Annotated in this window: 208 protein-coding genes, 3 tRNA genes and 1 riboswitch (2 of these 212 only partly in view); of the genes, 88 read left to right on the forward strand and 123 right to left on the reverse strand. The window is 46.7% G+C overall.

Annotated elements, in window-relative coordinates:
• Window positions 1–692, forward strand: partial view of a type II secretion system protein N gene (locus tag OW491_RS04710; protein WP_290034887.1) — the 3' portion only. 16 nt of this gene lie to the left of the window's left edge; only the last 692 of its 708 coding nucleotides appear in the window; its start codon lies beyond the left edge, outside the window; its stop codon occupies window positions 690–692.
• Between the two features lie 42 nt (window positions 693–734).
• Here the strand turns inward: OW491_RS04710 and OW491_RS04715 are convergent, their stop codons facing one another.
• The 10 genes from OW491_RS04715 to OW491_RS04760 all read right to left on the reverse strand — a co-directional run bounded on the left by OW491_RS04715 (window position 735) and on the right by OW491_RS04760 (window position 11,708).
• On the reverse strand, window positions 735–2,612 hold the full coding sequence (locus OW491_RS04715) for a methyl-accepting chemotaxis protein (protein WP_215151270.1): 1,878 nt from the start codon (window positions 2,610–2,612) through the stop codon (window positions 735–737).
• Between the two features lie 115 nt (window positions 2,613–2,727).
• A complete protein-coding gene (locus OW491_RS04720; protein WP_075173093.1) occupies window positions 2,728–3,837 on the reverse strand; it encodes an alpha-hydroxy acid oxidase in 1,110 nt (369 codons plus the stop codon).
• A 43-nt stretch (window positions 3,838–3,880) separates the two neighbouring features.
• The gene (locus tag OW491_RS04725; protein ID WP_215151268.1) at window positions 3,881–4,564 is read right to left on the reverse strand and encodes a Fe2+-dependent dioxygenase; all 684 of its coding nucleotides are present in this window, start codon (window positions 4,562–4,564) and stop codon (window positions 3,881–3,883) included.
• A gap of 91 nt (window positions 4,565–4,655) precedes the next feature.
• A complete protein-coding gene (locus tag OW491_RS04730) occupies window positions 4,656–6,923 on the reverse strand; it encodes a TonB-dependent receptor (RefSeq protein WP_215151267.1) in 2,268 nt (755 codons plus the stop codon).
• Window positions 6,924–7,101: 178 nt separating this feature from the next.
• A complete protein-coding gene (locus OW491_RS04735) occupies window positions 7,102–7,884 on the reverse strand; it encodes an energy transducer TonB (RefSeq protein ID WP_075173095.1) in 783 nt (260 codons plus the stop codon).
• The gene (locus OW491_RS04740) at window positions 7,881–8,309 is read right to left on the reverse strand and encodes a biopolymer transporter ExbD (RefSeq protein ID WP_075179340.1); all 429 of its coding nucleotides are present in this window, start codon (window positions 8,307–8,309) and stop codon (window positions 7,881–7,883) included. Before OW491_RS04740 ends, OW491_RS04735 begins: the two co-directional genes overlap by 4 nt.
• Complete coding sequence (locus OW491_RS04745; protein WP_075173097.1) at window positions 8,306–8,710, reverse strand: biopolymer transporter ExbD; 405 nt, start codon at window positions 8,708–8,710, stop codon at window positions 8,306–8,308. Before OW491_RS04745 ends, OW491_RS04740 begins: the two co-directional genes overlap by 4 nt.
• The gene (locus OW491_RS04750; protein WP_290034891.1) at window positions 8,700–9,653 is read right to left on the reverse strand and encodes a MotA/TolQ/ExbB proton channel family protein; all 954 of its coding nucleotides are present in this window, start codon (window positions 9,651–9,653) and stop codon (window positions 8,700–8,702) included. The genes OW491_RS04745 and OW491_RS04750 overlap by 11 nt, the downstream gene beginning before the upstream one ends.
• 277 nt (window positions 9,654–9,930) lie before the next feature.
• Entirely contained in the window at window positions 9,931–10,626 is a 696-nt protein-coding gene (locus tag OW491_RS04755) for an RNA pseudouridine synthase (RefSeq protein WP_290034892.1), read from the reverse strand.
• The gene (locus OW491_RS04760) at window positions 10,626–11,708 is read right to left on the reverse strand and encodes a site-2 protease family protein (RefSeq protein ID WP_290034894.1); all 1,083 of its coding nucleotides are present in this window, start codon (window positions 11,706–11,708) and stop codon (window positions 10,626–10,628) included. The genes OW491_RS04755 and OW491_RS04760 overlap by 1 nt, the downstream gene beginning before the upstream one ends.
• Before the next feature lie 226 nt (window positions 11,709–11,934).
• Between OW491_RS04760 and OW491_RS04765 the strand changes: the two genes are divergently transcribed.
• A complete protein-coding gene (locus tag OW491_RS04765) occupies window positions 11,935–12,300 on the forward strand; it encodes a hypothetical protein (RefSeq protein ID WP_075173100.1) in 366 nt (121 codons plus the stop codon).
• Between the two features lie 35 nt (window positions 12,301–12,335).
• Here the strand turns inward: OW491_RS04765 and OW491_RS04770 are convergent, their stop codons facing one another.
• Window positions 12,336–12,812 (reverse strand): YbhB/YbcL family Raf kinase inhibitor-like protein, encoded by a 477-nt coding sequence (locus OW491_RS04770; RefSeq protein WP_075173101.1) that lies wholly within the window; start codon window positions 12,810–12,812, stop codon window positions 12,336–12,338.
• Between the two features lie 283 nt (window positions 12,813–13,095).
• Between OW491_RS04770 and OW491_RS04775 the strand changes: the two genes are divergently transcribed.
• Complete coding sequence (locus OW491_RS04775; protein ID WP_290034899.1) at window positions 13,096–15,042, forward strand: bifunctional diguanylate cyclase/phosphodiesterase; 1,947 nt, start codon at window positions 13,096–13,098, stop codon at window positions 15,040–15,042.
• A gap of 46 nt (window positions 15,043–15,088) precedes the next feature.
• Here the strand turns inward: OW491_RS04775 and trmB are convergent, their stop codons facing one another.
• From trmB to ftsE, 7 genes are all read right to left on the reverse strand, one after another.
• The gene (trmB, locus tag OW491_RS04780) at window positions 15,089–15,781 is read right to left on the reverse strand and encodes a tRNA (guanosine(46)-N7)-methyltransferase TrmB (protein WP_075173103.1); all 693 of its coding nucleotides are present in this window, start codon (window positions 15,779–15,781) and stop codon (window positions 15,089–15,091) included.
• Between the two features lie 32 nt (window positions 15,782–15,813).
• Window positions 15,814–16,602, reverse strand: a complete 789-nt coding sequence (locus OW491_RS04785; RefSeq protein ID WP_170870348.1) for a thiazole synthase — start codon at window positions 16,600–16,602, stop codon at window positions 15,814–15,816.
• Between the two features lie 51 nt (window positions 16,603–16,653).
• The gene (thiS, locus tag OW491_RS04790; RefSeq protein WP_277252139.1) at window positions 16,654–16,854 is read right to left on the reverse strand and encodes a sulfur carrier protein ThiS; all 201 of its coding nucleotides are present in this window, start codon (window positions 16,852–16,854) and stop codon (window positions 16,654–16,656) included.
• Window positions 16,855–17,238: a DUF423 domain-containing protein gene (locus tag OW491_RS04795; RefSeq protein WP_075173105.1), complete on the reverse strand. Its 384-nt coding sequence runs from the start codon at window positions 17,236–17,238 to the stop codon at window positions 16,855–16,857.
• A 152-nt stretch (window positions 17,239–17,390) separates the two neighbouring features.
• Window positions 17,391–18,266 carry an RNA polymerase sigma factor RpoH gene (gene rpoH / locus OW491_RS04800; protein ID WP_075173106.1) on the reverse strand — a complete coding sequence of 292 codons (876 nt, stop codon included), beginning with the start codon at window positions 18,264–18,266 and terminating at the stop codon, window positions 17,391–17,393.
• A 209-nt stretch (window positions 18,267–18,475) separates the two neighbouring features.
• On the reverse strand, window positions 18,476–19,525 hold the full coding sequence (ftsX, locus tag OW491_RS04805; RefSeq protein ID WP_083610020.1) for a permease-like cell division protein FtsX: 1,050 nt from the start codon (window positions 19,523–19,525) through the stop codon (window positions 18,476–18,478).
• On the reverse strand, window positions 19,518–20,177 hold the full coding sequence (gene ftsE, locus OW491_RS04810) for a cell division ATP-binding protein FtsE (protein WP_075173107.1): 660 nt from the start codon (window positions 20,175–20,177) through the stop codon (window positions 19,518–19,520). The genes ftsX and ftsE overlap by 8 nt, the downstream gene beginning before the upstream one ends.
• Window positions 20,178–20,404: 227 nt before the next feature.
• On the opposite strand from ftsE, the gene OW491_RS04815 reads away from it, so the two are divergent.
• Entirely contained in the window at window positions 20,405–21,586 is a 1,182-nt protein-coding gene (locus OW491_RS04815) for a hypothetical protein (RefSeq protein ID WP_290034901.1), read from the forward strand.
• A 2-nt stretch (window positions 21,587–21,588) separates the two neighbouring features.
• Window positions 21,589–22,218: a 16S rRNA (guanine(966)-N(2))-methyltransferase RsmD gene (rsmD, locus tag OW491_RS04820; protein WP_290034903.1), complete on the forward strand. Its 630-nt coding sequence runs from the start codon at window positions 21,589–21,591 to the stop codon at window positions 22,216–22,218.
• Here the strand turns inward: rsmD and OW491_RS04825 are convergent.
• Window positions 22,215–22,835, reverse strand: coding sequence for a TetR family transcriptional regulator (locus OW491_RS04825; RefSeq protein WP_290034904.1), 621 nt, complete (start codon window positions 22,833–22,835; stop codon window positions 22,215–22,217). The genes rsmD and OW491_RS04825 overlap by 4 nt on opposite strands.
• Window positions 22,836–22,919: 84 nt before the next feature.
• A complete protein-coding gene (locus tag OW491_RS04830; protein WP_290034906.1) occupies window positions 22,920–24,191 on the reverse strand; it encodes a M48 family metallopeptidase in 1,272 nt (423 codons plus the stop codon).
• Between the two features lie 211 nt (window positions 24,192–24,402).
• Here OW491_RS04830 and coaD point away from each other — a divergent pair, with 211 nt between their 5' ends.
• Together coaD and OW491_RS04840 are read left to right on the forward strand one after the other, a co-directional pair.
• Complete coding sequence (gene coaD, locus OW491_RS04835; protein ID WP_178969431.1) at window positions 24,403–24,888, forward strand: pantetheine-phosphate adenylyltransferase; 486 nt, start codon at window positions 24,403–24,405, stop codon at window positions 24,886–24,888.
• Between the two features lie 68 nt (window positions 24,889–24,956).
• Window positions 24,957–25,202, forward strand: coding sequence for a YfhL family 4Fe-4S dicluster ferredoxin (locus OW491_RS04840; protein WP_075173112.1), 246 nt, complete (start codon window positions 24,957–24,959; stop codon window positions 25,200–25,202).
• A gap of 111 nt (window positions 25,203–25,313) precedes the next feature.
• Here the strand turns inward: OW491_RS04840 and OW491_RS04845 are convergent, their stop codons facing one another.
• From OW491_RS04845 to OW491_RS04860, 4 genes are all read right to left on the reverse strand, one after another.
• Entirely contained in the window at window positions 25,314–27,146 is a 1,833-nt protein-coding gene (locus OW491_RS04845) for an endonuclease/exonuclease/phosphatase family protein (RefSeq protein ID WP_290034907.1), read from the reverse strand.
• A 175-nt stretch (window positions 27,147–27,321) separates the two neighbouring features.
• On the reverse strand, window positions 27,322–27,855 hold the full coding sequence (locus OW491_RS04850; RefSeq protein WP_075173114.1) for a DUF501 domain-containing protein: 534 nt from the start codon (window positions 27,853–27,855) through the stop codon (window positions 27,322–27,324).
• Window positions 27,856–27,931: 76 nt separating this feature from the next.
• Complete coding sequence (gene recG, locus OW491_RS04855) at window positions 27,932–30,010, reverse strand: ATP-dependent DNA helicase RecG (protein ID WP_290034908.1); 2,079 nt, start codon at window positions 30,008–30,010, stop codon at window positions 27,932–27,934.
• A gap of 6 nt (window positions 30,011–30,016) precedes the next feature.
• The gene (locus tag OW491_RS04860; protein WP_075173116.1) at window positions 30,017–30,931 is read right to left on the reverse strand and encodes a hydrogen peroxide-inducible genes activator; all 915 of its coding nucleotides are present in this window, start codon (window positions 30,929–30,931) and stop codon (window positions 30,017–30,019) included.
• A gap of 64 nt (window positions 30,932–30,995) precedes the next feature.
• Here OW491_RS04860 and OW491_RS04865 point away from each other — a divergent pair, with 64 nt between their 5' ends.
• Window positions 30,996–31,838: an SDR family oxidoreductase gene (locus OW491_RS04865; RefSeq protein ID WP_290034909.1), complete on the forward strand. Its 843-nt coding sequence runs from the start codon at window positions 30,996–30,998 to the stop codon at window positions 31,836–31,838.
• A 33-nt stretch (window positions 31,839–31,871) separates the two neighbouring features.
• On the opposite strand, the gene OW491_RS04870 is transcribed toward OW491_RS04865, so the two are convergent.
• The 11 genes from OW491_RS04870 to hisB form a co-directional block, all read right to left on the reverse strand.
• Window positions 31,872–32,597 (reverse strand): ABC transporter permease, encoded by a 726-nt coding sequence (locus OW491_RS04870; RefSeq protein WP_075173118.1) that lies wholly within the window; start codon window positions 32,595–32,597, stop codon window positions 31,872–31,874.
• Complete coding sequence (locus tag OW491_RS04875) at window positions 32,594–33,286, reverse strand: ABC transporter permease (RefSeq protein WP_075173119.1); 693 nt, start codon at window positions 33,284–33,286, stop codon at window positions 32,594–32,596. The genes OW491_RS04870 and OW491_RS04875 overlap by 4 nt, the downstream gene beginning before the upstream one ends.
• 81 nt (window positions 33,287–33,367) lie before the next feature.
• Window positions 33,368–34,132, reverse strand: a complete 765-nt coding sequence (locus OW491_RS04880; RefSeq protein WP_075179350.1) for an ABC transporter substrate-binding protein — start codon at window positions 34,130–34,132, stop codon at window positions 33,368–33,370.
• 41 nt (window positions 34,133–34,173) lie between these two features.
• Entirely contained in the window at window positions 34,174–34,950 is a 777-nt protein-coding gene (locus tag OW491_RS04885; RefSeq protein ID WP_075173569.1) for an ATP-binding cassette domain-containing protein, read from the reverse strand.
• A 254-nt stretch (window positions 34,951–35,204) separates the two neighbouring features.
• Window positions 35,205–37,406, reverse strand: coding sequence for a polyphosphate kinase 1 (gene ppk1, locus OW491_RS04890; RefSeq protein ID WP_139309068.1), 2,202 nt, complete (start codon window positions 37,404–37,406; stop codon window positions 35,205–35,207).
• Window positions 37,407–37,552: 146 nt separating this feature from the next.
• The gene (gene hemB / locus OW491_RS04895; protein WP_075173121.1) at window positions 37,553–38,563 is read right to left on the reverse strand and encodes a porphobilinogen synthase; all 1,011 of its coding nucleotides are present in this window, start codon (window positions 38,561–38,563) and stop codon (window positions 37,553–37,555) included.
• 206 nt (window positions 38,564–38,769) lie between these two features.
• Window positions 38,770–41,859, reverse strand: a complete 3,090-nt coding sequence (locus OW491_RS04900; protein ID WP_290034914.1) for an efflux RND transporter permease subunit — start codon at window positions 41,857–41,859, stop codon at window positions 38,770–38,772.
• The gene (locus OW491_RS04905) at window positions 41,831–42,883 is read right to left on the reverse strand and encodes an efflux RND transporter periplasmic adaptor subunit (protein ID WP_290034916.1); all 1,053 of its coding nucleotides are present in this window, start codon (window positions 42,881–42,883) and stop codon (window positions 41,831–41,833) included. The genes OW491_RS04900 and OW491_RS04905 overlap by 29 nt, the downstream gene beginning before the upstream one ends.
• Window positions 42,884–43,009: 126 nt before the next feature.
• The gene (hisF, locus tag OW491_RS04910; protein ID WP_290034918.1) at window positions 43,010–43,783 is read right to left on the reverse strand and encodes an imidazole glycerol phosphate synthase subunit HisF; all 774 of its coding nucleotides are present in this window, start codon (window positions 43,781–43,783) and stop codon (window positions 43,010–43,012) included.
• A gap of 39 nt (window positions 43,784–43,822) precedes the next feature.
• The gene (gene hisH / locus OW491_RS04915; RefSeq protein ID WP_215151251.1) at window positions 43,823–44,470 is read right to left on the reverse strand and encodes an imidazole glycerol phosphate synthase subunit HisH; all 648 of its coding nucleotides are present in this window, start codon (window positions 44,468–44,470) and stop codon (window positions 43,823–43,825) included.
• Complete coding sequence (hisB, locus tag OW491_RS04920) at window positions 44,470–45,063, reverse strand: imidazoleglycerol-phosphate dehydratase HisB (protein WP_075173125.1); 594 nt, start codon at window positions 45,061–45,063, stop codon at window positions 44,470–44,472. The genes hisH and hisB overlap by 1 nt, the downstream gene beginning before the upstream one ends.
• 268 nt (window positions 45,064–45,331) lie before the next feature.
• Between hisB and OW491_RS04925 the strand changes: the two genes are divergently transcribed.
• The 4 genes from OW491_RS04925 to OW491_RS04940 all read left to right on the forward strand — a co-directional run bounded on the left by OW491_RS04925 (window position 45,332) and on the right by OW491_RS04940 (window position 49,000).
• Window positions 45,332–47,494, forward strand: a complete 2,163-nt coding sequence (locus OW491_RS04925) for an AsmA family protein (protein ID WP_290034921.1) — start codon at window positions 45,332–45,334, stop codon at window positions 47,492–47,494.
• 6 nt (window positions 47,495–47,500) lie between these two features.
• Window positions 47,501–48,568, forward strand: a complete 1,068-nt coding sequence (gene mutY / locus OW491_RS04930) for an A/G-specific adenine glycosylase (RefSeq protein WP_290034923.1) — start codon at window positions 47,501–47,503, stop codon at window positions 48,566–48,568.
• 13 nt (window positions 48,569–48,581) lie between these two features.
• Complete coding sequence (locus tag OW491_RS04935) at window positions 48,582–48,857, forward strand: oxidative damage protection protein (RefSeq protein WP_075173128.1); 276 nt, start codon at window positions 48,582–48,584, stop codon at window positions 48,855–48,857.
• Between the two features lie 67 nt (window positions 48,858–48,924).
• A tRNA-Phe gene (locus OW491_RS04940) sits at window positions 48,925–49,000 on the forward strand.
• A gap of 62 nt (window positions 49,001–49,062) precedes the next feature.
• Here OW491_RS04940 and OW491_RS04945 read toward each other — a convergent pair.
• The 3 genes from OW491_RS04945 to OW491_RS04955 all read right to left on the reverse strand — a co-directional run bounded on the left by OW491_RS04945 (window position 49,063) and on the right by OW491_RS04955 (window position 51,815).
• The gene (locus OW491_RS04945) at window positions 49,063–50,367 is read right to left on the reverse strand and encodes a PAS domain-containing methyl-accepting chemotaxis protein (protein WP_290034924.1); all 1,305 of its coding nucleotides are present in this window, start codon (window positions 50,365–50,367) and stop codon (window positions 49,063–49,065) included.
• 237 nt (window positions 50,368–50,604) lie between these two features.
• On the reverse strand, window positions 50,605–51,264 hold the full coding sequence (locus tag OW491_RS04950; RefSeq protein ID WP_075173130.1) for a ChrR family anti-sigma-E factor: 660 nt from the start codon (window positions 51,262–51,264) through the stop codon (window positions 50,605–50,607).
• A complete protein-coding gene (locus tag OW491_RS04955; RefSeq protein ID WP_178969447.1) occupies window positions 51,261–51,815 on the reverse strand; it encodes a sigma-70 family RNA polymerase sigma factor in 555 nt (184 codons plus the stop codon). Before OW491_RS04955 ends, OW491_RS04950 begins: the two co-directional genes overlap by 4 nt.
• Window positions 51,816–51,954: 139 nt before the next feature.
• Between OW491_RS04955 and OW491_RS04960 the strand changes: the two genes are divergently transcribed.
• From OW491_RS04960 to OW491_RS04990, 7 genes are all read left to right on the forward strand, one after another.
• Window positions 51,955–53,328: an FAD-dependent oxidoreductase gene (locus tag OW491_RS04960; protein ID WP_290034927.1), complete on the forward strand. Its 1,374-nt coding sequence runs from the start codon at window positions 51,955–51,957 to the stop codon at window positions 53,326–53,328.
• Window positions 53,325–54,122: a DUF1365 domain-containing protein gene (locus OW491_RS04965; protein WP_290034928.1), complete on the forward strand. Its 798-nt coding sequence runs from the start codon at window positions 53,325–53,327 to the stop codon at window positions 54,120–54,122. The genes OW491_RS04960 and OW491_RS04965 overlap by 4 nt, the downstream gene beginning before the upstream one ends.
• 7 nt (window positions 54,123–54,129) lie before the next feature.
• Window positions 54,130–55,467: a cyclopropane-fatty-acyl-phospholipid synthase family protein gene (locus OW491_RS04970; protein ID WP_290034929.1), complete on the forward strand. Its 1,338-nt coding sequence runs from the start codon at window positions 54,130–54,132 to the stop codon at window positions 55,465–55,467.
• Entirely contained in the window at window positions 55,418–55,966 is a 549-nt protein-coding gene (locus tag OW491_RS04975) for a DUF3833 domain-containing protein (RefSeq protein ID WP_215151243.1), read from the forward strand. Before OW491_RS04970 ends, OW491_RS04975 begins: the two co-directional genes overlap by 50 nt.
• 74 nt (window positions 55,967–56,040) lie before the next feature.
• A complete protein-coding gene (locus tag OW491_RS04980; protein WP_246283365.1) occupies window positions 56,041–56,478 on the forward strand; it encodes a nuclear transport factor 2 family protein in 438 nt (145 codons plus the stop codon).
• A gap of 168 nt (window positions 56,479–56,646) precedes the next feature.
• Window positions 56,647–58,080, forward strand: a complete 1,434-nt coding sequence (locus OW491_RS04985) for a YcjX family protein (protein WP_290034930.1) — start codon at window positions 56,647–56,649, stop codon at window positions 58,078–58,080.
• Window positions 58,080–59,120 carry a TIGR01620 family protein gene (locus OW491_RS04990; protein ID WP_290034931.1) on the forward strand — a complete coding sequence of 347 codons (1,041 nt, stop codon included), beginning with the start codon at window positions 58,080–58,082 and terminating at the stop codon, window positions 59,118–59,120. Before OW491_RS04985 ends, OW491_RS04990 begins: the two co-directional genes overlap by 1 nt.
• Window positions 59,121–59,182: 62 nt before the next feature.
• Here the strand turns inward: OW491_RS04990 and OW491_RS04995 are convergent, their stop codons facing one another.
• On the reverse strand, window positions 59,183–62,335 hold the full coding sequence (locus tag OW491_RS04995) for a transporter substrate-binding domain-containing protein (protein WP_290034932.1): 3,153 nt from the start codon (window positions 62,333–62,335) through the stop codon (window positions 59,183–59,185).
• 186 nt (window positions 62,336–62,521) lie between these two features.
• Here OW491_RS04995 and OW491_RS05000 point away from each other — a divergent pair, with 186 nt between their 5' ends.
• A complete protein-coding gene (locus tag OW491_RS05000; RefSeq protein WP_290034933.1) occupies window positions 62,522–63,082 on the forward strand; it encodes a DUF3750 domain-containing protein in 561 nt (186 codons plus the stop codon).
• A 92-nt stretch (window positions 63,083–63,174) separates the two neighbouring features.
• Here OW491_RS05000 and OW491_RS05005 read toward each other — a convergent pair whose 3' ends face one another.
• From OW491_RS05005 to pedF, 6 genes are all read right to left on the reverse strand, one after another.
• Window positions 63,175–64,692: an aldehyde dehydrogenase family protein gene (locus OW491_RS05005; RefSeq protein WP_215151237.1), complete on the reverse strand. Its 1,518-nt coding sequence runs from the start codon at window positions 64,690–64,692 to the stop codon at window positions 63,175–63,177.
• A 259-nt stretch (window positions 64,693–64,951) separates the two neighbouring features.
• Complete coding sequence (locus OW491_RS05010) at window positions 64,952–66,718, reverse strand: PQQ-dependent methanol/ethanol family dehydrogenase (RefSeq protein ID WP_075173141.1); 1,767 nt, start codon at window positions 66,716–66,718, stop codon at window positions 64,952–64,954.
• A 222-nt stretch (window positions 66,719–66,940) separates the two neighbouring features.
• The gene (locus OW491_RS05015; RefSeq protein WP_290034935.1) at window positions 66,941–67,882 is read right to left on the reverse strand and encodes a quinoprotein relay system zinc metallohydrolase 1; all 942 of its coding nucleotides are present in this window, start codon (window positions 67,880–67,882) and stop codon (window positions 66,941–66,943) included.
• A complete protein-coding gene (locus tag OW491_RS05020) occupies window positions 67,882–68,718 on the reverse strand; it encodes a quinoprotein dehydrogenase-associated SoxYZ-like carrier (RefSeq protein WP_290034937.1) in 837 nt (278 codons plus the stop codon). The genes OW491_RS05015 and OW491_RS05020 overlap by 1 nt, the downstream gene beginning before the upstream one ends.
• 151 nt (window positions 68,719–68,869) lie before the next feature.
• Window positions 68,870–69,778: an ABC transporter substrate-binding protein gene (locus OW491_RS05025; protein WP_290034939.1), complete on the reverse strand. Its 909-nt coding sequence runs from the start codon at window positions 69,776–69,778 to the stop codon at window positions 68,870–68,872.
• Complete coding sequence (gene pedF, locus OW491_RS05030) at window positions 69,771–70,214, reverse strand: cytochrome c-550 PedF (RefSeq protein ID WP_075173143.1); 444 nt, start codon at window positions 70,212–70,214, stop codon at window positions 69,771–69,773. The genes OW491_RS05025 and pedF overlap by 8 nt, the downstream gene beginning before the upstream one ends.
• 428 nt (window positions 70,215–70,642) lie before the next feature.
• Here pedF and OW491_RS05035 point away from each other — a divergent pair, with 428 nt between their 5' ends.
• On the forward strand, window positions 70,643–72,484 hold the full coding sequence (locus OW491_RS05035; protein WP_075173144.1) for a methanol/ethanol family PQQ-dependent dehydrogenase: 1,842 nt from the start codon (window positions 70,643–70,645) through the stop codon (window positions 72,482–72,484).
• A 139-nt stretch (window positions 72,485–72,623) separates the two neighbouring features.
• Window positions 72,624–73,289, forward strand: coding sequence for a pentapeptide repeat-containing protein (locus OW491_RS05040; RefSeq protein ID WP_290034942.1), 666 nt, complete (start codon window positions 72,624–72,626; stop codon window positions 73,287–73,289).
• Between the two features lie 90 nt (window positions 73,290–73,379).
• Here OW491_RS05040 and pgm read toward each other — a convergent pair whose 3' ends face one another.
• From pgm to OW491_RS05080, 8 genes are all read right to left on the reverse strand, one after another.
• Window positions 73,380–75,020: a phosphoglucomutase (alpha-D-glucose-1,6-bisphosphate-dependent) gene (gene pgm / locus OW491_RS05045; RefSeq protein WP_290034944.1), complete on the reverse strand. Its 1,641-nt coding sequence runs from the start codon at window positions 75,018–75,020 to the stop codon at window positions 73,380–73,382.
• Window positions 75,021–75,160: 140 nt separating this feature from the next.
• Entirely contained in the window at window positions 75,161–77,065 is a 1,905-nt protein-coding gene (locus OW491_RS05050; protein WP_290034946.1) for a TonB-dependent receptor, read from the reverse strand.
• A gap of 201 nt (window positions 77,066–77,266) precedes the next feature.
• Window positions 77,267–78,646, reverse strand: coding sequence for a sensor histidine kinase (locus OW491_RS05055; RefSeq protein ID WP_290034949.1), 1,380 nt, complete (start codon window positions 78,644–78,646; stop codon window positions 77,267–77,269).
• On the reverse strand, window positions 78,643–79,323 hold the full coding sequence (locus tag OW491_RS05060; RefSeq protein ID WP_290034950.1) for a response regulator transcription factor: 681 nt from the start codon (window positions 79,321–79,323) through the stop codon (window positions 78,643–78,645). The genes OW491_RS05055 and OW491_RS05060 overlap by 4 nt, the downstream gene beginning before the upstream one ends.
• A 106-nt stretch (window positions 79,324–79,429) precedes the next feature.
• Window positions 79,430–80,224: a fumarylacetoacetate hydrolase family protein gene (locus tag OW491_RS05065; RefSeq protein WP_075179373.1), complete on the reverse strand. Its 795-nt coding sequence runs from the start codon at window positions 80,222–80,224 to the stop codon at window positions 79,430–79,432.
• A gap of 43 nt (window positions 80,225–80,267) precedes the next feature.
• Entirely contained in the window at window positions 80,268–81,707 is a 1,440-nt protein-coding gene (gene hydA, locus OW491_RS05070; protein ID WP_290034952.1) for a dihydropyrimidinase, read from the reverse strand.
• Window positions 81,700–82,446, reverse strand: coding sequence for an aspartate/glutamate racemase family protein (locus tag OW491_RS05075; protein ID WP_290034954.1), 747 nt, complete (start codon window positions 82,444–82,446; stop codon window positions 81,700–81,702). The genes hydA and OW491_RS05075 overlap by 8 nt, the downstream gene beginning before the upstream one ends.
• A gap of 194 nt (window positions 82,447–82,640) precedes the next feature.
• Complete coding sequence (locus OW491_RS05080) at window positions 82,641–83,321, reverse strand: GntR family transcriptional regulator (RefSeq protein WP_215151222.1); 681 nt, start codon at window positions 83,319–83,321, stop codon at window positions 82,641–82,643.
• Window positions 83,322–83,618: 297 nt separating this feature from the next.
• Between OW491_RS05080 and OW491_RS05085 the strand changes: the two genes are divergently transcribed.
• From OW491_RS05085 to OW491_RS05110, 6 genes are all read left to right on the forward strand, one after another.
• A complete protein-coding gene (locus OW491_RS05085) occupies window positions 83,619–84,668 on the forward strand; it encodes a TRAP transporter substrate-binding protein (RefSeq protein WP_215151221.1) in 1,050 nt (349 codons plus the stop codon).
• Window positions 84,669–84,692: 24 nt separating this feature from the next.
• The gene (locus OW491_RS05090; RefSeq protein WP_075173155.1) at window positions 84,693–85,286 is read left to right on the forward strand and encodes a TRAP transporter small permease; all 594 of its coding nucleotides are present in this window, start codon (window positions 84,693–84,695) and stop codon (window positions 85,284–85,286) included.
• Window positions 85,286–86,590: a TRAP transporter large permease gene (locus OW491_RS05095; RefSeq protein ID WP_075173156.1), complete on the forward strand. Its 1,305-nt coding sequence runs from the start codon at window positions 85,286–85,288 to the stop codon at window positions 86,588–86,590. Before OW491_RS05090 ends, OW491_RS05095 begins: the two co-directional genes overlap by 1 nt.
• An 11-nt stretch (window positions 86,591–86,601) precedes the next feature.
• On the forward strand, window positions 86,602–88,047 hold the full coding sequence (locus OW491_RS05100; RefSeq protein WP_290034957.1) for an amidase: 1,446 nt from the start codon (window positions 86,602–86,604) through the stop codon (window positions 88,045–88,047).
• A complete protein-coding gene (locus OW491_RS05105; protein ID WP_290034958.1) occupies window positions 88,001–88,432 on the forward strand; it encodes an MmcQ/YjbR family DNA-binding protein in 432 nt (143 codons plus the stop codon). Before OW491_RS05100 ends, OW491_RS05105 begins: the two co-directional genes overlap by 47 nt.
• Window positions 88,433–88,515: 83 nt before the next feature.
• Window positions 88,516–88,821 (forward strand): hypothetical protein, encoded by a 306-nt coding sequence (locus tag OW491_RS05110; RefSeq protein WP_075173159.1) that lies wholly within the window; start codon window positions 88,516–88,518, stop codon window positions 88,819–88,821.
• 13 nt (window positions 88,822–88,834) lie between these two features.
• Here OW491_RS05110 and OW491_RS05115 read toward each other — a convergent pair whose 3' ends face one another.
• From OW491_RS05115 to OW491_RS05125, 3 genes are read right to left on the reverse strand one after another with little or no spacing between them, the layout of a single operon-like run.
• Window positions 88,835–89,470, reverse strand: a complete 636-nt coding sequence (locus OW491_RS05115; RefSeq protein ID WP_075173160.1) for a response regulator transcription factor — start codon at window positions 89,468–89,470, stop codon at window positions 88,835–88,837.
• Complete coding sequence (locus OW491_RS05120; RefSeq protein WP_290034959.1) at window positions 89,467–90,774, reverse strand: histidine kinase; 1,308 nt, start codon at window positions 90,772–90,774, stop codon at window positions 89,467–89,469. The genes OW491_RS05115 and OW491_RS05120 overlap by 4 nt, the downstream gene beginning before the upstream one ends.
• A 40-nt stretch (window positions 90,775–90,814) precedes the next feature.
• A complete protein-coding gene (locus OW491_RS05125; RefSeq protein ID WP_246813341.1) occupies window positions 90,815–91,252 on the reverse strand; it encodes a copper-binding protein in 438 nt (145 codons plus the stop codon).
• Window positions 91,253–91,433: 181 nt separating this feature from the next.
• Between OW491_RS05125 and OW491_RS05130 the strand changes: the two genes are divergently transcribed.
• Genes OW491_RS05130 through OW491_RS05145 form a run of 4 tightly spaced genes read left to right on the forward strand, consistent with a single transcriptional unit; the run spans window position 91,434 to window position 95,249 of the window.
• Window positions 91,434–92,657: an ABC transporter substrate-binding protein gene (locus OW491_RS05130; protein ID WP_290034960.1), complete on the forward strand. Its 1,224-nt coding sequence runs from the start codon at window positions 91,434–91,436 to the stop codon at window positions 92,655–92,657.
• A gap of 38 nt (window positions 92,658–92,695) precedes the next feature.
• Window positions 92,696–93,685, forward strand: coding sequence for a YVTN family beta-propeller repeat protein (locus OW491_RS05135; RefSeq protein WP_290034962.1), 990 nt, complete (start codon window positions 92,696–92,698; stop codon window positions 93,683–93,685).
• Window positions 93,682–94,425 carry an ABC transporter ATP-binding protein gene (locus tag OW491_RS05140; protein WP_075179381.1) on the forward strand — a complete coding sequence of 248 codons (744 nt, stop codon included), beginning with the start codon at window positions 93,682–93,684 and terminating at the stop codon, window positions 94,423–94,425. Before OW491_RS05135 ends, OW491_RS05140 begins: the two co-directional genes overlap by 4 nt.
• Window positions 94,422–95,249, forward strand: coding sequence for an ABC transporter permease (locus OW491_RS05145; RefSeq protein ID WP_277251724.1), 828 nt, complete (start codon window positions 94,422–94,424; stop codon window positions 95,247–95,249). Before OW491_RS05140 ends, OW491_RS05145 begins: the two co-directional genes overlap by 4 nt.
• On the opposite strand, the gene OW491_RS05150 is transcribed toward OW491_RS05145, so the two are convergent.
• The 3 genes from OW491_RS05150 to OW491_RS05160 are packed head-to-tail and all read right to left on the reverse strand — an operon-like array spanning window position 95,246 to window position 96,522.
• Entirely contained in the window at window positions 95,246–95,419 is a 174-nt protein-coding gene (locus OW491_RS05150; RefSeq protein ID WP_083610028.1) for an oxidoreductase-like domain-containing protein, read from the reverse strand. The genes OW491_RS05145 and OW491_RS05150 overlap by 4 nt on opposite strands.
• 43 nt (window positions 95,420–95,462) lie before the next feature.
• Window positions 95,463–96,170 carry a YafY family protein gene (locus OW491_RS05155; protein ID WP_075173166.1) on the reverse strand — a complete coding sequence of 236 codons (708 nt, stop codon included), beginning with the start codon at window positions 96,168–96,170 and terminating at the stop codon, window positions 95,463–95,465.
• A gap of 37 nt (window positions 96,171–96,207) precedes the next feature.
• A complete protein-coding gene (locus OW491_RS05160; protein ID WP_277251723.1) occupies window positions 96,208–96,522 on the reverse strand; it encodes a hypothetical protein in 315 nt (104 codons plus the stop codon).
• A 232-nt stretch (window positions 96,523–96,754) separates the two neighbouring features.
• On the opposite strand from OW491_RS05160, the gene OW491_RS05165 reads away from it, so the two are divergent.
• Both OW491_RS05165 and OW491_RS05170 read left to right on the forward strand, forming a co-directional pair.
• Complete coding sequence (locus tag OW491_RS05165) at window positions 96,755–97,336, forward strand: rhodanese-like domain-containing protein (protein ID WP_290034964.1); 582 nt, start codon at window positions 96,755–96,757, stop codon at window positions 97,334–97,336.
• A 62-nt stretch (window positions 97,337–97,398) separates the two neighbouring features.
• Window positions 97,399–98,067, forward strand: a complete 669-nt coding sequence (locus OW491_RS05170; protein ID WP_075173168.1) for a response regulator transcription factor — start codon at window positions 97,399–97,401, stop codon at window positions 98,065–98,067.
• Between the two features lie 30 nt (window positions 98,068–98,097).
• Here OW491_RS05170 and OW491_RS05175 read toward each other — a convergent pair whose 3' ends face one another.
• From OW491_RS05175 to ercA, 4 genes are all read right to left on the reverse strand, one after another.
• Window positions 98,098–100,686: a PAS domain-containing hybrid sensor histidine kinase/response regulator gene (locus tag OW491_RS05175; RefSeq protein WP_290034965.1), complete on the reverse strand. Its 2,589-nt coding sequence runs from the start codon at window positions 100,684–100,686 to the stop codon at window positions 98,098–98,100.
• Window positions 100,679–101,824: a nitric oxide-sensing protein NosP gene (nosP, locus tag OW491_RS05180; RefSeq protein ID WP_075173170.1), complete on the reverse strand. Its 1,146-nt coding sequence runs from the start codon at window positions 101,822–101,824 to the stop codon at window positions 100,679–100,681. Before nosP ends, OW491_RS05175 begins: the two co-directional genes overlap by 8 nt.
• A 108-nt stretch (window positions 101,825–101,932) precedes the next feature.
• Window positions 101,933–103,693 carry a NahK/ErcS family hybrid sensor histidine kinase/response regulator gene (locus OW491_RS05185; protein WP_290034967.1) on the reverse strand — a complete coding sequence of 587 codons (1,761 nt, stop codon included), beginning with the start codon at window positions 103,691–103,693 and terminating at the stop codon, window positions 101,933–101,935.
• Complete coding sequence (gene ercA, locus OW491_RS05190) at window positions 103,662–104,825, reverse strand: alcohol dehydrogenase-like regulatory protein ErcA (protein ID WP_075179384.1); 1,164 nt, start codon at window positions 104,823–104,825, stop codon at window positions 103,662–103,664. The genes OW491_RS05185 and ercA overlap by 32 nt, the downstream gene beginning before the upstream one ends.
• Before the next feature lie 374 nt (window positions 104,826–105,199).
• On the opposite strand from ercA, the gene OW491_RS05195 reads away from it, so the two are divergent.
• Window positions 105,200–106,327 (forward strand): porin, encoded by a 1,128-nt coding sequence (locus OW491_RS05195; RefSeq protein ID WP_083610030.1) that lies wholly within the window; start codon window positions 105,200–105,202, stop codon window positions 106,325–106,327.
• Between the two features lie 79 nt (window positions 106,328–106,406).
• Here OW491_RS05195 and OW491_RS05200 read toward each other — a convergent pair whose 3' ends face one another.
• From OW491_RS05200 to OW491_RS05210, 3 genes are all read right to left on the reverse strand, one after another.
• Window positions 106,407–107,363 (reverse strand): DUF808 domain-containing protein, encoded by a 957-nt coding sequence (locus tag OW491_RS05200; RefSeq protein ID WP_290034971.1) that lies wholly within the window; start codon window positions 107,361–107,363, stop codon window positions 106,407–106,409.
• A gap of 408 nt (window positions 107,364–107,771) precedes the next feature.
• On the reverse strand, window positions 107,772–108,257 hold the full coding sequence (locus tag OW491_RS05205; RefSeq protein ID WP_075173175.1) for a GNAT family N-acetyltransferase: 486 nt from the start codon (window positions 108,255–108,257) through the stop codon (window positions 107,772–107,774).
• Window positions 108,258–108,260: 3 nt separating this feature from the next.
• The gene (locus OW491_RS05210) at window positions 108,261–108,857 is read right to left on the reverse strand and encodes a gamma-glutamylcyclotransferase family protein (protein ID WP_290034972.1); all 597 of its coding nucleotides are present in this window, start codon (window positions 108,855–108,857) and stop codon (window positions 108,261–108,263) included.
• Window positions 108,858–109,090: 233 nt separating this feature from the next.
• On the opposite strand from OW491_RS05210, the gene OW491_RS05215 reads away from it, so the two are divergent.
• Complete coding sequence (locus OW491_RS05215) at window positions 109,091–110,407, forward strand: peptidoglycan DD-metalloendopeptidase family protein (RefSeq protein ID WP_290034974.1); 1,317 nt, start codon at window positions 109,091–109,093, stop codon at window positions 110,405–110,407.
• On the opposite strand, the gene OW491_RS05220 is transcribed toward OW491_RS05215, so the two are convergent.
• The 9 genes from OW491_RS05220 to znuA form a co-directional block, all read right to left on the reverse strand.
• On the reverse strand, window positions 110,365–112,239 hold the full coding sequence (locus OW491_RS05220; RefSeq protein ID WP_290034975.1) for a prolyl oligopeptidase family serine peptidase: 1,875 nt from the start codon (window positions 112,237–112,239) through the stop codon (window positions 110,365–110,367). The genes OW491_RS05215 and OW491_RS05220 overlap by 43 nt on opposite strands.
• Window positions 112,240–112,260: 21 nt before the next feature.
• The gene (gene pqqE, locus OW491_RS05225; protein WP_075173179.1) at window positions 112,261–113,418 is read right to left on the reverse strand and encodes a pyrroloquinoline quinone biosynthesis protein PqqE; all 1,158 of its coding nucleotides are present in this window, start codon (window positions 113,416–113,418) and stop codon (window positions 112,261–112,263) included.
• Window positions 113,415–113,702 carry a pyrroloquinoline quinone biosynthesis peptide chaperone PqqD gene (gene pqqD / locus OW491_RS05230; protein WP_075173180.1) on the reverse strand — a complete coding sequence of 96 codons (288 nt, stop codon included), beginning with the start codon at window positions 113,700–113,702 and terminating at the stop codon, window positions 113,415–113,417. Before pqqD ends, pqqE begins: the two co-directional genes overlap by 4 nt.
• Complete coding sequence (pqqC, locus tag OW491_RS05235) at window positions 113,699–114,460, reverse strand: pyrroloquinoline-quinone synthase PqqC (RefSeq protein ID WP_290034976.1); 762 nt, start codon at window positions 114,458–114,460, stop codon at window positions 113,699–113,701. Before pqqC ends, pqqD begins: the two co-directional genes overlap by 4 nt.
• A 9-nt stretch (window positions 114,461–114,469) precedes the next feature.
• A complete protein-coding gene (pqqB, locus tag OW491_RS05240) occupies window positions 114,470–115,390 on the reverse strand; it encodes a pyrroloquinoline quinone biosynthesis protein PqqB (RefSeq protein ID WP_075173182.1) in 921 nt (306 codons plus the stop codon).
• A gap of 119 nt (window positions 115,391–115,509) precedes the next feature.
• Window positions 115,510–115,581 (reverse strand): pyrroloquinoline quinone precursor peptide PqqA, encoded by a 72-nt coding sequence (gene pqqA, locus OW491_RS05245; protein WP_075173578.1) that lies wholly within the window; start codon window positions 115,579–115,581, stop codon window positions 115,510–115,512.
• Between the two features lie 317 nt (window positions 115,582–115,898).
• A tRNA-Leu gene (locus tag OW491_RS05250) sits at window positions 115,899–115,985 on the reverse strand.
• 75 nt (window positions 115,986–116,060) lie between these two features.
• Window positions 116,061–116,147 (reverse strand) — tRNA-Leu (locus tag OW491_RS05255).
• Window positions 116,148–116,266: 119 nt separating this feature from the next.
• Window positions 116,267–117,232, reverse strand: a complete 966-nt coding sequence (gene znuA / locus OW491_RS05260) for a zinc ABC transporter substrate-binding protein ZnuA (protein WP_290034978.1) — start codon at window positions 117,230–117,232, stop codon at window positions 116,267–116,269.
• 202 nt (window positions 117,233–117,434) lie between these two features.
• Here znuA and OW491_RS05265 point away from each other — a divergent pair, with 202 nt between their 5' ends.
• Genes OW491_RS05265 through OW491_RS05280 form a run of 4 tightly spaced genes read left to right on the forward strand, consistent with a single transcriptional unit; the run spans window position 117,435 to window position 120,878 of the window.
• Window positions 117,435–117,929: a Fur family transcriptional regulator gene (locus tag OW491_RS05265; RefSeq protein ID WP_075173184.1), complete on the forward strand. Its 495-nt coding sequence runs from the start codon at window positions 117,435–117,437 to the stop codon at window positions 117,927–117,929.
• Window positions 117,926–118,699 (forward strand): zinc ABC transporter ATP-binding protein ZnuC, encoded by a 774-nt coding sequence (gene znuC, locus OW491_RS05270; RefSeq protein WP_290034979.1) that lies wholly within the window; start codon window positions 117,926–117,928, stop codon window positions 118,697–118,699. Before OW491_RS05265 ends, znuC begins: the two co-directional genes overlap by 4 nt.
• Before the next feature lie 35 nt (window positions 118,700–118,734).
• Window positions 118,735–119,526 (forward strand): zinc ABC transporter permease subunit ZnuB, encoded by a 792-nt coding sequence (gene znuB / locus OW491_RS05275; protein WP_075173186.1) that lies wholly within the window; start codon window positions 118,735–118,737, stop codon window positions 119,524–119,526.
• Window positions 119,478–120,878, forward strand: a complete 1,401-nt coding sequence (locus tag OW491_RS05280; RefSeq protein ID WP_290034982.1) for an MATE family efflux transporter — start codon at window positions 119,478–119,480, stop codon at window positions 120,876–120,878. Before znuB ends, OW491_RS05280 begins: the two co-directional genes overlap by 49 nt.
• Before the next feature lie 56 nt (window positions 120,879–120,934).
• Here OW491_RS05280 and OW491_RS05285 read toward each other — a convergent pair whose 3' ends face one another.
• The 5 genes from OW491_RS05285 to prlC all read right to left on the reverse strand — a co-directional run bounded on the left by OW491_RS05285 (window position 120,935) and on the right by prlC (window position 126,615).
• Window positions 120,935–122,830, reverse strand: a complete 1,896-nt coding sequence (locus OW491_RS05285) for a methyl-accepting chemotaxis protein (protein ID WP_290034984.1) — start codon at window positions 122,828–122,830, stop codon at window positions 120,935–120,937.
• Between the two features lie 105 nt (window positions 122,831–122,935).
• A complete protein-coding gene (locus OW491_RS05290) occupies window positions 122,936–123,526 on the reverse strand; it encodes a HupE/UreJ family protein (RefSeq protein ID WP_215151204.1) in 591 nt (196 codons plus the stop codon).
• Window positions 123,527–123,589: 63 nt separating this feature from the next.
• Window positions 123,590–124,183: a DNA-3-methyladenine glycosylase I gene (locus tag OW491_RS05295; protein ID WP_075173190.1), complete on the reverse strand. Its 594-nt coding sequence runs from the start codon at window positions 124,181–124,183 to the stop codon at window positions 123,590–123,592.
• Between the two features lie 45 nt (window positions 124,184–124,228).
• Complete coding sequence (locus OW491_RS05300) at window positions 124,229–124,504, reverse strand: YheV family putative zinc ribbon protein (RefSeq protein ID WP_075173191.1); 276 nt, start codon at window positions 124,502–124,504, stop codon at window positions 124,229–124,231.
• Between the two features lie 83 nt (window positions 124,505–124,587).
• Window positions 124,588–126,615: an oligopeptidase A gene (prlC, locus tag OW491_RS05305; RefSeq protein ID WP_290034986.1), complete on the reverse strand. Its 2,028-nt coding sequence runs from the start codon at window positions 126,613–126,615 to the stop codon at window positions 124,588–124,590.
• A 150-nt stretch (window positions 126,616–126,765) separates the two neighbouring features.
• Between prlC and OW491_RS05310 the strand changes: the two genes are divergently transcribed.
• On the forward strand, window positions 126,766–127,308 hold the full coding sequence (locus tag OW491_RS05310; protein WP_075173193.1) for a gamma carbonic anhydrase family protein: 543 nt from the start codon (window positions 126,766–126,768) through the stop codon (window positions 127,306–127,308).
• A gap of 14 nt (window positions 127,309–127,322) precedes the next feature.
• On the opposite strand, the gene OW491_RS05315 is transcribed toward OW491_RS05310, so the two are convergent.
• Window positions 127,323–128,513 (reverse strand): sigma-70 family RNA polymerase sigma factor, encoded by a 1,191-nt coding sequence (locus OW491_RS05315; RefSeq protein WP_075173194.1) that lies wholly within the window; start codon window positions 128,511–128,513, stop codon window positions 127,323–127,325.
• Between the two features lie 310 nt (window positions 128,514–128,823).
• On the opposite strand from OW491_RS05315, the gene OW491_RS05320 reads away from it, so the two are divergent.
• Window positions 128,824–129,768: a choline ABC transporter substrate-binding protein gene (locus tag OW491_RS05320; RefSeq protein WP_075179393.1), complete on the forward strand. Its 945-nt coding sequence runs from the start codon at window positions 128,824–128,826 to the stop codon at window positions 129,766–129,768.
• A gap of 67 nt (window positions 129,769–129,835) precedes the next feature.
• Here the strand turns inward: OW491_RS05320 and OW491_RS05325 are convergent, their stop codons facing one another.
• Complete coding sequence (locus tag OW491_RS05325) at window positions 129,836–130,783, reverse strand: alpha/beta hydrolase-fold protein (RefSeq protein WP_290034990.1); 948 nt, start codon at window positions 130,781–130,783, stop codon at window positions 129,836–129,838.
• Between the two features lie 25 nt (window positions 130,784–130,808).
• Entirely contained in the window at window positions 130,809–131,789 is a 981-nt protein-coding gene (locus tag OW491_RS05330; protein ID WP_290034991.1) for an AraC family transcriptional regulator, read from the reverse strand.
• A gap of 181 nt (window positions 131,790–131,970) precedes the next feature.
• Here OW491_RS05330 and OW491_RS05335 point away from each other — a divergent pair, with 181 nt between their 5' ends.
• On the forward strand, window positions 131,971–134,211 hold the full coding sequence (locus OW491_RS05335) for a TonB-dependent siderophore receptor (protein WP_290034993.1): 2,241 nt from the start codon (window positions 131,971–131,973) through the stop codon (window positions 134,209–134,211).
• A 72-nt stretch (window positions 134,212–134,283) separates the two neighbouring features.
• Here OW491_RS05335 and OW491_RS05340 read toward each other — a convergent pair whose 3' ends face one another.
• The 6 genes from OW491_RS05340 to OW491_RS05365 form a co-directional block, all read right to left on the reverse strand.
• On the reverse strand, window positions 134,284–136,236 hold the full coding sequence (locus OW491_RS05340) for a methyl-accepting chemotaxis protein (RefSeq protein ID WP_290034994.1): 1,953 nt from the start codon (window positions 136,234–136,236) through the stop codon (window positions 134,284–134,286).
• The gene (locus tag OW491_RS05345; protein ID WP_290034995.1) at window positions 136,233–137,093 is read right to left on the reverse strand and encodes a hypothetical protein; all 861 of its coding nucleotides are present in this window, start codon (window positions 137,091–137,093) and stop codon (window positions 136,233–136,235) included. The genes OW491_RS05340 and OW491_RS05345 overlap by 4 nt, the downstream gene beginning before the upstream one ends.
• A gap of 214 nt (window positions 137,094–137,307) precedes the next feature.
• Window positions 137,308–138,144 (reverse strand): ABC transporter ATP-binding protein, encoded by an 837-nt coding sequence (locus OW491_RS05350; protein WP_290034996.1) that lies wholly within the window; start codon window positions 138,142–138,144, stop codon window positions 137,308–137,310.
• Window positions 138,145–138,211: 67 nt separating this feature from the next.
• Window positions 138,212–139,279, reverse strand: coding sequence for an iron ABC transporter permease (locus tag OW491_RS05355; protein ID WP_290034997.1), 1,068 nt, complete (start codon window positions 139,277–139,279; stop codon window positions 138,212–138,214).
• Window positions 139,276–140,367 carry an iron ABC transporter permease gene (locus OW491_RS05360; RefSeq protein WP_290034998.1) on the reverse strand — a complete coding sequence of 364 codons (1,092 nt, stop codon included), beginning with the start codon at window positions 140,365–140,367 and terminating at the stop codon, window positions 139,276–139,278. The genes OW491_RS05355 and OW491_RS05360 overlap by 4 nt, the downstream gene beginning before the upstream one ends.
• A 62-nt stretch (window positions 140,368–140,429) precedes the next feature.
• On the reverse strand, window positions 140,430–141,356 hold the full coding sequence (locus OW491_RS05365; RefSeq protein WP_290035000.1) for an iron-siderophore ABC transporter substrate-binding protein: 927 nt from the start codon (window positions 141,354–141,356) through the stop codon (window positions 140,430–140,432).
• Window positions 141,357–141,729: 373 nt separating this feature from the next.
• Between OW491_RS05365 and OW491_RS05370 the strand changes: the two genes are divergently transcribed.
• Genes OW491_RS05370 through purU form a run of 5 tightly spaced genes read left to right on the forward strand, consistent with a single transcriptional unit; the run spans window position 141,730 to window position 147,880 of the window.
• Window positions 141,730–142,983, forward strand: a complete 1,254-nt coding sequence (locus tag OW491_RS05370; protein ID WP_075173203.1) for a sarcosine oxidase subunit beta family protein — start codon at window positions 141,730–141,732, stop codon at window positions 142,981–142,983.
• Between the two features lie 21 nt (window positions 142,984–143,004).
• The gene (locus OW491_RS05375) at window positions 143,005–143,295 is read left to right on the forward strand and encodes a sarcosine oxidase subunit delta (RefSeq protein WP_290035003.1); all 291 of its coding nucleotides are present in this window, start codon (window positions 143,005–143,007) and stop codon (window positions 143,293–143,295) included.
• Window positions 143,296–143,307: 12 nt separating this feature from the next.
• Complete coding sequence (locus OW491_RS05380) at window positions 143,308–146,328, forward strand: sarcosine oxidase subunit alpha (RefSeq protein ID WP_290035005.1); 3,021 nt, start codon at window positions 143,308–143,310, stop codon at window positions 146,326–146,328.
• Window positions 146,321–146,989 (forward strand): sarcosine oxidase subunit gamma family protein, encoded by a 669-nt coding sequence (locus tag OW491_RS05385; protein WP_290035007.1) that lies wholly within the window; start codon window positions 146,321–146,323, stop codon window positions 146,987–146,989. Before OW491_RS05380 ends, OW491_RS05385 begins: the two co-directional genes overlap by 8 nt.
• Window positions 146,990–147,013: 24 nt before the next feature.
• Window positions 147,014–147,880 carry a formyltetrahydrofolate deformylase gene (gene purU / locus OW491_RS05390; protein ID WP_290035008.1) on the forward strand — a complete coding sequence of 289 codons (867 nt, stop codon included), beginning with the start codon at window positions 147,014–147,016 and terminating at the stop codon, window positions 147,878–147,880.
• A 17-nt stretch (window positions 147,881–147,897) separates the two neighbouring features.
• On the opposite strand, the gene OW491_RS05395 is transcribed toward purU, so the two are convergent.
• The gene (locus OW491_RS05395) at window positions 147,898–148,881 is read right to left on the reverse strand and encodes an ADP-ribosylglycohydrolase family protein (RefSeq protein WP_290035009.1); all 984 of its coding nucleotides are present in this window, start codon (window positions 148,879–148,881) and stop codon (window positions 147,898–147,900) included.
• Window positions 148,882–149,147: 266 nt separating this feature from the next.
• Here OW491_RS05395 and OW491_RS05400 point away from each other — a divergent pair, with 266 nt between their 5' ends.
• Window positions 149,148–150,524, forward strand: coding sequence for an L-serine ammonia-lyase (locus OW491_RS05400; RefSeq protein WP_290035012.1), 1,377 nt, complete (start codon window positions 149,148–149,150; stop codon window positions 150,522–150,524).
• Between the two features lie 4 nt (window positions 150,525–150,528).
• Here the strand turns inward: OW491_RS05400 and OW491_RS05405 are convergent, their stop codons facing one another.
• A complete protein-coding gene (locus OW491_RS05405) occupies window positions 150,529–151,314 on the reverse strand; it encodes an AraC family transcriptional regulator (protein ID WP_290035013.1) in 786 nt (261 codons plus the stop codon).
• Window positions 151,315–151,424: 110 nt separating this feature from the next.
• Window positions 151,425–152,387, reverse strand: coding sequence for a cupin-like domain-containing protein (locus OW491_RS05410; RefSeq protein WP_290035014.1), 963 nt, complete (start codon window positions 152,385–152,387; stop codon window positions 151,425–151,427).
• Between the two features lie 311 nt (window positions 152,388–152,698).
• Between OW491_RS05410 and OW491_RS05415 the strand changes: the two genes are divergently transcribed.
• From OW491_RS05415 to OW491_RS05430, 4 genes are all read left to right on the forward strand, one after another.
• Entirely contained in the window at window positions 152,699–153,850 is a 1,152-nt protein-coding gene (locus OW491_RS05415; RefSeq protein WP_290035150.1) for a GlxA family transcriptional regulator, read from the forward strand.
• 676 nt (window positions 153,851–154,526) lie between these two features.
• A complete protein-coding gene (locus OW491_RS05420) occupies window positions 154,527–156,782 on the forward strand; it encodes a sensor histidine kinase (RefSeq protein ID WP_290035015.1) in 2,256 nt (751 codons plus the stop codon).
• Between the two features lie 143 nt (window positions 156,783–156,925).
• Entirely contained in the window at window positions 156,926–157,984 is a 1,059-nt protein-coding gene (locus OW491_RS05425; RefSeq protein WP_290035016.1) for a beta/gamma crystallin-related protein, read from the forward strand.
• 113 nt (window positions 157,985–158,097) lie between these two features.
• Window positions 158,098–158,718, forward strand: coding sequence for a response regulator transcription factor (locus tag OW491_RS05430; RefSeq protein WP_290035017.1), 621 nt, complete (start codon window positions 158,098–158,100; stop codon window positions 158,716–158,718).
• A gap of 128 nt (window positions 158,719–158,846) precedes the next feature.
• Here the strand turns inward: OW491_RS05430 and OW491_RS05435 are convergent, their stop codons facing one another.
• Window positions 158,847–159,200 (reverse strand): hypothetical protein, encoded by a 354-nt coding sequence (locus OW491_RS05435; protein ID WP_290035018.1) that lies wholly within the window; start codon window positions 159,198–159,200, stop codon window positions 158,847–158,849.
• Window positions 159,201–159,418: 218 nt separating this feature from the next.
• Between OW491_RS05435 and OW491_RS05440 the strand changes: the two genes are divergently transcribed.
• From OW491_RS05440 to OW491_RS05450, 3 genes are all read left to right on the forward strand, one after another.
• Window positions 159,419–160,267, forward strand: a complete 849-nt coding sequence (locus OW491_RS05440) for a methylated-DNA--[protein]-cysteine S-methyltransferase (protein WP_290035020.1) — start codon at window positions 159,419–159,421, stop codon at window positions 160,265–160,267.
• Window positions 160,268–160,373: 106 nt separating this feature from the next.
• A complete protein-coding gene (locus tag OW491_RS05445) occupies window positions 160,374–161,786 on the forward strand; it encodes an MFS transporter (RefSeq protein WP_075173222.1) in 1,413 nt (470 codons plus the stop codon).
• A gap of 127 nt (window positions 161,787–161,913) precedes the next feature.
• Window positions 161,914–162,153 (forward strand): RNA-binding protein, encoded by a 240-nt coding sequence (locus tag OW491_RS05450; protein WP_075173224.1) that lies wholly within the window; start codon window positions 161,914–161,916, stop codon window positions 162,151–162,153.
• 89 nt (window positions 162,154–162,242) lie between these two features.
• Here OW491_RS05450 and OW491_RS05455 read toward each other — a convergent pair whose 3' ends face one another.
• From OW491_RS05455 to OW491_RS05500, 10 genes are all read right to left on the reverse strand, one after another.
• Window positions 162,243–162,449 (reverse strand): cold-shock protein, encoded by a 207-nt coding sequence (locus OW491_RS05455; protein WP_075173225.1) that lies wholly within the window; start codon window positions 162,447–162,449, stop codon window positions 162,243–162,245.
• Window positions 162,450–162,687: 238 nt separating this feature from the next.
• Entirely contained in the window at window positions 162,688–164,100 is a 1,413-nt protein-coding gene (locus OW491_RS05460) for an ATP-binding cassette domain-containing protein (RefSeq protein WP_290035023.1), read from the reverse strand.
• The gene (locus tag OW491_RS05465) at window positions 164,097–164,975 is read right to left on the reverse strand and encodes an ABC transporter permease (protein ID WP_277252915.1); all 879 of its coding nucleotides are present in this window, start codon (window positions 164,973–164,975) and stop codon (window positions 164,097–164,099) included. Before OW491_RS05465 ends, OW491_RS05460 begins: the two co-directional genes overlap by 4 nt.
• The gene (locus OW491_RS05470) at window positions 164,972–165,910 is read right to left on the reverse strand and encodes an ABC transporter permease (protein ID WP_290035026.1); all 939 of its coding nucleotides are present in this window, start codon (window positions 165,908–165,910) and stop codon (window positions 164,972–164,974) included. Before OW491_RS05470 ends, OW491_RS05465 begins: the two co-directional genes overlap by 4 nt.
• On the reverse strand, window positions 165,907–167,445 hold the full coding sequence (locus tag OW491_RS05475; RefSeq protein ID WP_290035028.1) for an ABC transporter substrate-binding protein: 1,539 nt from the start codon (window positions 167,443–167,445) through the stop codon (window positions 165,907–165,909). The genes OW491_RS05470 and OW491_RS05475 overlap by 4 nt, the downstream gene beginning before the upstream one ends.
• Window positions 167,446–167,609: 164 nt before the next feature.
• On the reverse strand, window positions 167,610–168,695 hold the full coding sequence (locus tag OW491_RS05480; RefSeq protein ID WP_290035030.1) for an endonuclease/exonuclease/phosphatase family protein: 1,086 nt from the start codon (window positions 168,693–168,695) through the stop codon (window positions 167,610–167,612).
• Between the two features lie 35 nt (window positions 168,696–168,730).
• Complete coding sequence (locus OW491_RS05485; protein ID WP_290035031.1) at window positions 168,731–169,600, reverse strand: carboxylate/amino acid/amine transporter; 870 nt, start codon at window positions 169,598–169,600, stop codon at window positions 168,731–168,733.
• 58 nt (window positions 169,601–169,658) lie between these two features.
• The gene (locus OW491_RS05490) at window positions 169,659–169,970 is read right to left on the reverse strand and encodes a cupin domain-containing protein (protein ID WP_290035032.1); all 312 of its coding nucleotides are present in this window, start codon (window positions 169,968–169,970) and stop codon (window positions 169,659–169,661) included.
• Between the two features lie 16 nt (window positions 169,971–169,986).
• Complete coding sequence (locus tag OW491_RS05495; protein WP_290035033.1) at window positions 169,987–170,403, reverse strand: hypothetical protein; 417 nt, start codon at window positions 170,401–170,403, stop codon at window positions 169,987–169,989.
• Window positions 170,404–170,723: 320 nt separating this feature from the next.
• Window positions 170,724–171,020, reverse strand: a complete 297-nt coding sequence (locus OW491_RS05500) for a polymorphic toxin type 44 domain-containing protein (protein WP_290035035.1) — start codon at window positions 171,018–171,020, stop codon at window positions 170,724–170,726.
• A 491-nt stretch (window positions 171,021–171,511) separates the two neighbouring features.
• Here OW491_RS05500 and OW491_RS05505 point away from each other — a divergent pair, with 491 nt between their 5' ends.
• From OW491_RS05505 to nikR, 6 genes are all read left to right on the forward strand, one after another.
• On the forward strand, window positions 171,512–172,480 hold the full coding sequence (locus OW491_RS05505) for an ABC transporter substrate-binding protein (RefSeq protein WP_290035036.1): 969 nt from the start codon (window positions 171,512–171,514) through the stop codon (window positions 172,478–172,480).
• A 126-nt stretch (window positions 172,481–172,606) separates the two neighbouring features.
• Complete coding sequence (locus OW491_RS05510) at window positions 172,607–173,554, forward strand: ABC transporter permease (protein WP_290035037.1); 948 nt, start codon at window positions 172,607–172,609, stop codon at window positions 173,552–173,554.
• A gap of 12 nt (window positions 173,555–173,566) precedes the next feature.
• On the forward strand, window positions 173,567–174,475 hold the full coding sequence (locus OW491_RS05515) for an ABC transporter ATP-binding protein (RefSeq protein ID WP_075179415.1): 909 nt from the start codon (window positions 173,567–173,569) through the stop codon (window positions 174,473–174,475).
• On the forward strand, window positions 174,475–175,248 hold the full coding sequence (locus tag OW491_RS05520; RefSeq protein ID WP_277252923.1) for a creatininase family protein: 774 nt from the start codon (window positions 174,475–174,477) through the stop codon (window positions 175,246–175,248). The genes OW491_RS05515 and OW491_RS05520 overlap by 1 nt, the downstream gene beginning before the upstream one ends.
• Before the next feature lie 179 nt (window positions 175,249–175,427).
• Window positions 175,428–176,798, forward strand: coding sequence for a type III glutamate--ammonia ligase (gene glnT, locus OW491_RS05525; protein WP_215151177.1), 1,371 nt, complete (start codon window positions 175,428–175,430; stop codon window positions 176,796–176,798).
• A gap of 154 nt (window positions 176,799–176,952) precedes the next feature.
• Window positions 176,953–177,405, forward strand: coding sequence for a nickel-responsive transcriptional regulator NikR (nikR, locus tag OW491_RS05530; protein ID WP_075173237.1), 453 nt, complete (start codon window positions 176,953–176,955; stop codon window positions 177,403–177,405).
• A 4-nt stretch (window positions 177,406–177,409) separates the two neighbouring features.
• On the opposite strand, the gene OW491_RS05535 is transcribed toward nikR, so the two are convergent.
• The gene (locus OW491_RS05535; protein ID WP_290035040.1) at window positions 177,410–178,351 is read right to left on the reverse strand and encodes a hypothetical protein; all 942 of its coding nucleotides are present in this window, start codon (window positions 178,349–178,351) and stop codon (window positions 177,410–177,412) included.
• A 3-nt stretch (window positions 178,352–178,354) separates the two neighbouring features.
• Window positions 178,355–179,434, reverse strand: a complete 1,080-nt coding sequence (locus OW491_RS05540; RefSeq protein ID WP_290035042.1) for a 2-oxoglutarate and iron-dependent oxygenase domain-containing protein — start codon at window positions 179,432–179,434, stop codon at window positions 178,355–178,357.
• A 316-nt stretch (window positions 179,435–179,750) separates the two neighbouring features.
• Here OW491_RS05540 and OW491_RS05545 point away from each other — a divergent pair, with 316 nt between their 5' ends.
• From OW491_RS05545 to OW491_RS05560, 4 genes are all read left to right on the forward strand, one after another.
• A complete protein-coding gene (locus OW491_RS05545; RefSeq protein ID WP_075179420.1) occupies window positions 179,751–180,731 on the forward strand; it encodes a dipeptidase in 981 nt (326 codons plus the stop codon).
• 71 nt (window positions 180,732–180,802) lie between these two features.
• Complete coding sequence (locus OW491_RS05550; protein ID WP_290035044.1) at window positions 180,803–181,333, forward strand: 4-vinyl reductase; 531 nt, start codon at window positions 180,803–180,805, stop codon at window positions 181,331–181,333.
• 143 nt (window positions 181,334–181,476) lie between these two features.
• Window positions 181,477–181,989: a hypothetical protein gene (locus OW491_RS05555; RefSeq protein ID WP_075173242.1), complete on the forward strand. Its 513-nt coding sequence runs from the start codon at window positions 181,477–181,479 to the stop codon at window positions 181,987–181,989.
• Window positions 181,986–182,387: a hypothetical protein gene (locus OW491_RS05560; protein ID WP_290035046.1), complete on the forward strand. Its 402-nt coding sequence runs from the start codon at window positions 181,986–181,988 to the stop codon at window positions 182,385–182,387. The genes OW491_RS05555 and OW491_RS05560 overlap by 4 nt, the downstream gene beginning before the upstream one ends.
• A gap of 60 nt (window positions 182,388–182,447) precedes the next feature.
• On the opposite strand, the gene OW491_RS05565 is transcribed toward OW491_RS05560, so the two are convergent.
• From OW491_RS05565 to OW491_RS05575, 3 genes are read right to left on the reverse strand one after another with little or no spacing between them, the layout of a single operon-like run.
• Window positions 182,448–182,861: a DUF1240 domain-containing protein gene (locus OW491_RS05565; protein ID WP_215151172.1), complete on the reverse strand. Its 414-nt coding sequence runs from the start codon at window positions 182,859–182,861 to the stop codon at window positions 182,448–182,450.
• Window positions 182,862–182,866: 5 nt separating this feature from the next.
• Entirely contained in the window at window positions 182,867–183,634 is a 768-nt protein-coding gene (locus OW491_RS05570) for a hypothetical protein (RefSeq protein ID WP_290035047.1), read from the reverse strand.
• Window positions 183,635–183,648: 14 nt separating this feature from the next.
• Window positions 183,649–184,341, reverse strand: a complete 693-nt coding sequence (locus OW491_RS05575) for a tetratricopeptide repeat protein (protein WP_290035048.1) — start codon at window positions 184,339–184,341, stop codon at window positions 183,649–183,651.
• A gap of 346 nt (window positions 184,342–184,687) precedes the next feature.
• Between OW491_RS05575 and dgcA the strand changes: the two genes are divergently transcribed.
• The 6 genes from dgcA (at window position 184,688) to OW491_RS05605 (ending at window position 192,969) form a co-directional block, all read left to right on the forward strand.
• Complete coding sequence (gene dgcA / locus OW491_RS05580; RefSeq protein ID WP_290035049.1) at window positions 184,688–186,748, forward strand: dimethylglycine demethylation protein DgcA; 2,061 nt, start codon at window positions 184,688–184,690, stop codon at window positions 186,746–186,748.
• Window positions 186,749–186,766: 18 nt separating this feature from the next.
• Window positions 186,767–188,692 (forward strand): (Fe-S)-binding protein, encoded by a 1,926-nt coding sequence (locus OW491_RS05585; protein ID WP_215151315.1) that lies wholly within the window; start codon window positions 186,767–186,769, stop codon window positions 188,690–188,692.
• The gene (locus tag OW491_RS05590) at window positions 188,689–190,029 is read left to right on the forward strand and encodes an electron transfer flavoprotein subunit alpha/FixB family protein (RefSeq protein ID WP_290035050.1); all 1,341 of its coding nucleotides are present in this window, start codon (window positions 188,689–188,691) and stop codon (window positions 190,027–190,029) included. Before OW491_RS05585 ends, OW491_RS05590 begins: the two co-directional genes overlap by 4 nt.
• Window positions 190,019–190,888: an electron transfer flavoprotein subunit beta gene (locus OW491_RS05595; protein ID WP_290035051.1), complete on the forward strand. Its 870-nt coding sequence runs from the start codon at window positions 190,019–190,021 to the stop codon at window positions 190,886–190,888. The genes OW491_RS05590 and OW491_RS05595 overlap by 11 nt, the downstream gene beginning before the upstream one ends.
• 174 nt (window positions 190,889–191,062) lie before the next feature.
• Complete coding sequence (locus OW491_RS05600; RefSeq protein WP_290035052.1) at window positions 191,063–192,661, forward strand: BCCT family transporter; 1,599 nt, start codon at window positions 191,063–191,065, stop codon at window positions 192,659–192,661.
• A 71-nt stretch (window positions 192,662–192,732) separates the two neighbouring features.
• The gene (locus tag OW491_RS05605; RefSeq protein WP_290035053.1) at window positions 192,733–192,969 is read left to right on the forward strand and encodes a hypothetical protein; all 237 of its coding nucleotides are present in this window, start codon (window positions 192,733–192,735) and stop codon (window positions 192,967–192,969) included.
• A 117-nt stretch (window positions 192,970–193,086) separates the two neighbouring features.
• Here OW491_RS05605 and OW491_RS05610 read toward each other — a convergent pair whose 3' ends face one another.
• On the reverse strand, window positions 193,087–194,364 hold the full coding sequence (locus tag OW491_RS05610) for an aromatic ring-hydroxylating dioxygenase subunit alpha (protein WP_075173249.1): 1,278 nt from the start codon (window positions 194,362–194,364) through the stop codon (window positions 193,087–193,089).
• 321 nt (window positions 194,365–194,685) lie between these two features.
• Here OW491_RS05610 and OW491_RS05615 point away from each other — a divergent pair, with 321 nt between their 5' ends.
• Window positions 194,686–195,813: a hybrid-cluster NAD(P)-dependent oxidoreductase gene (locus OW491_RS05615; protein ID WP_178969834.1), complete on the forward strand. Its 1,128-nt coding sequence runs from the start codon at window positions 194,686–194,688 to the stop codon at window positions 195,811–195,813.
• Between the two features lie 408 nt (window positions 195,814–196,221).
• Window positions 196,222–196,974, forward strand: a complete 753-nt coding sequence (locus OW491_RS05620; protein ID WP_290035054.1) for a sulfite exporter TauE/SafE family protein — start codon at window positions 196,222–196,224, stop codon at window positions 196,972–196,974.
• A 3-nt stretch (window positions 196,975–196,977) separates the two neighbouring features.
• On the opposite strand, the gene OW491_RS05625 is transcribed toward OW491_RS05620, so the two are convergent.
• From OW491_RS05625 to OW491_RS05640, 4 genes are all read right to left on the reverse strand, one after another.
• Window positions 196,978–197,280 (reverse strand): DUF2149 domain-containing protein, encoded by a 303-nt coding sequence (locus OW491_RS05625; protein WP_290035055.1) that lies wholly within the window; start codon window positions 197,278–197,280, stop codon window positions 196,978–196,980.
• Window positions 197,277–197,720: a MotA/TolQ/ExbB proton channel family protein gene (locus OW491_RS05630; protein ID WP_075173254.1), complete on the reverse strand. Its 444-nt coding sequence runs from the start codon at window positions 197,718–197,720 to the stop codon at window positions 197,277–197,279. Before OW491_RS05630 ends, OW491_RS05625 begins: the two co-directional genes overlap by 4 nt.
• A 4-nt stretch (window positions 197,721–197,724) precedes the next feature.
• On the reverse strand, window positions 197,725–202,086 hold the full coding sequence (locus OW491_RS05635) for a cobaltochelatase subunit CobN (protein ID WP_290035056.1): 4,362 nt from the start codon (window positions 202,084–202,086) through the stop codon (window positions 197,725–197,727).
• A 118-nt stretch (window positions 202,087–202,204) separates the two neighbouring features.
• Window positions 202,205–202,401: riboswitch (cobalamin riboswitch) on the reverse strand.
• A gap of 73 nt (window positions 202,402–202,474) precedes the next feature.
• Entirely contained in the window at window positions 202,475–203,422 is a 948-nt protein-coding gene (locus OW491_RS05640; RefSeq protein ID WP_290035057.1) for a 2-hydroxyacid dehydrogenase, read from the reverse strand.
• Window positions 203,423–203,624: 202 nt separating this feature from the next.
• On the opposite strand from OW491_RS05640, the gene OW491_RS05645 reads away from it, so the two are divergent.
• The 5 genes from OW491_RS05645 to OW491_RS05665 all read left to right on the forward strand — a co-directional run bounded on the left by OW491_RS05645 (window position 203,625) and on the right by OW491_RS05665 (window position 208,815).
• On the forward strand, window positions 203,625–204,968 hold the full coding sequence (locus tag OW491_RS05645; protein ID WP_075173256.1) for a DASS family sodium-coupled anion symporter: 1,344 nt from the start codon (window positions 203,625–203,627) through the stop codon (window positions 204,966–204,968).
• A 305-nt stretch (window positions 204,969–205,273) separates the two neighbouring features.
• Complete coding sequence (locus tag OW491_RS05650; protein WP_290035058.1) at window positions 205,274–206,287, forward strand: TRAP transporter substrate-binding protein; 1,014 nt, start codon at window positions 205,274–205,276, stop codon at window positions 206,285–206,287.
• Window positions 206,288–206,399: 112 nt separating this feature from the next.
• Window positions 206,400–206,984: a TRAP transporter small permease subunit gene (locus OW491_RS05655; protein ID WP_075173258.1), complete on the forward strand. Its 585-nt coding sequence runs from the start codon at window positions 206,400–206,402 to the stop codon at window positions 206,982–206,984.
• A complete protein-coding gene (locus OW491_RS05660) occupies window positions 206,977–208,299 on the forward strand; it encodes a TRAP transporter large permease subunit (protein ID WP_075173259.1) in 1,323 nt (440 codons plus the stop codon). The genes OW491_RS05655 and OW491_RS05660 overlap by 8 nt, the downstream gene beginning before the upstream one ends.
• A 3-nt stretch (window positions 208,300–208,302) precedes the next feature.
• Window positions 208,303–208,815 (forward strand): gluconokinase, encoded by a 513-nt coding sequence (locus tag OW491_RS05665; RefSeq protein ID WP_290035060.1) that lies wholly within the window; start codon window positions 208,303–208,305, stop codon window positions 208,813–208,815.
• A gap of 55 nt (window positions 208,816–208,870) precedes the next feature.
• On the opposite strand, the gene rpiA is transcribed toward OW491_RS05665, so the two are convergent.
• Entirely contained in the window at window positions 208,871–209,545 is a 675-nt protein-coding gene (gene rpiA, locus OW491_RS05670; protein ID WP_075173261.1) for a ribose-5-phosphate isomerase RpiA, read from the reverse strand.
• A gap of 174 nt (window positions 209,546–209,719) precedes the next feature.
• Between rpiA and ilvA the strand changes: the two genes are divergently transcribed.
• A complete protein-coding gene (gene ilvA / locus OW491_RS05675) occupies window positions 209,720–211,237 on the forward strand; it encodes a threonine ammonia-lyase, biosynthetic (protein ID WP_075173262.1) in 1,518 nt (505 codons plus the stop codon).
• 147 nt (window positions 211,238–211,384) lie between these two features.
• The gene (locus tag OW491_RS05680; RefSeq protein WP_290035061.1) at window positions 211,385–211,942 is read left to right on the forward strand and encodes a hypothetical protein; all 558 of its coding nucleotides are present in this window, start codon (window positions 211,385–211,387) and stop codon (window positions 211,940–211,942) included.
• Here the strand turns inward: OW491_RS05680 and OW491_RS05685 are convergent.
• The 6 genes from OW491_RS05685 to OW491_RS05710 form a co-directional block, all read right to left on the reverse strand.
• On the reverse strand, window positions 211,939–212,448 hold the full coding sequence (locus tag OW491_RS05685; protein ID WP_075173264.1) for a hypothetical protein: 510 nt from the start codon (window positions 212,446–212,448) through the stop codon (window positions 211,939–211,941). The two genes, OW491_RS05680 and OW491_RS05685, sit on opposite strands and share 4 nt — an antisense overlap.
• A 169-nt stretch (window positions 212,449–212,617) precedes the next feature.
• Window positions 212,618–214,015 carry a TRAP transporter large permease gene (locus OW491_RS05690; protein WP_075173265.1) on the reverse strand — a complete coding sequence of 466 codons (1,398 nt, stop codon included), beginning with the start codon at window positions 214,013–214,015 and terminating at the stop codon, window positions 212,618–212,620.
• Entirely contained in the window at window positions 214,015–214,590 is a 576-nt protein-coding gene (locus OW491_RS05695) for a TRAP transporter small permease (RefSeq protein ID WP_075173266.1), read from the reverse strand. Before OW491_RS05695 ends, OW491_RS05690 begins: the two co-directional genes overlap by 1 nt.
• Window positions 214,591–214,759: 169 nt before the next feature.
• On the reverse strand, window positions 214,760–215,743 hold the full coding sequence (locus tag OW491_RS05700) for a TRAP transporter substrate-binding protein (protein WP_215151160.1): 984 nt from the start codon (window positions 215,741–215,743) through the stop codon (window positions 214,760–214,762).
• 222 nt (window positions 215,744–215,965) lie between these two features.
• Window positions 215,966–217,354, reverse strand: coding sequence for a sigma-54 dependent transcriptional regulator (locus OW491_RS05705; RefSeq protein ID WP_215151159.1), 1,389 nt, complete (start codon window positions 217,352–217,354; stop codon window positions 215,966–215,968).
• A gap of 36 nt (window positions 217,355–217,390) precedes the next feature.
• Window positions 217,391–219,589, reverse strand: a complete 2,199-nt coding sequence (locus OW491_RS05710) for an ATP-binding protein (RefSeq protein WP_290035063.1) — start codon at window positions 219,587–219,589, stop codon at window positions 217,391–217,393.
• Between the two features lie 178 nt (window positions 219,590–219,767).
• Here OW491_RS05710 and pyk point away from each other — a divergent pair, with 178 nt between their 5' ends.
• The 3 genes from pyk (at window position 219,768) to gshA (ending at window position 225,421) form a co-directional block, all read left to right on the forward strand.
• Window positions 219,768–221,204 (forward strand): pyruvate kinase, encoded by a 1,437-nt coding sequence (pyk, locus tag OW491_RS05715; protein ID WP_075173587.1) that lies wholly within the window; start codon window positions 219,768–219,770, stop codon window positions 221,202–221,204.
• 218 nt (window positions 221,205–221,422) lie between these two features.
• A complete protein-coding gene (locus OW491_RS05720; protein WP_290035064.1) occupies window positions 221,423–223,738 on the forward strand; it encodes a Tex family protein in 2,316 nt (771 codons plus the stop codon).
• Between the two features lie 117 nt (window positions 223,739–223,855).
• Window positions 223,856–225,421: a glutamate--cysteine ligase gene (gene gshA, locus OW491_RS05725; RefSeq protein ID WP_075179443.1), complete on the forward strand. Its 1,566-nt coding sequence runs from the start codon at window positions 223,856–223,858 to the stop codon at window positions 225,419–225,421.
• Window positions 225,422–225,498: 77 nt separating this feature from the next.
• Here the strand turns inward: gshA and OW491_RS05730 are convergent, their stop codons facing one another.
• On the reverse strand, window positions 225,499–225,906 hold the full coding sequence (locus tag OW491_RS05730) for a flagellar basal body-associated FliL family protein (RefSeq protein WP_246283283.1): 408 nt from the start codon (window positions 225,904–225,906) through the stop codon (window positions 225,499–225,501).
• 144 nt (window positions 225,907–226,050) lie between these two features.
• Between OW491_RS05730 and OW491_RS05735 the strand changes: the two genes are divergently transcribed.
• From OW491_RS05735 to OW491_RS05745, 3 genes are all read left to right on the forward strand, one after another.
• Complete coding sequence (locus OW491_RS05735; RefSeq protein ID WP_075179444.1) at window positions 226,051–226,536, forward strand: Rsd/AlgQ family anti-sigma factor; 486 nt, start codon at window positions 226,051–226,053, stop codon at window positions 226,534–226,536.
• Window positions 226,533–227,519, forward strand: coding sequence for a hypothetical protein (locus OW491_RS05740; protein WP_083637682.1), 987 nt, complete (start codon window positions 226,533–226,535; stop codon window positions 227,517–227,519). The genes OW491_RS05735 and OW491_RS05740 overlap by 4 nt, the downstream gene beginning before the upstream one ends.
• Before the next feature lie 155 nt (window positions 227,520–227,674).
• Entirely contained in the window at window positions 227,675–228,772 is a 1,098-nt protein-coding gene (locus OW491_RS05745; RefSeq protein WP_139303168.1) for a cache domain-containing protein, read from the forward strand.
• 80 nt (window positions 228,773–228,852) lie between these two features.
• Here OW491_RS05745 and OW491_RS05750 read toward each other — a convergent pair whose 3' ends face one another.
• Together OW491_RS05750 and OW491_RS05755 are read right to left on the reverse strand one after the other, a co-directional pair.
• Entirely contained in the window at window positions 228,853–229,551 is a 699-nt protein-coding gene (locus OW491_RS05750) for an FKBP-type peptidyl-prolyl cis-trans isomerase (protein WP_215151155.1), read from the reverse strand.
• A gap of 71 nt (window positions 229,552–229,622) precedes the next feature.
• On the reverse strand, window positions 229,623–230,105 hold the full coding sequence (locus OW491_RS05755) for a TIGR02444 family protein (protein WP_075173275.1): 483 nt from the start codon (window positions 230,103–230,105) through the stop codon (window positions 229,623–229,625).
• Between the two features lie 23 nt (window positions 230,106–230,128).
• Here OW491_RS05755 and OW491_RS05760 point away from each other — a divergent pair, with 23 nt between their 5' ends.
• Window positions 230,129–230,686 carry the beginning of an ATP-binding cassette domain-containing protein gene (locus tag OW491_RS05760; RefSeq protein ID WP_290035067.1) on the forward strand. 1,365 nt of this gene lie beyond the right edge of the window, so 558 of the gene's 1,923 nt are visible here — the first part of the coding sequence; the start codon lies at window positions 230,129–230,131; its stop codon lies off the right edge, out of view.

Below are 230,686 nucleotides of genomic sequence, written 5' to 3' on the forward strand. Positions count from 1 at the left end.
TTTTACTCCTGTTTATTTTTATTATTAGTTTTGGCATCAGCACACCAGCACATTTCTTATACTCGTTAGTTGATGATCAACTACAAGGGGCTGAGCTCACTAACATTGAGGGCTCAATATGGCAGGGCGAAGCCGATTTATCGGTTGGCAATATGGACACAGGTAAGGTCACATGGCGCTTTAGCCCTATGGCCTTATTAACAGGAGGCTTAGGCTGGAATTTCACATTGATTAACGAGTCAGTGACGGGATTTGCAGCCGCCAAAGTTTGGTCATTGTCTACACTCAGCTCTCTGGCTATTAACACTAACACGCAACACTTGGCACAATGGAATCCTCTGTTAAATACCATCAGCAGTGATGTTTCAGCTCAATTAGAACAGGTGAGCGCCGACCAATGCCGACAAACCCAAGGGGCGATGACACTAGAAAACACGTCGATGATGGGGCTTCCATTTGGCATAATTGACGTGCAAGTCACCTGTGAAGGCGAGAATTACAGCGCCTCCTTTCGTAACCAAGAGTCACCTATACAGCTTACAGGCAGCGCTTTGTTGACACCCAAAGGAGGCTACCAATTTAATGCTCAATTACTCAGCCGGGATCCTGCTTTACGTCAACAATTGTCAGGTTTGCTAGGAGGCTCCCCTGAAGATCAGCGTTTTACAGTTCGTGAAAGGGGCAACCTGTAAACGATCAAAGGCCAACAGCGGCCTTTGATCGTGATAGGCTTATCAGACTTTAAAGCGGCCTAATGATTGGTCTTGTTGCTCAGTCATTGATTTCATCGATTCACTATGACGGGCTTGGACAGCAATACCTTCGGACACTTGTTGGCATATTTCTCGGATATTAAGCGTATTGCGATTAATTTCTTCCGATGTGCAACTTTGCTGTTCAGCGGCTGTTGCAATCTGCACCGTCATATTACCAATCTGTCCAATACTATCGCGGATCGCTTGTAGCGCTTCACCTGCCTCATTAGCAATTTTTCGTGTTTCTGCCGCGCGCTGATGACTGCCTTTAATTGTCGTTTGAGCATTGCGTACGCCCGACTGCAACTGCTGAATCATGTTGCTGATTTGCTCAGTTGACTCTTGAGTTCGCGACGCTAATGCTCTCACCTCATCGGCAACTACAGCAAAACCACGCCCCATATCTCCTGCCCGAGCGGCTTCTATCGCCGCATTCAGTGCTAGCAGATTGGTTTGCTCTGCAATACCGGTAATAACTGTCAGAATAGATTCAATATTGTCACTGTAACCGCTCAAGTCGCTAATCGTACCAACAATCTGATCCATATCAGCGGCCATGGCATCAATCGCTTGGGTTGTATTGCCAACAATAGAAACCCCTTTCTCGGTCGCTCTGTCAGCACATTCGGCGGCATCGGCGGCCTGCTGGGCACTGTTAGCCACCTCTTGGGCCGTAGAAGACATCTCATTCATCGCTGTAGCCAGTTGTTCCAGCTCAAACAACTGATTGGACAAGCCTTTTTCGGACTCCGAAGCCGACGCCGCTATTTGTCCCGACTTTTCCCTTACAGCGGATGATGTGCGCTTAATTTGCTCTATTAACGTTTGCAAATATGCAATGAATTGATTGAACTCACCAGAGACGGACGCAAACTCGTCTTTACTGGTTATGGCTAAGCGCTTGGTAAGATCACCCTCACCTTGGTTTATTTCCACCAAAGAGCCATTTAAGTAACCCAAAGGCTTAAGTAAACGGGTAACTACCCAATAAAGAATAAGCGAGCAAGCCAATGCACTAATAATGGTTGAAGCAACAGCTAGCCATCCTAAATGGCGCGATTCGGCCATAACAAGCGACTTATTTAATACCACCCCAATAAACCATTCCTTACTGGACAAGCCGGTGAGCGGCTCAAAAAGGGTGTATACATCAACACCATCAACCGTTGATTCTTGCATCGTCGACGTAAAGTTAGGCCGTTGCCCTTCAAACAATTGATCAACCGATTTTGCGTTTAATTCAGTATTGGGATGGGAAATAATAGTCCCGTCAGCACTCATCAAGAATGCATAACCTTTCCCATGAAAGTTAAGTGTGTTTACAGCATCCGATACAACTTTCAAACTTAAATCACCACCGAATGAACCACGCGAGCGACCATTATCGCTCAACTTAGTGACAGCCGAAATGATGATCTCTTTGGTAGATATATCGACGTATGGGTCAGTTAATACAGTTTGTGAATGTGACTGAGCTAAGGCATACCAAGGGCGCTGACGCGCATCCTTATCCGAGGACCAGCTTTTATCGTTGGAAATCCACGTGCCATCTGATGCCTTACCAGCAAAAACCATCAGAAACTCTTCCGACAGTTTTGGCACCAAAAACAATGACTGTACTCGCTCTTCGCTGTACTCGACATCAATAATGTCCCGTAGGGAGTCTATCAATGCCATTTTTCCATTAAGCCAGTTTGTCACTTGTGCTGACAACGCTTTAGAAGCTTCTTGGGTGCTTATTTCAGCTTGCTGGTAGAGCGTGTTTCGAACACTAATAAACTGTACAATAGAAAATATAGAAAAGGCCACGATGACAATAACTGTCGACAGCAGCGCGACTCGATGCGATACCTTCATAAAGCAATTACCTCAAATGAATGTGCTGCGCTAAATGCGCTCGTTAGCATCAATCATCGGCATGAAGGCTCAATGCTTTAGTATTAAAAAGTGATTGAAGCCTCTCAACGCAAACCTAGCCTAGGGTTAGGTTCTCTGCAGATATGCTGTTAATTGTTGGGGCACCGGCCAAGGCCATAGTGACCTCTAACTCTTCACGAATAATACGTAACATATGTGCTACCCCCAATGCGCCCGCCACCGATAGGGCATACAGCTGAGGGCGGCCTAACATAACAGCGTTAGCACCCAAGGCCATCGCTTTAAATACATCCGTGCCACGTTCAATAGCGCCATCCAGTAATAACGGGTACTCTGAGCCCACCACCTCTCGAATACGGGGTAACATCTCAATAGCTGAAGGTACACAATCCAGGGTACGACCACCGTGGTTAGAAACAATCACACCCGCTATTCCCATCTGTTTAGCCCGCAAAGCATCGGCAGGACTTAAGATCCCCTTAAGAATAATTGGCATTTTGGTTTGAGTTAATAACCACGCGATATCATCCCAAGTTGGGACTTCAGACATCATGCCTTGAAAAACGATACTCTGTGACGGCTCTAAAACTCGACTTGGTAACGGTGGCCGATCACGCAAATTAACAGCTTCGACCCCTTCTGGTAACTCAAAGCCAGCACGCTGTGCTCGATTCCGAATCCCGTGTAGTGGCGCATCAACCGTAACCACTAATTTGGTAAAGCCCGCTGCTTGGGCACGCTCAACTAGCTGTAAGGTAAACTCTCGGCTTTGCTGAACGTAAAGTTGAAACCACTTGGGGCCTGTCAATTCTTGTGCAATAGCCTCTAGCGGCTGCGATGCCAATGTGCTCACAGTCATCGCGGTTTCTAATACGCTGCATGCCTGCGCCGTGGCTATTTCACCGGCGGGATGCACTAGTTGGTGAAATGCAACAGGGGCTAGCATGATGGGATGACGAAATGTCTCTCCCATCAATGTAAAACTTGTGGAACCTTGAGTACAGTCTGTTAGCACTTGCGGCATAATCAAAATGTTATCCAGAGCGTCCCGGTTACGACGCAAGGTCACCTCATCCGCCCCTCCTCCGACAATGTACTCGTAAATATCAGCGGCAATAAACGACTTAGCATGCTTCGCGTAATCGCTCACGCTGACTAAATGAGAGGGGATTTCAGATAAAGCGGCCTGAGGTATATGCTTCATGAGGGACTCTTAAATTGTGGAATCAAATAGGGCCAAGCGAATATTAGGTATCTATCCACTGCTGTATAAGGTTTTGATAAATACCCGATAGGCGTATTACGTCAGCATGGTCATGACCATGTTGGCTGGTTAGTGATTGGACACTCGTATCCAAATCAAATAACACATCACGCTGCTCGTGATTACGAACCATACTTTGCAACCAGAAAAAAGAGCTCACTCGCTGCCCTTTGGTGATCGGTTCGACACGATGTAAGCTAGTTGACGGATATAGGATCATGTCACCCGCCGATAATTTAACTTGATGTGAGCCAAATTTATCTTGAATGGTCAGTTCGCCTCCCTCATATTCTTCAGGATCACTTAAAAACAGAGTAGCTGATAGATCCGTACGAACACGTACAGCGGTCCCCGGCACTACCCGTATTGCATTATCCACATGCAAACCGTAGGTTTCACCGACACTGTAACGATTGAATAACGGCGGATAAATTTTCTGAGGTAAAGCGGCAGAAATAAAGGTGCTGTGACGCGCTAACGCATCAAGTACCACGTCTCCTAATTGCTGACATAAGGCTGAGTCTTGAGACAACTGCTGATTACGCTTAACAGAGGAAGCCTGTGCACCTGCGGTTTCGGCTCCATCAACCCATTCTGCATCGTCCAAATAACCGCGTATTTGACTGACCTGCTCACGGGTAAAGACTTGATGAATAGGAATGATCATAGCGCTCTTTTAAACCCAATCGGTTAATACATTGACTGATAAAATAACAAGAAAGGAGGGCACAAGCCCCCCTTTATTCGTTCAATTACGATTAGAACTTATATTTCAAAGATACTTTAGCAGAGCGACCGTCACCGATGTAAACGATACTGCCACCACGGTAAACCGCTGTGTAGTACTCTTCATCAGTTAAGTTTTGCACGTTAGCCGTTACCGATAAGCTACGAGAGAAATCGTACGTAGCAAACATGTCGTAAACTGTATAGCTTGGTAGCTTGATCGAATCGCTGGCTGCGCCATCAGGCTGACCACCCGACATTTCGCTTGAGTATGTCACAGTACCACCGAAGGCGAACTGTGGCGTTGCTTGATAACGAAGCTGAAGGTTTGCACTCTTATCAGCGAAGTTTGGCTTATCGTAACCAATGTAATTAGGATACGTAATACCGCCACGGCCTGATAGAGCCTGTGTTCCATCATAATATGAATCTAGGATTTCAGAGCTCATGATCGCCATACCAAACTGACCGCTCAGTTTTGGCGTGATGTTACCCGACAACCCTAACTCAATACCACGCACACGGTTCTCACCTGTGTTACCCGAACCGGCTGTATCGTAATCAGCCCCTTCTAGAACGTTATCTTTTGTGGTTTGGAAAAGTGCAGCTGTTAATAGCAGACGCTCATCCATCAAGTTCCACTTGGTACCCACTTCTAAATTAACGGATTCCTCAGGTTTAACATTCTTATAGGCATCTGAGTCGGCATTACACAAACCGCCATAGCCACAGTTTGTGCCGGCATCTGCTTCACCACCGTTGATATTTGACGACGTGCTCCAAGATGCATAAACGTTACCGTTTTCCCATGGTGAGAAAACAAGACCTAAATGACCGTTAAGCAAACCATCGTCATAGTTGTAATTTTCATCTGCTGAGTAAGAATGCAGTTTGTAGTCAAAGCGGTCATAACGCACACCACCAAACACTTCTAACCAGTCATTAACGGTCACTGTGTCCATAAGGTATACAGAGACTGTTGTTAAATCTAGGTCAGAAGAGGCACTGTTTTTGGTTACTGTACCCGTCCAGAAGTCATTATCGATATTGTATGGATCATCAACAGCACCTGTTGCCGTGGTATCAACTGTGTAATTACCTGACCTTACGCTTTCTTTACCATACTCAACACCGGCAACAATCGTATTTCGCATGCCTGCGATATCTTTATCAATTACGAAGTTCGTTTGGTTGCCTACGTAATCATTATCCTGCCAACCAGTGAAGTTACGCAGACCAGTTGGACGGTTATCACTGACACCTGAATAGGTCGTTACTACATATTCGTTTTTGGTATTACCCCAACGAGTTTTGTTTTCCAAACGAATATCGTCGGAAATATCGTAATTTACCGTTACAGTAAATACATCCGCTTCGCCACGCTGGAAGTCTGATCCGTTTTGTACCGCTGGATCGTACTTATTGACGCCACCCGTTGTACGGTTAATGGCATAACCCGTATCTGTTTTATCATCTGCCTTAAAGTGATAGTAATCTGCAGATACTTTTAGATCTTCAGTTGCTTGATGCACAACAGAAGCCAAGACACCTTGGCGTTGCTCACCGGCAGGCGCACGATCTGGTGTATCGGAATCGGTATATAACATGTTCAAACGAACCGCTGTATCGCTGCTCAATACTTGGTTCGTATCTAATGTCACTCGCTTATATTTATCGGTTCCCAAACCGGCTTCAACCGTTGTGAACGTATCATCCATATTGGCTTTTTTAGTCACAGTGTTGACAGAACCACCTGTTGAACCACGACCAGCAAAGGTAGAGTTTGGACCTTTAGAAATTTCTATTTGCTCTAACGCAAATGTTTCACGCGTGATCAAACCTGGTTCGCGCAGACCGTCAGTGAAGATATCGCTACGAGCTTCATAACCACGGATAATGTAGCGGTCACCAAACGAGTTACCGCCTTCACCTGTACCTAACGTGATACCCGGCTGTGCGCTTAGCAAGTCTTTAAGTTCTGTCTTACCTGACTCTGCAATCGCCTCTTTAGTCATTACCGTCATGGTATGAGGCGTATCAGCTATGTCACGAGTCTGGCGCGAGTCAGATAGCTTTTTTGCTTTATAAGGCGCATCAGGCTCAGCGTACGGGTTTCCGTCTGCTGCGATCCCTTGTTCTTCAACCATTAATTTGTCGAGAGTTACTTCTTCTGCATAAACACCCTGAGTGGCTAATGCAGCAGAAATAGCGAAAGCAAGCGTTCCAGCCTTTGAAACAGGAGATTTTTCAGCAAACTCCGAGCGTAACGAAAACGCTGTTTCCATTTTTTGATGAGACATGTTTTACCTTTCCTTCCATAAGTCATAATGCAAAGGGTTGTTATAAACATACAATTGAGACGCAATAACGTTTAGATACGTATTTACACCCTAAAAATCCAGCACGCTTAATTCCAACCCAAAACCTGAGAGCTGTTCAGGGACGACAGTTTATTTCTTGATTTTTTACTTCGAGTTATTAACGAAGATCTTTCAGGTAAAAGCCCACAGGAATGTTGTAAGACATCTGTGACGCCGTAATCTCATCCGGAAAAGGAGGAAACGGCTGTGCTTTCTTCAGCATTTTCAATACGGCATCATCCAGTCGTTTAGACCCAGAGCTACCTTTAATGCTGTGTTCAAGCACTTTACCTGATCGATCAACAACAAAATGTAAACGCACTTCACCTTCTTCCCCGCGACGACGCGAGGCAATAGGGTAACGTTTATATTTTGCGAGTTTGGCTTGCAGCAAAGCGTTATAACTTTGCAACGCGCCGGGGTTGCCTCCTGTGGTGCGAGACTGCCCTATCCCTGTCGAAGCTTTTCGCTGAGCTACCGTACTGTTAGTTTTCTGATCTGAAGGGGGGGAATCAGTCACTACAGCATCGTTAGTCGACGGTTTAGGTTCAGGCTTCACTTCACGTGGAGGCTGTTTCTTTACTACTTTTTTAGGCTTTTCTGGCTTAGGTTTTACCTTAACCACGGGTTTCTGTTTAGGCGGTTCAGGTTCGGGTTCCGGCTCCGGTTCTGGCTCAACTTCTGGTTCCGGTTCAGGTGCTGGCGGCGGTTCAACAGCGGTTACTTCTACTGTTTCTTGCGCCTCACCCAGATCACCTAGCATACCTAAGTCTATCTCTATACCTAGCTCGCCCTTATCTTTAGCGCCTTCCGTTTTGGAGTGCGCTAAACCGATAAACACCAACAGGTGTAAGGCAATAGCCACCACGAACATGATTATCCAATGATGCGTGCGTATCACGACGTTTCACCTCCACGCCGTGTTGCTAAAGACACTTTCATCAAGCCCACACTTTTTACCAGCTTTAAGACATTTTGAAGACGGTTAACCGGCAGAGTGCTGTCTACTTTAACCAGCACCGCGAACTCATCCGGTGTCTTCGATTGAGCAAAAGCGGCTTCTAGACCCGCTTTTAAGCCTTCCTCGTCCACTGGCTGATTATCCAAATAAAGGTCACCTGATAAATCAACCAAGATGGTTGCTTTGTCCTCAGTGTGTGGTATCTCACTCACCGAGGAAGGCGGTTGTAGTTTTATGGCATCCGACTTCTGTATTTGTCCTGCTACCATGAAGAAAATAAGCATCAAAAAAACGACATTAATTAGTGGAATCAAGTTGTCGTCACTATCATTTTTTTTATGCACAGCTTCGTTACAGAGCTTCATGGTAAAACTCCAGCCAATGACACATGTGTAGCACCCAATTGCTTCAGCGTATCAAGCAACGTGATCATCGTTTGCGTCATAATTCCTTCTTCAACTTCTATGGCATATACCGCATCAGGGTCAGAAGCTATCTGTTCGCGTAATCCCGCTTCGTTATTGAGCAGCAGTTCTACACCGTCGAAGTTTAGAGCGCCTTGATCATCTAAAATGCGTACAACACGGATTTCTTTAGGGTCAAGTTGCTCAGGCTGTGCATGCGTAGCTGTCGACAAGTTCACTTGCCGCCAGTGCATAAAGTTGGACGACAGCATAAAAAACAAAAGCAGAATAAACACGACATCGATTAACGGCGTTAAACTAATCGCCCGACGACGGCGTTGAGCAGATTGATCAAGCTGCACGCTTGATCTCCTCTGCTTTAGCTCGACTCAATGATACGGATTGATGGCTAGTAAAAACTTGAGTGACCGAATCATTCATCAACGCCGATACACGCTCTACTTTACGTTCTAGCCAGGTATGAATCGCAACAACGGGGATAGCCACAACTAAACCAACAGCCGTTGTGAGCAATGCCTGCCAAATACCACCCGATAACACGGACGGGTCCACCTGACTGCCTGCCGCTTCCATTTGCTGGAAAGCTACAATCATCCCCAAAACAGTACCTAACAAACCAAGCAATGGGCTTAATGTAGCAATGACTTCCAAAGGGCGTAAAAACGCGCGCAGCTGGTTCATTCGGTTAGTTGCTACACGCTCAAGCTCTTCTTTTAGCAAACTGTGATCGGCACTAGTGCGCGACAGTCCATGCATAGCCATTGATGTGACTTCCGAGACAGGGCGACGAGTTTTCAGCGCGGCTATCGCCTCTTGATTTTCGCCTTTACGCCATGCCAATAAGGCCTTTTTTACGTCGCCTGTCGACTCCGGACGCAGTAAAGCAAACTGCCAAATTTTCACCAAAACAATACACAAAGCGATAACTGAAAAGCCCATCAAAATCCAAACAACAGGGCCACCAACCGTCAAAAAGTCTTGCAGTTGGGTCATAAAGTCGACTGGCGTATTCGCAGCCACATCAGCGATAGTGCCGTCTACATTTACATCATTTGGAAGTCCATTTTCCGACGCGGTTGTATCGGCGGCTAGGGTCGTTTGAGGAACTGAGTCCGCATTGTCAGACGAAACGGTGTTAACAGCAGCGTTATTTGTCGAGTCTAAAGCGGTATTAACAACACTAGAGTCTGTTTCTGCAGGGGCTACTGTACCTGTCGGAGCAGGTCCATTTGCTGTTATTTCATTCGCCATAGCGGTGGCGTCAACCGTATTATCAGTGCTCACTAGCAGCTCCATTTATTTACATTTGCGGATACACATATGTATCTACATCAATAACGACTTACTAATGATAATGATTCGCGTTTTTATGATCAATAGATTTGTATGATTGAGAAACTTTGTCTACGCTTAGTTGTCATGCTACTTTCAAAGAAAGAGCGAGGATTTAGAAGACTTTATCTGCATTTTTTGTAATTTTCGTTACTAAATTTTATTTTACGAAACTTAACAAATATTTACCCTGCGCTGACATTCCTGTCTATAAACCGCTGACAAGAGGCTAATTGACTAACAATTCCACCTCTTTATCACTAAGCGAGCGCCACTTCCCCTCAGGTAATTCCCCCAATTTACAACCGCTAATCTCAACCCGTTGCAGGTCAATGACATGATAACCCAGCGCCCTACTCATCTTACGTATCTGACGATTAAGGCCTTGCGTCAGGACAATCTCAAAGCGGTTAGCCCCTAACAATTGCACACGGCAGGGCAAGGTCACAGCTTGGCCAATATCAACACCCTGCTCCATTAAACGACAGAACTGCACATCTATATCAGGCTTGTTAAAATGAGGCCTAACACTTACATGGTAAGTTTTGCGGTAGTGGAATTCAGGAGACAGTAACCGATGGCATAAACCGCCATCATCGGTCAGTAGCAATAAACCATGCGAATCTTTATCCAAACGGCCTACAGGAAACAATCGCTTAGGCAAATCGAGATGGTTAATTAGGCTCGCTGGATCTTGAGAACGATAATTACAATCTATCCCCACAGGCTTATTATAAATAACGTAGCTAAAGTGATCGGGCAGCGTTATTAATTGGCCGCCCAACGTGATGCTTTCACTGCCATTGATTACGGTATGGTTATCAGCAAGCACACCATTTACGCATACCTTTCCCGCCGATATCAAACGGTTAGCGGCCCGCTTAGAGCAAGCGCCTGCGATACTTACATACTGAGAAAGGCGCATTAACTACCTAAAATCTTCAAAGGCAAAGCCAGGGCTTCGTTACCCGATTGGCCGCCCATCCAAATAATGGCGCACAAGCCTGTTACGGTAACCACATACCAAGCCGCCGATACACTTTGTGCATATCGATTTAATGGCAACAATTGGCTCGCATGACGACCACGCCACTCGACCAGTATTTCTATACTGCCAATAATCAGCAAAAAGCCCAAGAGTGCCATACCAAAGCTATAGCTTAACAAAATGCCGATGATCGCTCCTAAAACGCACGCGATAAGGCCAACTAATGAATTCATCGAGAACGTAATGCTTTTTAAAATGTGTCCCCCATCTAAAGGAAGAACAGGCAGAAGATTAAATAAATTGAGTAAAGCATTAAAGACAGCAATGCCCGCCAACATTTCAATTCCTGTAATGGCGTATAACAGCAATAAAACAATCGATAAAAGCAGGCCGAAAAATGGCCCCATAATCGAGATAACAACATCTTGCCAACGCGTATTAATTTTATCGTCGCTGAGCGCCAACCCTCCCATAAAAGGCACTAAGTAAATGCCTTTAGTACGCATCCCGAAATACTTCATCGCACGAATATGCCCGTACTCGTGAAAGACTAAACAAGCAATAAGCGCTAAAGCGAACTGCCATGAAAATAACCAGCTATAAGCAGCCAAGCTGCCAGCAGCAAATAGTACTTTAATCACTTTCGCGCTTTTAAAGAGCTTAAGCGCTAGTGATCCCAGACCTATAAGGCTGATGCGATTAGGGGTTTTGGGGCGTTCTGCAACAGACTGGCTTTCAATGTCTTTTTCAACACGCTCGCCCTGCTCCAACAATTGATCACCCATCATTAACTGATAGCTAAGAGAGAAAGGCTGCCACTGCAAAGACACCTTCAAGCAGCACTCAACGGCTTCCTCCCCTCGCATCAGCGTAAAGGGTAGTTCAGAATTTTTTTCAGGATCTTGGCTGGCGTCTCGCTGTGCGACAAGATGGTTATCCCAATAAAGTCCCTGCCACCCGGACATCGTCGCTTGTAAACGTAATGGGCGTCCTGCACACATGATGGATAATAACTGCACGATGTACTCTCTTATGCTTTAACCACAGACAATTGAATCATATCCCGAAAATGGGATCTTAAATAAAAATGCCGACTATACTGAGTCAGGCGTACAGGGCAAAGGGCTGATCGGCTCAAAGAAACGTAAATAATTGATTTAATGGAACTATGAATATTTTAGTTACTTTTTTGCTACAATTTAAAATCATTTTAGCCACGACCACCCCGTGTAAAGGTAACTACTCATGAAGTGTTCAGAAGTCTCACGAGTAACCGATAGCATAACTGGTAAGCAGCTAGTTATATTGTGCGATGAAAATACAAACCGCTTGTTTGCGATCGAAGCAAGTGAATTTGGTGATGGTAGCGGTTGCGACATCTACTCTCCCTATGATCGTCGAATGCTCAGCATTGAACCATCAAATGATGCTCTGCTTCATATCGACAGCGTATTCTTGAGAGAAACGTTTGGCGAAAACAACGATTCGACTTACCCTCGTGCGCAATGGCTCAAGGCAGTTGCTTCGCACTCCACCGACTTGGGTTATTGGGAATGGGTAAGCCAACAAAAAGAATCTATGCTCTGTTTTGATGGCTTAACGATTATATGAAGGTCGGTATTCACGATAAAGCGCTGTACTATCTGTTAACGCTGATAAGTCCCGACTAAGCGGTTCATCCCTAGTGTATGCGCTTCTACTTTTTCTAAGAACTCACAAAGATCTAAGCCGTCAGGCAATGCAGGTTCAAGATCTAACGCCAATACCCAAAAGTAATAGCGATGCAGGCCATGGCCTTCTGGCGGCATTGGTCCATTATACGCGTGCTCGCCCATATCATTGACACCATGAGCAAAGCCTTTCACTCCTTCATCAAGCTTAGTCGTTGATGGGGGAATGTTATATACCAACCAATGCACAAAGCCGTAATTCCCTTGAGTTGATATTTTAGGCGCATCTGGGTCATGACAAAAAACGGCAATAGATTTCGTCCCTTGCGGTATATTTTCCCAAAAAAGCGTTGGCGAGACATCGTCGCCTTCACCTGTATGTTTTACGGGAATAGCGCCATCAGGTGTAAAGTTGGCACTGGTGAGCTGTATATTTGACAGTGAAAAGCCCATTTTAGTCTCCGTATGTGATCAATGTATTTTTAGCCTAACATAGGTTCAACACACATTGGCAGCTAGACCACCGCGTGCGGTTATTAATAAACCCAGTTAATTTAAAAGTTACTCTCTTAAAATCAAAAGGTTGACTAAAAGGCGGGGCATTGGTTCAGCTATTTGATACAAATAAGCCGAATAACAAGCAAGGTAAAATCAACCACTCGATGAGCAGCGTTTTAATACTGAACTATAATTAAAAAAATCAGCTTTATTAATTAATAGGAATTACGCATTCCTTATGACATTTCCACAAAATTCTAACAATAGTTATGTCGAAGAGAACTTAATTGCTCTTGCCTATAAAAACCACCTTGGCATGTTAGCGGTTAATTCCTTTGCAACACTTGTTGTATTCTGGCTATTACGTTTGTCCCCTGTCACTTGGATAAATAGCTGGGGCTTAGTATTTTTGATCGTGATGCTATTACGGTTTCTAGTCGAGTTTGCATACCGAACCCATAGACGACTGCAACCAGAGATCAGCCTAGGATCATTATTACGATGGCGATTCGCGTTTAGGATAGGACTATGGTCAAGTGGTGCTCTCTGGGCTGCTATAGCGATTGCAGCCCTTCCCCATGCAACCGATACTCAGGTGCTTTCAACCATCCTGATCATTAGCGCACAAGCCAGCGGGGCTACAGCCGTACTGGCTCCGGATAAAATCGGCGGTCGTGTTTATATCACCAGTTTACTTTTACCTTGTAGTGTATCGCTACTCCTGATTTCCACTCCCCTGCCTTTCCTTACATTTTTAGGCTGCATTTTTCTAATCGTCATGCTGATTAGCCACGCCAATAACCACCGCCTCATAGTAGGTTCTCTGAAACTGACCTTTCAGAACGAAAATCTACTGCACCATTTACAATCTCAAAACGCTGAAATATTGGCGTTAAATTCAGAGCTCGAAGGCCGAGTCAAAGAACGGACGGCGGCTTTAGAACACATGGCGAGCCGTGACAACCTCACGTGCTTGCTGAACCGATCGGGCTTAATCAACCAGCTCACCAGCATGCTAAGCCATACTCAATCTTTCCATGTATACTTTCTTGATTTAGATAAGTTTAAACAAATCAACGACAGCAAAGGTCATGAAGTAGGTGACAAAGTACTTAGACACATCACTAAGAACTTAAGTGAAAATGTTCCTAGCAACGGGCTTTTAGCGCGCTGGGGTGGCGATGAGTTTGTATTCTGCTTGCCTGGGGAACAATGCAAAGATCAGGTGTTACATCTCATTTTTTCAGGCATAAGCTCCCCCATCGAAATTGATAACGAAATGATGCAAGTGGGTGTCACCATTGGGTACGCCGTTTATCCTGACGATGCCGAGACCATTAATGATGCCATTGGAGCGGCTGATTTAGCCGCCACCGAACTCAAGAAACAAGGCCGACGCGGCGAGTTACTGCGTTTTAATAAAAACATTGCTGTATCACTTGAACGCAGGACGTTAATCACCGAATTGCTCTCACATAAAGACTTAGGCGAGCACTTTTATGTTGAATATCAACCCATTGTTGATAGCCAACAAAATATCATCGCCTTAGAAGCATTATGCCGCATAAACGCCCCTACTTTAGGATCTGTAACACCTGACGAATTTATTGCGATTGCTGAAGAAAATGGGAAAATTCATGAGCTTGGGAAATGGGTGCTTAATGAAGCTTGCCGATATTTAACATCACAAATATCCGCCGGAAATAGCCCTATCATGTCAGTCAATGTATCGCCTATCCAGATGAAAAACCCACGCTTTTCAATAGAAATAAAAGAAGTTCTGGATAAACATCATTTACCGAGCCATTTAATTGCTCTTGAAATGACAGAATCTTTTTTAGAGCACGAGGAGGTAGATGGCATCATTGATCGACTCAATCAAATTGTTGAACAGGGTATTCACATCTACATAGACGATTTCGGTACAGGCTACTCATCACTATCTCGTTTACGAGATTTACCCGTACACACCCTAAAAATAGATCGTTACTTTATTGCGTCGCTAGAAGAGGAAGGGGATGAACTGGTGGATAGCATCCTCTATTTAGCCAACAAGTTTGGTTTAGATGTAATTGCAGAAGGCGTTGAAACGGATGCGCAGTTTGTCCATTTACAAAAGCTAGGCTGTCAGAACTTCCAAGGTTTTTTGTTTGGCCGCCCTACACCTGACCCTTTACAGCACTAAAAAAGCCATCGCAAATACGATGGCTTTATATTTTGAAAGCAATAGATTAACGAGTCCGTTCGAACATCAGATCCCAAACACCGTGACCTAAACGCTCACCCCGCTTTTGGAATTTAGTCACCGGACGCCACTCTGGCTGGGGCGAATATTCCCCCTCACCGGCTTGGTTAGTAAAGCCCTCGGCGGCTGTCATTACCTCCATCATATGCTCGGCATAGTTTTCCCAATCGGTCGCCATATGGAAGTAACCACCCACTTCCAACTTTTGGCGTATTTTTTGAGCAAACTCAGGCTGAACAATACGACGCTTGTGATGCTTCTTTTTATGCCATGGATCCGGAAAGAAAAGTTGTAGCGCATGTAAACTATTGTCCGGAATACACTCAGCCAAGACTTCTACTGCATCTTCCGCATACACACGAATATTCGTTAAACCGGCCTCGTTAGCGCGTGATAACAAACGTCCAACACCGGGTCTGTGCACTTCAATTCCAATGTAGTTTTTATCCGGTTGCTGAGTCGCCATCTCAATAAGCGAGTCGCCCATGCCAAAACCTATTTCTAGTACGACTGGAGCCTGACGACCAAAAACTTCAGCAAAATCAATCGCCCCATTTTTGAGTTCCAGCCCCATCTCTGGCCATACTTCTTCTAACGCTTTTTGCTGACCTTCCGTAGTCCGGCCGGCACGCATGACAAAGCTGCGCACCGTGCGCATATATTTCTTTTCTTCAGTCATCAAATATCGTCTTTTTGTTCGAGTTTAATCTATTAACCAATTACGCCATCTAGCGGTGATGATGCACTAGCATATTTTTTGCGCGGCATACGGCCAGCCAGATAAGCTTCACGGCCGGCTTCTATCGCTTTACGCATAGCCGAAGCCATCAACACAGGGTTACCTGCTGCTGCAATAGCCGTGTTCATCAACACACCTTCGCACCCCATTTCCATTGCAATAGCCGCATCCGATGCCGTGCCAACACCCGCATCAACCAAAATAGGAACATTAGCCGCTTCCATGATGATACGAATGTTATGTGGATTCAAAATACCTAGCCCAGAGCCAATTAAAGACCCCAGCGGCATAACGGCCACACAGCCCATTTCTTCTAATTGTTTTGCAACGATTGGATCATCATTAGTGTAGACCATGACCTTAAAGCCATCGTTAACCAAAGTTTCTGTGGCCTTAATCGTTTCTACAATATTGGGATATAGCGTTTTCTGATCACCCAAGACTTCTAATTTAACTAAATCATGACCATCCAATAACTCACGTGCTAACCGGCAAGTACGCACGGCATCTTCCGCGGTATAACAGCCAGCCGTGTTTGGTAGAATCGTGTACTTATCTGGCGTGATGATATCCAGCAAATTAGGCTCGTCCGGATTTTGACCGATGTTAGTACGGCGCACGGCTACTGTGACTATTTCAGCGCCACTGGCCTCGATAGCGGCACGAGTTTCATCCATATCTTTATATTTGCCAGTGCCCACCAACAAACGTGATTGATATTCTGTACCTGCAATAACCAACGAATCACTCACTTGAGACATTATCTTTTCCTTATGTTCTAAAACGCCATATCATCAATCGCTAACAGACTTTTATCCACCACCAATAGCATGGACAACTTCAACCTGATCGTTCTCTTTAATACGATAGTCAGCATGCTGGCTACGTGGAATAATTTCTTGATTAACTTCAATTGCAATGCGCTTACCGACTAAGCCCATCGACTCAATTAGATCAACCAAACAGGCGTTATCATTGAGCGTTTTCGATTCGCCATTTACATAAAACTGCATCTAGTTTCCTCGTTGATTACTTAATGCATGCAATGCCAATAAAAACCAGCCCGTCAGAAAGGCAATGCCCCCGAACGGAGTTATAGCACCCAACCAATGCTCACCGGTCAGCGCTAACACATACAAACTACCGCTAAACAAGATAATACCTGTAGCGAAAGCAACTCCGCTGCCTGAGAGCAAGCGCGATGTATGGTGACGTAACAATAACGCAACAGCGAGCAAAGCTAGCGTATGGTAAAACTGGTACTGCACCGCCGTTTGCATCACTTGCATAAGGCGCTCACTCAAAAGCCCACGCAACGCATGCGCGCCAAATGCACCCATGCCAACCGCGACAAAGCCGCTAATGGATGCGAATAGCAGGAAAATTCTGACCGTCATGATCAATCTCTTTATGTACGGGGGTGGAAAGTATATCACCGTTGATGGGCGAATTTTAATGCGAAGGAAGGAATCTCTTAGGCTTAGAAAACAATAAAGCCGCTAACAAGCGGCTTTATTTAGGAATCAACCCCATTTATGACGGAGGCTATTTAAAAGGCAAACTCTAAATTCTCAGCGCCAATGGCTTCCTTGAGCTTTTTCATCGCATTTTTTTCCAGCTGACGGATCCGTTCAGCAGAAACCTGATACTGCGCAGCCAGTTCATGGAGTGTCGATTTCTCATCACTTAACCAACGCTGAGCCAAAATATCACGGCTGCGCTCATCAAGTGATTCCATTGCACCCATTAGACGTGTTTGCGAATCCTCTTCCCAGTTAGATGCTTCTAACTGCATGGCAGGATCAGTTGAGTGATCTTCTAAATACTGTGATGGAGACACGATAGGTGCATCATCGTCATCGCTGACTGGTGCGTCGAATGCCGTATCAACTGATGCCATACGGCCTTCCATTTGACGTACAGTAACCTCATCAACACCCAAATCTTCAGCAATAGCCTTTACTTCAGCTGTATTCATCCAGCCTAAGCTTTTTTTCTGAGATCTCAGGTTAAAGAATAATTTACGCTGTGCTTTAGTCGTTGCGACTTTCACGATACGCCAATTACGCAAGATATATTCATGCATCTCAGCTTTAATCCAATGAACCGCAAACGATACCAAGCGCACGCCCATGCTAGGATCAAAGCGTTTAACCGCTTTCATCAAGCCAACGTTACCTTCTTGGACAAGATCGCCCAATGGTAAGCCATAACCTGAATAACTACGCGCAATATGTACAACAAAGCGTAGATGAGACAAGACAAGCTGGCGGGCGGCTTCAAGATCATTCTGATAGAACAGACGGTCAGCCAACTCGCGCTCTTCAGCAACACTCAACACAGGAATCGTGCTGATTGTTTGTACGTATGCATCCAAGTTTTGCCCCGGAGATACGTGCTCTAAGAGTTGTAAACTATTGCCCATTAAATCCTAACCTCGTTAATTCATTAACCGATTATATGACGCAAAATTCGGTGTAAAGTTCCCTGTATTTTCCATCAGGGACTGGAAAAGATAGCGGCAGATCCACAAAAGATCAAGCCATCAACACATCGTTCCCATTTCAATCGACTAACAAACAAAAAACCACATCATTTAAGCTATCAATATGCTCTACAACGACTATACATTGCTTAGCGAGGCTCTATATCGCGCAAATGTCGACGAACCGATAGCCAAGCTCCTAACCAGCCCAGCATAACACTCGACACCAATAAAATACCGGTGCCAATCCAGCCAAGGCCGCTCAACTCGAAACGGCTTCGGTACAACTCAGCAAGCTCTAAGGACGGTGTTTCTAACATCAGCCATGCCAACTGAATCATCAACCAAGCGAGCGCAGCGCCCATTAAACCATACCAAAAGCCCGTATATAAAAAGGGACGGCGCACCCACGCGTCGGTCGCGCCAACGAGTTTACTCACTACTATTTCATCACGCCGACTCTCAATCGACGTACGAATGGTATTACCAACCACGAGTAAAACAGCCAACCCTAAAAGCACGCCCAATACAAAAACAGAACGCTGAGCCACCGCTAAAATCGCTTCTAAGCGCTGTAGCCATTCCATATCAAGGATGGCATCCTCTACTTCTGGCATGGCTTCGTAAGCTGCTCGTTGAATCCCCAAATCAGCTGCACTGGTCGATTTAGGTAAAATCATAATAACGGCCGGTAGCGGGTTATTGTCTAGTGACTCAAGCACATCACCAAACCCTGCATACTTTTTAAACTCGAGCATGCCTTGGTCACTGCTAATCATATCAATAGCCGCTATATCCTCGCGTAAGAGCAACGAACGACCAAAGCGATCAGCCTCTTCATCGCTCAACGACGCTTGCAGATAGAGCGTGATACGGGTTTCACCCTGCCAACCTTGGGTGAGTGTTTTGAGGCTCGCCAACGCCGAAAACATAAAACCAGGAAGTGTCAGCGCAATCGCCAATACTGCCACCGTCATCAAGGTGACCATGGGGGTAGATAGCAAGCGTTTAAGTGAGCTTTTACAAACATTACTGTGATGACGCGCCCAACTTTCCCCGTGCCCTTTTAAATCAACTTTATGTTGCTTTGCTCCACGAGGCTTAGCTGGCTGTTTTTGCTCGGGCTCTCTTTTGGCTTTTTCGTCACGCGCTCCCGATATACTAGGTTCTATTCGAACAGCTCCACGCGGTTTATTCATCGCCAATCAGCCTCCCTTCTTTAAGCACCAACATACGATGGCGCATTTTAGAGATGAGGGATACATCATGGCTGGCCACCAGCACGGTTGTTCCAACACGGTTGAACTGTTCGAACAACCGCATAATTTCTTGGGATAACTGCGGATCCAAGTTGCCCGTAGGCTCATCCGCCAATAACACCTTAGGTTTATGCACAATAGCGCGGGCGATACCGACACGCTGCTGCTCACCACTGGAAAGTGCTAGCGGGTTCATTTTTTCTTTAGCCAATAGCCCCACCTTATCCAAGGCTGCACGCACTCGACGAGCGGCGTCTTCTGGCGAGTATCCGCTGATATGCAATGGTAACGCTACGTTATCAAAGACAGTTCGGTCAGAGAGCAGTTGGTGGTTTTGAAAAACCACACCAATAGAACGGCGTAAATAAGGAATACCCGAGCGACTTAAACGCCCCAAGTCTTGTTCAGCCACAGTGACCTGCCCTGACGATGGACGCTCCATTAACATGATCAGTTTCAGGAGAGTACTTTTACCTGCCCCGGAATGACCGGTTAAAAACGCCATTTCGCCTGCATTGAGTGTAAAACTGACATCTTTGAGGGCATCATGCCCTTGATCATACCGCTTTGATACGTGCTCAAATTGAATCATGTTGTGGCTAATTATCCGTTTGAACTTAATTGCTTACATTCTTAAAGCTCACACCCCTTAACTAGGCATGCTGCGCTTTTTATAATGAGAATACGACATATGGGATTCTCAATAATATGCATAAACGGCCGTTATATTAGCACACCGATTTGCATATGATCAGATTAGCACGCAGACTCCCGTCGGTTATTAAACACGCCTCCACATTAGGACAATAGTAAACTCGTATGACGACTAAAGAAGACGCCCCATTATTTAACCGCTCGTACCTCAAATTAATGCCAGTATTGGTGGGTGCCGTTATTTTATGGCTTTCTCTTAGCAATCAGAGTGACAAAGCGCCAAAAATCGAAACACTTACGCCTAACCACACTTATTTAGTAGTTCAAAAACAAACAACCGTGCCAGCGCTGCACCTTACTTATGCCGTTGCTCCAGGACTCAGTTACCAACAGGCCGAATATCGACATGCCATTCAACACGCTTTTAACCAAGCCTTAGGCAACTACCCCGCGATTAGCGCCTATTGGTTCGATGATCGCGTCACATTACATATTCCCGTATCGAGAATTCGCTCTGGTTCTTTACCCAAACTAATTGATGCATTCATAACAGATGTGTTTGATTTATATCCCAATGCACTAAAACGCGCCGCTGCCGAGCACTACTTAGATCAAAACGAGCAACAAGCCCAAGCATTGCTTAACCTGACGCAACAAATCGCGGGGTATCGATCTACCGTGTCCGTTCAACAGATATTTTCGCAACCACCATTGGCATTGCTTGAGCTTACAAGCCGGGACAAAAAACTGACCCAAGACATAACACAGCAAATAGCCGCATTATCAAGCAGGCACGCAAGCCTCGATACACAAGATGCCTCATCACTCAGCACCCCATCGTCTATTCACTTAACCCATCGTGGAACAGGCTACTTATACATGTTAGGGCAAGCCGCTCGTGCTAACACGATGGATGATACTGATCTAGTAGCATCACACCTTCTAGGCCAACAACTTGCTACTCTAACCAGCAATAGCGATACACAGTTTCGCTTAGTACAAAAACCGCTGCGGCCAATTGGGTATCGCGCACTACTACTGCAAAAGGATTCGCCTTTTAAAGCAGGCTTAGAAGACCGCCTAAAGGCGACAATCGAGCAAACTCTCACAAACGAACAACTCGACACCACCCGCACATTGCTCGTTCAACAATACAGAGATCAACTCGCCGACTCGCAAAGTCGCATTGCATTAATCAACCAAGGTCTCTTTTACAATCGCCCTACCGTTTCAGCCGATCAATTTCGTGATACGCTAGACGATATTACGTTAGCTCAAGTCATTACTCGTATTAACGAGTGGCTTGATCCTAACCGCTCGCTGACCTTACTGATTGAACCACTGTAGCCATGCCACGAAAAAACTCGCCTCGCCGCCCGAATGCGCGCACTAATCAAGCTCAGGCTTCCACCACACTGTTACGCATTATTGGCGGAGAGTGGCGTAGCAGAAAACTACCATTCCCTGCCGTAGAAGGCCTACGACCAACACCTGACCGCGTTAGAGAAACGTTATTTAACTGGTTACAACACCACGTAGGCGGGGCACGCTGCTTAGATATGTTTGCTGGTAGCGGCGCTTTGGGGTTGGAGGCGTTATCCCGGGGTGCAGAGTCAGCATTATTTATTGATCAATCCAGCATCGCAGCCCGACAACTAAAGGATAATTTAACAACCCTTAAATGCCAGCGTGCCGATATTATCAATACAGCCGCCGCGACTTGGTTAACGCAACAACAAGCGGCAGAAGAAGCACAATACGACCTGGTTTTTCTTGACCCACCCTTTCGTAAAGGAATGGTAGAGCCAATTTGCCAGCAGCTCGATTCTTTAAGCTTATTATCCGATCATGCGATGGTCTATATTGAAACAGAGGCAGAACTGGCACAGTTGACCGTACCTGCCAACTGGCATCTGCACAGAGAGAAAAAAGCCGGCCAAGTCATTTACCGGCTTTATCAACGCGAGCTTCTCAGTTAAGCCATCAGCCCGCGAATGGTATTTTCAAATGTTAGTTGAGTAATTAACCGCTTTTCTGACTCGGGGACATCTGGGTGCAACGAGTCACACACAGCTAAAACCCCCTGCATTTCTCCAAACAACATCTCGGCTAGGGGCAAACTACGCGTTTTTTTACGCAATTGCTTTTGCTTACGTGCCTGTTTTAAAAATCGGTTTATGTAACCCATCCACTCTTCACGGTTTTCACTCAACAAAACCATCAGCTCATCATTTTGCGGGAGCATTTGCTGTCGGCTATAAAGCAAGTTGTATACTTGCTGTGCATGAGGATCGAATAAAATATCGTTAGTTACATCAATTAAAAAATGTGTCAAAGCCGCCAACGCATCCTGATCAATCGCCTGAAGTTGATCAATAAGATGTTGTTCAAATGGCAGGTCCATGCTTTGTGCTAGAGCGATCAACAAATCATCACGATTTTTAAAATGCCAGTAAAAAGCCCCATGTGTTACACCAGCTTCTGCCGCTATGGCTTTTAAACTAACTTGGTTAATACCGCGCTCGGCGTAACAGCGTAACGCTGTTGTTAGCAGCTCCTGCCGAGTTTGTTCAGCTTCCTCTCTTGTACGGCGCAATCGTCCATTCCTCCTACTCATTCCATCAGCATTTACCTAACAGTAAACTCATTACCCAGAAGAGCATGCAAAACGAAATTGAGTTTACCGATAAGGCGTCGCATCATCTAAGTAATAGGCAACCTGCCGCTTTTTAAGTTCAGCGATTGAAAGGTCCGGTGTAGAAAAGATTCCTGAAAACCGAGCACCGCGAGCAACATTGCCTTTAATATGAGTAACATACCGTTTTATATTGCCTTTGGCATCTTTAATTATTACGCCCATGACCACATTAGCAAGCGACACGTTATTCCTATTTTGCCAAACAACACGCCAACGATGGTTATCGAGTTTACGCTGCTCCAATACTCGTATATTACTGTTTAACGCTCTCATCATTTGGATTTGTTGAGCTTGTCGGTTAGCTTCAATTTTAGTCTCTTGGTGTTGAACATAAGCTCCCAACGCGGTTCCTAAAACAGCCGCCAGACCGCCTCCGTCGCCAGCAATCCTTTGATCATCACGCTTACGCCATAAGGTATTATTTTCACGTAAAGCATTATAGTTAGGGTTCTGTCGGCCCCGACGATAATACGTCTTTACTTTATCTGCTACCTGACGCGTTAGCGCAGCACGTTCTTTATTAACCGGATGGTCATGGAAAAAAAGTCCACGAGCACTGCCTTGTTGCTGATATTGTCGCGCCCATATCCGGCTGGCTGCATAAGGATCAAACCCCGCTAAGGCCGCATATAAAATACCAACTTCATCCGCTTCTATCTCACTTTCATGTGTAAAAGCCGCCTGATAGCCGCTGCGTTTTGCCGCTGATGAACCGGTTATCAGCGTTGTCATTTGATGCGTTTGACGTTCGAACACATGATTAGCTACGGTATGCGCTATCTCATGCCCCAACACAGCGGCTAACTCATCATCACTTTTCAACTGCTTCATCAAGCCATCATGTACAACAATGTAGGTACCTCCGGTGGTGAAAGCGTTAAATGAATCTCGGTCAATCAGTACAGGCTCCCAGCGCTCCTTATTGAGATGACTGACTTGGTGGATACGATCAAAAACACGCACTAAGCGCTCATATTCTCGCTTATTTAGCGCACTATTAATGGAGCGCCCTGCCTTTTTCTCCGCCGCAATGAGCTGTTTTATGACCTGATTACCTTGGGCTATTTGCTGCCCTCGGCTCGCGGTACTTAATGTGCGCTTTCCAGTGATGCGGTCTCTCTCACTAACGGAATCGGCTACCTGATACAACCCCCGGTCTATCTGCTGCACGGCTTCACAGCCAACCAGTACAAAAGTGGTACTAAGAAGAAAAGACATCCAACCAAAAGTTCGTATAAACTGCGTTTTAATCATGCGATTTCGGTTCCATTCTTATTGTGGGCGACATAGCACTGTTATGGCCTCATATATACATTAAAGAAATAAAAATTCATTTCTTTATAACCTAAATAAACAACATCATTCCATTAATGTATTTGTATGGCTTTAGTAATTTCGATAATATGCCGCCATTGTAGCAATGCTGACGGTATGCACAGTAAAATAGGGTGAGAATTAATCAGCTATGAACATTGCAATTTACCCCGGAACGTTTGACCCAATAACCAACGGTCATTCGGATCTTGTGCACCGTGCGTCGCGTTTATTTGATCACGTGATTGTTGCGGTTGCCGCCAGCACAAAGAAAAATCCGCTACTACCGCTCGATGAGCGCACCGCATTAGCCGAAGAAGTTCTCGCCGATCTAAAAAATGTTCGGGTTGTGGGCTTTGACTGCCTATTTGCTGATCTCGTTAAGCAGTATAATGCCAACGTGATCTTAAGGGGCCTTCGTGCCGTATCGGATTTTGAATACGAGTTTCAACTCGCAAACATGAACCGCCAGCTTGCACCCCAAGCTGAAAGTTTGTTTTTGACACCGGCTGAGCATCTCTCATTTATATCGTCTACGCTGATACGAGAGATTGCGATGCTAGGCGGAGATGTAAGTAAATTTGTACATCCTGCTGTCAACAATGCATTGCAGGAAAAACTGCAAGCAAGCAATTAAAAAACATAATTAGATCTACCAAGACTGACAAAAGATAAGACCGTATTTAACCGTGTGAGGTAGCCACCATGGCATTAATTATTACTGATGAATGCATCAACTGCGATGTATGTGAACCGGAATGCCCTAACGAGGCAATATCTCCGGGTGAAGAGATTTACGAGATCAACCCGAGCAAATGCACAGAGTGCGTAGGCCATTACGATACGCCACAATGTGTTGAAGTATGCCCTGTTGACTGTATCCCTAAAGATCCAGATCACGAAGAAACAGAAGATCAGCTGATGGAAAAATACCATAAGCTAACGGCGTAAACAGATAAGGCGCTTGCCTTTTCTACGCCATAAAAAAACAGGCCATACGGCCTGTTTTTTTCGTTTAGGCACCACAAATCAATGGGCTATAAACTAAGCTTGCTACTAAAACTAAGTCCGATCTGTCGAAATCAGAATAGATTCCAACAACAAACGATCATTTAACAACACCAACGCCTCCTCTGGCGACGCAATGAAAGGGTTGCGAATACCCAAACGGTTAAAGATCCATTCGTTATACGCAAGCTCCCATGCTGAAGGCGGATCGACTTTAGCCCAGTGAACCAGTGTATCTACATGCCGATTGTATAGTTCATCAATCCCATAAGTCAGGGTCATGTAGAGCAGCGCGCGGGCAATATCACCGCGTGTACGGCTAGGGATGACCCACTCATTCTCCGCATCCAAGCCTGTGGTCATATAAATATCAGGGTTCAAATCTAAACGGAAAGGTCGCTTAACTTTATCCCCATCCATATCAAAGGGGAAGTTAGACCGATACGAGTTCATACCCCGCTCACACGCGGCAAAGTTAAACGGATTAACCGTCGCCCCTTGCCTCACATTCTCTGCCACCCCTGCTTTGCGTAAGTAATCTTTTAAGAAGGATTTAGGAATAATATGCTCAATACTGTGGCGGCGCTTTTGATAAAGCTCGTCTATTGGAACCGCACCATAAACCGATTTAACCCAACCGTGTCCCGTATCAAAAAAGAACTGCCAAAAATTAGACCACTTATTTTGACTGTTCCAATCTTTATAACCTTTATGGCTTTGATACACACCACCGGCCAACTCAATAAAAGCCTGACGCGTAATTGACTCTGTCACCGGAGCGACGAAAGGCAAAGGATCATCCGTCAAGACAGGTTCAGAGGAAGCGCCTGATACGTCAGGGTTTGCAACAGGCTTACGCGGCTGTATATCAACAACGACCTGCGCATGATCCGACTGTTTATGATTGCCAACACCATCACTTTGCAAATGGGCGTTGTAGACTTTGTAATCAGCGACCTCTCCCAAGCTATCGTGGTTTTTCTGATTTAACGCGTTCGATACTAAAATATAATCCAGCACATCACCTTCACCGCGGTAAATGTGTGTAAACGGTCGCGCTTGCTGGCGCATACCTTCGGCAAGATCAAAGGTATCTGCCAGCCGGTAGTCATATAAGCCAGCTTTAACTCCAGGCGGCCATGCCGTCTGTTTAATGCCACCTATTTCGTAAATATTGTCCTGCATTTTTAGCGCGGCAATAGGGATCGAGTTTGCCCTGTCGTTTAGGTCCCCCAATAAAACAACAGGCTGCGACACTGAAAACTCCAGCTCACGACTGACGTCATGATATAAAGCGGTAGCTTCTGCCCCTCGCTGCAACAGCGACGCAACATGTCCTCTTGAGAGCCGCTGTAAGGTGTCACTTCCACGCAAAGCCCAATCTACATCATCACTGTATTCTAAATCATCGAGTTTGGGGCGTTTGGATTTGAGATGCGTCACATAGACCAATACTTCACCTAACCCCTCACCGGCATCAATTCTGGCCCGGATCGGTAATCGGCTAAACATAAAGTCCATGGTGAGCGGCAGTTCGTCTAATAGGGTTTCGCTGACTTCCACTGTATCTAGGGCGTCAATACGATAGCGTGACGCCAGCGCAACAACAGGTTTAATAAACACATCAGGGTATTCTGGATCCCGTGCCGGTGTGTCAACCGTGCAAAAATAAGGATAGCCAACCGACTCTGTTAGTTGCTGGAGCTCTTTAACGCTAAACACTTCCTGAAAGCCAACAACATCTGCATCCAACAGACGCAGTTGGTCTTTTATCCACTGCTTCTTATCATTCCATGATTGATCAGAATAACGGTTAGATGACGAGAGTTCGTACCAATAGTAGGGTGGTGCTGCAAACTGATATAAATTAAAGGTGGCGAGCTTCATAACTATTCCCTTGCCTCATCGCTAACGACTGCATCCTGCTGCGACGCGTTCATTATTATTGATCCATTAATTGGGCGCCTTGTAGTCTAACTCGGTGCCACAGACACAGTCAGTGTACCGCCGAATATTGAACACTCGATGACAGCTTTAGTTCCTTAAACAAGCGTTTACTTTTTTATAGAAGGTAGTCTCGCTCGTTTAAAGCAAACTCTTGATCCATTAACTCACCAATCACATTACCGGCCACTAAATGATGTGCATATTGCATGTGCAAGCAACGTACCTTATCCCATTGCGAGATACCGCCAATACCATAGCGCGTAAACATTTCAGTAAAACCCAACGCTTCTATCTGGGCTTTATCTTCAGGCAGCATAAGCTCCCAACGCGCCTGAACATAATCCCGTTGATTGGCCAAATAGGCTTCGCGCAGTGCTTCGTCGTGTTGCAAACGCTGCTCTACATCTTTCACGAAGCCTTTGCCCTCAATCTGTCCTATCGCTTTACCTAGCTCTTTAGACGATAGCCAATACAGGGTAGGAAAAGGTACTTTCCCAACCAACGAACGCATCTGCAATACTAAGGGGGTGCCGCTGGGTGAGCGAGCCGCAATGCCGACTAAGCCCTCGGGTTCTCGTCCTATTTGTGTACGGATGAGCGCGCGCTCATCATCAGTTACAGGAGGCGCGGCGTTGGGAACTACAGACATATTACTCTCTTTTAAATTCGGCTGGTTAAATCAATATGGCTAATACGTTAAAGGGACGGTGATTCAAAAATATAGCTTAAACATGCCCATACTCTTCACCCTGCCCCAACCATCGGCGGGTAATCGCCTGCATAATGGACGGGTTGCGTGATATGGGTTCGGCCACCTGACGTACCCGCTCTAATAAATCTTTATCGCGTTGCAGGTCAGCAATTTTAAATTGCATCATGCCTGTTTGTCGCGTGCCTAGCACTTCTCCTGGTCCACGTAGCTCCAAATCTTTCTCTGCGATAATGAAACCATCGGTCGTTTCGCGCATCACCGCTAATCGAGCCTTCCCCTGCTTAGAAAGCGGCGCATGATACATAAGCACACAAAAACTTTCGACTGACCCGCGTCCAACACGGCCACGCAATTGATGCAATTGTGACAAGCCCAAACGCTCAGGATTTTCGATAATCATGACACTGGAATTAGGCACATCCACACCGACTTCAATCACCGTTGTTGCCACCAACAGATCAAGCTCTGCTGCTTTAAACTGCGCCATAACATCGGCTTTTTCTTTGGCTTTCATACGCCCATGCACAAGCCCTATACGTAACTCAGGCAACTGCTCTTTCAATAGTGCCTCGGCCACTTCTGCTGCTTGGCACTGCATCACCTCCGACTCTTCGATGAGAGTACATACCCAGTAGGCTTGACGCCCCTCACTACACGCTGCACGAACACGCTCAATCACCTGATCTCGACGGCTATCAGCAATCACTACCGTATTGACAGGGGTTCGGCCTGGTGGGAGTTCATCAATAATGGAACAGTCCAAATCCGCGTAGGCGCTCATGGTTAACGTGCGAGGGATAGGTGTGGCAGTCATGATAAGTTGATGAGGCGTTTTAACACCGTCACGGCCCTTTTCACGCAGACTCAAACGCTGATGCACTCCAAAGCGATGCTGTTCATCGATCACGGCCAAGCCTAAGTTGTAAAAGCGCACATCCTCTTGGAACAACGCATGCGTGCCGACCACTATTTGCGCGCTTCCATCAGCAATAGCGGCCAACTGGGACTCTCGCTGCTTCCCTTTAACTTTACCCGCCAGCCAAGCGACTTTTAGCCCGAGCGGCTCAGCCCATTGAGTAAAGTTTTGAAAGTGCTGCTCTGCTAATATCTCGGTCGGGGCCATCACTGCCGCCTGAAAGTTATTCTCAACAGCCTGTAACGCAGCGTAAGCGGCAACGACCGTTTTACCTGACCCTACATCCCCCTGCACTAGACGCAGCATAGGAATAGGTTTTTCGAGATCACGCGCAACCTCTCCACAGACGCGTAATTGAGCATTTGTCATCGCGAACGGCAAACCATCCAAGAACGGTTGTGTATAGAGCCCTGTCGACATAAACGCTGGCGCGCCGTCTTGCTGCACTTTTTGGCGAAGTTGCAGCAAAGTGAGATGATGTGCCAGCAGCTCTTCAAATGCTAAGCGCCGCTGCGACGGGTGCATGCCCTTTTGTAACTGATCGACATTAGCATCAACCGGCGGAGCGTGAAGATACTTAAGCGAGGTCTTTAACTCAGGCAAGCGCCATTGCTGGCGCATGTCAGCCGGAATCAGCTCCGTTAAATTGCCGGTTTCTAGCCAGCTTAATGCCTGCGCGATAAGCGCCCTCATACGATTTTGCTGCAAACCCTCGGTCATGGGGTAAACCGGGGTTAAGTGCTCATCAACAGGTTTGATACCCGTATCTGCTGCAGCACTGTATTCTGGATGCACCATTTCTAAACCAGACGGCCCCGGACGCGCTTCGCCGAAACAGCGCACAGTTTTACCCACCGCTAATCCGTTCTTTTGTGCTGCCGAAAAATGAAAGAAGCGCAACGTAATGGTTCCCGTACCATCTTGCACACGGCATAACAGGCTACGTCGCTTGCCCATCAACACATCGCTAGCGCGAATCGTCCCTTCAATCACACACTCATCGCCGGGACGTAAACTACCAATGGGCAAAATACGAGTGCGGTCTTGATAACGCAACGGCAGATGAAACAACAGATCCTGCAAATTCAGAATCCCTAACCGTTCCAACTTCATTGCCAACGCAGCGCCAACCCCTTTCAGCGTTGTCACCGTTGGTGAGTCATACACACTAGTCATGAGGCGTTAAGCCGCTCCGTCCTCAATTTTAATTTCGCACTGGCTAACCGCTTCAACTAACGCGTCAATAGCCTGAGGCCGCGGAAAGCTCGCACGCCATGCCACAGCAACCGTACGCATAGGTTGCGGCGCTTTAAAGGGCCGTGTTTCTACCAAGTCAGAATGGTAATACCCTTCGGTAGCCGAAACCGGCAGCACACTGGCTCCTAATCCGCTAGCCACCATCATCCGAATGGTCTCTAGCGATGAACCTTCCGTTACCGTTTGATGCTGCTGAATCGCTTGCGTTAACGTTGGACAGCTTTCTAACACTTGATCACGGAAGCAATGACCTTCGCCCAACATGAGCAGTTCGGTGTTAGCAAGGCCGCTCGAATCAATCTGCTTTTGCTCACACCACGGATGCTTTTTAGGTAACAACATCACAAAAGGCTCATCATATAAGGTACGTGTTACGACATCGGGTTCTTCAAAAGGCAGTGCAATGATAATGGCATCCAGCTCGCCGTTACGCAGTTTCTCGCGTAAACGCGCCGTAAAATTTTCTTCAATGTACAACGGCATATGTGGCGCCAGTTTTTGAACTTCAGGCACCAAGTGTGGAAACAAATAAGGCCCAATCGTATAAATAGCACCGACGCGCAGCGGCGACTTAAGTTGATCTTTACCGAACTGCGCTAAATCTTTGATGGTATCAGCTTGCTGCAAAACGTTTTTTGCCTGTTCGACGATTTGCTTACCCACATCGGTCAAACGCACGGCGTTTTTGCTGCGCTCAAACAACGCCACACTTAACTCATCTTCCAGCTTTTTGACAGCAATCGACAACGTTGGTTGGCTAACAAAACACTTTTCGGCTGCTCGGCCAAAATGTTGCTCTTTCGCTAAAGTCACTATGTAACGCAGCTCAGTCAGCGTCATGGGTAAAATCCTCTGTTATCATGCTTACACGCCTGTGGGCGATTATTAAAATCAAGGAGCTATCATGCGTAAACCTAAAGTACTCATCGCCGGCTGCGGTGACGTCGGCACGGCATTAGGCCTATTACTCATCGATCAAGGATACGAAGTTTACGGTTTACGCCGTACTATAAACCAGCTCCCTGATAGCATCCATGCTATCAAAGGTGATTTAATTGATAAATCCTCACTATCGGCTCTTGCTGATCTACCCATGTTAGATTACTTGGTTTATAGCGCCGCCGGAGGTGGTCGAGGTGCAGCTGCCTACCAAGGCACCTACATCGATGGATTTTCCAATGTAATGCAGTCCTTAACCCACGCCCCAAAGCACACTTTTTTTACCTCCAGCACTAGCGTATACGGCCAAAGTAATGGCGAATGGGTCGATGAAACCTCACCCACCGAGCCCAACAGCGAAACGGGTAAAATCATGGTGGCGGCCGAGCAACAAGTGCTCACTCAACGCAACAGTACCGTCGTGCGCTTTAGCGGCATCTACGGCCCCGGCCGCGACCACCTCATCCGCACCGTACAAGAAGGCATTATCGCCCCACCCGAACCCCTGCACTACAGCAATCGCATTCACCGTGATGATTGTGCCGGTGTACTGGCGCATTTAATTGGATTAGTAGAACAAGGCCAAGCCATCGAGCCCATTTATCTGGCCTCAGACGATGCGCCAACACCTATCCATGAGGTGATGAAGTGGTTAGCACAACAGCGCGGCATAGAAATTAAGGGGTATAAAGAGATAAGGCGCGGCGGGAGTAAGCGGTGTAGGAATGAAAAATTAAAGAGACTTTCTTATCAATTGAAAGCCCCATCTTTTGTAGATGGCTACGTAGAGCCTCAGAGCCATCGTTGATAAAAAAGCCCCGGTAAATACCGAGGCTTTATATCACTGCTTCTCAACCCCTAGCGGATCTATTGCAGGCTTATAATACTGATACCGGTTAAAGCGGTTTTCCATAAAGCGGAATAACAATATAACAGCCCCCGCCATCAGCAAGTAGATAACCCCAGCGGCTGTGAATAACTCAACTGGTGTATAAGTCCGTGCCTGTATAGTTCTTGCCATACCGGTGAGATCTAACAAGGTAATGGTAGAGGCCAGCGCGCTGCTTTTTAGCATTAAAATAACTTCGTTACCGTAAGCGGGCAAGGCAATACCAAAGGCGCGGGGCAATACGATACGGCGGGTTTTTAGCCACCAATTCATACCAAATGCATCGGCCGCTTCAATTTCACCACGCGGTATGGCTTGGATTGCACCGCGAAATAGCTCGGCACTGTACGCTGCTGTATTTAATGAAAAAGCGATAATGGCGCACCAATACGGCTCTTTTAGCACAGGCCATAATGCCGATTCGCGAATCACATCAAACTGCGCCGATCCGTAATAGATCAAGAAGATCTGTATAAGTAGCGGCGTGCCACGGAAAAAGTAGATAAAACAAAACGGTAAGAAACGTACAACCGGGTTTTGTGAAGCACGCATTAGCGCAATAGGAACGGCCAGTATCACACCAACAAGGCCTGAAATAACAACCAACTCTAATGTGAGTAATGCTCCATCCAACAAGCGCGGTAGGTATTTGATGATGACATCCCAATCCCAGCTCATGCTTTGTACCTCGCTTGTGGGTTAACCATACGTTCCATCCATAGCGTAGAACCCGTCGCTATTGCCGTTAAAATCAGATAGATAACCGCTGCGGCTAGGTAGAAGGTGAAGGGCTCTTTCGTGGAGCTAATAGCTGTGGTTGCTTGGCGAATAACATCTTGTAAGCCCACTACCGACACTAGCGCCGTATCTTTTAATAATACTTGAAATAGATTACCCAGCCCCGGTAAGGCGACACGCCATACTTGCGGCAAGATAATGCGGAAAAACGTTTTACCTGGCGTCATGCCCAATGCTTGAGCCGATTCCCATTGGCCTTTGGGAATAGATAAGATCGCCATTCTAAACACCTCGGTAGCGTATGCCCCAAAGGCGATCGATAGCGCAACGACACCGGCCATGAATGGATTAATCTCTATATATTCGTCATAGCCAAACCAACTCGCCACCGCCATAACAATGGCCGAGCCGCCAAAGTAAATAGCAAAGACGATAAGCAGTTCGGGTATACCACGTATTAGCGTAGTGTAAGCCGTCGCTAACCAACGCAACACCCGGTAACTGGATAACTTAGCGGCGGCACCTAGCAAACCAAATACCAGACCAACCATTAAACTAACAACCGCCAATTTAATGGTGACCCACGTGCCGGCCAGTAGAAGATGCCCAAACCCATATAGATCAATCACATTCGTATCCCGTTAAGACGTATCTGTGCTGTGAACAGGGCACTTAGTGTGCCCTGTTGATCAAGAATAACCCTTAACCTATTAGAAAATAGAGAACGGGAAATACTTAGCGTTGATGGTCTCGTAAGTACCGTTTTCAACAATCGCTTTAAGCGCTGTATTAAACTTAGCTTTTAGCTCATCGTCACCCTTACGAATAGCGATACCAATTTTATCAACGGTCTCGGTTTTGATGGTGTCGCCTTTAAATTCGAATTTAGCGCCGGCTTCCGTACGCAACCAATCGTAAGCTGGGAATTTATCAGAAACCAACCCATCTAAACGACCTGATGCAAGGTCCAAGTAAGCATTATCTTGCGTGTCATAAAGCTTAACCGTTACTACATCACCCAACACGTCTTCTAAATACTGACCAGCAATAGTGGCACGCTGAGCGCCCAACGTTTTACCTTCTAAAGAGGCTTTATCTGTAGCCAGATCAGTACCTTTGGCTGCAACAAAAGCCAATGCGTTGGTGTAGTACGGATCAGTAAAATCAACCGCGTTTAGACGCTCTTCTGTGATAGACATTGAGGCAACGATTGCATCAAACTTTTTACCACGCAAGGCTGGGATCATACCGTCCCAATCTTGTTCAACGATGGTGCAATCTGCTTTCATTTCTGCGCACAGTGCTTCAGCGATTTCAACATCAAAGCCGATAAGCTCGCCTTTTTCATTTTTCATATTGAAAGGTGCATAAGCGCCTTCTGTTGCAATACGAATAGTGTCGGCAGCGACAGCCTGGGTGCCAACGAAAGCACCGGCAACCAGCGTTACAGCAGCAATTACGTTACGAATACTCATTCAAGATCTCTCTCTGTTGTATGTGTTGTTATAGATCGGTTTTATCCCAGATGACTCGACATAAAGTCTCGCACCCGCTGCGAAGTAGGGTTGTCGAACACTTGTTCGGGCGGCCCTATCTCCTCAATCTGTCCTTGATGCAAAAATACGACCTGACTGGATACTTCACGGGCAAAACGCATTTCATGAGTCACGATCAGCATAGTTCTGCCTTCGTCAGCCAGCTCGCGCATAACGCTAAGTACTTCATTGACTAGCTCGGGGTCTAATGCCGATGTTGGCTCATCAAACAAAAGCACTTGAGGATCCATTGCTAAGGCACGAGCAATAGCAATACGCTGCTGCTGCCCACCTGACAAATTACCCGGATAAGCATGGCGCTTTTCGTACAGCCCTACTTTTTTTAGCAACTCTTCCGCGCGAGCAGTGGCCTGCTCTTTAGATTGCTTTAAAACATTAATAGGCGCTTCGGTAATGTTATTAAGAATGGTTTTATGCGGCCAAAGGTTGAAATTTTGAAACACAAATCCGATGCGTGAGCGCATGTGTTCTAGCTGCCGACGGCTTACTGCCTCCAGCTCACCTTCTTTGCCCGGTTTGAGTTTTAACTCTTCACCACCAATGACGATCTCGCCTTTGGCTGGCTGTTCTAGCAAGTTGATACAGCGCAATAATGTACTTTTACCCGATCCGCTTGACCCTAAAATGGAAATAACATCCCCATCTTTGGCTGTCAGCGATACCCCTTTCAGGACTTCGAGCTTGCCATAAGCTTTGTAAATATCGACCAGTTCAAGGGCTACCTGACTTTCAGACATAAGTGATTTCCATGTTGGCTCTACATCAGTCTGGGTCGTATGCGCAACAAATGCCACCATACGTCCGCAATTTTCTTATTGGAAACTTTGACTCAACGGTCTATTTTCCCTATTTGTAATGAAAACACAACTGGCTTTGTCTGAGGAGGGCTTATGTCTTACTTAGTCAATTGAATGTCGCGATAACAAAAAAGGGAGCTTAAAAGCTCCCTTCTTGCACCAATATAACTGGAAAACGCACTAGTTTGAGGCGATTAGCTAGCAAAATCCTGCAGCAGTTGTTGCTGCGCACTGAAGGCAGATTCGCCTTCTTCCGGTGCTAATAGATTGTAGCTACCATCCGCTTTGAGCTCCCAACTTTCCGTATTGTCGGCTAAATAGTAGTCCAACTCTTTTTTAACACGCTCGGCAAGTTTACCCGACAATGGGAATCCCGTTTCAACTCGATGCAGCATATTACGCTCCATCCAATCAGCACTGGCGCAAAACACTTCAGGGTTTCCGTTATTGCCGAAATAACAAACACGCGTGTGTTCCAAGAAGCGGCCAATCACCGAGCGCACTGTGATATTTTCAGAGATACCGGGCAACCCTGGACGCAAACGGCACATCCCACGGATAATCAGCTCTATTTTCACACCGGCTTGTGATGCTTCATACAATGCACGGATCATCTTAGGCTCAGTAAGGCCATTCACTTTCACGATAACATGGCCTGGCTTACCACTGGCTGCTAACTTGGCTTCTCGCTGCACCAGTTCAATCATTTTGGTATGCAGCGTGAATGGCGCATTAAAGATCTTCTTCAAGCGCTGAATTTTGCCCATTCCGGTTAACTGCTGGAACACTTTATGGACATCTTCACCAATTTCGTCATTTGACGTTAAGTAACTGTAATCGGTGTACAAACGTGCCGTTCCAGAGTGATAGTTACCCGTACCTAAATGGCAGTAACGCACAAGGTTGCTACCTTCTCGGCGAACAATCAGCATGAGCTTGGCATGCGTTTTGTAACCGACGACACCGTAGACCACCAAACAGCCAGCTTCTTGCAATCGGCTTGCTAAGTGCAGGTTACTTTCTTCATCAAAACGGGCGCGCAATTCGATAACGACTGTAACTTCTTTACCCGCACGCGCGGCTTCAACCAACGCGTTAACAATATCGGATTTATCGCCTGTGCGGTAAAGCGTTTGCTTTATCGCAATCACATCCGGGTCTTTAGCCGCTTTCATGATCAAATCGACAACCGGCGTAAATGATTGGAAAGGATGTAACAACAGCTGGTCTCCGCCTTTAAGCGAGTTAAAAACGTTAGCCTCTTTCTCTTTTTTAAGCTTGTTTGGCACACCAGGTGAAAAAGGCGGCCAACGCAATTCAGGGCGCTTAACTAAATCACGCACAGCCATCAGGCGCGTCAAGTTAACAGGACCATCTACTTTATAGACTTGATCATCGGATAGATGAAACTCTTGCATCAAAAAGTCGATCAACGCCTCAGGTGTGCGATTATCAACCTCTAAACGCACCGCATCACCGTACTTACGCGAGTGTAATTCACCACGTAGGGTACGCGCTAAGTCATCCATTTCTTCAAAATCAAAGGTTAAATCGGCATTACGTGTAATACGGAATTGGAAACAACCTTTCACTTTCATGCCGGGAAACAACTCATCGGCAAATTGGTGAATAATCGATGACAAGAAGATCAGATTATCTCCCCCATCACTTAGCTCATCCGGCATACGAATCAAACGCGGCAATGAACGCGGCGCTGGTATGATAGCCATACCCGTCTCACGGCCAAATGCATCTTTGCCATCTAACTCAACTATAAAGTTAAGTGACTTATTCACTAAGCGCGGAAATGGATGAGCGGGGTCTAAACCGATAGGGCTAATGACGGGGACAACCTTCTCTTCAAAGTACTCGCGGACCCAAGCCAGTTGCTCGGCTGTCCAGTCGCGGCGACGCAAAAAGTGAATACCCTGTCGCTCCATTTCTGGAAACATAATTTCGTTCAGAATGCGGTACTGGCGCTCGACATTGATATGACAAATTTCACGGATTTTTTCGAGTACCTTTTTTGGGTACATCGCATCTGGGCCCACCACTTCACGACCATATTTCAATTGACGGAGCTGGTCGGCCACGCGAATTTCAAAGAACTCATCAAGATTGCTCGAAAAGATCAATAAGAACATCAGCCGTTCAAGTAAAGGATGGCGTTCAACTAATGATTGCTCTAGTACGCGCACATTGAATTGAAGATGGCTTAACTCGCGATTGATGTAGAGCTCAGGCGCTTTTAAATCAACGGGTTCAACTTCTACGGGGTGATCAACCGTTGGAAGGATCTCACGGCTTTCTACTAACGCTTGTGCGGCCTGATTGGGCACCTGCTCGTCTGTCATCTCTGCTACCTCTAACTCAATAGCGGTTTCTTGCTTTGTCATACCAGTCTCCGTTCTATAGCTTGCAGAGACCAACTCAATTGCGACCGCCCCAGATTAATAAGCTGCTGTTTCACCTTGAACTCACATGTAAGCCTTTCACTTAGCAGGAGACAACACGCAACGGTTAAACAGCAGCAAAAAGCCTGCTAATCGTTGAGCAATTGCGCCGTTCGCTTGGCGAAATACGTCAAAATGCCATCAGCTCCTGCTCGTTTAAACGCGAGCAGAGACTCGAGCATGACACTTTTCTCGTCCAGCCACCCATTTTGGAATGCCGCCATATGCATGGCGTACTCTCCACTGACTTGATACGCAAAGGTTGGTACTTTAAATTCGTCTTTAACACGTCGCACAATATCCAGATATGGCATGCCGGGTTTAACCATAACCATGTCCGCACCCTCAGCTAGATCCAAACCGACCTCGTGCAGTGCTTCATCACTGTTAGCCGGATCCATCTGATAACTAAACTTATTGCTCTTACCCAAGTTGCCAGATGAGCCTACAGCATCTCTGAACGGGCCATAGTAAGCACTCGCATACTTGGCGGAATACGCCATAATGAGTGTGTTTACAAAGTTCTGCTCTTCTAATACCTCGCGAATAGCTCCGATTCGGCCATCCATCATGTCACTAGGGGCAACGACGTCTGCCCCTGCAGCAGCATGCGAGTGTGCTTGCTGAATTAATGTTTCAACCGTTCGGTCATTGAGCACATAACCGTTTTCGTCAATGATTCCGTCTTGCCCGTGGGTAGTAAACGGATCAAGGGCAACGTCCGTGATAACTCCCATTTCAGGGCAGGCATCCTTAATCGCCATCACCGCCCGCTGCGCTAAGCCATCGGGGTTATAAGCCTCTTCGGCAAACTCCGATTTGGCTGATGGAGGCGTAACCGGAAATAAAGCCATCGCCGGCACACCCAAAGCAGCCAACGCTTTTGCTTCCTTCACCAATAAATCGATACTCATGCGCTCTACACCCGGCATGGAAGCGACCGTCTCTGTCTCCCCTTTGCCTTCAATGACAAACACGGGGTAGATCAAATCACTCGGTGTGAGTACATTTTCTTGCATCAACCGACGCGAAAACGACTCAGCCCGCATACGGCGCATACGTGTATCAGGAAAAAAACGCTGACTATCATTAAAGGCCACAAGAGCTTCCTTCTTAACAGAGTTGAATTGGACTCAAAAAGTATGACAAACAGATGAAAAACAACCGAATGGCGAAAAAAGAGTCCATAAATATGAGTATTAAAGTCTATCGTATCAGCAAATAGCTTAACGCACTCTAGTGGACTCGGGGAATGACCCGAGTCACTGAGTGACGATTTTTCAGAACGGCCCTTTGTAGACAGGGGTTAATCCGGCGAAACTACAGCGGGCCGCTTTCGCATGGACAAGCGATACAGTAACGGAATAACAAACAACGTCAGGACGGTAGAAAATACTAACCCCGCCACAATAGCCGTTGCAACAGGCCCCCAAATTAATGATTTACCACCGAGTCCCGTGGCTAATGAGAAGAGCCCTGCAATGGTGGTTAACGATGTGATTAAAATGGGGATGACCCGTCTACGCGAGGCATACAAGGTCGCATGTAAAACACTCATGCCTTTGTCTAACCGCTGATTGGCTGCCGAAATCAGCACGATAGCCGCATTTACGGCGATACCAGCCAGCGCAACCACGCCGTATAGCGTATATAAGCTGAGCGGATTATTCGTTAGCCATAACCCCAAAACAACACCAGTAAACGCCATAGGAACCGTTACCAATATAATTAAAGGCTGTGAGTAACTGGTAAACTGAGTCCCTAAAATGAGATACATAACGCCAACACCAAATAAAAACAGCAAACCGATGTAATCCATGCTTTCTTTGATATCGTCTAGCTCGCCTGAGAAGTCGAGCCCCAGTGTTGGATAACGACTTTGCAGTTTCTCATCCCATTGAGCTTGTAACCAGGTATTGGCAGCAACGGTATCCATGCCCCCTTCCCGCAAGTCGGCTTCGACCGTTATAGCCCGTCGGAAGTTGTAATGTCGTATATTCCCAAGGGTGGTTTGATATTGAGCGTTCACCAGTGCATTTAATGGCACCATAACACCATTTTTATCTGGTATACGGAACGCCAGCAAATCATCGATGCGCTGATATCGACCGGGAGCCGCTTTAATGCGCACTTCTAATTTTTGCCCCTGTGATTGCATATCAGCCACCACTTCGCCATCGACCAAAAGTTGCACCGCACGCAGCACATCCGCCGGATTAATACCGGCCTGTGTAATGGCGGTATAATCGGGCTGCATGGTCAACGACATCCGCCCCGCACCTGCATCATCTGTAATATCGCGGATATCAGGCTGCTCACTCATTACCGCTTGTAAATCATTGGCGGCTGAGCGAAGTTCTTCGTAGTTATCACCACGGACTTTGACACTAATCGGCTTAGATACGGGTGGCCCACCAGCCAAACGCAAAAAGGAGATACGCACCGGACCGATAACACTGGTCACTTCGTCGCGCATGGCATCCATCAGCTCATCTACGCTGCGGTTATCAGGCGTTTTGGGCTGCAATCCAACCACTATTTGACCATAGTGATCGCCAAAATAAGGCTCCCGATCGGTAAACATCTGACCCGAATAACTGGCTAACGCCAATGTATCTTCCGGACGCAAAAACTGACGTGCACGGTCTTCAACAACCTGTACGACCTCTAAGGTGCGCTCTAAGCGCGTATCCGGTGGCATTTCTACGTTAATATAAAAGACACGCTTGGCATCTGAGGCAAAGAAATCCATCTTAATAAAACCTGCACCAATTAATCCCATAGCGCCAACAAAGACAGAAAAAACAATGATTAATGTGAGGTATGGGCGCCGTAACGATTTAAGCAGGGCACGAATATAAGTCCGTTGGATTTTTGCGGTGATGCGCTGCCGCCGTTGCTGCATTTTTGAGGGCTTATCAAAACTTATTTTTGCAACCAATACATGCGCCGGCAACATCCAGAACGCCTCAACCAGCGAAATAGCCAAAGCAATGGTCACAACGAGCGGTATGACCCGCATAAAATCACCCAATATACCGGGTAGCAACATGAGAGGCATGAAAGCTGCCATGGTTGTTAGTACGGCGCTGGTAACGGGCTGAGCTACTTCTCTTAATGAATCTAAAGCCGCTTCTAACGGTGTTACCCCATGCTGAAGCCGGTGGTAAATGGCCTCCACCACAACGACGGCATCATCAACCAACATACCTAAAACAATAACAACACCGATGAGTACTACCACATTTAAGGTTTCCCCCATCATCCAGAGCACCCAAAAGGTACCGGCTAATATAAAAGGAATACCAATCGCCGTTAGTACTGCAATGCGTAACCCTAAAAATAGCCAAGCCACCAGCAATACTAGCAACAAGCCTATTAATGCATTATTTTGCATGAGCGAAATGGCTTGGCGAGTAGGGACGGTTTGATCGTCTAAGAGCTCTAAACGAACGCCACTTTTAACCTCTAGTTGGTTACGCTCTCCCATGTATTCCCGAACAGCACTCACGAGATCAAGTGTGTTAGCGCTGTCTTTTTTCATGATTGCAAATACAACAGCGGGACGATCATCAACACGCGCTAATTGTGCCGACTTTTTTGTTGTGCGCACGACATCGGCCAAACGGCTTAATCGCAGATCACCTGTCGCCCCAACCAGAGGAATTTGCATAACATCATCGGTTTGATCGCTTCGGCCCTCTAAACGAACAAGCCAGCTTTGATCTCCCAAGGAAACCGACCCAGCCGAAACATCTTTAAACCAAAGCGCTACCGAATCAGACACCTGGGCAGGGCTAATTCCTAAGGCTTGCAAGCGCTCTAAATTAAGCTGCACTTGTATCTCGGGATCATCTAACGCAATGGCATCAACCCGGTCAACGCCCGCGATTCGCTCTAGATCTTTGCGGACAATTTCAGCCTGCTGGCGTAAATTATCATCCTGCGCAGCGGCGGTCACAGCCAACATGGCACTTGGAAAGGCGTTCCCCGAGGTGATTTCAATGATCCAAGGCTCGCTGGCTTCATCAGGTAACTCGGCCTCAGCATTTTGGAGTTCTCGACGAATCGAGCTCACGTGTTTATCAAACGTGCGCTCATCGATATCTTCAAAGCGTATCAGCATACTGGATACACCTTCCCGGCTATTTGATGACACGAAACGCATATCAGAAATAGAGCGCACTGCATCTTCTAAGGGATTAGTGACGCGCAACTCAACATCTTGAGCTGAGGCCCCCGGTAAGGTCGTCGTTACCGATATCCAGTTAAAATTGATCGTCGGGTCTTGCTGGCGCGGTAACATCATGTACGCCGTAATACCAATGACAAGGACTAGAAGAAAAGTGAGATTCGCCAGTACATGGTTATTGAGCAGTCGGGTTATCACGCGCATTCTCTCCCTGCTCGATCGTAATTTCATCTCCATCATTTAGTACGTACTGGCCACTCACGATCAGTTGCGCTGTTGGGCTAAGACGCGTAGTCACAGATTGCCCTGGCTTAGCACCCGGTATAGCGGCAAATCGAGCCTTATTGCCGTCCGCTAACATGACACCAACTTGATCGCCCCGGGTGACGGTATACATAGCGGGGATAGAAGGCTGTGCCTTCTGCCACACAAGCTCTCCTGTAGCGCCGCTCAGCGCTTGCGCTTGCGCGAATTCAAGCCGCACTTCTTGGGTACGGGCCGTTGACTTAATAAAAGGCAAGATGGATCGCACAGTCACTGGATAGCGATTCTCTCCTGTACGTAACCAAATATTTTCACTGGCGCCCAAGCTGGTGACTTGCTCGGGTTGTAACGCTGCACTCACTTCGCCGCGACGTGTATCTAGTAACTTAACCACAGAGGCCCCTGAAGGTAACAACGCCCCTGGGGCGGTATAGACCTCAGTCACCACACCATCAAAAGGGGCTAACACAGAGCAACGGCCAACGTTCAACGCCGATATAGCTTCTTCTGCTTTCCCGCCCTGTAATTGCGCCCATAGTGAGTTGAGCTCAGATTGGCGCTGATTAAGTACATCAACCGACACACTACCCGTAGTTTGCAACTTTTTTGTTCGCTTTAATTGCCGACTGGCTAACCCAACTTGGCTAGAAAGAGACTTTGCACGCTGTTTAGCTTGCTCTTCATATAAGAGATAATCTTGGCAGTCGAGCTCAGCAAGCGCCTGATCTTTAGTAACGGAATCACCTACTTTGACCGGCAACTCAAGTAATTTAGCGGTAATTTCGGCGCTGACAACAATGTGCTGTTCGTTAACAACGGTAGCAGGAGCCGTTAGCTCTTCGAAGCTAACAACTGAAGATAAGGGTTTCACGATCACGGGCGTAGCAGCATACAAAGGGGCACAAAAAGTAATCAAGCCTCCCGCAATGCTGCACAATACTTCCTTATTGATACACTTCAACATGTAGAACCATCCATTATGTTCATTGATACGCTAGCGATGAATAAGCGACATTATCGTAGTCAGTGCTAACAACACAAAGCCCAGTCAGACTGGGCTTTGTGTTGTTCTAAATACGAGTGAGCCAACTTATAAACGCACCTCTATCCCACGCGCTTGCATATACGCTTTAGCCTCTGGAATTGAGTACTCATTAAAATGGAAGATGGAGGCTGCCAGCACAGCATCGGCCTTTCCTTCAATCACTCCGTCTACTAAATGATCTAAGTTACCAACGCCACCCGATGCTATTACAGGAACATGAACCGCTTCAGATATTGCGCGGGTAACACCTAGATCATAACCGCTTTTTACGCCGTCCTGATCCATAGACGTGAGCAAAATTTCACCAGCGCCATAATCGACCATTTTTTTGGCCCACTCAACCGCGTCTAAACCTGTCGGTTTACGACCACCATGAGTGAAAATTTCCCAGCGGTCTTCCTCATCGGCTTTTGATACTTTTTTAGCATCTATCGCGACTACAACACACTGAGAACCAAAGCGTTGTGCGGCTTCACGCACAAACTCTGGATTAAACACAGCAGCACTATTAATTGATACTTTATCCGCACCGGCATTAAGCATGGTACGAATATCATCACACGTACGAATCCCTCCACCTACAGTGAGCGGGATAAAAACCTGTGATGCCATTTTTTCAACGGTATGTACCATTGTGTCCCGGCCTTCATGCGTAGCCGTTATATCAAGAAAAGTGATCTCGTCTGCACCTTGCTCATCATAACGCTTGGCGACTTCAACCGGGTCGCCTGCGTCGCGAATATCCAAAAACTGCACGCCTTTAACAACACGGCCGTTTTCAACATCAAGGCAAGGAATAATACGTTTTGCGAGTGCCACGTTACGTTCTCCGATAGCTGCTTGTTTGGTAAGCCTCGTTTAAGGCTTACCATCCCAGTTCAAAAAGTTTTTTAGTAACTGTAAGCCTACCGTGTGGCTTTTTTCAGGATGAAATTGCACGGCGAACACGTTGTTATGGCTTTGCGCAACATCAAAAGTATTACCGTAAGTACACATACCAGCCACCTGCTCACGCCTAACAGCATTCACATAATAACTATGCACAAAGTAGAAACGGCTGTTATCTGGAATATCCTTCCACAAAGGATGATCAATGGTTTGCTTAACCTCATTCCACCCCATGTGCGGTACTTTTAGGCGCTCACCTTGCGCATCCGTATGATCATGCCCAAAAAACTGCACTTGCCCTTCAAATTCGCCCAGGCAGTCCACACCACCGTTTTCTTCTGAGCGCTGCATTAAAGCTTGGTAGCCAACACAAATCCCGAGGAAAGGCCTGCCTGAACGGATAGCTTGGGCTACTTCTTTATCCACACCTTGTGCATAAATTTCAGACATGCAATCACGTATTGCGCCTACTCCGGGCAATAAAACACGATCAGCGTCGGCAATTTTCTGGGCGTCCGAAGTCACCCAGACCTCAACACCCGGCTGCACGTGTTCTAACGCTTTGGCGACCGAGTGTAAATTGCCCATGCCATAATCAATCACGGCAACGGTGCTCATTATAAAACGCCCTTCGTAGATGGCATCATGCCTGCCGCACGTTCATCACGCTCAAGAGCCATGCGTAGTGCACGTCCAAACGCTTTAAAAATAGTCTCCGCTTGGTGATGAGCATTAAAGCCTTTGATGTTATCAATGTGCAAAGTCACACCTGCATGGTTAACAAACCCTTGGAAAAACTCCCAAAACAGCTGTGTATCCAAGCGGCCTATGCTGGCACGTGTAAACTCGCAATTAAAACTCAAGCCTGGACGGCCAGAAAAGTCGATCACAACCCGAGACAAAGCTTCGTCTAGCGGCACGTAGGCATGACCATAACGATAGATCCCCTTCTTATCGCCTACGGCTTCTTTAAAGGCCTGACCTAGCGTAATACCGATGTCTTCAACGGTGTGATGATCATCAATATAAATATCGCCATTGGCTTCAATCTCAATATCTATCATGCCATGGCGAGCAATTTGATCCATCATATGCTCAAGAAAAGGAACCCCCGTATCCGCACTAAATTTGCCGGTTCCATCCAAGTTGATAGAGACCGTAATTTGCGTTTCTAAGGTTTCACGATTCACTGTAGCCTTACGCTCAGACATGCTGCACTCCGATGACAAAACAGAAAACGTTCATTATATATCCAGCCGCCTTCAGATGCACCGTAAGGTATCGGTTTAAAACAATAAAACTCGACTAACTTGCAAAAACACATTGATGTTAAGTGGAACTGAGAAAAAAGATACGACTCTTACCCTATACTTCAGTATCTTAACCTCCTGTTCACGTACAAGATGCAGGCTATACAGGTTATGATCGTAAGTAATGATTTACGATGACTTTCGCTGGATGACTAACTAAGGGATTTCCATGGGTAAAATAATTAAAATAGTGATTGGCATTCTTGCCGCCGTCATTTTATTAGGTGTGATTGCCGTTGGGGTTTTAACAGCTCTCTTTGATCCGAACGACTACAAACCTGAAATTGAAACTCTGGCGAAAGAGAAAGCAAATATTGACCTCTCTGTGGGAGGCGATATTGATTGGTCGTTTTACCCTTGGCTCGGCTTAAGCATCGCCGACGTCGATGTTCGATTTGTAGACCAACCAGAATTAGCCAACTTATCCAAAGCGCAGTTAGCCGTGAATATACCAGCGCTTTTTTCAGGAAAAGTCCAAATGGACAGCATCTTGATTGAAGGCTTATCTTTAAACTTGACCAAAGATAAAGACGGTAAAGTTAACTGGCAACAACCAACGGCTGACTCGGTCGCCATCACCGACGCTGAACCGACATCGCCAAATACCGAACCACAAGATACCAGTGGCAATCAGCCTCTATCGCTTGATATTCAGAGTATCAGCATTAAAGATGGCACCGTAACTTACATAGACCAACAAACTCAGCAACGGGTCACGCTCAACAACTTAGCCATCAACAGTGGCCAGATCAGTGACGGGAACGTATTCCCACTTGATATCGCCGCCGACCTAACGCAGCAGCAAAATAATAAGCAAACATTGGCGGCAAAAATTTCAGCAACCGCTAACATCACCTTAGATTTGGAAAATCAACAATATACTGTTCAAGACTTTAACAGCGACGTTACACTAGAAGCTGAAAAACTGATCAAGCTTCACCTTGAAACAGACCTTGTCGCCAACCTTGCCCAAAACCGTGTAGTGGTAGAGAGCTGGATCGCTCAATTAAGCAATCTGAAAGCCTCAGGCCACGTCACTATTGAAGACCTGAATACACTTAAAATGACAGGTTCCATCAAAACGGACACCTTTGCTTTAAACTCGGTACTCGAAGAGCTCGGCCTGCCGATTATTGATGTGACGGATAATGGCGCTTTCAACAAAATGAATTTTGTAAGCCAATTTACAGGAGACGCAAAGACGATCCAAACGGACTCCTTGGCTATTACTGTAGACGACACAAAACTTAATGGGTCAGCCAGTTATTCACTAGAAACAGGGCGCGCAGACTTAGCGCTATCTGGCAATAGCATTATTGTCGACCGCTACTTACCTCCCTCAAACAAAAGCGCTGGGGAGGCTAAAAGTATTACAGACAGCAGCGAAGCTAAAAACCATGGTTACTCCAAAGAAGCCGTCATTCCTGTCGATGCACTCAAGCCGCTTAACTTTGGCGCTTCGCTCAAAATGCAAAGTATCACTTACAATAAAATGCCTATTGGTAATGTAGATGTCAGCATTGATGCGCGTAATGGTTTGATCAAACTCAACCGAGCCAACTTAACTATGTACAGAGGCTCTATTGCAACAAGCGGCTCACTTGACGTTCGCAAATCGCCCGCACGACTTACCGTCAATAAAAAGATTAACGGCTTACAGTTGGGAGAAATGCTCACGGCATTAAATGGCAGCGCGCCCATCACTGGCGCGTTGTCGACAACAGCAGCTGTTACAGCGAACGGAGTCTCCGTTTACGACATCGTCAACAGCCTAAATGGAACGGCCAACGTTGGATTACAAAACGGCGTTATCCAAGGTATAGATATGGCCCAACAACTCTGCCAAACGATGAACAATCTAAGCGCACTTGGGCAATTAAGTACCGCTGAAAGTGTTGATAGCTCGACACCTTTCGCCAAGATGGGCGGCAATTTCACTATCAAAAACGGTGTAGTCAGCAATAACGATTTAAGTGCCAGTTTAGATGCCATGAGCTTATCGGGCAAAGGCGATGTGAACCTTCCTCAACGCACACTCAATTACGGACTTGGCTTAATGATTAAAGAGAATCTATTTAAGCAAAGTTGCTCCGTGAATAACAAACTAGAAGGTGTAGAATGGCCGGTACTCTGTAAAGGCGGCTTCGATGAAGCGCCTGCCAAACTCTGCAAGCCAGACACTAACGCCATCAAAGATATGCTTAAAGCAGCGCTAACTGACAAGGTAAAAAACCAAGTGAAAGACGAAGTTAAAAGCAAGGTTGAAGACAAGCTTAAGGAAAAGTTAGGCGATGGTGACAGTGTCAAAGGCTTGATTAAAGGACTTTTTTAATCCCACATGACACCTTCACAGTTTAATACCGCCGTGCTGGATTGGTTTGATCAGCACGGCCGCCATACTCTGCCCTGGCAAGCAAAGAAAACAGCATATTTCACGTGGATTTCTGAAATCATGCTGCAGCAAACCCAAGTAACCACAGTTATCCCCTACTTCGAACGCTTTATTGCGCAGTTTCCCGATGTGCACGCGCTCGCTGACGCTCCACAAGATGATATTCTCCACTTATGGACAGGGCTAGGTTATTACGCCCGCGCGCGTAACCTGCATAAAACGGCACAAATTATTAGCCGCGACTATGACGGGCACTTCCCTGAAACAGTGGAGGAGCTGGCTGACCTACCTGGCATAGGGCGCTCAACGGCTGGCGCAATACTGTCGATATCCACTGGAAAACGAGCCGCTATATTAGATGGAAATGTAAAGCGAGTACTCGCTCGCTTTTATGCTGTAGAAGGCTGGACAGGTACCACCGCTAACCAGAAACGCTTGTGGGAGTATGCCGAACAAAACACCCCCTATGAGCGCGTTGGCGATTACACCCAAGCCATGATGGATTTAGGCGCAACCCTGTGCACCCGAAGCAAACCTAGCTGCTTACTTTGCCCAATTGAAAGTGCCTGTGAAGCCTTAAAACGAGGAACGCCAAGCGCCTTCCCACACCCAAAGCCCAAAAAGGTTCAACCGGTTAAACAAACCATCATGCTGCTGGTTCAGAATAGCCGTGGCGAAACACTATTATGCCAACGCCCTCCTACCGGCATCTGGGGTGGGTTGTGGAGCCTCCCCGAAGTAACCGACTTACGCGACGCAACCACTGAATCGGGTCTAGACTTAGACTTAGACAGCGCCATACCGCTTGAACCTGTTCGGCACACCTTTAGTCATTACCACTTAGACATAACGCCTGTTCGGATAGCGCTTGCGTCCTCCGCCAGCAATACCCCTATAAACTGTGTCATGGAAGGACAATCCACACTCTGGTATAACATACTCCAACCGCCCAATATCGGCCTAGCAGCGCCTGTAAAGCGCCTGTTAGAACAGCATACTGCTCAAATTGATTAACCGGGAGACACCCATGACTCGTACCGTCATGTGCAGAAAATTTAAAGAAGAGTTAGAAGGCTTAGACAAGCCTCCTTATCCAGGCCCTAAAGGCCAAGAAATCTATGACACCATTTCAAAAAAAGCATGGCAAGCGTGGATCGAGCACCAAACACTAATTATCAACGAAAAGCATATGAGCTTGATGGACCCAAACACGCGTAAAGTGCTAGCCGAAGAAATGGAAAAGTTTATGGACGGTGAGGATTACATCAAAGCCGAAGGCTATGTGCCTCCATCAAAGGCATAACATAAAAAGTTAACAAAAACAGTTGACAAGAAAGCGCTGACACGATTAAATACGCGCCTCTTGAGTTGCCCGGATAGCTCAGTCGGTAGAGCAGGGGATTGAAAATCCCCGTGTCGGTGGTTCGATTCCGCCTCCGGGCACCATCTTTAAAACCTCGTATTTCTTAATAGAAAACGAGGTTTTTTAGTTTTTACACTACCAAAAACTACCCTTGCACCCCCAGTAGCTTTTCGACGGTTTTAGCTACATGACGAGCACCACCTTGTATATCTGTAATTAAGCCATGCGCTTCATTAACTAACTGATTACTATTGTTTACCTGCTCTTTGACTTTGGTCATGCTATTTCTGGCTTTACTGGTTAAATCACTGTTCTGCTTCACCATGTTCTCTACTTCAACCGTTGATGTTGATGTTCGAGCTGCCAATTGACGAACTTCATCCGCCACAACAGCAAACCCTCGCCCATGATCTCCTGCCCGCGCCGCTTCGATAGCCGCATTTAGAGCAAGCAAGTTTGTCTGGTCAGCTATACTGCTGATAGTGGTCACAATTTTGGATATTTCGTGGGATTGCTGGTTAAGACTGTCGATTAAATTAGATGACTTCTCTACTTCGCGCTCAATGCCAGCCGATATATCAACGGATTTTCTCAGCGTCTCACCGCCATGAGCAGCCGCGGTGGTGGTTGTTTCTGACGTTTCGTAAGCCACTTGGGCCGCTTCCCTAATCGACGCTTGCTGCTCCACTCTTGCCGTAATATCTGAGGCAAACTTAACCACCTTAATAACCCTACCTTTGGCATCATAAATAGGGTTGTATGTAGCCTCTAACCAAATCGTTTGTCCTGACTTTTGTTTTCGCTTGAACTGCCCTGACTTAAATTCACCGTTGGCCAGCTCCTTCCAGAAATCAGGGTTGTCCCGATAAAATTCATCGAAACAAAACATTTCATGATGGCGACCCTGAATTTCTGACAAGCTATAGCCCACGGCCGCTTCAAAGTTAGCATTCGCCGTTATGATCTCACCTTTTGGGGTAAACTCAATTACCGCCATGGACCGATTTATTGCATCTTGCGTAGCTAATTGAGTGTTTAATGACGTTTTATCGGCCGTCACATCGCTTGCAAATTTAATAACTTTTAAAACTTTACCGTCTGCCATTACGGGAAAATATGTTGCTTCTAGCCATAAATCTTCGTTTTGTTTATTACGGCGCAAAAATATCCCGCCCTCTTTACTTCCTTGACCCAAGCGCTCCCAAAACACTTTATATTCAGGCGAGGAGGAAAATGTAGCGCTACAAAAAATACGGTGGTGCTGTCCAACAATTTCATCGAGTTCATAGCCTACCGCATTCAAAAAAATGTCATTAGCCGTAATGATAGTCCCATCAGGATTAAACTCGATAACAGCAATATTTCCCATAATTGCATCTGAAAAGCTTTTAAGAGCATCCAGCTCGTTAACAGTTGAATTGAATTGCTCTTTTAGCCTTCTATTAAACATATGGGAAACCTCAATAATAATTTACGCCGTTGTTAATCTAGCATTAATAAAGCATTGATTTACTGAACTTTATTTATATCATTGCTTTAAAAGTAGTTTAGGGTTATCCCTATGTAAAGAAATCGGCTTTATTTTTTTGTCTTAGATTGGATACGCTTATTATTGAGTTTTATTCGCATTTAATATGCATAAAAAAACCGGCTGTACGCCGGTTTATTCTATAGACGGGAGAGTAGTTTATAAGCCGACAAATGGCTGTAAGAGCTTTGGTAGAAGGCCTTGAAACTTCATAGGGGCATCAGTAGCCACTAAACAAATACAAGGAACGTTACCATCTGTAATAGGCTGATGCTCGACTGTCGGGTCCAAATCGGCTACGTCACCTGGTTTAAAGCGCCCTAACTCATCGCTATAGGATCCGTCTAATATTAAGGTCATCTCACTGCCATGATGAGTGTGAATAGGAATACTCATGCCGGGTTGGATACGCAATAAGCGCAAACCGCCATCACGGGTTTCCATACGAATTTGCTGTATGCCTGGAACAAGACGTCGCCATGCTAACCCAGTATCGCCATTCTTTAGCAGTTGTTGCAGCGGTGCTGGAAAAGCATGCTGCCTCGTCATTGCAGCACTCTCAGCGATTACTGAGTCCATCATCGGATCAATATCAGGCTCTTGCATCAATTGAGCAAAAAACTGGTCCCGACCGCGGTTAGTTGTAGGCTCAGCGGCTTCCAGTAATGCCGCACCAATATCTTCCGCTTCACGAATACGCTGTTTGCACCGTGTACAAAACTGCAGATGGCAGGCAACTAATGTTTCAAACGACTCAGGCAATGCTCCTGCTGCATAGCTCATGAGGGTTGCGTCGTCAGGATGATGATGTGCACTCATGCTTCCGACCTCACTGCTTTACTTAGTTTTTGAAAGGCGAGACGTAGGCTAGATTTAACACTACCTAGAGGTAAACTCATCTCGTCGGATATTTCTTGATGGCTTTTGCCTTCAAAATAAGATTTATAAATCACTTGGGCTTGCTGTACCGGTAATTTTTTAATTTCATCCCGAATGCGAAAACTATCTGCATGGGCATCGTAATTAACAGTTTCACACTCGTCATAAACAAGAACGGCCTTATCCCTAACACGCTGCCGACGCAGATGATCTACGTGTAGATTGCGCGCTATTCTAAAAATCCATGTGCTCGCCGCTGCTTTTTTGCTGTCGTACTGTTTGGCTTTACGCCATACAGTCATCATTGTCTCTTGTGTGAGTTCTTCAGCCAGAACGTCATCTTTCGCAACACCTAACAGCCAGGACTTAAGCCGCGGGGCGAAATGGTCATAGAAATCCATATACATGTGCTTGTCGCCCGTTGAGGCAATGCGCTCAAGGCATGTATTCCAATGTTTGATCTGATCACGAGGATCGGATTCATCTTGCATTCTAGCTTCCTGTTTCATGTGTATCTTTACGATACTAACAGCGATTTAGATCACCCATAACTAATTTGATCTAGTTTTCTTTTCAGTCCGTAATGAGAGCTACCAAATGAACATCTGCAAATTAAAAACGGACTACACCATGCATGCATCTAAACCTTTGAAAATCGCCGTAGTAGGATCTGGTATAGCAGGACTTAGCGCAGCTTGGCATTTGTCTCAACAAACCAATGTTGAGATTACCGTATTTGAAAAAAATGATCGGCTTGGTGGCCACAGCAATACTGTAGATGTTAAAACGAATGAAGGGAATATTATTCCTGTCGACACGGGGTTTATTGTTTTTAACCCACCTAATTATCCCAACTTAGTCTCATTGTTTAAACATTTGGACGTCCCTGTATCCCCAACCGATATGTCATTTAGTGTTTCAATGGATAAAGGCCGCCTGGAATATTCAGGGAGTGGTTTAAATGGTTTATTTGCCCAACGCAGCAACCTTGTAAGACCTTCATTTATTAAAATGGTTAGCGACATTTTAAAGTTCTACAAAGAAAGTAGTGATCCTGATTTTGTTAAAGACGACCACATGACACTACGGGAACTTTTGAAAGACAAAGGTTATAGCGATTCATTTAGAGATGATCATCTTTTACCGATGGGAGCAGCTATATGGTCAACTCCCATGGAGAAAATGCTCGACTACCCAGCAAAACCGTTCTTAAGATTTTGTGAAAACCACGGCTTACTCCAAGTTAAAGACCGCCCACAATGGCATACCGTCAATAATGGCAGCCGAGAGTATGTAACACGTTTATGTGCAGAAATACGTGGAGACATTTTAACGCACCGCTCAATACGAGGGGTTCGTAGATTTGGCGGCAAAGCCCTAATCACTGACTGGCAAGGCGACCAATGGCAATTTGACCATGTAGTCTTTGCATGCCATGCCGATCAAGCGTTGCGGCTGCTTGCCGACCCCCGCCAAGATGAAATAGATGTACTTTCCCATTTTCGGTTCGAGCGCAACAAAGCTGTTTTACACAGCGACACAAAATTAATGCCCCGTCGTAAACACGCATGGTCAAGTTGGAACTATCTTGGCGACAACACACACAGCAGAGGCGCCCTGTGCGTAAGTTATTGGATGAACAAGCTACAACATCTAAAAACAGAACAACCAATGATTTTGACGCTCAACCCATTCGAAGAGCCTGCTAAAGGCTCAGTGCATGCCAGCTTTTTATACGACCACCCTATTTTTAATAAAGATACGGACAAGGCACAAATAGATCTCTGGGACATACAAGGAAACCATAACACCTGGTTCTGTGGTGCTTGGTGCGGCTTTGGGTTCCATGAAGATGGGATTCAAGCGGGCTTATTAGTTGCTGAGAAAATTAGTGGCGTACGACGACCTTGGGATGTTCACGGCATGTATGACAGAATTCCAGCGCCATCAGATTTCCTAGAACAAACCGTAACGGATAGCCTTATCGAGGAAGCAACAGCATGATTCGGTCTGCGCTTTATCATGGCGATGTGATGCATCAACGATTTACCCCAAAATCACATCGCTTTGAATACTCCCTTTCTAGCTGGCTTATCGATATCGACGAGTTAGGTACATTACATCGCGATCTACGCGGATTTAGCTGGAATAAAGGCGCTTTATTTAGCTTCCATGATAGTGATTATGGTTTTGCCGACGGCCGAGCGCCTAGAGCTTTTATTAATGACATTATGCAGGAGAACCACTTACCCATACCGGAGCGTGTAGAGCTATTGTGTCAAATTCGCTGTCTTGGCTATGTTTTTAATCCACTTGTTGTCTGGTTTTGCTATGACGCCAATCAGAATCTAAATGCCGTTTTATACGAAGTACGTAACACCTTCAAACAACGTCATCATTATCTAGTCCCTATCAACAACCCAGATACAGCGACACATACCCAGCTCTACAAACACCAAGCCGATAAGCACTTTTATGTATCTCCATTTATGCCGATGGAATGCACTTACCAATTTACGTTCAAGTTACCTCAAGAAAAGCTGGCACTCACTATTAACCAAACACACCAAGGCAAGCCAATCATGACAGCTGTTTGGAAAGGGCAGCGCGAAACTCTCAGCCAGTCTGTCATTACAAAACAGCTCTTCAAGCACCCTCTGAATACAGTAAAGGTTATTGTCGCTATCCACTGGGAAGCACTCAAGCTTTGGGGTAAAGGCGTCAAGCTTGTCAAACGCCCCGCTGCTCCTAGTCATTTAATTTCTCACGGTCAGCCAACCCACTCGAGCAAACGGTAAAGCAGTTATGAATCGAATTCAGCCTACGACTAAACCACATGAGTTAATCAAATCGAGCACAAATCCACACCATAGCTGGCTTCTTAGAAAACTAATTAGCACGCTTAACGCCGCTAACATAACAGCTATTCACATCGTCACTAAAAGCGGAGACCGTATCGTAATAGGGCATCCTAACAGCGATGTGGCAGCCCCCGTTATTAAGCTTAAACGCAACCGCGCTATCCTTAAAAGCAGCGTGAATGGGCTGTTAGGCTGGGCTGAAAGCTACATGGCAGGCGACTGGGAGTGCGACTCCCTCATCACACTAACTGATTGGGCCATGTACAACGAAGACGCTTTACGCACTGCGTTTGCCGGCCGCTCCATTTCTGCGCTAATCAACCGAATCTGGCACCGCTTAAACGACAACAGCAAGCGGGGCAGCCGCAAAAACATTGCCTACCACTACGACTTAGGCAACAACTTCTATCAAGAGTGGTTAGACGAAACCATGACCTACTCTTCAGCGTTATTTGAAGACACTAGCCTGACGCTTGCCCAAGCCCAAAACGCCAAATATCAACGCATACTTTCAATGAGCGAAGCCAAAAGTGGCGACCGGATCTTAGAAATAGGATGTGGCTGGGGTGGCTTTGCCGAGACGGTTAGCGAGCAAGATAATTTATCGCTCTACGGTGTAACCCTATCTAAAGAGCAGCTCGCCTATGCCAATCACAGAGTCGCTCAATTGGAGGCTAATGATCGTATTAAGCTCGCCTTCCAGGACTACCGAGACATCGATCAAACATTTGAGCGTATCGTATCAATAGAGATGTTTGAAGCGGTTGGGGAAGCTCATTGGGATACCTACTTCCAGAAGCTTTACGCATCACTAAAACCCGGCGGGACCGCCGTACTTCAAATCATATGCATCGAACCCAAACGCTTCGAAAACTACCGCAATAATGCCGACTTTATCCAGCGTTACATATTTCCAGGAGGCATGCTACCCACCGCAGAGAAGGTCAGGGATTTAACCCAAGCACACGGCATGCACATGGAAGAGCAACTCGAATTTGGCTTAGATTATGCCGAAACGCTACGGCAGTGGCGTGAAACCTTCATGCAGCGCTGGGAAAGCATTAAGCCACAAGGCTATGATGAGCGCTTTAAACGCATGTGGGAGTATTATCTGGCTTACTGTGAGAGTGGATTTCGCTATCGCTCGATCGATGTACGCCTGTTCAAAATCAGAAAGCCCCTTTGCTGTAGTTTGCTTTCATCCACTCAAACTCAAAAGCAAGGAGAGCCCAATGCGAATACGACGCCTCACAGTGTGCCTACTCATGGCCATCATGGTTAATGGTTGCAGCTCTATGAATATTGAGGAGTTTAGCAACACACAACCCCACTTTGTATTAGACGACTACTTTTTGGGTACGACTCACGCTTGGGGATTATTTGAAGACCGTTTCGGCAACGTCAAACGCAGCTTTAAAGTGACCATTAATGGCAGCCAGCAAGATGGAAAACTCGTTCTGGTTGAAGATTTTGTTTACAACGACGGAGAGACTGATCAACGCATCTGGACCATTACCCAAACCGGTAAGAACCGATATGAAGGCCAAGCCGATGACATAATCGGCAAGGCTCAAGGGCTAGTGGCTGGCAATGCACTCAATTGGAAATACACCATGATGCTACCCGTTGGGGGGAAGTCCTATAAGGTTAAATTTAACGATTGGATGTTTTTACAATCTGATGATGTAATGATCAACAAAGCGACCGTGAGTAAATGGGGAATAGAGTTAGGCACCGTATTACTTTTTTTCAATAAGCAACCCACTAACACTCACTTTTAACAACTTAATCTCTTAAGTCCAAGTCAGAGCCATGTGGTTAGTTAACGTTAGTAAAGAGCAAAACCGTGAATGATATGATCCGTGCCCAAAAAGCAGTAGAGAACTACATTGCCTTTTTTAACTCGCTCGATCGCTTATCTCTCAACCGTTTAACAGCCGTTGCTGCACCTAATATATGCTTCATAGACCCCTTTAATAAAGCAAGTGGCTATGACAGCGTAATGGCAGTACTGACGCATTTTATAGATAACGTCCAAACACCTCACTTTGATGTGAAATCTATCGCCTTCTCTGGAAACAAATGCTTTGTCAGTTGGGACTTTAGTGGCGTGCTAACAGCTTCAGGAAAAGCCTGGCGCTTTACAGGGGTAAGCGAGCTCACACTGGATGGAAGCTATCGCATCATGCACCATCAGGACTATTGGGATGCAGCAACACACTTCTACGAAAAAATTCCTGTTATTGGTTACATCTTACGGTTAATAAAGCGCAAAATAAGCATTTTAAAATGACCTATCTCGCCTTAAACACCTTGTAATTTACCTTCTTGCCGCAATCTACTATGAACAAAGAGGGGCACTTGAGTGGCTACTAGCGGTCATAACTGGTGCTGATGCTGCGAGCTTTTATGTTCATTTTGCCAATGACAGCATCGTTCTTCCGCTATTCAGGAGAAAAGAATGGGATTGGGATCAAAAATAAAGCGCTTAGTCGGCACTGACTTTGTAGATGATGTGCAGCAGCAAATTAAAGATGTTATAGATCAAGGACTGGACAAGCACATTAAAATTGCCGTTACCGGACTTAGCCGAAGTGGCAAAACGGTTTTTATCACCTCCCTGACCCATCACCTACTGCACGCCCATCAAAATAAATCACTTCCCTTTTTTAGCGCAGCCGGTGACCATCGCATCATTAGCGTCAAAAATATTAGCGATCAATCTCCACACCCGTTCCCTTTAAAGGATGCCGTAAGCGCCTTATCACAAGAGCCACCGCAATGGCCGCCATCCACTACGGGCTTATCGGAGGTTCGCTTAGCGATCAAGTACAAACCGGGGAATCGCCTTAAACGCTTAGTCACCGATTCGGCCACCCTATATTTAGATATTATCGATTACCCTGGTGAGTGGTTACTAGATCTCCCACTACTTAATCATAACTTTGAGCAATGGTGCGACAAACAACGTGAGCTATTTGCTTTGGAGCCAAGAGCGAGCCTTGCTCAAAGCTGGCTAAAGGCTCAAGAATCATTTGATTGGCTAGCGCCTGCGGATACGTCGCGTATTGACGAGCTAAGCCGCGAGTACACCGCCTTACTTCACTTATTTCGGCAGCAACCTTATGCGCTTAGCTTGTTGCAACCGGGCCGCTGCATCTTGCCGGGAGACATGGCTGGTGATCCGCTCCTAACACTTTTTCCGATTATTCCTGCGGTGGATAAAAGTGATGTTCCGCCTGATTCCGCCTATGCGCTTTTGCAGCAACGCTATACCCTTTATCGAGAGCAAGTAGTCAAACGCTTTTACCGCGAGCATTTTTCACGTTTTGATCGCCAAGTTGTACTTGTTGATTGCTTGAAAGCACTCAATAACGGCAAGCCATGCTTTGATGATATGAAGCTCGCGCTCACAGATATCCTGCAAAGCTTTAACTATGGCTCGTCTGGATTTTTACGTCGGCTATTCAGCCCGCGCATCGACAAAGTTTTATTTGCCTCCTCAAAAGCTGACCATGTAACGGCGAACCAGCACCATAACTTAGATAAGTTTTTAGAACTCATCATTCAAGATGCACAGCGAGATATGCGCTTTGAAGAAATCGACACAGCCTGTCTGGCCGTCGCGTCCATTCGCTCTACTGAATCCGCTCAAGCTAAGCTAGATGGTCAGCAAATCTCTTGTCTTAAGGGTTACGATAAATCAACGGGCGAAGTGGTAGCCTTATTCCCTGGAGAGGTTCCTGTTGAGCTACCTACGGATAACGACTGGAATAGCAGCCGCTTCCAGTTTGTCGACTTTGCACCCAAAAAACTTCCCAGCAGTGACCTTCGGCCCGAACACCATATTCGCCTTGATCAGGCCTTGGAATACCTTACAGGAGACCTATTCTAATGAGTGACCAGCCATCATGGCAAAAGCCTGTTTTTATCGATCCTAAACAGACCAGCCAAACATCACAGTTTCAAGAACCTCCCATGGAACCGCATGTTTTTGCTCCGGACTCAGTTACCGCCTCTGACGACAGCGAACTAGTACTTACTGAAACCCCGCCACCAAAAAAGAAGCGACGCCTTTGGTCACGCATCTTTGGGGCAGCAATAACCGCCGTACTAACAGGGGCTATAGTCAGCGAAGTCTACCGTTTTATTAGCTGGGGTTATGATCTCAACCCTATTTTAGGAGGCATCTGCACAACCGTTACTGGAATCACTATTATTTCCGGTGCCGTGTGGCTATACGGTAGCTTCAAAGGGCTTCGTCAATTAAAGGAAGCGGAGCGTCTTCAGCAAGAAGCCATCACCTTACAAAGTCAAAAAACACATGGGGAGGCTGCGCCTTTTTTAAAAAAACTGGACAAGTTATATGACAACACCGACCTCAACCGGCCTTTCAAAGACGCGATTCGCCAGGTTGATTCTGCGTATAACGACAGTGAAATCATTCGCTACATATCCGACCACGCTCTTCGCGAGCAAGACGCCGCCGCACGCAAGTGCGTGCAACGCAACAGTGTTCAATCAGGCCTAATGGTCGCGCTAAGCCCATACGCTACGTTTGATATGTACCTAGTCGGGTGGCGAAACATCAAAATGCTACGCGAACTAGCCGAGATCTATGGAATTGCCCCCGGCGCAGCCACACAATGGCAGCTACTTAAGCGCGTGCTTCACAACATTGCGTTTGCTGGGCTGAGTGAAATAACTATCCACGCGGGTTCACACTTACTGGGAGCCTCTATCACGACCACGTTATCGGCCCGCGCTGGGCAAGGTGTTGGCGCTAGCTTATTTACAGCACGCTCTGGATTTCAGGCAATCAAGTTGTGTCGCCCGCTACCGTTGACAAAAGATGCGCAGAAAGAACTAAACAAAATTAGCGAGTCGATTATTGCCGATGTTGCACGGCAGAGTAGCGAGTCATCTCAAAAATAAAAGCCTTAGCTATGTGCTAGCAAGGATGTAAACGCCCCCTCATCGGTGCGTTTACTGTTGCCTTACAAACTGGGCACAGAAGCAACCTGATCTCGCCCGGCATCTTTTGCTTGATAAAGGGCTTCATCAGCCCTCATTACCATGGCTTCTAAAGTATCCCCAGGTTGGTGCATCGTTACACCAACACTAATGTTCTGTTGCCCAACCACATCAAAGAGGGTCGATGCGATTTGACGACGGATGTTTTCGGCAACGAGCACGGCATTACGCAGCTTAGTCTCAGGACAAATCACCATAAATTCTTCACCGCCCCAGCGCCCTAGCGAATCAGTGCTTCTTAAGCCGTCTTGAATAACTTTTACAACAGTCTTTAATACCTGATCGCCCACTGGATGACCGTAGGTGTCATTCACATCTTTAAAGTGGTCAAGGTCTAATAAAAGTATAGAAAAATTACCGCCATAACGCCGTACACGCTGAAGTTCATGCTGTAGTATCGTATTGATTTTAAGACGGTTATAAGCCTGAGTTAGCGGATCAGTAATCGATATTTTTTCAAGCAAGGCCGTCTTTTCAAGTAGTGCCAAGTTCGCTTTTTCTTTTTCCTCAAATGCTTCCTGTATACGAACGTTGTAGCGTCGGAGTGTAATTTGCCGATAAACCATAAAGCTTAAGAGCAACACACTCACCCCTAATATCCACAGTGCTAGGGTGTAGTCCTCTTTCGTTTGAACGCTAGACGGGCTCCAGCGGCGGCGTATATCTTGATGATCGTCTTGGTCTAAACTAGCTACCGCTTTTTGCATGACGCTTAGCAATATCGGGTCATCATTTCGCACTCCCGTGCGTAATAGGCGCTGACCTTCTATTTTACCGGTAATGCGAATATCCATTAACCCAAGCTCAGCCATGGCGTATCCGATACTCGGGACCGAATCGATTAACCCAAATAATTCTCCCGATTGAACCCTTAGCAAGCCGTCTTCAACATCATCAACGGCAACCCATTCAGTAGCGGGAAAGCGACGCGAGAACTCGTCAAATAAAGCATAACTACGGACGATACCAACGCGCTCTTCAAGTACTTGGTTAACATCTTCCACAAACAATTGATCTTGGCGCGTAGCGATAACGTAGGGATAACTTAAGTACGCCGAAGTAAAGTTCAAGAACCCAGAAGTTTGTTTATCTTCGATCACCAAGGAAACCAAATCACAACGGCGCTCCTTCGCATATTCCAAAGTTTGCGTCCAAGAAGTGGTTTTAACTATTTCGAAAGGTATGCGCAAAAAGCGCTCAAAAAGCATGAAATAGTCCGATTCCATTCCTATAAATTGTCCCTCAACATCCAATCCCTCAAAGGGCATCCACTTTGGATCTATACAAACACGAATCGGCTCTCTAGACAGTAAATACTCTTGCTCAGCGGGCGATAATGAGTTTTCTTTAGCAAAGCTGTTTTGTCCCCATTTACGGCGCAGCGCCGTTGTTTCGCTTTCCGTAACATTCGCCATTACTTTAGTTAAAATATCGCGTAAGACAGGCTCATCTTTGTCGACAGCCAATTGCATTTGGCTGGTGAAACGCGGATCTTCTACCGCCGTCGACATCACAACATTATTGATGAATTGCTTCTCGACTAAATAATTAATAACACCGCTACGACCCACCACGGCATCCACATCGCCTGACGCCACCGCCTCTATGGATTGTATAGAATCGGTATAGTTTTTAATTTTTATGTTTGGGTAATAACGTTTCAACTGCTCATTCAAGAAAAAGCCATTGGGTACTGCGACTGTTTTCCCAGCCAAGTCATCCAAGGATCGAACAGAAACATTACTACTATTACTGCGCACAAAAATGCCAGTGGTCGCTGACAAGTAGGGAGGTGTGTAAATAAACCGCTTCAAACGTTCAGAGGTTTCAACAATATTCAGCATAATGTCTAGACGCCCGTCGTCTAGCATATCCATGAAAGCATCCCAGTCGTTACCCGTAATATAATTAATACGGACCCCCAGCTTACTCGCCAACAAATTCATAAACTCTATTGAGTAACCGCTGGGCTTACCGTTAACTGCAAAGTTGATAGGAGGCCAATTTTCTTCATTGTGCACGTTAAGCACGGGGTGGCGTTTAATATAATCCAGCTCAGTACTTGTTAAGCCTAATAAGGACAAAGCCGCGTCCGAGGGCTCAAATAGCATCCCTTCGATATTCAGACGTTTAACGTGATAGTCATGCTCAATATAAATTGATGCGATTTGACGTAAACGCTCCAGATCAATGCTACCAATAGGATAGACGCTCGGACGAACAGCATCCCTGATTTTGTCGGCTTCAAACGTTAACCCTTCAACAGTTTTAGTGCCCACATAATCACGATGTATTAACTGGATTAGCTCTTCGGGGTGATCTAATGCATATTGCCAACCTTTGAGAACGGCTTGAGTTAATCGTTGAGCCCTTTGTGGATGCGCGTATACCTCAGCGTCAGAGGTGAACAAATTACCGCCATATAAGTCCCCAGAATAACGGCTAGGATCTAAAATGTTGTAAGGAATATGCAAACGCTCTAACTCGTATAGCTGGTTACTACTAAACGCCGTTATTGCATCCACCTCGCCAGAAGCAAAAGCATCCACAGAAAACTCATGAGGGGCGGTTTCAAAATCATCTTTTGCAACATAAAACTGACGCAACATTGTCATCAAGCCAGCCGTTTCTAACTCCCCGGGCATGGCCATTATTTTTTTACCTTTTAATTGCGAAGGCGTCTGAATATCAGGTTGCGTAATAATGATATGCTGTGGGTGCTTGAAAATATTAGCCAGCAAAACAACCGGCTCGCCTTCGAGATACGATAAGACGATACGGTTATCCATAACACCGTAACGGCCGTGGGCAGCACTCACTAAATCAATAACATTGCTACCTGTCTGATAGGGAATAAAGGTAACTGACAGCCCCGCTTCCTCAAAATACCCTTGCTGCTGAGCCGCGTAGTACCCCGCAAATTCAAACTGATGCTGCCAATTAAAATAGATGCTAACCGCTTCTACAGAGGCGCTATTATTATTGTCCGTTTTATAGGAAGTTGTACTATTTTCAGCTTGAGCAATATCAGAGGCCGCTAGCCCAAAAGACGAGACAAAACACAACCAGAAAAAAACCGTAATACGGCTGCACCACACACTTATTCTGAAAGCCAAATTATTGTCCGTTGCTCGCTGCAGATCATTGAAATTAGACGATCATTGTATCAAATTTGACCTATGCGACCATCTAAAAGCCGATAATAAGAACAGATTGTTTCTGTGCATAATCCCAAACCAGACTTCTATATAAATAATGAATCTATAAATTCCTCGAGTGGGTAAGTTAAGGAGCTAAGTATCATGCACGTACACCAAAGAGGCTTTCCACGCCTTGCACCGCTTTTTACCCTACTTTTCAGTGCAGTTATCTTTGCTGGATGCTCCACAGAAGGTTGGCAATCAGCTAGTAGGCAACCGGCAGGTATAGCCCCTAACCCGGCCACAACCTCTGAAGCAGTTGTACAAATTTATGCCGCTGATGCATGGGGATGGCGAGGGTGGTTCGCTGTTCACACATGGATAGCCGTCAAGCCCCAAAATGCACCAAACTATACAGTTTATGAGGTTGTAGGGTTTCGCGTTAAACGAGGGTTACCTGCGCTAACTATTTCGGAACAAGTCCACCCAGATAGATACTGGTACGGTGCCAAACCCGAGTTAATCTACAACCAACAAGGAAAAAAAGCGTCCGAGCTTATCCCAAAAATAGAGGATGCTGTTAATCGTTACCCTTGGAAAAATAACTATCGCGTTTTCCCCGGCCCAAATAGCAATACATTCCCCGCTTGGGTTATTAAAGAAGTTGACGGCCTAAACGCATCCCTCCCCCTAAAAGCCATCGGCAGCGGCTACGCTGAATAGTTGGACTCACACCACTTAACACACAAAAAAGCCCCTTTCGGGGCTTTTTTTGAGATGGCCTTCGGCCACCTAATCACTACTGTTTCTGAAGCTTAGAAGAAACCTAGTGGGTTGATGTCGTAGCTAACCAGCATGTTTTTCGTTTGCTGATAATGCTCAAGCATCATTTTGTGTGTCTCACGACCAACACCCGACTTCTTATAACCGCCAAATGCAGAGTGAGCAGGATACAAGTGATAGCAGTTAGTCCACACACGACCAGCTTGGATGCCACGTCCCATGCGGTAAGAGCGGTTCATATCACGCGTCCATACACCAGCGCCTAAACCGAACTCAGTGTCGTTAGCAATTGCTAGCGCTTCAGCTTCATCTTTAAACGTTGTTACGGCTACAACAGGGCCAAAGATCTCTTCTTGGAAGACACGCATATCATTTGTGCCTTTCATCAGTGTAGGCTGGATGTAGTATCCGCTCTTATAACCGTCTAGGCTTTCAGAAGCACCACCTGTCAGAATCTGAGCACCTTCCTGACGACCGATATCCAAATAGCTTAAGATCTTATCAAACTGTTCTTGAGAAGCTTGTGCACCAACCATCACGTCAGTATCCAATGGGTTACCGCGCTTGATTTGGCCGATACGCTCAATAACTTTCTCAATGAACTGCTCGTAAATTGACTCTTGTACCAATAAGCGAGAAGGACAAGTACATACTTCACCTTGGTTAAAGAAGGCCAAAACCGTACCTTCAACACACTTACTGATAAAGTCATCTTCTTGATCCATCACATCTTCAAAGTAGATGTTAGGAGACTTACCGCCTAGTTCAACGGTAGATGGGATGATGTTCTCAGCAGCACATTTCAAGATGTGCGAACCAACAGGTGTTGAACCTGTGAAAGCAATCTTAGCAATGCGTTTACTTGTTGCTAGCGCTTGGCCTGCTTCTGCACCAAAACCGTTAACAATGTTCAATACGCCAGCAGGTAACAGATCACCAATTACTTCCATCAAAACAAGGATAGAAGCTGGTGTTTGCTCTGCAGGCTTCATTACCACACAGTTACCTGCCACTAATGCAGGAGCCAACTTCCAAGCAGCCATCAATAGCGGGAAGTTCCATGGGATAATCTGACCAACAACACCCAGCGGCTCGTGGAAATGATAAGCAACGGTATTGCCATCGATTTCACCAATAGAACCTTCTTGTGCGCGGATACAACCGGCATAGTAACGAAAATGGTCAACGCACAAAGGGACGTCAGCGTTTAATGTTTCACGTACCGCTTTACCGTTGTCCCATGTTTCTGCTACAGCCAACTTCTCGAGATTCTCTTCGATACGGTCAGCAATTTTCAAAAGAATGTTTGAGCGCTGAGTCACAGATGTAGCTGCCCAGGCATCCTTAGCCGCGTGAGCTGCGTCTAGTGCTAAATTAATATCTTCTTCTGTTGAGCGTGGGATTTCACAGAATACTTCGCCATTTACAGGGGATACATTTTTGAAGTATTCACCTTTTACCGGTGCTACCCATTCGCCACCGATGAAGTTACCGTAACGTTCTTTAAAAGTTACAACTGAGCCTGCGGCTCCTGGCTGTGCATAAATCATTTTATCGACCTCTTTATTGTTATCCAGCCCTGTCCTTTGTAAGGCTCAGGTGCAAGTCATTAGTCACGGTTTGATAGTAGCGAGAGGGGCCCTTGCAGAGGTATCGCCCGTTGGAATTGAAAAACTACTACTTTGGTACCAATATCAAATAACGCGGCTTAATCGCAGATGCGAAATCTAAAAGCTAAGCTACTGTTATTCATAAAAAAACCCGGACATAGTCCGGGTTTTCCACAATCAAAGGAGTCAACTCAAGCCATTATTTTGGAAGCTTAAACGTCCACACCATGCCGCCTTGGTTGAAGTCTTTAACACGCTTAGCCACTTCACCACCCCATAATGGAACAGCACCACCCCAACCTGATACAACGGATACGTACTGCTCACCGTCCATATCCCAAGTAATTGGCGTGCCTACGATGCCAGAACCGGTATTGAACTTATATTTCTCTTCACCAGTTTTGGCATCAAATGCCATTAGATAGCCTTCAGGGTTACCCATAAATACTAAGTTACCCGCGGTAACCATGGTGCCACCCCATAAAGGTGCGTAGTTTTTATAATCCCAAACCACTTTACCTGTTTTAGGATCGATAGCGCGCAACACACCAATGTAGTCTTCATTGATAGAGCGGATCGTAAAGCCAGCACCTAAGTAAGCAGCACCTTTTTTGTACGAAACAGGCTCGTTCCAAATATCCATTTCCCATTCGTTAGAAGGAACATAGAAAAGGCCGGTGTCTTTAGAATAAGACATTGGCATCCAGTTCTTACCACCCAAGAAAGATGGTGCAGCAACAACGGATGAGCCCTGCTTACCGTCGGTAGCTTCTGCTGGGTTGCCCGGACGGAAAGCATCCGCGTAAATTGGACGACCTTTATCATCTAGGCCTTTTGCCCAAGTGATTTTATCAACAAACGGGAAGCCACGGATGAAGTCACCGTTTTCACGGTTAAGTACGTAAAAGAAGCCGTTACGGTCAGCGGTACCGGCCGCTTTGATGGTTTTACCTTCAGCGGTATAGTCAAACGAGATTAACTCGTTTACACCATCATAGTCCCACCCATCGTGTGGTGTACTTTGGAAGTGCCATACAATTTTGCCATCGTCAGGATCGATACCTAAACGAGAAGATGAGAATAAGTTATCACCAGGGCGTAAATGAGAGTTCCACGGTGCTGGGTTACCAGTACCAAAGAACAGCAAATCGACATCAGGGTCGTACGTACCGCCTAACCATGTAGCCGCACCACCTGTTTTCCACATATCACCCGGCCATGTTTTACCAGCCTCACCGCCTGAGATGCCGTTTTCAACTTTTTTACCGTCTTTCCAGACATAACCCATATGGCCTTCTACGGTAGGACGAGTCCAAGCAAGTTGCCCTGTTTTCGCATCGTACGCTTCAACCTTACCAACAACACCAAATTCACCACCGGATACACCCGTGATTACTTTACCTTTAACAACGATAGGTGCGGCTGTTAATGAGTAGCCTGCTTGGTAGTCTTCTACTTTCTTTTTCCAAACTACCTTACCAGTATCTTTATTTAGCGCGACTAACTTAGCGTCCAACGTACCAAAGATCACCAGATCATCGTACAAAGCAACACCACGGTTAATAACGTCACAGCAAGGCATAATAGCGTCAGGCAGGCGAGCATCGTATTGCCATAGCTCATCACCAGTCTTTACGTCGATCGCAAAAACACGAGAATAAGAAGCCGTCACATACATAACGCCATCTTTAACAACGGGCTGAGATTCTTGCCCACGCTGCTTTTCACCGCCAAATGAAAATGCCCAAACAGGTCGCAAATCTTTTACTGTATCGCCGTTAACTTTCGTTAAAGGGCTATAGCGCTGACCACGAAGGCCCATACCGTTTGAGATAACATCATCAGTGGTTGCTTGATCGTTTAGAATGTCCTGGTCTGTCACGCCTGCCGTTACAGCAGTTGAAAAAGAAATGGCCGCTGCAAGCAAGCTTACTGCAAAACCTTTACCCAGAGTCGTATGTTTCATTACTAGCTCCTTTACGGAATCGTTTATTATTGTGGGGCGCTCAAGGAGTGAACCGGGAACACTTCCCAGATCAATGCCTTCATTGTGAAGTTTTGCGCAATTCCAACAATTCAACCCGAGGACAAATTTCATACTCACTTAGTACTACTTCTGTTGCAAAGCAGCGAAGGTCCAGACAAAAAAAGAGCGCCCGAAAGCGCTTAAACTGCCAGTTGTTGCAGATTAAAAAGCCGCTTCCTCGTAGCCGGCGTACAGGTGAAACACGGTTCGAATAAACTCATACTGCGTCAATGCAATATCAGCAAATTCAGGTTCGGTTGGTATCTTCATGACTTCGTTCATACTTAAGCCTTCAAAGGCCGCTTGGGTCAGCGTTTTGTCTAGCCAAACCAAATATGCCCGCATTTGTTCAATTGACTTGCCTTTAGCATCCACCGGCCCGTGCCCCGGAACAATAAGGGCTACTTCCAGTGCAGCTAATTTATCGAGATCAGCCAGCCACTGATCTATTCCCGGCGTGTGCGGTGTTGTTAAGGCTCGTTGATAAAAAACCAAATCACCCGCAAACAAAGTGCCTGTCGTTTCATCTAAAATAGCCAGATCAGCGCCAGTATGCCCCTCTAAAGAGAGAAACCTAAAACGATGATCACCTATCGTCATTGCTGTTTGATCAAGCGGTTTATTGGGCATTAAAACCTCAGTTCCGCGCATCCAATCACCGGCCAAACGGTACATGTTTTCTGCAAACACATTCCCTTGTTCGGCAATGAGCCGCCCCGTGGTTGGCAGCGCCCAGATATTCACATCAGCAAAAGCCTGATTACCAAGGAAGTGGTCGGGGTGATGATGTGTAATAAAGACGTCCGTAACCGGCTGATCTGTCACTGAAGCAATAGCGCTCCTGAATGCTTGCGCGTATCGCTTTGAGGGCCCCGAATCAATAACAACGACCCCCTCTGATGTAACAATAAACGCCGTGTTAACAATATTTGCTCCGTTGTCACGGCTAAAGTCTTCCAATTTTCCCTGCAAAAGCCAAGTATCCTTGGCGATTAAACGAGGTGTTAGCTCATAACTAAGTGAGCTGGCCGTGGCCGCTGTGCTCACCCAAAAAAGGCAACAGATTAACCCCAGAAAACGCCCTGCGGCCTTATTAATAGCCATCACAAAGCCTGCTCAAATACATTGCCGTTATTATCACGCATCCACAATGTGTAACGATCTTGAGCCGTTACTGAAGCGGAACTCATATCAAACGTAAACACAGGATTTTCACTCACCGGCTGAGAGAGCTCCATCGACAAGATAGCCGCTTGATCGGGTCGTCTTACTTCTAATTGTTGGATGTAAAATTCAGGAATCCCTGACACTAACCCTGTATCCATAGGGTGAATGATTTTCACTTTATAGCGCTGTGAGGAGCGCCCTCTGTTCATTGCGCGCTCAAAGCTGCGGCTTTCGATTTCGCCTAAATGACTTTCCCAGTAAGGGCTTGCATTAGCCATGCTTGGCACCGTGCATCCGCCGCCCGCGGCTTCTAAGTATTGGCCACCCACAAGCCATTTACCCGACTCTGTTAGCACGGCCGCCCGGACTGGCGTTGCTTGCTGAACCTTAAAGCGAATCGCGATACGGGGTAAGTGACGATCTGCCGACTCAACCGAATAGATATGCTGGATTGGATTTAGATCGGCCCATACCACTAGACGCAGCAAAGGCTCGTCTATCGCGCTTACATCGACCAACAAAGGAACTTGCGTTGGGTCTTCTGCAAAAGGGGGAACGGAAACAACCACTCGATCGTCAAATTGGTATGGCGACTCACCTAAAAATCGAGCACGCAAGTAATGCCACACAGGTGAGTTAAGCGGGTCAGCCTGTTCAGCACGCTCAGTGTCATTATGAGAGGCCTGAGTTATCAACTCATTATTAACTTGTGACCATGCCGCCATGGGCACACAAAGGTATAGTAGAACCAGTATCGCTGGAAAGGTACGCATCAGCGACCCTCCTAATTATTATTGTTCGTTACTGTTATCTAAATGTATTACCAAATCATATAAAGAAAGACGAACAAGCGTCTATTGTACTTTTTACCCTGTACTTTCTACCCTCTCGAGTGGGTATATTCGCTGCGGACTGGAATGCGATCTATTGCACGTCCTGATAAAGAGCGGGCAGTTCATAAGTAATGCCATAACGGGAGAAAATCGCTTCCATACGTCCATCACGGACCATCTTATCCACAACCTCCTCGACAGCATAACCTAGTTGTCGATAAGTGCTCTTCACAGCCATACCAACATCCCACTTCTGCTTACCGATGGACGGAAAGCCATTTTCAGCCACTTGATAGCGAGGGTTGTTCTCTGCGAATAGCATAGCGTCAATTTCAGAGCGCATTGCCATTACAGCCTTAACCTCACCGGACTTCATACCCTCAAATGCCATCAGCGGAGTTGAATAATGGTGTACATTTTTGCGCATACGGCCAGCAAAAGCGGATGACAAATAAAAGTCCGGTAAACTATCCAGCTCAACCCCTATACTGTGGTACTGAAAAACAGCCATTGTTTTAACCGCTTCCAGTTTCTCGGTATCAAAAGCAACACGCCAAGATTCACGCTGATACGGCCCAAACATTACGACTTGTTCATTGACCATTTCCCCAGTCTGGGAGTCTTGACGATACGCATATTCACGGTCATATGGAATCCGCATCATCACATCTGCAAGCTTTTTTAAGGCCAACGGATTTTCGTCATCCTTGTCGAGGTAGTGACCTTTCCACACATTATTACGCAGATCATCATCCAGGTTCTCATCTGGAATCACCCAATGCAGTTGCATTTTCAAACCCATTTCATCAGCAATAGCTTGGCCAACGTCAATATCGACACCTTTTGGCTGTCCGTCTTGCTGATAGGAGAATGGAGGAAAATCACGGTACACGCCAACAATCAACTCACCAGAGTCGACAACGTCATCAAAGGAGCGTGATTGCGCTTGCCCAGCAAAAGCTAGGCTTGCGCAAATGACTAGTGTTGTAAATTTATTCATCAACAGGTAACGATTCCAAATAGGTACGGATTGCCCATAAACCTTCTTGGCTAATATAGTCTGCCATTTTAGGCATGTACACTTTACCGTCACGCACAGCGCCGTTCACTACACGGTATTGATACCATTCGTCGCCATCATAGCCAGGGTCTAGCATGCGCAAATCAGGAGCGATACCACCTGAGATGCCTTCTAAGCCGTGGCAACGCGCGCAGTTTTGGTTATATGCAGAAGATCCAATTTTAACGGCCAGCTCGTTATTTTCGTACGGAGCACGGTACGGATTTTCGTCGCGCCATTCGTCACCCAACTGCTCTAGACCTTCAGTATCAACACCTTGAGGAGTTACGTCGCCATGAGCAAACGCTTGGCCAGACAAGCCTGCACACAAAAGCAGAGCAGCAGCCGATGGAACTAGTTTGTTTTTTAGAAACATTGAATTCACCCATATTATTGTTATGTCGACGTATAACGCCGTGCCCGAATCTAGATCGCTCGAGGCTTACATCCATGATGAAGCACCCGTTAGTCGTAAAGAATTGTACTTTGGCGCGCAAAATTTAGTTCCTTGGTAGTAACAAAAACTCATTCTCAGGATGCATAGTTATTACGTACACTTCCTGCCTCATCCCAAAGCCTCATACTTTTTTCCCTTAGTGGAAAACGCCCTACGACCCCCGTGACATCTTCCCAAACAAATTAGGAAAAACTAACAATTTCAACGGGAAAGATGCCGTAGTAGCTCATCTCAGACCACTGCACAATAAATCCACACGTCAAGGGTCCTAGCTCTCTCTTCACAAAAGCCGAATGCCTACTCGTATAAATGACCCTGTATAGGCAGGCACTAATTAAGGTGACTTTATGAAAACAACAAAAACAAAACACTGGCTTCATCGACCATTACATGCGGCCATCCTGGCCAGCGCTTTAAGCGTCAGCGCGAGCACTTCTTTTGCGGCTAACGTCACATGGGAGGACATAGCAAACGATGCGAACACCCCCGAAAATATTTTAGGTTATGGGATCGGTCCTAAAGCACAGCGCTACAGCCCGATGACAGCGATCAACACTGACAACGTCGAACGATTAACACCAGCTTGGTCGTTCTCGTTTGGCGATGAGAAACAGCGTGGTCAAGAGACGCAAGCCTTAGTACACGAAGGTATTATTTATGTAACCGGCTCCTATTCTCGAATTTTTGCCGTTGACGCCCATACAGGCAAAAAGATTTGGTCTTATGCACACCGTTTACCTGATGACATTAGACCTTGTTGCGATGTTGTTAACCGCGGTGCAGCAATTTACGGAGATAAGGTTTTCTTCGGCACATTGGATGCTGCCATTGTTGCGCTCGATAAGAATACAGGCAAAGTCGTTTGGAAAAAGAAATTCGCTGACCATCAAGCGGGCTACACCATGACGGGAGCCCCAACCATTATCAAAGATCAAAAAACAGGCAAAGTCATGTTAATACATGGCTCATCAGGCGATGAATTTGGTGTAGTAGGTCAACTTTTTGCGCGCGACCCGGACACCGGAGAAGAAATTTGGATGCGCCCATTTGTAGAGGGACACATTGGTCGTCTGAACGGCAAAGAAAGTACCCCGACAGGTGACCCTGAAGCACCGACATGGCCTCGCGATGAAAATGGAGAACTAGTAGAGGCTTGGCATCATGGGGGCGGTGCTCCTTGGCAAAGTGCAAGCTTCGACATAGAAAACAACCGCATTATTGTAGGCGCGGGAAACCCGGCACCTTGGAATACATGGAAGCGTACCGCCAAAGGCGATGACCCTCGCAACTGGGATAATCTATACACATCAGGGCAGGTTGCCGTCGACCCAACCACTGGCGAGGTAGATTGGTTCTACCAACATACGCCAAACGACGCATGGGACTTTTCAGGCAACAACGAACTGGTCTTATTTGAATATGATGATAATGGAAAAACTATTAAAGCGACGGCACACGCCGACCGTAATGGCTTCTTCTATGTCGTTAACCGCGAAGACGGTGGCTTTATTAGAGCATTCCCGTTTGTGGATAACATAACGTGGGCTTCTCATATCGATCCCAAAACAGGGCGCCCTGTCGAAAACGAAAACCAACGCCCGCCCCTACCAAAAGAAGGTGAAGAGCGTGGTGAAGCCGTTCAAGTATCCCCGCCTTTCTTAGGGGGCAAAAACTGGAACCCAATGGCTTACAGCCAAGACACGGGATTATTCTATGTACCAGGTAACCACTGGAAAGAAGATTATTGGACAGAAGATGTCACCTACAGCAAAGGGAATGCATACTTAGGGCAAGGTTTCCGAATCAAGCGAATGTTTGATGATCACGTTGGTATTTTACGCGCTTACGACCCCATTACCGGAGAAAAACGCTGGGAGCATAAAGAGAAGCTTCCTTTATGGGCTGGCGTTCTAGCCACTAAAGGCAACCTGATCTTTACCGGTACAGGTGACGGATACCTCAAGGCCTTCCACGCAGAAACAGGCGAGGAGCTCTGGTCATTCCAAACAGGTTCAGGAATTATTTCATCTCCTATTACTTGGGAAATGGACGGTGAACAATATATAGGCGTGGCATCCGGCTATGGCGGAGCGGTGCCTCTGTGGGGTGGCGACATGGCAGTTTTAACAAAGCCAGTATCACAAGGCGGGTCCTTCTGGGCCTTCAAACTACCTAAGTGGGCGAAATAACCATATAACGCCTTAATTTTCAGAGTCGGCCCTATTTACCCACTATTTACATACATAATTTGCTGAATAGTGGGTCTTTTTATGAACCGAAACTGGATACTCCCTCCCGCCCCCATCCTTCATTTATGAGGTGATTTTTATGAAAGCGCTTGTCCTGCTATCAACGTATCTATTCATTAGCGCAACAAACACTTATGCCGCGCCAAGCCCGAAGAATGACCAGAGCTACCTTGTGATTAATGGCTGCGAAATCAAGCCCGAAACAGTATGCCCACACGTCGATTTATCCAACACTAACTTACGTCATGCAGATTTACGCAATGCTGTTTTAACCGGAGCCAACTTGGCCGGAGCCGACCTAAGACATGCCGTGTTGACCAATGTCGATGCCAAAGGTGCCAATTTTCAAGGTGCCAATTTGGCCAGAGTCGACCTAAGACATGCTGATATCCGCGGGGCTAATCTTCAGCAAGCTAACTTAATGGCAATTACAGGTTGGGCTATGTTCGCGCAAGGAGCTAACTTCAATGATGCGAACCTGCAAGGCGCGAATATCGACTTTGCCCGGTTTAGCAAGGCCAGCCTGCACCGTGCAAACCTAACCGCTGCTAACTTAGAAATGGTATGGTTCTCCAAAGCCGACCTATACCAGGCCAACCTCACCAACGCCACACTACAAGAAGCAAAGCTTAATGATGCCAATCTAGCCGAGGCTAATTTAACCGGCACCCGAATCCATTACGCCACGTTTCAAAGCACCTATATGGAAGGCTGCACTAACTGCCCGTTTGATTGGCAAAAATAGCGGCCCTCAGTAGTCATTTCTGGCGTTCAAGCATGCACAAAAAATCCCGATCAGCAAGCCTGTCGGGATTTTCAACAACCGTTAATTCACTTAACCCAGCGCGCGATCCACCAGCGCCTTCGCGTCACTTTCCAACTGTGCCAAATGATCCTCTGATACAAAGCTTTCAAGATAAATCTTGTAGATATTTTCAGTACCAGAAGGACGCGCCGCAAACCAGCCGTTAGCAGTTTGCACTTTCAAACCGCCGATAGAAGCGCCATTGCCAGGTGCTTCGGTCAAAATACCGGTGATCGCATCACCCGCCAAGGTATCACCGGCTACAGAATCAGCACTTAATGACGATAAGACAGACTTTTGCTCAGCCGAACACGGCACATCAATCCGCTTATAAATAGGACGACCATAACGTGAGACTTGAGCTTCATATAACTGATGCGGATCTTTACCTGTTACTGCCAAAATCTCAGCCGCTAACAATCCCAAAATAATGCCATCTTTATCGGTCGTCCAGACGCTACCGTCTTTACGCAAGAAAGAAGCGCCAGCACTCTCTTCACCGCCAAACGCCATCTCGCCACTGAACAGCCCTTCAACGTACCACTTAAACCCTACTGGCACCTCACACAAGGTTTTGCCAAGCCCTTCGACCACGCGATCAATCATGGCACTGGACACCAAGGTTTTACCAAATTGAATATCATCTGACCACTGTGGGCGGTGTGTTGCTAAATACTCAATCGCTACCGCCAAATACGCGTTCGGATTCATTAAACCGGAGCCGGCGCAGACAATACCATGACGGTCGTAATCCGGATCATTGCCAATTGAGATATCAAACTTATCTTTAAGCGCCAATAAGTTCTGCATTGCATAGCTTGAAGAACAATCCATACGGATGCGCCCATCTTTATCCAACGGCATAAATCCGAAGGTAAAATCGACTTTATCGTTCACTACTTCGATATTAAGGTTATATTTTTCAGCGATTGGCTTCCAAAAGTGAAGCCCTGAGCCTCCCATTGGATCGACGCCAATCTTAATGCCCGCTTTCGCAATGGCATCCATATCAATAACAGAGTCCAGATCATCGACATAGTGTGCAATATAATCAAAAGGTTCGATTAACGGCGATGCATTCAGCTCTTCAGCAGGAAGCCACTCAGCGTCTTCTAGCTCAGATTCCAATAACTCATTGGCTCGCTGAGCAATCCAATTGGTAATATCTTGATCGGCTGGACCACCCTTAAGCGAGTTATATTTAATCCCGCCATCTTCCGGCGGATTATGCGAAGGGGTGATGACAATGCCATCTGCAATATCTTCGCCCAACGCGTTGTGCGTTAAAATTGCATGTGAGATAACAGGCGTTGGCGTGTAACCATCACCTGCTTGCACACGCACACGCACCCCGTTAGCGACTAACACTTCCAATGCCGTGCCAAAGGCGGCTTCAGATAACGCATGCGTGTCCTTACCCAAATATAGCGGCCCAGTCACACCGTGCGCCTTGCGGTACTCAGCAATGGCTTGGCAAATAGCCATGATGTGATGCTCGTTAAAGGTCGTTTTTAGCGCCGACCCTCGGTGACCGGAAGTTCCGAAACTCACCTTTTGATCAGGGCTCGCTTTGATATCTGGCTGCTGACGATAATAAGCAGCCACTAACGCAGGGATATTAACCAAAGAATCGTGCGGAGCAATCTTTCCAGCATCGGGGTGAATAGCCATATAACAAGCCTGTCCTTTTCCATGAATGAATAACCTAATGCTCGGCTATCTTGGCCAGAGATGCAATGGTGATAAGCCCAACGACCTAACGAATTGCTCGCCAAGCTTATCCATACCCACTTATGCTGACAGAATATGCATTAGAATCGGCCCGAAACACTCACTCGGATATCGCGTCCACTTTCTGGAGACCCGACAATACCCTCCCACCCGGGATTCCCTGTAAAGTCTTCAACGCTTGCGTGGCTCAAATACTGTTTATCGAAAAGATTATTTACCGATAACGCCACTTTAAGTTGGTCATTACCCATAGGCTTCCAATGCACGTATACGTCATGTATCCCATAACCGGGTTTATCAGCATTAAGCTGATCGCTACCTACATCTAATTTAATATCATGAATACCGCGTACAAACTCAGCATTCCAGCCCGCCATCCAGCGAGGTGAGAACTGATAGTGAACATCTGTCGCTAACGTATCGCCAATGCTATTTGCCCCAGAGCCGTATACATAACGTGTGACCGGTTGCCCATCAACTTCAGTATCTGCACTAATTAAGCTGGCAGACAATGAAAGCGCTTCGATCTGCATCCCTAAACGCGCATAAAAACCAGCCGATTTAATAGGGTCATCTAAGTTTTCAGATACCCTAGACCAAGGCAGCAATCCCCCAACAGGGTTGTAGATCCGTGAATAAAAGACACCCGCTGCCATGTTAAAACCGGATACTTGGTAATCTACCCCTAACTCGATATTTTTAGATGTTTCTGCACCTAGGTCAGAAGCATTTGAACCGCTACTTAGCTTAAATGCATCCTTTACTTCCGGGCCTCTTAACGCCTCTGCATATCCAGCACTAATAGCCCAAGCAGGAGTTAACTGATAGCGAGCACCGGCATTGAATGAGAAGCCGTTATCACTTAATTTTTGATCGCTTGCATCGGTTATCGAGAAATCATCAAATCTAGCACCGGCTGTCAGTGACCATTGATCATTTACGGTGTAATGATCCTGTATAAAGATCCCCCAAACTTGGCCTGTTTCACTAAAATAAGAGGGCTCTACATCCACATCATGAAGCTTACTTTCATCATCTCGATAATTAACACCGTAAGTAAGCTCATGATCTGCAAAAGCACTCGTATTTTTTAGTGTCGCTCCCCACGTTTTCACATGGCCACTGTATTCTACCGAGCTGTATTCACGCGATTGAGACGTTTTTGTATGATAAAGATTGAAGCTAATATCCAATAAATCGTTATCAAACGGCGTATATTCATAGTTAAAAATAGCCGTATCCCGATCAGCCGTCGTTGGCTCGGGTACGTTCCTAGCGGACGCGACTAGCTCCGGCTTATAAAGCACATCACCCTCTTCTGCTACGGACTCATAACTCAGTGATAAATATTGTTCATCCGTTAAATACCCCACTAACTTCCCGTACATCAAGGTTTTTTGATCCTCTGTACCATCGAGTTTATTGCCATCACCATCGGTAACATTATCGAGGTCTGAACGAACAACACTCAACATCCCTCCCAAGCGCCCCTGTGCATCCTCACCAAACACAGTTACGCTGTTTTTAAAACCATGGCTATTATCAAAGTAAGTGCTTTTAACCAGCGCACCTACCTGTTTGCCGGCTTCTAATAAATCCGCAGGGTCTTTGGTAACAAAATGTACCGAGCCTCCTAAAGCACCAAAACCTGATGTCGCTTCCCCTGCTCCGGTTTCAATATCTACTTGCTTTAGTAATTCCGGCTCGATCGAGATACGGCCTGCGTGATGAAAAACCGCACCCGCCTGCTCTGCCCCGTCTATCGTTATATTAAGATTGTCTTCACCTATATTTCGAACATAGATCTTCTGCGACATTTGCACTGAACCGCCCGCAGAAACAGCCGCGTCTTGACTGAATATATCGGCCATATCATTCGCTTGAGTCGACGAAATTTGTTCCTGATTAATTTGGCCGTCTACGTCACTTGTGATCTGATCAATAATAATGAGCGCATCCATGTCCACAACCGCAGAATCGGCCATGACAGTAGGAGCTGTGAACGTTGTTAAGCAAGCGACGGCCAACAACTTTTTCCGGAAAAGAAAGGGCCTAGTTAGATTGCAGCAAAATTCTTGAGGGTACATATAACCACCAACTTAAATGATAATAGTTTTCATTCAATTATTATCATTTTAATGGGAAGTCCCAGCATTTTTACATTTGTTACATCTGGTAATAGATCGCTAGCAAAACTTAGGCAATGTAGCTGTCATTATTAACCCTATACAGACACCTTCAGCATCATAACGATTCCTAGCAACGAGCTGCCCACCAACAGCTTGAATCTGACGTTTAGCTATCGCCAAGCCTAATCCGTAGCCTTTTTGCTCTTGCTCTGCGGGTTGACTTCTCGACTGACTGACTTGATAAAAAGGCCGAAAGATAGCGTCAAGCAACTCTGTAGGTACGCCATTGCCTTCGTCTTGCACATCAACCTGTACCGACTCGCCTCTATCAATGATGACGATCTCTACTCGGCTCTTAGGTGACGTGTGTTTTAAAGCATTACGCACTAAATTTTCAAAAGCCTGACTCAGCGCGCGTTGATTACTAAAATGCAAAACATGTTCTGCTTCCGACCTAAGCTCAATGATACGCCCCGGGTATTCAAACCCCGCATCTTGGCAAATAACATCCAACAGCGCATCTAGCTCAACGCTCTCATCCCGTAGCGACGGCTCTTCATTAGTTAACCACCCTAATGTCAAAGAGTCCTCAACCAATGCTTCCATGCCCTGTAACTCCCAACGAATACGGCGCAGCGTTTTCTCATCGCGTGCACCTTGCTCCATATAAGTTAACGCGAGCCCTAAACGTGCCAATGGTGTTCTTAGCTCATGCGACAAATCAGATAGTAATTCGCGTTGCTGCCTTATTAGACGCGCGGTACGCGAAGCCATATCGTTGAACGTAACACCTAAACGCGTAATCTCATCATTTCGCCATCCGATAAACCCTGAGCTGGCTTGAGTGCGGGCATCAAGCTCACCTTGGCTAAATGCCCGTGTTGCTCTATGCAGCTGCCGTAAAGGCGACATCAAGTACCCATAAACAAATATAGCGAGCGCGGACAATAAAATTAGCGGTAGGCCTACCTGCAAGACAATTTGTGCATAAGGGTAAAGGTTACCTGGGCGCATACGTGCGGGCAGTTGAATTAAAAAATGCGTTTTACCATCAGCGAAAGGAATGTCCATGGTAGGGTTTGCTTTAAAATATAGATGAATCTTCCACTCAACACTGCGCCCCAAACTAAACCCCTGCGTATAGTGTAGAGGCAAATCACTACCAGCTTTTACTTCAATAGAAGACTCCACTACAGCAGCCCATGTGTCTTCTTTAATACGTAATTCTTGCAACCATCTTTCTAAGATTTTTTCTTGGCCCGCTTGGTATAGTGTCTCAGCTTTTCTTCCATATGAGATGAGAGTCTGTTGGTCACTTTTTGATATATAACTCATTGACTGTTCTGCTTGCTCAGTAATGAGGTTAACGCTCCAAAATAAAATCAGCGCCCCAATTACAAACACTACACACAAAACCCACAGCAACTGCTTTTTCACGAAAAACAGTACCCCTTACCATGCTGAGTCACTAAACGGTCTGCAGCCATACCAGCTGACACTAATTTTTTACGAATACGGCTTAAATGCATATCCATACTGCGGTCATAGCGGCTATAAGGGCGTTCTAGCACCATCTGATATAGAAACGGCTTACTCAACACATCATTTTGATGTTCAACCAACAACCATAATAAGCGAAACTGAATGGGAGTTAACTCTATCGATTGGCCATTATAGTGAACACTTAATACCGACCGGTTAAGCACCAAAGCGTCAATAGACAGCTCTCGCTGGTCATTTCGTTCCTGCCCCCCTATAGAGCGACGCAACACAGCATCGATACGCAGTAACATTTCCGTGAAATTACAAGGCTTTGGCAAATAGTCATCCGCCCCCTTTTGATAGCCCTCAATGCGTTCGGCTTCAGCACCACATGCCGTCATCATGATAATTGGGGTCTGCTTCACGCTACGAATATGCGTCAAGATAGAAAAACCGTTCAGCGTAGGTAATAGGACATCCAAAAGGATCAGATCGAAGCACTCAGCAAGCGCCTTTATAAGCCCCTGCTCTCCATCGTGGCACTGCTCAATGCAAAAACCATTTTGAGACAATAAACCGGCTACCTGATTAGCGAAGGTTTTGTCATCTTCAATAATCAATATTCTAGTCATTAGATTACCATGCCATTACACAGACACAAATGATAATCTAAATCATTAACATTGTCTTACGTTAATAAACATTGCCCGAAAGCTATCATGCCTACCCACGCATTCGTTAAGGCTCCAATGACAAACGCACCTCACCCAGCCCATCAATACTGGCAACCACTTCATCCCCACCAGCAAGCACTTGCAAACCAAACCAAGTACCAGTGGTTACTGTATCCCCCGCCTCTAAGCCTCTTGAATAAAGTGTTTCGGATAAACCATTGAGCCAAGGCAGTAACGCTAATGGATGACCCAATGGATGCGTACCCTCACCCAAGGCTATTGCCTGCTGATTTACCGTGATGGACATATAAGGATTAACAAAACTATCGCGCCATCCTTTGGTAGGTTTCCCCACTAAAATAATCGCTCTGTTCATTTGCTGGTCTGCCAAGCGAATACTGGCGGGGAGGTCCGCCCACCGTTCAACTCGCTGATCACATACTTCTACTGACAAATAGACATTATCGATAGCTGCCTCTAGTGCTTCTATTGAGGAATCACTCTTGATAGACCTTGCTAAAGTAATGGCCACTTCTATCTCAATAGAGGTGAAGTCATGAGCGTTGCGCTCATGTAATACATGCCTCACATGACCTTCCCCTTCTTTTTCTGTAGCGTACACTAAAGCCTCATGCCTCACGCGGGCGGCTGAAGGGTTTTGCAAAGTACCACCGGTTTTCCAAATAAAGCGTTCTTCTGAAGCAAACCATCCCAACTTTTCTGCAACCAAGGCTTGCACCTGATACGCCTCTTCATCACTAGCGGGGGTGAGCTCACATGCCTGCTGATAGTTAACGACCTGCCCCGTTTGTTGGGCCATGACTAATGCATCAGCCAACTTTTGAACATTTTTACTCATTACACTCCCTCACATTTATTGCAACACCCATCCACCCACAAAACTATAGCGGGTCTGGCGCAGTAACTTTTGGTTTAGCAGGTGTCGGTCGATCGCACGGTAAAAACTGCCCCATACCTGGCGTTCCTAAATAACGTCCGTCTTGCCACACAATGCGCCCTCGACTCATGGTCGTTGCCGGCCACGCATTCACCTTAATGCCCTCATAGGGTGTGTAATCAACATTATGATGTAATTGATCATTACTAATGGAACGAGCCGTGTCGGTATCCCAGATCACTAAATCGGCATCAGCCCCAACAGCAATAGAGCCTTTACGTGGGTACAAACCATACATTTTAGCGACATTGGTAGAAGTTAATCCGACAAATTGATTAATATCCATACGCCCTGTGTTAACGCCATGCGAAAACAATAAAGCCAGACGAGTTTCGACGCCCGGAATACCATTTGCGATTTGATCAAAGCTGGGGGTTTCACCGGTTGCTAATTTGCCGTCGTTTCCAGCAAAGCGAAATGGCGCATGATCCGAAGAGAACACCTGAAAAGTTCCTGACTCTAGTGCGTTCCAGATCACCTGCTGATTGCCTTTATCGCGCGGAGGCGGACTACAAATACATTTAGCACCTTCCATGTCGTCATCCAGCCCTAAATCTTCGGCCGTTAGAAAAAGATATTGCGGGCATGTTTCACCATATACACGTAGCCCTTGACCTTGCGCCCAACGAATCTGCTCTACTGCTTCACGCCCTGATACATGAACAATTAAAATAGGAACGTCTACCAACTCAGCAAACGCGATAGCGCGATGAGTCGCTTCACGCTCCACCAACATAGGGCGAGATTCAGCATGGTATTTTGGCGCGGTTTTGCCCGCTTTTAGTAAACGCTCGGTCAACCAGGCAATACAGTCAGCATTTTCGGCATGAATCATCACCATTGCCCCTTCTTCACGGGCTACGGATAACACATCGATAATTTCACGATCACCCAGCTTCAGATCATCGTAAGTCATATAAATTTTGAAAGAGGTGTAACCTTGCGAGATTAATGCTGGCAGCTCTTCACTGAGCACTGTTTCGGTGGCATCAGAAACAATCATATGAAACGCGTAATCAATCACAGCTTTTTGCCCGGCACGCTCATGATAATCAGCCACAGCTGCTTTCAAGCTCTGTCCTTTTTGCTGCAGCGCAAAGGGGATAACCGTGGTTGTGCCGCCACAGGCCGCTGAACGCGTCCCACTTAAAAAATCATCCGCCATGACCGTGCCATCATTCGTTGGCTGATCAAAGTGACAGTGGCCATCTATACCACCGGGCAACACCCACCTGCCTTTAGCATCTATCTCCGTTTCGCCTTCTGACAAGCCTTTTCCCAAGGCGGTAATGACACCCTCTTTGATACCTATATCGGCATCAAAGATATCGGCGGCGGTAGCACAACGAGCATTGCGAATAACACAATCGAATAACTTAGACATGAGCACTAGCCTCTTGGAAAAAGCGCCCCCAGCCCACAACAGCTGCAGGGTTATGACCAGCCATGCTTAGCATTTTCCAAACAACAGTGGACGTTGTATCAATAACCGGTATACCGAACTCTTGCTCCCACTGACTGGCTAAATGTGCTGAGCGTAAGTTGGTACAATAGAGCACAATCGCATCCGGTTTTTTAGCCGCGACCGCTGCTACTTGACGGGATAAAGCTATCTCGTCAACCTCGGAGAAACTAAAGTTCTCACTCAAATCAAGATGGCTTTCAGCAACACACTCAATACCGATGTCTTGATAATTGCGGATAATGCAGTCCTGCACATCACTCGTATAAGGTGACACCAACCCAAAGCGCTTAACCCCCATGCTGTTTAGCACTTCGTTCAGCGCCAAGATTGATGAAGTCGCTCGAATGCCAGTTCGAGCCTCAATGGCCTGACATAATTGAACATCATGATCAAAACCCAACCAGCCAGCAGCTGTTCCACTCCAACCAATCACATCCATGCGTGCATCAGCCAGAAGATCAGAAGCCTCAAGTGGCGCCGTATGGTTGAACTGGCCCAAATCACGATCATCTAACGAAATTCGTGTCACACGAAAACGTGAAAAGTGACTAGTCACTGATGGCAAATTGTTTAGCATCGAGCTTGTTAACGGCTCTAAGGCGGTATTAGAAGACGGGGTCAACACCCCCAATAGCGTTCGCTTTGTTGTAATCGACATAAATAACCCATTCGTCATTTACGCAATAGGCGGGTTTAGCCCGTACTATTTTTGTAAACAATATTGTTGAACATAATGATTACAAAATGCAAAGCAAATGATATGCCATCGTTAGAAGGGCAAACCCAATAAGAGGAATATAAGGCAGATAAAAATAAAGAAAGACGATATTTATACGGTTCTAAGAAGACGAATTAACCGAGTATTTTCTCCCAATCAACTTCATTAGCGTCGTTAGCGCCATCTAAATGCAACGCGCTTTCGATATGAGCTAAATGGTGCAACATTAGCTCCACAGCCAATGATTCCTCTCCTTGTTCAATAGCCTTAACAATATTGGCATGGTCGTTTTCAGGACAAGCCGGTGCTTGAGGAATGTCATATAAAGCAATAATGAGACAAGTCAACGGACACAACTCACTCATCATTTTCTCGATATACCGGTTGCCACACATGCTAGCAAGCAAGAGATGAAAATCACCAGACAGCCTGATTATGGCACGGCGGCTATTGGACTTTCGGGCTTCGCTTTCTTGTTCTAAGTGTTTGTGCAGTAACTTAAAATCCGCTTTTTTTGCATGAACAATCACTCCCCGAACCACCTCTGGTTCAAGCAAGCGACGCGCCGAAAAAACTTCAAGAGCCTCAGGCACTGTAGGGCTTGTAATAAAAGCCCCGCGATTAGGGAACAATTGAACTAAACCATTCTCAGCGAGTACCATCAGCGCTTGCCGAATTTTAGTTCTGCTGACCTTAAACGCATCCGCCATTCGGGATTCAGATAATTTACTACCCGGCGCTAAGCGGTGTTCCATCACAGCGTTGGTAATCAATTCAGCTATTTTATCTACATCAGGTTTATCGACTTCAGACATCTGCCCCTGTCTTCCCTATTGAATACAATTGAAAATTAACTCCTGGAAGTTACTGCGATTATACACAGGAACCTACAACGCGGTATCTACAATATTGCGCCCTAACACTGTGCAAAAAATAGATAGAGCGCATTAACTTCGTGCGATTGTACGCAATATTGATCGCACAAATACTCTTCACATACACCAATAGCTACGCAAACCACCGAATTAAAAAGCTTTTAAATTATTGGCACATTTTACGCATAGGTAAAATTATTGTTCGCAATATTGTTTTCAATAAAATGGAAGAGAATTATGAAATCACTTAAAACAATGGCCTCAAGTATCCTAGCGGCTAGCATTGCTCTTAGCGCGACCACTTCAGCCCTCGCCGACAATATGCAATGGAAAGCATTAGGACAACCATTAGCAACAGGTCCTATTTTACAAAACCAAGAAAAGCCGTTTTTCGAGAACTTTGCGCAACGCACAGGTCTACCCATTGATGTTGACTTCAAACCGGTTGACACTACGGGCATTAAAGATACTGAGCAATTACGCATGCTCAAAGCTGGCCTTTTTGATGTTGTTTCTTTGCGCGTTTCTCCCAACTCCCGTGATGAGCCCGCTTTACTTGGCCTTGATCTCGTAGGGTTAAACCCTGACTACGCCACTGCACGTAAAGTAGCAGATGCCTATGTACCCGTGTTAGATAAACAGCTTCAGAAGCGCTTTAACACTAAGCTATTAACCGTCTGGCCTTTTGGCCCTCAAATTTTATTCTGTAACGCGCCTATTAAAAGCTTCTCTGATATTAAAGGGCTCAAAGTCCGTGTATACGACCAGAGCCTGGCTAAGTTTGTAGAATCCATGGGAGCAACTCCCGTACCTATTAGCTTTCCCGATGTTCATCAGTCTCTTTCAATGGGCGTGATCGACTGCGCTATAACAGGACCGGCTTCCGCTAACTCCGCAGGCTGGCCAGAAGTGGCTACGCATCAACTCCCTCTAGGCATGGGCATTGCGTTAAACGGTTATGCCGTTTCTCTTAAAGCATGGAACTCTCTAAGCGAAGCGCAGCAAGCTAAGATGCAAGCCGCTTTCGACAAGCTAAGCACGGATATCTGGGCTTACTCTGAATCACTTTACGATGACGCCATCAGCTGTAATTCAGGTGGAGAATGCTCAACGGGTAACAAATTCAACCTAGTGAATGTTGAACCTACCGCATCAGACTTTGAGTTAGTTAACGATGCTCTTGTAAATATTTCGTTACCTGGCTGGGCGGCTATTTGTGATGCATCTAGCGATGATTGCTCTGCCAACTGGAAAGCATCGGTTGGTCCAATTATTGGATTAGAGTAACCCTAAGGCCCCGGAGGATTTTTTATGCAAAACCGTATCGAGACTTTACTAGCTACGACCTTCGGGGTCATGTTTCTTGGTTTATCCTTATTTATTACTGTTGAAGTATTATTAAGAAAGCTATTTGGCATATCGCTTGATGGCTCCTACGAACTGGGCGGCTATGCACTCGCCATCGGCTCCACACTCAGCTTTACGCTGGCTTTATTTGGCCGCAGTCATATTCGTATAGACATTATTCACGAGCGCCTTCCAGCCATAGCAAAAGCTGTGCTTAACACATTATCGGCCATTCTTTTGGCAAGCTTTGCAGCCTTAATGGGTTATTTAGCATGGAGCGTTATTGCCGACACTCTCGACTACCATGCGGTGTCACAAACACCGTGGGCAACCCCGCTTATTTACCCTCAAAGCCTATGGTATGCCGGACAAGCTATATTCATGATCGCGGCAATATACCTAGCGTTAAAAGCTTGCTGGTTACTCTTAAAAGGACGCACGAGCGAACTCAACGAGATGTACCAACCTAAAAGCATCAAACAAGAGCTTGAAGAAGAACTTGATAGCCTAAAAGTACGCACAGCGACACCCAACACTACACCGCAGGAGCATAACTAATGGCCGTTGAATACGTAATCACCGCTTTTGCTGCCATGCTTATCATGATGATAGTGGGCCTTCCAATTGCTGTGGCCATGGCCGCGGTTGGCATTATTGGCGGAGTTGCTGTGTATGGCGCTCCTTTTATGAACTCCATCTCACCCGTTATTTGGGGTGTGCAAAACAACTCACTCCTCACTTCTATCCCACTCTTTGTTTTATTAGGCGAGCTGCTGCTAAGAGCCGGTATAGCCGACGGTATGTACAAGTCACTCTCTGTCTGGTTAGGCCGACTTCCCGGTGGGTTATTGCATTCCAATATAGGCACCTGCGCACTGTTTGCTGCTACATCAGGCTCTTCAGTAGCCACTGCTGCCACAGTCGGCACAGTCGCTTTACCGTCTCTCAATGAGCGTAACTATAAAATGAGCAAATCGCTAGGTTCCTTAGCCGCCGGTGGCGCGCTCGGTATACTAATCCCACCTAGCGTTAACCTAATTATATATGGCTCATTAACTAACACATCGATAGGTCAACTGTTTGTCGGCGGTGTCGTCCCTGGCATCCTGTTGACTCTACTGTTTATGGCGTTCATTGCCGCGAGTAGCATTTTTGATAAAACCGACGTAAAGCACGAAACCAAAGCCAGCTGGGCTGAGCGTTGGAAAAGCTCAGTCGATCTTATTCCGCCACTCGTTATTTTTCTGATTGTGATGGGCAGCATTTATTCTGGATTAGCGACAGCTACTGAATCAGCAGCCTTAGGTGTGGTCGCTGCCTTATTCTTTACAGCATTAAAGAAACGATGCACTTGGTCAATTTTACAAGCGTGCTTTATCCAAACAGCGCGCGTTTCTGGGATGATTTTATTAATTATTACTGCCGCTTTTATTCTTAACCTCACCATTAGCTTAACCGGGGTCGCTGAAGCAATGTCCGCTTGGGTTACCTCTCTGGGCTTGTCCACTGTTGGCTTCCTATTAGCACTCGTCGTTTTCTATCTCATTTTAGGGATGTTTATGGATGTGCTTTCAATGCAAGTTGCAACTATCCCTATCACCTACCCTATGTCGCAAGCTCTAGGTATTGACCCTGTCTGGTTTGGTATTTTTGTCGTCATGATGTGCGAACTCGGTTTAATAACACCACCCGTTGGTATGAATTTGTTTGTTGTACAAGGCATTCGTCCTGACAACGGTAGCATCTCCGATGTTATGAAAGGCGCGGTTCCGTTTGTTGCACTCATGCTTGTCTTTACGCTAGCGCTCATTGCTATTCCTCAAATAGTGACTTGGCTACCCAACCTCATGAAGCCTGCATAAGGAAAAACGCGATGCAACCATTATGGCAATTATCAGCAACCGCGCTCGTTGCAGGCTTCAAGGAACAGCGCTGGACGCCGGTTGATGCACTTTTATCCGTCAAACAGCGACTGACAGCTATCAACCCTCTGATCAACGCTATCGTCACACTAGCCCCTGATGCAGAAGCCGCTGCCCAAGCGTCAACACAACGCTACATTGACGCAAAGCCCTTAAGTGAGATTGATGGAGTTCCCATTAGCGTTAAAGATAATTTACTCTTAAAAGGCAGTACTTCTACTTGGGGAACACCTGCGCTGAAACACTACATCCCAGATCATGACGAGCTGCCAGTAGCACGGTTACGACAAGCCGGAGCCATTTTGTTTGCTAAAACAAATGTGCCAGAATTCACATTGGAAGGTTATACCGGCAACCCCATTTACGGCGTTACACGCAACCCATGGGACTTATCCACAACCCCCGGCGGCTCAAGCGGCGGCGCGGCGGCATCCATTGCGGCAGGGATAGGTCCGATCGCATTATGCACCGATGGCGGAGGGTCAATCCGGCGTCCTGCCGCTCATTGCGGCCTAGTAGGGCTTAAGCCGTCTATAGGTACTATTGCTCGCGGCAACGGATTTCCATCATTACTATTAGACATGGAAGTTGTCGGCCCCATTACTCGAACAATAGATGATGCCGAGCTGGCATTAAAGATATTGTCTGGGCCAGATGCTCGCGATCGCTTATCACTTGCCACTCCTCGCCCATCTCTTATTCCGGTGAAATCCATTTTGTGCGTCACCGCTATGGATAATGCGCCTGTGGATAAAAATATATGTATGCAAGTTGAACAGGCTGCTAACACTCTAGAAGAACAAGGGCTTATCATTGAGTACGGCGCCTTACCTATTGACCTTACAGCGCTCAACGCGGTGTGGAGCCAAATAGGACAACAAGGCATGGCCTTTTTAGCCCAAAAGAATCCCGTGTGGGTTTCACAAGCGTCTCTTCCCTATCAAGAAATGGCGACAAGCGGTGCATTTCTTAGTTCTACAACCCTGTGGAACGGCCTCAATGAAATTGCGCAACTACGCAATCAAATTGACCAACTTTTTGAGCAATATGATGCCATTTTAATGCCCTCTATTGCGGCGCTTGCTTGGAAAGCCGAAGAGCGCTTTCCCACTACAATAGATAATGAGGCCGTCGGCCCCCGAGGCCACGCCATCTTTACGGGCTGGGTCAATGCTTGCGGCTGCCCTGCTCTCAACGTGCCAACACAACCAGCCAATAATGGGCAAGCTATTGGGATGCAACTCATTGGCTCAATGGGAAGCGAGCTATCACTATTAGCCATTGGCCGCACACTTGAAAAACACATAAACTGGCAAGAACGACTTTCAGGTTTATGGACAGCGCAAAACAATGAAAACACTCAACAGCCCAACGCATCAACAGCGAGTAATTTATGAGCCTATAAAATGCTACTTACTTGGCAAACCAGAAGCCTTAGAAACCTACCCATTTGATAACAAGACAGCTGTCTTTAAAGTTCAGGACAAGATGTTCGCTTTACTGTCGTTTCGCGAAGGTGAGTACCAGATAAATCTTAAGTGCGATCCTCAAGAGGCCATTATGCTTCGTGATGTGTTTGATGCCGTCAAGCCGGGTTATCACATGAACAAGATGCACTGGAACACCGTAGTTCTCGATGGCTCGCTGCCTCAAGGGGAGATTCAACGCATGATCGACCTTTCTTATTCTTTAGTCGTGAAAGGACTAAAAAAGAGCATAAGGCAGAGTTTAGAGGCCAGATACGGTAGCGCCGTTATTTACAACTTGCTCGAGCCAAAGTAATGTTACAGTAATCAATAGTAAGATTCGCAGCGTCTCTTTAACGGACTAAATACGAGAACGCGCTGTACCTCCCCGAGGATGATATGGATATCACATTAATCGCGCTTTTCATGGTGCTAGGACTTTTACTCAACAGTACCGCTTTGTGGATTGCTGCAAAAATAGTAAAAGCAGAATTTACTTTTCAACAGGCGGTTATCGCGTCAGCCGCCACAACGGCAGTGAGTCTAATTCCCGGGGTTGGCTGGATTCTGTCGTTTGCTGTTCTCTTTTTTATTATCAAGCAATTTTCTGACGTTAACATTTGGCCTGACGCTATTTTGATGGTGTTAATCAGCCGCATTATAACGTTAGTCATTACATTGGGTTTATTTGGGGCACCTATTTGAGCCCGAGGTAAACTCACCCGCCTACTTTAACAACACCCGACTCGATTGCTAAATGCACCAGCTCTGCCGTTGAGCCAATACCCAACTTACTTTTTAAATTAGCCGTGTAGTTAGAAACGGTTTTATTACTTATGCACAACCTTTCTGCAATCGTACTTACCTTAAGGCCCCTCGCCAGCATCAAAAACACTTCAAACTCTCGCTGGGTCATATCTTGAAACGGATGAGCTGCCTGCTCTGAACGAAAGGTCATCAACTTCATCGCTAGCTCATGCTCTACATACATATGCCCTTGCCCTACACGCTTAACCGCCTCTATCAACAAGTCAGGTGGGCTATTTTTAGTGACATACCCTAGCGCCCCCACATCCAAAGCCTGCTTAACCAGCGCGGTTTCACTATACATACTAAACATTAAAATACGCGTTTGAGGCGAGCGCTGTAAAATACGTCTAACGGCCTCAATACCGCTGATACCCGGCAAGTTAATATCCATTATAACAAGCTCTGGCTGGTGCTCAGAGCATAGCTTACATGCTTGCTCGCCATTACCCGCCTCCCACACTTGAGTGGGTTTTACCATGGCCGACAGCAATGCCACCGTCCCTTGACGCACAACAGCATGATCATCGGCAATCAGTATATTCATTTACTCGCTCCTACGGGATGCGCTTCTAATAAAGGCACAGTAACCGCCAACCACACACCTTGCGAAGGCCGGTTGGCATACTCAAAAAAACCTCCCAAAGCCGCCGCTCTTTCCTTCATCGAACGCAGACCTAACCCTTTTTTTAAGATAGGCGGCAACCCTTTGCCATTGTCCCCCACCCACACTGTGATCTCATCACCCGCTATACATAGCCTGATATCAACTTGCGTGGCATCAGCATGGCGCGCAACGTTATTTAGCGCCTCCTGCATGAAGCGAAATAAATGACTATTTTGCTCATCAGACAGCACCGGAAACTCGTTAGGGATACTCACATAACAATGAATACCATGTTGCTGCTGCCAAGTTTCAGCCAAGGTGTTCACGGCATCAGGCAAGGCGAGCTGGTCTAAAATCACCGGATGCAAATCCTGCACTAGGCGCCTAAAGCTCTCATGCATTGCACTGCAATTGGCCATTATTTGATTAGCTGTGGCTTTAACAAGATCAACATTTTGCTCTGTCTGACTGATTAAATATGCCTGCGCTTTGATGCCTGTTGCATACTGGCCAAGATCATCATGCAATTCACGTGCGAGCGTCGCACGCTCCTTTTCTTGAAGCGTCATTAACTCCCGCGTGAGGAAGCTGTTGCTTTGCTGAGTACTTTCTAGGGCCTCAGCCATTTTGTTAAAATGTGCTCCAACTTGATTAAGTTCAGGCAGGTGATAAGTTTCCAGGCGAGCGTCTAACCGTCCTTGTTCTATCGCCTTTAACCCTTGTAAGAAGTGCGCTATGGGCTTTAACCCCTGAGTTACCCCCCACCAAATAGCCACATTAGAAAGCAAGATTGCCAGCATAAAAAACAACACTATTTGCTGTGTGGTTTCCCATACCTCTTCTGCCTCGTCTAATGGGTTCGCCTCAATTCGTAATTCACGACCATCCGGCAAAAAACGTAGCTGAAACTGCTCCTGAAGCTCAGCCACGGCAGGTATAAAGCGTAAAAACCAAGAGGGCACATGGCCTTCTTCGACATGTTTAACCGATTGAGACAAGTGCGTTGGCGACCATGCCTGATTTACAGTGAGACGAACATGACGAGTTTCTCCGTTCAGAAAAGGCTCTAACAGATACTCGTCATGTTCAACCACAGGTAACATCCGCAGCGTAAAGCTGACACTAGCAGCCACCTCACGCTGGATATCTTTACTAGCTTGCTGAATTTGCAGTGCAAGGCTAACCAACAACACGCTAATAAAAATTATTGAAACCAGTAAGTTGAGTCGCCATACGGCCGTCATGTCCGCATCACCAACACACTAGCCAAGATTGGAGGCGTTGTTATTTAACACTAAACACGCCCAACATACCTTTTTCTTCGAGACCTTCGGCGTAAAACTCATACTCACCCGGCTTTACAGGTACAAAATAAATTTCCGCTTCACCTTCTTGCTCAAACTCAAGCTCCGTTAAGGCCATTGCCTTAATCTCCATATCACCCGCCTCTACTTTTCGCAGGTAGATAGTCGGAAAAAATTCTGGGGCAACGAGAGCGTATTCTGTTTGACCGCTCGAGATAATCTTTAACTTATAGGATTGACCCGTCACCATTTCATAGCGCTTTTCGGACAAGCTATAACGATTATCTTCAGTCCCCAATACCAAATCAGGCAACTTTTTAGGACGAATCGTTAAGTCACCTTCTGCTACAGCCGTGATAGCAGTCGATGTTAGTACACTAGCAATCATCGCCAAACCTAGGTTTTTTTTAAGTGACATATGGGCTCCTTACTTATTGGATTTATTGTTAGGACTCCATGCTATGCTCACCCGTAATTTTAAAAATGCTACTTCAGTACTAATCCTTTTCTACTTTCTACATATTTAACTGATAACCATTCACACCTAAGCTGGAGTCATCACATAAAAATTACAATAGATGCATACGAGTAATACCTCCATGATGAGCCACCCAAACACAAGCAGCGCCAAAAAAAGCCAACGTTTAGCGATAGTTCTGGCATTAATAACATGTGCAGCCACACTCGGTATAACAAGCAGTAACGCAAACGCCGAAATCACAACGCGCATTGCTTACCTAGCCCAGACCGTGGATACCGGCCCTGTGCTGTCCAACATATTGCCGGAACCTGAAGATGCAGGCTTACGAGGCACAGAACTAGCCATCAATGACAGCAACACAACAGGCAAGTTTTTAAAACAGCATTTTGAGCTAAGCGCTTACACAAGCGACGATAGCAGTTCTCTTCTTGAGCACGCTCAGCAGCTATACACGTCTGGCATCCACTCATTTGTGGTAAACGCTCCCGCCGACACCCTTCGCACACTGAGTCAGCAGCTCCCAGATGATGTGTTGATATTCAACGCCGCCGCTAAAGATGACAATTTGCGCCAAACGGTCTGCTTAAAAAATACACTCCATACGATTCCCAGCCGCGCTATGCTTGCTGACGCTCTTGGGCAATGGTTAAAAGCCCGCCAGCTATCGGACTTACTGCTAATCACCGGGCCAACCGATGATGACAAGGCCTACACGCAAGCGATTAAACGCACAGCTAAACGGTACGGCTTAAAAATTGTGGCAGAAAAAGCGTGGGATTTTGACACCGATTTACGGCGCACCGCCCAACGAGAAATGCCACTGTTCACGCAAACCAAAGAGTACGATGTCGTCGTCGTAGCCGATGAGCGCGGTGATTTTGGCGAATACGTACTCTATAACACATGGTATCCCCGCCCTGTTGTAGGGACGCAAGGTCTAACACCTGTTACTTGGCACCGCGTGGTTGAACAGTGGGGAGCCGCCCAACTACAGAGCCGATTCGAGAAACTCTCGGGCCGCTGGATGACTGAAAAAGACTACGCCGCATGGGCAGCAGTCAGGACCATAGCTGAAGCCGCTACCCGCACAAACAGCGAAGACATCCACACCCTTAAGCAATACATAGCATCAGATGCCTTTGAGCTTGCCGGCTTTAAGGGACGTAAGCTGGACTTCCGTGCTTGGAATGGCCAATTAAGGCAGCCCATTCCTTTAGTCCATCCTCGCTCTCTTGTTTCCCAATCACCACAAGAAGGTTTTCTACACCCACTTTCAGAGCTGGACACCCTAGGGTTTGATAAACCAGAAAGCCAGTGCAACCTACTCGCTGATTTCCGTTAATGGATAATCTTTGGTACTCACGATTTAAGGACACCACTATGACTCGTTTATTCTCTGCACCTCAATTTATCCGATCTTCCCTGGTCATTGCGCTGTTACTGGGTAGCTCTGAAACGTGGGCTGAAACGGCGTATGTATCAAATGAAAAAGACGATACTATTTCGGTTATAGATTTAGATACCTTCGAGGTCACTGATACCATAGAGGTAGGAGAGCGCCCTCGCGGTATCATCTTGTCTAAGGACCAAACTAAGCTCTACATTTGCGCCTCCGATTCCGATACCGTCCAAGTAATGGATCTAGCCACTCACAGCATTATTAAAGAACTCCCGTCAGGCGAAGATCCAGAACAATTCGCCTTACACCCTAATGATCGCCACCTCTACATCGCAAACGAGGATGATGCCCTCGCAACGGTTGTAGATACCGAAACAAACGAAGTATTAGCCCAAATAGATGTGGGTGTTGAACCAGAAGGAATGGCAGTTAGCCCCGACGGTAAAATTGCGGTAAACACCAGCGAAACAACCAACATGGTCCACTGGATTCATACGGGTGATATGGAGTTATTTGATAACACCTTAGTTGACCAGCGCCCTCGCCACGCTGAGTTTAGTTTAGACAGTAAAACATTATGGGTAAGCTCTGAAATCGGCGCTACCGTATCCGTTATTGATGTAGACACCCGCCAAATAACACACAAAATTACGTTTGAAATTAAAGGCGTACATCCAGACAAAATCCAACCGGTGGGTATACGCTTAAGCGACGACGGCCGCTACGCATTTGTCGCTTTAGGCCCTTCTAACCATGTGGCTGTAGTCGATGCTAAAACATTTGAAGTGCTAGAATATATCTTAGTTGGACGTCGCGTATGGCATATGGAATTTAATGCTGACCAATCATTGCTGCTAACCACAAACGGTATCAGCGGGGATGTGACCGTTGTTGATGTAGACAAACTGAAAGCCATAAAAACGATTAAGGTTGGGCGATACCCTTGGGGTGTAGCGATAAAAAGCAAATGAGTGTATCCGTCGAGCAAGTTAGCTTTAGGTATGGGGCCGCGGGAAGCAAAGCGGCCCTGGATAATGTGAGCTTTGAACTGCCAGACTCACGTTTTTGCGCACTTTTAGGGCCTAACGGCGCGGGGAAAAGCACACTATTTTCCCTGCTTACCCGCCTTTTCTCACTCAACCAGGGTGTTATAACGATACAAGGTGACGATTTAAACAAAGCCCCAACAGCCGTCATGCAACGTATTGGGGTGGTGTTTCAACAAAGCACTCTCGACCTCGATTTAACGGTGTCACAAAACCTGTTTTACCACGCATCATTGCATGGCTTTTCGCGTAAAGCCGCTAAAGCGCCTATTGAGCGAGAATTGGCCAGAATGTCACTAACAGACCGCGCCAATGATAAAGTACGAGCACTCAATGGCGGCCACCGCCGTCGCGTTGAAATAGCCCGAGCCTTACTCCATACGCCTGATGTTTTATTGCTGGATGAACCCACGACCGGACTCGACCCCGAAGCTCGCTTTGCGCTAAACCAGCATGTTCGATCGCTATGCAACGATGGCAAGCTAACCGTTTTATGGGCCACTCACTTGATTGAGGAAGTGCAGACCGACGACCGCGTCTTGCTTTTGCATCAAGGGAAACTCATTTCTAGCGGTAACGGGCAAGATTTATGCGATCTTAGCGGGGAAACTAGCTTAGCGGCGGCCTTCAAAAAACTCACTCAAAAAGGAACCACGCCTCTATGACGTCGCCTGCGAATAATACACCGCTTAAAACGCTGCCGCCTTCGGCCTATTGGCACTGTTTCTGTGGTGTACTCACGCGGGAATACTTACGCTTTATTCAGCAGCGTACTCGTTTTTTGAGCGCACTGATTCGCCCTTTGTTATGGTTGGTGGTCTTCGCAGCCGGATTTAGAGCGGCCTTGGGCATCGCTATAATCGAACCCTACGAGACCTACATCACCTATGAGGTGTATATCGCCCCTGGGCTGTGTTGCATGATATTGCTGTTTAATGGCATGCAAAGCTCGCTTTCAATGGTCTATGATCGCGAAATGGGCAGCATGCGCGTACTGCTAATGAGCCCCCTACCTCGCTGGTTCTTACTGCTTAGTAAACTGCTATCCATAGCGCTTGTCTCATTATTGCAAGTGTATGCATTTTTAATGATTGCCCTGCTAGTAGATGTCGAGCCGCCCCTCATGGGTTACCTGACTGTTCTACCGGCCTTATTGCTGGTTGCCGTTATGCTAGGCGCGATCGGGTTATTTATTTCATCACGTATCAAACAGCTAGAGAACTTTGCTGGTGTCATGAACTTTGTCATTTTCCCTATGTTCTTTTTATCGTCAGCGCTTTACCCATTATGGAAAATGCGCGAATCCAGCGAATGGCTTTATTGGATCTGCGCCTTCAACCCATTCACTCACGCCGTCGAACTTGTCAGAAACGCGCTTTATATGAAACTAAGCGTAGAAGCTCTCGCAGCTACGCTTGCTATCACTGCGGTATTCTCAGTACTCGCGGTTACGGGCTTTAGGCCTCAAAGTGGCGGTGGACGAGGCTAACGCAACGGTGAGTCAGAAGGCTCCTCATCCTTAGCGGCCTCCGCTAACTTACGCTGCTTTTCGGCCTCATTCCAAGCACGCAGTTCCTCATAATACACATCCCAAACACAGGGTTCACAGGCACTCTCACAACAGTCATACTCGCCAGGAGGCGTAGGTTTTTGGTTCATATACATCACCTAACACTTGAATAAGTGTCAGTGTAATCTGGATTTACAGAGAGTCCAATTGATCTTCTGGCGAACAGACTTGCGCAAGAAAACCTTGTAAGTTAATTGAGCCAGTTGAAACAAACCGCTGCGCTAGCGGCTCAAGATGATGCATTCTATCTAACCGAAAACTACGATAGCTCTGGCGCAACTCACACCACGCGACAAGTGTCCATGTTCGCCCCCAATAGACTAAACCTAACGGCCAAATAACCCGTTCAGAATAATGTCCATCGGCTCGCTGATAACTCAGCTTAGCTTTGCAAGAGGCCTTAATCAGCTTACGTAAGTCATCGCTGAAAGGCGCGCTTTCTTGTTGATAAAAGTCGGGCACAATAAGCCATGGGCTATTTAAGTTTTGTGTTTGATGAACCTCATCTGGCAATACCGCATGTATTTTTGTCAGCGCACTATCAACACTGGAACCCAGCTCACTACCACCCCACGCTTTCACCATGCGCGCGCCAAGCATTAGTGCTTCAAGCTCATCAGGAGTAAACATCAAAGGCGGTATAGAACCGCCTGCGCGGATCTGATAGCCCACTCCAGCTTCGCCTTCAACTGAAATACCGCTCAGTGTGAGGGCTTGCACATCGCGATAGATAGTCCGCTGCGAAACACCTAAACGATCCGACAGTTGAGCTGCCGTCATCGCTGTTCGACGACTGCGTAGCAGATTAACTATTTGCAGCAAGCGCTCCGCTTTATTCACGTGACCCCCTATCCATTATTCGCGTTTTTTCGTTAGGCTAGCCATCATAGCCGACCAAAATATTGCGCGTTTCAAGATGTTTCATATCGCATGTATCCATATCAATCAACGCTATCATTTCTTTACCGGCTTCGCTGTCCATAAAGTCGGATGAGGCTTTCTGAGCCAACGACATGTTTTCCCAATAGGCAATATCAACCCATGCTCGCCCATTATCCTTCGCTAAAGAGCGGTATAAAAAACCAGGCTGCGCGGCTAAAAAAGCATCCACTTTTTCACAACTGGCTAGCACCTGCTCATCAGAAACATCTGCGTGTGTTGTAAACTTAACGATTTCTACGACGGTCGTCATTTGAACTCTCCTTTCGTGTATATTCAATGAGCCTGCAGCTTAACCAGATAAACTGACAGTTAATGTCAGTAGACTTTGCTGTCTAATAAAGCAGTCAAAACTTATCAACCGTCACTTAAAGCAGGCACTTTTCCCAAAAACAGTACTTTAGTATTGGTTTTTTGAACCTATGGAAGGATTCATACCTGTGCAGTGTCACGGTGTAATAAGCTGTGTCAAAAGGGTGAACAATATGAAAAATAACGCCATTTGGCTTTGCCTACTTATGTCTAGCACCGTTTTTGCAGCGCCCGAGCCAGCAGCAACACAATGGCCAGGTGTTGAGCTGACGGAGGCATCGTTATTCTCAAACGCGGGATACCGGATTAAGCGATTTCGCAGTCCTACACCTCCCACTCATGAGCAAGCGACTGTAATAGAGACGCAAACGTTACTCAGGATGCTCGCCAAACAACCTGACTTACCGTTAATAGATGTTCGCCCGGCTGATATTACCAATGGAATATTTATCTATTCAGCACCACACCTGAGTCTGCCAGACAGCGTATGGTTACCCAATGTAGGAAAAGGCGTGCTGGATAACGACACTACTGATTATTATCGTAAGCATCTAACACGGCTAACTGAGGGAGATAAAAACAATCCCGTTGTGCTTTTTTGCCGTGCCGATTGCTGGATGTCGTGGAACGCTGCTAAACGCGCAGCAAATTGGGGTTATACTCAGCTCTATTGGTACCGTGATGGTATTGATGGCTGGGAAGAAGCAGATAAAACATTGGTCAGTGTTACCCCAACATTGCTAGGCCAGGAATAGTATGAACTGCATACCGCAGTCAGCATTACCTGAACGATAATAAGTATAAACAGGAGAAACGCGTGTATAAGATTCTAATTGCAGATGATCACCCTTTATTTCGCGAGGCGATCATCAATGTTATCCATACCAGCTTTCCTGATTGCGAGCTTTTGGAAACAGAAACACTTGAAGCGGCTCTAGAGCTCACACAAGAGCAAGATGACCTAGACTTAATTTTGCTAGATCTCAACATGCCGGGTATGAACGGACTAAACGGACTCATTACATTGCGCAACGAGTCACCCACCATTCCCGTGGTTATAGTCTCAGCAGAAGAAGATAAGCAAATTGTTCTACAAGCTATCACCTACGGAGCAGTAGGCTTCATTACTAAGTCATCTCCTCGCGAACAAATGACCGAAGCCTTAAAGCAGATTTTAGCAGGCAATGTTTACCTGCCCTCTGACATCATTCGCACCAATGCACCCGATACGCGTCGTGTGCACAGGAAAGACGAGAACCAAATTCCTCCCGAAATGCTGTCATCATTAACACGGCGTCAGTTATTGGTACTAGAGCGAATGTCTAAAGGCGAGTCTAATAAGCAAATTGCTTATCATCTCAATATTGCGGAAACGACAGTCAAAGCTCATGTTTCTGCCATCCTGCGCAAGCTTAATGTTCACAACCGCATCCAAGCGGTACTGTCTGCAGGCAACATTGATTTTAGCGAATACCTAAAACGCTAGTCCCTGTTTGCTTGATGTTAACGCCCAGTATTACTGGGCGTTTCTGTCTTTAAGCAAGTGTAAAAGCGTTGTTTTAAGCTTTAGCGGTTTAACAGGCTTATTCATCAAAAAGTATCCTAACTCTCGGATGTCCTGCTTCAACTCTTTACTGTAGTTTGCGGTAATCATAAGAACGTTAAGCGGCGTATCCATTAATTTAGCAACGCCACGAGCGGCATCCACGCCGTTCTGATCATCGTCTAAATGGTAATCGGCTATCAACATATCCACAGGGTCGTGACGCGGATCTACCTTGCTCAATAAATCCTCTAGGGATAAAGCCGTAACTACATTGCACCCCCAACCCGATAACAAGGTATGCATGCCTTGGCATATGGCTCGCTCATTATCGATAACCCAAATATCGGCACCATTTAAGCCATTGGGGGCTTCTTGCATCCGGGGCCCTTGTATTTCACTAAAGAGCGCCAATTCTCCTAACGGCACCTCAACAGAGAACACCGATCCTTTACCTTCTGTCGAGCGCACTCGGATAGGGTGCTCCAAGACTCGGGATATTTTATCCACAATAGCAAGCCCCAAACCTAAGCCCTTGTCTCGGGATGGGTCCTGTGGCCGTAAGCGACGAAACTCTTGGAAAATTTCTTGCAGCTTTTCTTCGGGTATTCCAAGCCCCGTATCCCAAACCTCAATGACTATACTGCTGGCCCGACGACGGCACCCTAAAATAATGCGCCCTGTTTCAGTGTAACGGATAGCGTTCGATAAAAAGTTACGCAGTATCCGCGCTAACAACTGGGAATCTGTTCGTACGACCGCTGAAGAAGATACATAGCTAAGTCGCAGGCCTTCTTTTTGAGCAAATTGTTGATATTCATTCGCGATATTTTCAATTAAGTCACTGATGCGAAAAGTCGTAGGGTCCGATTTAACAACACCGGCATCTAATTTCGATATATCAACCAAGGTTCCAAGCAGCGACTCTACATCACTGAGTGCATTCGATACGGCACTGACTAGTGGCTCAGTCTCGTCTGGCAATGGCTTATCAAATAGCGCGCCTGTAAATAAGCGAGCCGCATTTAAGGGTTGTAATAAATCATGGCTAACAGCGGCTAAAAATTTGGTTTTTGATAAATTGGCTTGTTCGGCATCTTTTTTCGCTTCGCGCAGCCTAGCTTCTACTTGCGAGCGCTCCTCAATTTCTGAGCGCAATTGCTCATTAACCTCGGTTAATTCTGACGTTCGTTCGCGGACACGCAGCTCCAAGTTCTGGTAAGCCGACTCAAGCTCCATAGCCACTTTACGACGCTCAGTGATGTCACGGATCATGACAAAAATACCAATGGGCTTACCGTTAGCATCCATATTGGGCACATAGGACTTTAACAAGAATCGAAGATCACCCGCACCGTTCTTTTCAGCAATATCAAAGGTAACGTTTTCGCCCGAGAGCGCGCGCTGCAAGTATGGAACCAACTCATTAAAGTGAGCTTGACCATGCACGTCCGCTATCGTCATCCCTAATAAACTGCCCTGCTCCCAGCCATACCAGTCCTCGTAAACCTTGTTGGTAAAACGATACTGCAAATCATCACCAACATACGCAATTAACGCCGGTACATGGTCCGTAATCAAACGAATCCAACGCTCACTTTCCTTGAGCGTTTCAGCATATTGATGGCGTTCGGTGATGTCTGTGTAGGTATTCACATAACCGCCGTCTGGCAGGGCATGAGTTTTAACTTCAATAATACGCCCACCGTATTCCATTACACCGGCACTACTGGAACCACCATTGCGGTCTTTTGGCATATGAAAGTGTTTCAAATTCAGTGCACGAAACGGAGGTAAAGAGGCCGCGACTGAGCGTGAAATGCCGGTCAGCGTTAAAAAACGATCATTCCAAATTTCAAGTTGATCACTGGTATTAATCAAGGCGATGCCTTGTGACAAATTATCAACCGTATTCTGTAATAACCGCGTTTTTTCAGCGAGAGCCTCCTCCCTTCGCTCTGTTTCAGCCGCTTTCAAGTTACTGATGTCAGTGTATAAAATAACCAATCCGCCATCGGATGTTTCGCGCTCACTCATCTGAACCCACTGGCCAGACATCAAACGAAAAACCTTACTTCCACTACCAGTGTCAGCATCTACTTCTACAATAAGCCCACTTTCATTCGCTAGGCGTCGTATATCTTGGATGCTTGTCCCTGTGGTTATGGAAACGCCGGTTCCTTCCCAAACTGTTTGGAATTTACTGTTAAAAAGGACAATCCGGCGCTCAGAATCAAACAATACAAAGGCATCAGATATGCTTTCTATTGCATCGATCAGATGCTGATTCGCAAGGTCAGCTTCACGATTAGCCCGTTTTAAAGCCCGATGGCTGGTCTTCAGTTCAAATAACGCTTCATTCAAGGCTTCTGTACGCTCACGAACCTGCTCAGCAAGTACAACTGAATGCTCAAAGGCAGCGTAAGGGTTGGCCCCTTGCGCATTACTTGATTCAACACGCTCAATCAAAGCGCCGTTTATTTTACGTAGCTTGGCGTTTTCTTTTTCAAGCACCGCGATTTGCAAACGCAGATCCATTTCTGGCGTTACATTATCAGTCATCAGTTACTTGTCCGATTACCACACCTGTGAATGTTTGGTTGATATGCATACCCTCCAGATGCTCACCGTATGTATTAAAACCAATCACTCGATGTTTTTTTAGCAGAGCCGACGTTTCTTGGTAGCGCCCAGGGATGTGCTGGGCTTCTAAGCGCCTTAAAAAGCAATCACAGCCAATCGTTAGCTGTGGCTCTCCTATTTTTTCTTCTATGCGGCTAAGCTGTTGCGTCAGGTCAGCCAACATATCTCCCCGCTCCATTCGCGTTAAAACAATTCCGTTCTCAACCGCGCAGTAAAACGTAAGACTGAGGTCATCGTTTACTTTTTGTATCGAGCGTACATAGAACTCTTCTCCTATTTTGACCGCTACAGGGTTTAGGGCAAAAACCTCAGGATTAAGCTCTTCAACCGCGATGCCTATCATCCGCGCATACTCTTGAGCCGCCGGCTCCGCATTTAACTCATAGACTCGGCGACTATCTCGATCGGCCGCTGTCACCACCAGCTTTTCAGACAGGCTCTTTAAATGATGGGTTGTGAAGACTTGAAATTCGCAGTCCGTATTAAAAAGCAGGACAACAGCAGCCCCTGTATGGAAAGACCCATTGGCGAACACATGGGTATTGGTAAGATGAATATCGTCCCCTGCGGAGCCACCAAAATTAGGAATGTTACCCAACGCCGCATTTAAGCTCACTAAGACATGTTCTTCTTGGACTGATAGGCCATCAAGCAAGGTAAGGACAAAGCTATTGCCTACAATAGGCGCCACTTGACGCTCGCGGCTTTTACGAATTAGCTTATCAACTACGTTTTGCGCTTGGGGCAATGAAAATTGTTCCATCGCCTCAACCAAACCGACTTCTACAGAAAAGTGCTCGCGGTAAAAACCGATGGCACTGATTGCGCCTTGCGCATACCCCTGAGCAGTGATTTCCCCTGCTGTCGTACAACCGGCGATATTGACGTCATAAAAGGCATAGTTAAGTGCTGTAGCCAATTTATCGAGGTCATACTCGGCTGAGCAGAAAAACAGCACAAAGCCTAGCTTAGGGCTACACAGCTGCTCTTTTAACTCGTTGACAGCAGTGACTATATGGCTGCTATTTGAATAAGCAGTTATAGCTGAAGTTGGCATAAGACTTGTCCTGTCAGAATGTATGCATAGTTCCAGTCTAGGCAGCGCTTACGTAGGTTCAAATACTACTTGAGAACCATTTATTAACGTTATATCACGTAGTTGCGTTTAGCCTGCGGTGCTTACCGTTAGCATATGGGCTAACAGTGCGCGTAGTTTGCCCGGTTTTACCGGTTTGTTTAGCACTTGGACCCCACCTGAACGCAGTATCTTGAGATTGGGATCATGCCGCTCTGCCGTAATCAAAGCGGTTGGCAATCGGCCGAAAGACTCATCTAAGTCGGCCAGCGCATCCAGCGCCGTCGCGTTATCGTTCAAGTGGAAATCTAATAAAGTGGCACGCGGAACGACCCCTTCATCATCTAACAGTTCGATAGCGGCTTGTGCACTTTCCGCTGTGTATGCCGTTAGCCCCCACTGTGTTAGCAGGGCTGCCATGCTCATGAGAATTTCAGGCTCATTATCAACCACCAGCACAGCTTCACCTGAGAAGTGCCCAGCCGCCACTGGTGCAGGGCGAGCTTTCATTGCAGCGGGCTTTGCATCACTCAAAGGGACCGACACACGGAACACGGATCCTCGACCTGGCACAGATTGCACACTTACTTTGTGGTTTAAAACCCGCGAAATGCGCTCGACTATCGCCAACCCCAAACCAACGCCTTTACGCTCGCCGTTTCGATGTTGAGATAGTTGATTAAATTCACGAAAAATATCACTCATTGCGCCGCTAGGAATACCATCGCCGGTATCCCACACTTCGATCGACAATTCTCCACTACGTTTGCGTGCGGCTACAAGTACACCCCCGGTGTCGGTATAACGCAGTGCATTACTCACAAAATTGCGCAAAATACGCATCAATAAGCGCGCGTCACTGTAAACCATGACATCACTATCTTTCACCCGCAGCTGTAAGTTACTTTGCTCGGCAACAGCCTGAAACTCAGTAGATAGCGTGTTGAATAACTGCGCGATATGAAAATCGCAACAATCAGCCTGCACCGCGTTTTGGTCTAATTTAGAAATATCCAACAGGTCTGTTAATAGCTCTTCGGCACTGTCGAGCGCCACATGAATCCGTTCCACTAAGTGCTGGTCATCGGTTGCCAGGGAGCGCTCACGCAGTGTAGATACCAACAAACGCGCCGCATTCATCGGCTGCAATAGATCGTGACTAGCCGCAGCCAAGTACTTATCTTTACTCTGGTTTGCCGCAACAGCCTGCTCTTTAGCCTCTTGCAGCGCATGCTGAACAAGGGAGCGCTCTGCTATTTCATCCCTTAGCTGAGCATTTACACTCTCCAATGCCTCGGTTCGCGCTAAAACGCGCGCTTCAAGCTCTTCATTAAGCTTACGCAAACGCATCTGATCATTTACACGCTCAGTGATATCCTGAACAAACGCCTCAAAGGTGGTATCGCTAACCTCTTCCTTAAGTAGAACGTTCATCGAGACGTAGATAGTCTCTCCATCCGCCCGAACTAAGCGCGTCTCGTAACGAAAGACCTTTCCGTCTCGTTTAAGTCGCTCTAGTAAAATATGAAAATCGAGAGACTGGAAAAATAGGTCATTACCTAAAAATTCTACGCGCTGCGTGAGCTCTGAATCGGACGCATAACCGCAAATACGGGCCATAGCTGGATTTGCAATACGGATACGACCTTTCATATCCGCCTGAAAAATACCATGTAACGCGTTATCAAAAATCCATTTGTAACGGTTACGCTCAGCTTCGAGTTCATCCAGTTTTTGAGATAGTTCAGAATAATAGTTTTTTCGCGCTGAGTGGTTTCCCAGCCCCATCAACTCTTCTACAGTTGCTGGTTTGTGCTCGTCATAACGCTTCTTCATAGACCACTTCGACATCACGCTGATTGGATCTTCTTGGGTTGGTCAAAATACACGGATCTGTCATCGCCTTAGCCGATAGTATGGGGATATCCGAAGGCGTAACCCCATTAATGCCTAACTTCTGAGTGAGTCCTACATTCGCTTTCAGTGCGACTAAGTGTTGAATCAAGCGCTGCTTCACTTGCAAAGTGGTTAGCCCTCGAACATCAATACCTAAGGTCTGCGCGATCACCTTAAAGCGGTTCTCTGCTTCGGGGTAATTAAAATTAATAACATGTTCTAACAGCATGGCATTACACAAGCCATGCGGTAAATCTAAAAAGCCTCCTAAGCTATGCGACATGGCATGCACGGCACCAAGAATGGCATTGGAAAATGCTAAGCCGGCCTTCATAGAGCCCAGCATAATCTGCTCCCTCAGGAAGATATCCTTAGGGTTATTCACTAAATCAACAAGATGCGTATTTATAATGCGAATAGCATCTAATGCATGCATGTCGGTTAAAGGGCCGGCTCCAGTGGACACAAATGCCTCGATGGCATGCACCAGCGCATCAACCCCTGTACACGCACTTAAAAAAGGATCAACAGTAACTGTCGTTTCCGGATCTATCAGCGATACATCCGGTACAACAGACTTACTCACAATAGATACTTTAATCATCTCGGCCTGATCAGAAATAATCGCAAATTGCGAAACATCCGCGGAGGTACCGGCCGTCGTGGGCACAAAAATAAGCGGCGGAATAGGACGGTCGATCATATCCACACCAACAAACTCAAGTATATGACGGCCATGAGTACTCACTATGCCAATCCCCTTAGCACAATCCATTGGGCTGCCACCACCCACTCCTACTATAACGTTACAACCTTGCTCAATATAAAACTCTGCACCGGCCATCACTTCTTCGCATCGTGGATTAGGCGATACATTTGTGAACACGGCATAGTCGATATCTTGCGCTTCTAAGCTAGCGATAACATCGGCTACCCAGCCTGCGGCAACTACCCCGGGATCTGAAACAATAAGCACTTTGCGCGCACCAAAAGTAGACGCGTAATTTGCAACCGTGTGACGAGCTCCGGCACCAAAAATAATTTCGGGCGAAACAAACTTTCGTAGGTTTGAGATATCAGAAGCCATAACTGCCTTTTAGACCCAGCCGCTTTATGTCGCTGCTTTAGTTATAATAAGTATATTGAGCATAACCCAATCGAGGATAAGAAGTTTACCGCTCATTTTCAATGCACAAACATTGCGCCATTAGTTATACACCCTGCCGTTAAGAGCAAATGCTGCATGTGCGCCATAAACATACACCGAGGTAGTAAGCCCGGTGTTAAGCCCGGACCACACCTTAGCGCGTACTTCCTGTACCTTCTCTTCACCCCTAAACCTAGGTTGCACAGTCTACCTCCACTAAACACCCGCAAGCTAAGCACCAAAGAGGCATTCTGTAACCCGAGTCTTCACCGGAAGATAAAAGGGCATCTAACAATAATAATTTCGGGGCAACCATGAAAAAGAATACTCCTCTATCGTTCCACTCTTGCGTAAAAATGACGACGCTAGCAGTCGCCATCAGCGGTGCTACATATGCATCGGCTGGTATTGAGCTTTATAACCAAGACGGCACTACGTTTGCTGCGGACGGTTTAATCAATACATTTTACGTACACTCAAAAGTAGATGACCAAGATAACAGCCTAGATCGCACACAATCGCGCGTTAAAATGGGCTTCCTACCCAACTACATAGGCTTTAATGCTGGCAAACAAATGGGTGACCTTAAACTAGGCGCTCGCTCATCTTTTTGGGTATCAATTAATGATGCCAACAGCAATTTAACGTCTACAGGCATCGATGTTCGTCAGTTTTACGGCACTGTCGATAGCGACTGGGGACAAGTATTAATTGGTAAGGATTTTTCACTGTTCAACCGCAGCAACATAATGAGTGATGAGATTCTGCTAGGTTATGGTCAAGTGGCAAGCGACGGTTTAGTCGACGGACAAGGAGTATCTTTCGGTAATATAGGCGCGGGCTACCTTTACCCATTCCCAAATGCTCAAATCACCTACCGCACTCCGGACATGAACGGCTTAAAATTAGCGGTGGGTTTGATGGACCCATCGAAATCAGATTCGGGATCTGAAGAAAGCTCCCCACGACTTGAAGCCGAATTAACCTACGGCGCAAACTTAACGCCAGACGTACCCGTAAAATTTTGGGTAAGCGGTATGACCCAAAGTTCTGATAACGGATCCAACGACATTGACTCGAATGGCTTCGCATACGGCGCAAACATTAAATTCTCTGGTTTATCATTGACCGCTTCTGGCTTTACAGCCGAAGGAGTAGGAGCCGCAGGACTATCCAACTTAGTGACGGATAAAGATGCGGATGTAGACGGCTGGTTAGTACAAGCTTCTTACAGCTTTGGCAATGAACGCCTAGTACTATCTCACGGCGAAAACAGCGGCGGGACTACTGACGGAGCTGACAACCTCGATTTAGAAAACTCAACCGTGGCTTGGTTCCATTCGATCAACAGCAACCTCACATTGGTCGCTGAATACGATCGTTCCCAAACAGACACCCGTGACACTGATTCTTTAGCGCTGGGTGCTGTGCTTACTTGGTAAGCTAATCATTAAATAACTAGCCACGTTACGCATCCCCCTTCAATGCATAACGTGGCTTTTTATTATCTAGGCTTGCAGGTTATTCATGGGCCGCGCCCGAAACACCCAATACTTTTTTACCTAAGGTAATAATCAACAAAACAACCGCACCCGCAGCGATACCTAACAACGCATCTAGTAAAGTCGGTGTTAATACAGATAAAAAACCGATAACAGGCCATGTAGCCACTATATCCGCAACATTCGCAATCCAGTGATGCACGGCAGGAATACCATGAGCTAAAATACCACCACCCACCATAAACATAGCGGCAGTCCCGACAATGGATAACGTTTTCATTAGTTTAGGGGCCGCCAGCAAAAGAAAATGACCAAATGCTTGTCCGATAGTCTTCGACTCACCTTCCACATGATCACGTATTAAATACAGACCTAGATCATCTAGTTTGACAATACCGGCCACCAACCCATATACCCCAACCGTGATAATAATCGCTATACCGATCAACACCGCCAGCTGGGTTGTTAACGCCGCCCCCGCTACAGTGCCTAAAGTAATCACTATAATTTCAGCGGATAAAATAAAATCTGTACGAATTGCACCTTTGATTTTGTTCTTTTCAAAAGCTACCAAATCAACTTCAGTGTCTTCAACAGCCGCTTTCAATTTTTCTTTGTGGGCTTGATCTTCTTCTGGACTATGCAAAAACTTATGAGCAATTTTCTCAAACCCCTCAAAGCACAAAAATAAGCCTCCCATCATCAGCAAAGGCGTTATCAACCAAGGTATAAAATAGCTTATCGCGAGTGCAGCGGGCACCAAAATAAGCTTATTTAGCATTGAGCCTTTAGCCACAGCCCAAACTACTGGCAGCTCTCGATCAGCACGTACCCCTGATACTTGCTCAGCATTGAGCGCCAAATCATCCCCAAGCACACCCGCTGTTTTTCGGGCAGCCACTTTAGTCATTGCGGCTACATCATCTAACAGAGTCGCGATATCATCAATTAACGCGAACAAACTTGAACCTGCCATATTGAACTCTCTTCCTTTTTACTGACATCAGCTACACGCAGCATAACGGATCTGTATGAACCTTGTCTTATTTCTTGCGCCTATCTATGGGATTAAATTGATTAAAGACTCATCGCGTAGATGTAATGAATAAAACGGAAGAATTCGCCCTAGAAAGAGCAGATAAAAAAAGACCCACACAGTGTGCGGGCCTGAAAGAGTACGTAAGCTACTAACTTACCAACAAGAAAAAAATCACCAGGGATGGCAACAGAGTAAAGCAAAGAAAAAAGCGAAACTGTTATGCGCTTATTTCAAAACAACGAGGATATTATGATGCAATGCAATATAAATTACTCTGCTGCAAAAGCAGGAAAATTAGTACTACTTTAGTTTGTGAACTTTAGTGGTTAAAAAACAGCCAATAGATTAAAGGGGTTTATACATCGTATTATTTATCAACACACTAGCATTTCTTTTGATGGAGTTGGTACTGCCTTTTATAAACCCATGCGATGAAAAAAAGCCCTGTGCATTAAGTGCAACATTGGCATAAAGGCGAGTAGCGCCTAACTCACGAACAGCGGCTTCAACAGCCAACAACAAAGCAGACGCTACTTTTTTACCTTGCCATTGAGGGTCAATATAAAAGCAATCTATGTAGCCATCCTCTCTCCACTCGGCAAAGCCAATAGGACAATTATTTGGCGACCGCACCACAAGCGGCTTTGTGGATAAAAACCGCTGTTGAAAAACCTCATGATCATCTGCACTACTGGCCCACGTTTCTCGTTCTAATGCCGTGTAAAAACAATCGTCGATAGCTAAAACTGCACGCCTAAATATATCCACTAATTGGCTTGCATCATCAGGCTGAAAAGGCCTAACTTCCCAACAATACGGCGCGTTAGTCATCACTTAAACAGCTTGGCGGTAACTGGTTATCGTACAAATACGCCCTGCAGAGACGACTTCTAAATGAGGCTTTAACAAGTCCGTATCTAATGATGTTTGTACACGTGGATACCTTGGCTGTTGTCGATCATTGAGTATCGCATGCTCCCATCCACCCGTGCTCGATATAAATTCTGATGCAAAGCTTTCATTGATCGATAAACATCCAGCTAAAATAACATCAGCATAACTTAATGCGATTGGAGCTTGATCATTAGGCGGGGTGACTGTCTCTGTGTGGTAGATCCAAACCACCCCTTCAGGCAATGTAGTTTCATACCCTTGAATCTGCGTCATGGGGACCTGCGCTCGTAAATAACCGGCCTCGCGCTCGTCAAACAAAGGCAATTCAGTTTCATCAATTTCAACCAACACCCCGTTGCAAAAACTATTAGAGCGCTGAACCACCGCGACTGAACTCATTCCGAATTCGGGCGACATCACCGACCAATGCCGCTGAAACCCGATAACTTTAGCAGGCCAAGAGCGGCCCGTTTGGCCCGTTTTTGCACGGCTATCGGCATTAATCAAACTACCGTAGCCAAAAATATAGTGCTGCATAAAAAGTAGGTTCCGTCAGACAATTTCTAAGGAGGCTAAAAACAACTGGCGGGAGTGTGTTTACCCGTTCCAGGAAGAATGTGTCATATAACTACAAGTTTTCAGCCAAATTACATGAATAAATACCTATAAACCGATAATTTTACGGGTGTTTAAGGGATCGAACTTGGCTTTATAGGGTCAATACGCTACCTTTACAATATTTAGCACACACACTGCGTGGTTTTCCATATATGCGCCAAGTTTTATCCTATGCAGATCGTTTTTGGGCTCAGCTGCCATCCGCCCATAAACTTATTACGATCATCCTGACACTCGCCGTTTTAGGTTTCATCTTTATTGGCGGCCACAATAATAGCAAACAGCTTGAACTGCCTAAATTCGCAGCCACTCAATTAGAAAATATTGATACACACGAAAGCGATGACTGGCAAGAATCTAATAACGAACTGTTTGTGCCAGAAGATTATTACTACACGATTGGCAAAGGCGATACGTTAAGTCAGATTTTTGACATGCTACGTATTCCACAAGCAACCATGTACGAAATACTCGAGTCCGATTTAGCCGTCTTGGCTCTGGATACGATAAAGCCTGGGGATAACTTACGCTTTTGGATGAATCCAGATACTCACGAACTAAGCAAACTCGAACTTGAATTTAGCCGAGCACACATTGTTACCTATCAACGTGCAGCGGGCGGTTTTGAATACAGTGAAACCATTCTGCCTGGCGTTTGGCAACAAGAGGTTGTTGCCGGTTCAGTTAAAGGCAGCTTCTACCAATCAGCCCAAAAGGTAGGACTCAACGCCAATGAAATCATGTCGATTTCAGCCTTATTCAAAGACAAAATGAATTTTAACAAAGGCTTTCGCCGTGGCGACACCTTTGAAGTAATCCGCTCACGCCAAACCATTGATGGTTATGAAACGGGCGATTCGCGTATCGAAGCCATCCGCATTAACAGCCAAAAACGCGAACTAACCGCCTTTTTATACAAAGACAGTTATTACGACAAAAACGGTACCGGTATGGAGCGTGCTTTCTCGCGTATCCCTCTTAAAACCAAAGCGCGTATTTCTTCCAACTTTAACCCAACACGTCGCCATCCGATTACCCGCTTAATACGCCCTCATAATGGTACCGATTTCGCGGTAGGTGTGGGTACGCCAGTGTACTCGACGGGTGATGGTGTCGTTGAGGAAGTCGTTAAAAACCCTTATGCCGGCTTATACATCAAGATAAAACACGGTCAAAAATACAAAACCCGCTACTTACACCTGAGCAAATCCCTTGTTCATAAAGGCCAAGCGGTAACACGTGGCCAGAAGATAGCACTATCGGGTAACAGTGGCCGCTCTACCGGTGCTCACCTTCATTACGAACTGCATGTTAATAACCGTCCGGTTAATGCGATGGGTGATAACGTGCCGATTATGACCGAAATAGAAGGCAACGAGCGCAAAGCCTTTAAAGCACAGGTGGCTCAGCAAATGGACAAAATGAGTCATTTAAAATTAGCATTGCTAACCAGCTCTAAGAAAAACTGATACTCCTTTTCCAGCGCGTCAACTTGGTTGACGTGCTGGCGAAAGCCGTGCCCTTCTTCCGCGTAATAATGCACCTTAACCCGAGTATGCAGCGCCAACAAACGAGCCATTTCGCGAGTTTGTTCAGGCACAACAACCTTATCTAGCTCTCCTTGAAAGAAGATGACTGGCACGGTGATATCTTTGCTGTGAGTAAAAGGCGCACGGGCTTGGTAACGACCTATATCTCGATAGGGGTCTCCAATCAGCCAATCGAGATAATGCGACTCAAACTTATGCGTTGCTTTTGTAAGGGCGAGCGGATCGGTTACACCGTATAAACTTGCCCCTCCAGCAAAACAATCACTCGCCACTAAGGCTGATAATGCGGTAAACCCGCCTGCACTACTGCCTCGTATAAAAACAGCATCGGCATTAACACGATTACCATCGACAAGCGCCTGCACGGCCTTAATCGCATCCTCAACATCACTAATCCCCCACTGCTGATGAAGGGACAACCGGAACGCGCGACCAAATCCGGTACTTCCTCGATAATTCAGATCCAAAACCGCAAACCCTCGCTGCGCCCAATACTGAATCTTGGGCTGCAAGGTCGGGTATGTAGAGGCCGAAGGGCCTCCGTGCAAAAAAACAACCAAAGGAGGCGGCTCGGCGTTACAACCGGACTCAGAAGGAGAATAAAAAAAGCCTTGAATATGAGCGTTACCGACAGCGAACACGATGGATTCAGGCGTTACAACGCTCGAAGCCGGTTGCGGCCACGTGCTAGTGGTTAGCTCTTCGACCTGACCTGACAGACGATCAACTTGGATAACCACAGGCAATTGAGCAGGCGAAGCAGCCACACAATACAGATGCGTCTCACTCGCCGTTAACGACTGAAAATGACTATACTCAGACGCTAATTCTCGTTTTTGCTGGCCTGCTTCATATGCTAATAATGAGGCTCGCGCTTGGCTAAACGCAATGATGAAACACTCGGTATCCGCCATCACATAATGACGTGCACCAAACTGCCAAGGAGCCGTCATGCACTCGGCTTCCATCGAGCAAACAACACTCACCTTGGATGATGCCCCCAAGCGACTAACAGGCTGGCAAACATTCCACCAGCCATCCTGATCAGATACAGCAAACACTTGTCCAGCACTATCAAACTGAGGTTGATGAACAGACTGATCGTTACCCTGCCCTGCAATTATACGGTGCTCAGCTATTTGGCCTTGAGTATTTAGCGTGGCTAAATGCCACTGGGACGCTGTCCAAGGCTGTTCAGGATGATCCCACGTTATAAAGGATAATTGATTCCCATCGTGCGAGAGCGCGGGATCTACATAAAAATCATGACCTTCATGCAGCAACGCCCGTGACCCATCCTCTAATGAGATAGCCACAAGGCGATTAATCACATCATCGGGCCGGATATGGTCTTCTTCAATGGCAATAATCCGGTGGTGATGCGAATCATAAACAGGATTGCCATAGCGTATCTCAGGGGCATCGGTAAGACGGTCGGGGTGCCTGTCGCCAAAGCTCTGAACATATAGTTGTTGGTCTTTTTGATTAACAAAGACCCACTCATCATCACTGATTAGACACCAACTCAGCCCGCCATATTCATGGACTCGTGAGCGTACGTCAAAATTCTCGGGAGTTAAATTCTCAGACCGCCCGTTAGACCAGCAAACAAGACAATTGCGACCTCCTAGCTCAGGACAATACTCAACCCAAAAAACATCGTTTCGGCGATTACAAGCCAGTTGTCCGTAAGCTTTCAAACCAGCCACCGCTTTATCAGCGGATATGGGCTGATTAACGTCTTGGTTCATAAGTCACCCAAGCGGGTTGAACTAGCCTTTATAGAAGACACGAGAATTACGCTCGTTTCTAAACAGAAGAGGCTCAGTAGCAGGCAGCTCGGCTTCGGCACGGGCATTCAAAATAAGCCCGTGATGTTCAGACTTACTGCACACAGGATCAGCATTCGTTGCGTCGCCCGTTAGCATGTAAGCCTGACAGTGACAGCCACCAAAGTCCTTATCCTTTTCGTCACACGAACGACAAGGCTCCTGCATCCAATCGTCACCCCGAAAATGGTTAAACCCCGGTGACTCATCCCAAATTTGTTGAAGAGACATGTCACGCACATTTGGGAACTCTATCGGCAGCATTCGCGCACTATGACAAGGCAGCGCTTGTCCATCAGGCGTCACTGTTAAAAAGACCTGCCCCCAACCATTCATGCAGGCTTTAGGGCGCTCTTCATAGTAATCCGGTGTTACAAAGATCAGCTTGATAGGATGACCTTGAGCCGCCAGCTTAGCTCGATATTCATTAGTAATACGCTCTGCGCGCTCTAATTGTGCTCGTGTGGGCATCAACTGCTGACGATTCTCAAACGCCCAACCGTAATACTGACACGTAGCGAGCTCTACATAGTCCGCCTCAAGCTCAATACACAGCTCAATAATCCGGTCTATTTGGTCAATGTTATGGCGATGCGTTACGAAGTTAAGCACCATAGGATAACCTTGAGCTTTAACCTCACGAGCCATTTTTAGCTTTTGCTGAAAAGCCTTGGCCGAGCCTGCCAGCATATTATTGACAGTCTCGTCGCTGGCTTGAAAACTAACTTGAATATGATCCAGACCGGCTTCTCGAAAAGACTCAACCTTGCGCTCGTTTAAACCAACACCCGAGGTAATGAGGTTTGTATAGTACCCCATTTGACGAGCTTCGCGGATTAGGACGTCTAAATCCTGACGAACAAGCGGCTCTCCGCCCGAAAACCCTAACTGCACCGCTCCCAGCTTACGGCCTTCTTCAAAGACGCGGACCCACTCCTGTGTGGATAACTCGTTATCATTAAAGCCTGCAAAGTCTTTGGGGTTAGAGCAATAAGGGCACTGTAAGGGACATTTGTACGTTAACTCGGCTAACAACCAGAGCGGCTGCCCATGAGTTTTAGGTAAGCTTGTGGGTAGGCCTTGGCAGGCACCGCCACTCATGACGCCACCCAACGAATCCAATGCTGTGCTAATGCATCCAGCATAAACGCTTTCACATCATCATCAACACCACCCGCATCAGGGTATTTAGCATTGAGTAGGTTAATAATATCGCCGACAGATCGCTTGGCATCCACTACGGATAAAATTTCACCGGCAGGGCCATTCAACTTAACCATACCCTCAGGGTATAACAACACATGCGCTTGCTGAGCCTCTTCCCACTGAAAACGAAACATCGCTTCAAGTTCCGGAATCGCATCGACATCTATCAGCTCACTCATAGTACTAACCCCTTGTGGTAGACACGCTCATCCGTCACCGTATGGTAAGGTGGTCGATTTAGCTCATACGCCATGGTCATCGCATCCAGCATACTCCACAAAACATCCAGCTTAAATTGCAAGATCTCTAACATCCGGTCCTGTTCCGGACGCGTTGTATAATGATCTAATGTAATGTGCAGGCCATGCTCTACATCCCGACGCGCTTCAGACAAGCGCTGACGGAAATATTGATAACCTTCAGGCTTGACCCAAGGGTAGTGGGTTGGCCAAGTATCCAAGCGGTTTTGGTGAATCGTAGGAGCAAACAACTCAGTTAACGACGAGCTAGCCGCTTCTTGCCACGTTGCCCTGCGCGCAAAATTCGCATAAGCATCCACCGCAAAACGCACCCCGGGCAGTACATGTTCTTGTGAGATCATTTCTTCTCGGGTTAACCCAACCGCCTCTCCTAAACGCAGCCAAGCCTCAATACCACCAATAGCACCGTCATAGCCATCATGATCCAGAATGCGTTGGATCCACTGCCGGCGAGTATCTCGATCAGTACAATTCGCTAAAATAGCTGCGTCTTTTACCGGAATGCTCACTTGATAATAGTAGCGATTTGCAACCCACCCACGGATTTGCTCTGGCGTGCAAAGACCATCATACATAGCAATATGATAGGGATGCTGGGTGTGATAAAAGCGACCTTTGGCGCGTAACGCCTGCTCAAACTCATCACGTGTCATTGGTGCTTGTGCATCAGTGCTCATAAACCACTCCTACAGCTCGATACGCATCCCGTCGTATGCTACTTCAATACCATGCTCAACGACGGTTTGTCGTTCAACAGAATCTTCATCCAAGATTGGGTTTGTGTTGTTGATATGAATCAGTACCTTGCGTGGTTTATCCAGCGTATCCAAATACGCCAGCATACCGTTCTCGCCTGTTTGAGGTAAGTGCCCCATAGTCACGCCTAGCTTATCGCCGACGCCTGCCACAATCATTTCGTCTTCCTGCCATAGCGTACCATCAACTAACAAACAGTCAGCATTAGACATCAGCGGATGCAGGTGCGGCTCAATCTTACCTAGCCCTGGCGCGTAAAATAGTGTTTTACCTGTCGTCGTATCTTCTAACAAAATACCGATATTGTCGCCGGGATGAGGGTCGTTACGGTGTGGAGAATACGGCGGCGCACTGCTGCGTAATGGGATTGGCGTTAGCTTAATTTCAGGTACTTTAGGCACTGTAAAGCTGTTATCAGGTTGATCAACTGTGATCTCGTGGCGATTAATACCGCCGTTCCAGTGCTTAAGCATAGTAAACACGGGGAAGCCGGTTGTTAAGTCTTGGTAAACCATATCGGTGCACCAAATATCATGCGGACAGCCTTCACGCAGCATCAACAAGCCCGTCGTGTGATCAATTTGGCTATCCATATAGACGATACCCGCCACGCCGGTATCTCGAATAGCGCGAGCGGGCTGCATTTCGGGAAACGCTGCAAATTGCGCCAAGATATCAGGGGACGTATTAAACAAAATCCAATCAGTCCCATTCATACTAGCGGCGATTGATGATTGAGTACGCGCCTTGGCATTCAACGTGCCGTCGCGAAAACCTTTACAATTACGGCAATTACAATTCCACTGCGGAAAACCGCCACCTGCGGCTGACCCTAAAACCTGTATTTTCATATAAGACTCAGTGCTCGGAAGAGTGGTGAATTCGTTATTATTATAGATACATAATCAGAACAAGCGCCGAGGAGCATGAACCCGACGCCTGTTTAAGCACCTTGTAGGTGCTGTAAAACTTAACGGTTTGCGAAGTACATTGTTACTTCAAAACCAATACGCATATCTTGATAAGCGGGTTTAGTCCACATGATAACTACCTCATTTGTTGTTATTGGGATTGTCCTAAGACTTCCCACATCATAGGAAAGGTCTAGCAGCACAAATATGGTACTTTGGAACGAAAAATGGCTTTTTAACCCTGTACCAGTGGATAAGATAGCACCCAAAAATGTGTTTCGGACCTCATAAAAGAGACTACAGATAGCACAATAAAGTTCATTAACCTGTTATCAGAAAACCAATTAATAAATAAAAACAATAGGTTATAAAGGCGACATTGAGTATTAAGGGAATGCTAACTAGGCGGCAACAAAAAAAGGTTACCAGAGGGGCATTAAAAACCGATTGGTGCAGATGGGGAGACTCGAACTCCCACGCCCGTGAGGGCACCAGCACCTGAAGCTGGCGTGTCTACCAATTCCACCACATCTGCATCGGTGTGTGTTTAAAGAGCCACCGCTCTATTCTTTTCGCACCCTACTTAACTCGTTGGAGAAAGTTTTAAGTATGGTGCAGATGGGGAGACTCGAACTCCCACGCCCGTGAAGGCACCAGCACCTGAAGCTGGCGTGTCTACCAATTCCACCACATCTGCTCGAAAGAGGGCAGCATTATATAGACAGCTTTTTTAATTGGGAAGCGATTTCAATAAGATTTAGCCAGCCATAAAAAGCCGCAAAATACAGCGGCTTTTTGTCTAATAAACGAGCAATGTTAAGGGGCTAAACAGGTATAAAATGGTTGCGCAAAATCAGCCAGAAAGCGCTGATAAGCCCCTGCACCCAAAACCACATTCTGCCCCAACGGATCAACTTCAGATACCTTAGCATCCGTGCCTGCCACAATAGAGGCGACAACGGCACTACTGAACTGAGGCTCACTAAACACGCATACCGCTTGGCTGGACTCAACAGTGTCTCGCAGCTCGCCTAGATGTTTTGCACCGGGCTTGCGCGACGGATTAATCGTTACAGAACCCAGTTGCATGAGGTTGTAATGTTCGATAAAGCGTCCGTACGCATCATGAAATACGAGGAAGCCTCGGTCCGACAACGGTGCGAATGCCGACATCAAGGCTCTATCTTGTTGAATTAATGATGCCGTAAACCGGTCAAGGTTCTGATCCAGCAATGCCTTTAAGTGTGGGAAGTGCTGTACAAGCGCAGCATGGATGGCATCGGCTATCGCCAGTGCGTGATGAGGATCTAACCAAATGTGAGGATCTACTCCTCCATGGTCATGACCATCTCCTTCTTCATCATGATGATCTTCCTCATGGTGGCCTTCTTCGTGATGGTGCTCGTGCTCGTCAACATCTTCCTCGCCTGAGTGAATCATTTCTTCTGTTAATAACTTAATGGTTAAAGCACTCGTTTGCGACAACGGCTTTACTAAAAATCGCTCTAATTCAGGGCCTATCCAGATCACAACATCAGCATTAGTCAGCATGCGAGCATCCGAAGGCTTAAGCGAGTATTGATGTGGTGAAGCACCTGCAGGCAATAAAACCTCCGGCTCAACAATACCATCGAGCAAGTCACTGGCGATCAGTTGTACTGGAATGATACTGGCCACTACTGACGGTGGCTTTTCCTGATTAGCATGAGCAGCAGGAAAGCTAATTGAAAAAGCTAATGCTAAAGGCATTAAAAGAGAAGAGAATCGAGATATAGCGCGCATGTTCAAATCCATAATTAGTTACTGTTATAATATAACAAAACATTATTTAACTAGCTATGCGTTCTCTGCTATTTTGTCGTTGCTTTAAGGCTCGTTAGTTGTACTCCAGATCTTTTAGCCCGCTAGGCTTCATAGTCGAGCACCAAAAGCGTTATTATATAACATACTCACCTCCCGCTAACCGAGATCACGGATAACCACCATGACAAATGTCGATATTGCCTTTCAGCCCGAGCACGATCACGGGCACTGCATCAATCAGGCGCTGCACGATGCAGCTGAACTGTGTCGCAGCCGACAGTTACGGTTAACACCGATCCGTGAGCTGGTACTCAAGCTTATATGGCAAAGCCATAAGCCATTAGGTGCGTATGATATTTTACCGGCACTGGCAGATGCGGGGTTCAACTCTGCCCCACCAACCGTCTATCGGGCTCTTGATTTTTTACAAGAGCAAGGGCTAGTTCACAGAATTGCTTCGTTAAATGCGTTTATGGGCTGTAATCACCCTGAAAACCACTGCCATAACAGCTTTCTTATATGCAGGCAGTGCCACAGTGCCGTAGAGCTTGAATCCCCAGCTATTAGTAAAGCCGTAAAAAAGACGGCATCCGAGATTGGTTTTGCCGTGGAATCAGAAACTATCGAAATAGCCGGAACATGCCCTGCCTGTCTGACTAAAGGTCAACCCGAATGAGTGCCCCTTTAGATATCATTCGACTAAAAGATGTCAATGTACAGTTTGGCCACAACCATGTGCTGCAACAGGTTAACCTGCACTTGCATCGTGATTGCATCACAACCCTAATAGGCCCCAATGGTGCAGGGAAAACAACCTTGGTTAGAGTGGTATTAGGGCTAATTAAGCCATCAAGCGGCAACGTGTGGCGACAACCGGGCCTACGCATCGGCTACATGCCACAAAAACTATTGATTGACCGTACCTTCCCCTTAACCGTTAAGCGTTTCTTGCAAACCACGCGCACTAAAGCGCTAGCTCCTATAAAAACAGCCTTAGAGGATGTGAATGCAAGCCACTTACTTGAGCACTCAATGCATGACCTCTCCGGTGGCGAAACACAACGTGTTATGTTGGCACGGGCGTTATTACAAGATCCCGAGTTGTTAGTGCTAGATGAGCCTGTTCAAGGGGTCGATATTAATGGTCAAATCGAGCTATACAACCTAATAGGCCACATTCGTAAGCAACGCGGCTGTGGCGTTTTGATGATTTCTCATGACCTCCACTTAGTCATGTCGTCTACCGATCACGTCATTTGTCTAAACCGACACGTGTGCTGCTCTGGCAACCCCGAGCATGTGAGTAATGACCCTTCTTTTCGTGAGATGTTTGGTCAACGCGGGGCGGATAGTTTGGCCTTGTATAGTCACCACCATAATCATCAACATGATACGCACGGTGATGTTATTACAGACCACCCTCACACCGGCGACTGCAAACACTAAGACAGCGATTAGCGACTAAAAGGTAAACACAAACCATGTATGATTTTTTGCTCTATGCCATTTTAGGTGGTCTAGGCGTGGCTATTTTAGCAGGCCCATTAGGTGCCTTTGTTGTATGGCGGCGCATGGCCTACTTTGGCGACAGCTTAGCTCATTCGGCGCTTCTGGGTGTAGCTTTAGGTATCTTGCTAAAAGTAGATTTGAATTTGGCAGTTATATCCTGTTGCCTCGTGTTAGCTTTAGTGCTGGTTGTACTGCAACGCCAGCGTCAAATTGCTACCGATACCCTGCTCGGTATTATGGCTCACAGCACATTATCGTTAGGGCTAGTTACCGTGTCATTTATAGACGGGGCTAGACTCGATCTAATGGAGTATCTATTTGGCGATCTGTTAGCTATTTCACCCGCGGACCTGCGATGGATTTTATTTGGAGGCATACTTATATTGGTCACAGTATGGCGCTGCTGGGAATCATTGCTCGCCATCACTATTAATGAAGAGTTAGCCCATGTCGAGGGAGTCAATGTCGGTAGAACCAAACTCATCTTGATGGTTTTGATCGCCATTGTTATTGCTGTTGCCATGAAAATTGTTGGTATTTTACTCATTACCTCGCTCATGGTAATACCCGCGGCGACCGCTCGCCGTCTTGCCTCCACCCCAGAACAAATGGCTGTCCTTGCTTCGGTTATTGGCTGCATGGCCGTTCTGGCAGGCATTTGGGCCTCATGGACATTTGATACGCCAGCAGGACCATCCGTCGTTGTAGCCGCCTTATGCGCCTTTATCAGCGTGTATTTACTTCCGAAGCGGCTAACGGTTTAAGCATGGGGCTGGCAGACTACAAACCAACTCGGCACGATCATCGAACCATCTGGGCTCTGGCGTGGCCGATGATCCTTTCGAACATCACTGTTCCGTTAGTCGGCCTAGTTGATACCGCCGTTATTGGCCACCTATCGGATAGTCGCCACTTAGGTGCAGTAGCTGTTGGCAGTATGTTTTTCTCTGTTATCTATTGGGCATTTGGCTTTTTGCGCATGGGAACATCCGGCCTAACCGCGCAAGCCGTAGGTGCACAACGCCCTAACCAAAACAGGACACTACTCGCGCAGTCCTTAGTGATGGGCTGTGTGATTGGATGCGCGCTTATACTCTTTCAATACCCATTGATAGAAGCCGCGCTCTATTGGATCGAAGCAACACCAGCCGTTACCGACGCCGCGCGCACCTATACACAAACTCGTATTTACAGTGCCCCTGCCGTCCTCTGTAATTTTGCGCTGCTAGGCTGGTTTGTTGGCAACCAAAATACGCGGATTCCTTTAATTTTGTTAATCACGACCAATCTACTCAACATGATTATGGATGTGATTGCCGTCTATTACTTTGGCCTAGCATCTCAAGGTGTGGCTTTGGCCAGCGTTATCGCTGAATACGGCAGTTTAGCCCTCGGGTTGTGGTTTTGTCGTCGGTTGCTGGCGCGCATGGGTGGGGAATTACTAACGAGCAGCCTAAAGCACTTAAGCCACTACACCGAGCTGATTAAGGTAAACCGCTACCTGTTTGTGCGCACATTAGCCATACTCTTCTCATTGGCCTTTTTTACGGCACAAGGTGCCAGACAAGGAACAGACATATTGTCTGCCAATGCAGTGTTGCTCAACTTTGTTTTGATTATCTCCAATGGCCTTGATGGATTTGCTCATGCCACCGAGGCGATTACAGGCAAACGCATTGGGCAACGCGACCTATCCGGCTTCTACCGCAATTTAATAGCGGCTGCTTGCTGGTCACTAGTCACGGCGGTGCTATTCACTATTTTCTTTTGGAGTGCTGGGCAACACATCATCCATTTGCTCACATCAATTGAGAGTGTCCGTACGCAAGCGACTCTTTATCTTCCATGGTTAATTGCGTTACCGCTATTGGGTGTATGGAGCTTCTTGTTAGATGGTCTCTTTATCGGGGCAACCCAAGTAAAAGCGATGCAAAACACCATGCTGGTTTCTGTATTCTTAGTTTTTTTACCTGTGTGGTGGCTATCCCAACCTTGGGGTAATCATGGCCTTTGGTTCGCTTTCTTGTCGTTGTTTGTCGCACGGGCCTTAACTGGTGGCTTTGTATTTTGGCGCCTCAGCCGAACCGGTTCTTGGTTATCAGCCATGTCACATTAACCACCATCAACAAAAACGCCAGTCGAAATGACTGGCGTTTAGAAGCAAAAAGCTGTTTATAAGCTAAAACGCTTAACCTCTGACTCCACCTGACGAATTAATTCTCGTAGTTCCGACGCCTGTTTAGCTGCCTGTTCACCTTCACGCGCCATATCCGTCGCCACATCACTAATTGCCGATGTATTGCGGTTAATTTCTTCGGTCACTGACGTTTGCTCTTCCGCAGCCGAGGCTATTTGCGTAGATTTATCAGATATATTCGAGATGGCCGTAATGATTTGTTCCAGACTCTGATGCGCTTCATCCGCATCATGCACGCTTTTTTGAGCCATTTCTTGACCGCGGCTCATCGTTTTAACCGCCAACTGCGTCGTTTTTTGCAACGTATCAATCATTGTTTGGATTTCTCCGGTAGACGCATGCGTGCGTTGTGATAACACACGTACTTCATCGGCAACTACGGCAAAACCACGCCCCTGATCACCCGCCCGTGCCGCTTCAATCGCAGCATTCAGCGCTAGTAAGTTTGTTTGTTCTGCTATCCCACTAATGGTATTTAAGATACCGCTTATATGCTCAGCATGCTTTTCTAAATCCCCAATAACAGAGGTAGCTGATTCAACTTCAGATGCTAACGTAGCAATTGACTGCTGACTTGTCTCAACTTGCTTTTGGCCGCCCGAGCTCAGCGCAACTGACTCTTGAGCAGACACCGCGGCCATTTCAGCATTACCGGCAATCTCTTGTGTTGCCATAGCCATTTGCGTGATGGCCGTGGCTACCATATTAATTTCGTCTTGCTGCTCCTGAATACGTCCACTTCGCTTATGCGCTGACGCGGCGAACTGATCGGCCGACTGTGCCAAACTGATAGACGTATTATTCAACCGGCTAACAATACCGTGTAAGCGCTCAACAAATCGATTGAAGCCATCAGCTAACACTCCTATTTCATCTCGACTATCAACCGCGATGCGCACCGTTAAATCGCCCTCACCTTCAGCAATATCTGCCAAGGCTCGGCTCACCTTTTCTAAGTTTTTGAACATAACTTTGAAGAAAAAGACTAAAACAAGCGCCAATACAATAATCAGCAGCATACCAATAACGGATTGCTTAATAAGTAACGCATTAACAGGCGCTAGTAACGCCTTCTTGTCCATTACAAAAATTAAGGCCCAGTTGGTATTAGGAATCGCCTTGGCGTACACAAAACGTTCGGCCTCGTCTAGGGTCGCATCAAACAAACGATCTTGATTAATCATTTCAGCCAAACCGCTTTTAGAAAAACGAGGGCTGAGTTCAGCAACCGACTTGGTTTGTAGCTCTGCTTCAGGATGCGCGATAATCTGATCACTTAAATCCACTAAAATGGCATAACCATTCCCCGGTACATCCAGCTCTTGAACCTGCTTAGTTAATTGATCCAGTGTGACATTAGCACCAACAGAGCCCACCATCTTTCCGTTCTCTCTCACGGGTTCAGCTAGAGTCACCACTAAGGCCTGTAACGTTTTACTGACATACGGTTTTGTAATAATTGCGCTATCTTCAGCTTGGGCTTGCTTGTACCAGCCTCGCTGTCGAGGATCATAACTACCGTTGTTCTGGTCCAGTGCGGGGTCTTGGCGGAACATTTCACCCTGGGCATTACCATAGTAAGTCAGCGCAAAACCGCCGCTCTCATGTGCTTGTCGAATAAGTGTGTACTTATCCACAGATGGGTTGCGCTCAATGGCACCTTTAAGCGCCGTCATAGCGCGTTGGCGATCTGTCATCCATTGCCCAACACCTTCTCCATAGGCACCGGAAAAATGCTGAACATCTCTCAGCAAATTAACGAGCATACGATCACGCAGTACACTGTTAGTTTCCAGCACCAGAAAGATAACGATAAGCATAGCGGATATTAGGCTAACGCCTAATAATCGAGTTCGTAGAGAAAGCGACATGTGTAACCTCTGCCAGCAAAGATAAAGGAGTACTTGGAGGAGTTTCCAAGGGTCTTCCCTTACCTATCGGCCGAGGCTACAACTAAATGAGGAAAAAACAGCTATTTACAAACCAGATAATAAGTAAATACCCACACCGGCGATACCCGCTCCACAATATCGAACAAGCGCCCTGCCTTGCTTGAGCTGCTTAAACAATTGCACCATAAATACGCCCACCAAATGGATAACGCCTGTACCTGCTGCAAAACCTAGTGCATATAAAACAGGTTGCGCAATTGATGGCATCTCTTGACCATGGGCATAGCCATGGAAAACCGCAAAAAAGCTAACCCCTACCATTACCAGCACAGTGGGTAATCGTCGTCCAAATGCAATTGCCACACCGAGGACTAGCACTGAGAGAGAGATACCTAACTCAATTGAAAATAATGGTATTCCCATCATCCCCATAACACCGCCAACTAACATCACAACCACAAAGGTCAGGGGTACAGACCATAATGCTCTGCCTCCCATTTGCGCACTTAGCATACCAACACTCAGCATCGCCAAAAGATGATCCAACCCCAAAACCGGATGGCTAAAACCAGCCGAGAAGCCCGTTCCTCCCATATCACTATGAGCCAGCGCCATTGCTGGGGTGAAAAAAGCAACGAGTAATGTCATTAGAGCTAAGGATAAGCGAGGGAACATAAATATTTTCATCCAACAATTAATGTAAACGATTATCAGTCAACATTAACCAACCACTTCACATTAGTCCAGCGAGAATTGAGCGCCAGCAGCAGAGCAGGCAGAAAAGGCGGTACAGCTTGTCTCATGATCATTCACCATACCGACCGCCTGCATAAAGGCATAACAAATTGTTGGGCCGACGAATCGCATACCTAACTTTTTGAGGGCTTTTGACATGGCTTTAGACTGCTCTGTTTCAGCAGGTATATCACGGTAATCGGTAACGTGATTCTGACGCGGCTGATAATCAACAAACTGCCAGATAAACTGAGCAAAACTCCCGTGCTCTTGTTGGATTTGTAGAAAGATACGGGCGTTCTCGATGGATGATTCTACCTTTCGGCGATTTCGAATAATGGCGGGATCAAGCAGCATTGCCTCAGCTGTTTCGGTAGAAATACGCGCTACTTTTTCGGGATCAAAATCAAAGTAGTGACGCCGATAACCTTCGCGTTTTTCTAAAACAGTGCGCCAGCTAAGGCCAGCTTGAGCCGCTTCGAGTATAAGAAACTCAAATAAAACACGGTCATCCTTTTGAGGTCGCCCCCACTCTTGGTCATGGTAAACCGTCTCAAGCTCAGTTACACCCGTAGCCCAAAAACAACGCTGGCACATCACAATATCCTTATTGCCTAAGCAGCAGTCGCCACTCATCAAAAACTAGTGTTTGGTTCCCGGATTGGGGTTATTCACAAACTGTATAACTTGTGTATCTGGCGTATCTTCTTTTTGCTGGTTAACTCGTGTGGCCAGTTCCTGAGCTGGCTCAGGTGTACCATCTAAGTTTTGCCCATCGACATAATCACATCGGACACACTCACGATACTCGCGAATCTCATTTCGATACACGCGAATGGTGTCCATTTCGCCACAGCGTGGGCATACAGCACCTGCAACAAATCGTTTAACTACTTTACCCGCGTTTTCAGCGCTCATGACTACCTCAATACCGTCCGAGTGACCAGCACCAGATGCCACTTATATACGTCACACTCTGGTGCTGCTATTAAACCCACAGTTTACTTTATTCCTGAATGACGCAATAGCGCGTCCACTTTAGGCTCTCGTCCTCTAAACCCTACAAATAGCTCCATAGGCTCTTTAGAACCGCCTTGTTCCAGAATAGTCGAACGGAATTTTTCGCCTGAGGCTTTATCAAAAATACCTTTTTCTTCAAACAAAGAGAATGCATCAGCCGATAACACTTCTGCCCACTTATAGCTGTAGTAACCAGCCGCATAACCGCCTGCAAAAATGTGCGAAAAGCTATGCTGGAAACGGTTAAATTCCGGAGGAGTAATGGCTGATACCCGTTCACGCACATCATTTAGCAAGCGCTGGATGTCTGTTTTGCCCGCTTCGTATTCAAGATGTAGTTGGAAATCAAAAATAGAAAATTCTAGCTGACGCACCATAAAAAGTGCCGACTGGAAATTCTTGGCTTTTAGCATTTTGTCCAGCAAATCTTGGGGTAACGTTTCGCCCGTCTGATAATGACCAGAAATGATGGCAAGCGCTTCAGGTTCCCAACACCAGTTTTCCATGAATTGGCTCGGCAGTTCTACGGCATCCCATGCCACCCCACTAATGCCAGAAACATCAGCGTACTCAACCTGCGTTAGCATGTGGTGTAATCCATGGCCAAACTCGTGGAATAGCGTCGTTACTTCGCCATGCGTCAGCAACGCCGGGTCATTTCCAACAGGGCCATTGAAGTTACAAACCAAGTACGCCGTCGGTAATTGCAATGCGCCATCCGCTAAACGACGACGGGTACGGCATACATCCATCCAAGCACCGCCGCGTTTGTTAGCTCGTGCAAAAGGATCCAAATAGAAACGGGCGATAATCTCATCGTTGCGTTTCACTTCGAATAAGCGCGCATCCTTATGCCAAGTATCAAACTCACTCACTTCGTCAATGGTGATGTCGAATAAACGGCCTGCAATGTCGAACATACCCGCCAAGACTTTAGGAAACGGGAAATAAGGACGGAGCATTTCCTGAGAGATAGCGTAATGTGCCTGCTTCATTTTTTCGGAATAATAAGACACATCCCACGATTCGACTTCGTCGGCACCGTACTCTGACTGAGCAAATTCACATAGTGCTTTGTATTCTTCACGAGCCACATCGACACTTTTATCGGCAAGGTCATATAAAAATTGCAACACTTGCTCGGGTGTTTCTGCCATCTTGGTGGCCAACGAATAATGAGCGTAGCTTTCAAACCCTAGCAGCTGCGATACTTCCTTACGTAGCGCCAAAATCTCAGTCATGATCTCTGAGTTATCCCACTTACCAGCATTTGGGCCTACCTCGGACGCACGTGTGGCATAAGCTTCATACACTTCTGCGCGTAAAGCGCGATCATCACAATGTGTTATGACGGGAAAGTACGATGGGAACTCCAAGGTCAACAAATAGCCATCTAACCCTTTCGCTTTAGCGGCTTGCTTGGCTGCCGCCAATGCCATGTCGGGCATACCGGCCAACTGCTCTTTGTCCGTAATCAGCTTTTCCCAGCCTTGTGTCGCATCCATCACATTTTCAGAGAACTTAGTCGTTAGCTCTGACAAACGATTTTGTATCTCGGCGTAGCGTTTTTTATCGGCATCAGCCAACGCTATACCCGACAACTCAAAATCACGTAGATTATTCTCAACTACTTTTTGCTGTACAGCATTCAATTGCCCCGCTTGTTTAGCCACTTGCTCATAGGCTTTAAACATACCCTCATGCTGGCCCATCTCTGTCCAGTACTCGGATAAAATTGGCAAACAAGCATTATAAGCTTCACGCAGTTCATCACTATTAACCACGCTGTTCATATGCGAAATCGGCGACCACACTTTGCTCAAGCGATCTCCCATCTCATCCAAGGGGGCGATAACACTATCCCAATCGGCCGACTCAGGGTGAGCAGTTAAGCGGGCAACGGTTTCTCTATTTTGCTTCAACAATGATTCGATAGCAGGCTTAATGTCGGCCGGTTTAATCTGGCTGAATGGTGGGAGTAGCGCCTCGTTTAACAGTGGATTGCTCATGCTAAAATTCCTTCAAATATGTGAGAGCCTTTCGCTATACGTCTAAGCAGCGTTTTATGATCTTTAGTATACAATGGGGACGTATCAGAGCATTGCAAGATTAATACAACTGATGGCAGTTAGTAGAACAACGACACAAAGGAGTGCTGTATGAAAATTCGTCCCTTCCAAGGTAAAACGCCTCAATTGGGCGACAAGGTTTTTATTGACCCCTCCGCTATTGTTATTGGCGATGTGGAGATTGGGGATAATAGCTCGGTATGGCCACTCACTGTTATCCGCGGTGACATGCATCGTATTCGTATCGGCCACTCGACCAGTATTCAAGATGGCTCCGTATTGCACATTACCCATGCAGGGCCTTTCAACCCTGACGGTTATCCACTCACCATTGGTAATCATGTAACCGTAGGACATCAAGCGACATTGCACGGCTGCACAATAGGCGACCGAGTGCTAGTTGGCATGGGGACTATGGTGATGGACGGAGCTATAGTTGAGTCCGATGTTGTAATTGGCGGCGGCAGTTTAGTACCGCCGGGAAAAACACTCGAGAGCGGTTATTTATATGTCGGTCGCCCCGCTAAAAAAGTACGCCCCCTCACTGAAAAAGAAATGAGCTTCTTTACTTATACAGCTGGTAACTATGTGAAGTTAAAGGACCAGCACCTGATGGAGTTTTGGGCTGAATAGCGCCTGAGCACCGATCACTCGTTCATAATCTTTCGCATGGCCTTCTTTTCTATTTGCCGAACTCGCTCAATGCTCAAATATAGCTGTTCGGCGACCTCTTTTAAGGTAAATTCCTTTTTATAACCAACCCCATAGCGCATAAGAATCACTTGTTTTTCACGGGGATTAAGCTCGGCCAAAGCGGCTTCTATTTGTTGTTTTTGTTGCTGTTCTTCATATAAGGCAGCGCTGTTTTGATACTTATCAGGTATTTCGATACCTAAGGTTAGATCTTCATCGCTGGCCCCGGATGTGTTGATGGGCACACTGAAGTTAGGGAAACTCTCAATACGTTCCAGCTGCGATAGAGGGATACCCGTTAGCTCACTCAGGACAGCTAGATTTGGTTTACGGCCTTCTTTTTGAATATAAGCATTGCGAACTTCGCGGATAATGCTCATTTTTTCTTGTAAATAACCCGGACGTGAAATGAGTGGATATTTCCGCTGAATCGCACTTTTCACATTATTCTGAATAGTCAGCAACGCATACGTAGAAAAGCGATACCCTTTTGTGAAGTTAAAACGATCCGACGCTTTGATTAAACCAATATTGCCCTCTTGAATCAGATCATTATAAGGAACGCCCACACTATTAAATTTGGCCGCAACAGAAAACACTAAGCGCAGGTTTGACTCAACCAATTGATTACGTAACCGTGCATAGCGACGTAGCTGCTTACGCAGGGATGGGCTGGCTTGCATATCATCATCAATTAAGTCCACTAAATAAGAGCGGCTGATGGATAGCATATTGAGTAAAGCGGCAAGGTTGTGTTTTGCATTAGTCGCTTCATCTGAGTCCTCTTGATTCATAAATCGCGTCACGCGAATCAAATCAATAACACTACTAATCAAATTTTCTATAAACGCTGGCTCGTGTGACATAGCCCAACGTTTAGAGACACTACCGTCCTTATTCTGATAACCAAAAAGGTAATCCGTCATTAGTTGTTCAAGCTTATCTAATCCAGCCTCGCTACTAATTAAATGGAATACCAAATTGGATATAGTTTCATTGATTTCTCGGCCTAACTGACGCTCATCTTCAGCTTTGAGCAGGCCGTGGCGGCCCACTTGTAAGCGATAAATATCAATAGACTGGGTAGCATCAACCGCCTGCGCTCCCAAATCAATGTCATTTGCTATAAAACGAGTATCTAACATACTAACCGCCTCAGTCATTGCTAACATGGCAAGATTTGTTCGTACTTTTGATAGATTTGTATACGGCTAATGGTATTTTTTGGATGCCTGCATGCTAAGTAGCTGGCCGACAGCGAGGGAAGGTATTATCTTTTTATACTAATAATTGAAGCTTACACATCGAGCTATTGTACTAAATGGACATTTACGAATAGCACACAGTTGGCAACTGCAAAACATCCTGCCATGATGCGTATGCAACTGATTCTTCGGTCTTTATCTAAGAAGTATTAACACTCATTTTTACACAACGTATTACAAGGATTCATAGATGTCATCGACAAAACAACGCCTAGTCGCCTCCCTCGTTTTAAGTGCTGCTGTATCAATGAGCCACATGGCTGTCGCTGCTGACTGCGAATCAGTGCGGTTTTCAGATGTTGGCTGGACAGACATTACAGCAACGACGGCGCTAACCAGTGAAGTGCTGACCGCTTTAGGTTACAAACCTAGTACACAGATGCTCTCTGTTCCGGTCACCTACAAATCATTGGCTAATGGTGATATCGATATTTTTCTTGGTAACTGGATGCCTACCATGGAAGCGGATATTGCCGCTTACCGTGAAGCTGGTACCGTTGAAACATTAAAAGTAAATTTAGAAGGCGCCAAATATACGTTAGCCGTTTCAAAAGCCGCCTACGATGGTGGTGTGAAAGACTTTGCTGACCTGATCACTTATAAAGACCAATTTAGAAGCCGTATCTACGGTATTGAGCCCGGCAATGACGGTAACCGTTTAATTCAAGACATGATCGATACTGATGCTTTTGGCCTAGCTGATTTCACACTGGTCGAGTCCAGTGAAGCAGGTATGTTGTCGCAAGTGAAACGCTCAACTAAACGCGATCAGTGGGTTGCCTTCCTAGGGTGGGCACCTCATCCAATGAACGCTAATTTTGAAATAGAATACCTCACTGGAGGCGACGACTACTTTGGCCCTAACTTTGGCGGTGCTAGTGTTTACACCAACGTACGCAAAGGCTACGTCAACGAATGTAAAAACGTTGGCAAGCTGCTAAACAACCTCACCTTCACATTACCTATGGAAAACGAGGTGATGGGTGCCATTTTAGATGACGGCCTAAAGCCTGAAGAAGCCGCCAAAGCATGGCTGCAAACAAACCCAGAAGTCCTCAACGACTGGCTTGATGGCGTAACAACACTGGATGGAGAAGCGGCTTTACCAGCGGCTAAGCGTTACTTCAGCCTGTAATGGATTAGCTCACATTCGGGGCCCGTCGACGGCTGGCCTCGAATATTCCTAACGATTGCCCGTACGGTTAGTTATCTGTCGCCATAAATTGTTTAAAGGCAGCCCCCAAGGCCGACATCGGTGCCGCCCCATGATCGGCGCCAGTAAACACCGTCATAGACGGATGCACTGCTACCTGACTCAACGCATCTTGTAGCGTTAACAGATCCGCTTCCATGAAAGGCTTTTCTTCAGAGCCTACACTTAAGTACAGAATCTTCTTATTCCAGGCTTGCGCGGTTTCAGCGTTGGTCTTTATGGTCTCTTGAAAACGGTGTAATACATAATGATCATTCCACCACAGTGATGGGCTACTGGCATAGTAATGGCTAAAGTGATTAGGCGTACTCAACAACGTGTTCAGTGTATACAACCCACCTAGGGAGTGCCCAAATAAACCCTGCCGTTTTTTATCAACAATGTAGTGAGAGGCAACCCAAGGTTTAATGGTCTCCTCTAGGAATACACCTAATGCATCCGAGCCACCATAACGGTAATTTGAATCCATGTGTTTAAGCGGTGATGCCGGTGGCTTATCCGTTGGAGGCGTTAGGTCATACCAGCGCTGCGCTATATTAAATGGCGTATCAATCGGATACCCAATAGCGACAATGATAACGGGAAAGCGCCCTTTATTCGGATTATCCAACAACCGGTTCAATCCTGTCGCTATCGTAAAAAAAGCATTCCCATCTAATAAATACATCACCGGATAACCTTGTGCAGGCGCTGGTGAAGTAGGCTCATAGATAAAAACCCGGCGCATTAGATCCGTATTAGCATCATAAAAGTCTAATTGCTTTGTGCCAGGTAATACGACGGGATCAACGACACTCACTTGACGCGTCGCTTGCTGTAAATGATGGATGTTGTCAGGCTTCATTGATACTTGCTCAGCTGAAATCGGTGAAGAGATTGCCAAAGTTAGATGGGTTAGCAATCCTATACCGCATAAAGTTGAGTAAATGGCACGCATGCTATTCCTATTGAAAATGGCTTGGTTATTTCATTAATAAATCAGTTAGTGCGTAGCGATGCGCATCGGTTGGACACACACCAAACTGGCGTTTAAATGCCGTCGCAAAGTTTGCCGTATGGCTGTAACCAGCTAATAATGCGGCATCGCTAATCGACACCCCTTCTTGCTGCAACGCTTTGCAGGCATTGATGAGTCGCCGCTGCCGCAAAAAGTGGGTAAGGCTAGAACCCAAGCATTGATGGGCGTAACGCTGTAAAGTTGCCGCACTCATCCCTAAAACTTGGCTAATTTGCTCTAACGTTAGCGCATCGGCTTCGCCGCTTAATAAGAAGTCCATAAACTGCTGGCTCCGACGAGAAACGACTTTGGCGGCACCCTGGGCAAGGGGAGCTTGTTGCCAATTTTCGATAATGTGCGCCGCTAACGTAAGCGCAAACCCTTCCCTACTTAAGCGTGATGCCGCACCAGCATCTAACTGGTTGAACAGTTGAGAGGCCTGCTGCACTACAAACTCTGGTAGTTTAATTTGTTGTGCTGCCAGATGATGAGTGGCACGCCGCATTGTCTGCGAATCAAATCCCTGCCTAGCCAACCAAGACTCCGACATAGCGATGTTCACGGCTTGTCGATATTCCCCTTTACGAGACGCCAACGTGCAGCCATCAACTTCCGTCAAGGCGGTAACATGAGCTTTGCTAGTATCGGCATGCATGTGCAACAACTTCTTACCATACGTGAGGTGCGTTTCTCCCGCGAACAGCAACGACACACGCAGCCCGGGATCAATCTGGGCAGTAAAACTAAAATCGTTCACCGCACGCGCATCTACTTTATGAAGCACTAAACCGGGTTGTAACTCTTGCGTTAACAAAGACCCCTGCACCACAGGTAAAGAGCCTTCTATCCGAGATGCCTTTTTAGGCGTAAATATTCGGTAATTGCGAACATTGATCGCATGTTTAATCAGGTACTGTTGGTCAAGTGTCTGGTTAATCGGTTGCATAGATAGCCCCTACGTTATCGGGATTTATGAATAGAAGTACAGCATCAGCAGCGAACTTGATTGCCCCGCAAAGCAAGCTGATTGCTTCGCAAACACATCGTCAATGCATGTATGGAATAATGCGAAGACTAACACCCAAATGCAATAGATTATCATTTTTATTATCATGTACGATCTATTGATGTCCAATGACTTCAACAAAGATGAGAAAACAATGCTTGGTGCAATGACAATGAAGACCCCCCCTCTAAAGCTCGGTCACTATTCAAAACCCCATCGTTTACCCGCTTACTCCGTCATCATGATCACGGCATTGAGCTTTGCGCCTTTTTCCCGTCATGCATTAGCAGAAGCCGTTGAAACGGCACCAACCATTCGGCTACAAACCCTAACGGTGGAAGGTAATGCGCTTTATGAAATGCCTGCTAGCGAATCAACCCAAGGCTACAGCGTAGACTCCGCCACTGTCGGCACAAAAACGCCAGCGGCATTGCGCGACATACCCCAGTCAATCACCGTGCTGACTAACGACTACATAGAAGACCGTGGATTTATCAACCTAGATGATGCCGCAAAATATACACCTGGGTTACGCACGCTGAGCAATGACAGCGGACGCTCATCAATTTTCTCTCGTGGTTACGAATACGATGAGTACAACATTGACGGGCTGCCTGCGCCAATGCAAAGCATTAACGGCACTTTGCCTTCATTGTCCGCTTTCGACCGGGTCGAAATCATGCGGGGACCGTCGGGTTTATTTAACAGCACGAGCGAATTAGGCGGCATTATCAACTTAGTCCGCAAACGCCCAACTTACGATACCCAAGGCAGTTTGAGTGCTAGCTACGGAAGTTGGGGAAGGTACAACCTAGAAGCAGACGTGGCGGGCGCACTGAACACCTCTGAAAGTGTACGCGGGCGCTTGGTCGCCTCTCAAACCGATAACCAGAACGAAATAGATCAAAATACAAATGATGATCAGAGCTTTTATGGCACGCTTGATATTGATTTGGACGAGAGCACCTTGCTTTCGATCGGCGCTTTGCATCAAACCAAATCAATAACACCGGCTAACGGCTTCCCGGCTTACTCTGATGGCACTTTGATTGACTGGGATAGATCGACCTTTTTAGGCTCTGATTGGAATGATTTTGATGCTGAAACAACGGATCTGTTTTTTGATTTAACTCATCAGTTTGATAACGGAGGTTATGGTCGGGTGGCCGTTCGTTCCTCCAAACGAGACACAGAGTACTACTATACATACACAGGTAGCGCGATAGACAGCGACGGAAATACCCGCCTTAGCTCAACTCAACGCGATTACTCTCAAACCACGCTATCGGCCGATGCAAGTTACAGCCAGCCATTCTCTGCTATGGGGCAAGTGAACGAATTTGTCGTCGGCACCGACTACAAAAATTATGATACCGATTATCGTAATGGTGCTTCTAGTTTGGGTACGATTAATATCAATAGCTTTGATAGTAGTGATGTTGCCTACACCGCGCCCACTTACAGCACACGGGTAGAAAGTGAAGAGCAAGAAATAGGGCTTTACGGAAAGGTTACCCTGCGTCCAACCGAGCGTTTAGCCTTAATCTCTGGTGGTCGTTTCAGTTGGTATGACTTAGATAACAGCACAACCACGCTCTCTTCAGGGGCAACGACGCATAGCGACTACAACGATAGCGCTCACTTCACGCCTTATGCCGGAGTAGTCTTTGACCTCAACGAAGCGCACTCTTTATATGCAAGTTATTCAGAGGTATTCAAACCCCAAACTGATACCGACGAAAATGGCGATATGATTGATCCTCGTGAGGGACAGCAAATCGAGCTCGGAATCAAAGGAAGCTATTTGGGTGGCGATATTAACAGTCGCTTATCAGTATTTCAGCTGACAGATAAAAACCGCTCTGCTACCCTCTATGACAGTGATGGCAACGCTATTACTGATTACTCAGAAGCGACCGGTAAAACTCGGGTAACAGGCTTTGAGGCAGAAGTCAGTGGCAGCATCAACAATTGGGATCTGTTAGCAGGTTATAGCTATATGGATACCGAGAACCTAAGCGGTGACGATAACAGTTTATTCATGCTGATGCCCCGACACACACTGTCACTCTGGTCTACCTATAACCTGACCCACGGGCAACTAAACGGCCTAAGTTTAGGCGCGGGAGTAACGGGAATGAGTGAGTTTTATTTAGAACGTGCAGGAACTCGCCTGACCGCTCCAGGCTACGCCGTGGTAGACGCAAAAGTAGGTTACGAGGTGAATGACCAATTATCTCTTTCACTCAACATCAACAACCTGTTTGACCGTAAGTATTACTCGCGTGTGGGGTCTGTGGCCACTTTTAACTTCTACGGACCCTCAAGAAATGTTATGGCAGGTCTAACCTATCAATTTTAATTATTGAGCTCCCCTCAATACGCAAGCCGGGCACTGGTTTAACCAGCCCGGCTTTTTTAAGATCATCGCCATTTATCCGGTTTTGAACCGCGACACATTGGTCTCTAACTGACCGGCCAACCTATTGATACTCGCACTGTTTTCTGACGTTGTATTCACCTGTTGACGGCTCTTAGACAATAGTTGCTCAAGTGTTTGCATACTTTTCGCAATCCCACTAGCCTGCGTCGCTTGCTCATCCGTCGTGTGTGTGACTTGACCTATCAAACTTGTCGCATGTTTCACTTGCTCATTTGTATTAGTTACCGATGCACCTAATTGCTGAATTTGGCCCAAGCTATTTTGCGTCATATCATTACTTTGCGTCATCATACTTGCCGCTTTCTGCGCATCATTTTGTAGTTTGCCTATGATCACTTTGATCTCTTCGGTTGAATCACGTGTTCTCATGGCAAGCTGGCGCACCTCGTCAGCCACGACAGCAAAACCACGACCATGATCCCCTGCTCGTGCCGCTTCAATGGCTGCATTTAACGCTAACAAGTTTGTTTGTTCGGCAATACCGTTAATCACTTGCAAGACTTCAGCAATTTTATCGCTACTTTCGGTTAGCTCACCCATGGTTGATGCTGAACTTTTCATTTGCTCCGCCAAACGGTTTAGCATGTCTGTATTGTCATGCAATAAATGCTGACCTTCACTTGCTTCACTGGCAATAGTATTAGCAATATTCTGCAACTGAGAGGTCTGCTCAGCGATAGCACGAAAACTATCTGATAGCATTTCGGTTGCGCTCATAACTGCTTCAAATTCGGTTTGTTGACGGGTTAGGCTTTCTTCCCCCTGTACCGCGGCGGTTTGCAATTGAGTAGAAGAGACGCTTAAGTTATTGGTAGTCGCATTAATGCCTGTGCAAATGTTCCTGATCATTTCGACAAAGCTATTGAAGGCTTCCGACAAACGCCCCAGCTCATCTGTGCCTGAATAATGCAGACGCTTGGTTAAATCCCCTTCTCCTTGCGCAATATCTTCCATGGTTTCAACAATAGCCTGAATCGGACGTGTAATTAATCGAGAAATAATCCAAGTAAACACCCCAGCAACCAGGACAATAATGGCCGAGAAAATCAACAACGTGATCACTTCGTTAGTAAGGGATTCACTAATCTGCGTACTGGCTTTCCCTAAATCTTGCCAAATGTGATCTTGTTCTCGGGATACAGCACTGATGGCTTGTTCCGTCAGCGGCGCTATTTGATCGTTAAGGATACGCTCTTGCTGCTCAACCAAACTCACAATCATTGCAGCGCTTTTAGCCAAGGTAGTTAAGTTCGTATCCATCGCTTTAATCCACCCGACTTGCTCGGTACGACGCAAGCGTTCTCGCAGATCCATCACGGCGTTTTGTGCACCGTACAACTCCATTTTATAAGCATCGAAATCAGTCCCTGACGGGCTGTTCACAAATGCATTTAAATTAATAATGGCGGCTTGCAAATGGTTACTGACTTGTATTGTCCATTGGATTAATACTTGATCAATCGATGGATCTAACGTGACGCGGATATTATTACTTAGTTCTAACGTCGCTGGGGCTGTTTGCTCCAGTATAGTACGCAAGCTTTGACGCAGTTGAGTATCATTACTGACAAGCGTATCTAAAAATAAGGTATCCAGCTTGTTGCTGACCATCTCAATGGTCTCGTGCTCGCGCAATAAATCATAACTGGTGTCCGCAAATAACCGCTTAGCCTGTTCGCTTTGCTCGGAATATTCCATGAGCAAATCATCTGAAGGCTGTTTAAGGTAGCGCTCGATTACGTTAGCACGCGTCAAAACATTGGTAGTTAAGGCGCTGGATAACCGAGCGTTCGGCTCTATCACCGTTGAAAAGTGCTGAGCTTTCGCATTGATCCCCTGTAAAGTCCACGTAACAAAAGCACTGTGGATAAGTACCAAAATCAGAATAATTCCCGGCACAAGGCTCAGTTTTACAGCCAAGGGTAAGTTCGACAAGCGAATCATAACGACGACCCCGTCAGTGACAAAAGTAAATCATGGACCAATTGTGCCCGACTGTATAAATCGTTGAGCGACGCGGTTTTAGGCATTGGGATATTCTTTGCAGCGTTATCAATAGACAGCGATGTTTTCATACGATGTAAATCGGCTAGCAAGGTTCTGGCGGTGTCATAAATATCAGCCATACCCAACTCCCCACTTCGCAAGGCACCCGGTGCAATGGCTTCTGTACCCAGCTGGCGCTGAAGCCGGCCCAACAGGTGCATATCTTGATATAGGGTTAGCATCACATCCCGCGGTGTTTTAGCGCTAGCCTCTCCTAACGAAACGCTCGGTATTGTTAATTGCGTTTGAGTAGCAATTAAGCGCACCTGTGCCTCTATCATATTCAATTGATGAAGCGTTTCTATTGCGTTTGGTGGCGGCACAAGGGCGGCTAACCGATAGGACAGTAGCCATAAATCCCTGAATGCTTCATTTGCATTTTTGCCTAGCGGTCGCTCTTGTTCAAAGCCCTGCGGATTGATTTGCGCATTACGCAAAGCGCTGTCCATCACGTCATTAATATCTGACAACAAATTTAATACATTAGTAGGCCGCAAAATGGAGTTAGGCAGCCCTTTATCTGGAAGCGAGTTATCATCACTTAAACGACGGGTTTGATCGTAAATATCCAGCGATTTAGCATATAAATGGATAGGCAACTTTCCCGAGAAAATGGGCGCATCTATATCCGTTATCGTTATCTTTTTAGCGTTCGCTAGCGCCAGTACCTTCTGGTTAAGCGTGCTGCTCATCTGAAAAAGATGATTATTATTGACGATCGCCGCCGAAGCCGGCGTCACTTTGAGTGCCATCATCCCTATCAAGCACATTCCCAGCAGGAAATAAGGTTGGCGCAATTCCTTTGCACACCTATTGAGCATCTGATGTATTAGCATAATGTACTTATCGGCTTATTTTTAATTAAGATTAGATTCAGATCACTAAACTGCAAAAAAAATTAGCCTTTAGTACTGCTACCAATGCATCAATGTCGCTTATAGAACATTTAACTGTATTTAATTAGGGACATTACCTAGCGTATACACCAGCAATAATAGGCGTACCGCTGACGGGGTCTTCAATTAATGTACATTTTACGCCATATAAGGTCTCAACTAATGCTTGCGTCACGACGTCCGAGGGACACCCTTGAGCAACAATCTCACCCGACTTCATTGCGACAAGATGATCAGCGTAACGGCAGGCCGATGACAAATCATGCACCACCATCACCACCGTTTTGTTCTCATCTCGGCTAAGAGAACGTATCAACTCAAAAACTTCTATTTGATGTCCTAGATCTAGTGCTGACGTTGGCTCATCAAGCAATAACAGCGGTGTGGCTTGTGCAATAGACATCGCTATCCATGCTCGCTGCCGCTGCCCGCCTGACATCTGATCTAATGGGCGGTGCGCTAAATCACTGATATCAGCAGCGGCAAGAGCGGCTTCAACAATGCGTTGATCAGCATCTGACCATTGGCGCAGCATGCCTTGGTGCGGCTGGCGACCAAAGCGGATCAGCTCAAAAGCCGTCATCCCTTCCGGTGCACTGGCTTCTTGCGGCAATAAAGCTAACTTCTTAGCGACCTCTCTACTGGGTAGACGATTAATGTCATGACCATCGAGCAACACCTGACCTTTATCGGGTTCGCGTAAGCGAGCCAGAGCAGACAGCAGCGTAGACTTGCCACAGCCATTAGGCCCAACAATGGCTGTTACTTTTCCTGGCGGTAACGTAAGTGACAACTGCTCGATGATGACATGATGACGATAACCCACACGGATATTGTCAGCACGTAAAGCCACTTGGTCTTTAGAAGGAGCAACATGCTTGCCATCACTCGGGGATATTTTTCTGTGCATAATCAAGTACTGCTTTATTTGTGATAACTATTAATGAGCGATAGGTGATACAACCAAGCATCAACCGCTAACGACGGTCGGGCCGCAATAAAATCCATAACAGGTAAGGCCCTCCTACTACGGCAGTTATCACCCCAACGGGGATTTCGATAGGCGATAATGCCGTACGGCCTACCAAGTCTGTCGCCACCATAGTGATCGCACCGACTAAACCGGCATTGATTAGCGGTACCGACTTATAACTATTTAAATAGCGTGCTAGTTCAGGGGCGACGAGTGCGATTAACCCCACAGGCCCAGCCACAGCGACAGCCAAGGCGGTCAGTAGCACGGCGACTATCAGCGTTAGCATACGAGAGCGCTTTAAATGAACTCCTAACCCGCAAGCCACCGCTTCACTAAACCGAAGGGTATTTAACTGCCTTGCGAGGTAGCCCATAAGAGGCAAACACACCATGATGCCCACGGCTAGAGCCCAAATGGGACCGTCCGTCCTCGCATTCAAGCTACCGACCGTCCACGGATAAGCCGCATTAGCGCTATCGATATCCGTTCGAGCCAACATTAAGTTAGTTAACGCACCAAATAATGCACCGACACCAATCCCCACAACAATAAAACGATAGCCACGTGCGCCGCTCCCTCCACTTAAACCAAACGACAGGGCAGCGGCCGTAGCCGCGCCGCCCAGAGCTAACATCGGCGGAGCCAAAGAGGTGGGAACGGCCACAATAGAAGCCACTGCAAATGCCGTAGCGCCATCATCTATGCCGATAATACCTGGCGTAGCTAGACGGTTGTGCGCCAAGGTTTGCAACAAACATCCGGATATACCAAATGCAAAACCTGTTGACAGTCCGGCAACCAGCCTTTGTAAACGTAGCTCTTGCACTAAAAATACGTTCATCGGCTCCCCTACCCCAAATGCAGCTAAGAGCGCCTGCAATGGCGTAAGCGATTGACTACCCGAGGACAGGCTTAGTCCGGTGAGCATTAACAAGCAAAGCCATAAGCCGACAGCACTCCACAAGCCGCGCTTGAGTATTAAAAAGCTGTAATCGCGCCAGCGCCAACGATAAAAATCATGCAGCACTGACGGTGAGCATGAGGCCTCAGAACCTGGATTAAAGCTCATAAGCTGGGCATCCTCTGGCTGCGCACAACCGCGACAAGAACCGGCGCGCCAATAATGGCGGTGATCACACCGATTGGCAGCTCATAAGGCCTTACAGCGAGCCGGGATAACACATCAGCCACCAACACTAACGAGGGGCCAAGCAACACAGCCATCCACAATACGCGGCGGATATCAGTACCAACCAAAGCACGCGCTGCAAACGGGACAATCAAACCAATAAATGCAATGGGCCCTGCGGCAGCGGTTGCAGCGCCGACTAGGAAAGCGACCACTATTAACGTCAGCAACCGTGTTAACCGCGGATTGTGACCCAATCCTGTTGCTATTTGTTCGCCCAAAGCCAATGACGCTAGCGGCCTAACCAACACCAACATCACAATCAAAGAGCATAAAATCATCGGTGCGGTCCAAGAGAGAACCTCTGCCGAGCGTCCCCCCAATGCACCAATAATCCAAAAGCGGATCTCATCAGCCGTGCGCTGATCAAACAATAGTAATAGGGTCGTCATAGCCATTAACATCGACGAAAAAGCAGCCCCAGCCAACACTAAGCGTACGGGGTCATCACCTACCCCGCGTACCTGAGATACCAATAGTACTAATAGGCACCCTCCCAAGGCACCTGCGACGGCCACCCAAATATGCAACCCGGCGGCACTAGAACCTAAGCTAATAGCCACTACCACAGCAAATGAGGCGCCCGCACTCACACCCAACAAACCGGGCTCAGCTAAAGGGTTACGCGTAGCCGCTTGTAGTAAAGATCCAGCAGCCCCCAAAGCAATACCCACGGTAACGCCCAAGAGCGTTCTTACCATGCGCAGCTCAAACACTACAAAATGAGCCTCCTCATCAGCAGACCCAAACAGCGCCGCTAACGCACGGCTTGGTGTTACGTCACCCGCCCCTACCAAAAAGCTAGACAGTGTCGCCAAACATAAAATAATCAGTGCGATTAGGATTGGGACTAACAAGCATCGGCCAGGCTCCTTAACAAAGCCTGGCCGTATTGATGCTGCGACAGTCCCTACATCAGGATGTTTGGAAGCTGATCCCGGTTCAGGATCTTTAGAAGCAAAAGGCATGACATACTACTAAAGGAATTAACAACCGCGCCGGCTGACCGGCGCACCCGAAGTGCATCGACCTAAGGCACTAAATGCTCAGCAAGCGTATCGAGCACAGAATCCGCCGCGATCATACCCGACCCACTCGACCAGATTTGCCCATCAACCGCGACAGCCTTACCATTAGCGACGGCTTGGAGACGCTTAAACGCAGGTTGCTCTTTAGCCGTGTCAAGTGCAGCTTGACCATCGCTGTTGAGCGTTGCCAAAAACAACCAATCCCCATCCACTTGGGATAGGTTTTCTAAGCTTAAAATGTCACTGTGAGGTCGCCCTTCAAGCTCGCCCGCTATCGCAGGAGAGTTCAAACCCACCTCGGCTAAAATCTGGCCAGCAAATAGTTTATCGGACATTACGATAGGGCCTTGTGGATTCCAACGCACTACTGATAACACTGTATTCTCAGGTAGCTTACCCTTGAGTTCAGCCATTCTTTGAGTGATGGCGTCTAACCGTTGCTGGGTTTGCTCTTCACGGTTAAGCGCTTTACCAAAAAACGCGACAGACTCCTTCCACGGAGTGCCAACAGCAATCTCTGGGACAACGGTCGGCGCCATCATACTGAGCTTTTCATACTGGCTTTTATCTAAATTGCTCGAAGCAATAATTAAATCAGGCTTCACCGCAAAAACAGCCTCCAAATTGGGCTCTCGGATGCTGCCTACAATTTTAATATCACCTACACGCTCTTGTAGATACGCTGGCACACCGCTGCCTCCTCGAGTAGCTAAAGTAGCCACAGGCTTAAGACCTAGCGCCAACGCCGTATCCAATGCTTCATCTTCCAGTACAACAACGCGTTGCGGATCGCCAGATAGAGTTACGTCACCAAACTTTGTGGACAAGGTTCGCTCATCATCGGCGTGCACAGGCGATACAGACAACAAAGCGCTAGCCGTTAAGGCAACAACAGAAACAGAACGTATTAAGCGTGACACCGGTAACATAGCGATCAATCCTTTTGATAAGAAATAAGGCCCAACAAAACAACGATAAAGATAATGATTCGCATTATGTTACTTAGTTCCACGAAAAACTGCTATGTGCAGGTGCTTTAAAACGCGCAACAAAGCGTTTCGGTTTAGTGAATGTATACCGCTCCAATGCAAACGAATGAAGCGGGACGTATCTAAGGTTCGGGTAAATACATACTTATCGTTCTTCTCCCTCTGTCGTTTTCGGACATTCTTAAGGCGCTGCGACACATTAGCCTAACCCACCCCACGGCTACCATCGCTCTAATGCGATAGGTACTGCTAACCCTTTCGCTATCGACTGTCTTTACATACCCGCCGAGCGGGCCGTTAGGGAGCTGACACAATGCAGCATTATTCAGGCTTTGGACTGTTAAAACACAGCCTAACCCACCACGAAAACTGGCAACGCCAGTGGCGTAACCCTACGCCCAAGAAAAAATACGACATCATCATCGTGGGTGGCGGCGGCCATGGGCTAGCCACAGCTTATTACCTAGCGAAAGTGCACGGTATTACTAACATTGCCGTGCTCGAAAAAGGCTGGTTAGGTGGCGGCAACACGGCACGTAATACCACCATTGTCCGCTCCAACTACTTGTGGGATGAGTCAGCACGTTTATATGAACACGCCATGAAACTGTGGGAAGGCCTGTCTCAGGATCTTAACTACAACGTGATGTTCTCTCAGCGCGGCGTTTACCATACGTGCCATACGTTGCAAGACATGCGCAGCAACGAGCGGCTCGTTTACGCCAACGCCTTACAGGGGATTGATAACGAGATGCTAGACGCTGAACAAGTGCAAAAAGAGATCCCTGCGATTGATTGCTCACCGAGTGCGCGCTATCCCATTTTAGGTGCATCTGTACAACGTCGAGGCGGCAACGCCCGCCATGATGCCGTGGCATGGGGTTATGCCCGTGGCGCGGACGCACTGGGTGTCGACTTAATACAACAGTGCGAAGTGATCGATATGGTGATCGAGAACAACATTGTGAAAGGCGTTAAGACTAAGCAACACGGCGTCATCATGGCTGATCGTGTAGGTTGTGTCACCGCCGGCAACTCAAGCACGCTAGCAAAAATGGCAGGCTTTGATTTACCGCTGGAATCCCACCCCCTACAAGCACTGGTATCTGAACCAATCAAACCGATTATCGATTGCGTGGTTATGTCCAATCATGTGCACGGCTATGTGTCGCAATCAGACAAAGGCGATTTGGTCATTGGTGCCGGTATTGACGGCTACACAGGTTATGGCCAACGCGGGTCATATCCCACTATTGAACATACCATCCAAGCCATTATAGAGATGTTTCCTATTTTCAGCCGGGTACGCATGAACCGACAATGGGGTGGCATTGTAGATACCACGGCAGACGCTTGTCCTATTATCTCAGAAACACCGGTAGGTGGTTTGTTCTTTAACTGTGGCTGGGGCACAGGCGGCTTTAAAGCAACTCCTGGATCTGGTCACGTGTTTGCAGCCACGTTGGCCGAAGGCAAAGCTCATCCATTAGCCGAACCATTTTCTATGTTCCGCTTCCACAGCGGCAAATTAATTGATGAGCACGGCGCCGCTGGCGTGGCGCACTAACGAGCGGTTAGGAGACAACATATGTTCCATATCTATTGCCCTCATTGTGCGGAATACCGCGAAGAAGATGAGTTTCACGCCAAGGGCCAAGCGCATATTGTACGCCCACTCGACCCAGACAACTGCAGCGATGCCGAGTGGGGAAACTATATGTATTTTCGCCCTAACCCTAAAGGGTTACGCCACGAAATTTGGTACCACAGCGCGGGATGTCGCAAATTTTTTAACATGACACGCGACACCGTAACCTACGAGATTAAAGAGGTGTACTTGATAGGCCAACAGCCTCAGTTCACCACTGATGCCCTTTAAGGAGCAGCCCCGATGACTCAGAAAAACCGCATCCCGTCCGGTGGCCTAATCAACCGCGCTAAACCGGTTACGTTTACCTACAACGGCAAAAGCTACCCAGGCTTTGAAGGCGATACCATTGCCTCGGCATTGCTGGCTAATGGTGTTGATATTGTAGGCCGTAGCTTCAAATACAGCCGCCCTCGCGGCTTAATAGCGGCTGGCGCTGAAGAGCCCAATGGCATTCTACAAGTAGGAGCCAGCGAAGCAACTCAAGTCCCTAACGTACGTGCCACCCAACAAATGCTGTTTGATGGTTTAGTGTGCGAGTCCACCAACGGCTGGCCAAACGCTAATTTTGATTTGATGGGCGCGATTGGCAAAGTCGGCGGGAAGATGATGCCCCCAGGCTTTTATTACAAAACCTTTATGTTCCCGCAGTCTATGTGGTCAACGTATGAGAAAGTGATTCGTAAAGCGGCCGGTTTTGGACGATCACCATTAGAAACCGACCCCGACAGTTACGACCATATCAACCAGCATTGCGATGTCATGATCGCAGGTGCAGGCCCTGCTGGTTTGGCAGCCGCCTTGTTTTCGGCAAATAGCGGGTTGCGCGTCATTATTGCGGATGAACAAAGCGAATTAGGTGGATCGTTACTCAGCAGCAAAGAGCAAATAAACGGCAAACCCGCGTTAGACTGGGTGCGCGATATAGCCGCTAACTTGTCAGCTCACCCGAACGTGACCGTGCTGACGCATGCCACGGTGAATGGCTATCACGACCATAACTTCTTAACCATCCACCAGCGCCTCACAGACCACATAAGCGATAAAGCGCCAAATGGTCAGGTACGTCAGCGCATGCATAAGGTCCGTGCGCATCAAGTGATTTTAGCCACCGGTGCGCATGAGCGGCCTCTGGTATATGGCAACAATGACTTACCGGGGTCGATGATTGCTTCTGCCGTTTCAACCTATATTAATCGCTTTGGCGTAGTGCCGGGTGAATCGCTAGTGCTAATGACAACCAATGATTACGCCTATCAAGCGGCTATTGATTGGCACGAGTCCGGTCGCGAGGTTGTTGCTATTGTCGATACTCGCGCAAACCCCGAAGGAGACCGGATCTCTCGCGCGAAGTCGCTAGGCATCAAGGTTATTACCGGATCAGCGGTGATTGATACCCAAGGCAAAAAGCGCGTAACCGGCGTATCAGTAGCGCCCATTAATGCGATGGGCGATAGTGTCACGGGTAAACCGACACAGCTGAGCTGCGATACGGTGGCGTCTTCCGGTGGTTGGAGCCCTGTTATCCACCTATCCTGCCATACAGGTAGCCGCCCGCAATGGCGTGATGACTTAATTGCGTTTGTACCGGGAAAACCAGACCGCTCACAACTCACCGCTGGGGGCATAAACGCAACCTACGCACTCAATGATGTCATCAATGAAGGCTTCAACGCCGCACAAGAAGCGATTCTGGCATGTCAGAAAACACCAGCCGACCGTCCGGTTGTGTCGATTGATTCGGTGGTAGAGGCGGCATCAATGGCGCTATTCCTCGTGCCTCATACAGCAAAGCCTTCACGTGCACCAAAACAATTTGTTGATTATCAAAATGACGTGACAGCCGCAGGTATCCAACTAGCTGCACGCGAAGGTTTCGAGTCCATCGAGCATGTTAAGCGTTACACGGCGCTAGGGTTTGGCACAGACCAAGGCAAGCTAGGCAATATTAACGGTATGGCCATCACCGCCCAAACACTCGGAAAAACCATCCCTGAAACCGGTACTACGGTCTTCCGCCCAAACTATACGCCCGTTACGTTTGGTGCCATTGCCGGTATGCACTGTAAGTCTCTATTCGACCCAGAACGCTACACTGCCATGCATAGCTGGCATCTAGAACACGGGGCTAAATTTGAGGATGTAGGTAACTGGAAACGCCCGTGGTATTACCCCAAAGCAGGTGAATCCATGCAAGAAGCGCTGAACCGCGAATGCCAAGCAACGCGTAACAGCGTCGGCATTTTAGATGCATCAACTTTGGGCAAAATAGATATCCAAGGCAAAGACGCTCGTGAGTTCTTAGGGCGCGTATATAGTAATGCTTGGGCAAAACTAGCCGTTGGAAAATGCCGGTACGGACTCATGTGTCACGAAGACGGCATGGTCTTTGATGACGGCGTGACATCATGCCTAGGTGAGAACCATTTTTTGATGACCACCACGACAGGCGGAGCGGCGGGAGTCCTCGAATGGCTCGAGCTTTATCACCAAACCGAGTGGCCTGAGCTTGAAGTGTACTTCACATCAGTAACCGACCATTGGGCAACAATGACCATATCAGGGCCAAACTCACGCGCGTTATTGTCTGAACTATGTGACGATATCGATCTCGATAAAGAAGCGTTCAAATTTATGGATTGGCGAGCCGGCACGGTAGCGGGCGTTCCTGCCAGAGTATTCCGAATCTCGTTTACGGGGGAGCTATCTTACGAAATTAACGTCCAGGCCAACTTCGGACTACACGTATGGGAAAAACTGTTTGCACAGGGTGCTAAATACAACCTCACACCTTACGGCACTGAAACCATGCATGTTCTGCGTGCTGAGAAAGGCTTTGTGATTGTCGGCCAAGATACAGATGGATCCGTGACACCTCACGACTTAGGTATGAGCTGGTGCGTGTCTGACGGCAAACCATTTAGCTATATTGGTAAACGCGGTATGCACCGTGAGGACAACTTACGCAAAGACCGTAAACAGCTGGTCGGTTTAAAAACTAAAGATCCACATCAGGTCATTCCTGAAGGCGCACAAGCCGTTGCCACGCCAGAGATAGCAGTACCTATGGAAATGCTAGGCCATGTTAGCTCCAGCTACTACAGCGCAAATTTAGGTCATAGCATCGCCATGGGCTTTATTCGTGATGGCCTCAACAAAATAGGCGATACCGTTTACTACCCTCAGCGCGACGGTTCCGTAATAGAAGCTGAAATTTGCAGTCCAATTTTTCTCGATCCTAAAGGGGAACGCCAGCATGTCTGATCTGAATACACCGCAAGCACCCGCTTCTTATGAACACCACTGCGCAAGCTTGAACCAACAACCTCCCGAAGTTGCTGGGCAATCCCCCTTACATCACGCGGATCTAGCCACCCATGCGTCACAGGGACCTGCTCAGGGGAACGTCATCTTTCGTGAACTCCCTTTGCTGGGGCATCTCACACTCAGAGGGAATCAAAGTAACACGAGCTTTATGCAGGGCTGTGCGTCAGTGTTAGGTATTCCACTACCCATTACGCCGTTAAGTATGGTCACTCACCACGATGTCTCTATTCGATGGATCAGCCCCGATGAGTGGCTTGTTATTTTACCAAACAGCCAAGCCTTTGCCGTTGAACAGTCATTACGCGCTTGTATCACGGGCCATTACAGCATTGTTAACGTGAGCGGAGGTCAAACACTGATCGAACTAAGCGGCCCTGACGCTGTTAATGTGCTAAAAAAGAGTATGTCGCTGGACGTACACCCGAGCGTTTTCCCTGTCGGCAAGGTGGCGAGTTCGTTATTTGCAAAAACGACGGCCATCCTCAGCCATACCGATGAAAACTGTTATCAGCTCGTAATACGCCGCAGCTTTTCAGACTACATCTGGCTCTGGATTCAAGCCGCCAGCCAAGAATACGGCTTAGTGGTGCGGACGTAATCCGCACCCCAATGAGGACACAGCATGCCTAAACTGACGAATGATTGGATTTTTACTGCCCACTGCCCAAGCCTGATTGGAACCGTAGATGTTGTGACGCGTTTTATGGCAGACAGCGGAAATTACATTGATGAAATTCATTCTTTTGATGATCGCGTCTCAGGGCAATTTTTTATACGCATCGAATTTCACCCACAGGACGAAACCTTTACTGAAACAGGCTTCAATGACGTCTTCGCTGAGCGAGCCAAACCATTCGGCATGACATGGTCACTAACTCCGCCAGGTTACCGAGCAAAGGTTGCTATTTTAGTATCTAAGTTTGATCACTGCCTCAATGATCTCTTGTATCGTCACCGTACGGGGCAACTACAAATCGACATTCCGGTGATTATTTCCAACCACCCTGATCTAAAGCCGCTGGCCGAGTGGCACGGCATACCGTATTACCATCTACCCATCACACCAGATACTAAGCCACAGCAAGAAGCAGAAATCCTCAAATTGATCGATAAGTACAACGCCGACCTTGTAGTACTAGCCCGCTACATGCAAGTGCTGTCTCCTGATATGTGCAACGCGCTTGACGGCAAAGCTATCAACATCCATCACTCATTATTACCCGGTTTTAAAGGCGCAAAACCGTATCATCAAGCATGGGAAAAAGGCGTAAAAATGGTAGGCGCTACGGCACACTATGTGAACAACGATTTGGACGAAGGCCCCATCATCACACAGGGTATACAAACGGTTGATCACGCCCATTACGCTGAAGACCTCGTCTCTAAGGGACAAGATATAGAACGGATCACGCTCTTTAACGCCGTAAGATACCATGTTGAAAAGCGTGTCTTCTTAAATGGCAAACGCACGGTTGTGTTTAGTAATTAACTGATAAGGACGTGGAACTAAACTAACCAATCTTGGAGCTGCACGTTCTGGGGTGATGAATAGCCACATAAACAATCGGCTAAATGTCGAATAACTGGCTCAGCAAAAAGGCCTGCTCGCCATTCATAAGGAATGGCGTTATACCCCCAATAAGCGCCTGCCAGTTGTCCATAGACGGCACCCAACGTGTCGGAGTCGCCTCCTAAGTTCACCAATGCCAACAGCCCCTCTTCAAAAGAAGAGGCATGATAAAAAGCCCATAAGACCGCCTCTAACGTGTTAACCACTTGTCCGCCAGTATTCAGTTGCTCGGCATTTTTGTAGCGAAAGCTGCCATTCAATACAGCCATCAGCTCATCACCCAATTCGATAGAGAGCGTGATCAACGAATCAAATGACAACAAAGAGGATTTATCAAAACCTGGTGGCAAATTAAGCACATTAAGAATTAACTGCGCAAATACCTGATTTGTTTCTACACACCGTGAGTCGGGGTGGGTTAAAAAGGCGTTATCACTAGCATATCGAACGGCTAGCTCACTATCATGGTGGTAGTGAATTAATACCGGGGCTAACCGCATAATGGCGCCATTGCCAGCACCATAGGGGTTTTGCAGCATGGTTTGCCATAATTCGCCGTAAATAAGACCATGATCTTCAAACAGCTCAATGGCACGGCGCGTTTGCTCGCCTATCCCAAAGGCCATCCCCGTCGATGAGGCAAACCCCTCTCGATACCAACGGCTATATCGGATCATTTGATCAAGTGAATCATGTCCATTTTTCTGTATTAGGCTTACCGCAGTGCACAAAGCTAATGAAGTATCATCAGTCCAATAGCCAGCTGGCAGATAGTGAGGTCCCCCTTCACGAAATCCATGAACTGGCTCAAACATAGCTGGCGACAAAAACTCCACAGGCGCTCCCATGGCATCTCCAACCGACAAGCCTACAAGCATCCCACGTAACCTATCGAGCCTTTCTTCATGCACGTATTCCATGATGCATGTCTCCTGTCACCACTACACTACACATAACAGTTATAAGACAAAGCCTACCTAGTTATCAAATATTTTTTTTGCGGCGCACAATAAAATTGCTGTGTATTAATACTTTTAGCGTTAGTCGACCCTCCCACCTTTATCAGGTCGATGTTAGTGAAGGTAAGGTCGCTTTATGGTATGCGGAAATTCTCGTTATCAACGATAATCTAAACAGTTAATATACCCATCATAATAAGAACCGTTAAAAACGTGTGGAGAACCTCATGAGTATTAGTGTTTTTGATCTTTTTAAGATTGGTATAGGCCCATCTAGCTCCCACACCGTCGGGCCAATGCGGGCAGCTGCTACATTTTCATCTTACTTGGCCGAAAATGATCTTCTACAGCATGTATCTGCTATCAACATTACCCTTTTTGGGTCTCTTAGCTCTACCGGTAAAGGCCACGGCACCGATGACGCTGTTATTGCCGGCTTAATGGGTGAGCTGCCTGACATTGTTGACCCAGTCACGCTACCTGACAAAATCGCGCAAGTTGACGCCACTGAGCGGCTCTTTTTAGCAGGCAAGCATGCCGTGCCTTTTATCCGCAAACAGGACTTGCGATTTAATGATGAGGCCTTGCCTTACCACCCAAATGCTATGTGTTTAACCGCGTACGGTGATGACTGTATTCTTTATGAAAATACCTATTACTCAATTGGCGGTGGCTTCTTTTTAGATCAGAGCGAGGCAACAAAAGACGCACACCTCGTGCCACAGGTAGAGCTACCTTACCCGTTTGAAACAGCCAATGAACTACTCACGTTATGCCAAACCCACGACCTGCGCATTAGTGAGTTAATGATGGAAAATGAAAAAGTTTGGCGTAAAGAAGCGGATATCCGACAAGGCATCTTAACTATTTGGCACGCCATGGAGGCGTGTGTTAACAGTGGACTGAGCCATCAAGGCATTTTACCCGGTGGACTAAATGTGCGACGCCGCGCGCATTCGCTACACCAGTCATTGCTACAAGCTTGCGACACAAATGTTATCAGCTCTACGCTGTCAGGCATGGATTGGGTTAACCTCTTCGCGCTGGCCGTCAATGAAGAGAACGCGGCAGGCGGGCGAATGGTGACAGCCCCAACCAACGGTGCTGCCGGTATTATCCCCGCTGTCCTCATGTACTACATGCACTTTAACCCCAAAGCAACGGATGATGATGTGGTTAACTTTCTTCTAGCCGCCGCGGCTATTGGCGCTTTATGCAAAAAGAACGCGTCAATCTCCGGTGCCGAAGTGGGTTGCCAAGGGGAAGTTGGTAGTGCATGCGCTATGGCAGCAGCCGGTTTAGCAGAAGTGCTGGGAGGTACGCCTAAGCAAGTGGAAAATGCCGCTGAAATTGGCTTGGAGCATAATTTAGGCTTAACCTGCGACCCCGTTGGAGGCTTGGTCCAAGTGCCTTGCATCGAACGTAATGCCATTGCTGGAGTAAAAGCGATCAATGCGGCACAAATGGCATTGCGCGGCGATGGCGATCACTTCATCTCGTTAGATAAAGTGATACGCACCATGCGAGATACAGGGCGCGATATGCAGGATAAATACAAAGAGACCTCTAAAGGAGGTTTAGCCGTTAACACCATTGAGTGCTAACGGTTCACCGAGCTGGGCTGCGCCATTCCGAGGGCGTACAGCCCATTGATTCTTTGAACATGTAAGCAAACGCCGATGGGTTAGCATAGCCTAACTCTTGCGCTATTTCGGTAACAGGGCGGGCGTGACACAGCCACTCCAAAGCCCTACATAACCGTAACCGATAACGCCATGCACGGAATGAGATCCCCATATCCTCTGTAAACAACCGTGTTAAGGTTCGGCTCGATATACCTAACAGTACCGCCCATTGCTCAAGGGTACGCGTATCATCTGGGTGCAGATAAACCTGCTGACAGATCGTGATTAAACGCTCATTCGATGGCCACGGTAATCTGAAATCCTGCTCTTTTTGCCGGTGTAGTTGCTCAACAATAATCCGCTGCAATAAACCCACATAAGAAGAGACTTCTTTCGTTTGTCGAATATGGTCAGCTTCCTCCAACAGCTCAATCAATAAAGAGGACACACGAAACATTGTGCAGTGATCCGCCAAGTTCACTTCAACCGTCGCCTCTATGGATACGCACGTAAACTCTGCCCCATCCATGGTTGCCAATGAGTATTGCGTTCCGCTGGGGACCCACAACGCCTGACGTGGCGGAACCACATACCAGGTGCTATCGACCATAACCGTCAACGTGCCATGAGTCGCACAAATCCATTGATGCCACGGATACGATATAGAAGGGCAGCGGCGCCGAGGCTCAACCACCTGGGAACGAATACGCACCGGCGAACGTGATGTATCTTGCTCTGTTAGTGGTTGATCAATCCATTCAAAACTCATTTTCACCAATCAGCCTTAAATCAATAAATATTGAATTATTATCGATTTTAAGACACCCCTTTGCAATACAGAGTAAAAAATTAAATCGGTATAGCGAGAAGCCGAAGGAATTAATCAGGCTGATTCATATCAGCCTTATCTAATTGTTTAACGGGTTTTAATTGCTGGTAATACGAACGCGCTTTTCTAGCATGCCACAGCGTTCGCCCCAGCGCCGATAGCTCTTCCAATACATATCGAGCCAGCCCAAATCGTCGCTGGGGCTGTTGCGTAATAATCATACTCTGATAGCGCCAATTGGATCGCAGAAAACCTGGCAGTTTTGCATCAATCATCTTAGAAGTTCGTTTAACCCACGCGAAACGATGTTTGAAAAGGTACTCTTGAAGGCGGTATTTTTCTAATTCCCGATTGAGCGTTTTACTGCAAACAGTCGTTTCTTTTTTAGTCATTATCCAGTTCAGGCTTATATTTTCGGGGGCTTTAGATATCACTTTGTGAAACCACAGCGGTGGGATATACAACATATCGCCTTCATTCAGCATAAAGTGGGTATAGCGCTTGTGTACAAGAGATTTGGCATCATTGCCATTCATAATGGCGAAATTCACAAACGGATAGCAATGCAGAGGCGTGTCGGGAGATACGAGAAACCACTCTTTTTGCCCTGTGACTTGAGTATTGAACACACTCACCATGTTGCCATCAAAGTGCCAACTAGAAACATTATCTTGGTTATGAACCCAAATACGCATGCTTTTGCTACGCGCAAACGTATTAGAAGCATCAAGTAACCGCTGGACTAACTCGGGTGTTTGATAGTCACCGGACAACATGTCCCTTTCCATCCAATACCAAAGTGAAGCAGCCTCTGCTTTTGTTTCTTTTGCGAGTGCTTGGCGTATATAAGTTTCTGTCCAGCGCTGTTTAGCCGGCCAGCTTTCTCCTACACCCTCGATAATAACGGGTTGCTCTGTGTTGTAATAACGGCTTACAAAGTCTTCAAATGAAAAATCCGCGCTTTCCCGCGCTATAGCAAAATAACCAGCTTCAGATTTAGATTTATTATTCATGATTCTACAACAGCAAGAATATAGGCGATTTACTATACGTCATTCCTTTCAGCCATACCCGCTATAGGCCTAATTACGCCACAACACAGTGCAGTTTCGACACACTTGGCTAATCTGTGTGCGACTTTGTGTCAATAAGTAACATGTCACTACACAGCAATTCTGTTATCACTTACATACCTACTGACTCATAAGCCCTTTTTTATTAAACGCTTATTCAATAAAAGCGGGGTTAATTGCGCCCAATGACACTTTAGGCATGCTAATTGCTCATGTTAACTTATGAAAATGGTTCATTAGGAGCAGATGCCATGTTTGATATCCATAACCGCCAGCCCGCAGAAGTGCAGGCCGTAAAAATGAATAAAATCGGCTTTTTGTTATTAGAAAATTTTACGATGATTGCTCTGGCATCAGCAGTAGAACCATTACGCATGGCAAATCAGCTTAGCGGTAAAGAGCTGTATACATGGCATACACTCACTGAAGACGGTAAGGCCGTCACGGCAAGTGATGGCATTAGCATAACCCCTGATGGCTCGATGACCGACCCGCTTAACCTCGATACTATTATTGTCGTGGGTGGAGTTAATATCACCCGTAGCTACTCTCGACGTCAGGTGTCTTGGTTACAAAAAATGGGCCGTCGCGCTTGCAATATTGGGGCAATTTGCACAGGGGCTTATGTTTTGGCTGATGCAGGTTTGCTAGACGGGTATGACTGCAGCGCTCATTGGGAATGTATTGCTTCCTTACAAGAAAAATTCCAAAAAGTGCGCTGCACAAACCACCTCTTTGTTTTAGACCGCAACCGTATGACGTCGAGTGGCGGAACAGTCCCGCTGGATATGATGCTTAACATGATCCAACGTGATTATGGGTATCAGCTTACGGCAGGTATCTCCGAAATGTTTATCTGTGACCGCGTGCGTAACCACGCAGACTACCAGCGCATACCACTTCGTTACGTTCTGGGCACCACTCAACCGAAGCTGGTTGAAGCCGTATCATTGATGGAAGCCAATTTAGAAGAAACAATCGAGTTAGATGAGTTAGCAGGGTACGTCGATTTATCACGTCGCCAGCTTGAACGCTTATTCCAGAAACATCTGCAATGTTCACCATCTAAATATTATCTAAAATTACGCCTATTACGTGCTCGCCAATTACTCAAGCAAACATCAATGTCAATTATTGAAATTGCTTCAGCTTGCGGTTTTGTTTCCACACCGCATTTCAGCAAATGCTACCGTGAGCATATTGGTCTACCACCGCGCGAAGAAAGAACCGGAGCTAAGAAAATCGATACTAGTGAAGTGAGCTTAACAGGCTCAATTACTCATATTGAAGCGGCACGCGAAGCACGACAATTTGAGCTAGCCCCAAAGGCGAGTTCGCATTCATTACATGCTTTAAACGAGGCACGTTACGAACCTTCTTATGGATCAGTGGCCTTGCAGTAAAGACTCCTCGGAGGCCTCCCCCTTCAGCCCAGACAAGTACACTATGTTGATATTGTATGGGCTCTTTATCGCCTAACTTTTAGACTTATTGTCGCTTTTAACCACTGAGAGCGTTCAAATCCCCTTATTTCTAAACTTGGTATCCATTGTTTTTTAAGGCCGCAAATAAGACTCATACTATTGAGGTAGTATGATAATGTACACGCGGTAAGCCATGAGAGCCCTTGTGTGGCGCATGATCAGTGTAATGTGCCGTGCTCAACCATACAGATCATCTTTATTAACGCCATACACGTTAATGTATAGCTCCTTTAATGATTGAGACAAAAAATTTTCCATGTTTTTTTGCGCATTCAGTAAGTCTTTTAGTTATGATCAATGGCTCAAAAGACGTCCTGTACACCCGTCTTTCCGAACAGTGTTTATTGATCCACGTATTGCTTTGAATACACGAAAGAAAAATAAGTTCCTATATTTATTAAAACCTTAAGCCCTTGATACTTAAGGGTAATCGAAACACTACCAATTCAACTAAAGTCGAACCAAGACGTTTAGAAATATGTATCGGTTATTTAACAACAATGCACACTGTGCATTAATTAACATAAAGCAAGATTTGATCTTACAAGTGCTCTGTTCGGTTTCTCAGTGTTATTTGAGATCCGTGACGTGTCTATTGCTAACTGTTGTTTTTTTTGCCGCTGCTGAAAAAAGCCACGCTGCAATTAAAACCATACCTCTCGATTCGCTTGTTCAGCATTACGATTTAAATTCGGATCGTCGCAGCTCCGGCCTTTTTGTATGTCCTGAGACGTTAGATTATGCGCTTTTTCAAGACACGAAAAAAGCCCTGACTAGCACATTATCAACGACAACACTCCCAGATTTCAGACATAATAACCGGTACTGTTTTGTTGCAAAGCTTGTCAATAAAACCCACGAGAAAAATTGGGTACTGCATTTCAGTAATTTGTTCATCAATGATATTTCCGTTCTTATATATTCTATTAATGGTGAAAAAAAATATCACTCTAATCTTAGTGAAGGAGTCACTGACGAAGCTTTAAATGTATTTGGAAGGGCTTTTTATATTGATCTTAATCCTAATGAGGACTACACCTTTATATTTGAACTGAAAAGCAATTCTTTGGTTTCACCGCCCTATTTTTCAATCATGACCGAGCCTTCATATCACCAATGGTCCTATACCATTGGGCTAACATTTAATCTAGCCGTTGGCATTGTGCTAGGTTTTATTTTAATGGCTTTTCTTAGCGCGAGCGTAATGAAAGATATAACTTTTTTTTGGTTCGGATTTTCATCTTTATTGATGTTAGTATTTTTCACCATACGCAGTCACATCGGTGTTTATCTTTTACAAGGCACTGAAGAGCTACCACCGTGGATATGGGGTTGGGCTTCACTAACCTCCATGAGCATTCTTCTTTTTGTACGGTCCTTTCTTTCTATAAAAAAAGAGAACAAATACGTAGCCGACCTTATAATTAAGACTGTAGCATTTAGTTACATGATGGTTTTCGGTCTAAGCTTTTTCTTAGATCGACATGATAATATTATTCTTTATTTAGTATGCTCAATTATCATGTCTTTAGTCATTTTTTATGCAGGATTTTCGAACGGCCACAAATTAAAAGGATATTACCTTTTATTTATTCTTGGATGGCTTCCACTTTTTTATTCCTTTTCAAGTATTGCTTTTATCTTAACCTCCGAGCCCGGTCTATATGATAACACCCTCTCCTACAGTGTTATTTTTGAGCCCTTTCTACAAATTATTCATATGATTATTCATTTCATGGCTTTGCTGATGCGAATCGTTGAATTGAAAAAGAAAAAATACCAGGCAGAGATGAAAAGTGAAGCCAAGTCTCAGTTTCTAGCGACTGTTAGCCATGATCTAAGACAGCCTCTGCACAGCATGAGTTTGTTCGTATCCTTGTTGGAGGAACATATAAAAAGTGAAAATGGCAAAGTGATTTTAGCAAAAGTTTCAGGTTTACAATTTTTAATGAGTAAATCTTTTAATCAACTGATGGATATTAGTAAGCTAGAATCTGGGCTCGTTAAATCGGACAATGAATGGATTGATTTACACCTCTTTACAGACAAACTACGACAAGAATTTTCCCATCAAGCTAGCCTTAAGGGGCTATCACTGCGTTTTCATGTTACTAAGCAAGCGATATGCACTGATATTCAACACCTTGAAAGAATACTTCGTAATTTAATTTCAAATGCCATTAAATATACCGAACGCGGAGGTGTATTAATTGCCTTTCGTGCTCACCGAACTGGCTTGTTAATACAGGTTTGGGATACCGGTCGCGGAATCAGGATAGAGGATCAAAGTCGTATTTTTGATCTCTATCAACGTGGACAAGAAACGAAAAGCAACCAATCCGGCATGGGCATAGGTTTAGCTATAGTCAAGCAACTGGTAGACGTTTTAGGGGCAAAGATTATCGTGCGCTCTAAGCCGTCTAAGGGTTCGGTTTTCAGCATATCGTTACCCGTGAAAGCGGAATATGCTGCAGAACACTCTGGTAATAATGACATGGAAAAATCACTGCGTTGGATAGCTGAGTTTTCTGATCATACGCTTTGTGATCAAGTAACTGAGCAGATGAGCCGCTGGGGCTATAAGGTAGAGACGCACAGCCCAAAAGATGACAATGCAGATGTAATCGTCCATTTAATTGATATTACCTGCTTCTCCGATCTTTCAGCGCTCATGCAATACAAGGATAAGCCCAACTTGCATATTGTTATTGGCTTTCTCAATCAAAATTGTTTAGAGCTGATAAACCGGCCCATAAAAAACAATATCTATCTTCTGCCTGCCCACTATCAAGCAGCACAACTACGCTCGTTGGCACGGTTCATTATGAAAGAATATGCCAAACACAGCTGATCACTACAGATAAAGCGATAGATAACATCCCCCCCCCATCTGGCGGGTACCTTTAGTGGATTTGAATTCTTACTATGAAATCTCATTATTTATATCAATAGCTCAGCAGAATCTATGAGCGCATGCTTAAGAGAGATTTAAAAATGAGTATTACTATTTATCAACATGTAGATTTCAAAGGAAAAAAAGCAGTATTAGCTGAAGATGAATATCCAACCAGTCAAATAGGAAACGACCAAATAAGTTCGGTAAAAGTCCCAGAGGGCTTTTATGCTATGTTCTATAAAGATTCTGGATTTCGTGGGCCTAAAATGGTTTTGTTTGAAGGTGATTACTCTTCCTTACCCGGTTGGAACGATAAAATCAGTTCTATTAAAGTACTTAAGCAAAATTCAAACATTGACCCTTTAGTTACATTTTACGAAAACAATAATTTCAAAGGATACAAACAAAGCTTAGCGGGCATAGGACAGGAAACAAGCTACCCGAGCCCATTTTTAAAACATGATGCTATTTCCTCGTTAAAAATTCCTGAAGGGGTACGTGTGGTTTTGTATGAACACAGCAAATTTGGCGGTAAATCTTTAGAATTAGGTCCTGGCGATCACCCCAGTCTTAAAGTGTATGGATTCAATGATATTGCATCGAGCGTGAAATTAATTCGGTCTGACTTAGAGCTGGTAAACATTAAATATGACAACGAGGTTACGACGCCTGCAGGCGAGCCTATTGGTATCGAAGGGCGTGTAGTTTCAGACTCCAGCCAAGAACAAAGCTATGCGTTAAACCTAACTAAAGAGATTGAATCTTCAATAACACGGTCTTGGAGTGAAACAACCCTTGTTGGTCTAGAAGTCAGTGTAACCACTGGGGTAGAAGCCGAAGTTGGTTTGATTACAACATCCGCATCCACAACGATCAGCACAAAACTAGAGCAGTCATTCACCATAGGCGAAGAAGAAACCCATTCGGAGGTATCTACTTTTGGACAGGTTCTGACTGTATCGTTAGCGCCTTTTCATGTGGGTGAAGGTTTGATCATATTAACGCCTCAACGAAAAAAAATAGATGCTACCTATACATTTCGTGTTGTTGGTACCGATCGCTTAGTAGAGCAGGCCGCAACCATTTTAATAGATGATTTTCAACAAGGGGAAGCGACAATAACCACTCGCCCCATCGAGACCGGCGAAGTCTTTTGATGTAGGTTATCAGTGTGGACCTGCTCACCGCAGGTTGGCACTGATACTCCTAAGAGCGCCAACAAGCGTATAACTTATTTAGCACCCGATACCGCTTTAATGGATGACTTGGTATGCAGTTATATAAGCGATTTCTCATAGCCGAAGATCACGAAATGTATCGTGATGGCTTAAAACAGTTAATAAACGAACTGTATCCACAAGCACATATTCACACGGCGGGTAATTTCTCGGCAGCATTGGATACCTTAGCTGGTTATTCTGACTGGACGCTACTCATGCTCGATATTCGTATGCCTGATATTAAAAATCTAGATGGCCTCGATTTTATCCGCCAGCGCTACCCTACGTTAGTTATTGCTGTGATTTCGACACTAGATTTTGAAGTCAGTATTCGACAGATGATTGATTTAGGGGCTAACGGTTTCATCACCAAATCAACATCTAAAGAAGCGATGAAAAAGGCCATTATAGATATTTTAGAGGGCGAGATCGTCATTCTGTCAGAAACACAAGGCAGTGATTGTGTCTATTTCACGGCCCAACAGATGGCCACCTTGCAAGGCATGGCTCAGGGACTTTCTAATAAAGAGATCGCAAGACAACTGGGAGTCTCCCCCTTAACTGTAAAAGAGTATGTCTCTGTGATATTGGAGCGACTCATGGCAAAAAATCGTACTGAAGCCGTCTTGGTTGCCCAAAAAAGAGGTTTTTTATTGGATCATCTTATGTAATCTACTAAAAATCCAAAATAACCCAGCAGAATGGTCTGCTTTCTATATCCAGCCTCAGTCAAGCCTGCGTTTTGTGTCCTATCCTTTCTAATGCTCATTCAACGGATCTCAATGCAATATGCGATTTACTACTTTTTAATCCACCAACGACCGTCTTGATAAACCATGCCAACGTGAGCGTTTGGCACCCAGTTTGACAGTACTGAGCTGCCTACTAATTGGCCTTCTTCAATGTGTATAGTGACACCCGGCTTTTCTGGCAGTGGTTTCAATTCTTTTAAAACACTTCTCATTTCTTTTAGAAAATTTTCTTGATCCTTAGCGACAACATATTGATTAGCCAGTTTGTAATCCTGTTGGGCTAATGCTTGCCAAAAAGCGGTAGCGACATCCATCGGGTTTTCATGATTCATATCATCTGCACTCAACTGAGTAATAACGAAACTGAGAAAAAAAGCCATGAGTCCTTGTTTTACTAACATATCAAGCCTTGTACATTCATAGTTATAGTAAGTAAAAAACAACGGGGTTAATTTATTAGTACCTAATATGTATTACAAGAACCGTATGATTTAGCTCGCCAATAAATAGACCTTATTATTTAAAATAATAATATTGCTTATTCACAAGAAACGGATAGCAATTTTCTCCTCCATAGCGTTTCATTAAGCTTATTACTGACTAAGCTATGTGATCACTTATGCCCACTACCGAGAGTATCATTACCGTAGCTCGACACATCGAAGCTCACGCTAACGAAAAACTACCGCTAACACGACTCGCTCAACTGGCGCACTTATCGCCGTCACATTTCCAACGGCTATTTACCGCGACCCTAGGCGTTTCACCTAAAGAATATCAAGATGCCATTCGCATGGAGTTGTTTAAGTCGTTACTAAAAACTGAGCCAACGGTGACGGATGCTATATTTGCAGCAGGCTTTAGCTCTGTAAGCCGACTCTACGGTGAAGCCTCTCGCCAAATGGGTATGACTCCCAGCTCATATAAAGACGGCGGAACAGGCGAAGTAATCAGCTATGCTTTTCGCGACTCTTCGTTAGGTTTGCTGTTGATGGCTGCAACGCAAAAGGGCGTCTGCTATACGACTTTTGGAGAGAGCGAGTCTATCTTATTCGATGAGCTGGTTAACGAATTTCCCCAGGCGAGCTTCATCCCATCAACAGCCTATGCTTCTCGCGAGCTTGATGATTGGATAGACGCTCTGGATCAACATTTAGCAAGCCAAGCCCCCTTGCCCTCCATCCCTCTGGACATGAGAGGCACAGCATTTCAGATCAAAGTGTGGAAGTATCTCACTCGTATCCCGGCTGGCGTTTCTATCAGTTATTCAGAACTAGCGACTCACATTGGTAACCCCAAAGCCTTCAGGGCCGCCGCATCGGCGTGTGGGGCTAATCGGATTGGCGTACTTATTCCTTGTCATCGGGTGTTACGCGGTGACGGTAGCCTAGGCGGATTCCGTTGGGGGCTAACTCGCAAGCAAGCATTATTGAATGCTGAGAAGGGACTTTCAGAAGCCGCGAAATAACGAAACTCACTATTGCAGCTTTGTCGGTAGCCTCATGATTATCCTGCGCATACACTGAATCTTTTTGACTCGTCATTCCGCGTTGATTTCGCGTTCTAGGATATACATGAGCACACCCAAAAATTCTCTAACATCCGCTGGGCTAGCCCTGTTGTTAGGTGGTCAGATTTTACCCGTAATCGACTTTTCTATCGTTAATGTTGCGCTGGAATCCATCGCCGCTTCATTAGATGCCAACCATGTAGAGTTAGAATTAATGGTGGCCGTGTATGGTGTATTTTTTGCGGTCTGCTTAGCCATGGGTGGACGTTTAGGAGATCGCTATGGTCGCCGCACCTTAATGAGCATAGGTGTGCTCATCTTTGGCGTTTCATCCTTGGCCTGCGGGCTCGCTCCCAACATGTTAACTCTACTGATTGCCCGCGCTGTTCAGGGGGTTGGTGCCGCCATGATGGTTCCGCAAATCTTGTCGACTATTCATGTTTGCTTAACCGGCCGATCGCACTCACGCGCACTCGGTTATTACAGTGCCATTGGCGGCTTATCCTTCGTCACCGGCCAAGTACTAGGCGGCTGGTTAGTATCTGCCGATCTGTTTGGGTTAGGCTGGCGTAATGTATTCTTAGTGAACATCCCTGTATGCCTACTCATTTTGTCATTATCAGGCTCACTTATTCCAAATACCTTTTCGGAAAAAGCCTCCAGCGTTGATAAACTGGGCACCACGCTATTAGCTGCCGCTATTTTATGCTTGCTCATCCCTGTGTCGTTAGGCCCTCTCTTTGAGTGGTCTTGGCCACTTATTGCTGTCCTGATGATGGTCATTCCGTTATTCATTTTGCTCTGGAAAGCCGAGCAGCGTATTGAGCTAAAAGGAAGCGCCCCCTTAATACCGCCGCGCTTATTGCGCTTACGCTCTATCCAATTCGGTTTAGTCTTATGCGTTTTGTTTGTGTCATGTTGGAGCGGCTATATGTTTTCGGTCGCTCTCACTTTACAAAGCGGGCTAGGACTTACACCACTTCAATCAGGTAACACGTTTATTGGAATGGGCTTATGCTATTTTGTAGGGTCATTGATTAGCGCACGGGTAACCGCTGTTTTTGGACAAATGAATACCTTGCTACTCGGCTGCGGCATTCAAATACCGGGCTTGTTAGGTTTGATCATCAGTTTCCACTGGTTTTGGCCAACGGTTCAACCTATACACTTACTAGCCGCCACTATGCTCATTGGTTTTGGCCAGTCATTTATTGTCAGTAGCTTTTTCAGAATTTCATTGTCAGAAGTACCAGCCGAAGATGCTGGCAGTGGCAGCGCAATGCTAACCACTGTGCAACAATCTGCATTCGGACTCGGTGCCGCCTTGCTAGGCACAGTGATGTACGAAGTGCTCAAAACCACTGATAACTATTTAGCGGCAATCACTGGGGCTCTTGTCACCGAAATCGGCATCATGATCGCCGTGGTCATTTTGGCTCTGATCTATCGCAGCTATTTGAAACGTCGAGCCGTTTAAATGAATCGCACCATACTATAGCCATTACTCACAATACAACTGTGGATGAGTAAGTTCACGATATCGCTTGGTCTGCTCAACGGATATTGCGATACTGGCACACAGAACTTATAACAGATGGCTCATTATGAAACTTTTAGTACGTAACCTGTCTCGCACCACCACCGAAGACGAAATTCGTGAACTCTTTACTGCCTACGGTAGCGTTGAAGAATGCACACTGGTTTTAGATCAGGAAACCGGAAAGTCGAAAGGCTTTGCGTTTGTGGTTATGCCAAACCTTAAAGAAGCCTATGCGGCGCTGGGGGAGCTACATGAAAAGCGCGTGGCAAAAAATCGTATCCGTGTAAAAGTAGCCCAGAATTAACTGGCTGCCAGTCTTTTTTCGATAGACCAGACACAAAAAAGGGGCCGCCTTATCGGGAGCCCCTCTTACTTAGATCAAAGATCTAAAAATTAGATCGCACGTACGTTGTTAGCACATGGACCTTTTTGGCCTTGGCCAACTTCAAACTCAACAGCCTGACCATCGTTCAATGTAGCGAAACCACCGCCAGATTGAATTTCAGAGTGATGTACGAACAAGTCTTTGCCGCCATCTTCTGGAGTAATAAAACCGAAACCTTTATCGGCGTTGAACCACTTAACTGTACCTTTACTCATCTGTACTCATTACCTTTTGGTGAGTCTTTTGGTTCTGCTCTCGGTATCACCATGACGAAAGCAGATTTTAAATGAGATGGTGCATATAACTTCTTTGTCTGTGTTTGAACATTGATAGCCGAAGCTTTAATGCTCTACACGACAAAATATGTGATCGATTATGAATGCCTTTGTGCAATTGTCTAGTAAAACCGCCTTTATAGTCTGATTTAACTACTTTAAAGGCGATATTTCTCGACTAAAGTGCTGATAAACGTATAACTCGGTCGCATCGATGATCAATTAAGTCAGGATCATGGCTCACTAGAATCACGGCGCATCGTTGCTTTTGAGCAGCAGTCACCAGCATTGCACTGACTTTTTTGGCGGTAATCGGATCTAAACGTGACGTTGGCTCATCCGCAAATAAGCATACTGGCTTCATAAGCAACGCACGTAGCATGCAAAACCGTTGTAGCTCCCCGCCCGACACACCATCCGCTGTTCGAGTTAGCACCTCTTCTGTTAATTCCAACTGCTGCATTAGCGGTGGAACATCATCAGGGGCTATCGCATGTCGGCGAAGCACATCATCCAGTAAGGTGCGTAATGAAACAGAAGAAGGCACTGAAGCGACGGGGTCTTGATATAACTTTAGCCATTGGTGACTGGCCGCTGTTACATGGCGTTTTATACGGCCTGATTCCGGCGTGAGCATACCCAGCAAGGTATCTCCTAGAGTGCTTTTCCCGCACCCACTATCGCCTACAACACCCAGCACCTCTCCAGCATGAACCTCGAAATTAAGATCACGTTGTAGCGGCTTACCACCACGCGCAATCGTTAAATCTTTCACACTTAATACGGGCGAGGTATCCACGGTATCGCGCGCTTCCTTAGTCCAACTAGCAGGAGAGGCATCAATTAGTGCTTGTGTAAATGGGTGCTGAGGAGCATTGATAATAGACTCCACATCCCCCGTTTCTAAAACGCAACCTTGCTGAATGACCATCATACGCCCCGGTAACTGGCGGGCTACATCAACATCATGCGTAATGGTAATCAGCACGCCATCTTGTGTTTGTTCACGTAAGTCGCTGATCACCTGATCCCGGCGCGATACATCCAACCCTTTTGTTGGCTCATCAGCTAACAAAATAGAAGCGCCTCCCGCCATAGCGCAAGCGATAGCGACCCGCTGAGCCATACCACCAGACAGCTGATCGACTCGCTTACCTTCTGCTCCTTTTAAGCCTAAACGTGTCAACCGGGCTGCTGCTTCGCTGTGAGCATCTTTCCCGCCGTAACCTCCTACCCATCGTAATGTCTCGCTCAATTGCGTCTGAGCAGGCATCAGTGGATCTAACGCAGTCCACGGCTCCTGAGGTAGCGCGCTGACTTGAACCCCCCATAGTTTGACACGCGCTTTATGCATAGACGCCGTCATCGCCCCAAGGTTAAAAACCTGCCCTGCTACTTCCATTACCCCTTGGCTACGAAGCTCCTTAGGTAGGGTCCCCATAATCGCCTGCATTAAGAGGCTTTTACCCGATCCGGTTTGCCCTAAGAGTGTTAAGCGCTCTCCGGCCTTAAGCGAAAATGAAACAGGCTCAACTAAAGGAGTATCGCCGGCGAAGACACATAAATTCTCGACCCTTAATAGCTCTTTCATACCATAGCCTCCTTGCGTACGTCCGCTTTGAGCGATTGCATATTGAGGGTATCAGGGGCTTTTTGAGCCAGTAAATGGCAGCTCAAAATAAACAACCCCAACGCCATTAGTGGCTCAGCCAGCAACCAAGGCGCGTCACTGTAGTAAGGAAACAACTCAACAATCATTAATCCTAATTCTGCTGTTGGCGGTTGGATTCCAACATAAACAAAGCCCAGTGATGCCATCATCAATACCGATGATGCTGCCCCGAATGCCGCTATCGTCATAATTTGTGGCGCTATAGCAGGCCAAATATGACGTTTAAAGCAGTACACAAAGCCGAAGCCTAATTGTCGAGAAGAGACCATTGCTGGCCCTTGTACAACCTGTTTTGCCATCGCTCTTACTACGCGAAAGTACTCAACCCATTGCACAAGCGCTATCGCTAAATAGAGCATGCCAAACGATCCCGGAAGCATCGCCGATAGAATCAGCACTAACACTAGCCCGGGTAGTGCTAACAGAATGGTCATCACCCCATCCAGGATCCGATCGACCCAACGAGGCCCAACCGCGGCAAGTGTTCCAAGAACAATCCCCAATGACGCGGCTGTAATAACACTTAACGCGGCCATTAATAACGACAAACGTAACGCTTCTGCTAAACGCACCCACATAGAACGACCATAATGATCGGTGCCTAACCAAGCTTCCGCATTAGGGGGGATTAGAATAGCCGATAAGTTTTGTTGATCGCTGGTCGCCTGAGTCATCCAAGGGGCAAAGATTGCAAAAACCACCAACAGAACCAACAAGCTCATGCCTAGCTTTTGGGAAAGACTTAACCGAGCAAGACGATGTAACACCGATCCCACTAGAGAAGTGCTAATCATGCGACCACCTCCCCACGAGGATCTAGCAGATAACAAAGAACATCGACCACTAGATTTAACACGACAAACAAGGCGCCCATTAATAGCGCCGCCCCTTGGATAATTGGAATATCACGCGCAAACACCGCATGTGCTAACCCGTGCCCAATACCAGGCCACGAGAATAAAGACTCGATCATCACCATTCCCTCAACCACCGTGACTAATTGAATCCCCATAAAAGCAACCACAGGAACCGCCAAGTTGCGAACACCATGGCGAAAAAAAGTCCGCCATGCCGATAAGCCTTTAGTCCGAGCAAATTGATAATACGGCGAAGCAAAAACCGTTCGCGCACTACTACAAACAATACGGTTCGAAACCGCCGCCAAACTCACACCGAGCGTTAACGCAGGCAATACTAAATATTGCGCCGATTCAGCACCTGCCACCGGAAACCACGGTAGCTCTAAAGCAAATATGATGAGGCTAATAACACCTAGGACAAAAATGGGGGTTGCCCGAACCAAGGTCGAAATAACCAAAGAACATTTATCCCAAAGACCGCCCCACGCGGCACACATTAAACCAACGGGAAACGCAATAGCAGCAGACACGACTAAGCCGACCACTGCAAGTAATACTGAATGCCCTAACATGGAGGCCAATGAGTCGATCACAGGCAGCCCACTGACTAGCGAGTTGCCAAAATCACCTTTCACCAAGGCAAGTAACCAATCAACATAGGCACTAAAACCACCAGCGTCTAAGTCAAGCTCCTGCCTTACTAACTCCGCTGCTGTCGCATCCACACCATCCGCTCCATAACGACTAGCGGCAATGCGATAAGCCATGTCACCGGGCAACGCTTTTACCAGTAAGTAGGTTAGGGTTCCGACACCCCAACACACCGCCACCAGCTGGACCAAGCGTCTCATTATGATCTGGCGAATCACTTGGCCCACTCCCATTCATTGATATAAAAAGTGCGCTCGTAAGGGTCCAGCTTAAACCCTTTAACCCGCTTCTGAACCGCCACATGCTGAGTATAAGCCGCTACCGGGATCACAGGGCGCTCATCATAGATCGCGGATGCTACTTTTTGCGCTAGGGCTTTATAGCGCTGAGGGTCATTCACATCAGACATTTGCTCAATATCTTTTTGCGTTTCGCTATCCCAACCCATGGCCCCCCAATCACCTCCTTGCTCGGAACCAAAATCTAACCGGATAACCTCTAGAGGATCGGCGATAAAGCCATAATTGCGGGCAATTAACGCCATTTCGAGGGTCCCATCTTGGTGACCCGCCGGTATCGAACTCGAATTCGTGATATCAACGCTCACTTGAATACCCAGCTGTTTCCATTGGTCCTGCAACGCCGTGGCCACCGTTGTAAGCTCAGGGCGATCAGCATAAGTGATTAAACGTAAGCTAAAGGGTTTACCATCCCTAACCAGCATCCCCTCATCGTCAGCGACCCAACCCAGTTGACCAAGCAACGCCTTTGCGTGGGTAAGATCACTAGGCTCCAGTTCGCGATCGAGGTGCCACAAAGGCATAGAAGCCGGTAATAACTGATCGGTTTCAGCACCCGGCGTGCGCAAAATAGCTTGGGCAATGCCCACTCGATTTATGGCCAAGCTAAGGGCACGGCGGGCATTCGGCTCATTTAGAAACGGATGCTGGCTATTTAACTTAACCATTAATGTGCGTGGTAAATTCAGCGATTCTAACTGAACAGAAGGCAGGCGCTTTAACTGCATTACACTGGCAGGATCAAGGTTAAAAACGACATCGGCTTGCCCTGTCCGCGCTTGCAATACCCGGCTCTCGGCACGATGGCTGGTTAAATAGGTGGCATATTCAATACTGGCAACTTGCCCCCAATAACTGTCGAAACGCTGAACTTGAAAAGCATGGGGCGGCTCAAACGAAACCATCTGATAAGGTCCAGTTCCTACGAGCTGTGTCACTTGACCTTTATCATCCAAGCCTGCTGGCGCAATAATGGCTGTGCTGTAGTGAGCCACAACGGCCCCCAGCGTTCGATACGGCCTCTCAAGCTCAATGATGACTTGGTTTTGTTCGTCAACGCGAATATCTTTCACAGGCACTTTATTAAAAGGGCCTTGACGCTCCTGAGCACGACGCAAACTATTAACAACGCCCTCAGCTGTTAATGCGGTACCGTTATGAAAACGTACATCTGGGCGTAACTCAAAACGCCATACCCTTCCCTGATCATTAATACTCCACTGTGTTGCCAGCCCCGCTACCAAGCTGCCTTGCTCGTTTACATTGAGCAACGTTTCGATCACCTGCATCCTTGTAAACAGATAACCTTGCTGACTGGGGTCTAAACTAGTGAACTCAAATGGACTAGTTATCCTGACTGTATTTGATTTATTAGCCGTATCCGAAACGGCCTGTGCTGAGAAACTCCAAAGCATTGTAAATATGAAAAGAGTTTGTAATAACAAGCGATCCATCGTCCGTCCTATTTTTGAGACATAATGTCCGAGTTAATTTAAGTTAAAGGCTGATAGTATAAGAAAACAAACACAAATATGTTATATCATAACAATATTACACACTATGCTGTTGCTTAATATCCTAAAGCTAGAAACGACCTTACTGTCTAAATAAAGAATGCTTAATGCAAAGGAACATCATGTTTTTCCACTTGCTGATCGTCAGCGATAGCTTGCGCTAACGCTTTATCGTCGGCTTCGCATGCTAAGCCAACCTGGTCTGCACCGTTAATAGGGGTGAAAACAAGTGTCGTCAGCAATGGAAAATGATCTGAGCCTATCGATGGCAGGCGCTGAATGGACTTTAGCGTAAAGTGGTCACTGTGAAAAAGGTGATCAAGCGGCCAGCGCAGAAAGAAATAATCCGCATGGAAGGTATTAAACATACCACGCCCTATGCGCGGATCGAGCAACCCACTAATTTTACGAAATAAGCGTGTGGTAGCCGACCAAGCAACATCATTTAGATCCCCTGTTACCACAACGGGTTCTGTGGTTTCTGCCACACTTTTAGCCACGATAACCAACTCGGAATCACGCTCTGAGGATGATGTATTTTCGGTAGGGCTGGGCGGCGCTGGATGGATAAAATGCATACGAACGTTATCGCCCGTGCGAAGCTGCAGGCGCAAATGAATAGAGGGGACATCGTCTTCGACCAAAAAGGCGACTTCTTCTTCATCAAAGGGTAACCGCGAGTAAAGGTGCATCCCATACAAATTATCTAACGGGCATTTCACGCTGTACGCAAGCTCTGTTTCCAGCACCGCTAATTGGTCTTGCCACCATTGATCCGACTCCAGCGTTACAACTATATCAGGCTTATGCGTATGAACGAGGTCAATTAAAGCCTCTGCATTTCGATTAGGCGTGAGCACGTTAGAGGTCAGAATCGTTAATTGCTGACTAGGATCGCTTTCTGAAGCGGTCTTAACTTCTTTTTTCCATAACTGGGTGTAAGGCAAGATCCACCATAGCTGCACAGCCAAACAGATCAATGTCACACCCGCTAATAGCCAACGTAAAGGATGGTGCGCATCGAGAACCACGCTTTGCGCCACCATAAGCACAATAGCCACAACTGCAATTTGGAAGCGTGGAAAGTCCATATCACGAACAAACCAATGCGTGATACGTGTCATTGGTAAAACGGTAACCACGACTAAACAAACGGTAACAAGCGTCAGCGTCGTCAATATAGCGAACATAATATCCTTATAACATGCGTAAGCCGGCAAGCGATCTAACTTTGTATCGCTTTACGCGATTGGTCTGCAAAACGCTCGTTGATAATCAATGCCAACAAAATAATTCCCGCACCAACACTCAACCTTAAAATATCGGCATCCCGATTCCAAATGACCACATTAACTATAATCCCAGCGGGGATCAGCAGGTTATTCATCACAGCTAAACTCCCCACGTTCACCTGTGTTGCTCCTTTATCCCAAGCAAAATAGCCAATACCCGAGGCTACGACGCCTAAATAAGTGAGGATTCCCCACTGAATGGGCGTAGTCGGTAGCTTGCTCATATCGCCAAAGGCTACAAAGCAAATGGCGGCTACCATAAACGCACCGATAAAAAAGTAACCAAAAACCGTATGCTGTGGAATATCAGCATGGTGCGCCATTAATCGTTTGTACAATACCTGCCCTGACGCAAAACATACATTCGCGCCCTGCACGATGAAGAACCCGGTCAAAAATCCACTATTAATTCCATCATAACGGATTGCTACCGCACCTAGGATCGCGATAACCGACACAATAAAAAACCGAGCATTAAAACGCCGATCCAAGGCATCGTTAAGCAAGGTGACAAAAATAGGCGTCATTACCGTAAACAACAGAACTTCAGGCACCGTCAAATAAAGAAATGAATGGTAATAGAAGCTGTACATCAACCCCAACTGAATCGCACCTATAGCCATTAACTTAAGCGCTAAGCCACCGGGTACCGCACGGAATTTCAAAAACGGTAAAAACACACACATTGCTAACGCAACACGCATAAAAACGGAAAACCAAGCATCCACTTGGCCAGCTAAATAAACACCGATTAGGCTAAATGAAAACGCCCATAGAATAGTAATAACAAACAGATAAGTCATGGAAGGTTGGCTCAATGCGATCAGTAGTGAACATTGATTATACAGCGCTCCCGATCTGCTACACACTACCTTCTGTTTCGATCACTAAAACGCGCACCTCACCCTGCGGGTGCGCTACATGCTCTGTGCCAACCGAGGCATAAAAAATATCGCCAACCTCAAGTAAAACCGAGTGCTCTTTCCCGTCTAGTCGGTAACGCATCTCGACAGTACCATCTAATACAACAAACACCTCTTCACCGTCGTTGATATGCCACTGATACGGTTGGTCCGTCCAATGCAGGCGCGTTGTGATGCCATTCATGTTGGCAATGTTTTTCGCACCCCAGGCGCGATCAGCGGTGAAGGTTTTACTGCGGGTTATTTGCATAGCGTTAGCAATTACATCAATAAGATTCTAGATACAAAGCCCAAGGGCTCTCCAACACCTGTAACAATTGCACATTTAAAGAAGTATCCGAGCCAATAGAAGCTTTACGCTCCTCAAATGCACTAGCAATATCCGCTACATGTAAATTAACTTGCGGCTGTACCTCATATAAATATCCTTTTGATGTACCTGATATAGCGATACCTATGGTTTCTGTTTCAAATAATACACCACCCAAACTTGGGTCATTTGCGACAAATTGAATATTGGCTGCCTTTAGCGCCTCTACTTCATGGCTGCTAACAAGGTCCCGTAAGCTTTCAGGCACAAACCGTATTGGCTGATCACGAAGATCTATCATGGCATCTGCATTTTGAGCTTTCATTACAAGCGCTATGGTTTCTAATGGTTTTAATTGCTTTAAAGTTAGCACGTGATCTGTGTCTCCATTATTAGAGCAAGCCGTTAACAAAAAAAACATAGAAAGAATAAGCAATCTTAATTTCATGGCAATTATCGCGTCTGTAGAGAAGATCGATTCAAGCGAAGCGCTTCAAGCAGAAGATCTGATGTGATGTTTAATTTATAGCTATCCCATAAAGCAATACCAATTTGTATAGCTGCTTGATCTTTAGGATCATCAAAAGCCGCTATCACATCAGCATCACCGAATGTATCTGCTCGCCGAGACCAATACCCCTTGGGGCTTGTTCCTGCAGCCCATTGAGCATAACCAGCTCCGGCTTTAAGTGTCTATCCCGAAAACCCAACGCTGCGGCCTACATAGCCGTAATGGATGTTTGACCATATATCAAAATTAAATTCTGTCTCAGTTTCAGCATCCAGAGCCCATTCGCCGTAGGTATTCTTAATGTAGCCTTTGTGGTCCCATGGTCGGCGATTGCCTACCATAGATTTCCATTGGGTCAACGCTTTAAAAGTATCGAGTAAACTCTGATTTTTTTGACGAATATCTCTGGCCTGAGATGAGTGGGCATTTACTCTCATCTCTTTTGTTATGTAGCTGGTTAAAGCTTGGATTGTAGGCATAGCGCTTCCCTTCATAAAATTGTTCGACTCATCCTTAGTCGTAGCTTAGTAAACAAGCAATGACAGACTAATACTCTGCTCCTTTTAGGTCAAACTCGTTTACGTTGTAAGATAACTCAGCGCCTCATACTGAGTCACGTTAACGGTAAGAGTGCACTGCTAGTGAACAAACCCGACATCTAAAACATCGCATATACGATGCGTTGCCCTCCCCTTACACACTGATTGAATGAAATCACTCAATCACTTTTTGTATGAATAACAACCAACAAATCGAATGCAAAAATACGCTATCAGCCCCGTAAAACCGGTATCACCAAGGGTATGCACCTTATCCATATCTATATAGAGCGCCTCTCGCAAGCGTCGTTTACTGCACAAAACTTAACCACTCACATCTATAACTGGCACATTAAATGCTTTTCAGTATTACAGAAATTGAAAATCGTAATACCAAAATCCTGTAATTGAGCATAACTCTGGAGTCTCCAATGGTTAAACGACTGATCGCTACTGTATTCGCAGGCCTCGCACTGGCTTCCTCGGCTATGGCCGAACCTCTCAAGATTGGCTACAGCGACTGGCCTGGCTGGGTCACTTGGGAAATCGCTATTGAAAAAAATATGTTTGAAGAGGTGGGGGTCGACGTCGAATTCGAATGGTTCGATTACGTCGCCAGCATGGATGCTTTTGCGGCAGGTCAGCTTGACGCCGTTACTATGACGAATGGTGATGCATTAGTCACTGGCGCTACCGGTGCGCAAAACGTGATGATTTTGATCAACGATTACTCCAACGGTAACGACATGATTGTAGCGGCGCCGGGGATCTCATCGATTAAAGAACTAAAAGGTAAAAAGGTAGGAGTGGAAATTGGCTTTGTAGGGCACCTACTGTTACTGAATGCTTTAGAAAAGAACGGTATGACAGAAAAAGATGTTGAGCTGGTCAACGTTCCTACTAACGAAACCCCTCAAGTGCTGGCTTCTGGCCAAGTGGATGCGATTGTTGCTTGGCAGCCAAATTCAGGACAAGCACTCACCTTAGTTCCGGGATCAACCCGTATCTACTCATCTAAAGATGAGCCGGGGTTAATTTACGACGTGCTAGCGGTTACGCCTTCCAGCTTGGCTCAACACCAAGAAGAATGGGCCAAAGTCATTAAAGCATGGGATATGGCTGTTGCTTACCTAAACGATGAGAGCACGCGTGATGAAGCCATATCAATTATGGCAGCACGTGTAGGACTATCTCCCTATGAATACAAAGGCTTTATCGATGGTACTAAGATCATGAGCACCAAAGAAGCGATGGCCTTTGCTGAAAAAGCGGACGGTTTCACATCGATCTACGGCTCAAGCAAAATCGCTGACGATTTTAACGTCGCCAATGATGTGTACAAAGACGCCCAACCGATTGATTCGTACATTGATATGTCTTTGATGAAAGCGGCTAACTAATCTTTGCCGATTAGTTGCCTAGGGTTAGGTAGCCGATAAGTCTTTGCTACCTAACCGACAAACACGCATGCATGTAACACCCCATTTGATGTTAGTTGAATCCGAAATTTGGCTCAGGAATGACTCATGTCGCTTTTTACCGTAAATAAACAATTGCCGCCGCGTTCACGCTCTACAGTGGCCTTGTTCAGCTTTTTGCTTCCCATCTTGCTTTGGTGTGCAGTCAGTTATTTACCTTTTTTCTGGCATCCTCAAACCGAAATTACAGAGCCGGGATCGGTGTCTTATTTTCGAACCGATATGCTCGTTGATAACGCCGTATTTGAAACAGAAACAGCCAAAGCGATACAAGCCGGCACCGCGCCGCCTCAAGGAATACCGGCTAACCCTGTGTATTTACCAGCACCGCATGAAGTCGCAACAGCGTTTTATACGGCCTTCACAACAGAACCTCAGCGACGCAGTGAAGAATGGTTACATGAAAGCCTTTGGAGCAGTATTCAGGTCATCTTCTGGGGCTTTGTACTCTCATCCATTATCGGTATTCCGCTGGGAGTATTAGCTGGCACCTACGATTTCTTCTCGCGGTTATTTGAGCCTTTTATAGAATTTTTTCGCTACTTACCTGCCCCTGCTTTCGGAGCATTAGCGGTCGCTATTTTGGGTATTTACCAAGCACCTAAGATTGCGATTATTTTCATCGGCACCTTTTTTCAGCAAGTGCTCATTGTAGCCAATACCACGCGAAAGCTTGACGCCTCACTGCTAGAGGCAGGCCAAACCTTAGGGGCGAGCAACCGTTCTATGCTCTTTAGAATAGTTATTCCCGGCATTTTACCCGACCTTTACAAAGATACCCGCATTCTTCTGGGCTGGGCATGGACGTATTTAATCGTGGCCGAACTTATTGGTACAAGCTCTGGTATTACGTGGTTTATCACCCAGCAAGCCCGATATAAAAACTTCGATAACGTATTTGCCGCCATTATTATGATTGGCATCCTCGGCCTGACTATTGATTTGCTCTTGGCATGGATTGGTCGCCGCTTGTTCCGCTGGCAAAAAACACAATAGGAGCCGAACAACATGTCTGATCTACAATTGCCTAGCTACCAACAACAGAGCGATACCGTTAAAGACCGTTTTGATCGCTTAAAGCAGCGCCCTGTGACCATGGAAGTCAAAGGGCTGACTAAAGAGTTCTCAACGCGCAATGGTAAAGTCACGGCGCTAAAAGATATCAATCTGCGCATCCACAAACGTGAGTTTGTTTGCGTCATAGGGCCATCCGGTTGCGGAAAATCAACACTCATTCGGATTTTAGCAGGCTTAGAGACAGCCACTTCCGGTCAGGTTTTACTGGACGGTAAAGAAGTAACAAAGCCCGGTCCCGAACGCGGCATGGTATTTCAGGGATATACCTTGTTCCCATGGCTAACCGTTAAAGAAAACATCATGTTCGGTTTAATAGAAAGCGGCCAAGATAAAGGAAGCGCTGAGGCTGATGCACGCCAATGGGCCGACTTAATTGGTTTATCGAAGTTTGAAAACCATTACCCGAATCAGCTTTCCGGCGGCATGAAACAACGCGTCGCTATCGCGCGGGCACTTGCCAACCAACCTAAAATTTTACTGATGGATGAACCTTTTGGCGCTTTGGATGCGCAAACACGCGCCAAAATGCAGGCCTATTTAATGGAAATCTGGAAGAACATTGATATCACGGTGTTCTTCATCACCCACGATTTAGACGAGGCGGTTTATCTAGCCGACCGTATTTTGGTGCTCAAAGCGAACCCTGGCGAAATTGAAGAGTTAATCGAAGTCCCCGTACCGCAGCCACGAAACCCCAATCAATTTTTATCGCCCGAGTTTTTAGCAACCAAGCAACACATCGAGCACCTTATCCATCCGCCAACGGATAACGATGATGAAGACCATATGAACCTAGTGCGTATGGTCAACGTGAAATCTGATGTCGGGAGCGTATTCTAATGTATAACTTGCACCAAATGACTTGGGAAGAGGTCGCCAATGCTGTTCAGTCTGGCATCGACACCGCCGTACTCCCCATTGGAGCAACCGAGCAACATGGCCCTCATATGGGTTGCGGTATGGATACCTCCATTGCTCATACCTTGTGCAGTGATGCCGCCGCTCAGTCGCCGATCATTTTGCTACCAACATTGCCGTACGGTTGCTCCATTGGTCACTCGAAACGTTGGCCGGGCACTATGGCACTTAGCCCTAAGACCTTAATTGATGTGTTATGCGATTTAGGAGACTGGGTACAGTCAGCGGGTATTCGCCGCCTAATTTTTGTTAATGGCCATGTCACTAATGAAGCGCCATTACGTTGTGCTCTCGAAATGCTACGCGCCAAGCATGATGGCTTTATGGTGGCCATCGTTCATACCGCTAGAGTGTCAGAACGCGTTCAAAAAGCGCATTTTAATGATGCCGAAGATTGGCACGCCAATGATGCAGAAACAGCGCTCATGATGGCTCTGCACCCTGACATGGTCAGAGACGACAAACTAGCTGCAGCGGATGATCCAGACCGCACAGACGGTTGTATCTTTAGCCATCCAGTCAATCGCACTAGCACCAATGGTGTGACAGGTCAGCCATCCGCCGCCACTAAAGCGAAAGGCGCCCAGCTATACGAATGGATGCTGGCCGATTTAACCGAGCTGCTGCACACCGCAGCAAAAGAAGAAGCGCCCCTTAACCAAAGTTACCACCAGAGCGTGCTATCTGGTGAGTAAGCCCATCAGGGCTACCTTAAAAAAGCACGACATAACGGCTAGATAATAATCTATCCCAACCTTCCCGGCGAAAATATGGGCAGCGCCTGTGTAACCCAGACAGGCTCTGCTTGATGATTTTTCGGCTAGCCGCCCTAACGGCTCAGCCGGGTCACTATCATTGAGAAATAGGTATTAACATGATTGAGACCAAAACAGACGCAGAAATCACAGCTATCCAATCCAACCTTGGCGATAAAGGCGTTAAGTATTGTATGGGGACCTATGTGGATATCCACGGCATTCCCAAAGGCAAGATTGTGCCCATCAACCACCTTCACCACATGGCACACGGATCAGAGCTGTATACAGGTTATGCGTTAGATGGCCTTGGCCAGGCACCCAATGACGATGAAATTGCATCGGTTCCTGATCTAGACCATATCATCCAACTGCCTTGGCAGCCTGAAATCGCTTGGATGCCTGCAGACAACACCTTATATGGCAAGCCATACGAATTAAACACACGCGTTTTATTAAAAAAAGTGCTTAAACAAGCCCAAGAAATGGGCTTTGGCATGAACCTTGGTATCGAAGCCGAAGTATTCTTACTCAAAAAAAATGAAGACGGCAGCCTTGTAGCGCCTGATCCAGACGACAAGCTTAAAAAACCCTGTTACGACACCCGTGCTTTCCTCAGCAACTTCAACTGGGTCGATCGCATGGCGACCAGCATCAATGATTTAGGGTGGGGCTTATACTCTTTTGACCATGAAGACGCTAACGGGCAGTTTGAGTTTGATTTTGACTATGCGGATGCCCTCACAACATGCGACCGCTTCACTTTCCTTAAATTAATGGCCAAAGAATACGCCAAGCAGGAAGGTCTGCTGGCTACCTTTATGCCAAAACCATTTGCAGATAAAACAGGCAACGGTGCGCATTTTAACATGTCGCTTTACGACCTAGACACCGGCAGCAACCTGTTCCAATGCACCAAAGAAGAAGATCCAAACGGACTGGGATTAACCGAACTAGGTTACCAATTTATTGGCGGTATTCTTAAACATGGCCCGGCGCTTTGCGCGGTTTTCGCTCCAACCGTTAACTCATACAAACGACTCGTTCGCCAAGGCGATATGCCTTACTTTACGTGGGCACCCGTCTTTAACTCATTTGGCTCAAACAACCGTACCAATTCAGTTCGCGTGCCCATGGGCGGCGGCCGCTGCGAATCCCGAAATGCCGACGGTGCTGTTAACCCGTATTTAGCGGCCGCTTTAGCACTAGCCGCCGGCCTTGAAGGCATTCGCGAGGGGATAGAGCCTGGCAAACCTCAAGAGCGTAACCTCTATGACCTCACAGAGTCTGAACGCAAAGAGTTGGGCATCGATTTCTTACCGCGCACACTCCAAGAAGCCATTCAAGTGTTTGATGCCGACCCTTTTGTAGAGCAAGTCCTCGGTAAAGAGCTCAAAGATGAATTTATTAAAGTTAAACAAGCCGAATGGAATGAGTATCACCTCAATGTAAGCCAATGGGAGCTTGAGCGTTACACTCACTTGTTCTAAAAACGCCCACAGGCAATCATAAAAAGAACTAATGGGCGCCTCAAGAGACGGGCGCCCTCACTCATAACAACCTACATAAAAGTGCTATAGTGGCACCCATTTAATCCACAACATCCAGCGAGATTGAGTCTAGGACAAGCCTAAAGGACGTAAAATGAGCAAAGAAAAACTCAGTCGAATCAGCATCTCACTCCCTGAAAGCTTACTAGACGGCCTAGACCAAATGGTTAACGAGCGCGGGTTTGAAAGCCGCTCGCAAGCAATTTGCGACATGATCAATTTACAGCTGAATGATCATCGTGCCAAACAAGGCCACGAAGTTATGACGGGCACCGTTAACCTTGTTTATAACCATTCAACACCGGGGTTACAGAAAAAGCTGCATGATTTGCAGTTTGAGTTTATTGATGAAGTTATCTCTAGCCTCAACGTCAACTTGACCCATACCAACACGCTATCAATTATTCTGGTTCAAGGGCCTGCCGATAAGCTCAACATGATCGCTGATAAAATGATTACGCTGCGCGGTGTTGTATACGGCCGGTTACTGATCAACTCCTACATTATTCCGCCCATTCATCCATTACCGTCGTCAAAGGGCGATTAGAAGTCTAAGCCTCAACGGCTCGGGTATAACGATCAAGCGTAGGGCTCTCGCCAGCGCGCCATTGACGGATACTTGGATTGTTAACCGGCGTTGAGCGACAATACTCGTACGAAGCCTCTAGACAGTCTATCCGCCACACCCGTTCGACCTCGCGCCCTTCGTAGTGTAAACGCTGTATCAACTTTCTTTCTGATTGAGCATAAGTAAAACCGTCAAACGTTAAAAAGTCCCCTACGCGATTACTATCGAGCGAGTGCTCAATACAATAACGTCCATCAGCCGCTTGTTTAGCGAGTACGGTTTGAAAATTTAATAAGGCTTCAACATGATCAGGCTGCGCAGTTACAACCTCCTTTAAGCGACGACCGTTAGCAATCCACTCCGTTTCCAGAGTCGTGTGTGTGCGCCCAAGTACCATTCCCGCATACTCACCATTAATGATGAGCGCCCCTTGCCGTGCACTCACAACCCCAGTAGCTACATCCATTTCAGATTCCAGCTCTAAGCCGATAAGGGGCCCCTTACCGCTCTCGTTGAGCAAACGCCAATCCTCAACATATGCACCACTGGGCGCAAACTCCACCATACAATTACCCACCCGCCGAAGCTGAGCGGGCTCAGGCCAACGGTTATGCAGCTGATAGCTCGCTCCGTTACACCAGCTCAATAAGTTATTTTCCCAGCAGGTATGGGCATACCACCCTTCCAAATCCGACATGGCACGTATCGCGTCGCTATGGTCGGTCAGCACTGGTTGATCACGTGGGAGAGGTAAACGCAAATCGATGGTCAAACCACGGCTTTGCAACCAAAAGACACGTGTGTCTGTATCGGTTAGGCCATCAGCAAAACTAATACTGCGACGGGAAAACGCACCTAGCATCCACTCGGGTACGCTGTAAGAGGCTGTGGATAAGTGTGTTTTTGCTATTTCCAATAGTGTCATTAATTAGGCTCCCGACTGACTAGACTTATCAATTATGGCTTTAAACTGACCAAATGACGCTACCGCCTTAGCTGACTTAGGCAAACTCACCTCACCGGCTTTAAAACGCTTCTGCAAATACCTAAAGGTTTGAATTGTTTGAGCGTATAAATGATCACCACAGACTAATGCGCTGTATTTGTTAGGGTCTTCCCCTTCCATCACAGGCAAAATAGGCTCGATGCAGGTGTCATAATCTAAGCTACAAAATAAAGGAAAAGAGTAACGCTCCTCTTTAACCTTGCGCACGCGATGCGAGGTTGCAATGAAACGGCCATTCGACAGCACTTCTAACATATCACCGATATTAACAACAAAGCAGTCAGGCCTATAAGGCACATCTATCCACTCTCCAGCACCATTCAACACTTGCAGTCCATCGGCGGTGGGCAACAACAAGGTAAAGCATTCGTAGTCAGTATGGGCACCAATTCCTTCTCGATCTTGTGCGCTTGGGTCATAGGGGTAATGCACTAAGCGTAATTGGCTTGGCGGTCGTATCGCCTGTTTTACAAAGGTCTCCTCTGGTAACCCTAACGCGAGTGCAAAACCACGAAATAGCACCTTCCCTAGCGACAACGCATCCTGATAATACGCGGTTACGTTTGCTTGAAAGTTTTCAACGTTTGGCCATTGGTTCGTGCCTAACATTGGCCTTTTATAATCAGCATTATCAAGCTCAAAGCCTATATCATAGGACTCTTTGTGATCCGCTTTATGAACCGACTGGCTAGCACTATAGAACTGCTCCTCGCCTTCTGGGACGTAGCCGCTATGATTGGTGGATAAGCCAATGTAGGACTGCATTTTACTCGCTAACGGTTGGCTAAAAAAATGCTTAGCAGCCGCCTTTAAATTATCAACCCGAGTAGCAGAAATACGATGCCCCGTAATATAAAAAAAGCCTACCTCACGGGAAGCACGGGCGAGCACCTTAGCCACCTGCTTGCGGTCGTTTAAATGCTCCGAAAAAAGATCGGCAATATCAATAACAGGGATTTTTTGAAAAGCACTATGCTGGGGTGTGGTGCGGATGCGTGTCATGGTAATTTCCCAAAGCTAAATGAAAATACCTGGCCGTCCAGAATGCTACTACAACCGATGCATCGACAATAAAGCAGTGTTTACCCTCGAAGCTCGGGGCGGGTCGTCCCGACTCATTTAAGACTACAAATCATACACCGCATTATCAAGCTCAAAACGGCTATACCCATGCACTAAATACTAGCGAAGTGGCTCCATGTCTGTTCCAGACCCACCGCATGCCGTTTTTAGAACACTCATGCATGACGGCCCGCCCTATGCTTGATGGTAATTGGCGCTTTATACAGCAGCCTTAATCTCAGCATAGGACAAGGTGATGAACGCATTAGAGTTACACAACGATGCCATCGTGATGGATGGTTTAGTCATTGCGAAGTGGGATCGTGACCTCTTTGAGGATATGCGTAAAGGTGGATTAACAGCGGCCAACTGTACTGTTTCGGTATGGGAAGGGTTCCAAAATACAGTGAATAACATCGTAGAGATGAACCAGCTGATCGAAGCCAACAATGACCTTGTCATAAAAGTAAAATCCACGGCTGATATTCGTCACGCAAAGGCGCTCAATAAAACCGGGATATTAATGGGCTTCCAAAATGCCCACGCTTTTGAAGATCAAATTGGCTACGTTCAGGTGTTTAAAGACTTGGGAGTAGGTGTTGTGCAAATGTGTTACAACACTCAAAACTTAATCGGTACCGGTTGCTACGAGCGTGACGGAGGACTATCAGGTTTTGGTCACGAGATCGTAGCCGAAATGAACCGTGTAGGTGTGATGTGCGACTTATCGCATGTCGGCTCTAAAACCTCGGAAGAGGTGATCCTTGCGTCTAAAAAGCCCGTTTGTTACTCCCATTGTTTACCCAGCGGCTTAAAAGACCACCCACGAAATAAGTCCGATGAGGAGCTTAAGTTTATTGCCGATCACGGCGGTTTTGTGGGCGTCACCATGTTTGCGCCCTTTTTAAAAAAAGGGATCGAGTCCACTGTCGATGACTATGTTGAAGCGATCCAATACATCTTCAATATTGTTGGCGAAGACAATATCGGCATCGGCACCGACTTTACACAAGGCCACGGCCAGCCGTTTTTTGAATGGCTAACACACGACAAAGGCTATGCTCGTCGGCTCACCAGCTTTGGCAAAATCATAAACCCCGAAGGTATACGTACCTTAGGCGAATTTCCTAACTTAACCGAAGCCTTACTACGCAACGGATTTAGCGAAACACAAGTCCGCAAAATCATGGGAGAAAACTGGTTGCGAGTACTCAGTGATGTGTGGAATGAAGCATAAAGGTATTTAACTCGTTTGATGTAAGTGTATACATCAACAGCCCTTCGGGGACTATTTTTGGAGATTGAATAATGGGAACACATGCCCCTGAACTACCGATCAATGTTGATGACGAAACCGGTGTTTGGACAACCGATGCTTTGCCCATGCTATATGTACCTCGTCATTTTTTTGTGAATAACCATATAGGCATTGAAGACGAGTTGGGCGCCGAAAAATACGCGGAAATACTCTACAAGGCCGGCTATAAATCGGCCTATTACTGGTGCGAAAAAGAAGCCGAAGAACACGGCTTATCCGGTGCCGCTGTCTTCGAACACTACCTCAAGCGACTTTGCCAACGTGGCTGGGGCATTTTCACCATCGAGCATTTAGATGTCGAAAAAGGCGAAGCACGAATCCGCTTAGACCACTCCTGCTTTGTGTATCAACTCGGCAAGGTAAGCCGCAAAGTGGATTACATGTTCACCGGCTGGTTCGCTGGCGCATTAGATCAAGTAGCAGAGAGCTTGGGGTATCCGGTCCGCACTATCTCTGAACAGACTCAATGCGAAGCCGAAGAGGGCTGTGACTTTGGGGTGTTTGAGGTGAGGCCTTTGTAACAGAGTATTGCGGTTAATTATTAGCCGCTTTTAATTTATATTAATAACTCTTGTTGAGTTATCTGATTAACTCTCTGTTTTAAATCAATAAGAATTTCCGTTATAGTGCGTACCATCATGGATCGATATAAATAAGGATATTTATGCGTACTTCATTAGTTCCCGTTAATTTAGACGAGAAGATTGGACTTCATATTTCTTCGCTTTGTCCTCACTCTTTAGGTAAAGAGGATGCCCAAAACCACTGCGCCCACTTCGTATCACATATAATGAACTACTCAGTAGGCACTGCTACTTGTAAAAACTACACCTTTGCAGATAAGCAACTTGAGACTGAGGGAGCCACTATCCGTGTTGATGATATATTTAACACATCATCAATTAAAGGCTTGTGGAGTAGTAAGCCAAAAGCACTAACAGAATGCTTAGTTTTTGTTACTTTAGATAAAAATATTTCACCGTTTGGCAGCTCAATAAAAATGGGCAGTATGTCAAAAAAACACATCGGTATTTTTACAAACGGGCATGTCTATCATTACGGAAACACGAAGAATGAAATCGCCTGCGATAGTCCTGATGCCTTTATCCGAAAATTTACTGGTGCTTATGGTAAAGGAGGAAATTCAGTGTCTTTCTACTATGGCAGATTCTTATGATTAAACAAATTTCTCTAACATCAACAATTATCTTAGCGCTTATTTCGGCACCTCTGCATGCGCATGATTCAGCCAAGGTATTTGCATTAGATATACTCAAGAAAAAAAGCGATACACCTGTAAGTCAAGACGGCTGTTTAGACCTCAGTGAAGATATAAAACCAACCCTGAAACAGATCTTTGATCAACGCTTAAGCGAATACTTTAGTGATGAGGCTCCTCTTGTAATCTACCAGAAGTGTACAGGCCAAGGTGATCATAAAGGGTGGGCTTGCTCCATCACCTTCAATACACTTAATCCAGAAGAAAAGACGGATGGAGAATCACCTTCCACTATGAGCTTTTGGGTAACGTCAGCATTAGAAATCGACCCCGATTATCCTGTCACTTGCTTTTAAACTAAAAAGCCCCGAAAGCTATATATTCTCGGGGCTTTTATCAATCGTTCTCTCATGCACTCACATCTGACATTCGTTACGCTCATATATAAGCTTTTTACCAGGTGTCACCCGTGATACTTCGCGTGGGTCAGTACACGCAGTATAACCAGCGGCTTCAAGTTGCTGACTAATGTAACGTGGAATAAAAAACGCCATTAGGACAGTCGCTATAAACCAACCGATTATGATAAGAGAAAGCTTATCTTTGTGCCGTTGAATGATGTTTGTTTTGCCTAACGATTCGATCAACAAGAACAACCAAAACACCGTTATCAACAAGCAATAGTAGATACCGGTGTCAAAAGGGATGCTCTCTTGTTGAGAGATCAACGCGCTTAACACATTGACCGTTGTGCTCCCTACAAAATATATGAGTGGTATAGAAAGCAAGGATATGCCTGCTATAAACCAGAAGCCAAAACGCTTAGGCATTACAACTAATAACCTCTAATGCCAGAACACGGCCCAAACAAGCACGGTATCATATGCGGATTACGCTCGAACCAATTCAGTTGTCGGTTAAATTCGTATTCGATTTCTCGTAGACGAATGCCTGTCCGTTCGTAGCCTTTTATTAGCGCCTGAGTCACACCTAACCGCGCATCTAAATCATCCAAAAGGACACCAACAACGACCCCCGTCACAATGGCAGCGATGAGTGGAGCCGCAGCAATCGTACCCACAATAGCAGCTGAGCCCACCGCCAATCCTGCCGCAGCGCCAGCAATCGCACTGACACCTATTTTTAATAAATCGGTAGATATAGTGCCTAATAAATAACTAAGCGTTACATCGTCTCGAATAAGATAGTCAAACACCTCTAAGCCAACCGACAATACGAAACCAATAACAAACCCTCCACGAGCAGAACTCACGATACCCCTTGGACCTACGGCCATGCGCACAATATTCGGATTGCTTGTAAGATAACGAGTACCTCTAAATATCTCGCGAGTACCTGCATACCCTTTAAATATTACGTACCGTTTGCCGTTGGCGTAAGACTTAACTTCTAGCTGATCAACACGGTAACCTAACTCCATTAATAAGCGCGCTGCTGTTAGGCTATCTAATAGCGCTACCGTATAGGCTTTAGCCATACCCTTCACCGCTTGATATTCAGTAATTAAATCATCGGCGCTGAGTACTTGAATGATATATTCATTTCTTCTCAAATCCTGTAGCAGCTTTTGTTCGTAGTTCATTACTCATCCTTGATTTAGTGGCAGCTTAAATCAGTTTTATAAGCTGTTATCCATTGATTTGCTTTATTAATATCTTTAGAAACACCTATACCTCGGCAGTAAAAATAACCGATCATAAACTGTGATTCTGCATGTCCGAGATTCGCCGCCTGCTGATAATATTGGGCGGCTAACGAGACATTATGAGTATCAAGTATGCCATCGTCATAAATGCGTGCTAACCGGTACATGGCTTCTACATCCCCCTGCTTCGCCTTAAACTTCCAAGTTTCAACCGGTGCCTGTTCGTCATCAAAAGTAATGATGTCGACTATCGTTTTCTGCCGCTCTGCTTCTTTCGCTCGGCGAGACCAGTCCGTCGCTTTAAGAAGACTTACTTCTACACCGTCACCGCTAGCGTATTTATTAGCTAATGCCGACATCGATGCCCCATAACCCTTGCCCGCTGAATCACGATAAAGCTTAAGAGCGTTACTCTGAGAATTAGGAGCGTGTTCCTGTTCGGTAATACGGGCAAGGAAATACAAAGCCTCGCCTTCGCAACACGCTTTCGATTGATAAAAAAGGGGCTTAGCTTTTGCATAATTTTTTTTATAGAACAAATCCTTAGCATCATCTAAGGCGTCGGCAGTGGTATTAGCGCTAACGAATACTAGCAACAACAGAATGAGAAAAGAGAAAGGCTTTTTGCCTAGGTAGATTCGCACGGGTAAATATCCTTATAGTCCGTCATAATCGAATTGCTCGGTAGCTTAACAAGGTTGATCACTATCGGCTAGGTAGATTCTGAAACGGCACCCAAGATGCATTTAATTTTTATTGTGTATTCGGCCGTCATTATTAATACGGTAAACCGCTCCCACACCGCTCAAAACTAGGCCAGTGCCGTTTTTAGAACACTCGTGATTTACACCTCCTCGTATGCTGTTAACAGATAATAACGCCCGTTCCGTAGAGAACGGTGTTGACAGGAACTTGTGTGTTAGCTGTGGACAACCCGTTGATTAGCTTTCAGCCATCCCCCAGCGAGCAACTACCGACCGAGGTGTCATGATGTCTTTCGATATCCTTTTTCAGCCGTTAAATATTAATAAACTCACTATTCGTAACCGCATTGTGAGTACGGCACATGCCGAGGTATACGCCACAGATGGCGGGATGACGACCGATAGATACGTTAAATATTACGAAGAAAAGGCTAAAGGTGGCTGTGGATTATGCATTTGTGGTGGTTCGAGTGTAGTGTCGATCGATAGCCCGCAAAGTTGGTGGAGTTCAGTCAACTTATCCACAGACCGTATTATCCCACACTTTCAAAACCTAGCCGATGCTGTGCATAAGCATGGTGGCAAAATTATGATTCAAATTACCCACATGGGACGTCGCTCCCGCTGGGACGGGGAGAACTGGCCAAGCTTGATGTCTCCTTCCGGTATCCGTGAGCCGGTTCACCGCGCTACGTGTAAAACCATTGAAGTCGAAGAAATTTGGCGTGTCATTGGCGACTTTGCTAAAGCAGCCGTGCGCGCCAAAGAAGGCGGTTTAGATGGTGTAGAGTTATCGGCAGTACATCAACACATGATCGATCAGTTTTGGTCGCCGCGAGTGAACAAACGGACCGACGAATGGGGCGGCACGTTCGAAGGCCGTATGAAGTTTGGTATGGAAGTGTTGAAAGCCGTACGTGAAGCGGTTGGCCCAGACTTTGTCGTGGGTATGCGTATCACGGGTGATGAGTTCCACCCAGACGGTTTAAACCACGACGACATGAAAGAGATCGCGGCATATTACAACGCCACCGGCATGGTCGACTACTTTGGCGTAGTGGGTTCCGGCTGCGATACACACAACACCTTAGCAAACGTTATCCCGAACATGAGCTACCCACCCGAGCCATTTTTACATCTAGCCGCCGGTATCAAAGCGGTTGTTGATGTACCTGTAATTCACGCACAAAACATTAAAGACCCTAACCAAGCCAAGCGCATTTTAGAAGCCGGTTATGTGGATTTTGTCGGGATGACACGCGCACATATTGCAGATCCACACATCATCGCCAAGATCAAAATGAACCAAGTGGACCAGATCCGCCAATGCGTTGGCGCGAACTACTGTATAGACCGTCAATACATGGGCTTGGATGTGCTATGTATTCAAAATGCGGCAACGTCGCGTGAATACATGGGGCTACCGCATATTATCGAAAAGACCGAAGGGCCGATTCGCAACGTGGTCATCATTGGCGGTGGCCCAGGTGGATTGGAAGCTGCACGAGTGGCTGCCGAGCGCGGTCATCAGGCTACATTAGTCGAAATGGCCGAACAGCTAGGCGGCCAAATTAACATTGCGGCCAAAGCTCCCCAGCGTGATCAAATGGCCGGAATTACCCGCTGGTTAGCCATGGAAGTTGAACGCTTAGGCGTTGATATTCGCTTGGGTACACAAGCCAATGTCGACATGATTAGAGATCTAAAGCCCGATGTGTGCATCTTGGCGGTGGGCGGTACGCCATTCTTAACACAAAACCCACACTGGGGTGCTGAAGAAGGCTTAGTGGTTTCAACGTGGGACATCCTCAATGGCACCGTTGAGCCGGGTAAAAACGTGCTGATCTACGATACGATTTGTGAGTTTTCCGGCATGTCGGCTGCCGATTATTTAGCCAGCAAAGGCTCACTTGTTGAACTGGTTACTGATGATATCAAGCCCGGTGTCGGCATTGGTGGCACCACCTTCCCTACCTACTACCGCAGTTTATATGAGCGCGAAGTTATTATGACCTCTGACTTGCTGTTAGAGAAAGTCTATCGCGAGGGCGACAAGCTAGTGGCGGTATTAGAGAACGAATACACCGGCCAGCAGGAAGAGCGTGTCGTCGATCAGGTGGTTGTAGAAAACGGCATTCGTCCTAGTGAATCACTGTATTACGCGCTCAAAGCGGACTCACGTAACAAAGGCCAAATCGATAACGACGCTCTGTTCGCAGCCCTACCTCAGCCTGTTTTAAGCGAACCGGGCGAAGGGATGATTTTATGGCGTTTGGGGGACTGCGTTTCTCAGCGAAATACGCATGCGGCCATCTATGATGCGCTGCGTTTGTGCAAAGACTTGTAACGCTGAGGACTTCTTATGATCCTTGATACGCTGTTGCCCTTATTGTTACTGGCCGCACTTGTCTTGGCGGTTGTAGGCATGGTTCGCCGTGCTTTGCTTTGGCGCACGGGGCAAGCCTCGTCCGTAGATTTAATGGGCGGTTTGCTCTCAATGCCACGTCGTTATTTAGTGGATCTCCATCATATCGTTGGCCGCGATAAGAAGATGTCGAACACCCACGTTGCCACCGCAGGCGGTTTCGTATTGTCGATACTGCTTATTATGGCGGTACATTTGTTGGGTGTGCATAATCAGCTTCTTGGGTGGGCGCTGCTTGCCGCTACGAGCGTCATGTTCGCAGGTGCACTCTTTGTGGCAGCGCGACGCATCACCCCTCCCTCACGCCTCTCTAAAGGTGCATGGATGCGGTTACCCAAGAGTTTGATGGCGTTTGCAGCGAGCTTCTTTATCGTCACCTTGCCCGTTGCGGGTGTTTTACCAGCACAAACAGGCGGTTGGGTACTGGCTCTCGTGCTTACCCTCGGCATTATGTGGGGCTTGGGTGAAATGCTGTTTGGCATGGGCTGGGGCGGCCCGATGAAACATGCCTTTGCGGGTGCATTACACCTAGCTTGGCATCGCCGCGCGGAACGCTTTGGCGGCGGGCGCTCAACGGGACTTAAAGCCATCGACCTCACGGCCTCTAAACTGGGGGTAGAAAGCGCTAGCGATTTTAAATGGAACCAGTTGCTAGGATTTGATGCCTGCGTGCAATGCGGCCGCTGCGAGGCCATGTGCCCTGCTTATGCCGCCGGACAACCACTTAACCCCAAGAAGCTGATCCAAGATATGGTGGTTGCTTTTGCCGGTGGCACGGATGAGCAATACGCCGGTAGCCCTTACCCTGGCATAGACGTTGGTTCGGCCAAAGGTGGCGTTCATCAGCCAATTGTTGATGGTGTTCTCAGTGCCGAAACCCTCTGGTCATGCACGACCTGTCGCGCTTGTGTCGAAGAGTGCCCCATGATGATTGAGCATGTGGATGCCATCGTCGATATGCGTCGCTACCTCACATTGGAGCGCGGCAACACACCCAACAAAGGCGCCGAAGTACTCGACAACCTCATCGCGACGGACAACCCCAACGGTTTAAACCCCGGCAATCGCATGAACTGGGCAGCTGACCAAGACCTATCATTGATGAGTGATGTAAAAGAAGCCGATGTGCTCTTTTGGGTGAGCGATGGCGCCTTTGATATGCGCAGCCAGCGTATTTTGCGATCCTTTGTTAGTGTACTCAAAGCCGCTCATGTCGATTTTGCCGTACTCGGTAATGAAGAGCGCGACAGCGGCGATGTGGCGCGACGCTTGGGCGATGAAGCGACCTTCCAAACGTTAGCCAAACGCAATATTGCCACGCTCAAGCAATACCGTTTTAAAACTATCGTCACGACCGACCCACACGCCTTCCACTGCTTGAAAAACGAGTATCCAGAACTCGATGCCTCGGTGGATTACACCGTGATGCACCACACCACCTTTATCAATCAGTTAGTGCAGCAAGGCAAAATCACACTATCAGCCTTCAAAGGCGGGACTGTGACTTATCATGACCCTTGTTACCTTGGCCGCTACAACGGCGAGTACGACTCTCCCCGTGAGCTATTAAGCGCCATGGGTATCCAGCTTATTGAAATGGAGCGCTCAGGTTTTCGATCCCGCTGTTGTGGTGGCGGTGGCGGAGCCCCCATTACCGACATCCCCGGCGAACGCCGTATCGCCGATATGCGCATGGCCGATATCACCGAAACCGGAGCAGAATTAGTCGCCGTTGGCTGCCAACAATGCACCGCTATGCTGGAAGGGGTGGTTGAACCCCGAGCAGAAGTTAAGGATATTGCTGAATTAGTAGCCGACGCCATCTCGATGCCTGCACTAACGTCGCCGAAAGGGGAGGCTGCATGAACGAGACCGATACCCACAACCCCCATGGTTTATATCGAAGAGACCCTCGCCAAGAATGGATTCAGCGCAACAGGCTGCATCCATTGCATGGACAAGTGATACACCCAAAGCTAACCGAACAGCGCGGACCCAGCGGTCTTATTCGAAAAAATCCTCACCAAGTCGGCTTTATTGGGCCGCATGGCATAAAACGTATTGATCGTATGGCCGGAAACTCATCCCAACCCCTCTCTCTGCGACGGGCGCCGGTGACAACAGACATACCATTGCCGTTAATCAATATAGTTGATCCCGCCTTTTACATTGCGGTTGTTCCTGACTTTAGTGGTGGTTACCTGAGTGCGCATGACAAAGATATACTCGGTCAAGCACAAGCACTGGTCGACGAAATAAGCCAAGCCCGTAACCAAGTTGGCGCGGTAGTCGCTATTGCTTTTGGGGACATCAACGCCACCGATTTAGATACGGCGGGTGTAGATCGACTTATTCACATGTGCGATACCCAGGTGGAGCCAACGGCTTCCATGTACCGCCAACTTTTTAACGGCGACTATAACCCCGAAGCTTGCTTATCTGTCCTCTGCGCTGTTGACTCTCAACTTAACCCCTTGCATTGGTTACTACCTGATAGCACACATGGCGGCTTTGATACCGGCTGCCGGTTAGCGGCAGCGCTGGGAGAGCGTCCCGCAACACAAGTGTACCAAGCCAATGCCAAACAAGTGATCGGCCGCATCAATGGATCAACACAAGATTATCAACGTGAAACGCCTCGTCTATTAATGCTCAGTGCCGAGTGTCATTTACCGGTGGATGAAACACGACACGAGGTCATCGAACTACCTATACAGCCGCTGCTTGATTCACATATCCAAGACTCGGGCTCTTCCCTCAAGCCTCAACATATCACCAGCCTAGGCTTAATGAATGTGGACCCCAATGCGATTCCCTTAGCTGAAGCCCCTTTTATTTTTTCAGGCGGTAACGGTATTCGCCAATGGAAGCTATTCCATCAGGCCGCTAAAGCCCTCGGAGCTACGGAGGGAGCAAGCCGTGTAGCTGTGGATGATGGGTTTATGCCTCGTCATCGCCAAGTCGGAGCAACGGGCACTTGGGTCACGGCCGATGTGTATTTAGCCGTCGGTATTTCCGGTGCAATCCAACATATGCAAGGCATTGGACAGTGCCGTAAAGTTATTGCCGTGAATACAGATCCGAATTGCGACATGGTCAAACGGGCTGATCTTAGCTTTATTATCGACAGCCAAGTCTTTCTAGAGGCGCTGCTCAATGCGCTTAAGCCGATCAACAACGAGGCCAACGAACATGCCGCTTAATAAATCCCCCCTCACTGTTCAGACAGGAGCTGCTGTTAGCCAAGGGTTAAATGTGGTTGCTTTGGTTTCAGTCGGCATGCACCCCACTTCAGGCCGTCAACGACGTGCCGAACTTGACGCGCGCGCCGTCGAACAAGGTTTACGGCTCATCCACACACCTGCCACACCCCAGCACTCTGCCCACACCTTAGATGTTGTGCACTGTGGGAGCACCGACACCCCAGCCCTAAAACAATATGCAGGTATGGGCCTACCGCATCTCACAATTCTGGAACAACCTACACAAAACGATCCTTTACCCTCACTGATCGATTACTTGCAAACGACTCGCGCGGATATTGTCTTGGCCGGTAGGCGCGCTGAATCCGGCGAGTCTTCTGGCATGCTTCCCTACCTCTTAGCAAACACACTGAACATGCCTATCATAAATAGCGTGGCTGAAATCATCTCCGTCAATCAGGGTCAGGTCGAATGCCTACAAGCCTTACCCCGTGGCCAGCGGCGAAAAGTGATGGTAACCCTCCCCTGTGTGATCACGGTCGACATGGCCGCCGCCGCACCTCGCCAGAGCGCTTTTGGTCCGGGTCAACGCGCTAGCTTCACCAGTGTGCCTGTTAAGGAGACAGCTGATACCGTTCGGTTGAGCTGGACTATAACGCCTGCCAAGCCTCGTCCTAAACGGATGAAAACGGTCAAAGCGAAAACAGCTGCTGACCGCTTCAAGGCCGCTACCGCCAAGCCCGAGCAACAAGGCGGGCGAGTCATCGCAGAGGAGTCTCCCGACAATATGGCACACATGCTGATCGACTATTTATTATCAGAAAAAGCGATAAGCACAGCTAATAAGCAACCTAACTAACAATTGCGTATGTAGCGCCACTCTACAAAGCCTGCTCTAGGGCGGGCTTTGATGTCGTTTTTCCTTCCCTAATACCCCGTTAGCTGTCGCTAGCAGAATACCTGCACCGAACAGAGTTTGTAGTATGAAAAGTGATGTGTAACTCATCTTTATTAATAACTGCGAGGAAATGCGATGTCAGGTGAAACTCATGCGATAGGTCAGGATGATGCCGCCTATCATGCGCAATATGATACCGACTACAAGGTCGGTCAAGACAATGTAAAAATCATTGGATTTGATATCCACAACCCCGTTTTCGGTATTAGCGCTGGGCTTATTTTACTCTTTATTGTAGCTACCCTGCTCTTCCCTAGCGAAGCCAAAACAGGCTTAACTAATGCTCGCGGCTGGTCGATTGAAAACTTTGACTGGCTATTCATGATTGGCTGCAATGTGTTTGTGCTTTTCTGTATTGCATTAATCCTACTGCCTGTCGGTAAAGTGCGCCTCGGTGGTGCAACGGCCAAACCGGACTTTTCACGTCTTTCGTGGTTTGCCATGCTGTTTGCTGCAGGTATGGGCATTGGATTAATGTTTTGGAGTGTCGCCGAGCCCGTAGCCTATTACACAGACTGGTACGGCACACCATTAAACGCGACTGCACGCACGCCTTCAGGGGCCGATGTCGCTTTGGGCGCTACCATGTACCACTGGGGGTTGCATCCATGGGCGATATACGGTGTTGTTGCGCTATCACTAGCGTTTTTTAGTTATAACAAAGGCTTACCGCTGACCATTCGCTCGGCTTTTTACCCTCTGCTAGGTGAGCGCTGCTGGGGCGTTGCAGGTCATATCATTGATATTCTTGCCGTACTCGCCACTATCTTTGGCCTAGCGACCTCGCTGGGCTTAGGCGCACAACAAGCGGCTGGCGGCCTTAACTATCTGTTCGGTATCGATAACAGCATTAGCACCCAGTTAGGCGTTATTGTTATCGTGACAGCAATCGCACTCGTATCTGTTTCCCGCGGGCTAGAAGGCGGTGTCAAAATACTAAGCAATATCAATATGTTACTAGCTGCCAGTATGATCGCTATTATTATCGTCGTTGGGCCTACGTTAGCTATTTTTGGCGCGATGGGTACAGTGCTAACTAACTATGTGACCGATATTATCCCGCTTTCTAACTGGGTTGGCCGCGAAGATACGACTTGGTTCCACGGTTGGACGGTTTTCTATTGGGCATGGTGGGTCAGCTGGTCACCATTTGTAGGCATGTTCATTGCAAGAGTCTCTCGTGGTAGAACCGTGCGCGAGTTTCTCATTGCGGTATTGCTAATCCCAACACTAGTCACTGTGTTCTGGATGGGCGTGATGGGCGGCACTGCTATTGAACAAGCCAGTAACGGTATTGGCGAGCTGGCAAACGGTATCGGTGACGTGTCACTGGCCATGTTCCAAATGTTCGATAACTTACCGCTAACCTCATTGCTGTCGTTTATGGGTATCGTGCTTGTGATGGTGTTTTTCATTACCTCAGCCGATTCTGGCTCGTTGGTGATTGATAGCATTACTGCTGGCGGTAAAACAGATGCGCCTATGCCTCAGCGGCTATTTTGGGCCACGTTAGTCGGCATAATTGCAGGCACACTGCTAGTCGGCGGAGGCTCTGAAGCCTTAACCGCTTTACAAGCAGGCGCGATAACCACCGGTCTACCTTTTACGGTTGTGTTGATTGTGATGTGTTTTAGTCTTTACCGAGGCCTGAAACAAGACGTTCATCTCTATTAATCCTCATGGCCAACCAACATAGCTGCCATCGACGTATGGCAGCTATGTCAACGAAATGGAGGACCCATGCAATGATGATTGCAGACTTAGTCGACATGGAAGATATTCGTAACGCCTTTAAGGAAAGCCATATCGAATCAGACATAATGTTTAGCGACGACACCCCCCGCATGCAAGCCTGGTTAGCCGAACACCCGCAACAGAAAGCATCATTAATTCAACTTATCCACAGCCTTGAAGAGAAAGCCTCGCTCGTGTTGCCAGAGGTACGTGCTTACCTTACCCAATGGTCTACACTCACGGCATAATAATCATACCGTTGAGAGTTTTTCGCCGCTCAAAAATACGATAATTTGTATTAACGTTCAGGCAATCAAGAAAAGAAAAGGGGCATATGCCCCTTGTCTCACCACTCTTTTACACCTTTATTTCAGCGATGATGTCGCTAGATTTGCCAATACACTATTGCTATACCAATCGACAAAGTTAATCACACCAAACTCGTACGTGGTGGAATAAGGCCCTGGCGTGTAGGCGCGCGAGTTAATGCCGCGCTGGTTTTCTTCGGCTAATACCCGGTCTTGATCATTAGTCGCATCCCACACATGACGTAAGCGATCAACATCATAATCCACGCCCTCTACGGCATCTTTGTGAACAAACCACTTAGTCGTCACCATGGTCTCTTGTGCGGAGATAGGTAAAACACGGAATACGATAAAGTGATCACTTTGCATGTGATTCCAAGAGTTAGGTAAGTGCAAAATACGCATCGATCCCAGTTGATGATTTTTAATCCGACCCAGTAATTGCTTACAGGCAGACTGGCCATCCATCGTCATCACGTTAGTGCCTTTTTTAAGCGGCATGCGGACAATACGGTTACGCAAACCAAAGCTCTTGTGCTTGTGCGGAATGTTCTCGGCATCCCATTGGGCAGCTTGTTCTGCATAGTGATCTAAAAAGTCTTGCGGCGCGCGCGGGTCTTCTGTGTCGTCCCATTCTAGCAAGGTATTTAGCAATTCCGGATGGCTGCCTTCGCAGTGATAGCACTCCCGATTATTCTCTAACACTAACTTCCAATTAGCCTTTTCAATCAAGGTGGATTCAACGGCTAACTTGGTATTGTCAACATCATATGGCTCCATATATTCATCTAACGTCGCCAAAAACTCATCAAAATCAGATTCCGGTGGATGCTTTGCTAAACAGACAAAAATAAAACCTCCGGCAACGCGGCAATGGGCAGAACGCAAGCCATGTTCTTTCATATCAAAGCCGTCGCCCATCTCTGTGCCTGCAAACAATAAATTGCCTTTTAGGTCGTATGTCCAAGTGTGATACGGACACACAAGGTTAGCCACTTTGCCTCGTTCTTTTGAGCATAAGCGAGAACCACGATGCCGACAGGTATTATGGAAGGCGTTAATATCACCATTGGCGTCGCGCACAATGAGTACTGGGTTTTGGCCTACTTCGACAGTGATATAATCACCACGTTTGGGGATCTCGCTACTCATCCCCATAAACAACCATTCGCGCTCGAAAACTTCCTCCATATCAATACGGAACATATGCGGATCGTTATACAAAGGCTGCGACAGCGAATAACCCGCCTGGCGCTCTGTCAACAGCGCAGTAGTTTTGGCTTTCGCTTGCTCAAGATCAGAGCAGGTCGTGTTAAGTAAGTCTATCGGGCTCATGCGGCCACTCCTTTTTTCGATAATAAGCGACACGCAATCGCTAACAGTTAAACACCGCACAAGCTTGCCAGTTGGCTCATGGAGACCCTGCCCGCTGTAAGGATTTGTGTTCCGCTAATCCTGCGCTGCAACGCCTTTCAGTAGTTACCTGTTCACGACACGAACCATGCTGAAACAGACGTACTTAATGACTCTAGCCTTGCTAGTGGTCATCCTAGATAAGTCTTTGTCGTAAACAACTAAATGCTGAGAGATACTTGGTCAGACAATGGCGGCTTATTCGGAAAAACAACCGACCCCACAGACGTGCGAGACAACGCCATGACAGACACGAACGCTGCTACAGCCACAGCCGACACTTTTATCCCGGTTACCACACAAACCTGGAGTAATGGCCGCCATAAAGTGCGTTGTGTCAAAGTGATTAATGAAACGTGGGATGTAAAAACTTACTGTTTCATGGCCGAGCAGCCCGTCATGTTCTTTTTTAAGCCGGGCCAGTTTGTCACCTTAGAGCTAGAAATACAGGGTGAGGCGGTTTTCCGCTCGTATACCATTTCTAGCTCTCCCTCCGTACCCTATAGTTTCTCAATTACCGTTAAACGCGTCCCAGGCGGGCAAGTCTCTAACTGGTTACACGACACCATGAGCGAAGGTATGGAGCTCGCTGTTCACGGCCCCGTTGGGCAATTTAACAGCATCGACTTCCCGGCGGATAAAGTCCTCTACTTATCCGGAGGTGTCGGCATCACGCCTGTTATGTCAATGGCGCGCTGGTCTTATGACACCAACACCAATGCCGATGCGGTTTTTGTTCACAGCGCCCGGACACCTCGCGATATCATCTATCGACGCGAGCTGGATACCATGTCCTCACGAATCGAAAATTTCCGTGTGCACACCATCTGCGAACGCTTCGAATCAGGACAACCATGGTCGGGGTATCGTGGCTTTTTGACACTGGCTTTATTGCAACTGATCGCACCCGACTTCTTAGAGCGCGAGGTCTTCTGTTGTGGCCCAACGCCTTACATGAAAGCCGTTAAAAAAATGCTTGAAGACGCTGGTTTTGACATGCGCCGCTACCATGAAGAGTCCTTCGGCGCGACCCCCGAAACCATCGAAGAAGACGCGATTCAGTCGGCAGAACAAGCTCAGGAAGACGCCGACGCCATGCCCGCCAGCGAACTGCTATCTGTTAGCTTTGCCGACAGCGGGAAAAGCGTCCAAATTGCCCCGGGCGAAACGGTACACGCTGCCGCAGCCAAGCTTGGCCTCCATATTCCTAAAGCCTGCGGTATGGGCATCTGCGGCACCTGTAAAGTCAAAGTGCTAGAAGGCGATGTTGATATGACTCATAACGGCGGCATCACAGAAGACGATGTCGAAGACGGTTATATACTCTCGTGCTGCTCGGCACCAAAAGGGAATGTTGTGGTGGAGTTTTAAAGGTGTGGCGGGACTATAAGCCTAACAACTTTGGAGCAAAAAACGTAGGCGCCAAAGCAATGACATTGTCCCGATTCGTCTCTGTTCTGTAGTCGTTATATGCCTGATAAAGCTCTGTTTTTTGATACACCACAGAAGAGCAACCAGAGATAACTATTGCCAAACCAATTAATAACGCAAAGTATCTCATTTTATTTTTGCCCCATTATTTCTTGAAATTCCAAATCATAAGCAGCATGACGCCCTTTCATCGCTCTAGCTGCTTTTACAGACACATCCAAATTCAGACATATGTCAGGTTATAAGACTATCGCCAACATAAAAATTTAGGTTTCTTTACACTGAAAAGCCACCAATAATGAAAGAAGTAGGTATGCTACGAGTCATTTACTGGATACTTAAATACCCATGTCTGAATTTTTATTTAACGGCCTTTCCCCTTTTATTGCGACTGTCCTCATCTTTGTCGCAGGCTTTACGTCTTTTCTAACGGCCTGTTTAGGTGCTGGCGGCGGCATTATTCTGCTCGGAACCATGGCGCAAGTATTACCACCGCAGTTGATCATTCCGCTGCATGGAGTGGTTCAACTGGGTTCAAACGCAGGCCGCGCGACCATGAGCTGGCGCCATATCGACTGGGGGTTAATTGCACGCTTTTTACCCGGTGCCTTAGTAGGCGCGTTTATCGGGCATTATGTATTGGTAGCATTACCCCCCGCCGTTATGTACCTGACCATCGCCAGCTTTATTCTCTACCTCTGCTGGGGGCCGAAACTCCCTAAGCTCATACTTGGCTCTTGGGGTACGGTGTTCGCGGGTGGTGTAACAACATTTATCTCACTATTTGTGGGTGCTACGGGGCCGTTAGTCGGTGCTTTTCTGAAGCAAATCTACAGTGACCGTTTTAAAACTGTCGCGACCTTTGCAGCGGCTATGTCATTACAACACGTTCTTAAAATCGCTGTATTTGAGGAAGCCGGTATCAATATTACCGCATGGCTACCGCTATTAATCGCTATGATCATCAGCGGTGCCATCGGCACATATATAGGCTTACGAGTGCTAAAACGCGTTCAAGACAAACACTTCAGTCTGATACTGAACTGGATACTAACGCTCATGGCTTTGAGGTTGATTTGGCAGGCGGTTGAGTTGTGGTAAGCATCACTCCCCAATCAAAATCAGTTGGCCCGTTTTTGGATCACGATACACCTGCCCGACCGACTCATAACCGGCGGCGCCATTGGCGCTACCTGAGGGTAAGTTGGGCAGTTCTTTACCGGATGTTATCGTTTGTTGCGTTTTATCCTGCGGGTTAAAATGCGCCTGCAATTGATCGCTCAACGCGATGAGGGCAGCGATAAGCCCACAAGCAAACACTAACATCAGATCAACTAAATTAGACATGGGGCCCAACGGTTCATTATCGCCTTGATCAAAGCGACCACGGTTCCAGCGTCGGCTCATGACCGTGCTTCCAACTGTGTAAGGGCTTGATCATACCAGCGACGTCTAAGCCGCCCGATCACAAAGCCCACCACACCCACCAACAAGCCGAGCACTGTGGTATCAAAAGCAACACTCATCGCGGTAGTCAGTATATCCAGCTCCCCGTTACCCAAAGCTGATAACCCCGGCCCCAGCGGAATAAGCGTTCCCATTAGACCTAGCATAGGCGCTATGCGGGCAATAAAGTCGCTGCGTTCTATACGCTTGATCGCTATCACCTCTAAGCTCTCTGCGTTTTTTTGTTTGATAAAACGAGGAATACCCTTATAACGCTCGGCAGGTAACATTCCTAGCTCAACCACGGCCAAGGCCGTCAAAGCCAGTAATCCCCATATAACGGGCTCTAAAAGTAAAGCAACCAGTTGATGCATTAGCCCAATGGAATACGAACTCATCATAACCTCAGTCCCTCCGTGAGGTAGGTTTGGGCATGCCAGAACGGCTTCCGCGCCAGTACCCCCACAACATTAATAACGTCGCTGCAAATAAGCCAAAATAAAGCGCATCACTTTCTGTAATGATGTGGTCTTCTTTTTGGGACGTTTGTGAATTTTTAGCGCCTTTTTGAGCCTCTGTTGTACTGATATCGACCTCGGTGATGCGGCTAGCGATATTAACGGAAGCCTGCGCTTGAGGCGCTAATTCCGTTTGTGCTTTTGTGAGTAATGCCTGTAATTTTTGATAGCTAGCCGGTTCAACATAGCTCTCTAACCAACCAAACATGGGATGGCTAGGGCTAGTATGCCCGCTGCCAGGTAAACCATTTTCCAAAACGAGGTCGGTAAACTCATTCGCCAACTGGGTTATGGTTTCTTGATCGGCTTGCCAAAACTCTTTGTGTGCAGCTACCAACATAACAGCCAACATATTGGACTTAACGTGCGCGTTTTGACCTTGCGATAGAAAGGTATCCAGTTCTAGCTCCAACCCATCATCAATATAAACACGCTTTACTTCGTCCCATGCCCAGCTTTTTATCAAATCAGGGCTAGTCACCTGCCATCCCCAAAGGTATTCAATAAACTCACTGCCCATAGTACGCGCTCCGGCGTAGCCTTCCTGCATCAGCGGTTCGATCCATTGAGGGTTTAAAAAGCGTCCTCGTAACTCAGACAACAAAGCCACTTGTAGCGGTTCTACCTGAATATTTTGGCTATCCGCATGGGACAGTACAAACCCCTTTGGTATCTGCCCTGAGAATGTCTCGACGGCTAAATTCAAACCTCCGAGGTAATCGAAAGCATCGTTGTTATCAATAAGACCATAGAGGTTACTGGCACGGCCAAGGTAGGTTTGCCCAACGGTTTGTAGCCGCTGCTTAAACAAGGATTGTTTGGCTTTCCCCTGCAGGTTTCTACCATAAACATGGCCCATACGGAGTAAGTAAGTACTCGCAAGCTCCTGCCTGTCTTGCCATGCTCCCGAGCGCTCAACCAGCCGATTTATACCGGCGCCATAAGCACCGGGAGCCGTACCAAAAATTCGATAGGTGGCTTGAACAGCCGCTTGCTCAACGGGCATACCTTGATTTAAGGCTGCTTGTGCATCACGCACCCAACGTGCCGCCAATCGATTACGGGATAGCGGATCATCACCTGGCTGCTGTAAGTCTCCTAACGGCGCAAGCGCTGTTGTGAGGGCATAATCGAGAGCGGGATATTGGCTGCGGATAGTGTTTGCCGAAGCATCAAGAGCCATCAGCACCGCTTGTTCTAACCACATAATTTGCGCACCGTATAAGTCACGAAACAAGCCTGATGTGGTGAATACGATATCGTGACGGATACGGGGAGATCGATCAGGGTTATTAGATGCCGTATTTAAATCTACGCGCGCTAACCCTTTAACAATACCGCGACTGTTCCATACGGGCTTGATACCTAAGCGATCCAATCCGAAGGCAATTAGTGCGCCCTCATCACGCACCACATCGGAAGCCCACAGTACGATGCTGTCCGCATCTTGATCCATGTGAGCTATCCCTTCTTGTTGATTCGCTTTTTGCGCTAAGGTAACGCCCACCTGATAACCTAACTTCGTGGGAATAAGGCTACCGTCAAGCGCAAAAAAGTTACGTCCAGTTGGCAGCACTTCAGGCGTTCGTATGGGGTCATTACCTTTACCTGGCTCAATAAATTCACCGGATAAACCTGCTAATAAGGCGCTCATTTCCGCCGCAGGCGAAGCCTTTAGTTGAGTACGCACGTTATCGGCTAACGATGACTGCTGCCCCATCGAAGCCAACATGGTATCCACAGCTTCAGCGCTCCATGCTTGACCAAATCGATGCAAACCCAGTGGCATAAAGGATTCTTGCAGCCCGGTTAGATAATGCCCTACCTCATGGACTAATAAGGTGTCATCCACTTCATCAAAGCGAGTTAAACCCCGTACTGTTAATTCGCCAGCCATGCTAGCTGTCAGCTCATCTTCCAAATGCAGTTGAGCCACCAGCGCACGTACCTCTGCAATCGCTCGCTGGCGCATGGCAACAGCCGTATCCGGGGCCGCTTCGTAACTTTCAATCAATTGACGTAACGCCAGTAATTGATCGTATAGCTCCGTGCTATCTAGCGGAGGTGTTAGATGGTCAACCATAATGGCCTGACCACGGCGTTTAGCTTGTATGCCTTCCCCAACACCATCCACGATGTAGGGGTATACACTGGGAAGGTCATCGACAATAGCGGCAGGGTAATCTTCTGGGCTCATGCCAACGCGATGCCTTGGCAAAAACTCATACGTAGAGTGACGCCCAACATGCACAAGCGCATCAGCTTTAAACTCTTTCTGCAACCATTGATAAAAAGCGAGATATTGGTGGGGAGGAGGAAACGACAGATTAGCATGCAGTAGCTCCTCGTTAAGCTCCCACCCTCGTGGAGGTTGCGGCCCGATAAAGACATTGCCAAATTGAAGCCCAGGTAACACAAGCTGACCACCAGACACCATTACGTTACCGGGTGGCGCGCCCCAACCGCGAATGCCTTCTATTTGTTGCTCAACAATAGCATCGATGTACTCTTTCGCGCTGTGCCAGACTTTATCCGTTAGCTCAGGCGTTTCGTATATTGCCTCCAACTGATTCAGCAAGCTTAGCACCCGCTCGCGCCCCTTATGATCAGCACCTTCTACGGCATGTTTTAAATCACTAATCACCCGACGCATCATCTGCCGTCCGGTTTCAGAATTTTCTAGCTGCTGTGCTTGCTTAAACGCGCTGTGCAAATACCCTAGAGGGCCGTACTGCATTTCGTTCTGAAGGGACTCTGGCAAACTTGAGAACCAAGTGCTGTACTGATCCGGAGATACCGTTGCAACCTTGGTTGCCATGGTGCGCAGCGCCTCACCATCTTCGGGTAAATTAACACCTTGCTCTTGTAGAAGATCAAGCAGCGCCTCCGCATTCTCAGGTAATTCACCGGTCTGATACCCAGCCGCTTTTAGCGACGACAGTATTCCAAAAAGAGACTCAGGCACATTTAGGTTATCGGCACCAATATTATGGCGCCCAGGCGGGTGGTTGTAATAAATAATGGCTATTTTTTTATCGGCATTCGCTGTTTGTTGCAAATGACTCCAACGCTCAACCCGTTGGGCTAGGATATCAATCTGCCCCTTAATGGGCGTTATCACTGCCAGTGCAGCACCTGTTTGCTGATCAACCCTCTCGGCACCTTTCGCCGCCACTATAATGGACTGCCCAATCCCTTGTAACTCAGGCATAGCTACTCGGTAATGCACCGAGTCCCACGGCAAGCCTTCCTCTGATAAGCGCCATGCCTGTTCGCTCATATCATTTAAGCGCAGCGCGGCAATAACAGGCACATTCAATTGAGATAAAAGTTGAGAGGCTTGCTCCCGTCCTGTACTACCGCCCATCACAAAACTCTGCAAACTAATAATGGCAGCCAAGGACGAGTCGTGCTCGGTCAACCATTCTAGTGCGGCCACACTCGCGTCTCCCCAGCTGGCCAACAGAGATAAGCACCCTAGACTTGAATCACGCTGCTCGATGGCGGTACACATTGCCTCATTAACCGATTTATCCCCTTGACGATCACCTGTTTCATAATCCATTACCACGACCCAACGCGGCTTTACACTCATATCAAACGTGCGATAGTCGGTCGTTTCGCCTTGATACACTAATCGAATCGGTGAGATTAAATGAGGTAGAAAACGTGTTGCTTCATCTACCTGCTTCTGCGTCGCTAAATGCGATAAGTGATAAAACAGCCCTTCCATGTTATAGCTATCACGCCCTAACCAAAAAAGCCGTGCCTGCAGCCATTCTTGAGCATTGCGATGTTTTGCTACGTGCTGAGTCATCCACTCCATTGGGCTTTGATCCAAACTGGGGTGCCCCATTAACGCATCTAAATCTGCATCATTGTTTAATAAGCGTCGGCCCATAATATGGGATTGCAGCACCAAGGAGCGATCACTATGTAGTGCAACAAATGAACGCATCTCACCCGCATCCAACGCGGCCTGAAGCCGAGCAACAGGCTCTCCAAACACGCCTGCGGCAAACACGATATCCGCGTTAGATAATAATGAGGCTTGCTCATGGCGAGACAATTGTTTCCACTGATCAGTCGAACGGATAATTACTTGATCACTCGGCTGCGCTTTTAAAAATCGATGCGCCCCCGACACCAGCTCAGGCACATTAGCCGCCGACGTAATCGCCAATAAGGACGCGGCATAAGCCGGTAAAGTAAGACACAACAAAACACATAATGAAAACAGCTTGATCACGACACACCCCGATCCAGTGATAACCGAGGTGAGGAAAGACAAACGCAGAAAAACAACTTATGCCATGCATAAACCGCCGTAACGCAGATCACTCCTTGATGGCACGCCCCGGCTATCAGAAATAGTTATGCTTGCAGGCAAGTATTCTGGCTCACGGATCATTGCAATTCATCGACCTTCCCAAGGCAAACCTCAGTGATCATCAGCCAATGCTGTGATGAATCGCTACCCGTATACAGTTGCGGGGACAGCTTCGTTTAAACGAATTCCTTTTTGATGCTCTTTACGCAAGAGACCTGCAAAGCGGTGCAACGATAGCACAGGTAGATAGGGCTTTTGAATCACCCTAGCCTCAGGTCTCATGCTTTTACGAACCACTACAAATGACTCAAACCGGCGTTATAAGGGCCTTGCCTGCAAAGTGTGCGGCTAAGTTATCCACAACCAATTGCGCCATACGACCACGTGTTTCATAAGTTCCACTGGAGCAGTGAGGTTGTAAAACGACATTATCTAACGCAAGCAGAGCCTCGGGCACATGCGGTTCGTCTGCAAACACATCCAAGCCCGCTCCCGCTAGCTGACCAGCGCAGAGTAGTTCAACCAATGCGTTTTCATCGACCACACTCCCGCGGGCGATGTTAATGAAGTAGCCTTGAGGCCCCAGCGCTTTCAGTACTGGCTTGCTAATCAAACCTTCGGTGCTCTCTCCGCCAGGAATGGCAGGCATGAGAATGTCGACATCATGCGCGAGCGCCTCAATAGTATCGTAATAGGTGTAATCCACATCGGGGGATTGACGACGTCCGTAATAGCAAACCTTCATACCAAAGGCTTGAGCACGATGCGCGATGGCTTTACCAATACGCCCTAACCCTACTATCCCAACGGTTTTACCATAAACGGAAGTGTTCAGCGGCATCATGCCTTTATTGACCCAATCTCCACTGTGCACCCAATGAATACCGGGCACTAAACGCCTAACGGTAGCGAGCAGAAGTAGCAATGCCATATCGGCTACATCATCAGTCAGCACATTCGGTGTATTGGTTACCTGAATGCCACGAGCTTTGCACTCATCAACACATAAAGTATCTAGACCAACACTACTGCAAGCCACAATTTCTAGATTGGGCAAACGATCAATTAATGACTTTTCAAGCCCACCGCCATGCGTGGTTACCACCGCACGTATTTGATCACCAAATTCATCCAGCATGCTTACCCTGCCCTCCTCGCTAGCCAAGTCATAGCGATGGAGATGATATGCGTCATCTAGCATTGCCATTTGCTCTGGACGGTTCGGCCAAACTAACAATACATGGATCGATTTCATGAGAGGCTTCCTAACGCAGTTGTGATTAAGGCATAGACAAATAAAAAGTAATACATCATACATAAAAGAACAAGCTCTCACCGCCTTAATCACTTTGGGAAAAAGACTGTTCACCTAAACCAATTGTTATTCTTACGGTCAGATTGGAATGTATAATGCACAGCACAAATTACAGACACTTCTTTCCTGAGCCGGAATCCCTATGACAATTAATTCGCGACATTTGCTAATTCTATTAGCCGACATTGCCCTGTTCGTAATTCTCCTTAACACACTGCCATTTGAGGCTAATGTTGTTAAAGGACTCAGCATTTTAGTTTTTGTGGCCATTCTCTGGTTAACCGAAGCATTGCATGTGAGCGTTACAGCGTTATTAGTACCTTTGCTGGCCATAGCGACTGGCGTTTTTAAAGCCTCTGAAGCTCTAGTTAGCTTTGCTAACCCCATCATCTTTTTGTTTTTGGGAGGCTTTGCATTAGCCGCCGCTCTGCATCATCAAGAGCTAGACAAAGCTATTGCTAATAAAGTGGTCGCTATCGCAAAAGGTCGGATGAGTGTCGCTGTGTTGATGCTTTTTGCCGTTACTGCAGGCCTATCAATGTGGATCAGTAATACAGCAACCACCGCTATGATGCTGCCCTTAGTGTTAGGGATAATGAACAAACTGGATGGGGAAAAAGACCGCCCTACTTTTCTTTTTATTCTGCTGGGCATTGCATACTGCGCCAGCATTGGAGGTATTGCCACTATTGTTGGTAGCCCTCCCAACGCAATAGCCGCCGCCGAAGCTAAATTAAACTTTTCACAGTGGATGCAACTAGGCCTACCTATTACGTTGATCCTACTTCCGATGGCCGTCGCCATCTTATACTTGTTAACAAAACCAAACCTCAGTTACCGTTTTGAGCAACAATCGACCAACATCGAATGGACCCGCAGCCGCATTCTAACCATTATCATTTTTGGGTTGGCTGTACTCAGCTGGATATTTAGCGGCCCTCTCAATAAAGCACTGGGTGGTATTGCAAGCCTTGATACTGTTATTGCCATATCCGCCATCATCTTGCTGTGTGCATCACGTGTTGTTGAATGGAAAACCATTGAGAAAAGTACTGACTGGGGCGTGCTCATCTTATTCGGTGGGGGCATTTGCTTAAGTGGCGTTCTTAAAGCGACAGGCGCAAGTGAGTTTCTTGCGCAAAGCTTGTCTCACTTGCTAGACCATGCCGGTATTTTAGTATCATTACTGACTATTACGGCTTTCGTTGTGATGTTGACAGAATTTGCCAGTAACACAGCGAGTGCCGCTATCCTCATTCCGGTTTTCGCAGCGATCGCCGATAGCATGGGGATTTCTCCTGTGATCTTATCAGCCATTATTGCGATTTCTGCTTCGTGTGCCTTCATGCTTCCGGTAGCCACGCCACCTAACGCCATTGTCTTTGGTCTTGGCTATATTAAGCAGAGCGAAATGATGCGCGTAGGCATGGTGCTAAACATCATTTGTATTTGTGTTATCACCGCTTTTGCTTACTTATTCTGGTAAGCAACCAGTTATTCTTTTACGCCTGTGAAGGGGTTTGCTTTTTTAAAGCATGCCCCTTTTTTTTCAATAACTTGCATGAAAACTCGCCTTTTCGGCGTGTTCAAAAATTAGCCAACTAACCTATTTAGACGTATAAAAGGCTTGTTATGCGCCAAAGTTACCAGTAACATTTACATTGTTACCGGTAACATAGCTTTAACACGATCCTGACTAGCATCGCATCAAGGCGTTACGCGGTAGTGCTCGGATACACTTCCGGTCGCTGACTAAAAGTCCCGAAAAAAATAAACATAGGAACTGATTTAATGAATTTCTCAAAAGCGCTTCTAACAACAGCCTTGGCGGGCTTGGTTTCTGTAACCGCACAGGCGGCTGACTTTACCTTTAAAATTCAGTCATCTGATCCATCAGGTGATAAAAACTATCAAGTTCAACAAGAGTGGGCTGATCGCGTAGAAGCGCTGTCTGGTGGGCGCCTTGATATTGAACTACTCCCTGTAGGCAGTGTAGTTAAACACACTGAAACATTAGACGCGATTAAGATGGGCATACTCGATGGTCACGTAACAGCGACGGGTTACTTCTCAGGTAAAGACCCAGCGTTTGGTCTTATTGGTAATACAGTTGGCGCCTGGTCAGATACATCTCAGCTACTACAGTACATTAACTATGGCGGTGGCTACCAAGTAATGACTGACCTTTACGCACCCTATGGCGTTAAATTTGTCGGCGGCTCAACAACCGGCGTTGAGTCGTTTGTTTCTAAAGTGCCTTTGAACGGTGTAGAAGATTTAAAAGGCCTCAAACTGCGGGCACCAGAGGGCTTAGTACAACAAGTCTTTGCTGCAGCGGGTGCGTCTCCGGTTAACTTACCAGGCTCCGAAGTATTTACTGGATTAAGCAAAGGCGTTATTGATGCCGCCGACTACACGGTATTCTCAACAAACCAAAAAGCCGGCATGAACGATGTAGCAACTCACCCAGTACAGCCCGGTTTCCATTCTTTGCCATTGATCGATATTTCGGTTAGCCAAAAGAAATGGGATAAATTGCCAGCGGATCTTCAAGAAATTTTAACCATGTCGGTACGCGATTTTGCACAAGATATTACAACCCAATTGCGTATAGCCGACCAGCTAGCGGTAAAAGAAGCACAAGCTAATTCTGAAATCACCATTCACGACTGGTCAGCACAAGAGCGTAAAAAATTCCGTGCTATCGCCCAGTCTCAGTGGGAAATTTATGCACAAAAGTCTCCTAACGCTGAAAAAGTCTACAACTCCATCTCTACATACCTGAAAGAGAATGGCCTGCTTTAATTTGCGTTACTAGTACGGTTTATGGGTCTTCTTAGGCCCATAAACGTCTTCCTCCTTACCTCGACTAACCAGCCTAGATAAACAGGCCTAGCTCTGTTTTGTTGGAGTTTTTATGCAATCGACAGATCATCTGGGTGGCACGCCCGATCACTCGCCCGACGATGAACAAGGCAGAAACCTTCTTGACCGCCTTATCCTTCGTATTGGTAACCTACTTAGCCTATTGTTTATCTTTACTGTTGCCATTTCATTCTATGAAATTGTGATGCGTTACATCTTCAACGCCCCCACTATGTGGGTGCATGAAAGCGCTTCGTTTATTGGCGGGTCATTATTTGTTGTAGGCGGAGCATATGCTCTAGCTAATAATAAACACGTACGCGTTGTGCTTATATACGACCAAGTTTCCGAACGTACGCGCCATTATCTAAACATTTTCCACCACCTTGCAGGCCTGGCTTTCACCGGCATGCTGGTCTACGGCGCTTGGGAAATCACATACAGCAGCTGGGTAACACCCTTTGGCGATATCCGCCTTGAGACATCAGGATCGGCATGGGACCCTGCATTTCCTTCCCTGTTAAAGGCCGTCATTCTGGTCGTTGTTTGCGTTATGTTTATTCAGTTTTTATTGCACCTTATTAACGAAGTCTCTCGGCTCAAAGCATTAACACATCGAGGCCGTCATCATGTTTGATTTATCTTCTCTCGGTATCGGCTTAGGCAGTTTAGCGATGCTGGTCCTATTGATTGGCTTGCTGCTTACTGGCATGCAATTAGCCTTTGTAACAGGGCTAGTGGCGTTAATTTTTACTCTTGGTTGGTTTGGCGTTGATGCTCTACCGCTCGTGACCAGCCGCATGTATAGCTTTGTCAACGGGTATGTTTTCTTGGCCGTGCCCATGTTTGTTCTCATGGCAGCCCTGCTCGATCGCTCAGGTATCGCTGTTGATTTATTCGACGCCATGAAGAAGGCCGCGCGTAAAATACGCGGAGGCGTAGCCGTTCAAACCTTAGTCGTTGCTGTAATTCTAGCGTCTATGTCCGGTGTCATCGGCGGAGAAACCGTTCTTTTAGGTATTTTAGCCTTACCGCAAATGTTGCGTTTAGGCTATAACCGCAAGCTCGCTATTGGTACAACCTGTGCCGGTGGTGCGCTTGGTACTATGATGCCTCCGAGCATTGTGTTGATTATCTACGGCATGACCGCCAGCGTGTCGATAGGTGACTTGTTTAAAGCGGCTTTTTTACCGGCAGCTATCCTCGCGCTATTTTATGTCGCTTACGTACTAATCCGTTGCTGGATGGACCCTTCTTTAGCGCCGCTACCGTCGGATGAAATGCAAAAAGAAGATGACGCCAAACAAACGAATTACTTCAAAGCGCTATTTTTCCCAGGTCTAACGGTCGCCATCGTTCTGGGCAGCATTTACACCGGTGTCGCGTCAGTCACCGAAGCCTCGGCACTGGGTGTTGTTGGCATTATGCTCAGCGCGCTGATTCGTGGCGAACTTAATGTCCAGATGCTCAAAGATAGCGCCAAATCGACTATGCAAACCTGCGGTATGATCATGTGGATTGGTATCGGTGCTAGCGCACTAGTCGGCGTATACAACTTGATGGGCGGCATCGACTTTGTCGAAAGCGTCATTCTGTCGCTGAGTAACGGTCATGTTATGGGCACCGTATTGATCATGATGGTGATTTTGCTGATTTTGGGCATGTTCCTTGATTGGGTGGGTGTTGCGTTACTCACTATGCCTATCTTTGTACCCATTATTGTCGGCCTCGGCTTAGACCCTATCTGGTTTGGTGTGGTGTTTTGCTTGAACATGCAGGTGTCTTTTTTATCACCTCCATTTGGCCCAGCGGCGTTTTACCTTAAGTCGGTGGCTCCCAAAGATATCAGCTTGGGTGAGATATTCTCTGCCCTGCTACCGTTCATTGCGTTGCAGATCATAGTGCTTGCGCTGGTTATCGCCTTTCCGCAACTGTCTTTGTGGTGGAAATAAGCGATGAATAAGCAAAAGATAATTGTGATGGGCGTATCGGGTTGCGGTAAATCCTTGATCGGATCATTGCTGGCTGAGCACTTGGGCCTATCATTTTATGATGGAGATGATTTTCACCCCCCTGAGAACGTAGAAAAAATGCGCCAAGGCACCCCACTCAATGACCATGATCGTCGCGAGTGGCTACACACTCTCAATCAGTTAATTACTAGCAAGCCGAATGCGGTTGTGGCGTGCTCTGGACTTAAGCCCCAGTATCGTGAGCTGTTACGTCAAGGCAATGAGGCCACGTTAATTTACTTAAAAGGCGATATCGATACGATTTGGAAACGTCATCAACAACGCGAAGGCCATTATTTTAACGGTCGAGGCATGTTGGAGAGCCAGTTTGGAGATCTCATCGAGCCACTAACCGATGAAGCGGTTCATATCGATATCGATCAACCTGTAGAGGACGTGCTCAATGATATTCTTAAAGCACTGGACGACTCGTTAACACACTCCACAAAATCTTGATCTAAGATACGCTCCCCATGAATAGATTATGGGGAGCTTTGATCTAACGCTCCGTTTATGAGCGCTTAAACGTTTCTACGCCATCAGGAGTGCTCATCAATACGACATCAGCACCACGATTAGCAAACAAACCATTCGTCACTACCCCTACCACGTTATTTAAAACGCGCTCTAACTCTTTAGGGTTAACGATCGACAAATCATGCACATCGAGAATCTCGTTCCCGTTATCTGTTACGACACCTTCACGATAAACCGGAGCGCCATCAAGCTTTACTATTTCTCGTGCTACATAGGAGCGCGACATCGGGATCACCTCGATAGGTAACGGGAAGCCACCTAAAATATCCACCTGCTTTGAAGAGTCGACAATACACACAAATTCACGAGAGGCCGCTGCAACAATCTTCTCTCGCGTTAACGCAGCGCCACCGCCTTTAATGAGATTTAAATGCGGATCAAACTCATCAGCGCCATCAATATAAACGTCAAGTTGCCCAGCCGTATTAAGATCCAAGACCTCGATGCCATGAGCTTCCAAACGCTTTGCCGTCTCATCTGAGCTTGCCACGGCACTGGCAAAAAGATGTTTAATCTTTGCTAACTCATCAATAAAAAAGTTAGCTGTTGACCCTGTTCCTACGCCGACAATGGAATCATCATTGAGCTTGGGACGGATATACTCGATGGCCGCTTGTGCTACAGCTAGCTTCATTTCATCTTGAGTCATGGTTTTACCCTAATTATTCATAAATATGGCCAAATTATACGCAGCATTTGCCCTCGCTTGTAGACGAATTGCAACACAGCGAGTAGCATTTCTGCCTCTCCTTGCTAAATACTCACATTTACCGCTTAGCAAGACACTTGCAGATCTAATCCTATTGAAAAATTAGTTAACAACATGGCTCACCGATACATCAAAAAAATACTCGAAGCTCGCGTCTATGACGTCGCTGTCGAAACCCCTCTTGATGAGGCTCGTGGTCTTTCAGAAAGGCTTAATAACCGTGTGCTTCTTAAGCGCGAAGACTTACAGCCGGTGTTCTCATTCAAGATTCGCGGCGCTTATAACAAAATGCGTCAGTTAACTGAAGAACAACTGGCCTGTGGTGTTGTAGCTGCTTCAGCGGGTAATCATGCGCAAGGCTTAGCCATGGCGGCTAAAAAAATGGGGGTAAAAGCCACCATTGTAATGCCCAAAACGACTCCGGAGCTAAAGGTCAACAATGTTCGCCGTTTAGGTGGCAAAGTTGTACTGCACGGCGACGCCTATGATGATGCCTCAGCCTACGCTAAAGCCTTAGTCGCCGAGAAAGGCATGACCTATGTACACCCCTTTGACGACCCAGACGTTATTGCCGGCCAAGGCACAATAGCTATGGAAATTCTTCGTCAAGAGTCAGGGCCTATTGACGCTATTTTCGTACCGGTTGGCGGCGGCGGCTTGATTGCAGGTATTGCGGCTTATGTGAAATACCTGCGTCCAGAAACAAAAGTTATTGGCGTAGAGCCCAGCGAAGCCGCGTGTTTGCATGCCGCTCTGGCAGCAGGTAGCCGAGTCGTGCTACCACAAGTTGGCATTTTTGCTGACGGCGTGGCCGTTGCTCAAATTGGTGAAAATACCTTTGAACTGGCCCGTGAATATGTCGATGAAGTGATCTGCGTATCAACTGACGAAATCTGCGCGGCTATAAAAGATATTTACGACGATACCCGCTCCATTTGTGAACCCGCTGGAGCATTAGGTATTGCGGGTATGAAAAAATATGTGGCCCGCGAGCAATGCAGCAACCAAACACTGATTGCCATCGACTCTGGCGCAAACGTGAACTTTGACCGTTTACGCCACATTGCAGAGCGCTCTGAGCTTGGAGAAAAGCGCGAAGTCATCGTCGCCGCTAAAATCCCAGAAAAGCCAGGTAGCTTTAAAAAGTTTTGCACGGCGTTAGGTAAACGCAACATCACTGAATTTAACTATCGCTACAGTAATGACGATACCGCTGTCGTATTTGCGGGCATTCAGGTTAAACCTAACAATGACGGCCGCGATGAGCTATTGGCTGAAATTCGAGAGCACTTAGACGAAGTCATTGACCTAACCGATGACGAAACCGCCAAACTACACGTGCGTTATATGGTCGGAGGCCATGCCCCCGAAGCCGTCGACAACGAAGTGGTTTATCGCTTTGAGTTCCCTGAACGACCTGGCGCGTTGATGAAGTTTCTAACCAAACTAGGCGGCCGTTGGAATATTTCCATGTTCCATTACCGCAACCATGGCGCGGCAGCCGGTCGTGTTTTAGTAGGAATGCAAGTGCCAGCGCAAGAGCATAGCCAAGTCCAAGCGTTTCTGGATGAAATCGGTTATGAATACTGGGACGAAACAGACAACGCGTCCTATCAACTTTTCTTAGGCTAGACCTTACAGCGGATATCAGCGGCGCATAACTGATATCCGCATGTAACGGCATTTATACTCAAACAACCTGAAAGTAGCATTAAGGCGCTCCTGTTTTTGAACTACCGTAGTTCTCACGGCTAACAATAAAAACAGGCAGAACCGACTATGATGCATCTCACACGTCAACTCACCGCCATCAGTGGTCTTTGTTTAACGCTATCAACTCCCGCTATTGCAGACCTATCCGGCACCCAAACAATACAGTTACTCGATAAAGACAACAGCGCTCGCACCATAGGAAGCATCACATTCACTCACGAAGGCGAACAAACCCAGTATCAATTACATATTGATCATAGCCAGTTCACCGATTACTTCCTTTCTATGAAGGAGATGAAATGCTTAGAAGGCCCAGAACTATGGTGCCATTTGCCATATCCCTACCCATCACCTCGTACCATTAGCCCAGACAACACCCAATGGCTATCGCACGATTTACTCTTTATGTTTAAAAAGCCAAATGAATTTGGAGCGAATTTCTGGAACGGGATTTATTACGAATTTACAGTGACGGATGAGGGTTTAATTGGACGAGCACGCGCAGTGGATTTAAATGAGCTGGCCGCCCCGCCCGACGACTTAGGCATACCGCCTTTTGCACCGATGATGTTAGAAGACATCGATGAAGGGCAGCGCTGGTTGCCGTCTGCTGTTATTCGTTAACCAGCCTTAGTGGGGACTTCCGGCGAGTGATCGTGTTCGCCAAAGAACGCTTTCAGTGTAAACAAAGTCAGCGACACAATCCCCCATAGCAGGCCTAAAACAACACCAGCATCGATAATTCCACGCCAAGGCTGCGGCACATGATGCACCACTTGGATGATGATGAGAATGCCTATAGTCAGCGTAAAGGTAACTATCTTTCGGCGTCTTTCGCTGTGGAAAAACCCCATACAAAAGAGCGGAGCAAGCAATACGCGCACTGGAGTAATGTTATTAGATAGGTATCGAATGCGAGCCGCCACACGAGGCGAAAAACCTTTCTGAAAGCCTTTATACCCTTCGGCAAACCCCATAAAAACCACACTAAACAGCAGGGCCAACCAATGATACCAATGCAGTGTTTGTGTCGTAAGCTGCAAAGCCATAGGGCCTAAGCGATAAATAGCGCTAGCGAAGATCAGACAAATGCCCGCATACCCCCACATGGCTGCAAACGTCCCCAACATAGCTACCTCAATACGTAAACAAACAAAAGCGAAGCGGTATTATAAGGGATCAATGAACAAAATCGAGATAAAAAAAAGCCGCCCAATGGGCGGCGAAGTGCACTTTTACACTAATTAATCAGGGGAGAGGGCTGGCTCCCCCAGCCAGGATTCGTTAAGCGTAACTCGCTTAATAACCTTTTAGCTTGTCGATATATTCCGGCAAGAACAATGAAATCTCTGGAACATATGTAATTAATCCCAAGAAGCCTAACAACAAGCACAACCATGGTAGGCAGGCTTTGATTACCCAGATCATGTTCTGACCCGTGATACCTGCTGTCACAAAGAGATTGAGCCCCACCGGCGGTGTCAGCATACCGATCTCCATGTTAACCACCATGATGATACCTAGGTGGATAGGGTCGATACCCAACTGCATAGCAATAGGGAACAGAATCGGTGCCATGATCAACAGGATAGCCGAAGGCTCCATGAAGTTACCGGCTGCTAATAGCAGTAAGTTCATGATGATTAAAAAGCCCCACGCAGGCAGTCCCCAGCTCACAATCGCTTCTGCAATATGATGAGGAATACGCTCAGTGGTCAATACGTGAGCAAACAACATTGCATTCGCAATAATGAATAGCAGCATTAACGACACTTTGGATGCGTCTAGAATGACCTTACGTACTTCAGGGTCGAATGCAGATTTAGGGAAAGCTAATAGCATCTGACCTATGTTACGCACGATAGCTGAGGGCATTGCTTCACCTTCATTACGCCATGCCACATTGCGCAATGGACCTATGTCTCGGTACCCCATAACAGCAATAAAGTAACCGTATACAGCGGCCACAGCGGCAGCCTCTGTTGGCGACGCTATACCTCCGTAAATAGAGCCCAATACGATGATGATCAGCATTAAGCCACCCAGCGCAATAAGGCCTGAACGAGCTAACGCACCAAAACCTGGAAACGGCTGAGAAGGCAAACCTTTAATACGCGCCACAATGTAAATGGCAATCATCAAGATCAACCCCATCATCAAACCAGGGATAAAACCCGCCATGAACATGCGAGATGCTGAAACTTCAGTCGCCGCTGCGTATACCAGCATAACGATAGACGGTGGAATCAAAATACCCAGCGTACCGGCGTTAGCAATAACGCCCGCCGCAAACGATTGTGGATAACCAGAGCGCACCATGCCCGCGATACAGATCGTACCAATTGCAGCAACCGTTGCTGGCGATGAACCGGATACAGCCGCAAATAACATACAAGCAAGAACAGATGCCATTGCTAAGCCGCCACGAATGTGGCCCACCGAATTCACTGCAAAGTTAATCAAACGCTTAGCGACACCGCCCGTTGATAAGAAAGCCGATGATAAAATAAAGAAAGGAATCGCTAACAAAGTGTAATGCTCAGATGTCGCTTCAAACAGTTTTAACGCAACTGATGCCAACGAGTCATTTGAGAATAATAAAATAGTGGTTATCGACGATAAGCCTAATGCTATTGCAATTGGCATCCCGATAAACATGCACCCAAACAGTACTGTGAAGAGGACCGCGATTGTCATTATTTGCTCCCCTTATTAGTAGAATACAGCTCACCCGCGTCGTCAGATTCTTGTAGCTCTTTTGCAAGTTCAAGCGACTCTTTCGCTTCATCCGCCATGTGGAAGCCATCGGCTTCGCCGGTGATAACTTTCCAACCTAACTGTAAAAAACGAATCACTAGTAATACCAGACCAATTAACAAGACGGTCATCGGCATCCAACGAGGAAGGGGAATATCTTCTAACTCAATACCAATTTTGTACATTTTAGACACATAGACCCATGAGCCAGCTAGGAACAGGCCGCAGTAAACAAGGCATAAAACGATCGCTAATAGCGTTAATGCACGATACGCTTTTTTAGGAAGTAGCTTAACGAACACATCAACACCAATGTGCGCACCAACCTTTACACCATAAGAGGCCCCAAAAAGTACAAACCAACCCGCAAGGATCAGCGTTAGCTCTTGAGACCAGTGGATACCTGTATTAAAACCAAAACGGGCGACTACCTCGACAAACACCAGCAATGTCATCGAGACAAGAAGTAGCGATATAAACGCCTCTTCTGCTTGCCCTATTATTTTTTTAAGCATTTCTGCCTCCGCAATCATGAGTAGCAACGATTATTAACGTGCAGCAATAGCTACAGGACAGCACCCGGCTCTGAGTACAGCTCTCCTGTAAGTATTAAACGTGAAAATCGTTATAAAACTGTGAAGAAAGTGGGTCGGTCGACCCACTTTGATGTGTTACCAGTGGCGATTAGTTGTTTGAAGAAACCGCCGCTTCGATTAAGTCAGCACCGATATCAGACTCAAACTGTTTCCAAACCGGCTTCATCGCGTCAACCCATTGCTGACGTTCAGCATCGGTCAACTCAATGATTTCTGAGCGGTTAGAGTCAATGATCGCTTGACGATCTTCATCGCCTTTCTTCGCTGCTATTTCGTTACCGTAAGCAATGGCCTCATCCAGTGCTTTTTTCAATTCAGCACGAATATCTTCATCCAAATCCATCCAAAACTCAGTTGAAGTGACAACTAAGTAATCCAAAACACCGTGATTAGATTCTGTGATGTATGGCTGAACTTCGAAGAACTTTTTAGAGTAGATGTTAGACCATGTGTTCTCTTGACCATCGATTGCTTTTGTTTGAAGCAACGTAAATACTTCAGAGAAAGGCTTTTTCAATGGTACAGCTTCAACTGCTTCAAACTGCGACTGAAGCACATCAGATGTCATAATACGGAATTTTTTACCAGCGGCATCAGAAGGAACTCGTAATGGCTCACTTGCTGAAAGCTGCTTCAAGCCATTGTGTAGATAGCCAAGGCCGATTAAGCCCTTGTCTTCCATGGACATTAGCATTTTTTGGCCTGCTTCGCTTTGCTGGAACTTTTCTACCGCTTCCATGTTTTTAAACAAAAATGGTAGGTCAAAAACTTGCAAAGAAGAAGTATATTTTTGGAACTTAGACAGCGATGGAGCGATAAACTGAATATCGCCTAATAACATGGCTTCTAACTCTTTACCGTCACCGAAAAGCTGAGAGTTTGGGTAAACTTCTACTTCAGCTTTGCCTGCCAAACGTTCTGCTACCAATTCTTTAAATTTGATAGCCATCTGACCTTTAGGGGTGTTTTCTGCAACAACATGAGAAAATTTGATCTCGATTGGAGCAGCGGTAGCAACCTGTGCACCGATAGCCAGAGCGATTGAAGTCACAGCGGCAGTCAATAAACGCATAATGCATCTCCTGTTTTTTGTATTATTCAGATTTCTTTGCGTTTCGTCTGATCAAGGCGTTGCCAAGCATCAGCTAATCGAAACTTATATAGCACAATGCAGACCAACTAGCATAAGCCATTGTTTTTATTGAAATTGTTAATTAACAACTTTCGCAAGCCCGCTACTTTTGGCGGACTTCCACACATAGGTATAGCCCAAAAGTGGCGGATTTCCACACATTTAGGGTTTGTAGTCATTTTTATCGAGCCCATACTTCTGCATTTTGTCGTATAGCGTCTTTCGCGGTAAGCCTAAACCAAGCAGGGTATCCTTGATTGAGCCGCCATGACTGGCCAACTCAGCCTGAAGAAGCATCTTCTCAAAGCGTTCTACCTGCTCTGGTAACGTCATCTTTCCTGTTTCTGCATCGGTAATCGGTCGATTATCAAAGTCAAAAGTACAGCTTTCGCCCAAAAGCACGTAACGCTCAGCGAGGTTACGTAACTCCCGCACATTCCCAGGCCAGTCATGCGTTACCAGACGATGCATCCGTTCCGCCGAAATGCTGGGCACATCACGATTGTATTGTGCAGCCGCTATAATTGAGAAATGCTGAAAGAGTAACGGTATATCATCTATCCGGTTACGCAACGGAGGGATATCGATACGAACCACGTTGAGCCGGTAATACAAATCTTCACGAAAATCTCCTTGCTCAGCCATCGTTTTAAGGTCGGTTTTACTGGCCGCTATCACACGAATATCAAGAGGGATTAATTCATTAGAGCCTAAGCGCTCAATAGTCCGCTCTTCCAGAACACGCAATAGCTTAACCTGCAACGCCAGCGGCATACTTTCGATTTCATCTAAAAATAATGTCCCGCCATTAGCATGCTCAAATTTACCAATACGGCGTGCTTTGGCATCGGTAAATGCTCCTTTCTCGTGACCAAACAACTCACTTTCTATCAAGCTCTCAGGGACAGCTCCACAGTTGATCGCTACAAAGTTGTTGCTGCGACGGTTACTGTGCTCATGTATGTAACGCGCCATCAGGTCCTTACCTGAACCTGTCTCCGCAAGGATGAGAATGTCGGCTGGAGTATCCGCTACCGCAAACACTAAACGCCTTAAGTTTTGAACAGAGGGGGTATTACCAATAATGCGAGGTCCCGGAGCATTTTGAGCTTCCAGCTCCTGACGCAGTCGACGGTTTTCTAGGGTAAGCGCGCGTTTTTCTGTGGCTCGGCGTACAATATCTAATAACAAATCTGTGGAAAAAGGCTTCTCAATAAAATCATACGCGCCATCGCGCATTGCGTTAACCGCCATTGATATATCGCCATGACCCGTAATCAATATAATCGGAATATCAGGGTCGATAGCCTGTACCTTTTTCATTAACTCCAGACCATCCATGCCAGGCATGTTGATATCTGACACTAAAACCCCAGGCCAAGCAGCTTCCAGCAAAGCCAACGCTTTTTCGGCACTGGCTTCTGTGACCACGTCATAACCACCCAACTCTAATGATTGTCCGGCTGATATCCGAATATGCTCTTCATCATCCACCAGCAACACTGAGGGTGTAGGGGTTGTATCAAGAGAGGTCGTGTTCAGGGGCTGCATAAAAGGCTCACTATTATTGTTAAGTTCTAAACCGAGTTAGAGAGTCGTCAACTGCTGGTTCAAGTCCATACTCGGGTCGGCCGGTAAAGCTAAACGGAACTGTGCTCCTCCAGCAGGGTGGTTACTCACTGACAGTTCACCTCCCATACTGGCGATAATACGATGTGAAATCGACAAGCCTAACCCCAGACCACTTCCTGCTTTCTTGGTTGTGAAGAATGGCTCAAAAACACGCTCTAAATCCGCTTCTGGGATTCCTGGGCCCGCATCATGGACATACAATACATGGCAATGCTCTTCGTAGTCTAAACGGATATCAATGCGACGCTCTGCTTGCTGATCCATCGCTTGAATGGCATTGCCTATTAAGTTAACAAGCACTTGCTCAATTCGCACAATATCACCAAGCACATAGTAACGATCTAAGCCTTCGGGCCAACTGATCACCACGTCTTCACGCCCTAATCGACCGTACATAATAGCCATGGCGCCGTCGCGAACCGATTGCAAACATACCGATTCTTGCTGACCGCTCGACTTACGCGAGAACTCTTTCAGCGGGTGGATAATTTTAGCCATGCGCTCAGTTAACTGGCTAATCTCCTGCAAGTTACGCTCAACATTATCAATACGAGACAAGCGCAAAAACTGCTGAGCATTGTCCGCGTAGGCTCTAATGGCCGTCAACGGCTGATTTAATTCATGATTGATACCCGCCGACATTTGCCCTAACACGGCTAGCTTCGCGGTTTGTATAAGCTCGTTTTGTGTCTCTTTGTGTTGTTGCATCTCATCTCGCAGCTTTTGGTTCGCTTTGGTGAGGTCTAATGTTCGATCTCGCACGCGATTCTCAAGCTCAGCTTGTGCCTGCTGTAAGGCCTCTTCGTACTGTTTACGCTCAGTGATGTCATGCATGGTAATCAGAAAACGGGAGCCTGCTTCTCCGGGCATTTGGCCAATGCTCAGCTCTACCGGGAAAAAGCTTCCATTCTGCCGACGGCCTGAGGCTTCGATATTCAGATCATTACCAAACACATTGGCGTTGTTGGTTATGTGCTGCCAGCAGACAGGCCTGTCGGCATGCGCCAACAGTAAGCTGAAAAAGCGGTTTTTAAGCTGATCTTCGCGATACCCAAACAAGCGCTCTGCGGTGTGGTTAAACGTTTCTATTCGTCCTTGGCTATCAAGGGTAATCAATCCGGCTTGTGTGTTATCTATAATGGCACGGATACGGGATTCATTTTTCTCTAATGTTTTGAGTTCGCGGGTTCTAAACTGCGAGCGCTCTTTCATGATACGGCGCCGAATCGTCAACACCAGCACAAGGAGAACAATGGCAATATAGATAAATGCAGCAAAAATCATCGCATTAAATGCTTGCCGTTTTACCGGTTTTAAACTGGCTAAAATAGCAACTTTAAAACCCGCTTCTGGTACCTGCGTGTTCTGCAGTAAATACTCACCCGCTCTGGCTCCATCCAACGCACTGTTTCGTATTTCTGGCCCATCTACTAAGGTGATGAGTTGGCTGCCATCCGCACGCTGTTCTCGCTTAATCACATCCAATGAGGTTAACTGATGATTGCCATAACGTAGGCTATTAATAATGCGCTTTACATCCGCCTGAGATAACGGCCGCAGTGTGTGGAATTTCCACTCGGGCTGCGTGGAAATAAAAATAACGCCATCCTCGTCCGTTACCAACAGGTCTGTATCGGGATCGCTCCAATCCTCTTCAATCTCGTTTAAGTCAATTTTAACCACGACCGCACCGTAAATAGTGCCACGGTGCTTAACAGGGTAAGCAAAGAAATACCCCCGCTTATTGGAGGTTGTTCCTAACGCAAAATATCGACCAGGCTGGCCTTTTACAGCGTCTTGAAAATACGGTCTAAAACTGAAGTTACGATCAACAAATGAACTACTTTTAGTCCAGTTACTCGCCGCTATCGTTACCCCTTCGCTGTTCATCAAATATGTATCGGATGCCCCTATCACGCTATTTACTTGCTCTAAATACAAATTAGCGCGCATGCGCGAATCGCTGCTTTTATCGTATAAGAGCGTATTAATCAGCTCCGAATGGGTAGACAATAAACGAGGTAAGTCTTTATACCGGTCAAGCGTTTGCTGCAGACTCAAAGCATAGCGATTCATATCCGCTTGCGTACGCTGCTGCAATTCGTCGATGCCGTTACGCTGACTCAACATGGATACTTGGATTAGCAACAACACGAAGCCCACCGACAAACCGATGATAATGGCTGTACGTGATAAATTAAGATATTTAGTCAGAACACGTGTCCTATTACTAATTACATGAAGCTGACATGATCAGCTGCTATGATTTTATATGAAATGTATCCACTCTACACAAGAGCGTGATACCGACTTCAGTCAAACGAGAGCCGCCATGTTAAAAAGAACCAAAATTGTTGCCACTTTAGGGCCTGCCACTGATAAACCGGGCATTTTAGAAGCCTTAATCCGCGAAGGCGTAAACGTTGTTCGTCTTAATTTTTCTCATGGCGTTCCTGATGATCACCGCCAGCGCGCAGAAGCCGTTCGCGATATTGCTCGCCGTTTGGGTAAAGTCGTTGCTATTTTAGGTGACTTACAAGGCCCTAAAATCCGTATTGCCAAATTCAAAGACGGAAAAATACATCTAAACGTTGGCGACCATTTCGTACTAGATGGTGAACTAGATGCCCTTGCAGGCGACCAGCACCAAGTAGGCTTGGATTATAAAGATTTACCCAAAGACTGCGAACCCGGCGATATTTTGCTGCTAGACGATGGCCGTATGCAACTGAAAGTATTGGCCGTCAATGGCTCGCGTGTAGAGACCGAAGCCATTTTGGCTGGTGATTTATCCAACAACAAGGGTATTAACAAGCAAGGCGGCGGCCTTTCAGCGGCGGCCCTAACCGACAAAGATAAGCGCGATATTATCACGGCCGCCGAGATCGGCATGGATTATGTGGCCGTTTCCTTCCCGCGCTCAGCCGCCGATTTAGACGAGGCTCGCTCACTACTGAAACAAGCAGGCAGCAATGCTGAAATCATCGCGAAGATAGAGCGTGCTGAAACGGTCGCCACCGATGAGGCATTAGATTCACTGATTCTCGCCAGTGATGGAGTCATGGTCGCTCGTGGCGACTTAGGCGTAGAAATTGGTGACGCTCAACTCATTGGCGTACAGAAAAAAATCATCACTCGTGCTCGCGAGCTTAGCCGGTCTGTGATTACGGCAACGCAGATGATGGAAACCATGATCAAAAGCGCGATGCCTACCCGAGCTGAAGTATTCGATGTAGCCAATGCTATTTTGGACGGCACAGACGCCGTTATGCTATCCGCCGAAACGGCCGCTGGCGATTTTCCGGTTGAGGTCGTTAAGGCCATGACTAAGATCTGCCAAGGCGCCGAAGAGCATCAGTCAGCTAAGCCAACGGTCACGAGCATCACCAAACGAGGTGACCGTATCGATGAGACTATCGCCCGTTCAGCCATGTACACAGCCAATCACCTAGTGGGCGTCAAGGCGATTATTTGCCTAACAGAGTCAGGCTCTACACCGCGCTGGATGTCTCGTATACGCTCAGGTCTACCTATTTACGCCTTAACACGCAATGAGGTCACCATGCGCCGTATGGCCTTGTATCGCGGCGTAGAAGCCATGCACTTTGATGCAACTCAAGTCGCTAGCGAGAAACTAAACGATGAAGTATTGTCAGGCTTAAAAGCCAAAGGTGTCCTTAACTCGGGCGATCTAATTATACTCACACGTGGTGCTAACATTGGGGAAAACGGCGGCACTAACTCGATGCAAGTATTGCAGGTACCGTAATTTCGCATAACGAACTCAAGCCCCTGTTCTGCCGTCAGATCAGGGGCTTTATACAGGTGCGCTCTACTTTTTCCCCTTTTTCCCTTCCCTCTTGTCATCGCGAACGGCCGGCAACAGTTAGCAAGCTTTCTTTATTAACACTGAGAGACTAGTTCCCGATCCGCAAACCTACTGTTATTCTCTCGCTTGTGTTTTTTATTGTTAGGGATACCGCTCCAATGACTCTTGCCAGCCAGATTGCCAAGGAACTCAATGTCCGTCCACAGCAGGTTGAAGCAACCATAGCTTTACTGGACGAAGGTTCGACTGTTCCCTTTATTGCTCGCTACCGTAAAGAAGTGACCGGCGCTCTGGATGATAGCCAGCTACGCTTACTGGCTCAGCGCGTAGAATATTTGCGTGACTTGCAAAGCCGTAAGCAATCCGTCCTGCAAAGCATCCAAGAACAAGGCAAGCTCACCCCTCAACTAAAAGCCGATATTGAATCGGCCGACACTAAGGTGCGTTTAGAAGATCTCTACCTACCGTTTAAACAAAAAAGACGTACCAAAGCACAAATCGCCCGCGAAGCTGGATTAGCGCCGTTAGCCACAAGGTTACTACAGCAATCTGGCGAGGCTCCGTTAACGCTAGCCAAGGCGTACATAAATCCCGATCACGCCATCAACCACCCACAGGACGCACTCGACGGTGCCCAGCAGATCCTCATTGAGCAGTTTGCTGAAGAGGCCAACTTAATAGAAACGCTACGTCAGTGGTTTTGGCAAAACGGTCAGCTGCATGCCAGCGTCATGCGTGGGAAAGCAAGCGACGATAGTAAGTTCAGAGACTACTATGACCACACCGAAGCGGTTAGCCGAATGCCCTCTCATCGCGCGCTGGCCGTTTTTCGTGGACACAAAGGCAGCGAGCTAAAAATAAGCATCCTACCGCCTGAACAAGAGCAATCAACGCCGGTAGAAACCATCAAGCGCTTTTTCTCGCTACCCAATGGGCACTCAGCACAAGATCAATGGCTGGCATCCACTGCCGAGCTTACTTGGTCACAGAAGTTACATAAACAGTTAGAGACCGATGCCCTACGCCGTCTTCGGGAAACAGCAGAAGCAGAAGCGATTCGTGTATTTGGTCTAAACCTCAAAGACTTGCTACTAGCGGCTCCTGCTGGACAAAAAATTACACTAGGTTTAGACCCAGGCCTGCGAACCGGAGTTAAGGCCACCGTTGTTGATCAAACAGGTAAGCTTTTAGCCTACACAACAGTCTTTGCGCATGCTCCACGCAACCAGTGGGACGAGTCGATCCATTCATTAGCGACTCTCATTAAACAACACGCTGTTGACCTCATCAGTATTGGTAATGGCACCGCCTCGCGTGAAACCGAACAACTCGTAAAGGCAATTAATAAGCACTACCCAGAACTTACCTTCACATCAATTGTTGTCAGTGAAGCGGGCGCTTCTGTGTATTCGGCATCCGAGCTGGCAGCTAAAGAGTTTCCAGAGTTAGATGTCACGTATCGCGGCGCCGTTTCAATTGCGCGTCGCTTGCAAGATCCTCTCGCCGAACTTGTTAAGATCGACCCTAAAGCTATTGGTGTCGGCCAATACCAGCACGACGTGGATCAAAAAGCCTTAGCTGGCGCGCTCGATAGTATTGTCGAAGATTGTGTTAACCATGTTGGCGTCGACCTCAACACAGCTTCATGCGAGTTACTGGTCCAAGTTGCAGGCCTTAACCGCACGACAGCACAAAACATTATCGATTACCGTGATGCTAACGGAGCCTTCAGCGACCGTAAAAAACTGCTTAAAGTACCGCGTTTAGGTGCAAAAGCGTTTGAGCAATGTGCAGGCTTTTTGCGCATTCGCAATGGCAAACAAGCACTAGATAATTCAGCAGTACACCCCGAGGCATATGATTTAGTGGATCAGATGGCGCACTCTGTTAATACGACAAGCGATCAACTAATTGGCAACACGGCTTTGCTTTCTCAAATCGATCGCCAGCGTTTTATTAGTGACCAGTTCGGTGAGTACACTGTTCGCGATGTTCTATCAGAACTCGAAAAGCCAGGACGAGACCCTCGACCAGAATTTAAGACAGCCACGTTTGCCGACGGGGTAGAAAAGATCGCGGATTTAGAACCGGGTATGCAACTAGAAGGAGTGGTCACCAATGTGACAAACTTCGGGGCATTTGTCGACATTGGTGTCCATCAAGACGGCTTGGTGCATATTTCGGCACTGTCTGATCAGTTTGTGAAAGACCCTCACACTTTGGTCAAAACAGGTGATATTGTCAGCGTGCGAGTGATTGATGTCGACGAGGCACGTAAACGCATCGCTTTATCAATGAAGTCAAATGCAGACTCCACGTCCCACAATCGCAAAGCGGCTCCCAAAACATCTACCCAAAGTGAGCGTACGTACAAGAAAGCGCCAGCAAGCAAAAACGCTACTCAACAACGCAGCCAGCACTTAGGAACAGGCCTTGCAGACAGCCTCAAAGCGGCTGGCTTTAAGATTAAATAGTTATAAAATTAGCGCTTTCAGATTGAATACTAGAACGCATCGTTGCAATGCCGTTTTAATAAATAGGTGGGCTATAATAGCGCCACACAATATAGCCTCTCGTTGAAGGACTTCATTTTGACATCCGTTTTAGAACAACAACTTGATCAACTGACCAGCCAAGGCACTGCACAGTATTTGAAAGGCATCCTTCATGGTATCGAAAAAGAGGGGCTTAGGGTTGATCACCAAGGGTATCTTAGTCAGTCCTCTCACCCTGCTTCATTGGGGGCCGCTCTGACTAATCCTTACATTACTACCGACTATTCAGAAGCACTGCTTGAATTTATTACACCGGTACTAGCTGAGCCAGATGCCGCTATTGAGTTTTTAGACGACCTGCATACCTACAGCTACCAAGGTTTAGGGGATGAATTAATCTGGGCTGGCAGCATGCCGTGTACTATTCCTAAGGCCGAAGACATTCCCATCGCTGAGTTTGGGTCCTCGAACGTCGGCCAAATGAAGCACATTTACCGGGTAGGACTGGAGCATCGCTATGGCAAAATGATGCAAACGATCGCAGGCATCCACTATAACTTTTCGCTACCTGATGACTTCTGGCAAGCCTATCAAGCTCAGGAAGGCAACACCGATAGTTTACAAGCCTTTCGATCAGCCTCTTACTTTAAGTTGATCCGTAACTTTCGACGTTACTCATGGCTTTTACTGTATTTGTTTGGAGCCTCCCCTGCATTAAGCAGTAGCTTCCTTACAGGCAGAACTCACGAGCTGCAGCAGCACAAGGAGCAGACTCTTTACTTACCGTACGCAACGTCGCTACGCATGAGTGATCTAGGCTACTCAAACAAAGCGCAATCGTCGCTTAACATCTGCTTCAACCACTTGCACACTTACACCCGCTCCTTGCACAGCGCCATACACACCCCCTATTCAGCTTATGAAAAAATTGGGGTCAAAGTGGATGGTAACTACCGCCAATTAAACAGCAATATTCTACAAATCGAAAACGAGTATTACAGCGATATTCGCCCCAAACGCGTGACCCGTTCGGGCGAAAAGCCTCTTCATGCGCTCCAAGAGCGTGGCGTAGAATATGTTGAAGTGCGAAACACTGACATCAACCCATTATTACCGTCAGGGATTGATAGTTCGCAGGCACATTTTTTAGATGCGTTCCTCATCACTTGTCTTTTGATGAGCGATAAAGAAATTAGCGTGCTCGAATGTGACATGCTCAGTACAAACCTGCAACGGGTAGTCACTCGTGGGCGCGAGCCAGGGCTCAGCCTAGAGACCCCCGAAGGCGAAATCGACCTAAAAGCCGCCGGCATAGACGCGCTTGAACAGATCGCTCTTACTGCAACTATGCTGGATCAGATTCATCAAACTAGCGCATATAGCAGTGCTGTCGTGGCTCAAAAGGTAAAAATGGTCGACGCCTCTAAAACGCCATCAGCCATGGTACTTGCCGACCTATTCGCCAGTGATACCGAACACAGTGAATGGTTAGTACAAAAGAGTATCGAGCATAAAAATAACTTCTTACAGCGGAAAATATCACCCACTCGAGTAGCGGAGTTCGACGCATCGGTCGCAGACTCTTTACTCAAACAAGCCGATATAGAAGCAAATGACACACTGGAGTTCGATCAGTACTTAGCTCAGTATATGGAAAGCTAAATACCAAAGGTCGCAAGTTTCTATCAACTACTGAAGCTTGCGCCCTAAATGCTGTATTAATTTTTTATAACAATAACTTACTGAACCACAAAACTCGTAAAGAACAAGTCAGAAATCATCGCCTCGCCCTCTTCTTCTACAATTAAATCCTGAACTACTTTTAAGCTCTTTTTCGCCAATTCCGTTTGTGCCTGAATTGAATCAACACTTTCGGCTGTTTGACCGCTGTATAAGAACACAAGGTCGTTTCGGATATTGGCCATGTGATGGTTAATCGCAAACTGTGTGGCCTCAGAGCCTACCGCGATCGATACTTCACACTTCAAAAAACGCGTCACACCCGGCCCACCAAAGTTGACTGTAAACGGCTTAAGCTCGACATAGCCAACATAATCATCCGCTGGTGCAGCGTCATCATCAGCCGCATAGGCTACCGAAAAAAAGCACAAAAATATGACGGCTATCAAGCCACGCATGGGTAACATACGAACATCCTCAAGAAATCAGCTATACTGGGTTAATAGCTTCAGTATAGCTATGGATGATCTAAGTGCCAGTCATTCACGTATTGCACTAAAAAGTAGCTTGGGATTACTATTGAAGCTCTGCATTGGAACAGGAATCCGATTATGTTAGAAAAATGCCAAAACGCTAAAGAACGCTGGGGTGGTGTCAGCAATATTATCGATAACTGGTTAGAAGCTCGCCAAAAGCTCATTAGCCAGTTTGTTGCCTTGCCTTCCACTGAAGTGAAAAACCTTGAAAGCAAGATCGGACAGTTCTGCACCGCTATGATGGACTATTTGTCTTCAGGTCACTTCGAAGTATATGAGCAGCTATTACGCGAAGGCAGCGAATACGATGATGGTGGCTTAGAAAAAGCGCAAAAGCTTTTCCCTCTGATACAACCCACCACGGACGCAGCGTTAGACTTTAATGACGCGTATTCATCCTTTTCTTCACCAACCGTTCAACAAATCCGAGAGTTTTCGTTTCAGCTATCAACTTTAGGTGAGAACATTGAAGAGCGCTTTACGCTTGAAGATCAGCTCATAGAAGTACTCCACACAGCACATCGCGACATAGTGATGTCTACGGAAGAAGCACAAGTATGATGCCGGTTATCACAGGCAAGTTACTACCTTTGGCATTGATCTGTGGACTACTCAGCGCCTGTGATAACACATCATCTCCTTCTGACTCGCAACGCTTTACCACCTTGGGTGCATACTCTGGTGCCATTTCGCAGGATGGTTCCTTAGCGGTTGTAGGTGCTCAAGAGGAAGGAGGCAGCTTATGGAACATACAACGCAAAGCGCGGCTGTATGACTGGAATCACGCATCAGGAGAGCGATCTCTGATTGCTGCCACCAGCTTTTCCCCTGATGGTCTGTTTGCCGCAACAGCGACACAGCAAGATTTAGTGCTCTGGCACACAGACACAGGCCAAGCCGAATGGTTTTGGAAAGCCCCCGGTGAAATTTTAGATATGGCTTTAGGTGAGCAAGGCCAATATGCGCTATTAGGGCTAAGCAACCAAGCGGCGGTCTACTTTGACATCATTAACGGAGGCATCAAACAAACGCTTCCTCATCAAGCGCGCGTCCGTGCCGTTGATCTTAGCGATGATGCTGAATTGGCCATAACCGGCGCGGATGATTACACAACTACTGTCTGGAACCTCGCCACCGCAGAGCCGTTGCATACACTGACGCTCGACAATGTTATTGATGTAGCCGCCCTGTCACCCGACGGACGTTTAGCCTTTAGTGCCAGCACCTTAGATAAGGCGATTATTTGGGATACCGCATCCGGCAAGGTATTACACACACTAAGCAGTAGCGAAGGCTTAATTCCTAAACGCGTTAGTTATGTGGCTGCGCGCTTTTCTAGCAATGGCAACCAACTGTTAACAGGTACCTCTTCTGGCTTAATCCAGCTTTGGAACAGCCAAACAGGTCAATTAACAAAAAGCTGGCGTGCTCATAAACGAGAGGCTTACGGCCCCAATAGCACTTCCATTTATGATGTCGCATTTGGCAGCAATGGCACCTACTATGCCATGGGCTCAAATGGTGTTTTAAATACCCTCCGCTAAAATTAATTTCCTGTCTATAATAGATTAGCGAAGCCATTATTCGTCTTTAACCGTGCGTCAGCGCACAAATCCATATAGTATTTTGTTGCTAATAACGGTCACTTATTCGTTTTAGTGTGTACTTTTACCCTAAAAAAACAAAAAAGGCTTAGAAAGTGAAGACAACGACAACTACAGGTATGACGTTATTTCCAAAAATACTCTTTAGTATTTTACTCGTCATTCTCGTACCGCTTGCCGGTTTACTCTACCAAAGCATATTCCAGTTTCAGGCAGAGCTGGAACGAAAAGTTAATCAAGATCTAAAAAACACCAGTGAAACTTTAGCCGCGAAAATTAACGGCTGGACAGATATGAGTGTTCGTTTACTTAAGCAAAATGCTGCCTTACCGGAGGTGCGTTCGTACAACGAAGCTCTACAGGCTCCTATCCTGGCAAGCATTTTAGATACCTATGAATGGACCTACTTAGTTTACGCAATAGGCCCTGACGGCTATAAAACGGCACGCAGTGATAATGACCCGGTTCTCAATGCTGATGGCACACCCAAACACTTTCGAGGTGATCGCACCTACTTTCAGCAAATAAAAGCTGGCAATGCTATAGGCCAGCAGGTACTGCTTAGCCGCACGCTGGGTAAACCTGCCTTTATCTTATGCCATACGGTCGGCATTCAGAGCAGCCCTGGGGCCCTTTGTATGGGCATGAAACTCACCGACATGTCAGAAGCGGTCGCCAACATTAGCTTTGGCCAGAGCGGTTATGCCATGCTGCTGGACGACGATAATAAGGTTATTGCCCACGGCAAGCCTGAGCTACTATCAGAACAGTTACAGGATTTTTCTGATTACCCAATGGTAGCTAACGGCACACTGGAGCAACCCGTGGTATACAGCAACAATGGCGTAGAGAAAGTCGCTTACATGCAGCCTTTAAACCAAGGCTGGCGCTTAATTATCGAGCAAGACTATGACGACGCTTACGCGAGCGTAAAACGCACCAAATTAGAAGCGTATATTTTAATGATTGCGACCCTAATTATTAGCATACTGGCAGCCTACTTAATTGCTCGACTCATAACTCGCCCCATTGCGAAACTTACGGCTATTGCTGAAGATATTAGCAAAGGTAAGTTTCACGACAAGCTTGATGAATCAGCCCGCGGTGACGAAATTGGCACACTAGCCCGCTCCATAGAGCGCATGGGGGTTAGTATTAAGATTATGCTTAAACGATTAGCGAAGAAGAGCTAGTTAGTCGTACCCTAGCGTTATAGCAAGACACAAAAAAACCACCGTAAAGGTGGTTTTTTTTATATCGATCAGCCGTCAAACTATTCGCTTGGATTTACTTCCAATAGCTCTACGTCAAATACCAGCGTTGAGTTAGGGCCTATTGCATTACCCATACCGCCTGGACCATATGCCAAATCAGAAGGGATCGCTAACTTCGCTTTACCGCCCTCTTTCATCATTTGAAGTGCTTCTGTCCATCCCGGAATAACACCATTCAGCGGGAACGAAACAGGCTCATTACGTGAATAAGAGCTATCAAACTCAGTGCCATCGATTAATGTGCCACGGTAATGTACTTTGACCGTATCTTCTGCCGAAGGCTGTTTACCCGTGCCTGCAACTACTTCTTCAAACTGAAGACCGCTATCCGTCGTCACCACACCGTCACGTTTTGCGTTTTCAGCCAAGAATGCTTCACCAGCCTCTAGATTTTTTTGGGCTAGATCAGCGACTAACTTACGCTGTTCTTCCATTTTTTTTGCCTGGAAAGCCTGCATGGTTTCACCCACTTGCTGGGCATCCATTTCTGGCGTAGCACCTTCATAAATAGACTTTAGACCCGCTTGGAAAGCCTCTAAATCAAGCGTATCCATATCCTGTTTGAGCTTTTCACCCAAAATCAAACCTAGGCTGTAGCTGACTTTCTGATCTTCAGAATCCAAATCTACGGCATGTGCCATTACAGGCATCAAAGCGATGGTACTTGCGACCGTCATGGCCAGCAGCGTTTTTTTCATTACGTTATCCTTAAGACTCAATACAAGTTTACAGCTTAGTGCATCATTACACAGGAAAGTTCACCAATAAGCTATTCTGTGATCGTATCAAGAAATGCAACCTCTAACACCTTGATAGCATTAACTTTCGCTTCCCCAGTGTCTTTTAAGAGTGACATAAGATTAGCAGTCACCAACTCTTTCACTGTTTTAGCAGTCTGTTGCGGCCATGCTAAAGAGGCATCGTAGAGAAACGCCAACTCAACTCGCTCGGCTTCCAACTCTGCGCGCCGCATTGCGCCGTAAACACCTGCGGCAGCCAATTTTAGATCGTCACGCACGCGGTAACGTAACGCCCTTAACGGCGCTGTAATTTCCGATTGCCAGCGAATGGCATGGGTTTGCGCCAGCACATCAAGATCTAACTCCTTTTTTTCTGAAGCTAACCATCCGGCAAACAACAAGCGATTGATCGATAATCCATGATCATTCTGCAAAGATAAGCAGAGGGCTTCCACTTCTGGCTGCGCATAAACGGCCAGCACAAAGTTCCAAAGAGGAGTATGTAATTGCATAGCTGTGATAAACTTTCGCGCCTATGATTCAGATATCTCAACTCAGCTTACACCGTGGCGCTCAGGCATTGCTCGAGAAAGCCAATCTTACCATTTATCCCGGTTGGAAAGTGGGAATTATTGGCGCCAATGGCGTCGGTAAGTCTAGCCTATTCAAACTCTTACTGGGTCAACTTGAGGCCGACGCGGGTGATTTAGACGTACAAGCCAATCTTACCATTGCCCACATGGCACAAGAGGTAACGGCAACCAACCGTAAAGTATTAGATTATGTGCTGGATGGCGATGCCGCATTACGTCATATTCAGCAACAACTCGTTGACGCCGAAACACATAACCAACCCGAGAAAATTGGCGAGCTGCATGCCGAACTCGACTCTATCGAAGGCTATAGCGCTAATGCGCGTGCCGAACAATTATTAGCCGGGCTTGGGTTTAGCGCAAACGACTTCCAAAAACAGGTCAAAGAGCTATCTGGCGGCTGGAGAATCCGCTTAAATTTAGCGCAAGCCTTGATGTGCCGCTCGGATATTTTATTGCTTGATGAGCCGACAAACCACTTAGATTTAGATGCCACAATT

It is taken from the genome of Neptunomonas sp. CHC150 (assembly GCF_030397555.1).
Lineage (GTDB): Bacteria > Pseudomonadota > Gammaproteobacteria > Pseudomonadales > Balneatricaceae > Neptunomonas > Neptunomonas phycophila.

What these genes read in the sequence shown, in the direction of transcription:
- OW491_RS04715 (WP_215151270.1), bottom strand. Translation starts at nt 2,612, where the DNA reads ATGAAGGTATCGCATCGAGTCGCGCTGCTGTCGACAGTTATTGTCATC.
- OW491_RS04720 (WP_075173093.1), bottom strand. Translation starts at nt 3,837, where the DNA reads ATGAAGCATATACCTCAGGCCGCTTTATCTGAAATCCCCTCTCATTTA.
- OW491_RS04725 (WP_215151268.1), bottom strand. Translation starts at nt 4,564, where the DNA reads ATGATCATTCCTATTCATCAAGTCTTTACCCGTGAGCAGGTCAGTCAA.
- OW491_RS04730 (WP_215151267.1), bottom strand. Translation starts at nt 6,923, where the DNA reads ATGTCTCATCAAAAAATGGAAACAGCGTTTTCGTTACGCTCGGAGTTT.
- OW491_RS04740 (WP_075179340.1), bottom strand. Translation starts at nt 8,309, where the DNA reads ATGAAGCTCTGTAACGAAGCTGTGCATAAAAAAAATGATAGTGACGAC.
- OW491_RS04755 (WP_290034892.1), bottom strand. Translation starts at nt 10,626, where the DNA reads ATGCGCCTTTCTCAGTATGTAAGTATCGCAGGCGCTTGCTCTAAGCGG.
- OW491_RS04765 (WP_075173100.1), top strand. Translation starts at nt 11,935, where the DNA reads ATGAAGTGTTCAGAAGTCTCACGAGTAACCGATAGCATAACTGGTAAG.
- OW491_RS04770 (WP_075173101.1), bottom strand. Translation starts at nt 12,812, where the DNA reads ATGGGCTTTTCACTGTCAAATATACAGCTCACCAGTGCCAACTTTACA.
- OW491_RS04775 (WP_290034899.1), top strand. Translation starts at nt 13,096, where the DNA reads ATGACATTTCCACAAAATTCTAACAATAGTTATGTCGAAGAGAACTTA.
- trmB (WP_075173103.1), bottom strand. Translation starts at nt 15,781, where the DNA reads ATGACTGAAGAAAAGAAATATATGCGCACGGTGCGCAGCTTTGTCATG.
- OW491_RS04785 (WP_170870348.1), bottom strand. Translation starts at nt 16,602, where the DNA reads ATGTCTCAAGTGAGTGATTCGTTGGTTATTGCAGGTACAGAATATCAA.
- thiS (WP_277252139.1), bottom strand. Translation starts at nt 16,854, where the DNA reads ATGCAGTTTTATGTAAATGGCGAATCGAAAACGCTCAATGATAACGCC.
- OW491_RS04795 (WP_075173105.1), bottom strand. Translation starts at nt 17,238, where the DNA reads ATGACGGTCAGAATTTTCCTGCTATTCGCATCCATTAGCGGCTTTGTC.
- rpoH (WP_075173106.1), bottom strand. Translation starts at nt 18,266, where the DNA reads ATGGGCAATAGTTTACAACTCTTAGAGCACGTATCTCCGGGGCAAAAC.
- ftsX (WP_083610020.1), bottom strand. Translation starts at nt 19,525, where the DNA reads ATGAATAAACCGCGTGGAGCTGTTCGAATAGAACCTAGTATATCGGGA.
- ftsE (WP_075173107.1), bottom strand. Translation starts at nt 20,177, where the DNA reads ATGATTCAATTTGAGCACGTATCAAAGCGGTATGATCAAGGGCATGAT.
- OW491_RS04815 (WP_290034901.1), top strand. Translation starts at nt 20,405, where the DNA reads ATGACGACTAAAGAAGACGCCCCATTATTTAACCGCTCGTACCTCAAA.
- rsmD (WP_290034903.1), top strand. Translation starts at nt 21,589, where the DNA reads ATGCCACGAAAAAACTCGCCTCGCCGCCCGAATGCGCGCACTAATCAA.
- OW491_RS04830 (WP_290034906.1), bottom strand. Translation starts at nt 24,191, where the DNA reads ATGATTAAAACGCAGTTTATACGAACTTTTGGTTGGATGTCTTTTCTT.
- coaD (WP_178969431.1), top strand. Translation starts at nt 24,403, where the DNA reads ATGAACATTGCAATTTACCCCGGAACGTTTGACCCAATAACCAACGGT.
- OW491_RS04840 (WP_075173112.1), top strand. Translation starts at nt 24,957, where the DNA reads ATGGCATTAATTATTACTGATGAATGCATCAACTGCGATGTATGTGAA.
- OW491_RS04845 (WP_290034907.1), bottom strand. Translation starts at nt 27,146, where the DNA reads ATGAAGCTCGCCACCTTTAATTTATATCAGTTTGCAGCACCACCCTAC.
- OW491_RS04850 (WP_075173114.1), bottom strand. Translation starts at nt 27,855, where the DNA reads ATGTCTGTAGTTCCCAACGCCGCGCCTCCTGTAACTGATGATGAGCGC.
- recG (WP_290034908.1), bottom strand. Translation starts at nt 30,010, where the DNA reads ATGACTAGTGTGTATGACTCACCAACGGTGACAACGCTGAAAGGGGTT.
- OW491_RS04860 (WP_075173116.1), bottom strand. Translation starts at nt 30,931, where the DNA reads ATGACGCTGACTGAGCTGCGTTACATAGTGACTTTAGCGAAAGAGCAA.
- OW491_RS04865 (WP_290034909.1), top strand. Translation starts at nt 30,996, where the DNA reads ATGCGTAAACCTAAAGTACTCATCGCCGGCTGCGGTGACGTCGGCACG.
- OW491_RS04870 (WP_075173118.1), bottom strand. Translation starts at nt 32,597, where the DNA reads ATGAGCTGGGATTGGGATGTCATCATCAAATACCTACCGCGCTTGTTG.
- OW491_RS04880 (WP_075179350.1), bottom strand. Translation starts at nt 34,132, where the DNA reads ATGAGTATTCGTAACGTAATTGCTGCTGTAACGCTGGTTGCCGGTGCT.
- OW491_RS04885 (WP_075173569.1), bottom strand. Translation starts at nt 34,950, where the DNA reads ATGTCTGAAAGTCAGGTAGCCCTTGAACTGGTCGATATTTACAAAGCT.
- ppk1 (WP_139309068.1), bottom strand. Translation starts at nt 37,406, where the DNA reads ATGACAAAGCAAGAAACCGCTATTGAGTTAGAGGTAGCAGAGATGACA.
- OW491_RS04900 (WP_290034914.1), bottom strand. Translation starts at nt 41,859, where the DNA reads ATGCGCGTGATAACCCGACTGCTCAATAACCATGTACTGGCGAATCTC.
- OW491_RS04905 (WP_290034916.1), bottom strand. Translation starts at nt 42,883, where the DNA reads ATGTTGAAGTGTATCAATAAGGAAGTATTGTGCAGCATTGCGGGAGGC.
- hisH (WP_215151251.1), bottom strand. Translation starts at nt 44,470, where the DNA reads ATGAGCACCGTTGCCGTGATTGATTATGGCATGGGCAATTTACACTCG.
- hisB (WP_075173125.1), bottom strand. Translation starts at nt 45,063, where the DNA reads ATGTCTGAGCGTAAGGCTACAGTGAATCGTGAAACCTTAGAAACGCAA.
- OW491_RS04925 (WP_290034921.1), top strand. Translation starts at nt 45,332, where the DNA reads ATGGGTAAAATAATTAAAATAGTGATTGGCATTCTTGCCGCCGTCATT.
- mutY (WP_290034923.1), top strand. Translation starts at nt 47,501, where the DNA reads ATGACACCTTCACAGTTTAATACCGCCGTGCTGGATTGGTTTGATCAG.
- OW491_RS04935 (WP_075173128.1), top strand. Translation starts at nt 48,582, where the DNA reads ATGACTCGTACCGTCATGTGCAGAAAATTTAAAGAAGAGTTAGAAGGC.
- OW491_RS04945 (WP_290034924.1), bottom strand. Translation starts at nt 50,367, where the DNA reads ATGTTTAATAGAAGGCTAAAAGAGCAATTCAATTCAACTGTTAACGAG.
- OW491_RS04950 (WP_075173130.1), bottom strand. Translation starts at nt 51,264, where the DNA reads ATGAGTGCACATCATCATCCTGACGACGCAACCCTCATGAGCTATGCA.
- OW491_RS04955 (WP_178969447.1), bottom strand. Translation starts at nt 51,815, where the DNA reads ATGCAAGATGAATCCGATCCTCGTGATCAGATCAAACATTGGAATACA.
- OW491_RS04960 (WP_290034927.1), top strand. Translation starts at nt 51,955, where the DNA reads ATGCATGCATCTAAACCTTTGAAAATCGCCGTAGTAGGATCTGGTATA.
- OW491_RS04965 (WP_290034928.1), top strand. Translation starts at nt 53,325, where the DNA reads ATGATTCGGTCTGCGCTTTATCATGGCGATGTGATGCATCAACGATTT.
- OW491_RS04970 (WP_290034929.1), top strand. Translation starts at nt 54,130, where the DNA reads ATGAATCGAATTCAGCCTACGACTAAACCACATGAGTTAATCAAATCG.
- OW491_RS04975 (WP_215151243.1), top strand. Translation starts at nt 55,418, where the DNA reads ATGCGAATACGACGCCTCACAGTGTGCCTACTCATGGCCATCATGGTT.
- OW491_RS04980 (WP_246283365.1), top strand. Translation starts at nt 56,041, where the DNA reads ATGATCCGTGCCCAAAAAGCAGTAGAGAACTACATTGCCTTTTTTAAC.
- OW491_RS04985 (WP_290034930.1), top strand. Translation starts at nt 56,647, where the DNA reads ATGGGATTGGGATCAAAAATAAAGCGCTTAGTCGGCACTGACTTTGTA.
- OW491_RS04990 (WP_290034931.1), top strand. Translation starts at nt 58,080, where the DNA reads ATGAGTGACCAGCCATCATGGCAAAAGCCTGTTTTTATCGATCCTAAA.
- OW491_RS05000 (WP_290034933.1), top strand. Translation starts at nt 62,522, where the DNA reads ATGCACGTACACCAAAGAGGCTTTCCACGCCTTGCACCGCTTTTTACC.
- OW491_RS05005 (WP_215151237.1), bottom strand. Translation starts at nt 64,692, where the DNA reads ATGATTTATGCACAGCCAGGAGCCGCAGGCTCAGTTGTAACTTTTAAA.
- OW491_RS05010 (WP_075173141.1), bottom strand. Translation starts at nt 66,718, where the DNA reads ATGAAACATACGACTCTGGGTAAAGGTTTTGCAGTAAGCTTGCTTGCA.
- OW491_RS05015 (WP_290034935.1), bottom strand. Translation starts at nt 67,882, where the DNA reads ATGGCTATTAATAAGGCCGCAGGGCGTTTTCTGGGGTTAATCTGTTGC.
- OW491_RS05020 (WP_290034937.1), bottom strand. Translation starts at nt 68,718, where the DNA reads ATGCGTACCTTTCCAGCGATACTGGTTCTACTATACCTTTGTGTGCCC.
- OW491_RS05025 (WP_290034939.1), bottom strand. Translation starts at nt 69,778, where the DNA reads ATGAATAAATTTACAACACTAGTCATTTGCGCAAGCCTAGCTTTTGCT.
- pedF (WP_075173143.1), bottom strand. Translation starts at nt 70,214, where the DNA reads ATGTTTCTAAAAAACAAACTAGTTCCATCGGCTGCTGCTCTGCTTTTG.
- OW491_RS05035 (WP_075173144.1), top strand. Translation starts at nt 70,643, where the DNA reads ATGAAAACAACAAAAACAAAACACTGGCTTCATCGACCATTACATGCG.
- OW491_RS05040 (WP_290034942.1), top strand. Translation starts at nt 72,624, where the DNA reads ATGAAAGCGCTTGTCCTGCTATCAACGTATCTATTCATTAGCGCAACA.
- pgm (WP_290034944.1), bottom strand. Translation starts at nt 75,020, where the DNA reads ATGGCTATTCACCCCGATGCTGGAAAGATTGCTCCGCACGATTCTTTG.
- OW491_RS05050 (WP_290034946.1), bottom strand. Translation starts at nt 77,065, where the DNA reads ATGGCCGATTCTGCGGTTGTGGACATGGATGCGCTCATTATTATTGAT.
- OW491_RS05060 (WP_290034950.1), bottom strand. Translation starts at nt 79,323, where the DNA reads ATGACTAGAATATTGATTATTGAAGATGACAAAACCTTCGCTAATCAG.
- OW491_RS05065 (WP_075179373.1), bottom strand. Translation starts at nt 80,224, where the DNA reads ATGAGTAAAAATGTTCAAAAGTTGGCTGATGCATTAGTCATGGCCCAA.
- hydA (WP_290034952.1), bottom strand. Translation starts at nt 81,707, where the DNA reads ATGTCTAAGTTATTCGATTGTGTTATTCGCAATGCTCGTTGTGCTACC.
- OW491_RS05075 (WP_290034954.1), bottom strand. Translation starts at nt 82,446, where the DNA reads ATGTCGATTACAACAAAGCGAACGCTATTGGGGGTGTTGACCCCGTCT.
- OW491_RS05080 (WP_215151222.1), bottom strand. Translation starts at nt 83,321, where the DNA reads ATGTCTGAAGTCGATAAACCTGATGTAGATAAAATAGCTGAATTGATT.
- OW491_RS05085 (WP_215151221.1), top strand. Translation starts at nt 83,619, where the DNA reads ATGAAATCACTTAAAACAATGGCCTCAAGTATCCTAGCGGCTAGCATT.
- OW491_RS05090 (WP_075173155.1), top strand. Translation starts at nt 84,693, where the DNA reads ATGCAAAACCGTATCGAGACTTTACTAGCTACGACCTTCGGGGTCATG.
- OW491_RS05095 (WP_075173156.1), top strand. Translation starts at nt 85,286, where the DNA reads ATGGCCGTTGAATACGTAATCACCGCTTTTGCTGCCATGCTTATCATG.
- OW491_RS05100 (WP_290034957.1), top strand. Translation starts at nt 86,602, where the DNA reads ATGCAACCATTATGGCAATTATCAGCAACCGCGCTCGTTGCAGGCTTC.
- OW491_RS05105 (WP_290034958.1), top strand. Translation starts at nt 88,001, where the DNA reads ATGAAAACACTCAACAGCCCAACGCATCAACAGCGAGTAATTTATGAG.
- OW491_RS05110 (WP_075173159.1), top strand. Translation starts at nt 88,516, where the DNA reads ATGGATATCACATTAATCGCGCTTTTCATGGTGCTAGGACTTTTACTC.
- OW491_RS05115 (WP_075173160.1), bottom strand. Translation starts at nt 89,470, where the DNA reads ATGAATATACTGATTGCCGATGATCATGCTGTTGTGCGTCAAGGGACG.
- OW491_RS05120 (WP_290034959.1), bottom strand. Translation starts at nt 90,774, where the DNA reads ATGACGGCCGTATGGCGACTCAACTTACTGGTTTCAATAATTTTTATT.
- OW491_RS05125 (WP_246813341.1), bottom strand. Translation starts at nt 91,252, where the DNA reads ATGTCACTTAAAAAAAACCTAGGTTTGGCGATGATTGCTAGTGTACTA.
- OW491_RS05130 (WP_290034960.1), top strand. Translation starts at nt 91,434, where the DNA reads ATGATGAGCCACCCAAACACAAGCAGCGCCAAAAAAAGCCAACGTTTA.
- OW491_RS05135 (WP_290034962.1), top strand. Translation starts at nt 92,696, where the DNA reads ATGACTCGTTTATTCTCTGCACCTCAATTTATCCGATCTTCCCTGGTC.
- OW491_RS05140 (WP_075179381.1), top strand. Translation starts at nt 93,682, where the DNA reads ATGAGTGTATCCGTCGAGCAAGTTAGCTTTAGGTATGGGGCCGCGGGA.
- OW491_RS05145 (WP_277251724.1), top strand. Translation starts at nt 94,422, where the DNA reads ATGACGTCGCCTGCGAATAATACACCGCTTAAAACGCTGCCGCCTTCG.
- OW491_RS05150 (WP_083610028.1), bottom strand. Translation starts at nt 95,419, where the DNA reads ATGAACCAAAAACCTACGCCTCCTGGCGAGTATGACTGTTGTGAGAGT.
- OW491_RS05160 (WP_277251723.1), bottom strand. Translation starts at nt 96,522, where the DNA reads ATGACGACCGTCGTAGAAATCGTTAAGTTTACAACACACGCAGATGTT.
- OW491_RS05165 (WP_290034964.1), top strand. Translation starts at nt 96,755, where the DNA reads ATGAAAAATAACGCCATTTGGCTTTGCCTACTTATGTCTAGCACCGTT.
- OW491_RS05175 (WP_290034965.1), bottom strand. Translation starts at nt 100,686, where the DNA reads ATGACTGATAATGTAACGCCAGAAATGGATCTGCGTTTGCAAATCGCG.
- nosP (WP_075173170.1), bottom strand. Translation starts at nt 101,824, where the DNA reads ATGCCAACTTCAGCTATAACTGCTTATTCAAATAGCAGCCATATAGTC.
- OW491_RS05185 (WP_290034967.1), bottom strand. Translation starts at nt 103,693, where the DNA reads ATGTCGAAGTGGTCTATGAAGAAGCGTTATGACGAGCACAAACCAGCA.
- ercA (WP_075179384.1), bottom strand. Translation starts at nt 104,825, where the DNA reads ATGGCTTCTGATATCTCAAACCTACGAAAGTTTGTTTCGCCCGAAATT.
- OW491_RS05195 (WP_083610030.1), top strand. Translation starts at nt 105,200, where the DNA reads ATGAAAAAGAATACTCCTCTATCGTTCCACTCTTGCGTAAAAATGACG.
- OW491_RS05200 (WP_290034971.1), bottom strand. Translation starts at nt 107,363, where the DNA reads ATGGCAGGTTCAAGTTTGTTCGCGTTAATTGATGATATCGCGACTCTG.
- OW491_RS05205 (WP_075173175.1), bottom strand. Translation starts at nt 108,257, where the DNA reads ATGACTAACGCGCCGTATTGTTGGGAAGTTAGGCCTTTTCAGCCTGAT.
- OW491_RS05210 (WP_290034972.1), bottom strand. Translation starts at nt 108,857, where the DNA reads ATGCAGCACTATATTTTTGGCTACGGTAGTTTGATTAATGCCGATAGC.
- OW491_RS05215 (WP_290034974.1), top strand. Translation starts at nt 109,091, where the DNA reads ATGCGCCAAGTTTTATCCTATGCAGATCGTTTTTGGGCTCAGCTGCCA.
- OW491_RS05220 (WP_290034975.1), bottom strand. Translation starts at nt 112,239, where the DNA reads ATGAACCAAGACGTTAATCAGCCCATATCCGCTGATAAAGCGGTGGCT.
- pqqE (WP_075173179.1), bottom strand. Translation starts at nt 113,418, where the DNA reads ATGAGTGGCGGTGCCTGCCAAGGCCTACCCACAAGCTTACCTAAAACT.
- pqqD (WP_075173180.1), bottom strand. Translation starts at nt 113,702, where the DNA reads ATGAGTGAGCTGATAGATGTCGATGCGATTCCGGAACTTGAAGCGATG.
- pqqC (WP_290034976.1), bottom strand. Translation starts at nt 114,460, where the DNA reads ATGAGCACTGATGCACAAGCACCAATGACACGTGATGAGTTTGAGCAG.
- pqqB (WP_075173182.1), bottom strand. Translation starts at nt 115,390, where the DNA reads ATGAAAATACAGGTTTTAGGGTCAGCCGCAGGTGGCGGTTTTCCGCAG.
- znuA (WP_290034978.1), bottom strand. Translation starts at nt 117,232, where the DNA reads ATGCGCGCTATATCTCGATTCTCTTCTCTTTTAATGCCTTTAGCATTA.
- OW491_RS05265 (WP_075173184.1), top strand. Translation starts at nt 117,435, where the DNA reads ATGACAAATGTCGATATTGCCTTTCAGCCCGAGCACGATCACGGGCAC.
- znuC (WP_290034979.1), top strand. Translation starts at nt 117,926, where the DNA reads ATGAGTGCCCCTTTAGATATCATTCGACTAAAAGATGTCAATGTACAG.
- znuB (WP_075173186.1), top strand. Translation starts at nt 118,735, where the DNA reads ATGTATGATTTTTTGCTCTATGCCATTTTAGGTGGTCTAGGCGTGGCT.
- OW491_RS05280 (WP_290034982.1), top strand. Translation starts at nt 119,478, where the DNA reads ATGCGCCTTTATCAGCGTGTATTTACTTCCGAAGCGGCTAACGGTTTA.
- OW491_RS05285 (WP_290034984.1), bottom strand. Translation starts at nt 122,830, where the DNA reads ATGTCGCTTTCTCTACGAACTCGATTATTAGGCGTTAGCCTAATATCC.
- OW491_RS05290 (WP_215151204.1), bottom strand. Translation starts at nt 123,526, where the DNA reads ATGTTCCCTCGCTTATCCTTAGCTCTAATGACATTACTCGTTGCTTTT.
- OW491_RS05295 (WP_075173190.1), bottom strand. Translation starts at nt 124,183, where the DNA reads ATGTGCCAGCGTTGTTTTTGGGCTACGGGTGTAACTGAGCTTGAGACG.
- OW491_RS05300 (WP_075173191.1), bottom strand. Translation starts at nt 124,504, where the DNA reads ATGAGCGCTGAAAACGCGGGTAAAGTAGTTAAACGATTTGTTGCAGGT.
- prlC (WP_290034986.1), bottom strand. Translation starts at nt 126,615, where the DNA reads ATGAGCAATCCACTGTTAAACGAGGCGCTACTCCCACCATTCAGCCAG.
- OW491_RS05310 (WP_075173193.1), top strand. Translation starts at nt 126,766, where the DNA reads ATGAAAATTCGTCCCTTCCAAGGTAAAACGCCTCAATTGGGCGACAAG.
- OW491_RS05315 (WP_075173194.1), bottom strand. Translation starts at nt 128,513, where the DNA reads ATGTTAGATACTCGTTTTATAGCAAATGACATTGATTTGGGAGCGCAG.
- OW491_RS05320 (WP_075179393.1), top strand. Translation starts at nt 128,824, where the DNA reads ATGTCATCGACAAAACAACGCCTAGTCGCCTCCCTCGTTTTAAGTGCT.
- OW491_RS05325 (WP_290034990.1), bottom strand. Translation starts at nt 130,783, where the DNA reads ATGCGTGCCATTTACTCAACTTTATGCGGTATAGGATTGCTAACCCAT.
- OW491_RS05330 (WP_290034991.1), bottom strand. Translation starts at nt 131,789, where the DNA reads ATGCAACCGATTAACCAGACACTTGACCAACAGTACCTGATTAAACAT.
- OW491_RS05335 (WP_290034993.1), top strand. Translation starts at nt 131,971, where the DNA reads ATGTCCAATGACTTCAACAAAGATGAGAAAACAATGCTTGGTGCAATG.
- OW491_RS05340 (WP_290034994.1), bottom strand. Translation starts at nt 136,236, where the DNA reads ATGATTCGCTTGTCGAACTTACCCTTGGCTGTAAAACTGAGCCTTGTG.
- OW491_RS05345 (WP_290034995.1), bottom strand. Translation starts at nt 137,093, where the DNA reads ATGATGGCACTCAAAGTGACGCCGGCTTCGGCGGCGATCGTCAATAAT.
- OW491_RS05350 (WP_290034996.1), bottom strand. Translation starts at nt 138,144, where the DNA reads ATGCACAGAAAAATATCCCCGAGTGATGGCAAGCATGTTGCTCCTTCT.
- OW491_RS05355 (WP_290034997.1), bottom strand. Translation starts at nt 139,279, where the DNA reads ATGAGCTTTAATCCAGGTTCTGAGGCCTCATGCTCACCGTCAGTGCTG.
- OW491_RS05360 (WP_290034998.1), bottom strand. Translation starts at nt 140,367, where the DNA reads ATGCCTTTTGCTTCTAAAGATCCTGAACCGGGATCAGCTTCCAAACAT.
- OW491_RS05365 (WP_290035000.1), bottom strand. Translation starts at nt 141,356, where the DNA reads ATGTTACCGGTGTCACGCTTAATACGTTCTGTTTCTGTTGTTGCCTTA.
- OW491_RS05370 (WP_075173203.1), top strand. Translation starts at nt 141,730, where the DNA reads ATGCAGCATTATTCAGGCTTTGGACTGTTAAAACACAGCCTAACCCAC.
- OW491_RS05375 (WP_290035003.1), top strand. Translation starts at nt 143,005, where the DNA reads ATGTTCCATATCTATTGCCCTCATTGTGCGGAATACCGCGAAGAAGAT.
- OW491_RS05380 (WP_290035005.1), top strand. Translation starts at nt 143,308, where the DNA reads ATGACTCAGAAAAACCGCATCCCGTCCGGTGGCCTAATCAACCGCGCT.
- OW491_RS05385 (WP_290035007.1), top strand. Translation starts at nt 146,321, where the DNA reads ATGTCTGATCTGAATACACCGCAAGCACCCGCTTCTTATGAACACCAC.
- purU (WP_290035008.1), top strand. Translation starts at nt 147,014, where the DNA reads ATGCCTAAACTGACGAATGATTGGATTTTTACTGCCCACTGCCCAAGC.
- OW491_RS05395 (WP_290035009.1), bottom strand. Translation starts at nt 148,881, where the DNA reads ATGGAATACGTGCATGAAGAAAGGCTCGATAGGTTACGTGGGATGCTT.
- OW491_RS05400 (WP_290035012.1), top strand. Translation starts at nt 149,148, where the DNA reads ATGAGTATTAGTGTTTTTGATCTTTTTAAGATTGGTATAGGCCCATCT.
- OW491_RS05405 (WP_290035013.1), bottom strand. Translation starts at nt 151,314, where the DNA reads ATGAGTTTTGAATGGATTGATCAACCACTAACAGAGCAAGATACATCA.
- OW491_RS05410 (WP_290035014.1), bottom strand. Translation starts at nt 152,387, where the DNA reads ATGAATAATAAATCTAAATCTGAAGCTGGTTATTTTGCTATAGCGCGG.
- OW491_RS05415 (WP_290035150.1), top strand. Translation starts at nt 152,699, where the DNA reads ATGTTTGATATCCATAACCGCCAGCCCGCAGAAGTGCAGGCCGTAAAA.
- OW491_RS05425 (WP_290035016.1), top strand. Translation starts at nt 156,926, where the DNA reads ATGAGTATTACTATTTATCAACATGTAGATTTCAAAGGAAAAAAAGCA.
- OW491_RS05430 (WP_290035017.1), top strand. Translation starts at nt 158,098, where the DNA reads ATGCAGTTATATAAGCGATTTCTCATAGCCGAAGATCACGAAATGTAT.
- OW491_RS05435 (WP_290035018.1), bottom strand. Translation starts at nt 159,200, where the DNA reads ATGTTAGTAAAACAAGGACTCATGGCTTTTTTTCTCAGTTTCGTTATT.
- OW491_RS05440 (WP_290035020.1), top strand. Translation starts at nt 159,419, where the DNA reads ATGCCCACTACCGAGAGTATCATTACCGTAGCTCGACACATCGAAGCT.
- OW491_RS05445 (WP_075173222.1), top strand. Translation starts at nt 160,374, where the DNA reads ATGAGCACACCCAAAAATTCTCTAACATCCGCTGGGCTAGCCCTGTTG.
- OW491_RS05450 (WP_075173224.1), top strand. Translation starts at nt 161,914, where the DNA reads ATGAAACTTTTAGTACGTAACCTGTCTCGCACCACCACCGAAGACGAA.
- OW491_RS05455 (WP_075173225.1), bottom strand. Translation starts at nt 162,449, where the DNA reads ATGAGTAAAGGTACAGTTAAGTGGTTCAACGCCGATAAAGGTTTCGGT.
- OW491_RS05460 (WP_290035023.1), bottom strand. Translation starts at nt 164,100, where the DNA reads ATGAAAGAGCTATTAAGGGTCGAGAATTTATGTGTCTTCGCCGGCGAT.
- OW491_RS05465 (WP_277252915.1), bottom strand. Translation starts at nt 164,975, where the DNA reads ATGATTAGCACTTCTCTAGTGGGATCGGTGTTACATCGTCTTGCTCGG.
- OW491_RS05475 (WP_290035028.1), bottom strand. Translation starts at nt 167,445, where the DNA reads ATGGATCGCTTGTTATTACAAACTCTTTTCATATTTACAATGCTTTGG.
- OW491_RS05480 (WP_290035030.1), bottom strand. Translation starts at nt 168,695, where the DNA reads ATGTTCGCTATATTGACGACGCTGACGCTTGTTACCGTTTGTTTAGTC.
- OW491_RS05485 (WP_290035031.1), bottom strand. Translation starts at nt 169,600, where the DNA reads ATGACTTATCTGTTTGTTATTACTATTCTATGGGCGTTTTCATTTAGC.
- OW491_RS05490 (WP_290035032.1), bottom strand. Translation starts at nt 169,970, where the DNA reads ATGCAAATAACCCGCAGTAAAACCTTCACCGCTGATCGCGCCTGGGGT.
- OW491_RS05500 (WP_290035035.1), bottom strand. Translation starts at nt 171,020, where the DNA reads ATGCCTACAATCCAAGCTTTAACCAGCTACATAACAAAAGAGATGAGA.
- OW491_RS05505 (WP_290035036.1), top strand. Translation starts at nt 171,512, where the DNA reads ATGGTTAAACGACTGATCGCTACTGTATTCGCAGGCCTCGCACTGGCT.
- OW491_RS05510 (WP_290035037.1), top strand. Translation starts at nt 172,607, where the DNA reads ATGTCGCTTTTTACCGTAAATAAACAATTGCCGCCGCGTTCACGCTCT.
- OW491_RS05515 (WP_075179415.1), top strand. Translation starts at nt 173,567, where the DNA reads ATGTCTGATCTACAATTGCCTAGCTACCAACAACAGAGCGATACCGTT.
- OW491_RS05520 (WP_277252923.1), top strand. Translation starts at nt 174,475, where the DNA reads ATGTATAACTTGCACCAAATGACTTGGGAAGAGGTCGCCAATGCTGTT.
- glnT (WP_215151177.1), top strand. Translation starts at nt 175,428, where the DNA reads ATGATTGAGACCAAAACAGACGCAGAAATCACAGCTATCCAATCCAAC.
- nikR (WP_075173237.1), top strand. Translation starts at nt 176,953, where the DNA reads ATGAGCAAAGAAAAACTCAGTCGAATCAGCATCTCACTCCCTGAAAGC.
- OW491_RS05535 (WP_290035040.1), bottom strand. Translation starts at nt 178,351, where the DNA reads ATGACACTATTGGAAATAGCAAAAACACACTTATCCACAGCCTCTTAC.
- OW491_RS05540 (WP_290035042.1), bottom strand. Translation starts at nt 179,434, where the DNA reads ATGACACGCATCCGCACCACACCCCAGCATAGTGCTTTTCAAAAAATC.
- OW491_RS05545 (WP_075179420.1), top strand. Translation starts at nt 179,751, where the DNA reads ATGAACGCATTAGAGTTACACAACGATGCCATCGTGATGGATGGTTTA.
- OW491_RS05550 (WP_290035044.1), top strand. Translation starts at nt 180,803, where the DNA reads ATGGGAACACATGCCCCTGAACTACCGATCAATGTTGATGACGAAACC.
- OW491_RS05555 (WP_075173242.1), top strand. Translation starts at nt 181,477, where the DNA reads ATGCGTACTTCATTAGTTCCCGTTAATTTAGACGAGAAGATTGGACTT.
- OW491_RS05560 (WP_290035046.1), top strand. Translation starts at nt 181,986, where the DNA reads ATGATTAAACAAATTTCTCTAACATCAACAATTATCTTAGCGCTTATT.
- OW491_RS05565 (WP_215151172.1), bottom strand. Translation starts at nt 182,861, where the DNA reads ATGCCTAAGCGTTTTGGCTTCTGGTTTATAGCAGGCATATCCTTGCTT.
- OW491_RS05570 (WP_290035047.1), bottom strand. Translation starts at nt 183,634, where the DNA reads ATGAACTACGAACAAAAGCTGCTACAGGATTTGAGAAGAAATGAATAT.
- dgcA (WP_290035049.1), top strand. Translation starts at nt 184,688, where the DNA reads ATGTCTTTCGATATCCTTTTTCAGCCGTTAAATATTAATAAACTCACT.
- OW491_RS05590 (WP_290035050.1), top strand. Translation starts at nt 188,689, where the DNA reads ATGAACGAGACCGATACCCACAACCCCCATGGTTTATATCGAAGAGAC.
- OW491_RS05595 (WP_290035051.1), top strand. Translation starts at nt 190,019, where the DNA reads ATGCCGCTTAATAAATCCCCCCTCACTGTTCAGACAGGAGCTGCTGTT.
- OW491_RS05600 (WP_290035052.1), top strand. Translation starts at nt 191,063, where the DNA reads ATGTCAGGTGAAACTCATGCGATAGGTCAGGATGATGCCGCCTATCAT.
- OW491_RS05605 (WP_290035053.1), top strand. Translation starts at nt 192,733, where the DNA reads ATGATGATTGCAGACTTAGTCGACATGGAAGATATTCGTAACGCCTTT.
- OW491_RS05610 (WP_075173249.1), bottom strand. Translation starts at nt 194,364, where the DNA reads ATGAGCCCGATAGACTTACTTAACACGACCTGCTCTGATCTTGAGCAA.
- OW491_RS05615 (WP_178969834.1), top strand. Translation starts at nt 194,686, where the DNA reads ATGACAGACACGAACGCTGCTACAGCCACAGCCGACACTTTTATCCCG.
- OW491_RS05620 (WP_290035054.1), top strand. Translation starts at nt 196,222, where the DNA reads ATGTCTGAATTTTTATTTAACGGCCTTTCCCCTTTTATTGCGACTGTC.
- OW491_RS05625 (WP_290035055.1), bottom strand. Translation starts at nt 197,280, where the DNA reads ATGAGCCGACGCTGGAACCGTGGTCGCTTTGATCAAGGCGATAATGAA.
- OW491_RS05630 (WP_075173254.1), bottom strand. Translation starts at nt 197,720, where the DNA reads ATGATGAGTTCGTATTCCATTGGGCTAATGCATCAACTGGTTGCTTTA.
- OW491_RS05640 (WP_290035057.1), bottom strand. Translation starts at nt 203,422, where the DNA reads ATGAAATCGATCCATGTATTGTTAGTTTGGCCGAACCGTCCAGAGCAA.
- OW491_RS05645 (WP_075173256.1), top strand. Translation starts at nt 203,625, where the DNA reads ATGACAATTAATTCGCGACATTTGCTAATTCTATTAGCCGACATTGCC.
- OW491_RS05650 (WP_290035058.1), top strand. Translation starts at nt 205,274, where the DNA reads ATGAATTTCTCAAAAGCGCTTCTAACAACAGCCTTGGCGGGCTTGGTT.
- OW491_RS05655 (WP_075173258.1), top strand. Translation starts at nt 206,400, where the DNA reads ATGCAATCGACAGATCATCTGGGTGGCACGCCCGATCACTCGCCCGAC.
- OW491_RS05660 (WP_075173259.1), top strand. Translation starts at nt 206,977, where the DNA reads ATGTTTGATTTATCTTCTCTCGGTATCGGCTTAGGCAGTTTAGCGATG.
- OW491_RS05665 (WP_290035060.1), top strand. Translation starts at nt 208,303, where the DNA reads ATGAATAAGCAAAAGATAATTGTGATGGGCGTATCGGGTTGCGGTAAA.
- rpiA (WP_075173261.1), bottom strand. Translation starts at nt 209,545, where the DNA reads ATGACTCAAGATGAAATGAAGCTAGCTGTAGCACAAGCGGCCATCGAG.
- ilvA (WP_075173262.1), top strand. Translation starts at nt 209,720, where the DNA reads ATGGCTCACCGATACATCAAAAAAATACTCGAAGCTCGCGTCTATGAC.
- OW491_RS05680 (WP_290035061.1), top strand. Translation starts at nt 211,385, where the DNA reads ATGATGCATCTCACACGTCAACTCACCGCCATCAGTGGTCTTTGTTTA.
- OW491_RS05685 (WP_075173264.1), bottom strand. Translation starts at nt 212,448, where the DNA reads ATGTTGGGGACGTTTGCAGCCATGTGGGGGTATGCGGGCATTTGTCTG.
- OW491_RS05690 (WP_075173265.1), bottom strand. Translation starts at nt 214,015, where the DNA reads ATGACAATCGCGGTCCTCTTCACAGTACTGTTTGGGTGCATGTTTATC.
- OW491_RS05695 (WP_075173266.1), bottom strand. Translation starts at nt 214,590, where the DNA reads ATGCTTAAAAAAATAATAGGGCAAGCAGAAGAGGCGTTTATATCGCTA.
- OW491_RS05700 (WP_215151160.1), bottom strand. Translation starts at nt 215,743, where the DNA reads ATGCGTTTATTGACTGCCGCTGTGACTTCAATCGCTCTGGCTATCGGT.
- OW491_RS05705 (WP_215151159.1), bottom strand. Translation starts at nt 217,354, where the DNA reads ATGCAGCCCCTGAACACGACCTCTCTTGATACAACCCCTACACCCTCA.
- pyk (WP_075173587.1), top strand. Translation starts at nt 219,768, where the DNA reads ATGTTAAAAAGAACCAAAATTGTTGCCACTTTAGGGCCTGCCACTGAT.
- OW491_RS05720 (WP_290035064.1), top strand. Translation starts at nt 221,423, where the DNA reads ATGACTCTTGCCAGCCAGATTGCCAAGGAACTCAATGTCCGTCCACAG.
- OW491_RS05730 (WP_246283283.1), bottom strand. Translation starts at nt 225,906, where the DNA reads ATGTTACCCATGCGTGGCTTGATAGCCGTCATATTTTTGTGCTTTTTT.
- OW491_RS05735 (WP_075179444.1), top strand. Translation starts at nt 226,051, where the DNA reads ATGTTAGAAAAATGCCAAAACGCTAAAGAACGCTGGGGTGGTGTCAGC.
- OW491_RS05740 (WP_083637682.1), top strand. Translation starts at nt 226,533, where the DNA reads ATGATGCCGGTTATCACAGGCAAGTTACTACCTTTGGCATTGATCTGT.
- OW491_RS05750 (WP_215151155.1), bottom strand. Translation starts at nt 229,551, where the DNA reads ATGAAAAAAACGCTGCTGGCCATGACGGTCGCAAGTACCATCGCTTTG.
- OW491_RS05755 (WP_075173275.1), bottom strand. Translation starts at nt 230,105, where the DNA reads ATGCAATTACATACTCCTCTTTGGAACTTTGTGCTGGCCGTTTATGCG.